The following is a 225,025-nucleotide window of genomic DNA, read 5'->3' on the forward strand; positions in this document are numbered from 1 at the left end:
CGGCGTGATCCGCCGGACCACCGTCGACGTCGATCCGGCCGCCGTGGACCGCGGCGTCTCGGCCTTCGTGATGGTCAACGCCAACTCGTGGATGGGGGACGCCCCTACCCGTGACGTGCTTGCGGCCATACCCGAGATCCAGGAAGCGCACATCATCGCTGGCGCGGCATCACTGTTGGTGAAGATCCGTACCGCGACCACAGAAGACCTGCAAGCGGCGCTGCGCCGCATCTTCGGCATCGACGGGGTGACCGGCACCCAGGCCATCGTCGTGCTGGAGACGTTCTTCGAACGTCCGGTGAGCGTGCTCGACCAGGACAGTGAACCGCATCAGGCGGATGCCGACGCGCCACCACGGTAGGACCGCAGGAGTCAGGCCGAGCGGACCAGGGCCGGTGGTGCGAGCAGTGGGCCGTGCGGGGTCTTGTCGTCGGCGGTAGGGCCTTGGGAGGTGAGCACCACCGGGGTGCTCAGCTCCGCACTTACCGCCTCGGGCCAGTCTGCCGGCGGTTCGTCGTACACCGGACGGGAGCGCAGCAGGCGGGCGGTGAGCGCGGCCTGCCGGTCCAGGTCACCGGGCGGGCCCGGGGTGAGCCGGTCGGTCGTGTCGTAGCGGCGGCAGATCCGCAGGTCGGGGCCGGCCAGGTCGAGGTGGGTCAGGGCCAGGCCGTCCACGCCGCCGGCCGCGGCGAGGGCGTACCGGTGGGCGACCGCGTCGAAGTGGCCGAACCGGAACCGGCCCTGCCACGGGTTCGTGGCGTTGTGCGCGTCGGTGAACGGCAGGCTCGGGTCCTCGGTCACCAACGGACCGTGCCCGTGCCGGGTGGTGACCACGCGGAGCACCCCGATCCGGGTCACGTCGCCGGCCCGGCCCGCCTCGGCGAGCAGGGTGTCCACGTTGGCGAAGGTGGTGGTGCTCCAGGTGGTGTACGGATGGAAGCCGTGCCACTCGTCGAGCAGCACCCCCTGCGCGCCCTCGAAGACGCAGGTCCCGGTGCGGAGCGCCCCGGCGAGCCAACTGCCGTCGACGATGGCGACCCGCCCGGCGAACCCGGTGAACGCGGGCAGGCAGTCCTCGATCGGTGGCGCGTCCAGCGGGCCCAGCTCGGCGGTCAGCCGGTCCCGCACTGTGGTCAGCCTGCGGCGCAGCAGTGCCGGGTGGTGGCAGTCGGCGACCCGGGGTGCGTCGTCGGGGTGGGCGAGACCGTACGCGACGGCCTCGCCCACCCCCAGCCCGCAGGAGCCGTGCCGGTCGGCTCCCCGGGCGATCTCGCGGGCCCGGTTGGCGGCCCGGTGGTACGGGGTGGCGAGCAGCGCGTCCCCGTCGACGGTCAGCCGGTCGAGCGCGTCGGGCACCCCGACCGTGGCGAGGTGGTCGGCCTCGGCGGCCAACGCCAACGGGTCCACCACCACGTACCTGGACAGGTGCGTACGCACGCCGGGATGGAACGTGCCGGCGCCGAACTGCGCGAACGTGTGGTGCCGCCCGTCGCGCAGCACGACGTTGTGTGCCGCCTGCGCGCCCCCGTTGAAGCGGACCACCGTGTGCACGGGACGGGTGGCACAGAGCCAGTCCACCACCGTGCCCTTGCCGGCGTCGCCGTAGCCGAGGTCGACCACCGCCACGTGGTTCACAGCCGGGTCACCCCGCTGGCGGTGTCGCGGAACGCCGGCAGGGTCGACACCTCGGCCCGCCGGTCCCGGCCGAGGCGGGCCAGCGCCTTCGACACGGTCCCGGTGGCGCCGGAGCCGGCGCGGTCCAGGTCGCGCAGGCCCTCGTCCAGGTTGATGGCCTGTTCGCCGAGGCCGATGGTGAGCGCGATGGTCTCGCAGACCGCGTCGAGGTCGTCGAGCACGACGGCGTTCTGCCCGAGCAGGTCCCGCCAGAAGTCGAGCACCGTGGCGTTGCCGGCGTAGTGGCTGCCGGCGGGGAGCAGGTAGTAGGTGTCCCAGCGGCGGGTCACCTCGTCGACGACCTGCCGCAGCGGCACGTCCTCGGAGAGGTCGTCCCCGATCAGGCCGGCCACCTCCCTGACCTTCACCCGCTGGTACGCCAACTCGTCGCCGATGATGAACAGGTAACCGCGCCGGCCGCGCTTCTCCCAGTTGTCGGTGACCGTGTGCCGGGCCATGAAGTACATGGCCAGCTCGTACGACTCGCTCATCTGCCCGCCGCCACCGCCCTCCAGCACGATCCGGCCGAGGTCGTCGTCCATCCGGTTGTCCGACTCGAACTGGCCCACCTGCAACGGCACCCGATCGCAGGTGGCGTCGCCGATGGCGCCGAACATGATCTGCGGGTCGCTGGCGTAGCCCTGCCGTTGCAGCAGCCCGAGCAGCTGCGGCAGCTTGGTCTGGAGGACCCGCGGCACCGTGCGCATCGAGCCGGTCACGTCGAAGAGCACCGCGACGGGCGTCGACCGGGGGTGCTCGTCGGAGTCGCGGCTCTCGCGGGTCGTGTCCCTGGGGTCGAGCGCGGGGTGCACGGTGCGCGCCCCGCTGTCGCTGTAGGAGAAGGCGCTCTTGCCGGTGGACCGGCGGTAGCGGTCGGCGGCGTCGTACACGTCGGTGGACCAGATTCCACTGCCCATGACAGCTCCTTACGGGGTGAGGGTGAACTGTCGGAAGGTGCGTGGCCCGTAGAGCCGGTCCAGCACCTGGTCGAGTTCGCGCAGCAGGCGCCAGGCGTCGTCGGGCCGGGCGTCCAGGGAGCGTTGCCGGCAGCCCTGCGCGAAGGTGTGCAACTCGCGGGGTGCGCGTGGCCCCATCAGCCAGCTCATGCAGTGGCTGGCCATCGCGATGTCGGTGCCCGGCCCGCACTGCTGCTTCTTGAGGACCTCCTCCGGGTCCCAGCCGTGGCCGGGCACGACCGCGGGGATCGTGCTTCCGACGGTCGCGGAGAAGCACCAGTCGATCAGCACCACGCCGTGGGCGTCCGGCTCGATCAGCACGTGTCGGGGCAGGACCGCGCCGTGCACCACGCCTGCCCGGTGGGCCAGGCCGAGCACCACCAGCAGCCGCCGCCACATCCAGGCCACGTCCCGGGCGTCCAGCCCGTCGGGGTACGCGCGCCGCACCTCGTCGAGGTCGTGCAGGCCGGGTGCTGTGGCGAGCACGTTGATCCGCCGTTCCGCGCCGGTGCTGGCGTCGCGGTGCCGCAGCTCGTCGACCAGTCGGGGCACGTACGGCAGGTAGCGCGGGTCGCCGCGCTCGGCGATGGTGCGCAGGGCGTGCGCCTCGCGGGCCATCAGGTCGTTGTCGGTGGGCCGTCGAGGGAGCTTGAGTAACCGGTCGTCGCCGACGTCGTAGAGGTCGGCCAGGTCACCCGAGTAGGCCGGCACGCCGAGCCGGTAGTCGCCGAGGACTGTGAACTGCCGTGCCTGCCACCGGGTGGTGACGTGGATGAACGCGTCGAGGGCTTCGGCGCGTACCGCCGGGTCGGTCGGCAGGCGGTCGGGGTGCAGGGCCGCGACCAGCTCGCGGTAGCGGTGGGCCGGCTGGTCGGCGCCGAACAGGTCCGCGTCGGTGCGGGCGGCCGCGACCAGGCGGATGGCCTCCGCGGCCCTCACCGCGCCGTCTCCTCGTGGGCGGGGCGCAGCAGCGCCGGGTGCAGCAGACGGGCGTCGCCGGCCCGGTAGAGCCGGGCGCGCGGGCCGCCTCGGGCGCCACCGCGCTCGGTGCTGGCGCCGGTGCTCTCCACGAAGCCCGGCACGGAGAGCACCTTGCGGTGGAAGTTGCCGGCGTGCAGCGGGTGCCCCCAGACCGTCTCGTAGACGGCGCGCAGCTCGCTGATCGTGAACTCGGCGGCGAGGAAGCGGGTGGCGAGCGGCGTGTACTCCAGCTTGGACCGGGCCCGTTCCAACGCCTCGTCGATGATCCGGCCGTGGTCGAAGGCGAGCTGTCGGCTGGTCAACGCGGTCACCGGCAGCCAGATCGCCTCGTCGGCGTCGCTGCCGGCGGCCGGGTCCGGCAGGTCGGGGGCGAACGCGAGGTGGGCGATCGAGACGACCCGCATGCGCGGGTCACGGTCGGGAGCGCCATAGCTGCCCAACTGCTCCAGGTGTACGCGGCGCAGCGCCTCGCCGCCGAGCCCGGTCTCCTCGGCCAACTCCCGTCGGGCGCCGGCGGTCAGGTCCTCGTCGGGGCGGACGAAACCCCCGGGCAGCGCCCAGTGCCCCGCGAAGGGTGCCTCGCCACGCCGGATCAGCAGCAGGTGCAGTGCGCCGTCGCGGATGGTCAGCGCCACCACGTCGACGGTCACGGCGACCGACGGGTAGGCCCGGGGGTCGTACGCGGCCAGGAACTCCTGCTCGTTCATCACGTCTCTCTCATTCTGAGAACATCTCGCTCTGAGAACAACCTAGCGCAGAAGTGCGCACCTGCCAAGGGATAACTCAGCGCACGAAGCCAGCCGGTGCGCTCAGCGCACGAGACCCGTCAGGTGCGGTCGGCCGCGCGAGTCGTGCAGGGCGAACCCGCCGTCGGGCAGGAGCGCGAAGCTCACGGTGCTCGGCAGCGGCACTGGCAGCTTGAAGACGACCTCGACCGTGTACGCGTCCGGCAGCCGGGCCTCCAGCGCGGCCAGGCAGCGCGCCTTGCTCCACATGCCGTGCGCTATCGGCCGGCGGAAGCCGAACAGCCGCGCCCCGAGGCGGGAGGTGTGGATCGGGTTGTGGTCGCCGGAAACCCGTGCGTACTGCGTACCGACGCGCGGTTCCACAGGCCACCGGGCGGTGGCGGTCGGCGCGGCGGGACGTTCGCCCGGGTCGCGCCCGCCCGGCTTGCGCTCCCGACCGAGGTACGTCGAGACGCCGCGCCACACCTCCTCGCCGTCGACCGAGCCGATGAGCACCACGTCCACCTGCCGCCCCCGGCCGTGCGGGCGCAGGTTCTCCGCGTACGTGGTGAAGTCGAGCTTCTCGTCGGCGGTGATCGGGCGGTGCGTGGTGATCCGGTTGCCGACGTGCACCAGGCCGATCAGCGGGAGGGGGAAATCCGGCGCGGTCATCAGGCGCAGGGCCAGCGGAAAGCCCATGACGTGCGGGAACGTCGCGGGCAGCCGATCGCTGAGCCGGAACCCGCACACCCGGTCGTAGTCGGCCAACTGCGCCCGGTCGACGCTCACCCCGCCCACAGTCAACTCGACCGCCGGCAGGTCGGCCCCGCGCCGCCCACCGCCGAGGCCCGGGAGCGCGCCGAGCAACGCCCGTCGGTACAGCGCCCCGGCCGCCGGCATCCCTGCCAGTTCGACAGGGGTACGGCTGCCCGACTCCGGCCGCGCGCCCATCACGCCCCCAGCAGGCTCTGGCCGCAGACCCGGACCACGTTTCCGCTGACCGCGCCGCTGGCCGGCCAGGCCAGCCAGCCGATCGTCTCGGCCACGTCCACCGGCAACCCGCCCTGGGCCAGGCTGTTCATCCGCCGGCCCGCCTCGCGGACCACCAGCGGGATGCGCGCGGTCAGCCGGGTCTCGATGAAGCCGGGGGCCACCGCGTTGACGCTGATCCCGTGCTGCCGCAGGGCCGGCGCGAGTGAGTCGACCAGCCCGATCACGCCGGCCTTGCTGGTGGCGTAGTTGGTCTGCCCCCGGTTGCCGGCGATCCCGGCGATCGACGAGACCGAGATGATTCGCCCGCCGGCCGGGATCAGCTCCCGCGCCAGCAGTACGTCGTTGATCCGCTCCTGGCTGGAGAGGTTGACGTCGATCACCTGGTCCCACCGGTCGGCGTCCATCCGGCCGAGCGTCTTGTCCCGGGTGATGCCGGCGTTGTGCACCACCACGTCGACCCGGCCATGCCGGCTGGCCAGGTGCTCGGCGAGTCGGGTCGGCGCGTCCGGCGCGGTCAGGTCGAGTTGGACGGCGGTGCCGCCGATGTCGTTCGCCACCGCCGCGAGCGCGTCGCCGGCGGCCGGGATGTCCAGGGCCACCACCTTCGCGCCGTCGCGGGCAAGCACCTTCGTCAGCGCCGCGCCGATCCCCCGCGCGGCGCCGGTGACCAGCACGACCTGCCCGTCCAACGGGCGGTCCCAGTCGGCCGGGACGCTCGCCGCGCCGCCGCCGACCCGGATGACCTGGCCCGACACGTACGCGGACCGGCCGGACAGCAGGAACCGGAGTGTCGATTCGAGGCTCGTGATCGTGCCAGCGGAGTGGGCCGGATCGTTCGCCGCGTCACCGCTCACGTAGACGAGCTGCGCGGTGCTGCCCCGGCCGAACTCCTTGCCGATGCTGCGGACCAGCCCTTCGAGGGCGCGCTGGGCGGTCGCCTCGCGGGGCATCGGGCACTCCTGCGGCGGGGTGCCCAGCACGATCACCCGGCCGCTGGGCAGCACGGCCCGGGCCTGCGGGTGGAAGAAGTCGTAGAGCTGGCGCAGCTCGGTCGAGTCGATGATCCCGGTGGCGTCGAAGAGCAGCGCCCCGTACCGCTGCGGGGTGGCGGCGCTCGGGTCGGCCAGCTCGACCCCGGCGGCGGTCAGGATCTTGGCGATCGGCTCGGCGAGCCGGCCGCCGGTGGCCGCGCCGAGCAGGGCCGGGCCGGCCAGCAGCGGGTCGCCGGGGTGGTGCCGGCGAAGTCGGGGCGGGTCGGGCAGCCCGAGGCGCTTGACCAGCGCGCGGCCGGCGGCCGATTGGACGAAGCTCGCGTACCTGTCGGTCATGGGCGTAGCCTACTGGCGAGTAGGGTTCGAGCAACACATGTCGAGGAGGCGGATCGTGCAGAGCACCCGGCGGGTCGCGGTCATCGGGGGCAACCGCATCCCCTTCGCCCGTTCCAACTCCCGCTACGCGGACGCGTCAAACGCCGACCTGCTCGGCGCGGCGCTCGACGGCCTGATCGCCCGCTACGGGCTGGCCGGGCAGCGCATCGGCGAAGTGGTGACCGGGGCGGTGCTCAAGCACTCCCGCGACTTCAACCTCACCCGCGAGGTGGTCCTCGGCTCCCGGCTCGACCCGCACACCCCTGCGTACGACATCCAGCAGGCCTGCGGCACCGGCCTGGAAGCCGCCATCCTGGTCGCCAACAAGATCGCCCTCGGTCAGCTCGACGTGGGCATCGCCGGTGGTGTCGACACCACCTCCGACGCCCCGCTCGCCGTCAACGAGGAGATGCGCCGCACGCTGCTCAAACTCAACTCGGCCCGCACGCTGGGCGAACGGCTCAAGATCGCGGCGAAGCTGCGCCCGCTCCAGCCGTTCAAGCCGGAGATTCCGCGCAACGCCGAGCCGCGTACCGGCCTGTCCATGGGTGACCACGCCGCCCGCACCGCCCTGCGCTGGCAGATCGACCGGCGTTCCCAGGACGAGCTGGCGCTGCGCTCGCACCAGCGCCTCGCCGCCGCGTACGACAGGGGTTTCTTCGACGACCTGATGACGCCGTACCTGGGGCTCACCCGGGATCAGAACCTCCGCGCGGACAGCAGCCTGGAGAAGCTCGCCTCGCTGAGGCCGGTCTTCGGCACCCGCGGCCCGGACGCCGAGCAGGCCACCATGACGGCCGGCAACTCGTCACCCCTCACCGACGGCGCGTCCACTGTGCTGCTGGCCAGCGAGGAGTGGGCGGCGGCGCACCACCTGCCCGTGCTGGCCTGGTTCAGCTGGTCGGAGACGGCGGCGGTGGACTTCGTGCACGGTGACGAGGGGCTGCTGATGGCACCCGCGTACGCGGTGCCCCGGATGCTGGCCCGCGCCGGGCTGACGTTGCAGGACTTCGACTACTACGAGATCCACGAGGCGTTCGCGTCGCAGGTGCTGGCCACCCTCGCCGCCTGGGAGTCGCCCGAGTTCGCCAAGGACCGGCTCGGCCTGGACGCTCCGCTGGGCGCGATCGACACCGATCGGCTCAACGTCAACGGATCGTCGCTGGCCGCCGGGCATCCGTTCGCCGCCACCGGCGGGCGAATCGTGGCGACCCTGGCCAAGCTGCTCGCCGAGCGGGGCAGCGGGCGCGGGCTGATCTCCATCTGCGCGGCGGGCGGCCAGGGTGTGACCGCCATCCTGGAGCGCTGAATACGAGATCGTCCCTTACCGGGGTGACCGCCAGCGGGCGTTAACGGGCCGTTCAGGAGTTGGCCCGCTGGCGGAGGGTTTACCACGCGAACGTGATCGTTGCCGCGCCTCCGGCGCGAACCGATTCACTCCTGCGTGCGGAACGGGGCCGTATCACCATGGAGTCCGTCGTTCCACGGACGGCCACCCTCTCGGTGGTCATCCCGATGTTCAATGAGACAGCTGTCATTCCGGCGCTGGTCGCCCGGCTGCGGCCGGTGCTCGACGCGCTCGGCGTCGACTACGAGGTGGTCGCCGTCGACGACGGCAGCCGGGACGACACCGTGTCGGTGCTCTTCGACCACGGCCGGGACTGGCCGCAGTTGCGGGTGCTCCGGCTGCGGCGCAACAGCGGCCACCAGGCGGCGTTGACAGCCGGCCTGCACCGGGCCGTCGGCCAGTGGGTGGTCAGCCTGGACGCCGACCTCCAGGATCCGCCGGAGACCATCGCCGAGATGCTCCGTGTGGCCCGCGAGGACGGGGTCGATGTCGTCTACGGCGTTCGCGCCGACCGCAGCACCGACACGGTCTTCAAGCGCAACAGCGCCCGTGGCTACTACTGGGCGATGCGCCGGCTCGTCGGCGTCGACCTGCCCGCGCAGGCCGGCGACTTCCGGTTGCTCAGCCGGGACGTGATCGAGGTCCTGCGCGGGTTGCCCGAACGCTCCCCGGTCTACCGGCTGCTGGTGCCGTCGCTCGGTTTCCCCAGCGCCGAGGTGCGCTACGACCGGGAGGCCCGCGCCGCCGGCGAGACGAAGTACCCGCTGCGCCGGATGGTGGCCCTGGCCTGGGAGAGCACGGCGAACTTCTCCGCCTCGCCACTGCGCCTGGCCACCTGGCTGGGGATGTCGAGCTTCCTGCTCTGCCTCGCGCTGATCGTGTTCGGCATGGTCGCCCACGTCTCCGGCACCACCATCCCCGGCTGGACCTCGATGTTCGTCGCGGTACTGCTGCTCAGTGGGGTGCAGTTGGTCTGCCTCGGCCTGCTGGGCGAGTACGTCGGCCGGATCTACGCCACAGTGCAGAACCGGCCCGCGTTCCACATCGGGTTCGACTCCCGGGACGAGGCCCCGGGCGCTCAGCCGGTCGCCCGCAGCGATGACGTCTCCCGTACGCCGAGCTTCGATTCGGTGGTCGGCATCCGTGGCTGACACCCTGCTGGCCGAGCGGATCGACGCCCCGGCCCCGACGTCGCGCCGGAACGCTCTCGTGCCGGTCCTCAGCACGCTCCCGTGGGTGCTCGTGATCGCCGCGCTGCTCGTGGTGTGGTCCCGCGGCAGCGTGCCCACCCCGGACCTCGCGCGGTTCTCCGCGTACTGGGTCCTCGCGCTGGTGCTCCCCGGGACCCTGGTGCACCGCGCGCTGCGCGGCAGCCGGGGCAACCTCCCGGAGGACCTCGGCTACGGCGCGGCCACCGGTCTGCTGCTGGAGATCATCGCCTGGGCGATGGCCGCCGCGACCGGTCAGCAGTCCCTGCTGCGGTGGTGGCCGCTGCCCGTTCTCGTCGCGTTCGCCGCCGTCCCCGGGCTGCGCCGGCACTGGCGGGTGGGCGAGCGCCGCCCGCTGCCACTGGCCTGGCACTGGGGGATGGGCGCGGCGCTGCTGGTGGTGCTCGCCTGGGGATACACCCAGTGGCGGATGGTCCCGCTGCCTCCCGTGTACGGCGGCTACTACCAGGACGTGCTCTACCACCTGGGTCTGGTGCAGGAGCTGACCCGGGCGATGCCGTTCGAGTTGCCGCACGTCGCCGGGGAGGCCCTGCGCTATCACTACCTGTCCGACGCGCACATCGCCAGCGGCAGCATGATCACTGGAGTTCCGCCGGCGGTGGTGCTGCTGCGGCTCTGGCTGGTGCCCGTGATCGGTACCGCGGTGCTGCTCGCGGCCGGGCTCGCCCGCGACCTGAGTGGGGCCGTCTGGGCCGGCCCGGTGGCCGCCCTCGCCGCCTTCATCGGAGCGGGGGTCACGCTCGGTTCGCCGGTGGGCGCTACCGGCGAGATGCCGCTGTCGTACGGCAGCCCTTCCCAGACGTACGTGCTGGTGCCGTTGCTGCTGCTCGCCGGGCTCATCGTCGACGTGGCCCGGGGGCGTTCCCTCGGTCGGGCCTGGCCGCTGGTTCCGGCGCTCGGGCTGGTCTGTGCGGGGGCGAAGTCCAGCGCGTTGCCGCCGTTGATCGCCGGCCTGGGTCTCACCGCCGTCGTGTTCTGGTGGCGCAAGCGGCAGGCTCCGCGACCTGCCCTACTGGCGCTGGCCTGCCTCGTGGCGGCGATGGCGCTCGGCTTCCGGCTGTTCGCCGGTGGTGGGGCCTCCACGCTGCGCGTGCAGGCGTTGGCGTTGCTGCACTTCATCGCCCCGTACTCCGAGACCCTCGGAACGGGCGACGGAATCTGGCCGAGCGCGCCGCTGCCACCGGGCATCAACGACGGTGGCCTTGTCGGGTGGCTGCTGGCGTTCGCCGTGGTCGCCTGGTGGGTGCTGGGTCAGGCGCCCCGGTGGGTGGGCATGAGCCTGCTCGTCGACGGTGGGCACCGGGCCGACCCGGCCGTCTGGCTGCTCGCCGGCACGGTCCTGGCCGGTGCGGCCACCACCTGGGTGTTCCAGCACCCGTCGATCAGTCAGATCTACTTTTGGATGGGCGTCATCCCGGTCGGCGTCGTGCTGACCACCTGGTCCCTCGCCCAGGCCCGAGCGCCCTGGCCGGCGCTGGTGGTGCCGGCCGTGGCCGGCGCGCTGGCAGGGCTCGCCACTGCCGGCACGGTGGTGGGCTTCGCCGTGCCGAGGATCAGCCGTCCCGGCACCCCCACCACCTCGACGGTCGAGGGGTGGCTGCGGGTGCTGGGCCTCTCGGCCGCACGGTACGTGCTGTTCGTGGCGGTGGCCGCCGCGCTCGCCGTCGGGGTGGCCGCCCTGTGGCGGCGCCGCGTCCAAGCGCCGGTCCCGGTGCCGGCGGCTTCGGCGGCGGGCTCGGGAGGCCGTCGGCGGGCGGCGACGATCGCCCTGGCCGGGGTCACCGCGGCGATGCTCGGTGCCAGCGCCGCCGTCGTCGTGGGCGGGACCGTCCGCTCGGTGCTGACCGAGCCGGTGCCGGCGACCGGGCCGCAGCCGTACGCGTTGACCGCCGACGAGATGCGCGCCGCGCTGTGGCTTGACGACAACGCCGCCGACGACGACGTGGTCGCCACCAACGTGCACTGCCGGCCGGTGCGCACCACCCCGCATTGCGACGCCCGTGCGTTCTGGGTGACCGGCCTGGGTGGGCACCGCACGGTGGTGGAGAGCTGGGGCTACACCGACGCGGTAGTGGCCGCGCACGGCGTCCAGAACCTCGGGTACGCCCGACAGAGCTTCCCCGACCCGGCGCTGTTGGCGCTCAACGACGGGGTGTTCAGCGCGCCGACCCAGACCGACCTGGACCGGCTCCGCACGGAGCACGGGGTCAGGTGGCTGTTCGCCGACACCAGGGCGGGCGCGGTGTCGGCGGAGCTGGCCGCGCTGGCCCAGGTCCGGCTGGTCGCCGGCTCGGTCACCGTCTACGAGCTGAACCGCCCCTGACGACCTGACCAACCCGGCCCGGTCCCGCTGGTCGACCCGGCCCGGTCCCGGTGTCGACCAGCGGGTGCGGGACAATGAGGTACGTGACGACGATCCCCAACGTGCTGGCCAACCGGTACGCCTCGCCTGAACTGGTCGCTCTCTGGTCTCCGGAGGAGAAGGTCCGGATGGAGCGGCGGCTCTGGCTCGCCGTTCTCCGTGCTCAGCGCGACCTGGGCGTGCCGGTACCGGACGGCGTGGTCGAGGCGTACGAGCGGGTGCTCGACCAGGTCGACCTCGCCTCGATCGCCGAGCGGGAGCGCGTCACCCGGCACGACGTGAAGGCCCGGATCGAGGAGTTCAGCGCGCTCGCCGGGCACGAGCACGTGCACAAGGGGATGACCTCCCGGGACCTCACCGAGAACGTCGAGCAGCTCCAGGTGCGCGCCTCGCTGGAGCTGATCCGCGACCGCGTGGTGGCCACCCTCGCCCGGTTGGCCTGGCTGGCCCACGAGCACTCCGAGCTGGTCATGACCGGCCGTTCGCACAATGTGGCGGCGCAGGCCACCACGCTGGGCAAGCGCTTCGCGTCGGCGGCCGAGGAGTTGCTGATCGCGTACGAGCGGCTGGAGGAGCTGATCGCCCGCTACCCGCTGCGGGGGATCAAGGGACCGGTCGGCACGGCCGCCGACCAGCTCGACCTCTTCGACGGCGACGCCGACAAGGTGGCCGAGCTGGAGCGACGGGTCGCCGAGCACCTGGGCTTCTCCCGGGTGCTGGACAGCGTCGGGCAGGTCTACCCGCGCTCGCTCGACTTCGATGTGCTGGCCGCGCTGGCCCAGACCGCCGCCGCGCCGTCGTCGCTGGCCACCACGATCCGGTTGATGGTCGGCCAGGAGCTGGCCACCGAGGGCTTCAAGCCGGGTCAGGTCGGTTCCAGCGCGATGCCGCACAAGATGAACACCCGTTCCTCGGAGCGGGTGAACGGCTTCGCCGTGATCATCCGGGGTTACCTGTCGATGGTCGGAGAGCTGGCCGGTGACCAGTGGAACGAGGGGGACGTGTCCTGCTCGGTGGTCCGCCGGGTGGCACTGCCGGACGCGTTCTTCGCCGCCGACGGGCTGTTCCAGACGTTCCTCACAGTGCTCGACGAGTTCGGCTCGTACCCGGCGGTGATCAACCGGGAGCTGGAGCGCTTCCTGCCGTTCCTGGCCACCACGAAGATCCTGGTAGCGGCGGTCCGGCGGGGCGTCGGCCGGGAGGTCGCCCACGAGGTGATCAAGGAGCACGCGGTGGCGGTGGCCCTGGCGATGCGCGAGAAGGGCTCACCGGAGAACGACCTCTTCGACCGCCTGGCGGCGGACGGCCGACTCGGCCTGTCCCGCGCCGACATCGACACCCTGGTCGCCGACCGCAACGCCTTCGTAGGCGCCGCCCAGGCCCAGGTGGCAGCTGTCACGAGCCGCATCACCAAGGTGGTCACAGCTCACCCGGAAGCCGCCACCTACAGCCCACCCCCCATCCTCTAACCCACCCCACCCCCACCTCCCCTGCACGTTGATCATGAAGTTATTGCTGCGACACGCCGGTGCGTAGCGCAACAACTTCATGATCAACCGGGGTGGGTGGGTGGGTTATTCGCCGGTGGGGGTTTCGGCGGCGGTTCTCAGGTTGGGGGCGCTGGCCGGTTCGGCGATGCCGCCGGGAGACTCGGTGAAGCCTGCGATCTCCGCGGTCTCCGCGGCGACCGCCGGCTGGTCGGCCGGCATGACCTCGGGCATCTTGGGTACGGCGACCACGGCCGTCCCGTACGCGCAGATCTCCATCCACATCTCACCGCAGTCCCGGCTGTCGAACCGCATGCCGATCACGGCATTCGCGCCGAGCCGTAGGGCCTCCTCGCCGAGGCGGGCCACCGAGTCGGTGCGCCACCGGGTCAGGTTGTCCGGGGCCATCGGGTCGTACGCGCCACCGCGCAGGTTCTTCACACCCTCGCGGTACGGGTTGCGCGTCCTGGCCATCGATGACACCACCTCACCGAGAATCTGGCGGATCTCGTAGCCGGGCAGTTGCTCTGTCGTCACGACCAGCACGGTTCCGATGCTGTCAGGAGTGGCGCGACCCGATCGGGTGCATTGTTCACCTGATCGGATGCTGCAAAACGACGCGGCGCGGACGGCCGGCACGCCGCCGACCATCCGCGCCGCGCGGGGCGCTAACCGTCAGACACCGGCCACCGAGGTGATCCAGGCCCGGTTGTACGCAACGCTGCCGTAGTTCTGGATGCTCGATCCGTCGGCGGTGGAGGCGACGCCGACCTGCTGACCGTTGTAGAACTGCGGGCCGCCGGAGTCACCGCGCCAGGCGTTGCCGTTGATCCGGGTGCTGCGGATCGCCTGGCCGCCGTACGCGTCGGTGGCGCTGTTGCTGGTCACCCGGACGGTGGCGGTCTTCAGCTGGGTGGACGCGGAGCAGCCGCTGTAGCAGGTCATGCCCCAGCCGTAGATCGAGTTCGTCGAGTTGATCGGCGGGTTGCTGTTCGCCAGGGTCACGGTCGAGGTGCTGACGCTGCTGGAGAGCCGCATCAGGGCCAGGTCGCTACGGGTGTAGGTGGCGCTGACGGTGCGGGTGACCCCGCCCGAGGTGCGGTTGACGCTGCCGATCCGCACCGACATCGTGCCGTTGATGCAGTGCCGGGCGGTGAGCACCCACTGCGCGGCGATGACGCTGCCGGAGCAGGTGAACGAGCCGTTGCTGAGCACCGCGGCGGCCCAGGGGGCGGACGAGACGGTGCCGCCACCGATGATGTTCGGGCTGGGCGGGGAGGCGGACGCGGCGGACGTGACGCCGAGGGCGCCGACCAGCGCGGTGCTGAGTACGGCGAGCAGGGGGCGGATGCGCATCGGGTGGACTCCTTGGACGGGGCGGGCCCGGGGTCGCCGGGTGCGGATGGGGCCGGGCGGCGGGGGTTCCCGGAGCCGGCAAAATCGACTTACGTCGATGTAGAGTAGGGCCCGACGCGGTCGTTATCAAGGGAGTGATCGAGGTTGCCCAATGTAACGATTCGGCCACCCGCTGCGCCGTATATGTCCTGCTGAGGCCACGTGTCGCGCCTGGCGGGTCCGCCTGAGCGTCAGTAATGTCGATCACTGCCTGAACTGCGGCCGGCCGGTGCGTCCGCGGCGATATCTGCCAGGTACGCTGGCTGCGCTCGCCCATTGTGGGTCGGCACCCAACTGCGTACACAGTCAGGAGTGCCCAGTGCCTCGCGTCGTCGTCGACGTCATGCTCAAGCCCGAGATCCTTGATCCGCAGGGCCAGGCCGTCGCAAACGCGCTGCCCCGGCTCGGCGTCGGTGACGTCGCCTCGGTTCGGATCGGCAGGCGGATCGAGATCGAGTTCACCGGTGAACCGGACCTGGACCGCGCTCGGGAGATTGCCGACAAGCTGCTCGCCAACCCGGTCATCGAGGACTTCACCGTCCGCCTGGTCGAGGCCGACGAGACTGCGGACGCCCGCTCGTGACCGCCCGGGTCGGTGTGGTCACCTTCCCCGGCTCGCTCGACGACGGGGACGCGGCCCGGGCCGTCCGGATCGCCGGCGCTGAGCCGGTCCGGCTCTGGCACGGCGACCCGGAGCTGCACGGCGTCGACGCTGTCGTCCTGCCCGGCGGTTTCTCCTACGGTGACTACCTGCGGTGCGGTGCCATCGCCCGGTTCGCCCCGGTGATGGAGACGATCGTGGACGCCGCCCGGGGTGGTCTGCCCGTGCTCGGCATCTGCAACGGCTTCCAGATCCTGTGCGAGGCGCACCTGCTGCCCGGCGCGCTCACCCGCAACCAGCACCTGCACTTCCGCAACCGCGACCAGGTCCTGCGCATCGAGTCGGCCGGAACGGCGTGGACCAACACGTTCCAGCCCGGCCAGGAGGTGCTCATCCCGGTCAAGAACGGCGAGGGCTGCTACGTCGCGGACACCGCGACGCTGGACCAGCTCGAAGCCGAGGGCCGGGTGGTCGCCCGCTACGTCGGCGGCAACCCCAACGGGTCCCAGCGCGACATCGCCGCGATCACCAACGCCGCCGGCAACGTGGTGGGCATCATGCCGCACCCCGAGCACGCGGTGGAGGCGCTCACCGGCCCTTCGCTGGACGGCCTCGGCTTCTTCACGTCGGTCCTCAAGCACCTGGTGGGGGCGCCGGCATGACCGGCGGCACGATCATCGGTCAGCTCAACCGCCGGCCTGGCGGGCACGAGCGCAGCGAGGAGAGGTCATGACCACCCATCCGGACCCGGTACGGGACACACCGGAGGCGTACTCCGCCCCGGCGCAGCCGGCCGAGCCGAGCGCGGGGCAGCCGGTCGCACCGGCGACCGCTCCCGCCCAGCCGGCCGCCGCCGTCTGGACCGAGGGCGTGGACACCGTGCCGCGCGCCGGTGGCACCCCGGGCGAGCTTCAGCCGTACACCGAGCTGGGCCTGCGCGACGACGAGTACGACCGGATCCGGCAGATCCTCGGCCGCCGGCCCACGCAGTCCGAGCTGGCGATGTATTCGATCATGTGGAGCGAGCACTGCTCCTACAAGTCGAGCAAGGTGCACCTGCGCCAGTTCGGCGAGAAGGCCCCGCACAGCGACCGGATGCTCGCCGGCATCGGTGAGAACGCCGGTGTCGTGCAGATCTCCGACGAGCTGGCGGTGACCTTCAAGGTCGAGTCGCACAACCACCCGAGCTTCGTCGAGCCGTACCAGGGCGCGGCGACCGGCGTCGGTGGCATCGTCCGGGACATCCTCGCCATGGGCGCCCGCCCGGTCGCGGTGATGGACCCGCTGCGCTTCGGTGCCGCGGACCACCCGGACACCGCCCGGGTGCTCACCGGCGTGGTCGCTGGCGTAAGCGGCTACGGCAACTGCCTGGGCCTGCCCAACATCGGTGGCGAGCTGGTCTTCGACCCGTCTTACCAGGGCAACCCGCTGCTCAACGCTCTCTGCCTGGGCGTGCTGCCGGTCAGTCGGCTGCAGAACAAGGCCGCCGCCGGCCCGGGCAACGTTGTCGTGCTGATGGGCGCCAAGACCGGCCGCGACGGCATCGGCGGCGTCTCGGTGCTGGCCAGCGCCACCTTCGACGAGGGCAGCGAGGCGCGCCGCCCCGCCGTGCAGGTCGGCGACCCGTTCACCGAGAAGCTGCTGATCGAGGCCTGCCTCGAGCTGTACGACGGCCAACTTGTCGTCGGCATCCAGGACCTCGGCGGCGCCGGTCTGACCTGTGCGCTCACCGAGACCGCCGCCGCTGCCGGCACCGGCATGCGGGTCTGGCTGGAGCGGGTGCCGCTGCGCGAGCCCTCGATGGACCCGCACGAGATCCTGGCCAGTGAGTCGCAGGAGCGGATGCTGCTGGTCGTCGAGCCGGACAAGCTCGACGCGGTGCTCAAGACCTGCGAGAAGTGGGGCGTCCTCGCCACCGCGATCGGTGAGGTCACCGCACCGGAGCCGGACGGCAGCCCGGGTCGACTGCTGATCACCTGGCAGGACCACCTGGTCGTCGACGTGCCGCCGGGTTCGCTGGTCGACGACGGCCCGGTCTACGCCCGGCCGATGCGCGAGCCGGCCGACCTGATCCTGCTCCAGGCCGACCGGGCCGAGACGCTGCCCCGCCCGGCCGACCCGGAGGCGCTGCGGGAGACCGTGCTGCGCATGATCGCGTCGCCCAACCTGGCCGACAAGAGCTGGGTCACCGAGCAGTACGACCGCTACGTGCTGGGCAACACGGTGCTCGCCCAGCCGGAGGACGGCGGCGTGATCCGGATCGACGAGCGGACCGGCCTCGGTGTGGCGCTGTCGGTGGACGGCAACGGCCGTTACGCCCGACTGGACCCGTACAACGGCACGAAGCTGGCCCTGGCTGAGGCGTACCGGAACGTAGCGGTGACCGGCGCGAAGCCGATCGCCGTGACCGACTGCCTCAACTTCGGCTCACCGGAGGACCCGGGCGTGATGTGGCAGTTCGCCGAGGCCGTGCGCGGCCTGGCGGACGGCTGCCTGGAGCTGGGCATCCCGGTGACCGGCGGCAACGTCAGCTTCTACAACCAGACCGGCGCGGCAGCCATCCATCCGACCCCTGTGGTCGGCGTGCTGGGTGTGCTGGACAACGTCGCCGACCGGGTGCCGATGGGCTTCGTGCCGCGCGCCGGTGGCGACCACGACCAGATCTACCTGCTCGGCGAGACGAACGTGGAGCTGTCCGGCTCGGAGTGGGCCTGGGTGACGCACGAGCACCTCGGCGGTATTCCGCCGCAGGTCGACCTCCTTCGCGAGAAGGCGCTCGCCGAGTTGCTGGCCGAGGCGGCCCGGGTCGGTCACCTGGCCTCCGCGCACGACCTCTCCGACGGTGGGCTCGCCCAGAGCCTGGTCGAGTCCTGCCTGCGTCGCGGCGTCGGTGCCCGGGTCGCGGTGCCGGAGCAGTTCGCCGAGGGCTCTATGCCGTTCGTCTACCTGTTCAGCGAGTCCGCCACGCGGGCGCTGGTCTCGGTGCCGCGCGGCCACGACAAGGCGTTCGCGGCGCTCTGCGCCGAGCGGGGCGTGCCGTTCGAGCTGATCGGCGTCACCGACCCGTCCGGCGGGGCGCTCGAGGTGCACGGTCAGTTCCGGATCGGCCTGGACGAGCTGCGCACCGCGCACACCGAGACGTTGCCGCGCCTCTTCGGGGGCTCGGCGGCCGTCGAGGTGCCCGCGCCGGCTGCCGGTGTGGCGGGTGCGGTCGAGGCCGTCCCGCTGCCGGTCGGGCAGGCCGAGCCGGTCGACGCGGCGGCGGTGGTCTCCGAGCCGATCGCTTCTTCGGGTCCTTCCCCGGAGACCGGCGCGGTCGAGCCGATCGGGTCAGAGCAGCCCGGCGGGGCGTCCGAATCTGACTCCGGTGTCACCGAGCCGTTGCCTGACGAGCGCTGAGGCGTTGACGGCCGCCGTCCACGGCCAACCCGGATCGGGTGCCCGGTTCGACTGGGGGCTGACCGGGGCGGCCGAGCTCGGTCGGGTCTGCGCGGCGCTGGTGGTGGTGGACGTCCTCTCGTTCACCACCGCCGTGGAGGTGGCGGTCGCCCGGGGCATGCGGGTGCACCCGTTCCCCTGGGGTGAGCAGGCCGCCGAGTACGCCGTCCGGGTGGGTGCGACAGCTGCCGTCGGGCGGCGGCAGACGACCGCTGAGCATCCGTGGTCGCTCTCGCCGGCCGCGCTGAGCAGCGCACCCGTGGTGGCGGACCTCGTGCTGCCCTCGCCTAACGGCTCCGCCATCAGCGCCGCCGCCAGCGCCACCGGCCTGCCGGTGGTAGCGGCGTGCCTGCGCAACGCACGCGCCGTCGGGCATTGGCTGCGCCGCCAGGGGTACGGCACGCTGGACGCCCCGATCGGCGTGATCGCCTCGGGGGAGCGGTGGCCGGACGGGTCGCTGCGCCCGTCGGTGGAGGACCAACTCGGTGCCGCCTCGGTGCTGGACGCCCTCTCCGGTGTGCCGGGTGGGCTCTCGGTGGAGGCGGCCATGGCGCTCGCCGCGCTGGCGAGCACCCCGGATCTGCCCGCCGCGGTGCGCGGCAGCGTCTCCGGGCGGGAGTTGACCGAGAGCGGTTTCGCCGCGGACGTGGACGTCGCCGTCCGGATCGGCGTGTCGGACGTCGTGCCGGTGCTCCGTCAGGGCGTCTTCGCCGCCGCCTGACCCGCCCCATCCCGCGATCTTGCACTTTCTGTCCCGACCTAGGGGGCATTCCACGCGTATAGGCGACCGAAACTGCAAGATCGGCGCGGGTCGGGTTGGTCTTGTGAGAGCGAAACGGCCACCCGGAGATCCGGGTGGCCGTTTCAGTGCACTGTGGTGGGGTCAGTCGTCCAGCCAGTCGAGGCGGCGACCGCCGCGCTCGGTCGGCGGTGGGGTCTCCGGTCGGTTCCGCCCGGCGGGCTGGCCGTAGCCGCCCTGGTCGTAGCCGCCCCGGTCGTCGTAACCGCCACCGCGCTGCGGCGGAGGCTCCTGGCCGCCGTAGTTGCCGGCCTGGTCGTATCCGCCGGCGGGCTGGCCGTAGCCGCCCTGGTCGTAGCCCCGGTCGTCGTAGCCGCCGCGCTGCTGCGGAGGCTCCTGGCCGTAGGCGCCGCCCTGGTCGTAGCCGCCGGCCGGTTGACCGTAGCCGCCCTGGTCGTAGCCGCCAGCCTCCGGAGCGCCGTACCCCGCGGTCGGCTCGGCAGCGCGGCCGCCGTACGGGGCGGGATCGGGCTGGCCGTACCCCTGCCCCTGCTCCGGCTGGTAGACGCCGGTGGCATACGGGTCGGCCGGGGCCGGGTACTGGGTGTCGCCGGTGTACCGACCGGTCGGCTCGTCGAACCGCTCGCCGTAGGCCGCTCCGCCAGCGGGAGCCGGCGGGTAGGCGGCGGTGCCGCCCGGGGCGTCGTAGTCACGACCGCCGTAGCCGCCACTGGAGGCTGGGGCGTTCCCGTAGCCGGCACCGGAGGCCGGAGCATTGCCGTAACCGGCACCGGGCGCGGCACCGTAACCGTCACCGGCCGCACCGGCGCCGTACCCGCCCTCCGGGCCGGCCGGAGCGCCGTAGCCGCCGCCGGAAGCGGGAGCGTTGCCGTAGCCGCCGGCACCGTAACCAGCGGACGCTGGCTCCTCGCCGTAGCCGGCACCGCCCCAGCCCTGCTGACCCGCGCCGCCGTACGCCTGGGCAGGCGCGCCGTACGGGTCTGGCGGAACGTCGTCGACCACCGGGCGGTGCATCATCGTCGGTGCCTCGCTCAGCGCGGCGCCACCGACCATTGTCGGGTCCGGTCCGCCGCCGGGACGACCGCCGACCACCCGGGTCTGGTCGTCCGCACCGCGGAACCCGCCCCGCGAGGGCGGCACCACACCGCCGCCACCGGCAGCCGCCGGAGAGTCGTCGTCGCCGCCGTTCTCCCTGCGCTTCATCCAGAGCAGCACGATCGTGCCGACACCGGCGGCGACCAGGAGACCACCGAGCAAAATGATCAGGTACGAGCTGAGGCCGCCGCCGTCCTCGTTGTTCGCGGCGTTCGCCGGAGCGCCCTGGCTGGCCTCCTCGGTGGGCTCCTCCTCGGTGCCCTCCTCGGTCGCCTCCTCGGTGGGAGTGGCCTCGGGGGTGGCGGACGGGGTGGCGCTGGGCGTCACCTCGACCTTGATCTCGAGGCTGAGTCGTTGCCCGGTGATGGCCTGCCCGGCGCTGGCGTTCAAGGTCTTGAACGCCTTGACGTTGTCGAACGACGCGCCCAGGTCGATCCGTCCGGGCGCGATCGGGTTCTGGGTGGTGCCGGTGAACCGGAAGTCGCCGTTGCCGTTGCTCGTGGCGTCGTAGCGGTGACCGGCGGTGTCCTGGAGAACCACGAACGCGTTCGGCACGGCCTTGCCGTTAGCCTGCGCAACCACCTTGCCGGCCACCGACCGCACTGTCTGGTTCTGCGGCGGCGGCGGAGCGGCCTTGCCCTTCACGGTCAGCGAGACGGTGGCGGTGTCAGGGCCGGACTCGGCCTCGACCGCCACCGTGATGGTCGCTGTCGCGTCGCCGGCGTTGTCGTTGGCCGCGATCCTGACCAGCTGCGACCCTGTCGGGTTGCCCAGGCCGCCGCCGGAGAGTTTGACATCGCCGCAGCCACTGGCGCAGGTGACGCCGGACGGCAGGCCGGAGAGGCTGACCTTCGCCGACTCGTCGCCATTACCCCCAGTGACGCGCACGGTGATTGTGGCGTCGCTGCCGGCGTTTACGGTGATCGAGCTGGGGGAAACGCTGACCTCTGCGGCCATGGCTGGTGTGGCGGGGACGGCGAGCAGAGCGCCGGCAACCAGCGCTACGACCACACCGGCCCGCTGCTTCCAGGCACGTCGGTGTGTTGACACGTCCACCGCCTTCCGGGCTGACTTCCCTCTGACCGGCGGGGCGCCGGGCCGGGGATCATCACGGTACGAATACGCCGTCGGCAACTATGCCTTGTCCGACTGCATGAGCGCGACCCAGGGCCAGCGTCGCGTGTTTGGCCTAGGGGTCGTATCGTCCCGTCGTGTCCTCTCCGCACAGTAAGTCCGCTGCCGTTACGGCCGCGTTGTCGGCGCTCGACGAGGGGCGTACACCCGAACGGCCGGTGTACCGAGAGGCGGTCCGGTCGTTGTTGGCCGTCCTCGCGGAGCGCGCCCCCGGCCGATCGGTGGAGGTGCGCGTCCCACCATACGGGGCGATCCAATGCGTACCGGGGCCTCGACACACCAGAGGAAATCCACCAAACGTGGTCGAGATGGCCCCGAACACCTGGTTGGAGTTGGCAACCGGCAGGGTTGCCTGGGCCGAGGCGGTCACCGACGGTCGCGTCCAGATGAGTGGTAACCGGGCGGACCTCTCGGCGTATCTGCCCCTCTGATCGTCCCGATGTCCTACTCGCCGTGACGCTGAGCAGGGGAATCGTGACTTACTGTATTGACGTCGATTCGCGTACACTGTCAGGCGATGACAGTGGTCCCGGCAGAGGAGAGTGGATCCGCCCGTGATCCCCGCCCGGCCGGTCCAGACCAGCATGAGGGAGCGGTAGGTGCCCCGAGGCGACGGCCGGCTGAGCCACGACCTTGACCCCCAACGACCTGGCCCCCAGGATGCCTGCGGCGTCTTCGGCGTCTGGGCCCCCGGCGAAGAGGTTGCCAATCTGACCTACTTCGGCCTCTATGCCCTGCAGCACCGAGGCCAGGAGGCCGCGGGCATCGCGGTGAGCGATGGCTCCGGCGTGGTGGTCTACAAGGACCTCGGCCTGGTGGCGCAGGTCTTCGACGAGCCCACCCTGGCCAGCCTGCGTGGTCACCTGGCGATCGGGCACGCCCGATACTCCACCACCGGCGCGTCCAACTGGGAGAACGCCCAGCCGACGATCCGGTCGACCACCTCCGGCACGACCATCGCGCTGGCCCACAACGGCAATCTGGTCAACACGGCCGAGCTGGAGAAGGAGGTCGCCGAGCGCGGCCTCATCGCGGACGGCTCGACAAACGACACCTCCCTGGTGACGATGCTGCTCGCCAGCCGACCGGATCTGTCGGTCGAGGCGGCCGCGCTGGAGGTGCTGCCGCAGCTGCGCGGCGCGTTCAGCTTCGTCTTCATGGACGAGTCGACCCTCTACGCGGCCCGCGATCCGCACGGCGTCCGCCCGCTGGTGCTCGGCCGCCTGGAGCGCGGCTGGGTCGTCGCGAGCGAGACGGCCGCCCTGGACATCGTCGGCGCCAGCGTGGTGCGCGAGGTCGAACCGGGCGAGCTGATCGCGATCGACGAGAACGGGCTGCGTTCCACCCGGTTCGCCGCGCCGGAGCCGAAGGGATGCCTCTTCGAGTACGTCTACATCGCCCGCCCGGATGCCACGATCGCCGGGCGCAACGTCCACTCGGCGCGGGTGCAGATCGGCCGGCAGTTGGCCAAGGAGCACCCCGTCGAGGCCGACCTGGTGATCCCGGTGCCCGAGTCGGGCACCCCAGCCGCCATCGGGTACGCGGAGGCGTCCGGCATCACCTACGGTGCCGGCCTGATGAAGAACCCGTACGTGGGTCGTACCTTCATCCAGCCGTCGCAGACCCTGCGTCAACTCGGCATCCGGCTCAAGCTCAACCCGCTGCGGGAGAACGTCCGCGGCAAGCGGTTGGTGGTCGTGGACGACTCGATCGTGCGCGGCAACACCCAGCGCGCCATTGTGCGGATGCTGCGTGAGGCGGGGGCGCTGGAGGTGCACGTCCGGATCTCCTCCCCGCCGGTCAGCTGGCCGTGCTTCTACGGCATCGACTTCGCCACCCGGGCGGAGCTGCTGGCCAACGGGTTGGACAACGACGGCATCCGGCGCTCCATCGGCGCCGACACGCTGGGCTTCGTCTCCCTTCCTGGCCTGATCGCCGCGACCGAGCAGCCGAAGACCCGGCTGTGTCGGGCGTGTTTCGATGGGGAGTACCCGATCGAGCTGCCGGCCGGCAACCTGATCGGCAAGCACGTGCTCGAAGGGGTGGGCCGACGCGTCGCCAACTCGGCGCCGGAGGCCCCGCCCACAAACGGCTCGTCCGTCGCCACTCCGGGTGGCGTTACCGCAAACCGCCCGTAGCACCAACCGGCGCGGCCCGGCTACCGCCGGCGGCACCGAGAACCAAAGGGGAGAACCGTGACGCACGTGTCCGAGCGCAGCGGCGCAGGAAGCAGCCCGACCGGCGCCGGCGGCGACCGCCAGCCGTGGACGGGCGGTGCTGGCCGCCAGGCGCGCAAACGCTCGGTCTCGTACGCCGACGCCGGCGTCTCCATCGACGCGGGTGACCGCGCGGTGGAGCTGCTCAAGTCGAAGGTGCGGCAGACCCGCCGTCCCGAGGTGCTCGGTGACCTCGGTGGTTTCGCCGGCCTGTTCCGGCTGGACACGAAGAAGTACAAGAGCCCGATCCTGGCGTCCTCCACCGACGGGGTGGGCACCAAGCTGGTGATCGCCCAGCAGATGGACATCCACGACACGGTTGGCATCGACCTGGTCGCGATGGTCGTCGACGACCTGGTGGCCTGCGGCGCCGAGCCACTGTTCCTGCTCGACTACATCGCCACCGGCGAGGTCGTGCCGGACAAGGTCGCCGAGATCGGTGCGGGCATCGCCGACGGCTGCCGCTACGCCGGCTGCGCGCTGCTGGGCGGCGAGACCGCCGAGCACCCCGGCGTGCTGCGCCCGGACGAGTACGACATCTCCGCGACCGGCGTGGGCGTCGTCGAGGAAGCCGACATCCTCAGCCCCGAGCGGGTCGAGGTGGGCGACGTGGTGATCGCCATGCGCTCCTCCGGCCTGCACTCCAACGGGTACTCGCTGGTCCGGCACGTGCTGCTGGGCGCAGCCCGGATGCGTCTGGACATCGTGATCGACGACTTCGGTCGGCAGCGCACCCTCGGCGAGGAGCTGCTCACCCCGACCAAGATCTACGCCAAGGACTGCCTCAAGCTGATCGCCGAGGCCGAGGTGCGGGCGCTGTCCCACATCACCGGTGGCGGCATCCCCGGCAACCTGGTCCGGGTGCTGCCCGAGCACGTCGACGCGGTGGTCAACCGGTCCACCTGGAAGCCGCAGCCGATCTTCGACCTGATCCAGACGAAGGGTCGGATCGACGACCACGACATGGAGTCGACCTTCAACATGGGCGTCGGCATGTTCGCGATCGTGTCGGCCGAGGACGCCGACCGGGCGCTGGCCACCCTGACCGGCCGTGGGGTCGAGGCGTGGCAGGCCGGCGAGATCATCGAGGGCACCGGCAACGTGCAGATGGTTGGTCAGCACACCCGAGGCTGATCACCCTCCGGTGATCGTACGGGCACCTGATCAGGGCTTCACCCGAGTGGCCAATGCCGCCTAGCCTGAAGGGCACCCTCAGGCTAGGCGGAGGAGGGCGATGGCTGCTCGGGGACAGTCGTTCAGCGGGATGCGCGGTCTGGCCGCCGTCCCGTCGTACGTCGTCATGCAGCCCACCACCCTCTGCAACCTCGACTGCGCGTACTGCTATCTGCCTTTTCGAGCCGCCGACCGCCGGATGCCGGTGGCGGTGGCCGAGGCGGTCGCGGCCGCTGTCAGTCCCTGGGCGGCGAACGGTCGGTTCTCCGTCGTGTGGCACGGCGGCGAGCCCCTGGCCGCTGGTCGAGAGCACCTGGCCGAGCTGATCGCCCCGTTCGGGCCAGAGGTCGAGCACCACGTGCAGACAAACGCCACCCTCATCGACGACGACTGGTGCGATTTCTTCGCCCGGCACGAGATGCGCGTGAGCGTGAGCGTCGACGGGCCCCGGGCGCGCAACGGCGACCGGGTCAACCGGGGTGGTCAGCCGGCGTACGACCGGATCCTGCACGGCATCTCGGTGCTCCGCCGGCGCGGTCTTCCCTTCTCGGCGTTGGCAGTGGTGTCCAGGCCGGAGCCAGGGCTCGCCACCGAGCTGTACGACTACTTCCTCGAGTTGGGCTGCGACGTGCTGGGCATCAACATCGAGGAGACCGAGGGAGTCAACACCCGCGACAACCGCCACGACCCGTCGGCCGTGTCTGCGTTCTGGGCGGAGTTGGTCGGGGCGTGGCGCCGGGAGCCCCGGATCCACCTCCGCGAGATCGAGTGGTCGTTGCGCTACGCCGCGGCGGTGCTCGACAACTCGGCGGACTCTGTGCTGCCCCGCCAACTGGACCCGATTCCGACGATTGGTCACGACGGCTCGGTGATCGTGCTCTCCCCGGAGCTGGCCGGGTTCACCGACCCCCGCTACGGCGACTTCAGCAGCGGCAACGTGCTGACGACCCCGTTGGCGCAGATCCTCCGCGACGCGGCGACCACGCCATGGGTGGGGGAGTTCCTGGCCGGGGTGGAGGCGTGTAGGGCGTCCTGCCCGTACTTCGGCTTCTGCGGTGGCGGCCATGCCGCCAACCGTTACTTCGAACTGGGGCGTTTTGACGGTACGGAGACCGAGCACTGCCGCAACAGCAAGATCCGCCTATTGGAGGGAGTGTTGGAGCATGCCCGAGACCACCAGTCACCGGCGGCCTGAGCGCGAAGCGGACAACGGAGTCACCGAACGGGTGCGGGACGCGGCTCCCGCGCTCGTCGCACTGCTTCAGGAGGCCGAGGACGCACGGCGGCTGCGTTCGGAGGTGTCGGGCGGAGAGGGCGCCAGCGCGGTCTGCGCCTGGAACCACTTCGAGAACATCCCGACGTTCTACAACTGGAACAATCGCCCGCGCTGAGGAAGCCGTTGTCAGGGGCCTGTCGAGCGGCCGGAGTGGATCCGGTCGGGCCAGGCCCCTGATCGTCGGCGGCTGAACCCGCACGGGACGTGAGTGAGCACGCGGGGGTTACCGCGTGCTCAGCTGCGTCGAGAGGTCAGCGGGTCGGACGGACCCAGGGATCCGGATCGTCGTCCGCGTGATCCTCATCATCGTCGTCGACGAACTCTTTAGAGTCGTCGTCGAAGTGGTGCTCAGACTTACCAGCACCCGCCAGTTCGCGCTGCAAAGCGGTGAGGTCGGTGTTCGGGGAGTGGTACTTCAACTCCCGCGCCACCTTAGTCTGCTTGGCCTTAGCACGGCCGCGCCCCATGGCTCGACCCCCTCGCACAGAATGCGGGGCAGCCCGAAGGCGGGCCCCGATGACGTCAGGCATCTCTCGTGGCTCTTACGGTACATGGGGATGCCACCGTTCGGCACCTCGGGTTACCGTCAGCCGGCTCTGCGCGTCGCGTCGATCCGGCCGTCACCCAGTGTACCGGGTAAGGAGCGGAACGGTTAGCACCCGTGACACCGGACAAACCGCATCAAATTTGACCCCGGCTCAGCTTACCCAGCGACGCCCGGCACCGGGGCCCCGGAGGCGGATCTCGTCGACCCGCCCCCGGGATCGCTCAGCGCAGGTGGATCGCGCGCAGCCGGCCGACGTCCGCCATCCGCCGCTCCGCCAGCCGGTCGGCGGCCACCGCCGGCGGCACGCCCTCCGCGTCAGCCAGGTGCAGGATCTCGCGGGTGGTGTCGTAGATCCGGGTCGCCCGCAGCTTCGCCCGGTCGAAGTTGAAGCCCTCGATCTCGTCCGCCACCTGGATCACGCCGCCCGCGTTGACCACGTAGTCCGGTGTGTAGAGGATGCCCCGGTCGGCCAGCAGCTTCTCGATGCCCGGGTGGGCGAGCTGGTTGTTCGCCGCCCCCGTGACCACCTTGGCGCGCAACGCCGGCACCGTGTCATCGTTCAGGGCGCCGCCCAGGGCGCACGGCGCGTACACGTCGATGTCCGCGGCGACCAGCGCGCTGGAGTCGTCGACGAGGGTGACCTGTGGGTGGTTGCTGCGCACCCACGCCAGCGCCTTCGGGTTGACGTCGGTGGCGACCACCTCGGCGCCGTCCTCCAGCAGGTGCCCGGTGAGGTACTTGCCGACCTTGCCCAGGCCCGCCACGCCGACCCGCCGGCCCCGCAGGCTCGGGGTGCCCCACACGTGCTCGGCCGCGGCCCGCATCCCCTGAAAGACACCCCAGGCGGTCAGGATCGACGAGTCGCCGGCGCCGCCGTGCTCCACGCTGCGCCCGGTCACGTAGCGGGTCTCCCGGGCCACGACGTCCATGTCCGCCACGTACGTGCCGACGTCACATGCGGTGTAGTAGCGGCCGCCCAGCGACTCCACGAAGCGGCCGTACGCGCGCAGCAGCGCCTCGCTCTTGATCTGCTCCGGGTCGCCCCAGATGACGGCCTTGCCGCCGCCCAGGTCCAGACCGGCGAGCGCGTTCTTGTATGCCATCCCGCGGGACAGGTCCAGCACGTCGGCGAGGGCGTCGTCCTCGCTCGCGTACGGGTAGAAGCGGGTGCCGCCGAGCGCCGGGCCCAGCGCGGTGGAGTAGATCCCGATGATCGCCTTCAGGCCGCTCTGCTTGTCCTGGCAGAACACGACCTGTTCGTGACCGGTCGATACCGGGTCGTCGGTGCTCGCGAATACGCCCATTGTTGGCTCCTACTGTGGTGTGCGTCCTTGTGAGACGCGGACCTGGTGGACCCCGGCGGGGATGCTGCCGGTGTGATCGAGCCTAGTATCGGCCGCCGGGCGGGCGCTCGACGCGCCGCCGCCGTCTCACGGTGCGGCGCGCGTGCTCCGGCCGCTGACCGCGTACGGGTGTGGTTCGTGGGAGGATCGCGCGGTGCCGTCGCTCTTCGCTTCTTACCTGCGCGTGTACGAACCGTTGGCCGCCTTCGATCGAGACCGGCAGAGCTACTGGCGCCGCTACGTCTCGGAGGGGCGCGCGGTCGCCCCGGTCGAGGGGCCCGGTCGGCAGCGGACGGCGGTGATCGAGGCGCTGGGCGCCGGCTGGACCCGGCTGCCGGACCTGCCGGAGGAGGCGTACGTCCTGGAGACGGACGACGGCCTGCTGGTCTGCCCGTGGAACCTGCGCATCCGGGTCGCTGAGGCGGCGCTGAGCGCCCGGGACGGGGTGCCCTCGGTGCTCGCCGACGCCTTCGTGCCGCCGGTGCTCGCCGGGCAGGCCAGGGCGGTGGTGGACGACTGGCGCAGTGGCGCCCGGGTGCTGGAGCACGGTGTGCCCCGGGTGCACGAGCAGATCGCCACCTGGGGCGTACCGCTGCGGTGGTTCGTGCTCTTCGAGCCGGCGGAGCGGGACCTGGTCACCCAGCCGGGCCGGCGGGCCTTGCGCTACCGCACCGAGATCTCCAAGGCCCGGCGCCGCTCGTCGCGGGCGCTGTCGGTGCTGCGCAAGTCGGTGGGCGAGGCGCCGATCACCGAGGCGGTGGAGGAGGCGGCGCGCTGGCTGGAGGAGTTCCATCCGCGGTCAGTGGTGGAGTTGGACTACGGCGGTCTGGTCGACCTGCTCTCCGACGAGACGCTCGCCGCCGACGACTCGCCCGAACTGGTTGCCGGCGGCCTCGCGGGGCTGTCGCGCGGCGAGGCCGAGGAGGCGTCGGCCGCGTACGACAAGTTGGTGGCTCGGTGGCGCGCGGTGCAGCTGTTGGAGCGGTGCAACTAGGGCATATCACCCTAGGAGCGCTCCCAAGGTGAGTTGTGCTCGTAGTTGACGCATCACGAACCGTGATCATGAGTCCGAATAAGGTACTTTCTGCCGTGTAAAAGTCGTAAAAATCGGGCATGGTTCATCCGTCCGTCTAGGGACCTTCATCCGTTCGGCCCATGTCGGACATCGGGGACTAGCCGGACCATGGGAGACGCGTCGGCCGGCGGGACCCCGGCCGATGTCTATACATGTGGAGGAGTGACCGATGGCATCGCGAACGCACGAACCAGAGCCGCTACTCACGCCGGCCGAGGTGGCGTCGATGTTCCGGGTCGACCCGAAGACGGTGACCCGGTGGGCCAAGGCTGGCAAGCTCAGTGCCATCCGCACCCTGGGTGGCCACCGTCGGTACCGTGAGTCGGAGGTCAGGGCGCTGCTTCAGGGCCAGATCCCGCAGCAGCGGCAGGGCGACTGAGCCGGCAACAGTTCTTCGTCAGGGGCGGTGGATCTCGATCCGCCGCCCCTTTCGTATGCACCGCCGAGCCCGACACCGGCCGCGGGTCAGCGTCGTGGCTCGGCCAACGTCACCCGGATGCCGACAGTGCCACCCTCGCCGCGACGCAACCGGCTGCCCAGCAGGCTCAGTCGCCCGATCAGGCGGTACTTGTGCTTGAGCAGGTCGCGGACCCGACCGGTGTCACCGCCCCCGCAGATCGTCGCGTGAGCCGGCACCTCCGCCCCGTGTGGCCGACCCCGTACGTCGCACGGAGCCACTGTCACGTCGCCGTTGTGGCGGATCCGCTTCACCTTGCCCGAGTCGGCCCGGGTCCAGACCGCCAACGCCTCGCCGTCGCGTACCGCCCAGACCGGGGTCGGCACCGCCCGACCGTCCTTGCGGAAGGTCGTGAGCAGGATGTACTTCTCAGCCGACAGCCGGTCCAGCATGGTCACGCCGCCAGGATACGGCCGGCGCGGGCCACTGAACGGCCGGATAGCGTGAACGCCGTGACGGTTGAGCCCCTAATCGGTGACGTGATCGGCGAACTGCTGCGAGACACGCTCGCCGTGGCCACCGGGGTAGGCCCCCGGCCCCTGGTCGGTGGTCGACTGCCGCGACCGGTCATCGAGATCATCGAACGGGACGACGGTCTGATCAACGGCGCCCCGGCCGCGCACTACCTGGACGGGCCGGCGGAGTGGCAGCCGTACGACCACCGCGCGGTGGACCGGGCACACGGCGAGACGCTGGACATCGGCACCGGGGCCGGCCGGATCGCGCTGCTGCTCCAGGAGCGCGGCGTGCCGGTCACCGGGCTGGACACCTCCGCGGGCGCGCTGGAGGTGAGCCGGCGTCGCGGCGTCCGGCGGCTGGTGCACGGCACTGTCGACACGCACGTCGCCGACGGGCCGCGGTACGACACGTTCCTGCTGCTCGGCAACAACCTCGGGCTGTTCGAGGGGCGGGATCGGGCTCCCGAGTTCCTCGCCGCGCTCGCCGCGCTGGCCCGACCGGGGGCGCAGATCATCGCTCAGGGCACCGACCCGTACGGCACCCGCGACCCGCTGCACACCGGTTACCACGAGCGCAACCGTCGGCGCGGCCGGCTCGGTGGTCAGCTGCGGCTACGGCTGCGCTACCGCGAGTTGAGCACCGAGTGGTTCGACTACCTGGTCTGCTCCGCGGACGAGTTCGCCGGCCTGGTGCACGGCACCGGTTGGCGGCTCACCGATGTGGACGACCGCGACGCCCCCTACTACCTGGCCACCCTGCGCCTCACGGACTGAGCGAGGCCCCCACCCTCCGCCGGGCGGAGAGCGGGGGCCGTCGTACGTCTCAGACCTGGACGGTCGGGGGGAGCTGCTCGGGCGGGAGGCCGCCGTCGCCGTCGACCACCGCGTCCGGTTGGCCGTCCTCGTCGATGTCGACCATGGTGATGTCCACCTTGCCGTCACCGTCGGTGTCGAACTGGAACAGGTCCGCCTTGCCGTCGCCGTCGGTGTCCACCACCCACACGTCGGTCTTGCCGTCGTTGTTGGTGTCGGCGCGTAGCAGTTCGACCCGCTCGTCGCCTCGGGTCTCCACGATCTCCCCGTCGGTGACGCTCTCCGGTGCCTGGCTCATCTCGATGCGGTCCTTCCCTCGGTTGACGGGCCGTCATTACCCGATCCGGCGCTCCCCCACGCATGTGCCGGGTCGTCGCGCTGTCTAGGGTCGCACCATGAGCGAGCGGAGCGGGCGGGACACCCGGGCCGGCGTTGCGGGGACCCCGCGCGCCGGACGGCGGGACAGGGAGGCGTGATGAGCGATCGTTTCGTGGTCGTCGGTGCCGGCACGATGGGGCTTGGCATCGCGTACGTGGCGGCCGGCACCGGGCACGCCGTCGAGTTGGTCGAGGTGGACCCCGAGCGGGGCGCGGCCGCGCTGAACCGGCTCGCCGAGCTGTGGGAGCGGGCGGTGCAGCGCGGGAAGCTGAGCGCCGACGAGGCCGCCACGAACCGGCAGCGGGTGACGCTGCGTCCGACCCTCGCCGATGTCGCTCCGGCCCCCCAGGTGATCGTGGAGGCGGTTCCGGAGCGCCTCGAGGAGAAGCGTGCGGTGCTCCGGGACGCCGCCGCGCTGCGCCCGGCGCTGCTGGGCAGCAACACCTCCAGCATCGCCATCGGCGCGCTGGCCGCCGAGCTGGACGCGCCCGAGCGCTTCGTCGGCCTGCACTTCTTCAACCCGGTCTGGGCGATGGCGCTGCTGGAGATCGTGGTCGGCCCGGCCACCGCCGAGGAGACCACCGCCGCGGCCGTCACGCTCGCCGGCCGGCTGGGCAAGGACCCCGTCGTCGTACGCGACATGCCCGGCTTCGCCACCTCCCGGCTCGGGGTCACCCTCGGGCTGGAGGCGATCCGGATGGTCGCCGACGGGGTGGCCAGCCCGGCGGACATCGACAAGGCCATGGTGCTCGGCTACCGGCACCCGATCGGGCCGTTGGAGCTCACCGACCTGGTCGGCCTCGACGTGCGGCTGGACATCGCCCGTACCCTCCAGGCCGCGTACGGGGACCGCTTCGCGCCGCCGCCGCTGCTGGAGGAGTTGGTGGCCGCCGGGCGGCTGGGTAAGAAGTCCGGGCAGGGTTTCTACCGCTGGGAAGGCGGTGTCAAGCAGTGAGCGGGTTGCGGATCGAGGAGCGGCCGGACCGGCTGGTGGTCACCCTGGACCGGCCGGAGAAGCGCAACGCCATCGACGCTGACCTGATCGCCGAGCTGCACCAGGTCTGCGCCGAGTTGGAGGCGCGTCCGCGACTGCTGCTGCTCACCGGCGGCGCGGCGGGCATCTTCGCCGGTGGCGCCGACATCGGTCAGCTCCGCGAACGCGGTCGCACTGATGCTCTCGCCGCGATCAACTCGGCCGCCTTCGCCCGCATCCGGGCGCTGCCGATGCCGACAGTGGCGGCCGTCGACGGCCCGGCGTTGGGCGGTGGCGCGGAGCTGGCGTACGCCTGCGATCTTCGGGTGTGCACGGCGCGGGCGGTCTTCGGCCAACCGGAGGTCCGGTTGGGCATCCTGGCCGGCGCCGGAGCGACCCACCGGCTGCCCGCGTTGATCGGCGAGGGCCGGGCCAAGGAGCTGCTCTTCACCGGCCGGCGGGTGGACGCCACCGAGGCGCTGCGGATCGGCCTGGTGAACCGGGTGGTGGACGAGCCCGGCGAGCTGCTGGCGGTGGCGGACGCGTTGCTGGACGAGATCGCCCTGGGCTCACCGCTGGCGGTGCGGCTGACCAAGCTTGCGGTGGACGCGCCGGCCGCCGCACACCCGCATCTCGACCTGGTCAGCCAGGCGGTGCTCTTCGAGGACGAGGAGAAGCACCGCCGGATGACCGAGTTCCTGGAGCGCCGCCGGCCGCGCTGACCCCCCGCGTACCGGAAACGGCCGCACCGGCGGGAAGCCGGTGCGGCCGTCGTGGTTTCGGGTCCTGCCTACTGCCGGATCTGCACCCCGGCGTCGGCCAGGCCGCGGATCACCTGGGCGGACTCACCGAAGCCGATGATCAGTACAGCGTCCGCGCCGAATGCCTTGATCTCTTTCGCACCGCTGCTGAAGTCGACCGGCGCGGCCTTGGCGTCGGCCGGCGGCTCGTACGTCAACAGCTTGAGCCGGTCGTTGGCGATACCGGCCTTCTCCAGCTCGTCGCGGACGGTGCCCTGGAGGCCCTCACCGTAGGAGTCCTTGCGGGCGACGATGACGATCTTCTGCGACCCGTCGCGGAGGATCACGTCGGCAAGCGCCCGGCCCTGGAGGCTGTCCGGCGGGGCGGTACGGAAGTAGAGGCCCTGGTCGTCCACGTCGGTCAGGCTGCTGTCGGTGTTGGACGGGGAGAAGAGGATCTTCCCGGCCTGCACCACGTCCGGCAGAACCGCCCGGGAGATACCCGAACCGCCGGCACCGATGATCACGCTGACGCCGTCCGTCACGTGCTTGGCCACCGTGGCCTTGGCCACCGCCGGGTTGGTGCCGTCGTCGCCGTCCAGCCACGTCACCGGTTTGCCCAGTGCGCCGCCAGCGGCGTTGATCTCTCTGATCGCCAGCGCGGCGCCGGCGGCCATCGGCGGGTACGCGATCGCGAGGTCACCGGTCTTCGGCAGCAGGCCGCCCAGGACCAGCGGCTCCTGGTCGGCGGCGCTACCCGGGCGCTGCTTCTTCGGCTTCGGCGGCGTCTTGGTGCTCGCCGCCGACTCGATGCCCGCGCCGACGAACTCGGTCTTGCCGTCGTTGATCTGCTGCCCGTCGAAGGTCAGCGTGGCGTAGCTCGCGGTGGCCGGCTCACCCTTGTCGGTGAAGCCCGCCCGGGTCAGCGAGACGCCGCGGTACTCGATGTCCTGCCCGTTGCGGGCCAGCGCGAGACAGCTTGCCGGGTCTTCGCAGCGCTGCCCGTCGTTCGTCACGGCGACGATCTGCTTGGTGATGGCGGCCGGGTCGGTGCTGCCGGCCAACTGGGCGGCGAGCACGGCGATCACCACCGCGTCGTACGTCTCGGCGGAGTACACGTAGTCCGTCAGCGCCGGATTGACGGCCCGTAGCCGGCCCTTGAAGTCGTCTGGCAGCGGAACGAGGGGCGTGGTGCCCTTCATCCCGTCGACGAGACTCGCCCGTTCCTTCAACTCCGCAGGATAGGAGTTGAGCATGTTGCCGTCCGTGCCGTAGAGGCGCACCTGTTGGGCGCTTGCCTCCTCGGGCTTGTCATCCCCGCAAGCGCTTGTGGCGAGCAGGATCGTCGCGCAGGCAGCCAGTGTGGCTACCCGCGAGCGGCGTGATTCGAACATGGTCGTCCTTCCTCCGGCGAAGGTCCGCTGCGCACATTAGCGTGCCGAGGCCGGCGGCGGGACCGTGGAGGTGGCGTAATGCGCAGGTAGCTCGCGTTGAACACGGACAGTGACGATTATGAGGGGCTCTTGACCACCAGTCCTACTGTGCGCTGCGTGACCGACCTACCACAGCAGACGTTCGATGACGCGGCCGCCGTGCTCCGTTCGGCGCTGACCGGCGATGGAGACGCGGTGGTGGGAGCGTTCGACGCGGTCGTCGACCGGGCCGGCCTGGACGGCGCGTACGGCGTCGCCTGGTGCCTGGCCGCGACCATGCTCGGCGACGCGCCGGCGGCCAGCGGGGCGGCGCTCGACTTTCCGGGGATCGATCAGGCCGGGTACGACACCCGCTGGGTCGCCCGCTTCGTCAGTGCGTACGCGAACCGGGACGAACCGACCGGTGAGGCGCTGTTCGGCGCGGCGGCCGCCGACGGGCTGCTCCCCGACTGCCTGCTCACACTCGCCGGCTCGACGATCGCCACACTGCGCAGCCGCGCCGGGTGACGTGCCGCCGGGTCGCGGCGTCCGTCGGGGGGCGGACGCCGCGACCGTGCGGGCCGGTCAGAACGCGTGGTACGCGATCAGCGGCTCGTACTCGTACCGCAGGTTCTCGAAGCGCACCCGGAAGTTGACGCCGTCCCGGACGTTTGTCGCCACCGTGATCCAGCCCGAGTTGGCCGGCAGGTAGGTCCAGTAGTTGCAGGCGCTCGTCTTGTCGACGAAGATCACGCACGCCTCGGTGGCGTACACGCTCGCGTTGCGGACGTTGATGTCGCGACAGCGCGTCGTGGTGCGGTACTGGCCGGCCGAGCCGCCGTAGCGGCCGGTCTCGAAGTACGACCGGACCGCCCCGCCGTAACAGGTGGCGAGCGGGGCGAACGCGTTCGGCCCGGAGCTGACCGGCGCGGTCGGTGTGGTCGGCTCCGCCTGCGCGGGGGTGCCGACGGAGAGCAGTGCGGTGGCCGTGGCGACGGCGAGCAGACGAGCGGTCGGGGATGGCATCCGTTCGTTCCTCCAAACAGTTGGTTGACCGTCCGTATTGGACAGATCATCTGGCCGTGACGATGATACGTATCGATCGATCGCGGCGCGGCCCCGATGATGTCCGGCCCGTGTGGTAGCTCTGTAGGCATGTCCGAGGCCATGCTCAGCAAGGTGCGCAAGCTGCTGGCCCAGGCCGAGGACCCGGCCTGCACGCCGGCCGAGTCCGCCGCGTTCACCGCCAAGGCCACCGAGTTGATCGCCCGCTACGGCGTCGACCGGGCGCTACTCGCCGCCCGGGACCCGACCACCGACCCGGTCGGCGACCGCGTGCTGGACGTCGTCGCCCCGTACGCCCGAGACAAGGTCGGCCTGCTCGCCGCGGTGGCCGAGCCCCTGCGTTGCCGCTGCGTACGCCGTCGGCAGGGCAACGGCTTCGCCCTGCACCTCTTCGGTTTCGCGAGCGACCTGGAACGGGTCGACCTGCTCTTCACCTCACTGCTCGTGCAGGCGGCGCACGGCCTGGCCGCCACCGAGGTGCCCGTGGACGACCACCCCGCCGCCTTCCGCCGCTCCTGGCTGGCCGGCTTCGCTGAGGTGGTCGGAGGTCGACTCTGGGCGGCCGAGTCGGCGGCGGCCAGCGAGTCGGGCGCACCGTCGATGGCGCTGGTGCTGGCCGACCGGTCCGACCGGGTGCAGCGCCGGCTCAGCGAGGAGTACCCACGGCTGCGTACCGCACCGCCGCGCCGGCTGGGCGGCACCGGCTTCGGCTCGGGGGCAGAGGCCGGCCAACGCGCGAACCTTGGTGGTCGGGACCTCGGCGGCGGCGCTGCCGGTCGGCGACTCGGCCGCTGACCCGGTGGGTCGTCAGGCCGTCGTGGTGGGGCGGTGGCGCGACACCGTGGCGACGTAGCGGGTGAGCAACTCGTGCCAGCCGGCCGTGAGCGCCTTGCGGTAACCCTCGGCGGCCTCGCCGTGCCGGTCGAAGTGCCGGTGCTCCAGATCGACGCGGGTGCGTTCCGGCCCCTCGGCATGGAACAGCACCTCGACCTCGCTCGCGCGGGCCGGGTCCGGCACCGGCGCCCGGTCGGGGCCGATCTGCCAGACGAAGACCAGCCGGCGAGGCGGATCCCAGGTGAGCACCCGACCCCAGTCGGCACGGAAGCCGTACGGGCCCAACTCGTAGAGCATGCCGCCGGCCCGAGGCTCCATGCCCAGCTCAGCCAGCGCGTCCGGGCCCGACCAGGTGTATTCGGTGACCCACCAGTCGGTCAGCTCGTCGGTGAAGACCGCGAACGCCTGCTCGACGGAGCCCGGGACGAGGAGGCTGCACCGGAGAGAGAACTGGCCGACGTCCTGCCTGATGTCGGCCGGATCAGTCAATTCCTGTCCCATAGGCCCGGACCATACCGGCTGATGCCTCGGTGTGCAGCTTCGCGCGGTGCCCGGTTCCAGACAGAGGGTCGTGGAGTCGTCACGGACGGGATGGCCCGCCGGAAAGCGGGTAACCGCGCCCAACGGCTCGGACGACCGGGCTGGTGTGCAGGTGGGGCGGGAGAGCATGAGCGACAGCGGGCAGCAGCGGGAGCCGGACCGGAACGTCGACAGCGGGAACCCGGACGTCCTGCTCGACATTCCGAAGGTCTCCGTCGACTCCATCCGGCTGGCGGTCGACGGTCTGGAGGCTGACCTGTCGTTGCGGGCCCGGGTGGCCAACCTGCTCCAGATCGACGCCGGCGTACGCGTGCATCTCAACGGCGGCGAGTTGAACATCGACGGGGTGAACGCAGAGGCGCAGCTGCGGGTGCGGTTGGAGCAGCTGACCAGAATTTTGGGACGCGCGCTCGACACGCTCGACCACAATCCACACATCATCGAGGCGCTCGCACGCACGGCCGGCACCGCTGTCGACGACGTGAACCGCAGCAACGCCCAGCAGTTGGCCGCGGGCGCAGCGGAGATCAAGGCATCGAGTCGACGCTCGGACGGCGCACGCGACGAGCCAGGCCGCCAGGTCGGCGCGGCCAGCCCGGTGGCCGACCGCGACCGGCTGGCTTCCGCTCGGCCGGATCCAGGTCTGCCGGGCCCAGGTCTGCCGGGCCCCGATCGGCCGGGTCTCGATCGGCCGGGCCCTGGTCGACCGGGTACTGGCCGGCCGGATGGGGGTCGGTCCGGGGCTGGTCCGGTCGGTTCGGGACCGGGTGCCGGGGGGCCCGGGCCGCGAACTGGGGGCCCAGGGCCGGCTGACCAGGCGCATCCGCAGGGCCAGCAGCCGAAGGGCCAGCGGCACGAGGGACCGCGTCACGCCGAGGAGAAGCGGCCCGAAGGCTCGGGTGACGGGAGGAGCCCGGGAGGGGCAGGCCGGGACCAGCAGCGCCCCGAGGGACCAGCGGGAGGGGCGGCCGGGGCGGCTGCGAACCAGCCCGGTCGGTCGGCTGGGCCCAGCCCGAGCCCGTCCGGGCATGGCGACGGTGGTCTGCCGGGCGCGGCGCAGGCCGCGGCTCAAAGCGCAGCCCAGAGCGCGGCGCAACTCGCCGAGCAGGCGGGGGAGACGCTGCGAGAGGCCGGACGCAGCGTGTGGGAGGCGATCCAGGGCAGCGTGGCGCAGCATCGCCCGCCGGGCCGCCGCGATCACTGACGCCGCGCCGTCGTGCGCCACTGACCGCCGCGCAGCCGCAGCCGCCGACACCCCGGCCGTCGTATTAGCGTGATCGACTCGGTTTCCTTGAAATCGCGGTGTCGCGAGCGCTGGGACACCCCGACATCAGGGAAGTCGAGTCGATCATGCGGTCCGTGGTGCTGCTGGTCGGCCCGAAGCGCCGGAAACAGCAAGATCCCCACCTGCGTTTCCGCTGGTGGGGACCTCTGTAGCCCGGCGAAAGGCTATGTGGCCAGGGGCGGGGTCGAACCGCCGACCTTCCGATTTTCAGTCGGACGCTCGTACCAACTGAGCTACCTGGCCGTGTCGCTCGGCTCATGTTACCCGGCAACCGGACGAACCGGCGGCAAGGCGACCTGCTCCGATACGCAGAACGCCGCGCGAGGCGCGGCGTCAGCGCTGCGGTCCTGACGGGACTTGAACCCGCGACCTCCGCCTTGACAGGGCGGCGAGCACTCCAACTGCTCCACAGGACCTAGCTTGTGTTGCTCCGGCTTGCGCCGGTCGTGCCCCCAACGGGATTCGAACCCGTGCTACCGCCTTGAAAGGGCGGCGTCCTGGGCCGCTAGACGATGAGGGCGGCCCCGCCATCATTGCACATTCGCAACTTCAAGCGGACTTGCTCCCATCCGGCCCCGCCGGAGGCTTGGAAAGCATACGTGATGCTCCGTCGCTCGACAAAATCGGTATGGGCAAGGGCTTGGAACGGGCTATAACCGCAGGTCAGAGCGGTTCTAACGGAGTCGGGTGATGCCGAAGCGCTGCTTCAGGTCGGCGATCAACTTCGGGCATGCGGCGAGTGTCGCGGCCCGATTACCGCCCCCGTCGTGCAGGAGAACGATCGCACCGGGCCGGGTGGCGGCGTGGACGCGCTTGCCGATCGTGGCCGCGGTCGGCTTGTCCCAGTCCTGCGGGTCGACCGACCAGTGCAGCGGGCGCATGCCGAGGTCCTTGGCCACCCCGAGCACCTCCGACGTCCACCGGCCGCCCGGCTGCCGGTAGAACGACACCTTCGCGCCGGGAGCGGCCTTCCGGATGGCCTTGTTGGTGCGGTCCAGGTCGGCCCGGATCTCGCCGACAGGTCGACGGGCAAGATCGAGGTCGTGACGCCAGCTGTGGTTGCAGAGCTGGTGTCCCTCCCGGACGATCCGACGGACCAACTCGGGGTGACGCTGCACCTCGCGACCGACGACGCAGAAGGTCGCCGTTACCTTGGCTGCCTTCAGCTGGTCGAGCACCTTGGGTGTCCAGGCCGGGCTGGGCCCGTCGTCGAACGTCAGGGCCACCGGGCGTACGCCGGTGTTGCGCCCCAGACCGGCGGGGAGCTTGGCCGGCAGCGGCCGCAGTGGCGGCTTGGCCGGCTTGGTGATGCTGGGGTGCGGTGTCGGGGTGGGCGGCGTGGTCGATTCCACCGGCCGTGGGGCACCGGCGGGTGCGATGGTGCGCTTCGGCTGGGCACAGCCGGTGAGGACCAGCGCCACGGCGAGGACGGACGCCAGGATGGCGCGGGCTTGCATCTGCTCGCTCCCGGAGGGTCGGGGTAGGCGGACCCGCCCGACGGTAGTTCACGCCGCGATCCGGCGACAGTGCGATCAATCACGCCTCGACTGGTCCAGGGAGTCGCGAACGGCGGCGGAGAGCGAGACCGCCTCGGCCAGGTCGACCGGCCGCACCACCCCGGCGGGCAGCGTGTCGGCTCGCCAGCCGGGGCCGGCGGCGAGCACCAGCAACGGGCGTCGGGGGGCGGCGAGCAGCGCGCCGAGTTGGGTCGGGTCGGCGGTGGCCCGGGTGTGCGACCAGAGCACCACGGCGGCCGGTCCGGTCCGGTTGACCGCCTCGACGAGAGCGGCCACCGGCACTCGGGCGCCGAGCATCCGGTAGCTGACACCGGCCTCCGCGAGAGCTGCCGCCAACGCCTCCAGCGGCAGGGTGTGCTGTTCCTCGTCGGCGCAGGAGAGCAGGATCCGGGCCGGCCCGGTGGGGATGTTGGCCCGACTGGCCGCCGCGAGCGCCTCCGAGACGCAGCGGGACATCAGGTGTTCCACCTCGATCAGGCCGGCGGTGGCGGCGTGGCGTTCGCCGATGCCGGCGAGCACCGGACGCAGCAGGCCCTCCCAGGTGGCGACGACCCCGCCGGCGGCCAGGGCGTGCGCGATCGTCTCGCTGATTGCCGCCGCGTCCAGTCGCATGGCGGCCCGGGCCAGCCCGCGGGCCGCCGGGCCGGCGCGGCCGACCGGGATGGAGCCGCCGCCGTCACGGCCGGTCGGGTGGATCCGGGCGGGGGCGACGGTGCCGTTGGGCGTCGGGTCCGGTGCCTGGCGGGCCCAGCGGGCCGCCTCGGCGGGGCTCACCCCCTCGGCGGTGAGTCGTCGCATGATCTCGAGGCGGGCCAGGTCGGTGGGTGTGTACCGGCGGTGGTGACCGGGGATGTGTTCGCTGGGCCCGAGCCCGTAGCGCTGGTGCCAGGTGCGGAGGGTGGTCACCGCGACCCCCAACCGACGTGCGACAGCGCCCGCGCTCAGCGCCTCATCGACCACCCGACCGCTCCGCCGTGTCATCCGCCGACGATCCGGGCGGCGTCATGGCCGGGCCGGTTGCGCCCGACCGGGATTCCGAGGGGCGTAACAGCCGGTTCACCACCCCGCCCAGCCAGGGCGCGTACGACCGGGGGTCGACCTTCAACTCGGCCTCCAGTGCGGTGGCGTCGGCCCACCGCAGCTCGGCCACCTCGTCCGGGTCGGGCAGTAGCGGAGCGCTGGGCAGGAACTCGCCTCGCAGTACGTGGTCGTACTCGAACTCGACACGACCGGTCGCCGGGTCCTCCGCGTAGTAGACGTAGATGCCGACCTCGGTCAGTTCGACCGGGCCCGCGCCCAACTCCTCGCCCAATCGTCGGTTGGCCGCCTCGGCGAGCGACTCACCAGGCTGGGGGTGGCCGCAGCAGGAGTTGGCCCAGCGCAGCGGGAACCGGGTCTTGACGGCGGCTCGGCGCTGGAGCAGCACCTGGCCGTCCGGGTTCACCAGCAACACCGAGAAGGCCCGGTGCAGCTGCCCCGGTGGTTGGTGCGCGGCCGCCACCGTCGTCTCGCCGTGGGCCGTGCCGGTCTCGTCGACGAGTTCGACGAGGTGCTTCTCACGGCTGGTCATCGACCCTCTCCGGTGATCCGGCCGGCGGCGAGCTTGCCGGAGATGAGCACCATCGGCACGCCGACGCCGGGTTGGGTCCCGGAGCCGACGAAGACCACGTTCGACAGGTCGCGGTGCAGGTTGGACGGGCGGAACGGCCCGGTCTGGAAGAGCGTGTGCGCGGCGGCGAACGGGGTGCCGGCGGCCATCCCCTGCTCCTCCCACTCGGCGGGGGTGATCGCCCGGAGCACCTCGACCCCGGCGCCGAAGCCGACGTAGCCGCGCTCCTCCAGGGTGCCGATCAGCTGGTCGGTGTAGCGCTGGGTCAGGTCGCCGCGCCACTCGAACGGCGCCCGGTGCAGGTTGGGCACCGGGGCGAGCACGTAGTAGGTGTGTCGGTCCGGCGGGGCCACCGCGGGGTCGGTCCGGCTCGGGTTGGTCACCAGGAGCGACGGATCCGTCATCAGCTCACCCCGTCGGATGACCTCATCGAAGGTGCCCTTCCACGCGCGTCCGAAATGGATGTTGTGATGGGCGATCTTCGCATAGGCCTGTCGGGAGCCGACGTGCAGAACGACGCAGGACGGCGAGTAGGTGAGCCGGCGCTGCGGCGCGGCGGGGAGCAGGTCCCGGTAGGCGACCGGCAGGTCGGGGTTGAGCACCACCACGTCCGCCGGCACCAGGTCGCCGTCGGCGGTGAGCACGCCGGTGGCGCGCCCGTTCACGGTCTCCACCCGGGTCACAGTGGTGTCGTACCGGATCTGCACGCCGTGCTTCTCGGCCGCGCCGGCCATCGCCCTGGAAACCGCGTGGATGCCACCGCGCGGGAAGTAGACCCCGGCGACCGAGTCGAGGTACGCGATGACCGCGTAGATGGCCAGCGCGTCGTGCGGCGCGAGGCCGGCGTACATCGCCTGGAAGGAGAAGATCCGCTGGGTACGCGGGTCCCGGAAGAACTGGTTGATCTTCGTCTGGAGGCGTCGGAAGGCCCCGCCGCTGAGCAGCTTGAGCAGGTTGCCGGTGATCAGGTCGGTCGGCGCGTCCAGGTTGCGCTCGATGAAGTCGGTGCGCTCGAGCCGCCACAACTCCCGCGCGTACTCGACGAACCGCAGGTAGCCGTCGGCCTCCCGGGGCCCGCAGACCCGGGAGATCTCGGCCGCCATCCGGGTGGTGTCGGTGAGCACGTCGAGGGTCGAGCCGTCCGGGTAGTACGCCCGGTAGGCGGGGTCGAGCGGGGTCAGGTCCAGCCAGTCGTGCAGCTCCTCGCCGACCGCGCCGAGCGCCTCGGCGATCAGGTCGGGCATGGTGAGCACTGTCGGGCCGGTGTCGAACTCGTAGCCGTCCACGCCGAGGCGTCCGGCCCGCCCGCCGGGCACCGGCTCGCGCTCCAGCACCGTCACCTGTCGACCGCTGCCGGCCAGGTGCAGCGCGCAGGCGAGCCCGCCCAGCCCGGCCCCGACGACCACCACCCGGTCCGTCCGTCCTGTCACAGTCCGCACGTGACCACCTCCTCGCTCAAGTCGCTCATCAGGCCCGCCGGTTGGCAGCGGCGGTGGCCAGCCCGGTCAACGCGGTCCGCGCCGTCTGGTCCACGGGTGCGGCGTCGAGCGCGGCCAGCGCGTCGCTGACCCGCTCGGCGATCATCTGCTCCACCCGGGTCACCGCGCCGGTCTCGGCGACCAGCGCGGCGAGTGTGTCGACCGATCCGTCGGCGGCTCGCTCCAACGCCGTGAGCTGGGCCGGCGTGGCCAGCTCACGGGCCAGCATGAGCAGCGTGGTCGGCTTGCCGGTGCGGAGGTCGTCCCCGGCCGGCTTGCCGGTGGCCGCCGGGTCGCCGTAGACGCCGAGCAGGTCGTCGCGGAGCTGGAACGCCTCGCCGACAGCCAGGCCATAGCGGGTGTACGCGGAGACCAGCGGGTCGTCGGCGGGCACCCCGGCCAGGCAGGCACCGAAGAGCAGTGGTCGCTGGACGGTGTAGCTGGCGGTCTTGTAGCGGGCCACCCGTAGTGCCCGGTCGACCGACCAGCTGCCCGGGTCGTTCTCGCCGAGCACGTCGAGATACTGCCCGGCGACCGTCTCGACCCGCATCTGGTCGTAGCAGCGGCGCACCTCGAAGAGTCGCGTCGACGGCACCGAGGCGTGGGCCAGCAACTGGTCGGCCCAGACCATGCAGAGGTCGCCGATGAGCACGGCGACGGCTTCACCGAACCGGCCGGGATCACCTCGGTGGCCGGCGGCGACATGCTGTTCGGCGAGCGCGACGTGCGCTGTGGGCCGGCCGCGGCGGGTGGTGGACGCGTCCATCACGTCGTCGTGCACCAGCGCGAAGGTGTGCAGCAGCTCCAGCGCGGCCAGCGCGGGCAGCACGGGTGGCAGCGCCGCGGTGCCACCGACGGCGCCGCGCCAACCCCAGTAGGCGAACGTGGAGCGGATCCGCTTGCCGCCGGTCAGTACGGCTTTCCGCGCAGTGGCGGCGAAGGCGCCCATCGACGCGTCGATGTCGTTGAGGGTTTCGACCTCGTCGGTGAGGAAAGTGGACAGGGTCTCGTCGACCGCCGTGACCAGATCGTGGGTGTACGCGGCCAGAACGGCGCGGACCGGATCGTCCCCGTCCCCCGGCCCTGTCGGCGCCACGCGGGTCACGTTGCCCGCAACTGCGTCGTTGGCCATGCGACTGAGCGTACCCTAGGCTACGAGTTGCGTCGATTGGTGCGTCGATAATGGAGGAGGGCCGGTGGAAACTGATCTCACCGCTGCCTATGACCGGTGCCGTGAGCTGCACAAACGCCACGGCCGCACCTACTATCTCGCCACCCGCCTGCTTCCCGCTTGGAAACGACGACATGTGCACGCCCTCTACGGGTTCACCCGGTACGCGGACGAGATCGTCGACCGCACCGAGGACCTGCCGCCGGCCGAGCGGGCCGCCCTGCTGGATAGCTGGGCCAGCCAGTTCGTGGCAGGTCTGCACGGTGCGCCGGTCGGCGACCCACTGTTGCCGGCAGTGCTGCACACGATCGCCGTCTTCGATCTCGACCGGGACGACTTTGCGTCGTTTCTGAAGAGCATGGCGATGGACCTGACCGTCACCGCGTACCCGACCTACGACCACCTGCTCGACTACATGGAGGGCTCGGCGGCGGTCATCGGCACGATGATGCTGCCGATCCTGGGCAGCTCCGACCCGGTGGCGGCCCGGGAGCCGGCCCGTCAGCTCGGCTTCGCCTTCCAGCTCACCAACTTCATCCGGGACGTCGCCGAGGACCTCGACCGGGGCCGCACCTACCTGCCGGACGAGGACATGGCGAAGTTCGGGGTCACCCGCGAGGAGTTGGCCGAGGCCCGCGCCCGGGGCCGCGTCACCCCCCGGATCCGCGAGCTGATCGAGTACGAGGTGACCCGCGCCCAGGCGCACTACGCCGCCGCCGCACCGGGGATCACCATGCTGGCGCCCGCCTCGCAGGCCTGCATGCGCACCGCGTACGCGCTCTATGGCGGAATCCTCGACGAGGTGGCCGCGCAGGACTATGACGTCTTCGTCCGGCGGGCCCTGGTGCCGCAGCGGCGACGGATGGCGGTGGCGGCACGGGCCCTGCTCAGCTCGACCGGTACGCCGGTCGTCATCCCCGGGCCGACGATCCACCCGGAGAGCCGGTGACAGCGAGCACGGCGATCGTGCTGTTCACCCGCGACCTGCGAGTGCACGACCACCCGGCGCTGGCGACCACCTGTGCGGCCTTCGACCAGGTGGTGCCGTTGTACGTGCTCGACCCGGCGCTGGCCGACCTCTCCGCCAACCGCACCCGCTTCCTGCACCAGGCCCTCGCCGACCTGCGCGACCAACTCCGCGAGCGTGGCGGCGACCTGGTGGTCCGGCACGGCGACCCGGTGGCCGAGACGATCCGGCTGGCCGACGAGGTCGGGGCCACCGCCGTCGCGCTCTCGGCCGATGTCAGCCACTACGCCGGCCGCCGGGAGCGGCGACTACGCGCCGAGTGCGAGCGGCACCGGCTGCACCTGCGACTGTTTCCCGGGCTGACGGTGGTCGAGCCGGGCGCGTTGCGGCCCGGTGGCGGCGGTGACCACTACCGCGTGTTCAGCCCGTACCACAGGGCCTGGGCGGCCAACCGGTGGCGCGAGGAGTTGGCCGCGCCGCGCCGGATCGCGCTGCCCGACCGGCTACGCGTGGGCCGGCTGCCGGCGCTGCCAGCCGGCGACTCGCCCGAGGCGGCCAGCGGCGGCGAGCGGATCGCCCGGCAGCGGCTCACCGACTGGCTGCCCGACCTGCCCCGGTACGGCGATCAGCACGACGACATGGCCGGCGACGACACCTCCCGACTCAGCCCGTACCTGCGCTTCGGCTGCGTGTCGCCGCTGGCGGTGGCGAACCGCGCCGGGGACCGGTCCGGCCCGTTCGTCCGGCAGCTCTGCTGGCGGGACTTCTACTACCAGGTCACCGCCGCCTTCCCGGAGATCTCGACAGCGGCGTACCGGCGGGGTGCCACCGAGCAGTGGCGCTACGACGACGACGCGTTGGCGGCCTGGGACGAGGGACGCACCGGGATGCCGATCGTCGACGCCGGGATGCGGCAGCTGCGGGCCCAGGGCTGGATGCACAACCGGGCCCGGCTGATCACCGCCGGCTACCTGACCAAGCACCTCGGGCAGGACTGGCGGTCCGGTGTGGCGGTGTTCTTCCGCTGGCTGCTCGACGGGGACGTGGCGAACAACTCCGGCAACTGGCAGTGGGTCGCCGGCACCGGCAACGACACGAAGCCCTACCGGGGGTTCAACCCGGTCCGGCAGGCCGAACGGTACGACCCGGACGGCGACTACGTGCGCCGGTGGGTGCCGGAGCTGGCCGGGATGCAGGGCAAGGCCATCCACCAACCGTGGAAGCTGCCCGAGGCCCTTCGCCAGACGCTCGACTACCCCCCGCCCCTCTCCGTACCCGGCACCGACCCTGTCTGGCTGCGCTGATCACAGCACCGAGTGCAACGCCTCGACCAGCTCGTCCACCCGGTCGTGCTCGGCGAGGTGCGCCGTGGCGTACGCGAAGGTGTAGCCGCGCTCGGGGTCGGCCCACGCGCTGCTGCCGCCGATGCCACCCATGCCCCAACTGCCGTCCGGCTCCCACTGCATTCCCAGCGTCCAGTGGGCGTCGCGGTCCAGCACCAGGTCCGGCCCGTCGTACTGGACCCGTGTCGCCTCCGCCACCAGGTCCGGGCTGAACAGCCGAACCCCGTCCAGGACACCACCAGCCAGCAGGCCGGCGTAGAGCCGGGCCAGGCTGGGCGCTGTGGCGTGCAGGTTGACGGCGGGCATCTCGGCGCCCCGCCAGAGCGGGCTGTTCAGCACGGTCAGGTCCAGCCCGCCGGCCGGGTTGCCCATGGCACGCGCCCGCAGCGAGCCCGCCTCACCGAGCGCCCGGGTCGGCCACCCCGGGTCGCCGTACCGCAGGTCCGCGCAGCGCAGCTGGTCCGCCTCGCTCAGCCCGAAGCCGAGGTCGAGCTGCCACCGGTCGGCGATCTCTTCAGCGAGGAACCTGCCCACCGGCCGTCCGTCGACGCGGCGGACCAACTCGCCCACCAGATGCCCGTACGTCCAGGCGTGTTCCCCGGCGACCGAGCCCGGCGACCATGCGGGGTCGGCGGCGGCCAGGTCGCCGGTGAGCAGCGCCCAGTCGGCGACCGCCGCGGCCGGTCGGGGCACCGGGAAGGCCGGCAACCCGGCGGTGTGCGACAACACCTGACGCACAGTGGCGGGTGTGCGGAACTCTGGCCAGTACCGGTCCACAGGTGCGTCGAGATCGACAGTTCCCCGGTCGACGAGCAGCAACAGGCAGAGTGCGGCCACCGGCTTGCCGACCGAGTAGACGTTCACCAGGGTGTCCGGCAGCCACGGCTCGCCGCCCGGCCCGTGGCCGCCGCGGGAGCCGCCGACCAGGTCCACGACCGGTTGCCCGTCGTACCAGATGGTCAGGGCCGCGCCGGTTTCCCGGCCGGAGGCGAACAGGTCGTGGAAGCAGTCCCGGACCGGAGCGAAGCGTGCGTGCATCCGGCCACGGTAGGCGTCCGGGGCCGGTGCGCGTGCCGACTTTTCCGCCGACCCCGGTGGTTGGGGTGGTGTCGCTGGGGGATGCTGTTCGGTGTGGCGGAGCCGGAGCTGGTGGATGTGGTCGTGGTCGGGCTCGGGGTCGGCGGCGAGGAGGTGGCCGAGCGACTTGCCGAGGCCGGCCTGAACGTCGTCGGCGTCGAACGGGATCTCGTCGGCGGGGAGTGCCCGTACTGGGGCTGCATCCCGAGCAAGATGATGATCAGAGCTGCCAACGCGCTCGCCGAGGCTCGCCGGGTCGACGGGCTCGCCGGGACGGCGCAGGTCCAGCCGGACTGGGCGCCGGTGGCGAAGCGGATCCGCGAGGAAGCCACCGACACCTGGGACGACACGGTCGCCGCGGAACGGTTCGTCGGCAAGGGCGGCCGGCTCGTGCGGGGCAGCGGCCGGCTCGACGGTCCGCGCCGGGTCCGCGTCGGTGACCAGGTGTTCGAGGCCCGGCACGGGGTGGTGCTGGGCACCGGTACCCGTCCGTCGGTGCCGCCGATCGACGGCCTGGCCGACACGCCGTACTGGACCAACCACCAGGCGATCGAGGTCGAGGAGCTGCCGGAGTCGCTGCTCGTGCTCGGCGGCGGCGCGATCGGCCTGGAGTTGGCGCAGGTCTTCGCCCGCTTCGGGGTCCGGGTCACAGTGGTCGAGGCGCTCGACCGGGTGCTGGCCATCGAGGAACCCGAGGCGTCCGAGGTCGCCGCCGCGGCGCTGCGCGCCGACGGCGTGGAGATCCACACCGGGGTACGCGCCGAACGGGTCGAGCACGACGGGACCAGGTTCACACTGCGCGGCGGCGGCGGAGCGGAATTCACCGCCGACCGGCTGCTGGTGGTGACCGGGCGCAAGGCCCACCTCGCCGAGCTGGGCCTGGACTCCATCGGCCTGGACGCCAGCCAGCGTTACCTTCCGGTCGACGACCGTCTGCACGTCACCGACCACGTCTGGGCGGTCGGCGACATCACCGGCGAGGGCGCCTTCACCCACATCGCCATGTACCAGGCGGGGATCGTGATCGCCGACATCCTGGCCCGCGCCCGGCAGGCGAAGGCGGGGGCGGACGCCAGCGGCACCTCCAGCGTGGTCGGCGGAGCGATGGGCGCGTCCAGTTCGCTGGCCGCCAGCGGATCGAGCGGGTCGGCCGGCACCGTCCCGCGTGCCGACTACCGTGCGCTTCCCCGGGTGACCTTCACCGATCCGGAGATCGGCGCGGTCGGGCTCACCGAGCAGCAGGCCCGCGAGCGCGGCATCAACGTGCAGGTCGGTTTCACCAAACTCGGCAGCTCGACCCGAGGCTGGATCCACCGGGTCGGCGACGACGGTTTCATCAAGCTCGTGGCGGACGCCGATCAGGGCGTGCTGATCGGCGCGACCTCGGCCGGCCCGGCCGGCGGCGAGGTGCTGTCCGCGCTGGTGGTGGCGGTGCACGCGGCGGTGCCGCTGAGTCAGCTCCGGCACATGATCTACGCGTACCCGACCTTCCACCGGGCCATCGAAACCGCCCTCCGCGACCTGTCCTGACCCCAGCCTCGCGCGATGACCAGTCAGCCAGCCAGCAAAAGGCTGGCAATTCGCTGTTCATTTCTTTCAGTCAGGTGACGTACGATTGCGACCGTGACCAAGCGGTTGACTGAAGTTGCCAAGAAGGCGGGCGTCAGCGAGGCCACCGTCAGCCGGGTGCTCAACGGCCGCGACGGGGTCTCCGAGGCGACCCGCACCGCCGTGCTGACGGCGCTGGACGTGCTCGGTTACGAGCGGCCGACCAAGCTGCGCGGCGAACGCGCCCGGCTGGTCGGGCTGGTGCTGCCCGAGTTGCAGAACCCGATCTTCCCGGCGTTGGCCGAGGTGGTCACCGGCACTCTCGCCCAGCGTGGCTACACCCCGGCGCTCTGTGCCCGGACCATCGGCGGTGTCTCCGAAATGGACTACGTGGAGATGCTCCTCGACCACCAGGTCTCCGGGGTGATCTTCGCTGGTGGCTCGTACGCGCTCGCCGACGCCAAACACGACCACTACCGGCGGCTGACCGACCGTGGGCTTCCGGTCGTGCTGGTCAACGCCGGTGTGGACGAGCTGGGTTTCCCCCGGGTCTCCACTGACGACGCGGTGGCGGTGGAGCAGGCGTACGGGCACCTGCGCTCGCTCGGGCACGAACGGATCGGCATGGTGCTCGGCCCGGAGGGGCATGTGCCGTCGCGGCGCAAGCTCGACGCGATGATGAAGGCCGCGGGCTGGGACGAGGGCGACGCCGAGTGCGTCGAGCGCTCCAGCTTCTCGATGGAGGGAGCGCGGGTCGCCGCGACGAAGTTGGTCGAGCGGGGCGTGACCGGCATCATCTGCGCCAGCGACGTGCTCGCGCTGGGCACGATCCGCGCGGCCCGACGGCTGGGTCGTTCGGTGCCGGCCGACGTGTCGGTGGTGGGTTTCGACGACTCCGCCTTCATGACGTGCACCGATCCGCCGTTGACCACCGTGCGGCAGCCGATCGAGACGATGGGGCAGGCCGCCGTGGATCTGTTGGTCACCCAGATCGAGGGTGCCGGCGTCCTTCAGGACGAGCTGCTGTTCGAGCCGGAGTTGGTGGTGCGGGGTTCCACCGCGCCCGCCCCCGGCCGCTAGACACCACACCGAACGACGCTTCGGCCGTCGACCGCCTCCCGCGGTCGGCGGCCGTTGTCGTCGTTGCTCGCCATGGTCGGCATCGACCGGGCCGAATGACCGGTCATAAGGGATCAATAGCCAACAAGACGGGCTGCTTTCAGCGTCTTGCCAACATCTGTCGTCATCACGTCGTGTCCTTTCGGAACAGGGTCGATACCTTGCCGAAATGAGTCGGCCTCGCTACAGTGACTCCACTCACACCTGGCTCCGACGCAGCTACTGGGCGTCAGGTCGTATCACCGCAGATCAGCGAAGGTCATTGGAGACACCCGTTCCCGAAGGGATGGACAGATGTCCGTACCGCAATACCGAAAGGCTGCGGCGGTTGCGCTCGTGGCCGGCCTGGGGCTCAGCCTCACGGCATGCTCCACGAAGAGCGACGACAAGGGCTCGACCGCAGGCGGCAAGGTCACCATCACTGTCGACTGCCAGCCGGTCGGCGCCCAGAAAGAGCTGTTGAAGAACTGGAACGACGACGTCGCCGAGTTCCAGAAGCAGAACCCGGACATCACCATCAAGAGCGTCAGCGTCGGCGAGCAGTGCAACAACCCGCCGGACTTCACCGCCCGCCTCGCCGGCGGCACCGTGACCGACGTCTTCTACGGGTACATGACCGATCTCCAGCAGGTGCTCGACTCCGGTCAGGCGATGGACATCAGTCAGCAGGTCAACAAGGACGCGATCGCGACCTGGGACAGCGTCGACCCGGCGCTCAAGGAGGTCTTCACCGACGGCGGCAAGCTCTACGCCGTTCCGGTGAAGAACTACTCGATGGGTCTGGTCTACAACAAGGCCCTGTTCCAGCAGGCCGGGCTCGACGTCAACAACCCGCCGAAGACCTGGGCCGAGGTCCGGGCCGCCGCCAAGAAGATCTCCGCTCTCGGCAACGGCATCGCCGGCTACTCGGAGTACAGCGCCGGCAACACCGGTGGCTGGCACTTCACCTCCCTGCTCTACTCGCAGGGCGGCCGGGTGCTGACCGAGGACGGCAAGAAGGCCGACTTCAACAACGCCCAGGGCAAGCAGGTCCTGCAGAACCTCAAGGACATGCGGTACGGCGACAACAGCATGGGCGCCCGCCAACTGCTCCAGTGGGGCGACCTGCTGACGAACGCCGGTGCCGGCAAGGTCGGCATGTTCATCGGCGCGCCGGACGCCACCCAGGCGATCGTCAGCCAGTTCCAGGGCAAGTTCCAGGACTGGGCGATGGCTCCGCTGCCCGGCCAGGACGGCGCGGCCAAGGGGACGCTCGGTGGTGGCGAGGGCTACTTCTTCAAGAAGGACCTCACGCCCGAGCAGGTCAAGGCCGGTCTGAAGTGGATCGCGTACCAGAAGCTCACCCCGGGCAAGGGTCAGTTCGACTACGTCCGGGCCAAGCCGCAGAACTACCCGGTGGGTCTGCCCCAGCCGCTGCTCTTCGCCAACGGCAGTGACGCGCAGAAGCAGGAGCTGGAGCTGCGTAAGGCGAACGCGAACGTCGACACGGCGAACTTCGCGCTCTTTGAGGCGACCCCGGTTCCGATCAAGGGTGAGCCGCGCAACGCCCAGGCGGTCTACGCGGTGCTCGACGCCGCGATGTCGGGTGTGCTGACCAACCCGAACTCGAACATCGACGCACTGCTCAAGACCGCCGAGGAGAAGGTCAACCAACTCCTCGCCGCCGAGAGCTGACCGATCGTGTGGGGGTCGGGACGCCGACCCGACCCCCACGCCACTCGCACCGCATCTCGACGTCACCGACTCACCCAGGAGTTGCCTTGGCGATCACCACCGTCCCGGAGACCCCCAGGAAACCGGGCCGCCCGCCGTCGCCGTACTCGGCGAGGCCGCAGCGCACGAGTCTCGGCCGCAAGCTACGGGACAACCTCACCGGTCACGCGTTCCTGATCGGGGCGGTGCTCTGCTTCGTCGTCTTCTCCTGGTACCCGATGGTCCGCGGCATCATCATGAGCTTCCAGCGGACCCGGCGCGGCGAGACCACCTGGGTGGGCTGGGACAACTACTCCCGCATCATCGCCGACCCCAGCTTCTGGACGGCCTGGCAGAACACCTTCTACTTCACAGTCCTGGCGCTGGCCCTCGGGTACGTGGTGCCGTTCTTCGTGGCGATCCTGCTCAACGAGTTCCGCCACGCCAAGGGGTACCTGCGGATCCTGGTCTACCTGCCGGTGATGCTGCCGCCGGCCTCGGCGCTGTTCCTCTTCAAGTTCTACGCGTACGACCCGAGCGAGGCCGGGCTCTTCAACGCGATCCTCAAGGCACTGCACCTGCCCACCTCGCAGTGGATGCAGTCACCCGAGATGACCATGCCGGCGATGGTGGTGGCGTCGACCTGGATGAACATGGGCGGCGCGGTACTGATCTACCTGGCGTCGTTGCAGAACATCCCCGGCGAGTTGTACGAGGCGGCGGAGCTCGACGGCGCCGGAATCTGGCGACGGATCCGCCACGTGACGATCCCGCAGACCCGCTTGATCCTGGCGCTCCTGGCGATGTTGCAGATCGTCGCCACCATGCAGCTCTTCATCGAGCCACTGATCCTCGCCAACGGCGCGGGCGCGGAGGACTCGGCGACCTCGGTGGCGTACCTCATCTACCAGCACGGGTTCTTCCAGAACGACCTCAACGGCGCCGCCGCCCTGGGCGTGATCATGCTCGTGGTGCTGGCCGGCTTCTCCGCCGTGTACGTGCGGCTGACCGCGAAACAGGACTAGGACGGCGAGGAATGGCACAGGATTCCGGAACCCGGACCCTCATCTCCCAATCCCAGCTCAGCCGGGGGCGCGGCCGGGTCATCTACTGGACGCTGCTGGTCGTGGTCGTCGCGGGGTTCACTCTCGTCTTCCTCGGGCCGCTCTACTGGATGGTCACCGGCGCGCTCAAATCCGGCCAGGAGATCGCCCAGACCCCACCGTCGCTGTGGCCGAAGGATCCGCAGCCGCAGAACTACGTCGACGCGTGGAACAACCTGGCCCTCGCCAAGCTGCTCTTCAACACCTTCTACTACGCCATCGGCGCGGTGCTGTTCCAACTCGTCTTCGACAGCGCCGCGGCGTACTCGCTGTCCAAGCTTCGACCGATCTTCGGCAACACGATCCTCGCCCTGATGCTGGGGACCCTGATGATCCCGGCGATGGTCCTCATCGTTCCGCAGTACGTGACGGTGCTCGACCTGCCGATCCTGCACATCAACCTGCTCGACTCACCGTTCGCGATCTGGCTGCCGATGGTCGCGAACGCGTTCAACATCTTCCTGTTGAAGCGGTTCTTCGACTCGATCCCCGAGGAGCTGATGGCGGCCGCCCTCATGGACGGGGCATCCTCGCTGCGCACGCTCTGGTCGATCATCCTGCCGCTGTCACGCCCGATCCTCGGCGTCGTCTCGATCTTCGCCGTGACGGCGGTCTGGAAGGACTTCCTCTGGCCGAAGCTGGTCATGCCGTCGCCCGAGACCCGGACGGTCAGCGTCGGCATCTACACCTTCGCGGGCGGCACACCGATGAACGTGGTGATCGCCGCGTCGGTCATCGCCGCGATCCCGACTGTCATCATCTTCCTGATCTTCCAGCGAAACATCATGTCCGGTCTGACCACGGGCAGCATCAAGGGATAGCGACCACCGGTCCTCCCGCGCGGCGAACAACGACCGTTCGCCCGATACGTATCTAGGTCCGGCGAACCCGCCGACGTACTGACGCAGAAAGCAGGTGCTCGTGTCCACAGCTGACAGAAGTCCGTGGTGGCGTGGAGCCGTGATCTACCAGGTGTATCCCCGGAGCTTCGCCGACGGTAACGGCGACGGCATCGGTGACATCGCCGGCATCCGGTCCCGGCTGAACCACCTGTCCGCGCTCGGCGTCGACGCGATCTGGTTCAGCCCCTGGTACCCGTCCCCGATGGCGGACGCCGGCTACGACGTCTCCGACTACCGCGACATCGACCCGGTCTTCGGCACCCTGACCGAGGTCGAGGCGCTGATCGCGGAGGCGCACGCGCTGGGCATCCGGACCATCGTCGACGTGGTGCCCAACCACTGCTCCGACGCGCACCCCTGGTTCCAGGCCGCGCTCGCCGGCGGACCCGGCGCGCCCGAACGGGACCTGTTCTGGTTCCGACCCGGCCGGGGTCCCACCGGCGACGAACGACCCACCGACTGGATCGGCGAGTTCGGCGGCGAGACCTGGACCCGCACCACCAACCCGGACGGCACCCCCGGTGACTGGTACCTGCACCTGTTCGCCCCCCAGCAGCCGGACTTCAACTGGGACCACCCCCGGGTGCGGGAGGAGTTCGAGGACATCCTGCGGTTCTGGTTCGACCGGGGCGTGGACGGCATCCGGATCGACTCGGCCGGGCTCCTGGTCAAGGACGGGACGCTGCCCGAGGTCCGCGAGGACCAACCGCACCCGTTCCACGACCTCGACGGCGTGCACGACATCTACCGGGGCTGGCGTCGCGTCGCCGACGAGTACGCCGACCGGGCGCTGATCGGTGAGGTGTGGCTGCCGGACCGGCAGCGGTTCGCCAACTACCTGCGCCCGGACGAGCTGCACGCCGCGTTCAACTTCGACTTCCTCGGCTGCGCCTGGGACGCTGCGGCGCTGCGGGAGAGCATCGACGGGACGCTGAGCGCGCACGCGCCGGTCAACGCGCCGGCCACCTGGGTGCTCTCAAACCACGACGTCACCCGGCACGTCACCCGCTACGGTCGTGCGGACACCCGGTTCAGTTTCGCCGCCAAACGCGAAGGCACCCCCACCGACCTGGAGCTGGGCACCCGCCGGGCTCGCGCCGCCGCGCTGCTCTCGCTGTCGCTGCCCGGTGCCGCCTACGTCTACCAGGGCGAGGAGTTGGGCCTCTACGAGGTCGAGGACATCCCGTACGCGATGCGACAGGACCCGATGTGGGAGCGGTCCGGCCGGATCGACCCCGGTCGGGACGGCTGCCGCGTACCGCTGCCGTGGGCCGGGGACGAGCCGCCGTTCGAGTTCAGCCCCGCTGGTGCCGCGGCGCCCTGGCTGCCGCAGCCGGCCGACTGGAAGGGCCGGACGGCCAGCGCGCAGACCGGCGACTCGGCCTCGATGCTGGAGCTGTACCGGGCGGCGATCCAGGCCCGAAAGGCCGACCCGGCGCTCGGTGACGGCGAGCTGACCTGGTTGCCCGCCCCGGACGGGGTGCTGGCGTTCCACCGCGGCGGTGGCTTCACCTGCCTGGTCAACCTCTCCGCCGCGCCGGTGCCGATGCCAGCTCAGGGGGAGTTGCTGCTGGCCAGCGGGCCGCTCGACGACGGGTTGCTGCCGTCCGACACAGCGGTCTGGTTGCGTACCGCCGAATCCACCGACGGGCCGCGCGGGGCGGACGGCCCGGCCTGACCTGACTCTGCTCGCCGTGGTGCCGGCGGCCCGTCCCGGCCGCCGGCACCACGTCACCAAGGAGGGAGAACCGAGGGGGGACGCACGACACCGCACCGACACGGGGGGATCTGGCCTGCCTGACGAAAGGGAGAGCGCAGCTCATGGCCAACCACACCACCGGCACCCCGCACCACCTTCGACACCCGACCCGGGCACTGTTGGCCGCCATCGCCGCCACCCTGCTTGCCGCCACAACTGTCACCGCCCTCGCGGTCACCGGCACCGCGACCCCTGCCTCGGCGGCGGGGTTGTCCCCCTTCGACATCCCCAACCGGGGCGCCACAGTTCCGTTCGTCGAGCAGGAGGCGGAGGAGACCGCCCACAACGGCACGAAGATCGGCCCGGACCGGCGGTACGGCACGCTGCCGTCCGAGGCGTCCGGCCGGGAGGCGGTCACCCTCGACGCCGTCGGCGAGTACGTCGAGTTCACCCTCACCGCCCCGGCCAACGCTGTCACCTTCCGCTACAGCCTGCCGGACAACTCGGCCGGCACCGGCCGTGACGCCGCCATCGACCTGCGGGCCAACGGGTCGCTGCTGAAGTCGGTCCCGGTGACGTCGAGGTACGGCTGGTACTACGGCGGATACCCGTTCAACAACAACCCGGGCGACACCAACCCGCACCACTTTTACGACGAGACCCGGGCGCTGTTCGGCAGCACCCAGCCGGCCGGCACGAAGATCCGGCTCCAGGTCTCCTCGACCGCGCAGTCGCCCACGTTCACCATCGACCTGGCCGACTTCGAGCTGGTCGCCCCGGCGATCACGAAGCCCTCCGGTGTGCTCGACGTGGTCACCGACTTCGGCGCCGACCCGAGCGGCGCGACCGACTCGACGGCGAAGTTCCAGGCGGCGGTCGACGCCGGCAAGGCCCAGGGCCGGGCGGTCTGGATCCCGACCGGCACCTTCACCCTCTGGGACCACGTGGTGGTCGACGGGGTGACACTGCGCGGCGCCGGCCCCTGGTACTCGGTGCTCGGCGGCCGGCACCCCACCGAGCGGAACAGGTCCGTCGGCATCTACGGCAAGTACGTCCCCGGTGGCGGCTACACCGGCCCGGTCCGCGCACACGAGGCGAACGGACCCAGCCGCAACGTCACGCTGCGGGACTTCGCCATCATCGGCGACATCCGCGAGCGGGTCGACGACGACCAGGTCAACGCCCTGGGCGGGGCGATGACCAACTCGGTGGTCGACAACCTCTGGCTGGAGAACACCAAGGTCGGGGCGTGGATGGACGGCCCGATGGACAACTTCACCATCCGCAACAGCCGGATCCTGGACCAGACCGCGGACGGGGTGAACTTCCACACCGGGGTGACCAACTCGACGGTGACGAACACGTTCGTCCGCAACACCGGCGACGACGCTTTGGCGATGTGGGCGCAGAGCGTGCCGAACGTCAACAACTCCTTCACCCACAACACCATCGGGGTGACCCTGCTGGCCAACCACCTGGTCAGCTACGGCGGTCGGGACATCAAGATCACCGACAACGTGACGGCCGACTCGCTGACCAACGGCGGCGGCATCCACGTCGCGAACCGCTACCCCGGCGTGCAGGGCGCCACCGGAGTCCAGGGCACCTGGACGATCGCCCGGAACACGTTGATCCGTAACGGCAACTCGGACTACAACTGGAACTTCGGTGTCGGCGCGATCTGGTTCTCCGCGCTCAACGAGGCGTTCCAGAACCCCACCATCAACATCACCGACACCGATATCCTGGACAGCTCGTACGCGGCGCTGCACTGGATCGAGGGCCAGACCAACGGGATCAACCTCAACAACGTACGGATCGACGGCGCCGGCACGTACGCCCTCCAGGTGCAGGCGAACAGCCAGGTGTCGTTCACCAACGTGCGGGCCACCAACATCGCGCAGAGCAACCCGATGCACAACTGCGTGGGCGCCGGCTTCCAGATCACCCAGGGCTCCGGCAACTCCGGCTGGTACACCCCGACCCCGTACTGCGGCCCGTGGCCGAACCCCCAGTGGGGCGGCGGGCCCACCACGCCGCCGCCGACCACCCCACCGCCCACCACGCCGCCTCCGACCACCCCGCCCCCCACCAGCGGAAACCTGGCGCTGGGCCGCTCGACGACCGCTACCAGCACCAACCAGAGCTACACGGCGGCCAACGTGGTGGACGGCAACGCGTCGACGTACTGGGAGAGCGCCAACAACGCCTTCCCCCAGTCGGTCACCATCGACCTGGGCGCGTCCCGGTCGGTCGACCGGGTGGCGCTCAAACTGCCCAGCGGTTGGGAGCAACGCACCCAGACCCTGTCGGTGCTCGGGTCCACCGACGGCTCGTCGTACACCACCCTGGCGTCGTCCGCCGGTCGGGTCTTCGCCCCCGGCGCGGGCAACACCGTGTCGATCGGGCTTCCCTCCGGTGACCGCCGGTACATCCGGGTCACCGTCACCGGCAACACCGGCTGGCCGGCCGCGCAACTCTCCGAGGTCGAGGTGTACGGCGGCACCCAGACCACCCCACCGCCGACCACGCCACCGCCGACCACACCGCCCCCGACCACGCCGCCGCCCAGCGGCAACCTGGCGGCCGGACGGTCGATCACCGAGACCAGTCACTCCGACGTGTACGCCGCCCCCAACGCGGTGGACGGCAACGCGAACACCTACTGGGAGAGCGCCAACAGCGCGTTCCCGCAGTCGTTGACTGTTGACCTGGGGGCCGACCGGTCGGTGTCCCGGGTCGTGCTGAAGCTCCCACCGTCATCGGCCTGGCAGACGCGTACGCAGACGCTGGCGGTGCTCGGCTCCACGAACGGCTCGACGTTCAGCACGCTGAAGGCGTCCGCCGGCTACAGCTTCAACCCGGCCAGCGGCAACACGGTCACAGTGACCTTCACAGCGACCACCCAGCGGTACCTGCGGCTGACCGTCACCGGCAACAGCGGCTGGCCAGCCGGCCAGCTCAGCGAGTTCGAGGTCTACTCCAGCTAGGTCGGTTGCCCCCGCCCGGACCGGGCGGGGGCAACCGGTCCGGGCGTCCCGGCGCAACGCCGCGCCAGCCGTCCGACCCCGTCCCCAACCCGCACCGTCCCCCACCTGTCGCGGAACGACGGGCGTACCCCTGCACCCGTCGCCGGGCAACGCACCCACACCCACCCCCGAAAGAGGTGTAGCGACCCCATGTCCAGGACTGGCACCAGACGAGGCACGCCGCCAACCGGCGCGCCCACCACCGTCCCCCGCACCGCCCGCACGGGCCGCCGTCGGATGCTCGCCGGCGCGCTCGCCGGGATGCTCCTCGCCACCGCCCCGGTCGTCACCCCCATGGCGAGCGCGGCACCGGCGGCCGACCCGTCCGCGGCCTCCGCCCGCGTGGCAATGCTCGCCGGGCTCTCCGCGACCATGACCGCCAGCAGCTACACACAGAACTACGTGGCGAGCAACGCCAACGACGGCAACGCGTCGACCTACTGGGAGAGCGCCAACAACGCGTTCCCGCAGTGGATCCAGGCGGACCTGGGCGCCACTGTCAGCGTGGACCGGGTGGTGCTCAAGCTGCCGCCCGCGTCGGACTGGCAGACCCGCACCCAGACGCTGTCGGTGCTCGGCTCCACCAACGGCTCGTCCTTCACCACCCTGAAGGAGTCCGCCGGCTACACCTTCAACCCGAGCAGCGGCAACACCGCGACGGTCAGCTTCACCGCCGCCAGCACCCGCTACGTACGCGTGCAGGTCACCGGCAACACCGGTTGGGCGGCCGCCCAGCTCTCCGAGGTCGAGGTCTACGGCGCCACCGGCAGCAACGACACCCAGGCGCCCAGCGTCCCGGGCAACCTGGCCTACACCCAGCCGGCCAGCGGGCAGATCCGGCTCGCCTGGTCGGCGTCGACCGACAACGTCGGGGTGACCGGGTACGACGTCTACGCCAACGGCGGGCTGCGTGGCAGCGTCAACGGCTCGACGCTCACGTACACCGACAGCCAGCCGACCAGTGCCACGGTCTCGTACTACGTGCGGGCCAAGGACGCGGCCGGCAACCAGTCGGCCAACAGCAACACAGTGACCCGGACCGGCACCGGCAACCCGCCGACCGGTTCCAACCTGGCGATCGGTAAGCCGATCACCGCCTCCGGGTTCGTGCACACGTTCGTGGCCACCAACGCCAACGACAACAACGTGGCCACCTACTGGGAGGGCAACGGCAACCCGAGCACGCTGACCGTGCAGCTCGGTGCCAACGCCAGCCTCAGCCAGGTCGTCGTGAAGCTCAACCCGGACTCGGCGTGGGGCGCGCGTACCCAGAACATCACGGTGCTCGGCCGGGACCAGGGCTCGTCGAGCTTCGCCACTTTGGTCGGCGCGGCGAACTACAGCTTCAACCCGGGCAGCGGCAACACGGTGACCATCCCGGTCTCCGGAGCGGCGGCCGACGTACGGCTCTCGATCGCCTCGAACACCGGTGCTCCGGCCGGTCAGGTGGCCGAGTTCCAGGTCTTCGGCACCCCGGCGCCGAACCCGGACCTGACAGTGACCGGCATGTCGTTCAGCCCGTCCGCACCGGTGGAGACCAGCACCATCACGCTCTCCGCGACGGTGCGTAACGCGGGCTCGGCGGCCTCCGGTGCTACCAACGTCAACTTCTACCTGGGCTCCACCCGGGTGGGCACGGCAGCGGTCGGCGGTCTCGCGGCCGGCGCCTCGACCACTGTCAGCGCCAGCATCGGCACCCGGGACTCGGGCAGCTACCCGCTCAGCGCCAAGGTCGACGAGTCGAACACCGTCGTCGAGCAGGACGACACCAACAACAGCTACACCAACCCCAGCCCGTTGGTCGTCGCCGCGGTCGCCAGCTCCGACCTGGTCGCCTCGGCGGTCGCCTGGTCGCCGGGCAACCCGTCGGCGGGCAACACTGTGACCTTCTCCGTGTCCATCCGCAACGCCGGCAACCAGGCTTCCGCGTCCGGTTCGCACGGCATCACACTGACCGTGCTCAACGAGTCCGGCACCGTGGTCCGTACCCTGACCGGCTCGTACTCCGGCACGATCAACGCCGGCGCGACGGTCGGCCCGATCAACCTGGGCACCTGGACCGCCGCGAACGGCAAGTACACCGTCCGGGTGGTGCTCGCCGTGGACGGCAACGAGCTGCCGGTGAAGCAGGCCAACAACACCAGTGACCGTCCGCTCTTCGTCGGTCGCGGCGCCAACATGCCGTACGACATGTACGAGGCCGAGGACGGTGCGATCGGCGGCGGCGCCAGCGTCGTCGGACCGAACCGTGAGATCGGTGACCTGGCCGGCGAGGCGTCCGGTCGGCGGGCGGTGACCCTCAACTCGACCGGCAGCTACGTCGAGTTCACCACCCGGGCCAGCACCAACACGCTGGTCACCCGCTTCTCCATCCCGGACGCACCGGGCGGCGGAGGGATCAACTCGACGTTGAACGTCTACGTCAACGGCACGTTCCACAAGGCCATCGACCTGACGTCCCGATACGCCTGGCTCTATGGCAACGAGGCCAGCCCGGGCAACTCGCCGAGCGCGGGCGGACCGCGGCACATCTACGACGAAGCCAACGTCATGCTCAACTCCACGGTCCCGGCCGGCAGCAAGATCCGCCTCCAGAAGGACCCGGCCAACAGCACCACGTACGCCATCGACTTCATCAACACGGAGCAGGTGGCGCCGATCGCCAACCCGGACCCGACCCGCTACACCACGCCGACCGGCTTCACCCACCAGGACGTGCAGAACGCCCTGGACCGGGTGCGGATGGACACCACCGGCAACCTGGTCGGGGTGTATCTGCCGGCCGGTAACTACTCCACCTCGTCGAAGTTCCAGGTGTACGGCAAGGCGGTCCAGGTGACCGGCGCCGGCCCCTGGTACACCCGGTTCAACGCGCCGTCAGGCCAGGACAACACCGACATCGGCTTCCGGGCCGAGAACTCGGCGGCCAACTCGTCGTTCAAGAACTTCGCCTACTTCGGCAACTACACCTCGCGGATCGACGGTCCGGGCAAGGTGTTCGACTTCGCCAACGTGTCGAACATCGTGATCGACAACATCTGGAACGAGCACATGGTGTGCCTCTACTGGGGCGCGAACACCGACTACATGACGATCAAGAACTCCCGGATCCGCAACATGTTCGCCGACGGCATCAACATGACCAACGGCAGCACCAACAACCTGGTCAGCAACAACGACGCCCGGGCCACCGGCGACGACAGCTTCGCGCTGTTCTCGGCGATCGACGCGGGCGGCGCCGACATGAAGGACAACATCTACGAGAACCTGACCTCGACCCTGACCTGGCGGGCCGCCGGTGTCGCCGTGTACGGCGGCTACGGCAACACGTTCCGCAACATCTACATCGCGGACACCCTGGTCTACTCGGGCATCACCATCAGCTCGCTCGACTTCGGCTACCCGATGAACGGCTTCGGTGCCAACCCGCCGACCCGCTTTGAGAACATCTCGATCGTGCGGGCCGGTGGGCACTTCTGGGGTGGGCAGACCTTCCCGGCGATCTGGGTCTTCTCCGCCTCGAAGGTGTTCCAGGGCATCCGGGTCAGCGATGTCGACATCATCGATCCGACCTACAGCGGCATCATGTTCCAGACCAACTACGTCGGTGGTCAGCCGCAGAACCCGATCACCGACACGGTCTTCACGAACATCTCCATCAGCGGTGCCCGGAAGAGCGGGGACGCCTACGACGCGAAGTCCGGCTTCGCCATCTGGGCGAACCCGATGCCGGAGGCCGGGCAGGGGCCGGCCGTCGGGTCGGTCACCTTCAACAACCTCCGCTTGAGCAACAACGCGGTGGACATCCAGAACCCCACGACAACCTTCACCATCAACCGCAACTGAGCTAGCCGGTAGCCGACGCCGTCGGGAGGTGTACCCCTCCCGGCGGCGTCGCGCCGTGTCGGCCCTCGCCAGCGGCGAACCGGGCCGCGCCGGCCGCCGCGTCCGTGGCCAGCGAGTCCATCCCGTACGCCAATTCGGTCGCCAGCGCCTCCGGCTCTCCTCGCCCCGCGCCGGCCAGCAGCGCCGCCCGGTCGTTGCGCAGGCAGGTCTGCGGATGCCGGGCGATCGCCGCCGCCAACTCCTCGGCCGCTGCCCGCGCCTGGCCGGGTGGCACCAACCGATTGACCAACCCCATCGTGTACGCCTCGTCGGCCGGCACCGGGCGGCCGGTGAGGATCAGGTCCATGGCCCGACTCTCGCCGATCAGCCGGGGCAGCCGGACGGTGCCACCGTCGATCAGCGGCACTCCCCAGCGGCGGCAGAACACCCCGAGTGTCGCGTCGGACTCGGCGACCCGCAGGTCACACCAGAGCGCCAGCTCGAGCCCGCCCGCCACCGCGTACCCGGAGATCGCCGCGATCACCGGTTTGCTGAGCGTCATCCGGGTCGGACCCATCGGGCCGTCCCCCTCCGGCTCGACCCGGTTGCCGCTCGGTGTGCCGATCGCCTTGAGGTCGGCGCCGGCGCAGAACGTGCCACCGGCACCCCAGAGCACTGCCACCGCCGCGTCGGGGTCGGCGTCGAAGGCCCGAAACGCGTCGGCCAGCGCCCGAGCCGTAGGACCGTCGACGGCGTTCCGAGCAGCCGGTCGATCCAGCACAACGGTGCTAACCGCCCCGACCCGCTCCACCCGCACACCCATTCCGCCAGCATGCCCGCCCCGCCCCACCCCCACAATCCCCGTCGATCTTGCACTTTCAGTTGCCGTTCCGTGGCTTGTGCCCCGGTTTATCGGAGCAGAAACCGCAAGATCGGCGGTGTGGGAGCGTGGGTCAGGTTTGTCGCCGCCGACCGGTTTGCGACGGCGATCGCCGGGAAGTCGGTACTCGTGCGAGCACTTTTGACGAAAGTTGAGCAGGACTCCCGGCTGGACCGCGCGGGTGACCGGTTGCAGAAGGTCGTCCTGGGGACGCTGCGTCCACGTCGGCTGCGCGACCTGCTGCACGGGGTGACCCTCGGGCATCCGCTGCACCCGGCGATGGTGCAGGTGCCGGTCGGTGCGTGGATCAGCGCCGCGGTGCTCGACCTCATGCCCGGGCAGCGCCGGCCTGCCACCGTGCTGGTCGGTCTGGGCACCGTCAGCGCGCTGCCAGCGGCGGTCGCCGGTCTGAACGACTGGGCGGCACTCGCCCGGGACCAGCGCCGGGTCGGCCTGGTGCACGCCGCCGCCAACACCGTGGGCATCACGCTCTACGCCGGCTCGTTGGCCGCCCGACTGTCCGGCCGCCACGGCATGGGTCGCGCCCTCGGCTTCCTCGGGCTCTCCACAGTGAGCCTCGGCGCGTACATCGGGGGTCACCTGGCGTACAAGCAGGGGGCGCAGGTCAACCAGAGCGTCTCCGAACTGCACCGGATGACCGACGGCTGGCACTCGCTGGCCGACATGGCGACGCTGCCGCAACGCACCCTGATCACGCGAGAGGTCGACGACGACATCTCGGTCATCCTCTACCGGCACGGTGACGAGGTGACGGTGATGTTGGAGCGCTGCCCGCACCAGAGCGGGCCGCTCGGCGAGGGTGACGTGCAGGAGATCGACGGCCACGCCTGCGTGGTCTGCCCGTGGCACGGCAGCGCCTTCCGGCTCAACGGCGGTGAGGTCGTGCAGGGGCCGTCCGGCAACGACCAGCAGATCCTGCCCACCCGGATCCAGGACGGCGTGCTCCAGACCCGCCTGCCCTGACCCGTTCGCGCTGGCCCGCCCGCGCCGTTGCCTGGTCCGCGCGCCTCCGGCGTCGGGATGCAGTCCAGCGTGGGGTGGCCAGCCGCGTCGCAGGCGCGGCGTGGCGTGCGGGCCGCTCAGATGCGTCGGTGTCGGCCCACCGGCGGACCGTCGGGCACGGAGTCCAGGCCGTGCCCGCCGTCGAACAGCCCGCCGTCGCCGCCAGCACCGGCCCAGCCCTCGTCATCACCCCAGCCAAGAGGGCCGGCGGCCGCCATTCCGCCGCCTTGGGGTGCCGTGCCGCCGGAGAGTGCCATCCCGCTGCCCGGAAACGCCGTGCTGCCGGGGAAAGCCATCCCGCTGCCGGCGGGCGTCACCTCGCTGCCGGCGGGCATCACCCCACTGCCGGTAGGTGCGACCCCGCTCCCGCTCGGTGCCGCGCCGCCGTGCGGTGTCGCCGGGCCTTCGATGGCCGCGGCCGCCCGGCTGGCAGCCCAGGCGGCACCGCTCCCGGCCGCCCCACCACCGCCACGCCGGCCCGCGCCACTGCCTTGGCCCGAGCCACTGCCACCCTGGCCCGAGCCACTGCTTCGGCCCGTGCCACCGTTTTGGCCCGTGCCTGCACCGCTTCGGCCCGCGCCGCGGCGTGACGTGCGGGAGGACGCGGCCAGTCGGGGAACTGCCCCGGCGGTGGCTGGACGGCGACGCAGCCCCAGGACTGCGCCGATCTGAGCGCCGACGATGCTCGCCACAGCCAGTACGGCGGAGACCGCCAGCGGGCGGTTCACCCGATCGGCGGCACCGGCTCGGGCCGCGCCGACCGTCATCGCTGGTGGTTGGCCCGCTTCCGTACCGCTGGGTGGTGCCGGGGCCACCCGCGGCGGTGCGGCCCGCTCGGGCGCCGGCCGGGGCGCGGGCGGCTTCGGCGCCGCAGGCCGGTCGACGAGCCGGCCGGTGGAGTGCTGTCGGGCCCCCTGGTCGGCGGCCTCCGTGGGTAGTCGGAGCAGTTGGCCGGGGCGGATCCGGTCCGGGTCGTCGAGCTTGTTCAGCTTGGCGAGCTGTCGGTAGTCCCCGAACTCGTCCAGGTACCGCTCGGCCACCTTCCCGAGGTAGTCCCCCCGCGCCACCCGGTACACCGGCGCGGCCTCGTCGTTCGTCGAATCACCGGGTGCGGCCACCCCCGTCCCGGCCATGCCGAGCAGCCCTCCTCGGGCCACCGGCGCGGCCGTGTCCGGTGTCGTCGCGGCGCGGGTCGGCGCGGCCAGGGCGGTGACGGCCGGTGCGCTCGGACTGGCGTACACCGGAGTTCCGTAGATTGCCGCGGCGCTGGCGGCGGCCGGGCTGGCGACCAGGATCAGCGCGACCGAGCCCACCAGCGCGGCGGCGGCCTTCTGCTGGCGGCCCATCCCGGGCAGCTTCGGCGCCGGCCGGCGCAGGGTCTGTGCGCCCAACTCGACGAGGACGGAGAAGGCGAACGTGGCCCAGCCGAACCAACCGGCCACGGCGAGCGCCCGCAGGAAGAGCTGACCGTCGTCCCGGCTGGTCAGCGCGGTGCCCACCTCGCTGATCGTGGGAAGGTGATCGGGCAGCGGGTTACCGGCGAAGGCGAGCAGCGCGATCGGCGCGCCGACCAGCAGCACCAGGAGCACGGCCAGCGCGCCGATGCCGGTGAGGATCCGTCCGGTCCGCCGTACGACGGACCCACCCGATACGGGCATGGCTGCCTTCCTTCCTAGGGTGTTGCGGTAATGGCACGCGCTGTCGCCTCGCCGGTGACGGTGACCGTCTTCTTCTGGATGAACGGTCCGACCATCGAGCGGTGATAGGTGATGGAGACGGTCACCCGGATCAGGGTTTCCCCGTCGACCTCGGGGAAGGTCACGGTGTGGCCAGAGGTGTTCACGGCCGCCAGGTAGCTGGCGACCGCGTCGCGCGCCTCGGGCTCGTTGATCCGCTTGGGTCCACCCTCGATGGCGGTGGCCCGGTCGATCGCCTGACCTCCGGTCCGGGCCGCCTCGGCGGCGAGGTTCTGGGCGCGTTGCAGGGTGCGGAGCTGCCCGGCGCCGTCGAAGGAGAGGCCGATGATGGCCAGTACACCGACCATCGTCACCGCGAAGAAGATGCTCACCCGGCCGTGCTCACCTGCCCGCGAGGTCCTGGCAGCCGACGTCGTGGCCGTCATTGCCGACTCCGGTAACGGTCGAGCGGGGAGGTGAACTGCGCGGAGATCTCTTTATCGACATCCATTCCGGGCAGGACATCGAGTGTGATGTCCTTGAAGGACACCGTGCAGCGGATCGTCACCGTCACCGTGGCGTTGCTACCGACCGAACTACTGAAGGCATCGTCGAAGCTGGACGCATTGCCGGGCGACTTGCCGGCGAATTCCGGTTTCAGGTCGTTGGTACAGGCCAGGCCGTGCCAGTCCAGCTGGGCCTGGGCGGCCTCCAGCGCCTTCTTCCTGGCGGTGGTGGAATCCCGGGAAATCGAGGCTGCCCGAGCGGCGTCGTGCGCGGCCGCCTCAAGCGCCTCCGCCGCCACCGCGCTGCGCCCGACAACACCGGCCAACACCATCAACGCGATGAACGCGGGCGCGAGCACCGCCACCTCAATGGAGACCGAGCCCCGCTCGGCGGTACGGGTCATGGCGGAGTCACCCTCTCCACCGTTCCGTGGGCGGTCTGCTCTATTGCGAAGTCCACGCCCGGCACCACGGACAGGGACCGGCCGCTCACCGTGCAGGTCACGTCGGTCGTGGTGGTCACGCAGGTCGGGCCGGGCTTGTCCCAGCCCACCAGCCAACCGCCGGCGGCCCTCAGGAATCGGGAGGCGCTGTCCACCCCGGCGCCGCTGCCCGCCTGGTACGTCCGCTGCGCGTTGACGCCACTCTGCGCGGCGTTCAACGCCGTGGAGCGGGCGAGGAAGACGGCCGCGACCTGGATCGAGGCGAAGAGCAGCACCAGGATCAGCGGCATCATCACGGCCAACTCCACCGGGTTGGCACCTCGCTCGCGGTCGACGGCCGCGAGGCGGCGCCGGACGGCGCTGACCGTCCGGTGCCACCTCGAGAACGCAACTCGGCGCATGCCGGCTACTTGGTGGGCTTCTCGTAGCTCGGGATGTTGGTCATCCAGTTGTCGGCCTTGGTCATGGCCAGAGCGGTGACGGCCATGGCGACGACGACCAGGCCGGCGATGATCACCGCGGTGGGCACCGGGCTGTCGCCGCGCTCACCGTCCCGGCGCAGCTCGGCCAGGCGCGTCGTCACCACGACGTGCAGGTAGCTGAGGATGGACATGACGTACTCCTTCGGGGGACGGGGTCAGACACGGGAGATGAACGGATAGAGGACGAATCCGAGCAGCACGAAGACGAGCAGCGCTCCCGGGATGTCGAGCTTGCTGGTTATCCCCTCGGCGCGAGCCAGGTTGTCGGTACGGATCTGGTCGCGCAGCGAGTCGGCCCGGCTGCGCAGCGTCTCGTGCACCTGCGCGCCCTCGCTGCCGGAGGAACGCATGATCGCGCCGACGTCACCCAACTCCGGAATGCCGATCTTGTCGGCGAGGTCGCGCAGCTCGTCCCAGGGTGAGTGCATCTGCATCTGGGCGATCCGCAGCGACTCCTGGAGCCGGTCGAACACCCAACCGTCGCAGACCGCCGCCGCCCGCTCCAGTGACTGCACCGGCCCGTGCGCGGCCGAGAGCTGCAACGCCACCAGGTCGAGGTAGGTGCAGACCGCCTGGCGGAACTCGTCGCGGGCGGCGTTGGCCTTCGTCAGCACGGCGCGGTGCGCCAGCAGGCCGCCCAGCAGTGCCAGGCCGAGGCTGCCCAGCACCGGTACTACCAGCGGGAACGGGATGCCAAGCACCCACAGCGCCACCCCGAGCACAGTCGGCGTGGCCAACCCGATCAGCGCGGAGAGCAGCACCGACAGCGCGTACTGCTCGGAGGTCTGACCGATCAGGGCGAGCTGCATCTGCGGCGGCCGCAGCCAGCGGGACATGCCGGTCAGCCAGTCGAGTCGCCGGGATGCGGGCGTGGCCACCCGGCCGGTGCCCGGCGGCTGGTGCAGTCGGCGCAGCGCCGGCCCGAGCGCCGGTGTCGCCGGTACCAGCTCCCGGACCACCAGGAACACACCCAGGCCGATCCCGGCGCCACCGCAGACCGCGAAGACAAACTGCCAGTTCACGATCATGCGATCACCTCGGCCGGGTTGGGCGCCGGCAGGAACCGGGCCGGCCGTTGCGGCTGGCTCATCGACCGCACCCAGGCCAGCAGGCCGATGAAGGCGGCGCCGAGGGCGGCCATCACCAGCTGACCCACCGGCGTGCCGTACGGCCTGATGTACTCGGTGTTGATCAACCCGTACGCCAGGGTCGCCAGCGTCATCCCGGTGAGGAAGCGGACCGCGAACCGGGGCTGGGTGCGCTTGGCCTCGATCTCCCGCCGGGTGGCCACCTCCGCGGACGCCGCGCCGGCGATCGAACCGAGCACGTCACCCAGCCGCTCACCCCGGTCCGACAGGTGCAGGATCAGCGCCGCGACCACCTGGTCGCAGACCGGGTCGGCGATCTCGTCGGCGAACGCCAGCAGCGCGGAACGGGCCATCCAGCCTGCCTGTAGGCGGGCGGCGAGTAGCCGTACCTCGTCCTCGATGCCGGGTGGCACGCTGCCGATCGTGCCGATGATCGACTGCTGGAGGCCCTGCCCGGTGCCGGAGACGTCCTTGAGGCGGCGGGTCCACTCGCCGAGGGCCTCGATCCGGGCGATCGCCCGCTGCTCGGCCTTGCCCACACCGAACAGCCACGGGGTGCCGGGCACCGCCACCGCCACCAGCAGGCCCACCACCGGCAGCCCGGTCAGCAGGAACGCCAACGCGCCTGCGACCAGCGCGGCGACCAGAAGCGCCTGGTAGGCCCGCTGCTCGGCCGGAGTGCTGCCCGGCCCGCGCCAGAGTCGGCTCAGCCCCGGCCCGCTGCCCGGCTGCGGCCCGGGGGGTCGACGGGTGCCGACCAGGGCGACCACGGCCAGCAGCAGCCCGGCCACACAGGCGGCGCCGGAGACCACCGCGATCAACTCCAGGCTGTCGAGCATCAGGTCACCGCCGGGCCAGTCGGGTCTGCCGAGGCCGCCGCCAGGCACCGGCACCGGCCTCGACCCACCGGGTCAGCAGCCGCGCGTCGTAACCCACCCGCAGCAACTGGTCGCGGACCCGCTCCGGCAGGTGCCGGGGAACCGCACGACCGTCCGGGCCCGGCCCGAAGACCGTTGTGGTGGTGATCCGGCCAGCTTCACCGGCCCCGATCACCTCCTCCACATGCGAGACGAACCGGTGCTTCCGACCGCCGATCGCGGTCTCGTCCTCGATGGTGACGTAGACGATCAGGTCGAGCGCGTTGCCGGCCATCCGGCGGGCCTGGTCGACTGTCATCTCGCGGCCGTGCGCCAGGGCCAGCTCGACGATCCGTTCACCCACACCGGAGGCGGTACGGGCGTGGATGGTGCACATCGACCCCCGGCTGGTGGTCATCGCCTGGAGCATCGGCACGATCTCCCGCGACCGCACCTCGCCCACGATGATCCGCAGGACTCCCATCCGCAGCGACAGCGGGATCAGGTCGGCGATGGTCACCTCACCGGCTGGGCGGCCGTCGAAGCCGCGCTCGCCGTGCCCCTCCCGGGCCTCGAAGCTCATCACCGCCCGGTGCCGCTCCCGGCGGCGGGCCGGGAGCAGTTCCCGACTCTCCTCCAGCAGCACGTACGGCTCGTCCTGCGGAATCTCGTTCATCAACGCCCGGATGACAGTGGTCTTCCCGGCACCGGCCAACCCGGCGACCATGATGTTCAGACCTGCGCGCATCGCCGCGCGGAGGAAGTCGCGCAGCAGCGGATCGATCATCTCGTCCAGGTCACCTCGGGCGCCCGCGAGGTCGTCGAGGCTCACGTCCAGGGTGTTGTGCTTGCGGATCACCGCGTACGGGCGGTGGCTGACCAGGAACACAGCGGCCAGCCGGCTGCCGTCGGGCAGTTGCAGATCGAGGGTGGGCTTCACAGTGGAGAGGGACCGCTCGGTCGCGCCCGCCCGACGGGCCGCCGCCTGGAGGATCTCCACCAGCTCGGCGTCGCTGTCGGCGATCGGCTCCGCCCAGTCCACCCCACCGCCGTGCCGGGTGATGCGTACCTGGTCGCAGCCGAGGATGTGCACCTCCTCGATGGTGTCGTCGACAAGCAGCGTCTGTAGCCGGCCGAGCCCGACCAGCTCGGCGGTCACCTGGTCGAGCAGCAGGCGTTCATCGCCGGCGGCCATCGGCGTGCCGGCCCGGCGTACCGAGTCCGCGTACGCGGAGACCACGGTGACGGCGAGTCGGGCCCTCTCGGTGTCCTCCTCGTCGACTGTGAACTCCCGGCCGCGCTGCCAGAGGGTGAGCCGCTCGGTGAGTTCCCGGCGCAGCTCCCGGACCACCTGGAAGTCCATCCGTGCCCGGGGCGGCGACTCCGGCGGCGGGGTGGCCGCGGGCGCCGGCTGCGGCTGCGGCCCGGACTGGTGGTGCCGGCCGTTCGGCACGGCCAGGGGCGGCGCGGTGGAGGTCACTGCCGGTGGCTGCTGGCGCGGATCGGTGGAGACCGGCTCAAACCGCATCCGGCACCCCCTGCTGCACGGGCCACGCCAACCGGGCCCGTCGCCGTTCCAGGAGCGCCCCGATCGGGACCTCCAGCGCGGCCGCCGCGCGCATCAGCGGCCGACCGGCCCGCACGGTCCCGCCCAGGGCGAGCACCCCGGCGGTACGCGGATCGTGCGGCAGCCGCGCGATGACCGGCAGTTTCAGGGCGCGGCTGATCTCGGCCCTCCCGTGCCCGTCGCCGACCAGCAGCAGCCGCAGGGTGCCCGGGGGCACCCGGTGTTCGGCGAAGTCCCGTTCGACAGCGGTGACCACCGCGCGGGTGCCGGAGAGGTCGGGCAGGTGCGCCCGGGTCACCAACAGCACCACCGAGGCGGCCCGCAGCACCGGCCACGGTGGCCCGGTCACGTGCAGCCGGCCACAGTCGACCAGGACGTCGTAGCCGGGGGTGCCGCGGTCGAGGGCGTCGAAGTAGTCGGCGAAGCGCTGCCAGAGCGGGGTGACGCTGCCGCCCTGGGCCGGGTCGACGATGCCGGGCAACAGCAGTCGTTCCCGGCGGGGGGCGTCCAGGTCGACCAGCTGGGACCAGAACGCGGTCTCCAGGTTTCCGTCGCGCAACTCTCCGACGGCCAGCTCTCCGATGCCGCGCGGGCCGTCCAGTTGGCCGCCGAGGTATCCGGCGAGGATCGAGCCGCCGGCCGGGTCACATTCGGCGATCACCAGCCGCCGGTGCCAGGCCAGCGCGCAGGCCAGCGCCGAGGTGGTGACGCCCGGCGAACCCTTCGCGGACACCAGCGCGATGATCGCCATGCTCAGGCCGCCTCGGTCAGCACGACGGCGAGCCGTTCCTGTGCGGCGAGCGCCACCACCGCCGGCACATCACGGGTGAGCAGCGCCAGGTAGACGACCTTGTCGTCGTTGGCCGGGCTGACCATGTCGATGACGGTGGCCGCGAACCGGGTGCCGGCGGCGGCAGTGTCTCCGTCGGCATCGTTGTCCGGAGTGCTGACCAGCAGGACCTTGTCACCGGGGTGCAGTTCGCGGGCCGGCACCTGGGCGGTCTTCAGGCCGAGCGCGATCTGCTGCTGGCCGGGGCCGAGCAGCGGGTCGTCGGTGACCTGTCCCAGTGTGAGCAGCGTGCCCGGAAGCAGCGCGACGGCGGCCCGTTTGCCGACCACCTCGTCGAGCCGTGCGGCGGGCACCGGGCGCAACCCCTGGCCGCCGGCGACCTGCACGGTGACCAGGTCGGCTGCGCTGATCTCCCGGCCCACCTCCACCGGTCGGGCCACCGCCAGGTAGCTGCCGGTGGCCCGTACCGAGGTGACCGCGAAGGCCGCGCCCAGCCCGCCCAGGGCGATCAGGAGAACGGCGAGACCGAGCAGCCCGGGACGGACCCGGCGCTGGCGGACCACTGTGGGCGGGTTGACGGGTGCGTCCACCGACGGGGTCCCGTTGCGCGTCGCGAGGCTCATCTGGTGACCACCTGGAGTTCGTTGATCCTGATCTGCACGATGCCGCTGCTCCGGGTCTGCGGGATCACCCGCCTCGTGGAGTCGCTGTTGGTCCACCAGTTCACCGACCAGTGCGTGGTGGCGGTGACCTTGTAGGTGTCAGCCATCGGGTAGCCGTCGTCGTAGCCGCAGTCCGGGGAGGTGGCACCCGCCCGCGCGCCGGTGGCCTTGTACTCGGTGCCGGGGCCGTAGCAGGTGACCTTCTCGCCGTTGCCCATGTCCCAGACGATCCGGTCGACCTTCGCTTCGATGTAGACGGTCAAACCCCGGTCGGACTCGTCGGCGTTTATCGGGCCGAAGTAGTTCTTTCCTGCGGTTGCCCACATCCAGACGGGCAGGCCGACCAGGCCCGGGCCGATGTCCTTGCGGGGGGCGACCTTCAGGCGCGCCGGCAGCAGCTTGATCGACGCCAGGGCGCGACGGGCCAGCTCCTCCGGGTCCGGCGGCGCGCCGAAGCCGGCCGGCGGATCGGCCAGCGACACCACCTCCTGGGCACCCAGGTCGCCGCCGTTGCAGGTTTCCAGGTACCACTGGTGACCCTCGGGCGCCTCGACCTGCCCCTCGGTCAGCTTGTAGTAACACCCGTTGCCGTTGTTGAACCAGCCCAGGTCCTCGTCGTAGCAGGGGATGGTCCGCCCGTTCCACTGGCAGGCCCCGCCACCGCCACCGCCGCCGTCGTCCCCGCCCCCACCGTTGTCCCCGCCGCCCCCGGGATCACCGGGATTGCCGGGCTCGTCGTCCCAGACGCTGCAGTCGGGTTGGTCGGGTGGGCAGCCCGCTCCCGGGTCGGCCCGTAGGGCGGCGGCGGCCGGCGGGGTCGCACCGACCACCAGCAGGAGCGTGAGGCCGATCCCGGCGAGCGCCCGTCGGGTTGTCGCGGCCCCGCTCAGCACGGCTGGTCCCGGTGCGTCGCGCCGTAGTTGATCAGCCAGCGGCCGTCGGGATAGCGGGTCGCGGTGGCGGTGGAGAGGTGTCTGCCGCCTCCGCTTCCCGGGACCGAGCGCTTGTCCTTGGCGTAGACCAGTCGGTAGCCGGTCGTGTCCAGGCAGTCCTGGATCTCCACGGTGGCCGGCTTCGCGTCCAGGCTGACGGCGGTCACGGTCGGGTCGGACTTGAACGTCCCGGTACGCATGGCGCCGTGCTCCTTAGCCTCGCGAATGGACACCCGAACCCGAGTCAAAAGTGGATCACCGAGGAACCGGGACAGTTCCGGCGAACGCGGATCACTGCGCAGGCCCGCCGTACGCGAGGCCGTGAGATACCCGGAGTACGCGTCAAGTGCCGCCTTTTCGGCAGCGCGTCGGTCGACCTCGGAATCGGTCCGGGGTCCGTTGTCGCGGACTTCCGTCGGCCGTTCGACCGTTTCCCGTCCGCTGGCGCAGGCGGTGACCGGCATCGCCGCCACGCCCACCAGCAGGCAGATTGCCGCTCTTCTGAGCTGCCGTCCGCGCACCGTCGAGCCTCCTCGTGGTCGCCCGGGGCGGTGACGGTTCACCGCCGCCGGGCATGCGGAAGCGCGCCCGGATCAGCACATCCGGGGCTGTCATTGCGCTTCTGCATTCACCGATACGGATCTTTTACAAATTCGGGGTCCTGTGTCGTCCGATGGTGAAGGTGAGGCTTGCGTCACACCCAAGGGGCGAGCATAGGCTGACGCTCGCCGATGCAACAGAGGCAATTCAAGCGAACACTCAGCGTGATGACAGGTGGTGGTGGCGGGTGTCCACACTGCGCCCGGGGCAATGGGCGAGCGAACTGTCGTTATTGATGGGGCGTCGCCGGGCCGGATGGGTTCACCGGAGTCGCGTCACCGGTCGCGGGAGTGGGACATCGCGGTCTCATCCCGGCATTCGACCAACGTCGGCACCCCTTCGGCGGGTCGCCTCGTCCATCGGCACGCCTGACCCGGAAGCTGTCGAAAGCACCCGCGCAGGCTCCGGTCGGCAGGTCGCTTTCTGCGCCATCCGCTACACCCAAGCAAGAGCTCAATCACGATCCGTGTTCACCGTCGCGGGGGAGCATCTGGCCGCAATGGAGGCGACATGGCGCTGACCGGCCCTCCGGCCGCCATCCCCGGTCGGGAAGACCCACCCGATCGGAGCCCGGCACCCCCGCCGTCCGGTGCTGCGACGGATCCCGCCAGCCAGGCAACGCCCTCTCCGCCGCGCGAACGACCGGCGGGCCTCGTCTCGGCGGTGGGACGCACCCGGATCCCGACAGTATTCGCGATCCTCGCGATCAGCCCGCTGATGCGGTTGGCCGCGCTGCGCTACGCCGTACCCCCGGGTCTGCCCAGCCGGACCGGCTGCGACGCCTGCGGCGCGCCGGTCGGCCTGACCCGCTCCTGGCCGGCGCTGGGCCCGGCCGCCCGATGCGGTCAGTGCCGCGCCCGGGTCGGCCCACCGCCGGCCACCGTCGAGCTGGCGGTGCTCGCGGCGGCGGTGCTGCTGGCGTTCGCCGGTCCGACGGGCGGGGTGCTGCCGGCGCTGATCTGGTGGCTCGGCTGGACCATTCCGGCGATCCTCGTCGACCTGGCCGTGCACCGGTTGCCGGATCGGCTCACACTGCCCGCGGCGGCCGGCACCTGGCTGCTGCTCGGCGTGGCCGTGCTCGACGCCGACCCGGGGCACTGGCTGCGAGCCGTCCTCGGCGGCAGCGGGCTGGCGCTCTTCTTCGCCAGCACCGCAGTGCTGCTCGGCCGCCGCGGCTTCGGGCTGGGCGACGCCAAGTTGGCGCTCAGCGTCGGCGCGCTGCTCGGCTGGTACGGCTGGCCGGTGCTGCTGTTCGGGCTGGTGCTCACCTTCGGGCTCTCCGCGCTGGTGAGTCTGGGCCTGCTGGCCACCCGCCGCGCCAACTGGAGCACCCACCTGCCGTTCGGCCCGTTCCTGCTGCTCGGCACCACGGCCGCCCTCGTACTGGCGACCTGACCCGCCGGCTCGCCCCTGTGGTGTCGGTGGTCAGGGGCGGGAGCGGCTGGCCAGTTTGGGGACCGGGCTGTCGGGGCGGTTGGCCCGGCGGCGGAGCACCTCGCTGGTCGGGCGGGCCAGCAACGGGGTGACCACCACGGCGACCAGGGCGCCGAACAGGACACCCGCGATCACGTCGTGCGGGTAGTGCACGCCCACGAAGACCCGGGAGAAGGCACCGAGTGCGGCCAGGGGCAGCGCGACCAGGCCGAGTCGGCGGGAGAGCAGCAACGTGGTGACCGCCAGCGCGCCGGCGATGGTGGCGTGGTTGCTGGGAAACGACCAGTCGCCCGGAGGTGGGCAGGCGCCCGCGATGATCTCCCGACCGATGCTCCGGCAGGGGCGATCCTGGTCCACCACGGTCTTGAGGAACTCGCTGCCCACGTACGCCAAGAGGGCTGGCACCGGCGCGATCAGGGCGAGTGCCCGGTCGTGCGGGCCGCCGGACCGGCGGCTCAGCGCGGCCATCACCAGCAGCGCGCCGAGTAGCAGGATCACCCCCTCGGTGGCGTGTCCGACGAACCATTGCACCGGCTCTGGGCTGCCGGCGGCGGCGTCGACGACGTCGCTGTACCACTCGGCGCTGATCTCCGGAACGTCCATGCTGCCGTTGTCGGCCATGCATCACCTCACTTCACGTTCATACCCTGTTCACCTTGGGGACACCCTAGGAACGCGGCAGAGGGCATCGCTGCTGTCGAAGGTCGGACGGCCCACCCGACCTTCGTCCAGGATTCGCACAGCCGGCTCTGGTTGGCTCTTGCAGAACGTCGACATCGACAGGAGGCTTCGTGCAGACCGGTTCGGCCACCGATCAACCGCAGTCCACCGCAGCTACAGCGGACGACGAGACCTGGCGGATCCGGCGCACTGCGGCCGACGTCGACCGGCTCGGCGAAACCGAGTCGATCTTCGCGTTGGGCAACGGATGGATCGGCTGGCGCGGGGTGCTCGACGAGGGTGCCCCATGCGGAATGCCGGGCAGTTACGTCAATGGCTTCCACGAGCGGCGCGAGCTGAGCTACCCCGAGGAGGGGTACGCGTTTCCGCCGGCCAGTGACACCGTCATCAGCGCACCAAACGCCGCACTGATCCGGCTCTGGGTCGACGACGAGCCGCTGGATCTCCGAACCGGGACGCTGCGCAGCCACGAACGGGTGCTCGACCTGCGGGCCGGCGTGCTGCGCCGGGAGACCGAGTGGACTTCACCGGCCGGGCGGAGCGTACGCATCCGCAGCACCCGGTTGGTGTCCCTGCCGCGTCGCCCGGTGGCCGCCGTCCGGTACGAGGTCGAGCCGTTGGACACCGCCGTCGAGCTGCGGGTCTGCTCGGATCTGCTGGCCAACGAGAAGGTGCCGGAGCGTTCGGACGACCCTCGGGCCGCCTCGGTGCCCACCGACCCGCTGACCGCCGAGACGTACCGTGCCACCGGCCTCGACGGTGTGCTGGTGCAGCGCACCGAGCGCAGCGGCCAGCGTGTCGCGGTCGCGGTCAGTCACCTGGTGGAGGGGCCGGGCACGGTGACCACCACCGGTGACTGCACCCCGGACCGGGTGCGGCTGACCGTGACGGGTCGCCTGCGCCGGGGGGAGCAATTGCGGCTGACGAAGTTCGCCGCCTACGAGTGGGCGGCGGTCGACGCGACGCCCGCCGACGAGTTGGCCGCCCTGGTCGCCGCCGAGGCGGACGCGGCGCGCGCGGACGGGTTCGACGCCCTGCTCACCGACCAGCGCGCCGCACTGGAGGCGGCCTGGCAGGTCGCCGACGTGCAGCTCGACGGCGATCCGGAGCTTCAGCAGGCCGTTCGGTTCGCGATGTTCCACCTGATCCAGGCCGGTCGCCCGGACTCCGACCGGACCATCTCGGCCAAGGGGTTGACCGGCAACGGCTACGACGGGCACGTCCTCTGGGACACCGAAAGTTACGTCCTGCCGGTGCTCAACTACCTGGCCCCGGCGGTGGCCCGCTCGGCGTTGCGCTGGCGGCACGCCCACCTGCCCGAGGCCCGGGAACGGGCCGCCGAGCTGCGGTTGACCGGCGCGACCTTCCCGTGGCGCACCATCGGTGGTCGGGAAAGTTCCGGCTACTGGCCGGCGGGCACCGCCGCGCTGCACGTCAACGCCGACATCGCCGACGCGGTGCTGCGCTACCTGGCGGCCACCGACGACCAGGGGTTCCTGGCCGAAGCGGGGCTGGAACTGCTGGTGGAGACCGCCCGGCTCTGGCACGGCTTCGGCCACTGGTCGGGTGAGGGCGACTTCCACCTGCACGGTGTGACCGGCCCGGACGAGTACGCGGCGCTGGTCGACGACAACGTCTTCACCAACCTGATGGCGAAGCGCAATCTGCGCGGCGCCGCGGACGCCGCCGAGGGGCATCCCGAGCTGGTCGGCCGGCTCGGCGTGGACCGCGACGAGGTGGCCGGCTGGCGGGCCGCCGCCGACGCGATGGCCATCCCGTACGACAGCGAGCGTGGGGTGCACCAGCAGGCCGCCGGGTTCACCGAACAGCCCGAGTGGGACTTCGCGAACACCGGCGACGACGACTACCCGCTGCTGCTGCACTTCCCGTACCTGGAGCTGTACCGGAAGCAGGTGGTGAAGCAGGCCGATCTGGTGCTGGCCATGCAGCTCTGCCCCGGTGAGTTCACCGCCGACGAGAAGGCCCGCAACCTTGCCTACTACCAGGCCCGCACGGTCCGCGACTCGTCGCTGTCGGCGGCCCCGCAGGCCGTGCTGGCCGCCGAGGTAGGGCACCTGGATCTGGCGTACGACCTGTTCGCCGAGTCGGTCCTCCAAGACCTGGCCGACCTGGGCGACAAGACCGCCGACGGGCTGCACCTGGCCTCGCTGGCCGGCGCGTGGCTGGCGCTGGTGCAGGGCTTCGGTGGGCTGCGCGACGACCGCCGGGTGCTCTCCTTCGACCCCCGGCTGCCGCGCCGGATCGACCGGCTGGCGTTCAGCCTGCGCTGGCGCGGCCACCGGCTGCGGGTCACGTTGACTCCGGCTGAGGCCCGCTACGAGCTGCCCGACGCCGCCGGAGATGCCGAGGTCGAGCTGTGGCACCACGGCGAGTCGCTGCGGGTCACCGGCGCCGAACCGGTCACCCGGCCGATGCCGCCGGTGCCCGACCCCGGCCCGGAGCCGCCCTCCCCACCCGGCCGCCGCCCCACCCGCCGCTCAGCCGACTGAGCCCGCTGACGCCTCAGGTCGACACGGGACCGCCCGCCATCCGCTCGCGGACGGCCTCCAGCTCCTCGAAGGCGTACGCCCAGTTGTGGCACTTGAAGCTGCGTAGACCGTCGATCGCTGTGTGACAGTCGGAGCAGCGCACCCCGGCGATGGCGTCCGGGATCTCGGTGTTGACGTACTTGCGCTCACCGAGGATGACCGTGGCGATCATGGCCTTGTCGTGCAGGCCGGAGAGCGCCGACGAGACGATGTCGTACCAGGTGACCCGTCGGCGGCACTTCGGGCAGTCGGGTTCGTCGCCGCTGACCCAGAGCGGGGCGCCGATGCTGCGCGCCGGCATGCCGAGCAGTTTCTCCAGCCGCCGGACGTCCGACTCGGGGGTGGTCCAGCGGTGTCGGCCGGGCAGTGATGCGGGCGAGTCGTACACGGCGCGGAACAGGTCGTGGTCGACCTGCACGGTCTCGCGCTGAGCGGTCATCGGCGTCCCTCCTCGTTGAGTCGGTGCCCCCACCGTGGTCAGCGGTGACCATGGGCGCAGCCGGATCAACGACACGAGGGGTCAGCGGGTCGTCGCCGCGGGTGCTAGACATCGATTTCCGCTCCCGCCGTCGAAGGGATCCCGCATGACCGATCAGCCGGCACCTGACGTCACCACCAGACCCAACGTCGCCCGGATGTACGACTACTTTCTCGGCGGCAGCCACAACTTCCCGGCCGACCGGGCCGCCGCCGACCGGGTGCTGGAGATCTTTCCGGAGACCGGAATCGCCGCCCAGACCAACAGGCACTTCCTGCGCCGAGCCGTCCGGTACGCCGCCGAGCAGGGCGTACGCCAGTTCCTGGACATCGGCGCCGGGTTGCCCACCCAGGACGCCGTGCACGAGGTGGTGCGGGCCGTGGCGCCCGACGCGCGGGTGGTCTACGTCGACTACGACGAGGTGGCTGTCGGGCACGCTCGGCAGTTGCTGACTGGCGTACCCGGCACCGCTGTCGTGCAGGGCGACCTGCGACGACCGGATGAGCTGCTGGCCCACCCGGACGTGCGGGCGACCCTCGACCTGGACCAACCGGTGGCGGTGCTGCTGCTCGCGGTGCTGCACTTCGTGCCGGACCACGACGACCCGTGGGCGGCGGTCGCCCGGCTGCGCGACGCCACCGCGGCCGGCAGTCACCTGGTGCTGTCCCATCTGACGTTGGACGGCATCCCGCCGGAGTTGGCCGAGCGTGGCCAGGCCGTCTACCGCAACAGCAGCGCCCCACTGGTGCCCCGCACGCGCGCCGAGACGGCACGCTTCTTCGCCGGGTACGACCTGGTGGAACCCGGCCTGGTCGCCACCACCCGGTGGCGACCTGACGGCGAGCCGGAGACCGTGGACGCCCACGGGTATGCGGGGGTCGGCGTCCGCCGCTGACTCCGCTTTCGCCTCCAGCGGCCGGCCTCGGGTGGTACGACGGACGCAGGGCGTGCGCCAGCGGGAGGAGCGCCGATGGCGAGCAGACCCGAACGGCTGTTGCGGGGAAGTGACTCGCCGCTGAGCGCCTCGTTCCTGGAGCTGTTCTTCGATCTGGCGTTCGTGCTCGCCCTGAGCCAGTTGGCCGCCCACCTGCTGCACGACCTCAGTCTGGGCGGCGCGCTGCACACCGCAGTGCTGTTGGCCGGGGTCTGGTGGATCTGGGTGACCACCACCTGGTTCGCCGACTGGTACGCCCCGGAGAGCCCGGCCGTGCGGTGGCTGCTGGTCGGCTCCGCGCTGGGCAGCCTGCTGGCCGGGGTGGCGATCCCGCAGGCGTTGGACGGGCGGGGCCTGCTCTTCGCCGGCGCGTACGTCTCGGTGCACATCGCCCGAGGCGTGGTCACCGCCCTGGCGCTACGCGGCCACCCGCGGCAGAGCCGGGCGTTGCGCATCCTCTGCTGGTTCAGCGTGTCGGCCGTACCGTGGTTGGCCGGTGGGTTTCTGCCGGAGTGGCGGGTGCCGCTCTGGCTGCTCGCCCTCGCCATCGATCTCACCGGCCCACGACTCGGTTGGCCCACTCCACTGATGGGCCGGACCGGGCAGCAGGAACTGCATCTTGCCGGTGAACACTTCGCCGAGCGGTACCAACAGATCATGATCATTGCGCTCGGCGAGCTCGTCCTGGTGGCCGGCCTCTCGTACGCCCAAAGCGACCTCGCCCTCCCGCAGACCGCCGCGTTCCTGCTGGTCTTCGCCGCCGCGGTGCTGATCGGTCTGCTCTACGTCACGCCCGCCGGTCAGCGCCTCGGCCAGGCCATCGAGCACGCCGACCCGTCCCGACTCGGGGTCGTCACCGGGTACCTGCACCTGGTGATGATCGCCGGGCTGGTGGTCACCGCCGTCGGCGCCGAGCTGAGCATCGCCCACCCCCTGCGGATCGGTGACACGACAGCGGTCCTGGTCATCCTGAGCGGCCCGATGCTGTTCCTCGTCGGGCGGATCCTCTTCTCGGCGGCGATCCACCGGCGACTCTCCTGGCCCCGGGTCGCCGCCCTCGTCGTGCTGGCCGGTGCGGCGGCTGTCGTGCGGCTGCCGCTGTTGGCGGTCAGCGCGGTCGCCACCGGGGTGGTGCTCGTGGTGGTCGTCCTGGACCACGCCGGCATCGGCTCCTACCGCCGCCGATCTGGCGCGTAGCCGATAAGCCTGACTAAAGTCAGGTATATGGACCTGGCTCTCATCGCCGCTGTACGGCGGTTCAACCGGACGGTGACCCAACGGGTGGGCGCGCTCGACGACGAGTACATGGCCCAGGGGCGACCGCTGGGGCAGGCGCGGCTGCTCTGGGAGATCGGCCCCGGCGGTGCCGAGGTCGCCGCGCTACGGGCCCGGCTCGGCCTGGACTCCGGACACCTCAGCCGACTCCTACGCACCCTGGAAAACGACGGCCTCATCGCCGTCGGACCTGCGGACCAGACCGGCACCGACGGCCGGGTACGCGTCGCCACGCTCACTGACGCCGGCCGGGCCCAGTGGGCCGACCTCGACAAGCGGTCGGACGATCTCGCCGCCTCGATCCTCGAACCGCTCACCGAACACCGTCGCGAACGACTCGTCGCCGCCATGGCCGAGGTCGAACGGCTGCTCATGGGCTCGATGGTCGTCATCGAGCCGTGCCCGCCGAGCGACCCGCGAGCCCGTGCGTGCCTGCGGGCCTACGTCCGCGACATCGCACGACGATTCGACGGCGGGTTCGACCCCGAACTGAGCAAACCGCTCCCCGACGAAGCGCTCGTCCCGCCCAACGGGGTGCTCCTGCTCGCCACCCTCAACAGCGAACCGATCGGCTGTGGCGCCGTCAAACTCCATCCCGACGCGTCCGCCGAGATCAAACGCGTGTGGGTGGCCGACACCGTACGTGGGCTCGGCGTCGGGCGGCGGCTGCTGGGCGAGCTGGAATGGTACGCCGCCGAGCGGGGTGCGACAGCGGTCCGGCTGGACACCAACCGCAACCTCACCGAGGCGATCGCCCTGTACCGGGCGACCGGTTACCGGGAGGTCGAGGCGTACAACACCGAGCACTACGCCCACCACTGGTTCGAGAAGCAGTTGGGGCACTGACGGCCCCAACCGTCCGGTGATCGGGCGTCGCGTCGCGGCGGCTACAGCCGCTCGAAGCTCTCCATGCCGGCGAGCTTCAGCACCTCGGTCCGGGTCGCCGGGCATTCCTTGCGGGTCTGGTCGTCGATGTCGCGGCCGTTGGGCACGGGGCCCTGCTTCTCGTACCAGGAATAGAGGTTCACTGTGAGGTTGGCCATCGCGCCCGTCTCGGACCCGATCCCCTTGAGCGTCGGCACCTGGCCGTCCAGGTAGGCGCACACTTCCTTCGCCGACACCGGGGAGCCGTCGGCCGGAGCGGATGCGGCCGCGCTGGTTGATCCTGTCGTCTCTGGCGCCGCAGCGTGCTCGGGTGCGTCGGCCTCGGTGCACGCCGTCAGGGCGATCACGAGGCAGAGGGCTGGTGCGAGCGGTCGGAACGTCCTCATTGGATGTTGTCCTCACGGGGTTCGTGGTGGGTAGGGGTTCCGGCGGCGTGCGCGGTGACGAGCCAGAGGCCGGTGGGCAGCCGGTAGCCGACGCCAGGCTCACGGAACCGGCCGAGCAGCCTGGCGCACCCCGCTCGGGCCGAAGCCTGACCAGCCGGCGGAGCCGCCCGGTACGCGGCACCGGCCGGGCCGACCTCGATGAGCCATTCGGCCACCGCGTCGGCGTCGTCCGGACTGTCCAGGACGACATCGCACTGTGTGATCGTGACGGCGGTGAAGCCGGCGCTGGTGAGGATCCGGACGAGCCGCGCCGGGTCGGCGAACGCGAACGGACCGGGCTCGTCACCGACCGGGAGCGGTGGCAACGGTCCGAGATGCGGTGCGGCGCCGAGCATCGCCGCGGACAGCCACGGGTTGACGCCGCTGTCGCGGAAGACGGTCGCGGCGAGGCGCCCTCCCGGGCGCAGTGATCGCCGGATCGTGCGGCAGCCGGCAACCGGGTCCGTCAACAGCATCAGGGTCATTCGTGAGAACGCCGCGTCGAACGGGGCACCCGGCACGACGTCGAGAGTCTCGATGTCGGCCACGTGGAACTGGATGCCCGGGTGCCCGTCGGTGAGGAACCGGCGTCGAGCGGCGGTCACCATCGCCCTGTCGATGTCGACACCGATCGCCGCGCCGGTCTCGCCGACTGCGGCGGCGATCTCGGCCGTGGTGCCGCCGCAGCCGCAGCCCACGTCGAGGATTCGCTCGGCGGGTCGTGCGGCCAATCGATCCATGGCCGCTGCGCCCAGCGGTCGACCGGTCTCGTCCTGCCGATCGGCGTGGCGAATCCAGCCCGCTGCCGCTCCCGCCCAGAAGGCGGCGCTGCGGGCCCGCAGGCTGGCGGCGTCGGCCATCAGAACGGCATCTCGGCGCCGTCGACGCTCATCGAACGGAAGTGAGCCGCCTTCGTCGGGTCGAAGCCGTCCTCCTGTGCCGCCAAGCCAGCAGCCCGGACCAGCCGTTCGGACTGGAACCGGCGGAATGCCGCTTCGTCCTGCCAGATGTTGATGATTCGCCAGCCGTCCTCCGTCGGCCCCGCGACATGGGCGAGGAGGCCCGGCGGTCGGTCCGGTCCGAGGTGCCGTTCCACCTGCCGGTATTCCGCCTCGCTGACGCCGGGCATCTCCTGCAACACACCGAACGGCATGGCCGCCACCTCTCGATAGAGTGAGCCTCTATCCAATAGAGCACTACACTGGAGAGGTGGTTGTCAAGAGACGTTATGACTCTTCCCGCCGACAGGAGCAGGCCCGACAGACCCGGCGAGCAATCCTGGAAGCGGCTGGCCGGCTGTTCGTCGACCCGGGCTACGCGGCCACACCGCTGACCGCTGTCGCCGTGGAAGCCGGCGTCGCGGTCCAGACCCTGTATGCGGTGTTCGGCAGCAAGCGGCAACTGCTCTCCCAGTTGGTCGACGTCACACTGGCCGGCGACGATGAACCGGTGGCCCTGCCGGATCGGCCCTTCGTCGCCGAGATCCGCGCACTCACCGACCCCCAGGCCAAGCTCGCCCGCTACGCCCGCCACCTGGCCGAGGTCAACGCCCGGCAGGCCCAGGTGATGCTCGCGCTGGCCGGCGCGGCCACGGCCGACCCAGACGTCGCCGAGATCTGGCGCAAGAACGTCGACGACCGCCGCCGCGGCATGGGCATGTTCGCCGCCGAACTCGTCGGCACTGGAGGCGTACGCCCCGACCTGGGCGTGGATCAGGTGGCCGACATCCTCTGGTTGGCCCAGGACGTCCGCAACTTCGACTGGCTCGTCCGGCAACGCGGATGGGCGATCGAGCAGTACCAGCAGTGGTATGTGGACACCGTCAGCGGCGCGATCATCGCCCGCGCCGAGTAACGCGGCGGGCTATTCGACGGAGTGGAGACCCTGCGCGATGCCGGCGAAGGATCGAATGAGTTCCGTCTCGCTGCCCTTACGCCAGATGAGCCCCCACCGGCCCGGCGGGGCGTCGTGGATGGGCACGTAGGCGATGTCCGGCCGCGCGTAGTAGCGGGCGGCCTGGGCGTGCACCGGCGAGACGGCTTCGCCCGTGACGAGAATCGGGATCATCTCCTGGAAGTTGGAGACCGACGGGCCGATCGGGATCAACCGTCCGCTGGGTGTGCGTACGGGCACCAGAATCTCCCGCCAGTAGTCCGGCCGCGCCCCGCCCATGACCGTCTCGTCCGCCAGGTCCTCGTAGGAGACCGATTCCCGGCCGGCCAGCCGGTGGGTTACCCCGACGGCCAACACGATGGGTTCGGTGTAGATCACCGGGCCGACGGTGAGGTCCGGCTCCTTGACGGGCAGCCACACGATCTGCACGTCGATGTCGCCGGCGCGCAGTTGACCGAAAGGGTCGCCGAAGTTGACATGCCGGAGCTGCACCTCGCACTCGGGGTGATCCTTCGCGAACCCGTCGAACAACTCGCGGAAATCGTGGAGGTTGACGGCGATCGACCCGATCCGCAGCACCCCGGTCTTGCCGCGGGCGGCGAGCCTGGCCCGGTCCATGCCCTCGTGCAGACCTCGGTACATGGGCTGGATGTCGTCGAAGAGCCGTTGGCCGATCGGTGTGAGAGCCACCTGCCTGTTGTTCCGCTCGAACAACGCAGCGCCGATCCGACGTTCCTGCTTCTTGATCGCCTGGCTGACCCGGGCCTGGGTCACGTGCAGCCGCTCGGCGGTGCGGGTGAAGTGCAGTTCCTCCGCCAGGGTCAGAAAGATCTCGAGGTCGCGGAGTTCCATGTGCTGTTCCCGATCCACGCATTAGCGAAGGGTTATGGCACGTTACCAGTTGTGATCTTGTAGCTCGGTGCCTCGCCCGGCAGGCTGGTGGACGTCGCCGCTGAACAGCATCCGGCAGCCTGAACGAGGAGATCGTCGTGCGCAAGCTCGTGTATTACATCGCCGCCACCCTGGACGGCTTCATCGCCGGTCCCGACGGCGCCGACCCCACCGGCCCCGACGGCTTCTGGCCCATCCCGGACGACTACCTGCACCACCTCGTCAGCGAATATCCGGAGACCCTCCCCGGCCCGGCCCGGCAGGCGTTCGGCATCACCGACCAGGGCAGCCGGTTCGACACAGTGCTGGAAGGGCGTCACTCCTACGAGGTGGGCCTGAAGGCCGGCGTGACCGACGCCTACCCGCACCTGCGCCACCTGGTGTTCTCGCGCACGCTGGGCAACAGCCCGGACCCGGCCGTCGAGGTCATCGGCCAAGACCCAATTGCCACCGTACGAGAGCTGAAGCGGCACGACGGCAAGGACGTCTGGGTGATCGGCGGCGGCGCGCTGGCCGGTGCCCTCTATCCCGAGATCGACCAGCTGATCATCAAGCTTGCCCCGTTGACCATTGGCGCCGGCATCCCGCTCTTCGGCCGCGACGCCGTCTTCGCACCACGCACCTGGCGCCTGACCGACCACACCGTTCTGGACAGCGGCGCCCTCTTCCTCACCTACAGGCGCACACAGACCGGAAACGAGTCCGCATGAGCACGTCCCAGCACGACGTCACGATCCGTCCCATCACCGGGCCGGACGAGATCGCCCTGTTCAACCGCCTGCCGTACACCATCAACCACGAGCTCGACGACGACCTTGCCGACAAGCGCCGCCGACCGGAGTGGATGTGGGTGGCAGTGCGCGGCGACCGCCTGCTGGCCAGGGTCGCCTGGTGGGGCCGTGGCGACGACACAAACCCGCTGCTGCTGGACATCCTCGACGTCGACGACGGCACCGAAGACCTGACCGAGGTGGCACAGGCGTTGTACGAAGCCGCCGCGAAGCAGGTTCTGGCACCCGGCGCGGTCCCTCCCGAATACGGCCGCTTCATCCCTGCGGACTGGCGTGACAACCCGGACTCGTACCGGGCGGTGCGTACCAGGATGGGCGTCCTCGAGAGCACCGGCGCCCGCCTGACTGTCGAACGCCTGCGCCTGGAGTGGCGCCCCGCAGCCGGCCTGCCCACGCCCGACCAGCGGCTGGCCTTCCGCCCGGCCCTGGACACCGACGAGCTGGTCGCGCTGATGACCCGCGCACTGGACGGGACCCTGGACGCGCACAGCCGTACCGACCTGGCACAGATGTCGCCCCACGAGGCCGCGCTCAAGCACTACGAGCAGGAACTCGCCACGTACTCCAGCCCTCGGGAGTGGTGGCGCATCGGCACGTTGGGCGAGAACGGCGAACCCGTCGGGTTCGTCGTCCCGGCCCGCAACGCCTACCACCCGGTGATCGCCTACCTCGGCGTCGTCCCCGAACACCGGGGCCACGGGTACGTCGACGGCCTTCTCGCCGAAGGCACCCGAACCCTGGCCGCCGAGGACGTCCCACGCATCCGCGCGGCCACCGACCTGGGCAACGTACCCATGGCAAAGGCCTTCGCCCGCGCCGGTTACGTCAATTTCGAGCGTGCCATCAACATGGCCTGGCGCTGACGGGCGGCGTGCCGTAGGGGAGCGTTTCGTGCTGGGCCGCTGGTGCCCGATCGGCACCAGCGGCCCGTCCGCCACGAACTGGGCGTCGACGTGCGATCAGCCCTTGACCGCCCCCGCGGTGAGCCCTTCGGTCAGGAAGCGCTGCCCGAGGGCATACATGATCACCACGGGGATGCTGACGAGCAGCGACGCCGCGGCGAGTTGCCCTTGCGGCACGACGTCTCCGGCGATCATCGATTGCATCCCCACCGGGAGGGTCTTGTACTCGTCCTTCGTGATGAACACGAAGGCGAAGAGGAACTCGTTCCAGGCGTTCGTCAGGGTGAAGAGCGCGACCGCCAGCAGCCCTGGCTTGGCGAGGGGCAGCACCACCCGGCCGAACGCCTGGATGCGGCTGCAGCCGTCGACCAGCGCGGCCTCCTCCAACTCGATGGGAATCGACGAGAAGTACCCCACCAGCAGCCAGGTGGCGAACGGCAGCGTGAAGGTCGGGTACGTCACCACCAGGGACCACAACGAGTCGGTGAGCCGGGCGCCGATGAGCATCTGGTACAGCGGGATGAACAGCAGCGCTCCCGGCATCACGTAGGTGAGCAGCACCGTGACGGTGAAGCCCTGCGCCCCGCGGAACCGCAGCCGGGCCAGCGCGTACCCCGCCAGAGCGGCGCAGACCAGTGCCACAGCTGTCGACGCCGCGGACACCAGCAGGGTGTTGAGGTACCAGCGGCCGAACGGCTGGTTGTCAAACAGGGCGCCGAACTGCTCAAGCGTCCACGGCGTCGGCCACAGGTCGTCGGTACGCATGACGACCTGGCCCTCGGACTTGAAGGCCGTGACGGCGATCCAGTACAGCGGGGACAGCACGAAGAAGAGCAACCCGGCCAGCGCGGCCCAGGAACCCAGGCCCGACACCACTGACGACGACCGGCGACCGCCTCGGGATTGGAGGGTCGAGACCACCCGGCCGACCGCCGCAGCGATCAGCAGGATCACACCGAGGACCACCGCCGCCTTCCAGAATATCTGCGGTGATGCCCAGGCCAGCAGGCCGGTGACCAGCGCGGCGACGACCCACGGCAGGGCCTTCCGCGCCGTTCCGGCCCACCGCAGGGTCTCGATCCACCGCGCTCTTCGGCGTCGCCGGGGCAGTTTGATGTTGGTGTCCTGGCGCAACAGCCGGACCAGGACGAACACCAGCCCGCCGATGATCGGCAGCATGACGAGCGTGACCGCCGCGCCCGCGCCGTACTGGAGTTGCAGGATCGCCTTGGAGTAGGCGATGAGCACGTACGGCGCTGTCACGTCGCCCGGGCCGCCCTGCGTCAGCAACCAGACGAGGTCGAAGTTGTTGAACGTCCAGATCGACGACAGGGTCACCGTCACGGTGATCACGTGGCGCAGTCCGGGCAGAGTCACGTTTCTGAACCGCTGCCACGCCGAGGCGCCGTCGATGGTCGCCGCCTCGTAGAGGTCCGCCGGGATGGCCTTCAACCCCGCCAGGAAACAGACGGTGAAGAACGGCACTCCCTTCCAGACGTTGACGAGGATCACCGACGGCATGGCCAGCGACGGGTCGGACAGCCAGCCCGCTGGCCAGCTGTCGACCAGGTGCGCGCTGGCCAGCAGCGGCCCGATCCCGGTAGCGGTGAGCAGCGTGTTGACGCTGCCGAAGATCGGGTCGAGCAGCGCGCGCCAGCTGAACGCCGTCACCACCGTCGGCACCACCCACGGCACCAGGAGCAACCCGGCGAGCACGGCCCGCCCGCGGCGGCGATGGTGCAGCAGCAGGGCCGCGGCCAACCCCAGCACGACCTTGAAAACCTCGGCGTACGCGGTGAAGACGAACGAGTTCACCACGCCCGTGTGGAACTGATCGTCGCTGACGAGCGCGAGATAGTTGTCCAGGCCGACGAACACGCTGTCCTGCCCGTGCCGTTCCGTGGTGCTGGTGATGATCGACCGGGCGATCGGCACGAGAACGAGCCCGCCGACCAGCACGGCCATCGGTGCCAGGAACAGTGCCGCCAACCGCCAGTCACGACCCAGCCGCCGCTGGACCGCCGTGAGGGAGCCGGGCCCAGACGGCGGGGATTTCCTCGCCGTCGGGACCCGCGCAGGACGGACAGACCTCACTGCGGCAGCCCCTGCTGGTTGAAGATCTGCACCATCTTCGCGTGGGCGGCCGTCACGGCCTGCGCCGGCGCCGCTCCCTGCACGACCTGCTGCATCATGTCGGTGAGGACGTAGGCCGACCCCACCGCCTGCTGGCCCGCGCTGGCCTTCTGCGGGAAGGCCAGGCCGTTCTTCGTGTTCAGTGGCAGCTTCAGTTCAGTGATTCTGCGCAGCATGGGGAACGCCGGATCGCCGCTGGTGAAGAACGGGTCGGCGTCCCAGACCTTTTCCCAGGCGGGCATCACCAGGCCGGGCGCTTCCTTCGCCACCCCGAGCAGCGCTGGCGCGCTGACCAGGTACTGCGCCAGGAGCTTGGCGAGCGCCGGGTTCTTGGCACCCTTGAAGACGACGAAGCCCTGCGACTGGCCGAGCAGCAGTGGATTGTCGGTCGCCGGCCCGATGCAGTCGGAGAACACGTGGGTGTTCGCGTGCACGGGGTTCTTCTTGGTCCGCGAGTCCGCGTAGACGCTGAACTGGTTGCGGGTGTAACCGAGGATCCCGGCGAGCCAGTTCTCGTTGTTGCTGGTGTCGGTCCAGCTCGCGATCCCCGGCGGCAACATCGGCTTGTACTTGGAGTTGGTGTAGATGTCGCCGAGGAAGGCCACCGCCTGCACCGTCTCCGGGGAGTTGAACGTGACCTTCCGGCCGTCGTTGGAGGCGATCGACCCGCCGTAGGCGTTGATCAGTGCCTCGATCATTCCGTTGCCGTCACCGGACCGGTTCACAGTCATGCCCCAGCCGAACCGGCGCTTGGCCGGGTCGGAGATCTCCAGGCACAGGTCCCGCAGCTCCTCCCAGCTGTAGATGTCCTTGGGGGAGATGCCCTTGTCCTGCATCCAGTCCTTGCGCAGGAACGAGCCGATCCCGATGAAGTGGTACGGGATGGCGAACCACTTGCCGTCGAAGACACAGAAGTTCTTGGCCTCGGCACAGGGCTCGCCGTACTTGGCGGTCAACGCCTTGACGACGTCGGTCACGTCCTCCAGGTCGCCCAGCGCCTGGAACTGCGCGACGAAGCGCGAGTCGGTCATGAACGCCAGGTCACGGGCCACCCCGCCCTTGACCTCGGCGTCGATCTTGGCCACCACGTCACCGGCGTCGGCCTGGACCAGACTGTTCTCGATCTTCGTCCCGGTGGTTTCGGCGAACTTCTTGATCGAGCTGTCAAGGGCCTCGTTCGCCGCCGTCGAATAGAGCTTCTGCGACAGCATGCCCATCGAGGAGCCCTTCATCGCCGCCGCGGCGTCGATCAGCTCCTGCGGAACCTCCGGCTGCACCCTGCTGGGCGATTCGGAGCTGTCCCCGCACGCGGCCAGACCGGCCGCGCCGAGCACCCCCACCCCCATCCCCAGAAAGCCGCGCCGTGACCACCCCGAGTTGTCCTCCATGAACATTCGCCTCCTTCTCTTCCCCGCGCACGGCTGCACGCCGAAGGCCTAGCTGGCGAACACCGCGATGGTTGTGTTGCAGTTGGTTTCTGCCGGCGACCACCGAGGGACGCCCGTTGAGATCAGTTCGTTCGTGGCTTCCTACGGTGGTGAGCCGGCCCGCCCGTCACCGTGGGACGTCCGCTCACGCGCGCTTCGTCGGAGCCACCCGAGACATGTCGGGTGGCGCTCTCCGGGTAGCGCGACGAGGTTGAGGCGATCGGCGACCGGGCCGAGGTAGTAGTGCTGACGTTCCAGTTCGGTCGGGTCACCTGACCACCGCCGTTCGAGATTTCGAACTAGGTTCGATATACCGTATCGAGTGGTCGCGACGCTAGGGCAATGCGATCAGCGATGTCAATGTTTCGATGTGGTTTCGAACCGAAAGCGGGAGGTTGCCTACCGAGGTTGCGCCCGGTAGCCCATGCGAGCCGACAACACAGCTGCTCCCTCGCGAACCAGCCCGGTCCACTCCACCTGCACCTGAGGCGTCCAGCGAATGCTCGGCGCGGACAGACTCATCCCAGCGATGATGGCGCCGGTATGGTCCCGGATCCCCGCAGCGACACAGCGCATCGCGGTGTCCGACTCGCCGATGTCGACCGCGACACCCTCCGCCCGGACACGGTTCAGATGCTCACGAAGAAGATCCGGGTCGGTGATGCTGTCCGGCGTCATGCCCGGCAGGGGGTCCTTGAGCAGGACGACGTCCAGGTCCGCCTCATCGAGAGCCGACAGCAGTACCTTGCCGACGGCCGTGCAGTGCGCGGGCAGCCGCAGCCCGACCCCGGAAACCATCCGAACGGGGTGGGTGCTGTCGAACTTGACGAGATAGATGACATCGGCACCGTCGAGCACCGCCACATGAACCGCCTCGTCGCACGCGGCGGCCACGTCCCGCGCAACGCCCTGCGCCTCGCGTACCAGATCAAGCCGGCCCGCGAACGCCGCGCCCAGCTGAAACAGCGGCATGCCGAGCCGATACTGCACAGGCTGACCCGGTATGGAGATCAGGTACGCGCGAGCCTCAAGCGTCACGAGCAACTCGTGGACGGTCGTGCGGGGCAGATCGAGTCGCTCCATCACCTGGCGAGCCGACAGTTGGGGGCAGTCCAGGAACAGTTCGAGGACGTCGAGTGCGCGGATGACCGCCGGTACCACACGGGGCATGTCGATAGTCCCTTCGCAGCGCCGGACCCATGTCAACGATCTCCACACGGGCCAGCACCTGAAGAGGATATCTACGTCAGCCCCCGGCGCCAGATCCCGGACTCGTCGTTGATCGAAGCTCTCTCGACGCGGTCAGATCGTGCCGAGTCAGGCGATCTCCGGACACCCGCGATCCGGTCGCCCGGTCTGTTCCTGGACCGGCGCGCGGCAGAACCGGGGCGGGCAGCCGCAGCGCCGTACGATAGCTCCCGCGTTCCGTGACCCGTGCCGGCGGAGAACACCGCGTCCATCGGCACGTTGGACAGCATCAGACCGACCAGGCGTGGACGATGTCGTCCGGTCCCCAGATGAGATCCGCAGCCCCGGCCGGGAGGTCGGCTCCGGATCGGCTGACGACGACCAGGCCGCTGGTCCCGGGCTGAAAACCCGGGATCGTCGGGGCGTGGCGCCGCAATTCGTCGAGGTGGTGCCGGTCGAACGGGCCGTCCTGCCACTTGATTGAGCCGGCGAACGCGATGTGGGAGGCGATCGGGGCGCGGTCGGCTCCGACAAGATCGATCTCTGGGTTGGATTGCCGGTTCCACCAGCCGCCGACCTCCCACGTGTCGGTCCAGGGCAAGCCTCCAGCGCCGGCGGCGATGGCGAGCGCATCGCGGATAATCGGCTCGACGGCGTTGCCCCGCCAGGTGGACCACCGACTATCGAAGATGGCTCGGGCTGCCGCTGTTCGATCGCGCAGAACCAGTTGATGCACATCGCGCAGAATGGCCAGGTACAGGCGCAGGTTGCTGTCAGCGATCCGGTATTGGGCCAATTTGCTGGGCTTGATGGACAGCGGCTTGTCGACAGCAAGGATCTGTTTCTCCTCGACGAGCCGGTGAAGCAGCGGGGACAGGGTGCCGGAGCTGACTGGGCCGCCGCGGTCGCCAGCGGCAGCGGCGATGTTGCTGAACGTGCGGCTACCTGTCCCGCCGACCGCTTCCAAGATGCGCCGGGCAGTGTCCGGAGCGGGAAACTCCGACGCCAGAGACTGTTCAGGGACGGTGAACAACGCTGAGGTCTTGTTGGAGACCTCCTGACTGAGGAAATCGGCGGGTGGCGTTCGCGGCGACCACTCCAGGGCGATACCGGGTAGCCCGCCGGTGATCAAGTGGGCATCGATGGCATCCGCGCCACTCAACCCGGTCACGGCCGCGGTTTCGGCAGGATTGAACGGGCCGAGAACCATGTTCGTGGCCCTCCCGTAGAAGGGCCGGTCGTATTCGGTGAACCGCTGCATCATGTGTAGATCACTGCCGAGCAGCAGCAGTAGCACTGGCTTGCTGGAGATGAGCCGGTCCCAGGCGACCTGGAGGTGCCCGTCGAACGTCGTGTCCTGCTCGGAGATCCAGGGCAGTTCGTCGAGGACGACCACACTCGGCGCATCGGGCAGGACACCCGCCAGGAGCCGCAACATGTCCCTCCAGCCACCCGTCGGCGGCTGGGACGGCAGAAGGTCACGACCGCCGGGTGTCAGCAGCGACGAGTCGCGTAAGGCGCCAAGAAAGTAGCCGACCGCTTCGATGCTCGATGCGCCCTTGACCGCTGTGTAGAAGCAGTACGGCAGATCGACGCGGTCGCACAACTCCTGCACCAGCCGCGACTTGCCCACCTGCCGCCGTCCGCGGATAGCGACAGAGCGACCCTCGCCGGTGCGCTTTACATGATCAAGTTGTTTGGTGAGTAGGTCGAGTTCCGTGCGGCGGCCGATGAACATCGACCCTCCCGAAGCTAGATTGAATCTTACTTCGGACCAGTCTACCTAATGCGGAGTCGCTGCTGGTGTGCATCACCGCGCCTCAAGCGCACGCCCATCGGCCGGTGTCCGCTACCGCACGGACAAACTGCTCACGCTCGGCAGGGTCGCCATCGGGCTGACGTGAAAAGCGCCCAGGGTACGACAAAGCGCCACGAAAACTCTCTGCCGTCGCGGCCTCGGCTTGCCGGTCGCTGGACCTGGCTCGTATTGGCCGCCTACACCCAGCTACGCCTCGCTCGAGGCGCCATCCGCGACCTGCGCCGCCCCTGGGGACGCCCAACGCCGCCCGAGCGACTCACCCCCGCTCACGTCCGGCGAGGGTTTCGGCACCTGGGCAGCAAAGTCGGCAACCCAGCCCGGCGCGCCGATACCCTCCCGGCCAGGACCGGGTCGACCACTCGGACTACGCAACCGCCACCCGGCAGCGCGCCACGACGTCCACATCGTCACCGCCACCACCAAAACCGAAGGCAGCACGAAGAAAACGAAGACTTCGAATAACCCGAGGCCACGCCGCACAGGTTAAAGAACAAGCTAGGGCCGGTGACTTCGCCACCAATCTCCTGAGCAACGGCGTCTGTTGAGTGGGCCGCCAGGGACTCGAACCCTGAACCTATGGATTGCCGGCGAGCCGGCCGGATCGGGAGCGATGCGAGGTCATTCGGCCTGCTGACGCGTTTCTCGGCCTGGTTCGGCTGGCACGGTTGCTGTACTTCGCCGCTGTACTGCTGGCATCAGACGAGGCGTTGGATGCGGACCTTGGGGTGCTCGTTCCTCAAGTGGCTGTGCTTGTGTTGGCGGACCTGTTCGTCCCAGACCTCTTGGTCGTAGTCGGGGTCCGGTGGGATCCACTTGTGGGAGCCGTCGCTGTAGTGGAACTTCTCGTCGCCGGGTCGCAGGATGCTCATCGGGTCCAGCCGAGGAAGCGGTGATGCAGGTGGCCGGCGGGGACGTGGGTCAGGTCCTGGGCGGCGTTGACGAGCTGCGCGGCCAGGTAAAGGGCAAGTGACACCGGGGCGCGGTCGTACTCCGCTCGCAGTTCCCGCCGCCGCGTCTGACAGGGCCAGTCGGCACCGCAGCCGCCGCACGTCCAAACCGGTGTCACCGGTAGGTGGGTCGTCATTGCGGGCCGTCCTGACTCGGCCAGTGACCGCGGTTGATTGTGATGAGGTGGCGGTTTCTGCATGGCAGGTCGGCTCCGCAGCGGCAGACGCGTCGCCAGTGCCGCCAGGACCAAATCGGCCGGTGGCGTCGGGCCAGGGTGAGCGCCACTGCGATGACGTACTCGTCGTAGGTCACCCGCCGCCGACTGCTCTCCGACCTTCGCTGCCAATGTCCGGAATCCCCGGTCGCACGGCCGGCACCTGCGGTTGAGGCAGTTGCATCGTTTGGTCTGGTCACCCTGCCTCCCGCCGACGCTTGGGGGGTTCCGTGGGCACCCGGTCAGCCGTGTCCGGAGACAGGGCACCCACGGCGGGGCGACTCGGCCGCCAAGCTGGGTAACCCCACAAGCAACGTAGGACGCAATGTGCGCATAGTCAACGACTGGCAACACATAGCGTTGTAAGTCGAGCCTGGGGTGTGGTCTGCTTGCACCAGCCGCCAAGCTGGGAGCACCACCTATGTCTGAAGCTGCGTACCTACAGGTCGCCCGAGATATCCGCGAGCAGATCAGCTCCGGCCAGTTGAAGCCGGGCGACAAGCTGCCGTCCTTCGCTGCCTTGTGCGAGCACTACGAAGTCAGCAACACGGTGATCCGCGCCTCCATGCTCGTGCTCAAAGCTGAGGGCTTGATCGACGGGCGGCAGGGCAAGGGCGTCTACGTCGCCAACCCGCTTCCCTGATAGCCCCGGGCATTCGCTGAGTCAGGACGCCTCGCTTACAAGCTCTGTGCATCGCGTCCGAACACGTCCGGCGACAGCTGCACGCTCGGAGCCTCGTCCGTGCCAGCACTCGTGAGCGCACTGCCGTCCCGGGCCGTTGCTGTCACCGTTGCTGTCGACGGGCCGTCCCGCTCCCGACCAGGCCGACCCACTGGGGAAAGTCCTCTCACGAAGTTGGCCATCCATGCGCAGCGGTGAGCTGCTCCTTAGGTAGCGCTTGCGATCTCCCGCCGCTCGCTCACCGGCTCCTCATCACCGCCCTGGTCCTGACTCCGCTTCACCAGCCGATCCAACTCCCACATGGCGCGCACCCGGGCCGGCGTCTGCCACCACCGACCGTCGAGGATCATCGCAATCTGTTTCGACAGGTCATGAATCAGGCGCGCCTTCTCATGGCGGGTACGGGACGACAGCATGACTCCCTGCACAGTGCCGATGTACGACATGACCAGCTTCATGGGTGGACCGGCGAAGGTGCCGGCATGCCGGTCCATGGAGTCAACGAACACCTGCGCCTGGTCGCGCAGCCGCTCGTACTGGCGTTTCCGCTCGGCGAGCAGGCTGTCCCTCGTCTCGCCCGTGACGTCTTTCGGCATATCGATGCAGAGGAACGCGGCGGGCAGAGCAATGCTCGTGATGGCCGCCGACAGCTCACGTCGGGAGCGGAGAGCCCCGAGGATTCGTTCCTTGCGGGCTTCGAGACGTGGTTTCGCCGCATACTCGACAGCGAGCGTGACCAGGAGTGCGGTCACGGCGGATGTGGCGACGGTGTCCCAGTTGATCGATGGCATGTGGGGAGTGTGCCGGTCGGGGTCGTTTCCATGACCGCGACACACCTCTACGAGACTGCTTCCCGCAACGGGGGCGGTCGTCACGAGTCTCCAGCTCCGACCGCCACATGGGCACGCACCCACTGGCCGGTGGAGGCCCAGTGCGCCACCGGGGACTCGAACCCTAAACCCCTCTGGCCTGTCATCGACCATGTCCAATCGGGCGGATCGGTCGGCTGACCTGGGCGAAGTCTTCCGTTGCCTTACAGCGGTTGACGGCACTTACTGGCGTCAGTTGTGCCCAGCTTGTGCCCGACGATCTTGCTGCCCGTCCTTCGCCGCCCCTGTTCCAACACCAGCTACTTCCCGCCTACCGGCCAGCATCAAGGTACCTGGATGCAGTGAGTCCACCAGCCAAGCGCTGACGTTTGGATTGCAAGCGGGCCACAGCGAACCCGCACGACGGCCGTCGTGCCTTTCACTTGTCGCATTGACGAAGAGTTGCGAGCAAATCAGGGTCCTGCAGTCCTCTCGCTTGAAACTTCCGGGCAGCTCGCGATCACCACCTTGCTGGCCCGTATGCTGCATAATCCGCGCCTGACGCTTGACAGGCGTTGATATAGTTTCATGCAATGTTTTGCCAGTCGTCGCTGCAGCAAAGGAATCGCGTGTCCAGCAAAGAGTCCCTCAATATATCGTGGCGGATCCTTGCGATATCTAGCCTCTTAATCAATATCGTTGCCATCATTGCTGTTGCTACAGTAGCGTCCGTTACAAACGCAGGCGCACTGGAAACGGTAGCCCTCGCGCTCTCAATCCTGGCGTTTGCATGTCAATTAATTATTTACTCTGTGCAGACCTGGCAGAGCGGCGAACAACTGCGCCAGGCTCGGGAACTCAATGCCAGCACCCTGGCAACACTGTCCGAGGTGCAGACTAGGATCGAAGGAACGCACCAAATGGTGTCGGTGCAGCACCAAGAACTGATGCACCTTGCCGCCCTTAAGGCAAGCTCCTCGCTGCGGAAAGAAGCGGCTGCATCCGAGAACAACACGGTGCAGATAGAATCGGCAGAGTATGCAATGAATTCAGTAGCGGTGGCCGTCGCTCAAGAGCAGATCCCTAACCCCCGGCCTGCAGGGCGAGTTGCCCCAGCGAACCGACGGTGGTCCTCTCCTATCGAGTGGCCATCTCTCGAAGAGGCGAACAGCATCCTGCAGGTCATCGATGACCCCGACTTGAGCTACAACGGTTTGGCTTTCGCTCTGGCAGACGACATTAGTGCCGACGAAGCAGGGATTTCGCCAGGTTTGGGCTACCGAGACGTGCTGGACGACGCGTGGATTGATTTGGGCATGCTGGCGCTTCACGAAAATAATGACGAGAAGCTTGTTAAGCTCACCCCTAACGGCCGGCGGGCCGGTCGCCTCTTGATCGCCCCGTGGCCGCCGCCCGCAAACTTTGCCCATATCAAAGAAGACATCAAAAGGCTACGGGAAAGGCTGAACCAGGGCGACAAAACGATTATCAAAGAGCTGCGCGAGCTTCTGGATGACCTTTAGTGGTTTCCTCCCGTCTGCCGTCGACCCGCCTTCTTGGGAGCGGGCCGCCGCCCGGCCCGCCACGTCAAGCGGACCTTGACGCACGTTCGGACGCTGGCGGGCCGGGCGGCGGTCTGCTCGGCTTGCCCGGGTCGAGGGCAGACGGGATGGACTACCGCAACCACCCACCCACCGACACCCGCCGACGCAGCCCGGTCATCCTGGAGCCGGAGCGCCCCCGCCGGAGGCGCAGTAACCGCAACCCCGCGACCGCCGTCAGCTCGCCGACGCGGCCGGTGTGCGCCTCCCTACGCCGCGCGGGCTCGTGGCCGCGCGGCCCGGCCGGCTGCCGGCCCACCACCTCACTCGTCAACGTCCTGTCGTGCTGCGGCGGCCCCTTGGGCTTCCCGCTTCCGCGCCAGCCGCCGGGCGTGTTGCGTGGCCGGAGTCGGAGCGCCAGCGGAGCGACGGACGCGCGCCCAGGCGGCGGCGCGTGCGGCCCGTTCAGGGCCGCCTTGATAGACGTACAGAAAGTCCTCCCACACCGGCAGGCAGCCGGCCGTCCCGCCACAGCCTCCGGGATCACGGTGGGTTGACGTGTCGGAACCCGGTGCTACTCTGGCGCTCGTCGAGCACGCCAGCGCGGCCTTCTTGCCGGATCGCTGGACTCGATTTTGGAGATGCCGAGCGGCCTTCCTGCCGCTGATGCGGGTCACGTCCCACCGGCTCTCGATCGCACCGGCCGCTGCGCCGGTCTCCCGAATCCGCTGAGCGGCCCAGCACGGCCTTCCCTGCCGTCCACGATGGCCCGGATTCGCACACCTCCACGGGTGGGGCAGCCTGCGGCAACCGGCCGGATGTCGACATCAGGCTTCCCACCCGTGCCGGCCTCCGTCACCGAGTCCACGAGGACGAAATGACACGACCATCGGCGGGACGTGGCACCACCACGAACCCGCCCTCCGGCGTCAGCCGCCCTCCCGGCGGTGCCAGGAGACACGACGAACACCACCAGCGGACCAACGTCCACGGCTGGTGGTGCTTCGTCTCCCGTCCCTGCCACCCCCAGAGGAGAAGAACGTGTCCACCCCGCTCCCCCTGTACCGTCCCGGCGTCGCCAGCGGCCGTGACGCCCAAGCCCTGCGCCGCGCCGCCACGCCGGAGTTCTCCGGCTGGCTGGAGCACACCGCTTCCGCAGGCGGCTGCTCTCGCCCGATCCGCCTCTCCGGCAGCATTGCCGCCGTAGAGGGAGACACCGGCCGGATTCTGATCGACCAGCACACCGACGAGCTACCCGACCGGGCGCTGTACAAGGCGTGCGGCAACCGCCGCGAATCGCAGTGCCCGGACTGCGCCTGGGTCTACGCGGGCGACGCCTACCAGGTCGTCCGCTGCGGCATTACCGGCGGCAAGGGCGTGCCTGCCTCGGTCGGCCGGCACCCGGTCGTCTTCGCCACCTTCACCGCACCATCCTTCGGCGCGGTCCACCACCGGCACGTCGCCCGTCACACCTGCGCTTCCCGGCAGCGCTGCGACTGTGGGCCTGCTTCCTGCCGTGCCCGGAGTGTCGCCGGCACCTGCCAGCACGGGAAGCCCGCGGCGTGCTTCGCTCGCCATGACGCCGACGATCCGCAGCTCGGGCAGCCGTTGTGCCTGGACTGCTACGACCGCGAGTACCAGGTCGTCTGGAACTACTTCTCCGGTGAACTGTGGCGGCGCACCAAGCAAGCCATCGAACGGCACCTCGCCGCCCTCTGCCGCCGACGCGGCATCCCCTTCGTCCGGGTCGTCACCGCCTCGGGGAAGGTCCGCCAGGTGCCGCCCGTGCGGGTGTCGCACGGCAAGGTCGCCGAGATGCAGCGCCGAGCAGCCGTGCACTTTCATGTCCTGCTGCGCCTCGACGGCGTCGATTCCGGCGATCCGGACGCTCGCATTCCGCCACCAGCCGGTATCACCGTCGACGACCTGGACACTGCCGTTCAGGCCGCCGCCGTCCAGATCATCGTGACGACACCGCCGCATCCCGACCGCCCGCAAGGCTGGCTGGTCGCCTGGGGTGAGCAGGTCGACGTCCGACGGATCAACAACAACGGTGGTGAGCTGACCGACGGCAAGGTCGCTGCCTACCTGGCGAAGTACGCCACTAAGGCGACCGAAGCCACCGGCCACTGCTCCACCCGGCTCACTCCGGCCACCATCGACGACTACGCCGACCCGGAAGGAGACCATCTCGCTCGCCTGATCGACGCTTGCTGGCACCTCGGACGGCCTACCGACACCGACACCGCCAACGGCGCCGCAACGGCCGTCGACCGTCAGGCCAGCCTTGACACCAAACTGAACGTCTACGCCGGGCTGCGCCGCTGGGCACACATGCTCGGCTTCAGCGGCCACTTCCTCACCAAGGCCCGCCGCTACTCGGTCACGTTCGGCCTGCTCCGAGACACCCGAGCTACCTACCGCCGCACCGAAGACGACGCCGCCACCGACGCCGTCACCGTCGGCACCCTCACCTACATCGGGTCCGGCTGGCTCAGCGACGGTGACGCCCTGCTTGCCAACACCGCCGCCAAGCGGCGACGAGAGAGCAGACGTATCGGCCGGGAAGAACTCGCCCACGAAACGTGGCTCAGCGGGGCCGCCGCATGAGCCGAGACCTCACACCCCGCTGGTACTCGCCCGCCGAGGTTGCTGTCCTGCTCGGTTTCGGCATCTCCAAGGTCAAGATGAAGATCGCTACCGGCGAGCTGCGCTCCATCAAGGACGGCAAGTACCGCCGCATCCTCCCTGAATGGGTCGACGACTACGTCCGCGAGCAGGTCGAGCGCCAGGAGGCCGCCTGATGCCGGGTCGCTCTCGCGCCAACGGAGAAGGCTCGATCTTCCCGTACCGGAACGGCTTCGCCGCATACGTCTGGGTGGAGAAGCCCGATGGGAAGCGGAGCCGGAAGTGGGTCTATGGCAAGACCCGCGAGGAGGTCCACGACAAGTGGATCAAGCTGCACGGGCAGGCCAAGGCCGGCCCGGTGGCGACCCGCTCCCCGATGGTGGGGGAGTACGCCGGTTACTGGCTGCGCGAGATCGTCAAGCCGAACCTGGCCCCGGGCAGCTACGTCACCTACGAGGTGGTGGTCCGGCTCTACCTCGTGCCGGGGCTGGGCCGGAAGCGACTCGACAAGCTCCGGGTCAGCGACGTACAGACCTGGATCAACGAGGTCGGGCGGACCTGCCAATGCTGCGCCCAGGGCAAGGACGAGCGGCGCAAGCCCGCCCAGCGCCGCTGCTGTGCCCTCAGCCGCTGCTGCCGGGATCTGCCCTCGGCGACCAGCGTCACCCACCTGCGGACCGTGCTCCGGACGCTGCTGTCCCAGGCGATCACCGAGGGGCTGATCTCCCGCAACGTCGCGTCCCTGGTGAAACTACCGCCGGTACGCAAGCGCAAGCGGAAGGCGTGGACGAGCGACGAGGCGCGGCGCTTCCTGGAGTCGGCCCGCGCCGACGACGACCTGCTCTACGCCGCGTACGTCCTGGTGCTGGTGCTCGGACTGCGCAAGGGTGAGATGTTGGGGCTCACCTGGGCGGACGTCGACCTCGACGCGGGCGAGTTGACCATCGACCGGCAGCTCCAGCGGGTCGGTGCCGAACTGCTCCACCGGGAGACGAAGACGGCCGCCTCGGACGCCACCCTGCCGCTGCCGGACATCTGCACCGTGGCCCTCAGCCGTCGCCGTGTCGCGCAGGCCGCCGCCCGGGATGCCGCCGGCCCCGCCTGGCAGCCGTCGGACCTCATCTTCACCACGCGCTACGGCCGGCCGGTCGAGCCACGCAACTTCAACCGCTTCTGGGACCGCCGTTGCGACACGGCCGGCGTCCGGCGGATCACCGTGCGGGACGCCCGGCGTACCTGCGCCTCGCTCCTGGCCGACCTGGACGTGCATCCCCGGGTGGCGATGCAGATCCTCCGGCACGCGCAGTTCGCCATCACGATGGAGATCTACACGGTCGTGTCGTCGGCGGCCACCCGCGATGCACTCAAGCGGCTGGGGGAGACCCTACGGTGAGGCTGCGGAGGCTGAACCCGCGTTACTCCTGAGCCTCCCCGTCATCGGCCACATATCCGACTGAGGCCAGCAGTTCGCGCACCCTCTCGACGTCGGATGCTGGAGGCCGCTTCGGTCCTGCGACAGCCGAAGTGGCGTCGCGGTTGACGTCGACAGGGTGACCGTGGATCAGCTCGGCGATGACGTCGGCGAGGTTGCGGTCGGAGAAGTCGGGCCACAGCACGACGAGGAGAGGTAGGTAATCCTCGTCAGGCACCCCGTCGGGGTACGCCCTACGCAGGATCTCAAGTTCACGTGCGAGATGGGGCGGCAGCACGCAAGCCAGTGTCGCACGAGCTAACGGCTGTACTTTGCTGCTGTATCGACCCCGATTGCGGCGACAGCGACCTTGATCGTGGCCGCTGAGCTGCGGAGGAGTGGGCCGCCAGGGACTCGAACCCTGAACCTATGGATTAAAAGTCCACAGCTCTGCCATTGAGCTAGCGGCCCGCGCGCTCAGGTTACCCGACCGTCTGCGTCCCGGCTGATGTCCGCCCCCCGGTCCGGAGGAGCGATGTCGATCTACGCCCACGACGGTGTGGGCCAAACTTCCGCACCACCTTGTCACCGGTATAGCTTCATCACCGATATATTGACGTCATGGCCACACCGGCGCCCCTGCGGGAACCCACCTTCCTGATCCTCACCGCCCTGGCGCGGGAACCCATGCATGGCTACGGCATCATCAGCGACGTCGCGGCCCTCTCCGGTGGGCGGCTGGCGCTGCGGCCCGGCACCCTCTACGGCGCACTCGACCGCCTCACCGACGAAGGGCTGGTCGAGCGGGCCCACGAGGAGGTCGTCGAGGGGCGGCTGCGCCGCTACTACCGGCTCACCGAAGCCGGCCGGTCCGTGCTCAGCGCCGAGACCGAACGACTACGCCGCAACGTCGAGGCCGCCACGCAGCGGTTACGTGCCCGACCTGCGGGCACCCGCACCGCCGACGGCACCTCCCGCGGCCCTCTCGACATCCCCGGAACAGCCGCCCGCCCCATCCTTCGACCGACCGGAGGCCCGGCATGAACCAGCCCAATCCCGCGCAGGGACAGGCCGGGTCGTCGCTGGAGTCCCGCTACCGGCGGCTGCTGTGGGCCTACCCGGGTGACTACCAGGCCGAGCGGGGCGACGAGATCGTCGGGACGTACCTCGACACAGTTGATCCGGGGCGGCGCTGGCCATCCCCACACGACGCCGTCGATCTGCTCGGCGCCGGGCTCCGGGAGCGACTGCGCGGGTACGGCGCTCTCGGGCTGGTTGCGGCTCTCCCGCTGGCCGCGACCGCCGCGCTGAGCACCCTGGTTGCGGTCTCCGCCTTGCTGCTCCTGCAGGTCGAGTTCGAAGATCCACGTTTCGCTCGGCTGGACCCGGTTGGTCCGTTCCAGACCCTCGGCGCGGTGATCTGGCTGGGCTGGCTGGTCGTCGGCCTCACCGCCACGGCGCTGCCCGGGCCCTGGGCCCGAACCGTCGCAGCCGGTGGTCTCCTACTGACCGTCGCCGTGCCGCCAGTTGCCGCCGTCACCGGACAGCCTGGGCCGCCGCTTTTCGTGCTGGCCCCCGCCGTCGCGCTCGGCCTGGCCACGCTCGCACTGCCCTCCCATCGCGGTTGGGTCGCGCGTAGCCTGCCGCCGCTCACGGCAGGCTGCGTGACGGCCGCATCGGTGGCATTCAGCGCCGCCGAGAACGGCGGGAACATGTTCACCTCGTACGGCTCGACCCCTGAGTTGCTGGCGATGGCCGGGGGGTTGATGTTCGCACTGGTCCTGCTCGTCGGCCTCGGTCGCGCCCTGCGAGCCGACGACGCCGGCCTCTGGGCGACCCTGCTGCTGGCCACCCCGGCCGGCCTCCTCGGCGCCGACCAGCTCAGCCAGGCGACCTGGGGTACCAGCGGAGGCGGACCCACCCCGACGGCCTTTGCCGTCACAGCCGGGTCGATCCTCCTCGTCGGCGCGGCGTTGCTTGCGGCAGCCCTCGCCGGCCAGGCCGCCCGACACCGGACCGTACGTCGACGAGTGCTCGACGACGCCTGCCCGACCTGCGGACACCGCTCGACTGCGATGACAGGGACCTGACTTCGGCGGGATCGACTCGGGATTCCGGAAGTCGGGCTGTCCTGGGCGCGCGGATGCCGCGACTTTCAGGAAGTCGAGTGGATCAAGCCGCGCGCGACGCTGGCCGGTGGGTGGTTGAGCTGCTGCTGGGCGGGTACGGGGTCGGGCATGCGGATCGTGGTAGTGGGGGCGAGCGGCAACGTCGGTACGGCGGTGCTGCGGCGGCTGCGCCGGGAGCGGGGCGTGGAACTGGCCGGTGTCGTTCGGCGGTTGCCTGGCCCGGATGCCGGCGAGCCGTACGACCAGGTGGAGTGGCACTCCTGTGACATCGGCGCGCCGGGCGCGGTCGGGCAGCTCGCCGAGGTGTTCGCGGGTGCGGACGCGGTGGTGCACCTGGCCTGGCAGATCCAGCCCAGCCACGACCAGCGGGTGCTGCGCCGAACCAACGTCGAGGGCAGCCGGGCGGTGATCAACGCGGTGGTCCAGGCCGGTGTGCCGGCCCTGGTGTACGCCTCGTCGGTCGGCACCTACGCGCCCGGCCCGAAGGACCACCCGATCAGCGAGCGGTGGCCCGCTACCGGTGTGCCCGGTTCGTCGTACAGCGAGCACAAGGCGGAGGTGGAGGCGCTGCTTGACGGGGTCGAACGGGATCACCCGACGCTGCGGGTGGTGCGGATGCGCCCCGGGCTGATCTTCCAACGGGCCGCCGGTGCGGAGATCACGCGTTACTTCCTCGGCCCGTTGGCGCCGGTGCGGCTGCTGCGCTTCGGCCGGATTCCGCTGGTGCCGACGAACCGCCGGTTGCGGATGCAGGCGGTGCACGCCGATGACGTGGCTGACGCGTACGCCCGGGCGGTGTTGGGTGATGCGCGCGGCGCCTTCAATGTCGCCGCGGACCCGGTGCTCACTCCGGAGCTGGTGGCCCGGCACTTCCATGGTTGGACGGTGCCGGTCGCCGCGCCGGTGTTGCGAGCGGCGGCGGCGCTGACCTGGCGGGCGCGGCTGCAACCGGTCGACGCGGGCTGGGTGGAGCTGGGTCTGAACGCCCCGCTGATGTCCAGCGAGCGCGCGGAGACCGAGTTGGGTTGGCAGCCCAAGATCAGTGCGCTGACGGCGCTCAAGGAACTCTTCGCCGGAATGGCCGAGGGAGACCACACGGCAAGCCCGCCGATGTCCGGCGCACGGGACCTGCCCGGCCGCCCCGCCGCCCTCCTCCACGCCCGCCCCCCGGGCGAAGGGAACCCCTACTGACCGACCCCGCACCCGGCTCGCTGATCAAGAGCTTTCGGTCAGAAAACGCCGCCCCGATGACCGAAACCTCTTGATCACCGGCGCGGGCCACGGGCGCGCGGGCCACGGGCGCGCGGCGCGGCCGGGTTAGGAGAGCTTGGAGTTGGTGACCGTGGGGTTGCGGGCGCCCAGGAAGAAGATGCCGGGGAAGCCGCGGGTCTCGAACTTGGCGCTGGGGTTGCGGCGCAGGGTCGAGTTTTCGATCCTCATCGTGCCGGTGCGGTTGTTGCTCACGAAGAAGACCGCGCCGCCGCCCTCGTTGGCCTTGTTGTTCTCGATGATCGTGCCGGCGATCCGTACGGTGAACTCGTTGCCGTCGCAGTAGATCGCGCCGCCGCTGCCGCCGCCGGGCGTGCCGGACTTTGCCGGGTTGGCGCCGCTGCCGATCGCCTCGTTGTTCCTGAGCAGGCTGTTCAGCACCACCCACGACACGCCGATGCTGCTCAGCGCCCCTCCGTTGGAGCAGGAACCGCCGTCGAAGGTGCTGCCCACCACGTACACCGGCTTGTTCTCGTACTGGCTCAGTACCCGAACGGCCGCGCCACCCAGGTCGGGGCCGGTGCGGTCGCAGCGGTTGCGGACGAAGCGTGAGTTGACCACCTTGAGCCGCCCGCCGCGGACGAAGATCGCCCCACCGCCGCCGCCCTCGGCCTTCTCGCCGGTGGAGTTGCCGTCGGCGAAGGTCAGGTTCTGCACAGTGAGCTGCGGGTGATCCTGGTTCTGGCAGTGCGAGGTGGTGAAGCCCTGGGCCTCGTCGCAGGTGTTCATGTAGAGGATGCGGCGCTGCCCCTGGCCGCTCAGCGTGACAGTGCCGCCGCCGTCCAGCACGATCTTCGGCCCGTTGGCGTTGCGCACCTTCGCGGTGGCGGCCATCTTGATCGTCACCGGGGCCGGTCCACAGTTGAACGTGATGACACCGCCGGCCGCGACGGCCTTCACGACCGACGCGGAGGTGCAGCTCGCCGGGGTGCCGGTGCCGATGGTCCGGGTCGGCTTCGAGGTGTCCACCGCCCGCGCCTCGGCCGGCACGGTGGCCCTGCCGTTCGGGTTGCCGGCGGCGAGCACCTTGTTGGCGGGCTTCGGGCTGGCGCTGGCCCCCGGGCCGCCGAGGCCGTCGCGAGCCCCGGGCGCGTCGCCCTGACCGCCGGTCGGCAGCGCCGTCGGCGAGGCGGTCGAGCCGGCCTCGAACGCGGGGGCCGGGTCGTTGGGCGCGCAGGCGGGCAGGGTCGCGGTGGCGACACCGAGGACGAGGAGAGCGGCAAGCGACGTCATGCGCACCCCGTGATGCTAGGAGCCGCGACGGCATCGCGACGAATCCGCCGGGCCGGTTTAATGCGCAGCTAAGCCGCGCCGGGTGCCCGCCCGCCGGTCAGGCGCGTCAGGTGTGGGAGAGGGCGAAGGCGGTCAGGAAGCCGGCGACCGTGATCAGCCCGACCAGTAGGTGCGCGTTCTCGAACGCCTCCGGGACCATTGTGTCGGTGATCATGGCGAGGATCGCCCCGGCGGCCAACGCGGTGATGGCGGCCAGCACCTCCGGCGGCGCGCCACCCAGCAGCGTGTTGCCGACCAGCGCGGCGACGCCACTGATCAGCGCGATCCCGGTCCAGAGCAGGAACACGTACCGTCGGGTGCGGCCGGCCTGGCGCATGCCGGCCGCGCTGGAAAGCCCCTCCGGCACGTTGCTGAGGAACACCGCCGCCACAGTGACCAGGCTGACCGCGCCGCCACTGAGCAGGCTGGCGCCGATCACTACCGATTCCGGTACGCCGTCGAGCAGCGCGCCGACAGCGAGCGCCGACCCGGAGCCGGGCTGCTCGCCCTCGGAGGGCTGTTGGTCGCCGGACCGCTTCCGGTGCCGGGCGCCGCGCCGGGCGAGAACCAGGTTGGCCACCGTGTAGACCACAGCACCGACGGCGGCGCCGAGAACTGTGGGCAGCAGCCCGCCCTGCGCGTGCGCCTCGGCGATCAACTCGAACGACACGGCGGAGAGCAACACCCCCGCGCCGAACGCCATGATCGACGCGATGACGCGCTGCGGCACCCGGGCGAACCAGCCGACCGCCGCCCCGATCAGCAGCGCCGACCCGGCCAGCAGCCCCCATCCACCCGCCTGTAACCACTCCGGCATTCGCGGGACCGTACCCACTGTCGCCGGAGCGACAAACCCGATTGTGAGGAGGGCTCAGAAGTCGGCGAAGAGGTACGGCACCCGGCGGGGAAAGAGGCCGCGCAACTCCGTGGCGGCGTCCACAGGCACCTCGCCCAGACCGCGTAGCGGCAGCTCGGCCGGGTCCAGCACCCCGTACGCGAGGGCGGAGAGCCCGGCGGCGGTGAGCGTGGCGGTCGGCGCGCGGCCGGTGGTGTCGTCGACAAGTTCCAGCGCGCCGGTCGTGCCGTCGAGCAGGTGGGTGCCGGCCAGCCAGCGGTCCCCGGTCAGCTCTATCCGCACCCGGCCCGGGCCGGCGGGCAGCCCGCTCAACGCGTCCAGCGACAGCAGCCGGGCCATCGGCGCGGACGAACCCGGCACGGCCGTGCGGGCCTCGACGTGCACGTCCAGGTCGGTCAGCCACAGCTCGGGCAACTCGTCGGGCGGAACCTGAACGGTGATCCGCTCGATCTGGTCGACGTGCCGGGCGAAGAACTGCAACAGCAGCGTCCGCGCGAGCGGGTCGGTGACCAGCAGTTCGTTGCCGTGCAGCGTGCCGCCGTGTTCGTCGATCCGGTAGGTCACCGCTCCGGTGACCTCCCCGCCGACCCGGGCGGTGAGCAGCCAGTACTCGTCACGGTCGCGCATCCCGATCGCCCGGTGGTCCGGGAAGATCGCGAAGCCGTGTCGTTCCTGAAGGTTGCGTTCGGTGAACGCCCGCCACGCCGGATAGCCGGCCGCGACGCGTTCCCAGCCGACCTCGCCGGGCAGCTCCACCCGGAGCAGCGCGGCCAGGTTGGCCGGAGCGAAGGTGACCCGGCGTGGCTTGGGCAGCCCGACGTAACCGAACCGGGCGTAGAAGCTGGGCCGGAACGGATAGAGCGCGCTGAGCGGATGACCCTCGTCGCGCATCTCGTCGAGGAGTTGGTGCAGCAACGTCCGGACGTGCCCCTGCCGGCGGGCCAGCGGATGGGTTGCCACTCCGGCGACACCTGCCATCGGCAGCACCACCCCGCGCAGGTTCTGTCGCATCGGGATGGCCGAGACGGCGGCCAACGTGGTGCCGTCCTCCTCGGCGATCAGCGTCCGGTTGCCCTGGTTGTAGGGCAGATAGTCGCGGAACTCGGCGGTGCGGGCAGCACTGAGCGGCGAGGACTCGAAGGCGTACGCGGCCAGCGGGAAGCTGGTGGTGAGACGGTCGTCGTCGGTCACCCGGCGGATGGTCATTCGCCCATCTCAACCCGCCGCGCGGGTCGCAGCAACCTGATTGGCCCGATCCACGACCCGCTGCGGCCGGCGGAACCCGAACCAGTCGGTTCGGGTGGGCCGCCGAGTGAGCCGTACGGGTCAGCGGGCGACGACGTCGGAGACCACGACTGTGACGTTGTCCGGCGCACCGGCGTGGTGGGCCAGCTTCACCAACTGCTCACCGCACTGCTGACGGTCCGCGTACATGCCCAGGGCCGTGGCGATGGCCTCGTCCTCGACGTAGTCGGAGAGCCCGTCGCTGCACAGCAGCAGCCGGTCGCCGGGGACGACGGTGAGCACCCCGATCGCGGGTGGGGTGTCGGCGCCCTGCACGGCCCGGGTCACCAGGGACCGCTGCGGGTGGTGGCGGGCCTGCTCCGGAGAGAGGGTGCCCTGATCGACAAGCGCCTGCACGAACGTGTCGTCCCGGGTGAGCTGGGTCAGCTCCCCCTCGCGTAGGAGGTAGCAGCGGGAGTCGCCCACCTGGGCCAGCACCAGCGTCTCCCCGGCCAGCAGTGCCGCGGTGAGCGTCGTACCCATGCCGTCCCGGCTCGGGTCGACGGTGATGGCGGCGTGGATGCGCTGGTTGGCGGTGCTGACCACGGCACGCAGGGCGTCGGCGGCGCCGTCGGGGTCGGTGGGCGGAGCCAGTTCGTCCAGGATCCGGATCACGATCTCGCTCGCCACCTCGCCCGCAGGCAGCCCACCCATGCCGTCGGCGACGGCGATCAGGCGGTCACCGGCGAGGGCGGAGTCCTCGTTGTTGGTGCGCACCAAGCCGATGTCGTTGAGGATGACCGAGCGGAGGATCAGCGTCATGGGGTCAAGCTTGCCAAGAACAACCCGCATTCGTCTCTACGCCTCCTACCTAGGTCGAGAAATGATTGCGATTTTCGTCGACCGGGCCGACGTTCCGTGACCGATCGGCGGGGTCTCAGCGGCGCGGATAGCGCAGGAGCAGGCTGGCGGCGACCTCCTCGTCACCCACCGCCGCGTAGCTGTGTGGCACGTCCGACACCCAGCGGAGGTGACCGCCGGCCGGGGCGGTCAGCGGCGCGTCGGCCGGCCCGGCGCGCAGCACCCCGGCGAAGACCGTGACGTGCTCGGTGACTCCCGCCGGGTGGGCGGGGGAGAGCTGGCCGGGGCCGGGCGCGACCCGCATCCGGTACAGCTCGTAGGTCGCGTCGGTGTCGGTGAAGACCTCCAGCAGGGTCGCGGTGACAGCGGTGCCGTGCACAGTGGGCCCGGCGGCCGGCTCCGCCAGCACCGCCGTCAGCGGTACGCCGAGCTGCGCGGTGACCGCCCAGAGCGTCTCCAGGGTCGGGTTGCGGGTGCCGTGCTCCAGGCCGGAGAGGGTGGCCTTTCCGACGCCGGCGAGCCGGGCGAGTGTGGACAGCGAGATCCCCTGCTCCTCGCGCAGGGCGCGGACCCGGCGCCCGACGACGGCGGGGTCCACGTCGAGGCCCGGGCGCGGGGCTGGTGGTGGGTGCGGCACCCGGCTATCGTGCTACACGCTTCCGTTCCGTAAACGGAACAGTCGGGAGGGTGGGGTGGCCGGACGCGTGCAACCAGTGCTGGCGGGGGTGGTGACCGCGCTGGTGGGCTTCGCCAGCTCGTTCACCGTCGTGCTTGCCGGGCTCCGAGCGGCGGGCGCGTCGGACGCGCAGGCCGCCTCCGGCCTGCTCGCTCTCTGCGTGGCTAGCGGGTTCGTCGCCGTCTGGCTGGGCTGGCGGTACCGGATCCCGATGAGCGCGGCCTGGTCCACTCCGGGCGCGGCGCTGCTGGTGGCGACCGGGCCGCCGCCCGGCGGATGGCCGGTGGCGGTCGGCGCCTTCCTCGTCTCCGGTGCGCTGATCGTCGCGGCCGGGTTGTTCCCGCCACTCGGCCGTGCGGTGGCAGCCATCCCCAAGCCGGTGGCCGGCGCGATGCTCGCCGGGGTACTGCTGCCGCTGTGCACCGCCCCGGTCCGCGCGCTGGTCGAACTGCCGGTGGTGGCCGGGCCGGTGGTCGTCGGCTGGCTGCTGCTGCACCGGTTCGCCCGCCGCTGGGCGGTGCCCGGCGCGCTGGTGGTGGCGGTGGCGGCGATCGCACTGACCGCACCGCCGGCCGGCCTGACCGGTGCCGCGCTGATCCCGTCCGTCACGCTGACCGCGCCGGCCTGGAACGCGTCCGCACTGGTCGGACTGGCCCTGCCGCTGTTCCTGGTCACCATGGCCGCGCAGAACGTACCCGGCATGGCGGTGCTGGTCGGCTACGGCTACCGGCCGCCGTTCGGCGCGGCGTTGCGGACCACCGGTCTGGCCAGTCTGCTCGCCGCCCCGGCCGGCGGGCACGCGGTGAACCTCGCGGCGATCACCGCCGCGCTGGCCGCCGGCCCCGACGCGCACCCCGACCCGGAGCGCCGGTGGATCGCCTCGGTCACCGCGGGCGCTGGGCTGGCAGTGCTCGGCCTGGGCGCCGGGGTGGCCACCACGCTGGTGGCGGTCGCCCCGCCGATCCTCATCGAGGCGGTCGCGGGGCTGGCGCTACTGGGCGCCCTCGCCACCGCGCTCGCCTCGGCGGTGACCGACCCGGCGACCCGCGAGGCCGCCGTGGTCACCTTCGTGGTGACCGCGTCCGGGGTGACGCTGATCGGCGTGGGCGGCGCGTTCTGGGGCCTGGTCGCCGGCTGCCTGATGCTGCTGCTCTTCCACCGCCGCCAGCCCGCCGCGCCGGAGCAGCCGGTCGCGCCGGAGCAGCCTGCCCCCGCGGCGCCCGGAAGATCCACTCGGGTTTCATGAAGTCGGGCTGTCCCGAGGCTCCGGAGGCCCCGATTTCCGTGAACCCGAGTCGATCAGGGCGCTGGGGTCACTCCTCGGGCGGCAGGTCGGCCACCCCGACAGCCAGGAGGACCCGGCCGTCGGCCACCGACCCGATCCGGTCGGCCGGTACGTAGACCGCGCCGGTACGGGCCAGGTTGGTCGAGACCTTCAGGTAGCCGCTGTGCAGCAGCCGCGCCGCCAGATCGGCCGGGACGTCCGGTTCCTCGACCGCAGTCGCCTCGATCAGCTCGTCCAGGCTGCTGCCCGGGTCGGCGGTCGGTGTCTGGACGGTCACCGCGTTCGGGTCACCCCGCTGGACGAGGTCCACGGTCCCGACCTCGGTGCCGGCTGAGTCGATCACCGGCATCCCGGTGGTGATCCGCGAGATGGTCGCCTGCTGCTCGTCCTGCTGGTCCATCCCGCTGCGGTTCCCAGGGCGGCGCGCCGCTAAACGCCGCCGCCCGCCCGCCCACTCAGCCGTTCGGGAGGGTCCAGCCGCTGGGCGGGCGGGGGGACAACTCCCGCCAGGTGTCCGGGCCGTCGAGCAGCGCCCGGACGGTGTCCTCGGCTTCGTCCGCACTGCCGTACTCGTAGAAACGGGAGATGCCCTCGGCGCCGCCGGCGCGCTGCTCGACGTGCCACCGGTCGGCGTCCACCCGCAGGAAGACGTCCCGCCGGGCCAGCCGCCCCCACTTCCCGTTCCACCAGTGCTTTCGCTGCTCCATGGCGGGACTCTATCGAACACACGTACGAGAAGGTGCGGCCCCTGCGGGAATCCCACAGGGGCCGATGTGCATCCGTTCGGGTCAGCGCTGCGTCGGCGGCTCGGGACGCCGGCCCAGCACGTCGTCCAGCGCCCCGCGCTGCTGGCCCGGGGTGGTGTGGCCGGCGGAGACCAGGGCGTCCCGGATCTCGGTGAGCAGCTTGACCTCCTCGCTCGGCGCGGAGGGCGGCGGCTCCTCGCCCCGCTTGCGCCGCTCGGCCAGCCGGTTCATCGGGTAGACGACCAGGAAGTAGAGCGCCAGCGCGGTCAGCAGGAAAGTGATCACCGCGTTGACGAACGCCACCCAGTCGAACGGGATCTCCCGGAACGTGGGGATCGAGCCGGTGAGGCCGTTCTTGTTCCCGGTGATCAACACGATGATCACCCGGACCAGCGGTTCGAGGAACGACTTGGTGAGCTGGGTGACCACGCCCGTGAACGCGGCGCCGATGACGACACCGACAGCCAGGTCGACGACGTTGCCGCGCATGATGAAGTCTTTGAAGCCCTTGAGCATTCGTACTCCCGAGGTGTCCGCTTTTCTGTCGGGCACAACCTATGCCCGTTCGGCGGGTTCCAGAAAAGCGCCGGCTTCGAGCGCCGCCCGGCCGGGATCTCCGGCCCGGATCGCCTCGACCAACCGGGTGTGGTCGACGTAGCGCTCGGGGGTGAGCGCCCCACCCATGGCCTGGGCGACAGTGCTGCGCAGGGCGGTGCCCACCGAGGCGTACAGCTCGGCGAGCATGGTGTTGTGCGCGGCGGCGACCACCGCCGTGTGCAGTGCCGCGTCGGCCTCGACGAACGCGTCGACCCGGCCGCCGTGCCAGGCGGCCTCGCGCTGGGCGAGCGCGCCGTCGAGCGCCGCCAGGTCTTCCGGCGTACGCCTCAGCGCGGCGAGCCGGGCGGCCTCCACCTCGAAGGCGCGGCGTACCTCGATGACCTCGGTCATCCGGTCGTCGCCGAGCCGGCGGGCGACCACCGGTGCCAGTTCGTCGGTGGACACCACGTAGGTGCCGGAGCCCTGCCGGCACTCCAGCACCCCGGCGTGCACCAGGGCGCGGACCGCCTCGCGGACAGTGTTGCGCCCGACGCCCAGCGCGGCGACCAGTTGTGGCTCGGTGGGGATGCGCCCGCCGACAGGCCATTCGCCGCCGAGGATCCGGGCGCGGAGTTGCTCGGTGGTCTGCCGGACCCGGTGGCCGCGGGGCGGCACGGCGGGCTGACCGCTGGGCGGCACCGGAGGCGCGGTGGGGAAATCAACCGACGGTGGCACTGGTTACATCACCGGTCCCAAATTCATCCCATGATTGTAGGTTAGAGGTCATGACCCCGCCACCAACCGCCGCTCCGGCGCTGCCCGCCCCCGCCGCCGCCGACCCTCGCCCGACGCGGGACCCCGGTGCCGGCCGGCGGACGCACCCGGCGACCGGTGGCGCGCTGGTGCTGGTCGGGATGCTGCTGGTCGCGCTCAACCTGCGTGCCGTGGTGACGAGCCTCGGCGCACTGCTCGACGAGGTCCGCGACGGGCTGGGCCTCTCCGGCGTCACCGCCGGTCTGGTCACCACCCTGCCGACCATCGCGTTCGCCGGCCTCGGCGCGCTCACCCCGTGGCTGGTCCGCCGGGTGGCACCGGCCCGGGTGCTGGTGGTCGCCATGCTCGCCCTCGCCGTCGGCCAGGTGCTCCGGGTCGCCACCGACTCGGTCCTGATCTTCGTACTCACCAGCGCGCTGGCGCTGTCCGGCATCGCGGTCGCCAACATCCTGCTGCCGATGCTCGTCAAGCAGCACTTCCCGCACCGCACCGGCCTGGTCACCGGGGCGTACACGATGGCGTTGACAGTGGGCACGACGGTGGCCGCCGCCTCCGCGGTGCCGATCGCGCACGCCTTCGGGTCGTGGCGGGCCGGGCTCGGCGTCTGGGCCGCGATGGCCGCGGTGGCCGTACTCCCGTGGGTGCCGCTGGCGCTGCGGACCCGCGCCGCGGCGCGGCGGGCGACCCCGACGGCGGTCGTCGCCACACCGGTGCGGGTCCGGCCGGCGCGGACCCGGCTCGGCTGGGCGATGGCCGTGTACTTCGGGGCGCAGTCGCTCAGTGGGTACGCGATCATGGGCTGGCTGGCCCAGCTGTTCCGCGACGCCGGTTACCAGCCGGAGTCGGCCGGGCTGCTGCTCGCCGGGGTGACCGCGCTCGGCGTGCCGATCGCGCTGCTGATGCCCACCCTGGCCGGTCGACTCGGCAGCCTGCGGCCGCTGGTGCTCGGGCTGACCACCGCGTCGGCGCTGGCCTACCTGGGGTTGGCGCTCGCACCGCACGGTGCCGCGCTGCTCTGGGTCGCCCTGCTGGCGATCGGTCAGGGAGCGTTCCCGATGATCCTGACCGCCATCGGCCTGCGCGCCCGCACCGCCGAGGGCACTGTCGCGCTCTCCGCGTTCGCGCAGAGCACCGGGTACGTGATCGCCGCCCTCGGCCCGCTGATGGTCGGCGTCCTCTACGAGGCCACCGGCGGCTGGACCGCGCCGATCGGCTTCCTGCTGGGCGCCCTGGCCGTGCAGACGACGGCGGGCATGGCGATCGCTCGTCCCCGTTACGTCGAGGACGAGTGACGCACGCTGACGGTCAGGAGGAAGCCGGCGTCGATTCGCCGGCGACTGCCTCATCCACCGTCGGGTAGGTGTGCAGCACCTCGACCAGCCCGCTCACCTCGAGGATGCGCAGCACCCCGCGCTGCGGGGCGGCCAGCCGGACGACGCCGCCAGCCTCGTCGCAGCTGTTCTTGGCGCGGACGAAGACCGACAGGCCGGTCGAGTCGCAGAACGAGACGTCCGCCAGGTCGAACACCAGCCGGTTGCGGCCTTTGTCGAGCAGGTCGGTGATCTGGTCCTGTAGCTGCGGTGCGGTGGCCATGTCCAGCTCGCCCGCGACCGCCACGACGACCACGTCGCCGCGTTGTTCCGTGTGCACCGTCAACGACATTCGCCAGACCTCCTGTTATCGGGGGAACGGTATCCCACGACCATGGTCGGAGGTAGAACGGGAGCCGTGATCCGGTGGCCATCGTCATTCCGTTGCTACGGGGCAAGTAGTTGGTCAGACCCCGGTGATAGAGTCCGCCCGGTCCAGGTCAAGGGGGTTCGAAATGGCGTTGAGCACCGAAGAAAGTGGTCGGCTCGCCGCGCTGCTCAGCGGGCAGGACGCACGGGTCACGACTCGGTGGACCGAGATCGTCACCAGTTCGTTGCGAGGCCGGCTGAGCCAGGCGGAGCTGCGCCGACAGGTCGAGGACCTGCACGGTGCCATCGTCGCCACCGGCAAGCAGGGCACCATCGACCTGTCCGCCGACAGCGCTGCCGAACTGCGCGCCGCGCTCTCCGAGCTGTCCCGTGGCCGGGCCCGGCAGGGCTTCTCCGCCACCGAGACCACGATCAGCGTCTTCGCGCTGAAGGACGTGCTGGCCGAGCTGGTGCAGGAGGCCGGCGGCCCGAACGCGCTCCAGGACTACGTCGCCTTCTCGAAGCTTGTCGACGAGATGGGCCTGTTCACCTTCGAGAGCTTCGTCCGCACCCGGGAGAGCCTGATCGCCGACCAGGCCGAGCAGCTGCTCGAACTCTCCACGCCGGTGGTCAAGCTCTGGGAGGGCGTCGTCGCCGTGCCGCTGGTCGGCACCCTCGACTCGGCCCGGGCCCAGGTCGTCATGGAGCGGCTGCTCCAGACCCTGGTCGACACCGGCTCGCCGTACGCGATCATCGACATCACCGGCGTACCGGCGGTGGACACCCAGGTCGCCCAGCACATCCTGAAGACCGTGGTGGCCGCCCGGCTGATGGGCGCCGACTGCATCATCTCCGGCATCCGTCCGCAGATCGCGCAGACCATCGTGGCGCTCGGCATCGAGTTCGGCGACATCGCCACCAAGGCGAGCCTCGCCGACGCGCTGCGCCACGTGCTGCGACTCACCGGGGTGGAGACCGCCCGCCGCCAGCCGCGTCGGGCCGTCTGATGGAACGCGTACCGATCCTCAAGATCGGCGACATCCTGCTCGTCTCCATCCAGCTCGACATGTCCGACCAGACGGCGGTTCAGCTCCAGGATGACCTGGCCGAGCGGATCGTGGACACCGGCTGCCACGGCGTCATCATCGACATCACCGCGCTGGACATCGTCGACTCCTTCGTCGGGCGGATGCTCTCCACCATCGCGTCGATCTCCAAGGTGCTCGACGCGGAGACGGTGGTGGTCGGCATGCGTCCGGCAGTCGCCATCACCCTTGTCGAACTGGGGCTGTCGCTGAACGGCATCCGGACCGCGCTGAACGTGGAACGCGGCATGGAACTGATCGCGGCGGCCCACGCGGACGAGCTCGACTACCAGCTCGACGACGATCCGGACGCCGAGACGGCCACGCCGTGACCGCGAGCATCGACCTGGGCCAGCCACAGGCGCAGTCGGTCCGCAGCGACGAGGACGTGGTGCGCGTCCGGCAGCTGGTCCGCGCCGTGGCGGTGGCCGTCAAGCTGTCCCTCGTCGACCAGACCAAGGTGGTCACCGCGGCGAGTGAGTTGGCCCGCAACACCCTGGTGTACGGCGGCGGCGGTTCGGTCGAGGTGACGGTCGTGGACAACGGCCGACGCAAGGGCGTGCAGATCGTGTTCGCCGACTCCGGGCCGGGCATCGCCGACCTCGACCTGGCCATGACCGACGGCTACACCAGCGGCGGCGGCCTCGGCCTCGGGCTCAGTGGGTCGCGGCGCCTGGTCGACGAGTTCCAGATCGAGACGTCGACGGAGAGCGGCACGCGGATCACGGTCACCAAGTGGTCCAGGTGAACGGCGACGCTGTCACCGACAGTGGCATCTGGTTCCGGGTGGAGGCCAGCAGCGCGGCGAGCGCCGTCCGGCGGGCCGCCGAGCGCCTCGGCGCACAGGTGGAGATGGGTGCGGCGCGCATCGCCGACCTGGCCATCGTCGCCGCCGAGCTGACCAGCAACCTGGTCAAGCACGCCGACGACGGTGTCCTGCTGCTCCGACCGGTACGCCGCGCCGGGCAGGCCGGCGTGGAGCTGATCGCCATCGACTCCGGGCCCGGCATGGCCGACCTGACCGTCTCCACCCGCGACGGGCACTCCACCACCGGCACCCTCGGCATCGGTCTGGGCGCCATCGTGCGGCAGGCCAGTTGGTTCGACGGATACTCGCTGCCGGGCAAGGGCACCGTCCTCGCCGTGCAGGTCTGGCCGGCGGAGCCGGCGCGGCCGTCCTGGGCCGGTGCCCTCGCCCGACCGATCACCGGCGAGACGGTCAGCGGCGACGGGTACGCGGTCCGGGTCGTCGACGGGCGGCACCAGGTGCTGGTCAGCGACGGGCTGGGGCACGGCCCGCTGGCCAACGCCGCCACCGAAGCGGCGCTGGCCGCGTTCCGTGACGCTCCGGCCGGCCCACCTGCGGTGGTGGTCGGTCACCTGCACCGGAGCATGTCGCACACCCGTGGCAGCGCGCTCGCGGTCGCCGAGCTGGTGCCGGAGGCGGGTGTGCTGCACTACGCCGGCCTGGGCAACATCTCCGGCGTGGTCGTCGAGGGTGACGGCCGCCGTCGAGGGCTGGTGTCGCTGCCCGGCATCGCCGGCCACCAACGGCCGACGATCCGGGAGTACGACTACCCGTTCGGTCCCGGCGCCCGGCTGGTGATGCACAGCGACGGGGTGGTCGACCGCTGGCGGATGACCGACTACCCGGGCCTGGCGGAGCGATCCCCGCTGGTCATGGCGGCGACCCTGCTCCGTGACGCCGGTGTGCGACGTGACGACGCCTGCGTACTGGTCGCGAGGTCTTGGGCGTGAGCGGGAAGCCGGCAGCGCTGCCGCTGCTCCAGATGGCGCTGCGGGTCGAGCAGGACATCTTCGTGATCCGTCAGCGCGGGCGCGAGGTGGCCGCGGTGGTCGGCCTGGAACACCAGGACCAGGTGCGGATCGCCACCGCGCTCAGCGAGGTCGCTCGGGACCTGCTGCGGACGACCGGCGGTGCGGACGTCTCGTTCCACGTCGAGGCGGGCGCCGATGGCCGGTTCCACCTGCGCGCCGACCTGGCCCCGGTGACCCCGCTGCCGGACGGCCGCTACCAGCCGCAGTCCGGCGCGGTGTCCCGACTGGTCGACACGTTGAGCGTGTCGACCGTCGAGGGGGTTACGGTCGTACGGATGTCCCGACGAGTCCCGGCCAACGCGCCGACGCCGACCCCGGAGCGGCTCGCCGAGTTCCGTACCGAACTCGGCCGCACCGCGCCGGCCAGTGCGCTGGACGAGTTGACTGCGCAGAACGGGCAGCTCATCGCCGCACTGGACGAGGTGCGCAGTCAGCGCGACGAGCTGGCCGTGCTCAACGAGGAGCTGGCCGAGACCAACCGCGGCGTGCTGGCGCTCTACAACCAGCTCACCGAGGAGTTGGAGGAGACCAACAGGGGCGTCGTCGCCCTCTACGCCGAGTTGGACGAGAAGTCGGCCCAGCTCCGTGCGGCGAGTGAGTCGAAGAGCCGATTCCTGGCCAACGTCAGCCACGAGCTGCGTGCCCCGGTCACCGCGATCATCGGCCTGGGGCGGCTGCTGACCGACTCCGCCTCCGACCCCCTCACCGACGAGCAGGGCCGCCAGGTCGATCTGATCCGCTCCTCGGCGGCGGACCTGCTCAACCTGGTCAACGAACTTCTCGACCTGGCCAAGGCGGAGTCCGGGCGGATCGAGCCGGAGCTGGCCGAGGTCGACCTGAGGCCGGTCTTCGGTCAACTGCGCGGCACCCTGCGCGCGCTGGCCACCCGCCCCGAGGTGGAGCTGGTCGTGGAGGAGCTCAGCGGGCCGGCTCTCCTGCGCACCGACGAGGTGCTGCTCGGTCAGGTGCTGCGTAACCTGCTGCACAACGGGTTGAAGTTCACCGAGCGCGGCGAGGTGCGGCTGCGGGCCAGCCAAAACGGCGACCGTTGGCAGTTCAAGGTCAGCGACACCGGGCCGGGCATCGCTCCCGAGCTGCACGACCGGATCTTCGAGGAGTTCTACCAGATCCCCGGCGCCACCCGGGTCGGCGGCACCGGCCTCGGTCTGCCGTACGCCCGGCGGTTGGTGACGCTGCTCGGCGGGACACTGGAGCTGACCAGCGCGCAGGGCGAAGGCAGCACGTTCACCGTCTCCCTGCCCACAGGCGGGGCGTGACGGCGTGGACGGCATGCCGACAACCATCCTGGTGGTCGACGACAGTCGTACCAAGCGTTATCTGCTGGTCAGCTGGCTCACCCGGGCCGGGTTCACAGTGCTGGAGGCCGAGAACGGCGCCGAGGCGTTGGCCCGGGTCGAGGTGGACCGGATCGACCTGGTGGTCCTCGACGTCCGGCTGCCCGACCTGAGCGGCTACGAGGTCTGCGAACAGATCAAGGTGCGGCACCCGGCGATGCCGGTCATCCACGTGTCGGCGCACGCCGTGGACGTGGCCGACCGCGCCCAGGGGCTGACCCGGGGCGCGGACGCGTACCTGACCGAGCCGATCGAGCCCGAGGAGCTGATCGCCACCACCCGGGCCGTGCTGCGCTACTACCAGGCCCGGCAGCGCGCCGAACTGCTCGCCGAGCGGCTGCTCGGGTTGGCCGACACGACAGTCGCTGTGCACGCGGCGCCGACCTTCGCGCGTCTGCTGGAGGCCGCAGCCGAGGGAGCCGCCCAGATCTTCAAGAGCCCGGCGGCGGTGATCGCCGAAACCTTCGACGGTGACTGCCTCGCCGGCGTCTGCGCCGGTCCCGGCGAGGTGGCCGCCGTGGTGCCGTGGGTCGTCGACGACACCGGGGTGCCCACCGGCGCCACGGTCCGAGTGGAGCCCTCGGCGAACTGGGCGCTCGTCGAGTGGCCGGCGGACGACACGTTGACCATCGCCGCCGCCAAGCTGCGCTTGGATCGCGCCCCGCTGTACGTGGTGGTCCCGACCGCCACCCAGACCGCGCAGACCCCGGTGCTCAAGCAGTTGGCTCAGGCGGTGGCGGCGGCAGTGGAGGGGCAGCGCTCGTTCGACGAGGAGCACCGGATCGCTGTCACCCTCCAACGCAGCCTGCTGCCGCGAGGGCTGCCCACAGTGGCCGGGCTGGACCTCGCGGTGCGTTACGAGCCGGCCAGCGCGCAGACCGAGGTGGGCGGCGACTTCTACGAGCTGGTGATGCTCGACGGGCACCTGCTGCTCGCGATCGGCGACGTCGCCGGCCACTCGTTGCACGCGGCGACAGTGATGGCCGAGCTGCGGCACGCGGTGCGGGCGTACGCGGTCGAGGGCCACCAGCCCGGCGAGATCCTGCACCGGGTCAACGAGCTGATGCGGACCCTGCTGCCGAACGAGGTGGCGACGCTCTGCGTACTGCTGATGCACCCGCCGACCGGGCGGGTTCGGCTGGCCAGTGCCGGGCACCTTCCACCGCTACTGATCATGGACGGCAAGGTCGAGTTCGTGCAGCACTCCGCGCCGCTGCTCGGCATTCGCGCCCCGCGCCCGGCCGACCTGGAGTTCGTGGTGCCGGCCGGGGCCACGCTGGTCTTCTACACCGACGGGCTGATCGAGCGACGGGACGCCACCATCGACGAGGGACTGGCCGCGCTGTCCCGGGTCGCCGCGACCGTCGACGGTGACCTGGACCAGTTCTGTGCCCGACTGCTGGTGGAACTGGCCCCGCCGGAGATCCAGGACGACGTCGCAGTGGTCGTCCTGCGGCGCCGCTGACCTGTCGGCTCTCTCAGCTGTCTCGGCTTCCTCAGCGCACCGAGCGGGCGTACGCGGCGGGGGACACCCCGGCCACTGAGGTGAAGTCACGGACCAGGTGGGCCTGGTCGCTGTAGCCGAGGTCGGCGGCGAGGTCGGCCCAGCTCAATGGGCTACCGGCGGCCTGTTCGACAGCCTCCTGGAGCCGGTAGCGGCGGATCACCCACTTCGGCCCGACCCCCACGTACTCCATGAAGAGCCGCTGCAACCGGCGGACCGGAACGTCGTGCCGCGCGGCGAAGTCGTCGACGCGCAGCACCGTCCGGTCGGTACGGATCGCCTCGGCCAGTAGGACGGCCTCCTCGGCCATCGGGTCCGGCTCCGGCTGCCAGGCGGTGAGGACGGTGTCCAGCGCCCGGCAGCGCTCGTCGTCGCTGGCCGCCAAGGTGGGTGCTGCCGGGGATGCGCCCGCGCCCACCGAGGCGTCCGGGTGGGTCAGCCGGCCGGCGGGCAGCGGCACCCTGCGGCCGGTCAGCTCGCTGACCGCGCGCCGCCAGAACGGGTGGAAGCCACCGGGGCGGAACTGCACCCCGGACACCCGGCCGGTGCCGTTGAGCGTGATCCGGAACAGGTCGCGGCCCACCCCGGCCACCTCGCCGGACTCGGGCCCGTCGTCGTCCCGTCGAAACACCACGTTCACCGCCGGGTGCGGCACGACCCGCTGCTCGAACGGCGCACTCAACACCCAGTCGATCAACCAGTAGTGCTCGACCCACCGGCGCAGCGACTCCGCCGGCAGGTGTCGACGGAAGCGCACCTCGCGCAGCAAACGCCCGGGGTCGAGAATCCCCCGGCTGTCGCCACGCGGTCGCTGTCGCATTTGTTCAAGACCACCCTCATACGCTGGCCCTATGTCCACTCAGACTAGCGAGCTGCTGGCGGCCGCCGCGCCGCGAACCGTCGATGTCGTGCGGGGTATCTCCGACGACCAACTGGACCTGCCCACACCGTGCCAGGACTACCTGGTCCGTGACCTGCTCAATCACCTCTTCCAGGTGGTGGTCAACTTTCAGGACCTGGCCGAGAAGCGACAGGTGGAGTGGGCCGAGAAGCCCGACCACCTGGGCGACGGCTGGCGGGACCGCTTCGAGGCGGAGACCGGCCGGTTGGTCGCCGCCTGGTCGGATCCGTCCACCCTCGAGGGCGTGTCGCCGGGCATGGGTATGCCGCAGCCGGTCATCGGCGGCATGGCCCTGCTGGACCTGACCGTGCACGGCTGGGACCTCGCGGTCGCCACGGGTCAGCCGTACCACCCGGCTCCGGAGGCGGTGGCCGAGCTGCACGGGCTGGTGGAGCAGTTGGGTCCCACCGCCCGCAAGATGGGCGTCTTCGCCGACCCCCTACCCACCCCAACCCCCGACCTGGCCCCCGACCTGGCCCACCTCCTGACCCAAACCGGCCGCACCCCCACCTGGCCCCAAACCCCCTAACCCCACCCCCTCGTCCCGTTGATCATGAAGTTATTGCCATCCATCGCGGCGTGTCGGCGTAATAACTTCATGATCAACGAGGGCTGCCGTGGGGTGGGGTGGGGGTGGGGGTTGGGTTGTTGACTTGGGTATTCGCTGGGTGAATAGTTGGCCGGGTGTCCACGCCGCATGTTCTGCTCGGGTTGCTCGCTGGGGGCAGCCGGCACGGGTATGAGCTGAAGCGTGCGCACGACGAGCGGCTGCCACGGGCTCGGCCGCTGGCCTTCGGGCAGGTCTACGCCACTCTCGGTCGCCTCGAACGCGACGGGCTGGTGGCTGCCGCCGGGCAGGATCGGGTGGGCGGGCCGGATCGCACGGCGTACGCGCTGACCGACCAGGGGCGGGACACGCTGGACCAGTGGCTGTCCACAGTAGAAGCGCCCATGCCGTACGTGACCAGCACGCTCTTCGCCAAGGTCGTGGTGGCGCTGCTGGTCGCCGACGTCGATCGGGCCCGGTCGTACCTGATCGCCCAGCGCGCCGCGCACACCGCACGGCTGCGTGAGCTGACCGCGGTCAAGGCCGACCCGGTCGCCACCCTCAGCGACGTGGTCGCGGCCGATTTCGCGATCGCCCACCTCGACGCGGATCTGCGGTGGCTGCACGCCACCCTGGGCCGGGTCGCCGACTGGCACCGGGAGGTGCATCCGTGACGCAACTTGAGGCTCGCGGCGTGGTTCGGGCGTACGGCCCGACGCCCGCGCTGCGCGGCGTGACGCTCGAGGTGGCCGAGGGTGAGATCGTCGCCGTCACCGGTCCGAGTGGCTGCGGCAAGTCGACCCTGCTGCACTGCCTGGCCGGGATCCTCCGGCCGGATGCCGGCGAGGTCACCTGGCGCGGGCACCGCATCGACACCTGGTCGGAGGCGGCCCGGTCGCGGCTGCGGCGCACCGAGTTCGGGGTGCTGTTCCAGTTCGGTCAGCTGGTGGCCGAGCTGACCGCGGCCGAGAACGTCGCCCTGCCCCTGCTCCTCGCCGGCACGGGGCGGCGAGAGGCACGGACGGCGGCGCTCACCTGGCTGGAGCGGTTCGGGGTGGCCGAGGTCGCCGACGTGCGGCCGGGTGAGATGTCCGGGGGTCAGCAGCAACGCTGCGCCACGGCGCGGGCGCTGGTGACCGAGCCTCGGGTGCTCTTCGCCGACGAGCCGACCGGCGCACTGGACACGCTCACCGGCGAGCAGGTCCTCACCCAGTTGGTCCGGCTCGCCCGTGAGCAGCGCACCGCCGTCGTGCTGGTCACCCACGAGCCGCGGATCGCCGCGTACGCCGATCGGGAGATCGTGTTGCGTGACGGCCTGGTGGACCACACCGGCCTGGGGCTCGACGTGCCGCTGGCCGGCGGCACGCGGTGAGACCGACGACGCTGCTCCGCCTCGCGCTCGCCGGCACCCGCACCGACACCGCCCGGGTGGTGCTGACCGCGCTCAGCGCCCTGCTGGCAACCCTGACCGGGCTCGCGGCGTTCACCGTGTGGGCCATCCCCACCCCGGCGGCGACGGTGGAAAACCAGGCGAGGTGGTCGGAGCAGTACCACAACGCACTGTTGATGCAGCCCGGGTTGCGTGGTGGCACCGCGTTCGCGCTGCTGATGCTGATGATCCCGGTGCTGGCGCTGGCCGGCCAGTGCGCCCGGCTCGGCGCGCCGGCACGGGACCGCCGGTTGGCAGCGCTCCGGTTGGCCGGCGCCACTCCCGGGCAGGTCACCCGGCTGGTGGTGCTGGAGACCGGCGTGGCCGCTCTGCTCGGCACGCTGGTCGGGTTGGGTGTCTACCTGGTCGGCCGCGATCTGCTGCACCGACCGGACGCGCAAGGTCAACTGGCCCTGCCGACCGACGTGCTGCCGTCGCCCGGAGCGCTGGCCGGCGTGGTGCTCGGTCTGCCGGTCGTGGCGGCGCTGGCCACCGCCCTGATGCTGCGTACGGTCACCACCAGCCCGCTGGGGGTGAGCCGCAAGGCCGCCCGCGAGCGTGGTCCGGGTCCGTGGGCGGGGCTCCTTATCGGGTTCGGCGTGGCCTCGTTCGCGGTGATCCGCCCGGTGGTCTACCGGTTCGCCGACGACGTGGAGTTGATGGCCTGGCTGGTGCCGGCGTTGTTCGCTGTGGGCGCGCTCGCGGCGATGATCGGGGTGGTGATCGGCACCGGCTGGCTCTCGTACCACTGCGGGCGGTTGCTTCGTCGGCACGCCCGCGGCCCGGCTGCCCTGCTCGCGGCGGGCCGGCTGATGGCCGACCCGTGGGCGGGCAGCCGGACCTTCGCGGCGCTGCTCGCCGCCCTGATCTTCGGCGGGGGCGCCGCCGCCCAGCGGGCCTACTTCGGGACCAAGGACCAGCTTGAGCAGGAGCAGAACCGGTTCGCCGGGTTGGATGGTGGCACCGACCCCTTCTATCTGTCCACTATGAACTATGTCGACGGCGCGATCGCCGTTGCCATCCTGATCGCGACGGGCGGGCTGATCGTCGCGCTGGTCGAGGGGATCGTCGCCCGTCGACGCGCCTACGCCGCGTTGGTCGCCACCGGGGTGCCCCGCGCCACGCTGAGCCGTTCGGTGGCCTGGCAGGCGCTCGCACCGGCCGTGCCGGCGATCCTGCTCGCGCTCACAGTGGGCACGCTGCTCGGCCGAGGGCTTGCCGCGCCGGAGGTGTCAGGGGGCGGCGGGATGGCGACGATCTGCGAGGCCACTGTGGCGCTCTGTGAGGACCCTGCCACCAGCGCGCAGTACAACCGGGTCGTGCACATTCCCGAGGTGCAGCGAGCCGTTCCCGTACCTCTGGAGCACCTGGCGTGGCTCGGTGCCGGCGCGTTGGCGGCGGTGCTGGTGACGATCGGTGTCGGCCTGCTGTTCCTGCGCGCCAGCACCGCGCTGGACGAGTTGCGGGCGACCTGAACCGAGGTATCCCACTGGCCGGCATGATCCGCTCAGCCGGGTCAGGCGGCGAGCAGGCCGGAGGAGAGTGCGATCAGGGTGCCGACCACAGCCGAACAACAGCAGACCAGCAGGCCGGCGACCACCGCGAGGATCAGCCAGACCCGGCGATCCCGCGCCACCGCCGCCACGCTCGGTCGGCGCACGTCCTCGGCGGCTCCGCCGTCACTATCCGTAGCCCCGGTCACCCCGGAAGTCTAGGCCGCGACCTTCGCCGCGACCCGGAAAGGCCAGGCCGTGCGGCGCGGAACGCCCGCGCACACACGACCTGGCCCGACGGGTCAGGCGTGGCCGATGCGGTCCAGGATCCAGGCGTTGATGAACGCCTCCTCGCGCCAGGAGTCGTAGCGACCGCTCGGGCCGCCGTGCCCGGCACCCATCTCGGTCTTCAGCAGGTAGTCGCCGCTCGGGGCCACCGCCCGCAGCCGGGCGATCCACTTCGCCGGCTCCGAGTAGAGCACCCGGGTGTCGTTGAGGCTGGTCACCGCGAGGATCGCGGGATAGTCCACGGCGGCCACGTTCTCGTACGGCGTGTAGGACTTCATGTACGCGTACACCTCGGGGTCGTCGAGAGGGTTGCCCCACTCCTCCCACTCGGTGACGGTCAGCGGCAGCGACGGGTCGAGGATCGACGTGAGCGCGTCCACGAACGGCACCTGCGCCACGATCCCGGTGAACGCGTCCGGCGCGAGGTTGGCCACCGCGCCCATCAGCAGGCCGCCAGCAGAGGCGCCCCGGGCGACCAGTCGGTCGCTGGTCGTCCAGCCGGCCTTGACGAGGTGCCGGGCGCACGCCACGAAGTCGGTGAAGGTGTTCTTCTTGGCCAGCATCTTGCCCTGGTCGTACCACCGTCGACCGAGCTCACCGCCGCCCCGGATGTGCGCCACCGCGAAGACCACGCCCCGGTCCAACAGGGACAGCCGGGCCACCGAGAACCACGGGTCCATGCTCGCCTCGTACGAGCCGTAGCCGTACAGCTCGCAGGGCGCCGAGCCGTCCCGGGGGGTGCCCACCCGGCAGACCAGTGAGATCGGCACCCGGGTGCCGTCGTCGGCGAGCGCCCAGTCGCGGTGCTGCTCGTACTCGGCCGGGTCGTACGGTCGCCCGTCCGGCCCGGGCAGCACCGGCTTCTGCTTGAGCAGCACCATCTGCCGGGTGACCAGGTCGTAGTCGTACACCGAGTCGGGGGTGATCAGCGACGAGTAGCGCAGCCGGACCTGGCCGGTGCGGTACTCCGGGTTGGCGTCCAACCCGACGCTGTACAGCGGCTCGGGGAAGTCGATGTCGTACCCGTCGTCACTGCCCACCGGCAGCACCCGCAGCCCGGTGAGCCCTTCGGTGCGCAGCGACACCACCAGGTGGTTGGCGAAGGCGTCGACGGCCTCCAGCCGGGTGCCGGGGGTGTGCTCGATCAGCGGCACCCAGTCGCCCGGTACGTCCGCCGAGGTGAAGGCCAGCGCGAAGTCCTCAGCGCCGTCGTTGTGCAGGATCAGGAAACGGTGGCCGTGGTGCTCCACAGTGTATTCGACGCCCTGTCGGCGGGGAGCGATCACGGCCGGCGCGCCGGTCGGGTTACCGGCGGGGATCACCAGCACCTCACTGGTCACCTTGCTGTGTACGTCGATGAGAATGAACTTCTCCGACCGGGTCAGCTCCACCCCCACCCAGAACCGCTCGTCGTCCTCCTGGTGGACCACCACGTCGTCGGCGGCGGCGGCGCCGATGGTGTGCCGCCAGACCCGGTTCGGCCGCCAGGCGTCGTCCACTGTCACGTAGAACAGCACCGAGGCGTCGGCCGACCAGGCGGTGCCGTAGAACGTGTCAGGCACCTCGTCCGGCAGCAGCTCACCGGTGGTCAGGTCCTTCACCCGCAGGGTGAACCGCTCGTCACCGGAGAAGTCGGTGGAGTAGGCCAGCCAGCGACCGTCCGGGCTGACGTCGAACGCGCCGAGCGAGAAGAAGTCGTGCCCCTCGGCCAGCAGGTTGCCGTCGAGCAGCACCTCCTCGCCGTCGAGCGGGGCGCCGTCCGCGCTGACCGGCGGGTCGGTCTCGCCGTCGCGGACCGCCCGGCGGCACTGCACTCCGTACTGTTGCCCCTCGACCGTCCGGGTGTAGTACCAGTGCCCGCCCTTGCGGGTCGGCACGGACAGGTCGGTTTCCTGGGTGCGTCGGCGAGTCTCCTCGAACAGGTCGGCGCGCAGGTCGGCCAGGTGTGCCGTACGCGCGTCGGTGTACTCGTTCTCGGCGGTCAGGTAGGCGATCGTCTCCGGGTCGTCCTTGGCGGCGAGCCAGGCGTACTCGTCGACGACGGTGTCGCCGTGGTGGGTGCGCTCGCTGGGCACCCGCTTCGCCGCGGGCGGGGCAGTCTCGGTGGTCACGGCGGCCACGTTACCGGCCGGCAGCCGCAGCGCGCCGGACCAGCGGCATCCCGATACTCGCCACCACGGCATTCGAACACATGTACGATGGCCGGCATGGCGGCAGCAGCGAGTTCCCTCGGCCGGTCCGGAGCCCTCGAGATCACCCGGCGGTTGGCGGCGATCTGCGGTCCACCGTTTTCCCGGCTGGCCGGGCCCGCCGACGAGGTGGCGGGGCGACCGGCGCGCTGGGTGGCCGTTCCCGGCGGCCCGCACGCTGCCGCCGAGGTGCTGCGACTGGCCGCCGTGCACGACCTGGCGGTGGTGCCCCGAGGCGCGGGCACGAAGATCGACTGGGGTGCCGCCCCCGTTCAGGTCGACATCCTGCTCGACACCGGCCGGCTGGCCGGCATCGGTCACGAGCCGGTCGACTCGCTGGTGACCGACGTGGGTGCCGGCACTCCACTGCGGGCGGTGCAGGCCACCCTGGAGCGCACCGGGCAGCGGCTCGCGATGGACGCCCCCTCACCCGGTGCGACCCTGGGCGGCGTGCTCGCCGCCGGCGAGGCCGGTCCGCTGCGCCACCGCCACGGCAGCCCCTGCGACCAACTGCTCGGTGTGCGTTACCTCGCCGCCGACGGCGAGTTGATCAGCGTCGGCGGTGGCGCGCCCGGGCTCGACCTGGCCCGCCTGCTCTGCGGCTCGCAGGGCGCGCTCGGCGTGCTGGTGTCGGCGAGCCTGCGGGTGCAGCCGGTGCCGGCGAGCAGGCTCTGGGTGTCCCGCCCGGTGTGGACGCCGTTGGAGGTGCACGACCTGGTCCGGACGATCCTCGCCGCTCGACTGGAGCCGTCGGCCATCGAGCTGGACCTGCCCGGAGGCACCCCTCGCCCGCGTACGCCGTACCCGCCCGGTCACCCGGCGGCCACCGCCCGGGAGCGTCACCCATCGATGTCCGGCCGGGCCGGCGCCCCGTCCCGGGCCGGCAGCCTGGTGGTGCTGCTGGAGGGCGGCCCCGCCGACGTCACCGAACGTGCCGAGCGGTTGGTCGGCCTGCTGCACGGGGAGGCGACGATCGCCCACTCCGCGCCGACGTGGTGGCGCCGCTACCCGTTCGCGCCCGGTGACACGGCGCTGCGCCTGGAGGTGCCCATCGGCGACCTGCACGCCGCCGTCTACGCGCTACGCGACGCGGCGGGAGCGCCGGTGCCGGTGCGCGGGTCCGCCGGGCTGGGCGTGGTGCACGCGGCGCTGCCCGGGGCACTGGCGGCCGATCGGGTGGCGTCCATTCTGGCCGCCGTCCGAGGGGTGCTGCTGGCCCGGCAGGGCCGCTGCGTCGTCGTCTCCGCTCCGGCAGCGGTCCGCCAGGCTGTCGACCTCTGGGGCGAGCTGGCCGGCCTGGCCCAGTTGCGGGCCGCGAAGCGGCACCTGGATCCGGAGCACCGGCTCGCCCCCGGGCGGCTCCCCGGCGGCCTGTGAGACCGGCCCGGCCGGGTGAGCCCGCCGAGGTCAGTCCATCCACCACCGGTGCATGTCCAGCAGCGGCGGGGTGAGACGGGCCACCAGCACCAGCAGGCTGCCGACCGCGCCGGCCAGCAGCAGTGACCGGCTCGCCCGGGGCAGGGCCTCGCCCTCCCGGGCGACCACCACCCCCGCGACGATCGCCAACGGCAGCCCGAGCACCGCACCCGTCAGGTAGAGCACTGCCACCACGGGGTGGAGCACCCCGAAGAAGGCCATGTCCTTCGGGTCGTACGCGCCGGTCAGCATCTCGGCCTGGCCGACGCCGGCGCTCGTCATTTGACCGACGTAGAGCAGCAGCACGGCGAGGAACCCGCCGATGGTCGCGAACTGCGCGACGATCAGGGCCCGGACCGCCGGCCGGGAGTACGGCGTGACCTGCGCAACGCTCGCCATGACAGTCAATCTACCGAGCGGACCCGATATCCGGGGGGCCGCGCGGCGGTCAGGTCGCGTCGTTGCGGAGCACCAGGACGGCGATGTCGTCCCGGGGCGGCTCGACCGAGAAGTTGATCGCTGCGGCGCGCAGCCGGGCGGCCACCACGTCGGCCGAATAGCCGGCCAGGGGCGCGGCGGCATCCCGCAGTCGGTCGGTGCCGAACAGCTCCCGGCCGCGCCGCCGCTCGGTGACGCCATCGGTGTAGAAGATCAGCGAATCGCCCGGTGCGAGCGTGATCTCAGCTGTCGGCGAGGTGATCGTGTCGAGCAGGCCGAGCGCGGTGCCGCCGGTGCCGACGAACTCGGCGCCGCCCGCACCGGCCAGCAGCACCGGCCGGTCGTGCCCGGCGAGGTGCAGCGACACGTCCAACTGGTCGCCCTCGCCCGGCCCGACCGCTGCCAGCGCCAACGTGCAGTAGCGACCGCCACCGCGCTCGACAAGTGTCTCGTTGAGCCGCGCCAGCGCCTCCGGCAACGGCTTGCCGTCGCCGACCAGCACCCGGATCACGTCCCGGACCAGCCCGGTCACGGCGGCGGCCTGCACACCCTTGCCGGAGACGTCACCGATCACCACCAGCCAGCGCCCGTCGGGCAGCGGCACCACGTCGTAGAAGTCGCCGCCCACCTCGGCGTCGTCGCCGGTCGGGACGTACTCGGCGGCGAAACCGATCCCGTCCACCAGCGGCAGCACCGGCGGCAGCAGTGACTGCTGGAGCGTCTGCGCCACCCGACGGCGCTCGGCGTGGATCCGGGCGTTCTCGATGGCCAGCGCGGCCCGCCGGGCCACGTCCTCCAACACCGCCACCTCGTCGGGGTCGTGCCGGTGCCGCTGGTGCCGCCCCACCGCCAGGGTTCCGAGCCGCTGCCCGCGGGCGATCAGCGGGACCGCGAAACCCTCCATCGGCCCGCCCAGGGGGATCTGCGCCGCGCTGCGGGACGCCTCGCGCAGGCGGGCCTGGATCGAGTCCGGCCCGGTCTCCGCCAGCACCTTGTGCAACTGCGGAAGCATCGACTCGTCGGCGTGGCTGGCCGCCGCCAGCCGAAGCCGGCCCCACTCGTCGGCGGTGTGCACAGCGCACCACTGACCGAGTCGCGGCACCACCAACTGCGGCACCAGCGCCATCGTCAGGTCGACGTCCAACGACTGGGCCAGTAGTTCGCTCGCCTCGGCCAGGAACGTCAGCCACACCTGCCGGCGGACGTCGGCCCGGCGCAGCCGGTCGTTCTCCAGGTGCAGCGACAGCCGCTCGGCGGTGAGCACCGCCAACGGTTGGGCGTACGCCGACGGCGCGGCGTCCAACTCCAGCTCACCGGCGTACGGGCGGTGCACAGTCAGTGGCACCCGGAGCAGCTCGCTGCCGGGGCGGGCCGGCCGACCGAAGCGGGCCAGCACCTGGCGGCCCTGCCCGTCGCCCCGGTCCAGGCGGATCGTGCCGCCGGCCGCGCCCACCATCTCGGCGACCCGGCTGAGCAGGCTGGTGGCGAAGTCGGGCAATGGGTCGTCCCCGTACAGGTCGGGGGCGGTCTGCATGAGCTCGCTCATCGCGCTGGCGCTCGGCGCGGACCCGTCGGCGCTCGTCCGGGGGCCGGCGTTGGCCGGTGTCGATTCGCCGATGGCGCCCCTGGAGGGCGGGTCGGCGCCGGGGCGGTCCAGCCGGAACCAGACGCCCTTCCCGGTGGGCAGGTACGTGGTGCCCCAGCGGCTGGCGAAATGGTCGACCAGCAGCAGGCCCCGGCCCCGCACGGAGACCTCGTTGATCTCGGTGGAGTCGTTGCGGTCGCCGACGGTCAGTTCGTCGCCCGAACCGGGGGCGAAGTCGGAGACGGTGACGGTCAGCCCGATCTCGTCCGCGACGACCTCGATGTCCAGTTCGGTGCGGGCGTGCTCCACGGCGTTGGTGGTCAGCTCGGTGGTGAGCAGCAGCGCCTCGTTGGCCAGCTCGTCCAGGTGTGACTCGGTCAACACCGAGCGGACCACGGCACGGGCGGCGGCCGGCGTACGGCGGTCGGCGGGCAGCCGGACACGCCGGACGGCCCCGTCCCGGGCCCCGGCCGTCGCGGGCCCCGCCTCGGCTGACACCCCCGTATCCTCCACCGTCCCCCTGCCGGGTGCCAAGCCGATCACCGATCGCGGGCCGTCGCGTCGGTCAGCGGCACCGGTGGCGGCGCGCAGGTTGACGCGTCGAAACGACCGGTGCGGGAGCCGGGCGAGGTTTTCGCCGCGCCGTGCCGGCTCGACACCGGTCGGGCGGATCGACGCGCGATCGATGCCACCTGGCGGGTCGCGCACCCTGGCACCGCGGCGCGCGCGGGCACAATATGGGGTGCCGGTGTGTCCGCACGGACCGGCGCCCCCCGAGTTGAGCGAGGAATGATGACCACGTCGAAGCAGTCGGTGGCGGATCCGTCCGCGCCCGACCACGAGGCGCTCCTCGGTGAGTTGGCCGAGGCACTGCGACGGATCGGGCGCGGCGACCTGAAGGTCCGGCTTCCCCGCCGGGCCGGCGCGGCCGGCGAGGTGGCGGACGCGTTCAACGAGGTGGTCTCGCTCCAGGAGCGGCAGTACCTGGACCTGCGGCGGATCAGCCGGATCGTCGGTCGCGACGGCCGGCTCACCGAGCGGCTCGACGACGAGGGGCTGGACGGCTCCTGGGCGGAGGGGCAGCGGGCGATCAACTCGCTGATCGACGACCTGGGACGACCGACCACCGAGATCGCCCGGGTGATCGTGGCGGTCGCCGACGGTGACCTGTCCCAGCACATGGCGTTGGAGATCGACGGTCGGCCGCTGCGCGGTGAGTACCTGCGCATCGGGCGGACCGTGAACACGATGGTGGACCAGCTGTCGTCGTTCTCCAACGAGGTGACCCGGGTGGCCCGCGAGGTGGGCACCGAGGGCAAGTTGGGCGGCCAGGCCGACGTGCGGGGCGTCGCCGGCACCTGGAAGGACCTCACCGACTCGGTGAACACCATGGCGTCGAACCTGACCGGTCAGGTGCGGTCGATCTCGCAGGTCGCGACGGCGGTCGCCAAGGGCGACCTGTCGCAGAAGATCACGGTCGGCGCGCGTGGTGAGGTGGCCGAGTTGGCCGCCACGATGAACTACCTCACCGACACGCTGCGGCTCTTCGCCGAGCAGGTGACCCGGGTGGCCCGTGAGGTGGGCACCGAGGGCAAGTTGGGCGGCCAGGCCGAGGTGCCGAACGTGGCCGGCACCTGGAAGGACCTGACCGACAGCGTCAACTCGATGGCGTCGAACCTGACCGCCCAGGTCCGTAACATCGCGCAGGTTTCCACTGCTGTGGCGCGCGGCGACCTGTCGCAGAAGATCACGGTGGCGGCGCAGGGCGAGATCCTGGAGCTGAAGGACACCGTCAACACGATGGTGGACCAGTTGTCGTCGTTCGCCGACGAGGTGACCCGGGTGGCCCGTGAGGTGGGCATCGAGGGCAAGTTGGGCGGTCAGGCCCAGGTGCGCGGCGTCTCCGGCACCTGGCGGGATCTCACCGAGAACGTGAACCAGTTGGCCGGCAACCTGACCAGCCAGGTCCGCAACATCTCCCAGGTCTCCACCGCCGTGGCGAAGGGTGACCTGTCGCAGAAGATCACTGTGGACGCACAGGGCGAGATCCTGGAACTGAAGAACACCGTCAACACGATGGTGGATCAGTTGTCGTCGTTCGCCGACGAGGTGACCCGGGTGGCCCGTGAGGTGGGCACCGAGGGCAACCTGGGTGGTCAGGCGCAGGTGAAGGGCGTTTCCGGCACCTGGCGGGACCTGACCGACAACGTGAACTCGATGGCGTCGAACCTGACCAGCCAGGTCCGCAACATCGCCTCGGTGACCACTGCGGTGGCGAAGGGTGACCTGTCGCAGAAGATCACTGTGGACGCGCGGGGCGAGATCCTGGAGTTGAAGTCGACCGTCAACACGATGGTGGATCAGTTGTCGTCGTTCGCCGACGAGGTGACCCGGGTGGCCCGTGAGGTGGGCACCGAGGGCAAGCTGGGCGGCCAGGCGCAGGTGCGCGGAGTCGCCGGCACCTGGCGGGACCTGACCGACAACGTGAACTCGATGGCCTCCAACCTGACCGCCCAGGTCCGCAACATCGCCCAGGTCTCCACTGCGGTGGCGAAGGGTGACCTGTCGCAGAAGATCACCGTGGACGCGCGGGGCGAGATCCTGGAGTTGAAGTCGACCGTCAACACGATGGTGGATCAGTTGTCGTCGTTCGCCGATGAGGTCACGCGGGTGGCCCGTGAGGTGGGCACCGAGGGCAAGCTCGGTGGTCAGGCGCAGGTGAAGGGCGTTTCCGGCACCTGGCGGGACCTGACCGACAACGTGAACTCGATGGCGTCGAACCTGACCAGCCAGGTCCGCAACATCGCCTCGGTGACCACCGCCGTGGCGAAGGGTGACCTGTCGCAGAAGATCACCGTGGACGCCCAGGGCGAGATCCTGGAGCTGAAGTCGACTGTCAACACCATGGTCGACCAGCTCTCGTCGTTCGCCGACGAGGTGACCCGGGTGGCCCGCGAGGTCGGTATCGAGGGCAAGCTCGGTGGTCAGGCGCAGGTGAAGGGCGTTTCCGGCACCTGGCGCGACCTCACCGAGAACGTCAACCAGCTCGCCTCGACGCTGACCACGCAGTTGCGGGCCATCGCCCAGGTGTCCACCTCGGTGACCCGCGGCGACCTGACCCAGCGGATCGCGGTCAAGGCGCAGGGCGAGGTCGCCGAGCTGAAGGACAACATCAACCAGATGATCGTCACCCTCCGGGAGACGACGAAGAAGAACGCCGAGCAGGGCTGGTTGGACTCCAACCTCGCCCGGATCGGCGGCCTGTTGCAGGGCCAGCGCGACCTCGGCGAGGTCTGCCGCATGATCATGACGGAGGTGACTCCGCTGGTCGACGCCCAACTCGGCGCCTTCTTCCTGGCCGACGACACCGACGGCAGCATGCGGCTGCGGCTGACCTCCTCGTACGGGTACGTGGCACGGGGTCACGACGTCACCTTCGGGCCGGGTGAGGGGCTGGTCGGGCAGACCGCGCTCTCCCGTCGCACGATCCGGGTCAGCGCCTCCCCGAACAGCCGGCTCACCCTGCGCTCCGGCCTGGCCGAGACACCCCCGTCCGACCTGGTGGTGCTCCCCGTCCTGTTCGAGGGCGAACTGCTCGGGGTGATCGAGTTCGCCAGCGTGTCGGCCTTCTCCGAGCTGCACCTGTCGTTCCTGGAGCGGCTGGTGCTCACCATCGGCATCGCTGTCAACACCATCCAGGCCAACCGGCGTACGGAGGAGCTGTTGGCCCAGTCGCAGCGGCTGGCGCACGAGATGCAGGAGCAGTCGGCGGAGTTGCAGCGCACCAACGCCGAGCTGGAGGAGAAGGCCACGCTGCTGTCCGAGCAGAAGGGCAACATCGAGACGAAGAACCGGGAGATCGAGCTGGCGCGGCTGGGCCTGGAGGAGAAGGCGCAGCAGCTGACCCGGGCATCGGCGTACAAGTCGGAGTTCCTGGCCAACATGAGCCACGAGCTGCGGACCCCGCTGAACTCGTTGCTGCTGCTGGCCCGTCTGCTGGCCGAGAACTCGGAGCACAACCTCAGTCCGAAGCAGATCGAGTTCGCCCGGACCATCCACGGTTCCGGCTCCGACCTGCTACGACTGATCGACGACATCCTCGACCTGTCCAAGATCGAGGCGGGTCGGATGGACGTCGAGCCGACCGAGATTCGCTTCACCGAGCTGCGCGGCTACGTCGAGCAGGCGTTCGCGCCGCAGGCCGAGGAGAAGAACCTGGACTTCCAGGTACGGGTGAGCAAGGATCTGCCGCCGGCGTTGGTGACCGACGCGCAGCGGTTGCAGCAGATCCTGCGCAACCTGCTCTCCAACGCTGTGAAGTTCACCGACAACGGTGCCGTGACGTTGCGGATCGCTCCGGCCGCGGAGAACGCGGTCTTCGACGTCCCGGCGCTGACCAACGCCCAGCAGGTGATCGCGTTCACCGTGATCGACACTGGCATCGGCATCTCCGACGACAAGCTGTCGATCATCTTCGAGGCGTTCCAGCAGGCCGACGGCACTACCAGTCGCCGGTACGGCGGCACCGGCCTGGGCCTGTCGATCAGCCGCGATCTGGCCCGACTGATCGGCGGCACCATCACCGTCTCGTCCGCGCCCGGTCAGGGCTCGACCTTCACCCTGTTCGTGCCGCAGGTGCTGGCCCCGGACGCCGTGGTCGCGCCCCAGGCTCCGTCTCCGCAGCGCGCCGGCCTGCCGTCGTCGTTGCTGATGCCGCCGCTGGAACTGCTGCCGGACCGGCCGGAGGCACCGGTCACCCGTCAGCTGGACGGCGCCACAGTGCTGATCGTGGACGACGACGTCCGCAACGTCTTCGCCTTGACCAGCGCGTTGGAGCTGCACGGGATGACCGTGCTGTACTCGGACAACGGGGCGGACGGTGTCCGCCTGCTGGCCGAGCACCCGGAGGTGGACATCGTGCTGATGGACGCCATGATGCCCGACCAGGACGGTTACGAGACGACCCGCCAGATACGCCGCAACCACCGGTTCGCCGACCTTCCGGTGGTCTTCCTGACCGCGAAGGCGATGCCGGGTGACCGTGAGTCGGCGCTCGCTGCCGGGGGCAGCGACTACATCACCAAGCCGGTCGACCTGGACGACCTGATCGAACTGATGTCGTCCTGGATCAACGGCAGCCGGACCGAGGAGACTTCGTGACCCAGATGGCCAAGGCCCTGCTCGTGGACGACCGGCGGCAGAACCTGACGGCCCTGGAGGCGATCCTCCAGGGCCTGCCGGTCCAGTCCGTGGCGGTGGAGAGCGGCGAGGCGGCGCTCAAGCAGCTGCTGGTGGACGACTTCGCGGTGATCCTGTTGGACGCGCAGATGCCGGACATGGACGGCTTCGAGACGGCGAGCCACATCAAGCGCCGCGAGCGGACCCGGCACGTGCCGATCATCTTCCTCACCGCCGCCGACCGGGACGCCCAGCTCGCCCTCCGGGGTTACCAGGTGGGCGCTGTGGACTACCTCACCAAGCCGTTCGACCCGTGGGTGCTCCGGGCCAAGGTGTCGGTCTTCGTCGAGCTGTGGGTGAAGACCCGGCAGTTGGCCACCCAGTCGGATCTGGTCCGGGAGCGTGACACGCAGTGGCGGCGGCTCACCGACGCTGTCGACGAGGCCACCACGCTGCTCCGCTCGGACGACCCGGAGGTCCGGGACCGGGCGGTACGGATGCTCGAACAGGCCCGCTGGGGCAACACCGCCTGACGCGGCGGGGCGGTTCAGCCGGTGGGCTGGTCGTTGCGGATCATCAGGGCGCTGCGCAGGCCGGTGATGTCCAGAACGCGGATCAGGAAGTCGCCCACGTGCGTCAGCATCAGCAGGCTCTGCGCGTGACTGGCCTTGCGGCTGAGCACGACCAGGGTGCCCAGGCCCTGCGAGTCGCAGAAGGTGACACCGCCGAGGTCGAGCACGATCTTCGGGGGTGGGTCGGCCAGCACCTCGTTGACGACGGTGGAGAGCTGCGCCGCCGTGAGCATGTCGATTTCACCGGCCAGGCGCAAGACTGCTTCGTCGCCCGTCCGGTGTAGCGTGATGGACAGTTCGGCACGATCCACCCGGTCAGCCTAGCGCGATCCGACCGACCTGGCCTGTCGAGGCCGCGAGCCGTTCCCTTCCAGGCCGCGAGGCCCCCCGTGTCGGTGCCGCTGACCGGCGCAGGTCATGGGTGAGCCGGGTAACCCCACAACGGGGTGGCTGCTGGTTGACGGTCCGGCGCTGTCACAATGGCGGCATCGTGACCGACATCTTTCCCGCCGGGTCCGGCCGCTATCCAGCCGACGCGCCGGCCTCCGAGGCCCTGTTCGACCGCGCCCGCGCCATCGTGCCGGGCGGGGTGAACTCCCCTGTGCGCGCCTTCCAGGCGGTCGGCGGCACCCCGCGTTTCATGGTCCGTGGTGAGGGCCCGTGGCTGCACGACGCCGACGGTCGCCGTTACGTCGACCTGGTCTGCTCCTGGGGTCCGCTGATCCTCGGGCACGCCCACCCGGAGGTGGTGGAGGCCGTCCAGGCCGCCGCCGCCCGGGGCACCAGCTTCGGCACGCCCACCCCCGGTGAGGTGGAGTTGGCCGCCGAGATCGTCGCCCGGACCCCGGTCGAGCAGGTCCGCCTGGTCAACTCCGGCACCGAGGCGACCATGTCGGCGATCCGGCTGGCCCGCGGCTTCACCGGCCGCTCGAAGATCGTCAAGTTCGCCGGCTGCTACCACGGCCACGTCGATGCGCTGCTCGTCGCCGCCGGCTCCGGCGTGGCCACCCTGGGCCTGCCCGACTCGCCCGGCGTGACCGGCGCGGCGGCCAGCGAGACGATCGTGCTTCCGTACAACGACATCCGGGCCGTCGAGGAGGCGTTCGCCGCCGAGGGCGAGCACATCGCCGCGGTGATCACCGAGGCCGCCGCCGGCAACATGGGCGTGGTGGCCCCCCGCGACGGCTTCAACCAGCAGCTCGCCCGAATCGCGCACGCACACGGCGCCTTGCTCGTGGTGGACGAGGTGATGACCGGGTTCCGGGTCTCCCGCGCCGGGTGGCACGGCCTCGACGCCTCCGACGCCGACCTGTGGACGTACGGCAAGGTCATGGGTGGTGGCCTGCCCGCCGCGGCGTTCGGCGGGCGCGCGGACATCATGGCGCGGCTCGCGCCGGCCGGCCCGGTCTACCAGGCCGGCACCCTCTCCGGTAACCCGCTGGCCTGCGCCGCGGGTCTGGCGACCCTGCGGCTCGCCGACGACGCGCTGTACCAGCGCCTCGACGAGACGGCCGCCGTCGTGGGCAAGCTGGCGTCCGACGCGTTGGCCGCCGCCGGGGTCCCGCACCGACTGTCGTACGCGGGCAGCATGTTCTCGGTCTTCTTCACCGACGCCGACGTGGTCGACTACGACAGCGCGCGCACCCAGCAGGTGCCGGCGTTCAAGGCGTTCTTCCACGCGATGCTCGCCGCCGGCGTCTACCTGCCGCCGAGCGCGTTCGAGTCGTGGTTCGTGTCGGCGGCGCTGGACGACGCCGCTCTGGAACACATCGCCGACGCGCTGCCCACTGCGGCGAACGCGGCGGCAGCGGCCGGTCACGGGGGGTAGAAAACCTTGAGCAAGACGGTGGTGCACGTGCTTCGGCACGGCGAGGTGTACAACCCCGACCAGATCCTCTACGGCCGGCTGCCCGGTTTCCGCCTCTCCGAGCTGGGCGTGCAGATGGCCAAGGCCGCCGCGCAGGGCCTGGCGGAGCGGGAGATCGTGCACGTGGTGGCCAGCCCGCTGGAGCGCGCCCAGCAGACCGCCGAGCCGATCGCCGCCCAGTTCGGGCTGCCGGTCGGGGTGGACGAGCGGCTGATCGAGAGCGCCAACTGGTTCGAGGGCAAGAAGGTCTCCCCGGGTGACGGGTCGTTCCGCGACCCGCGTAACTGGTGGGTGCTGCGCGACCCGGTGACCCCGTCCTGGGGCGAGGCGTACCGGGTGATCGCCGAGCGGATGTTCGCCGCCGTGCAAGCCGCCCGTGTCGCCGCCGAGGGCCGCGAGGCGGTGCTGGTGTCGCACCAGCTCCCGATCTGGACTTTGCGCCGTTACGTCGAGCGCAAGCGGCTCTGGCACGACCCGCGCAAGCGGCAGTGCGGGCTGGCGAGCCTCACCTCGTTCCACTTCGACGACGCGAAGGTGGCGGGCATCGGCTACAGCGAGCCGGCCGCGCACCTGATCGCTCTCTCCGCGACAGCCCGGACGGCCAAGGGGGCCTGATGAACGCCCGGAGGTGGACCGCCGGTCTGCTCGCCACCGTCGCCGCGGTGGCGCTTGTCGGCTGTACGTCGTCGAAGGCGCAGGAGAAGACCTGCACGACCACCACCGACGGGATCTTCGAGTGCGCACCGGATCAGCGCTCCGCACCCCCGACGGTCGCCGGTGAGCTGCTGCTCGGCGGCAGCTACGACGTCAGCGAGGCGCGCGGTCAGGTCGTAGTGGTCAACTTCTGGGGTTCCTGGTGCGCGCCGTGCCGCGCCGAGGCAGACGACCTGGAAGCCGTCTACCAGGCCACCAAGGGTTCCGGGGTGAACTTCCTCGGCATCAACGTCCAGGATTCGCGGGACAAGGCCAAGGCGTTCGAGAAGGGCAGGGTCACCTATCCGAGCCTGTTCGACCCGTCCAGCAAGACGGCACTCGCCCTGGACATCCCGCCGAACAGCGTGCCGGCGACTGTGGTGCTCGACCGGGACGGCCGGATCGCGGCGGTGATCCGGGCCGCCGTCAAGCAGGAGGGCCTGCAACCGATCGTCGAACGGATCGCCGCCGAGAAGTCAGCGCCGAACTGATGGGCGACACCTTCCGGGAGTTGGCCCTCAACGGGCCGCTGCTGCTCGCCATCGGCGCGGCGGCGCTCGCCGGCCTGGTCAGCTTCCTCTCCCCGTGCGTGCTTCCGCTCGTCCCCGGTTACCTGTCGTACGTGACCGGCCTGGCCGGCGCCGACCTGGAGGGCCGACGGCCCGCGGCCGATCCCGCACCGGCCGGCGGGGGTGTCGCGGTCAAGGAGCGGGTCGCGCGAGTCGGCGCGGTCAAGGGTCGGGTGCTCGCGGGGACGCTGCTCTTCATCGGCGGCTTCACAGTCGTCTTCGTGGCCACCGCGATCCTCTTCGCCAGCATCGGCCGCGTGTTCTTCGACTACAAGCGCGAGTTGCAGATCGGCGTCGGCGTGCTGGTCATCGTGGCGGGGTTGAGCTACCTCGGGATGATCCCGGCCCTGCAACGGGAGTTCCGGATCTCCCGGTTGCCGTCGGCCGGGCTGCTCGGCGCACCGGTCTTCGGAGCTGTCTTCGCGCTCAGTTGGGTGCCCTGCACCGGCCCCACGCTCGGCGCGGTGATGGGCATGGCCACCGCCAGCGGCCAGAGCGACCGCGCTGTGGTGCTCGCCGTGGCGTACTGCCTCGGGTTGGGGATACCGTTCATCGTCTTCGGGCTGGGCTTCGAACGCCTGCTCGGGGTCTTCCGCGCCGTCCGGCGCAACAGCCGCTGGGTCACCCGGGTCGGCGGCGCTCTGCTCATCCTGATCGGCCTGGCCCTGGTCACCGGCGGATGGCAGAGCTTCGTGATCTGGCTGCAGACCACCGTCGGGGTGGGCGAGGTGAGCATCTGATGACGGTCGTCGACGACCGACCGGAGACCGTGGCGCCCGCGCCACGCCGCCGGCCGAACCGGCTGCTGGCCCTGCTGCGCAACTCGTGGCGGCAGCTCACCAGCATGCGTACGGCGCTGATCCTGCTCTTCCTGCTCGCGATCGCCGCCATCCCCGGCTCGGTGCTGCCGCAGCGCGGGATCAGCCCGGAGAAGGTCAACGAGTACTTCGTCGACCACCCGGACTGGGCCCCCCGACTGGACCGGATCGGCGCGTTCGAGGTCTTCGGGTCGGTCTGGTTCTCCGCGATCTACCTGCTGTTGTTCACCTCCCTGATCGGCTGCATCACGCCCCGGCTCCGCGACCACGTCCGCACGCTGCGGTCCCGGCCGCCGGCCGCGCCGAAGCGGATGGCCCGGCTGCCCCAGCACACAGTGATGCCAGCCCCGCCCGGCGGTGCGGTGGCGATCGCCGACGCGCTGCGCAAGCGCCGCTGGCGCGTGGAGGTGCGCGGCGACGAGGTCTCCGCCGAGAAGGGCTACCTCAAGGAGACCGGCAACCTGCTGTTCCACACCTCGCTGATCGCCGTGCTGATCGGCGTGGCGCTCGGCTCCTGGTACGGCTGGAGCGGCAATCGGCTGCTGGTGGCCGGCGCGGACAACGCGTTCTGCAACACCCGCCAGCAGTACGCCGAGGCGAAGCTCGGCCCCCGCGTGAACAGCGCCGACCTGCCCCGCTTCTGCCTGCGGCTGGACGACTTCGAGGCCCGGTTCCTGGCGTCCGGTCAGCCGGAGTTCTTCAACGCCACGGTCACCGTCGACGGCCCGGACGAGCCGACCCGCAGCGCCGACTTCTCGGTGAACTCGCCGCTGCGCCTGAACGACGCGAGCGTCTACCTGCTCGGCCACGGGTACGCCCCGGTGATCCGCTACACCGACCGGTTCGGCAACAGCCAGATCAGTGACGAACCGTTCCTGACCACCGGCGACATGGGCCTGACCAGCGAGGGGCTGGCGGCCTTCCCGGACGCGAACGTCGACCCGGCGACCGGCCAGCGCGCACCGGATCAGCAGATGGCGTTCACCGGCATCTACCTGCCCACAGCGCCCGAGCAGGCGCCGTTCGTCCGTTCGCAGTACCCGACCGAGCGCAACCCGGCGCTGAACCTTGTCGCGTACCGGGGCAACCTCGGCCTGGACGCCGGTATCCCCGGCTCGGTCTACCAACTCGACCAGCGGCAGGTGCGGGCCGGCAAGGTCAAGGAGGTCGGCACCAAGCTGCTCCGCAAGGGCGAGACCTGGAAGCTTGACGACGGCACGACAGTCGAGTTCCTGGGCACCGAGCGGTACGTCACCCTCTCCATCCGGCACGATCCGGGCTCGACGATGCTGCTGGTCAGCTGCGGCGTGCTACTGGTCGGGCTGATGGGTTCGCTGTTCGGGAAACGCCGCCGGGTGTTCTTCCGGGTGGTGCCGGCCGACCCCGGGGAAGGATCTCCGACGAGCGGTAGTAGCTTGATGGAGGTCGGTGGGTTGCCGCGTACCGACTATCCAGGGTTCGCCGACGAGTTCACCCAGCTGGTCGCCGCCGTCAGCGGTGCCGAAGGGGCTGGTGCTGGCGCTGACTCCGCTGACCGGGCCGGCGTGCGAGAAGGAGCCGAGTGATGTCCGCACTCTCCGACAATCTGGTGACCTTCGCGATCCTGGCGTACCTGGTCGCGATGATCGGCCACGCCGTCGAGTACGCGCTGGGCAACGTGCGTACCCGGGTCGCCACGGCGGCTCCGGCGCGCGAGTTGGTCGGCGCCGGCGGCGGTGTCGTCCCGACGCCGTCCGCGCCGATTCCGTCGCCGCCCACGGCAGACCGTTCCACAGGGCGGGCCCGGCTCGCGGGCCTGATCGGGGTCGGTGCCACGGCGGTCGCCGCAGCGCTGCACCTGGCGGCGCTGGTGACCCGTGGGCTCGCAGCGGACCGGATGCCCTGGGGCAACATGTACGAGTTCGTGCTCACTGTGACGTTCATCGGGGTGGCCGCCTGGCTGGTGGTGCTCTGGAAGCGACAGTCGCTGCGCAAGCTCGGGCTCTTCCTCACCCTCGTGATGGTGCTGCTGGTCGCCACCGCCGAGCTGGTGTTGTACGTGCCGATCGTGCCGCTGGTGCCGGCGCTGAACTCGTACTGGTTCGTCATCCACGTCTCGACGATCGTCTTCGCGTCCGGCATCTTCCTGCTCGGCGTGGTGCCGGCGGTCGGCTTCCTGATGCGCAACGGGTACGAGCAGGGCAAGCGGAGTTTCCCGTACACCCTGGCGAAGCGGCTGCCCGGCGCGGTCGGCCTGGAGCGGCTGACCTTCGCGCTGCACGCCTTCGCGTTCCCGATCTTCACCTTCGCGGTGATCGCCGGTGCCATCTGGGCCGAGGCGGCCTGGGGTCGGCCGTGGGGCTGGGACCCGAAGGAGACCTGGGCGTTCATCTCCTGGGTGGTGTACGCCGGCTACCTGCACGCCCGCGCGACGCCCAGCGTCAAGCGCAACGTGGCCACCTGGATCGCGGTGCTCGGCTTCCTCACCATGCTGATGAACCTGTTCGGCGTGAACATCTTCTTCACCGGCCTGCACTCCTACGGCGGGCTGGACTGACAGTGGCAAGGCGGTGCGGGCCGGTCACGGATTCGTCAGTGACCGGCCCGGCGTCTACCGCGTGGGTTGCCAGGCCCGCAACGTCCGCTCGACCTGCCGGGTGACCTGGTAGGAAACCTCCGGTAGATCGGCCAGCTCGATCCGCTCGCCGCGCAACGCCAGTTGGGCGTGCAGCTCCCGAGCGACGGCGTCGCGAAGCTCGACCAGTAGGGGCGACAACCCGTTCGGGTCGCCGACGACGTACGCATCCGGCATGGATTCACTCTGCTCCCGCGTCCCGCCGTTCGGCCACGGACGGTGAGATGTGTCTGCCGGGCTTGACCGGTCCTGGGCGGCGACGTGGCGGTGTCCCGCGCCCGGTCGGCCGTTGATCCACTCGGCTTGCAGGAAGTCGGGGTGTCCTGCGCCCTGGGACGGCCCGACTTCCTGAAACCTGAGTGGATCTTGCGGTGGCGCGCAGGGCGTGGGCCTGCACGCCGGCCTCTTCGGGCCGTTCATCCTCGGCCGCACCGCCGACGGCAGTTGGCTCGGCTTCCTCGACAACCAGATCGGCGGCACCGCCGTGGACGACATCAACGAGCTGGCGACCCTGCTCGGAGGGTGGGAGAGTCTGCGCAGTGACGCGCTGCCCCGGCAGCAGTCGATCGACCTGCTCGAGGAGATCGTGAAGCCATGGATCTGACCGGAGCCCCCTGGCACAAGTCCACCCGGAGCGGCAACAACAGCGGTGCGTGCGTCGAGGTCGCCGACAACCTGGCCGGTCGGGTGCACGTCCGCGATTCCAAGGACCGCGACGGCGGCCTGCTGACCTTCACCCCCGCCGCGTGGCGGGCCTTCGTCGAGCTGGCCCGCACCCGCTGACCGACCACTGAGCCCGGCGGCCCTGCGATCAGCCGCCGAACCAGCCGGGTACGTCGAGCCGGAACCAGTTGGCCGAGGCCATCGTGCGCAGGTCGTCCTCCAGGGCGGTGACCCGCTCTGGGCCGAGGGTGTCGGCCCACTGTGCGCGCAACCGGTCGAAGATCTCGGCCGAGCGGCGTAGCCCGTCGGCACCGCGTGGGGTCACCCGGACCAGCCGACGTCGGGCGTCCGATGGGTCGTCGACCCGTTCCAGGTAGCCGACGGCGACCAACCGGTCGACGGTCTTGCCAGCGGCCTGCTTGGAGATGCCCAGCCGCTGACCCAGCTCGGTGGCGGTGGTGCCGTCCGCGCCGACGGCCTGGAGCACGAACCCGTGCAGCGGTCGCAGCTCCGGATGCCCCTCCCGAGCCAGCTCGGTGTGCAGGTCGTCGATCAGCGTCCGGAAGCCGGCCAGCAGCAGCAGCGGTAGCTGGAAGCCGGGCCGGGCGGGATCAGCGGTTGCCATCTTCGACAACCACGTTTACTATTTCGTCAACCACGTTGACTATCGTAACGTCCCCCGACCCAGGCTCCGGGAAGCAGGTAACCATGTCCGTCTTCACCGCCCACACCGCTGAGACAGCACCCGCCGCCGCCCGTCGGTCCATCGAGGGAGTACGCGGCCGGTTCGGCTGGCTGCCCACCCCTGTGGCCCTGATGGCCGATTCGCCGCAGTTGCTCACCGGCTTCCTCACCGCCAGCACGGGCTTCGAGCAGACCGACCTCACCCCGCTGGACCGGGAGGTGGTCATCCTGACGGTCTCCACCAGTCATGAATGCCATTTCTGCGTCGCCCTGCACACCGGCAAGCTCACCGGACTCGGCGCGACCGCCGAGCTGATCACCGCGCTGCGTGCCGGCTCGGTGCTGCCCGACCCGCGCCTGGAAGCGCTGCGCCGCTTCACGCTGGCCGTGCTGAACCACCGGGGCGCGGTGCCCGACGACGAGATGGACGACTTCCTGGCCGCCGGCTACCAGCCCCGGCACGCGCTGGACGTGGTGCTCGGCGTCGGCGCGTACACCATGTCCACCTTCGCCAACCGGCTCACCCGGGCACCGCTCGACCCTCCACTGGCCGCCCACGCCTGGTCGCCCGCCGCCTGAGCGAGGACACCTGCGGACCCCTGCTCAGGCCGCCTGAAGGAAGTCCCGCAGCAGGGCGAGCATCTCGTCCGGGCGCTCCTCGTACAGCCAGTGCCCGCAGTCCTCGATCACCTCGCCGCGCACCGTGTCGGCGTAGCGGCGAACCTGCTCGGCGATCTGCCCACCGAGGCTGGCCGCCGCACCGACGGCCAGCACCGGCATGGTCAGCTTCGTGCCCCGGTACGCCGCGTTGTCGGCGATGTCCTGCTCGAACGCCCGGAAGTAGGCGAAGCTGGCCCGCAGATGCGCCGGGTCGCGCAGATGGCTGGCGAACTCCTCGATGTCGGGCGCGGCGATGCTGCCCTTGCGCACCATCAGCGCGTCGGTGAACTTGTCCACCCAGAGCGACTCCCGCCCGTCGACCAATGCCTCCGGAAGCCCGTTGCCGAGGGAGAAGTAGCCGAAGTTCCACACCCCGGGCCCGGCCGAGGTGAGCGCGGGGAACGTGTAGATGCTCTCGTCGGGGATCGGCGCCTCGGTGAGCGCCAGCCGACTCACCCGCTGCGGATGGGCGGCGGCGTACGCGTACGCCACCATGGTCCCCAGGTCGTGCCCGACCAGCCGGAGGTCACCGACCAGGCCGAGCTGGTCGAGTAGTCCGTGCAGGTCGGCGGCGACAGTCTTCTTGTCGTACCCGCCATCCGGGGCGTCGCTGCCCCCGAAGCCGCGCAGGTCGGGCGCGACCACCTCGAAAGAGCGCCCCAACTCGGGCAGCAGGTGCCGCCACATGTACCAGCACTGCGGATACCCGTGCAGCAACACCAGTGGCGGACCGGCACCCCCACGGACGTAGTTCATGGTGATCTGGCCGACCCGAGCCCGTTGCTCAGTGAACCCCGCCGGAACCCGCTCCCCGCCCATGGCCGCCTCCGTCCGCCCCCGCGTGCCCGCTGCCGTCCGCCAGGCGCCTGCCCGGCTACCCGCTCAAACGCCCGCCATGCCCGCGAGGTTCGGTGATCCACTCGCCTTCCTTGAAGTCGCGGTGTCCGGCGGCCTGGGACACCGCGGTTTCCTGAAAGCCGAGTCGATCGAGACCCGGCTGCATTTGACGTCGGGGGATCGCGAGCGTCACAGCACCCGGCCTGGGTGGTGCGGGAGCCGGTGCGGGAGACTGGGCGGCATGGCGGCTCGTGGCTTCCCGTACACCGATCTCAAGGACTTCATCGCGGCGCTGGAGCGCGCGGGGGAGTTGCGCCGGATCGACGTCCCGGTCGATCCGACCCTGGAGATCAGCGAGGTGGTCACCCGCACGGTGCGGGCCGGCGGCCCGGCGCTGCTCTTCGAGCGTCCGACCCGGGGCGAGATGCCGGTGGCGATCAACCTGTTCGGCACCGAGAAGCGGATGGCGATGGCCCTCGGCGTCGACTCGCTGGACGAGGTCGGTGCCCGGATCGGCGCGATGATCAAGCCGGAGCTGCCGGTCGGCTGGTCGGGCATCCGGGAGGGTCTCGGCAAGGTCATGCAGCTCAAGTCGGTGCCGCCGCGCAAGGTGAAGACCGCCCCCTGCCAGGAGGTCGTCTACCGGGGTGAGGACGTCGACCTCAACCGGCTGCCGGGGTTGCAGGTCTGGCCCGACGACGGCGGGATCTTCCACAACTACGGGCTGACCCACACCAAGCACCCGGAGACCGGCAAGCGCAACCTCGGCCTGTACCGACTCCAGCAGCACGGCCGCAACACCCTGGGCATGCACTGGCAGATCCACAAGGACTCGACGGCGCACCACGCGGTCGCCGAGCGGCTCGGGCAGCGCCTGCCGGTCGCGATCGCGATCGGCTGCGACCCGGTCGTCTCGTACGCGGCCAGCGCGCCGCTTCCCAGCGACATCGACGAGTACCTGTTCGCCGGGTTCCTCCGCGGCGAGCGGGTGGAGATGGTCGACTGCCTCACAGTGCCGTTGCAGGTGCCGGCGCACGCGCAGATCGTGCTGGAGGGCTACCTGGAGCCGGGTGAGCGGCTGCCCGAAGGGCCGTTCGGCGACCACACCGGCTTCTACACGCCGGTCGAGCCGTTCCCCGTGCTGCACATCGAGGCGATGACCATGCAGCGCAAGCCGGTCTACCACTCGATCGTCACCTCGAAGCCGCCGCAGGAGGACCACGGCCTCGGCAAGGCCACCGAGCGGATCTTCCAGCCGCTGCTCAAGCTGATGATCCCGGACATCGTCGACTACGACCTGCCGGCCGCCGGCGTCTTCCACAACTGCGCGATCGTCTCGATCCGCAAGCGCTACCCGAAGCACGCGCAGAAGGTGATGAACGCGATCTGGGGCGCGCACCTGATGTCGCTGACCAAGCTGATCGTGATCGTCGACGAGGACTGCGACGTGCACGACTACAACGAGGTCGCCTTCCGGGCCTTCGGCAACGTCGACTACGCCCGGGACCTGCTGCTCACCGAGGGTCCGGTGGACCACCTCGACCACTCGTCGTACCAGCAGTTCTGGGGCGGTAAGGCTGGCGTCGACGCGACCCGCAAGCTGCCCACCGAGGGCTACACCCGCGGTTGGCCGGAGGAAATGACCATGGCCCCCGAGGTCACCGCCCTGGTCGACAAGCGCTGGAAGGAGTACGGAATCTGATGGCCGTCATCGACGCACCGGCGGCGAAGCCGGGCCGGACCAAGTCCTTCCTGAAGCTCGTCGCCGTCGAGCACTCCGTCTTCGCGCTGCCGTTCGCGTTCCTCTCGGCGCTGGCCGCGATGCAGAGTCTCGGCGGGCGCGTACGGTGGCTCGACCTGCTGTTGATCACCGTGGCGATGGTCGGGGCGCGGACGTTCGCGATGGCCGCCAACCGGATCCTCGACCGCAAGATCGACGCGCGGAACCCGCGTACCGCCGGCCGGGAGCTGGTCACCGGAGCGGTGAGCGTGCGGACGGCCTGGACCGGCGCCGCCGTCGCACTTGTGGTCTTCCTCGTCGCCGCCGCCCTGCTCAACCCGCTCTGCCTGGTGCTCGCGCCGCTCGCCGTGGTGCCGCTGGTCGTCTACCCCTACGCCAAGCGGTTCACCAACTGGCCGCACGCCATCCTCGGGATCGCCCAGGCGGTCGGCCCGGTCGGCGCCTGGCTGGCGGTCACCGGCACCCTGGACGGCTCCGGGCCCGCCTGGCTGCTCGGCGCGGCCGTGGGGCTGTGGATCGGCGGTTTCGACCTGATCTACGCCTGCCAGGACTCCGAGATCGACCGGGAGATCGGCGTGCACAGCGTGCCCGCCCGGTACGGTCGGCGCTTCGCGCTGCACGCCTCCACCGTCGCGCACGTGGTGACCTTCGCCCTGTTCATCTGGTTCGGCGCGCTGATCGGTCTCGGTTGGCTCTGGTGGATCGGGCTGGCGCTGACCGCTGTGGCGTTCGGCTACCAGCACCTGGTGGTCACCCCGACCGACCTCAGCAAGGTCAACCGGGCGTTCTTCACCGCCAACGGGTTCGTCGGCATCGCGCTGTTCCTCTTCGCCCTGCTCGACCTGGTGATCCGGCTCGGCCTGCGGCCGTGAGGCTGGGTGGGTCCGGTTCGGCCTACGGCCCTGAGACGGGCGGGGTGGCGCTGACCGGGTAGCGGGCGCTCTCGAAGGTCCAGTCGACGGTCCCGCGCACGGCGTTCGCGATCCCGTCGAGATGGTCGGCGACCGCCTGGTCCAAGGCCGGGCCGAACGACGGCACCGCGGCTCGCAACGCGACGAAGCGCCGCATCGCATCCCGCCAGTGCTCGGCCGCCCGTTCGAGCGCCTCCGCCTCCGGCACGCCCAGTTCGGCCTCGATGGCGAGGACCAGGTTGTGCCCGCCCGCGGTCACCCGGTCCCGTTCCAGCGAGGCCATGTCGTTGTACCAGGAGAGCAGGTCGTTGCCGGTGTGGGCGATCTGACGCAGCAGCGGGTGGTGGTGGACCGGGTCGGGCAACGGTCGGCCGCTGACGAACTCCACCAGCGGGTACGACACCTCCGCGGCCGAGGTCGACCGACGTAGCTCGACGAACTCGTCCACGCTGGGACGGTGGCCGGCCTCCTTGTTGACGGCCTCCTGCCAGGTGCCGTCGAGGTGCCGGGCCACGGCGTCGGTGAAACGCTGTCGCCACCGGGCCGGCATCCGGCGGCGCGGCTCCCGCCAGGCCAGCACCAGCAGTCGCCGCAGCGGGCCGGTCAGCCCGGTCTGCCGCAGCCGGGTGCCGTCGTGCAACAGCGCCAGTGTGCCGTTGCGCAGCGCCCGGATCTGCTCCGGCGTCAACCGGTGCGGCCCGTCGCAGGCGTCATCGACCAGGAAGAACCAGGTGAACAGCGCGGTCAGCACCCGCAGGTCGGCTTCGGTCGCCGCCGGGTAGAGCCGCCCGGCGTACCGGGCGAAGGCGCCCCGGGACAGCCGGCGCAGCGCGGCGTCGTCCACTGAGTGGCCGAGCTCGGGCAGCAGACCGAGCAGCCAGGCCTGCACACGATCGGCGTGGGGTGGTGGAAGCCGGGGCGGGATCGGACATTCGGCACGCAGCGCCCGGAGGATCTCGCCGGTCGTCACCGATGCCTCCTCTTCGAGATGGTTCCGGTGCGAATCGCCAGCGGCAGCATGTCAGGTCGGCGGGATGCGCAGGTACCCCGTCGGACATGTCGGACCGGACCAACCCCGGGGGTGCCCACCAGCGGACCAGCCGGACCAGGCAGGCTGGGGGCATGCGGGAACCATGGGTGGTCGGGGTCTCCGGTGCCTCCGGTACGCCGTACGCGGCGGCCGTCGTCGGCGGCCTGCTCGACGCGGGCCAGCCGGTGGATCTGATCGTGTCCCGGGCGGCACGACTCACAGTGCTCGACGAGACCGGCCGACCCTTCCGGGACGGGCACTGGGCCGAGGACCTCGCCGCCTGGCTCGACCGGGACCTGACCACTGCGGATGTGCGGCACTGGCCGGCCGGCGACCTGGCCGCCGGGCCGAGCAGTGGCTCCTACCGGGTACGCGGGATGGCAGTGGTCCCGGCCAGCACGGCCGCCTGCGCCGGCATCGCGATCGGGCTCTCCAAGGACCTGTTGCAGCGCGCCGCCGAGGTCAACCTGAAGGAACGCCGTCCCGTGGTGCTGGTCCCCCGGGAGACACCGGTGACCCGCAGCCACCTGGAGCACCTCATCGCCCTGCACGACGCGGGCGCGGTGGTGTTGCCGGCCAGCCCCGGCTTCTACGGCGCCGGCGCGGCGGCCAGCGCGCAGCAACTTGTCGACTTCGTGGCCGGCAAGGTGCTGGACGCGCTCGGCGTCCCGCACACCCTGTTCCGGCGCTGGTCCGGCCAGCTCGGCGCAGCCCGAAGCTGAGCCGTCCCGTTCGTGCTGAGCCGTCCGCTCGCGCTGGGCACGGTTGTGCCGCTCAGCACGAGCGGTGCTGCCGCCCGGCGCCTGGCCGAAGCGGGACGCGGACCGGACTGGTGTCCGGTCCGCGTGGCGTTGTCCGCACCAGTTCAGTACATGCCGGCGTTGGCCGGACCCGGCCCCGTGGATGCCGCCGGCCCCACATTGCGTGGCTTACCGACCTCATCCACCTCGTCCAGCATGCCCTCCCCCTCAAGCAGGGCTCGCACCTCGGATTCCCGAAACCGGCGATGCCCGCCTGGAGTCCGGATGCTTCCTATCCGGCCGGCCGCCGCCCATCTCGTCACAGTTTTCGGGTCTACCCGAAACAGCGCGGCGACCTCACCCGGTGTCAGCAGGCGATCTCCAGTGTCCACAGCCCCCTCCTCGCGTCGACGAAGCCCCCGGCTGAACACACTGCCCCCGGCTGGTGCGTAGCCCAGAGCCGTCATGAGGGACGTATGGCAATTACAGCACCAGGGACATGGCCTGTCCGCCCAAACGCGAAAAATGCACTGAGTGGGGAGTTAGTAATGTTACTGGTGCTACCTCTGCCCTGACCGGCGGTTTATGAACAGTGACTCACCGCTCAGTCCAACGGGTGCCGAAGGTCGCACGTTACGTGTCAGCGGTTAAGGTCACTCTCTGTGGATGCCATCGACCTGAGCCTCGTCGACCTACTGCGCGGCAACGCCCGCCTCTCGTACGCCGAGCTGGCCCGACAGGTGGGCCTCTCGGCCCCGGCCGTACACGAGCGGGTCGGCAAGCTGGAGAGCAGCGGCGTGGTCCGGGGCTACCGCGCGGACGTGGCCCCGGAGTCGATCGGGCTGGGTGTCACAGCGCTGATCGGCATCGTCGAGGACTCCGGTGCCGACACCGACGACATGCTCGAGTCGCTGCGGGTGCTGCCCGAGATCGAATCCTGCTACTTCATGGCCGGCGTCGAGTCGTTCCTGCTCAAGGCGCGGGTCGGCACGATCGCCGAGCTGGAGCAGTTGATCGTGCGGTTGAACCGGACGCCGGGGGTGGCCTCCACCCGTACCGCCATCGCGCTCTCCACCAAGTGGGAGAACCGCCCCCAGCCGGTCGGCTCGCCCGCGGCCTGACCGCCGCGTACCCCTGGTGTCGCCCGGGCGGCCGGCGGTAGCGTGCGCCGATGACCCCGCCGGCGCGTCCCGTGGCCGTGGTGACCGGTGCTGCCGGCGGCCTGGGCCAGGCCATCGCCACCGCGCTGCACACCGACGGTTGGTCGGTGCTGCTCACCGACCTCGACCCGGCGGCGGCGCAGAGCGCCGCGGCGCCGCTCGGCGGCTGGTCGGCCGCCCTGGACGTCCGGGACGAGGACGCCTGCGCCGCCACCGCCGCGAACGCGGCAGGCCGGGGCGATCTCGCCCTCTGGGTCAACAACGCCGGCATCCTGGTCACCGGGGCGTCGTGGGAGCACGACGCCGCGACCCGCCGCCGGCTGCTCGACGTCAACACCCACGGCGCCATGAACGGCACCCTCGCCGCGCTGTCCGTGATGCGCGGGCAGGGCCACGGACACGTGCTCAACGTCGTCTCGCTGGCCGGGCTGGTCGCCGCGCCCGGCGAGACGGTGTACGCGGCCAGCAAGCACGCCCTGCTGGCGTTCAGCCTCGGCACCCTGTCCGACCTGCGGATGGCCGGGTACCGACGGGTGCACGTCTCCTGCCTCTGCCCGGACGGCATCTGGACCCCGATGCTGCACGACCGGCTGGACGACCCGGGGGCGGTGGCCTCGTTCACCGGATCGATGCTGACCGCGCAGCAGGTGGCGGCCCGGGCGGTTCGGCTGGCCCGACGGCCACGTCCGGTGGTCAGCCTGCCCCGCTGGCGGGGAGCGCAGGTGCGCCTGTTGGACGCGCTGCCCAGGTTGGCCGTCGCACTGACCCCACTCGTCCGGGCCGCCGGCCGTGCCGGTCAGCGACGCCAACGCCGCAGGTCAACGCCACCGGACCGGCGGTGACCTCAGCTGGCCCGCTTGCTAGGTTTCCGAGCGTGACTCATCTCGACCGGTGCGACGAATCCAGCCGAACCTGGGTGACCGAGGCGATCGCCGCCGTCGAGGCAGACGCGAACCGGTCCGCCGACACCCACCTGCTGCCGTTCCCGCTGCCGCGGGAGTGGGGGATCGACCTCTACCTCAAGGACGAGTCGTCACACCCCACCGGCTCGCTGAAGCACCGGCTGGCCCGCTCGCTGTTCCTCTACGGGCTCTGCAACGGCTGGATCGGGCCGCGCACCACGATCGTCGAGGCGTCGTCGGGTTCCACAGCGGTCTCCGAGGCGTACTTCGCCCGGATGCTGGGCCTGCCGTTCATCGCGGTGATGCCCGCCTCCACCTCGCCGGAGAAGATCACGCAGATCGAGTTCCAGGGCGGCCGGTGCCACCTGGTGGACGACCCGGCGAGCGTGGTGGTCGAGGCCCGGTGGCTCGCCGAGGACTCCGGCGGGCACTTCATGGACCAGTTCACGTACGCCGAGCGGGCGACCGACTGGCGGGGCAACAACAACATCGCCGAGTCGATCTACGCGCAGTTGGAGCTGGAGCGGCACCCGATCCCCGCCTGGGTAGTGGTGGGCGCCGGCACCGGGGGCACCAGCGCGACCATCGGCCGCTACGCCCGGTACCGCCGGCTCGCCACCAAGCTCTGCGTGGTCGATCCGGAGAATTCGGCGTTCTATCCGGCCTGGCTGGCCGCCGACTGGTCGGTACGGACCGCGAAGGGCTCCCGCATCGAGGGGATCGGCCGGCCCACAGTGGAGGCGTCGTTCCTGCCCTCGGTGGTGGACCGGATGGTCCAGGTGCCGGACGCGGCGTCCCTGGCCGCCATGCGCGCCGGGTCGGCGCTGCTCGGCCGCCGGGTGGGCGGGTCCACCGGCACCAACCTGTGGGGCGCGTTCGGCCTGATCGCCGCAATGCTCGCCGAGCGTCGGACGGGCTCGGTGGTCACCCTGATCTGCGACCCGGGCGACCGGTACGCCGACACGTACTACGCCGACGACTGGGTGGCCGCCCAGGGCCTCGACCTGACCCCGCACCTGGCTACCATCGACCGCTTCCTGGTCAGCGGAGCCTGGCCCGCCTGAGCCGCCCAGCGGGGTCGGGCCCGCCCGGAGCCTTGCCTGCCCGTGCACCGATCAGCGCGGGTCGATCCGTTCGGCCAGCCCGGGGTAGCGCACCACGTAGCCGCTGTCATCCAGATCAATGTCGGCAGTGAAGGTGCCGCTGGCGAAGCGCACCCGACCCGGCCCGAGCCCGGTGTAGATCTGCTCGGCCGCCACCACCTCCAGGCCGGGCAGCAGCACCCAGGCAACTGTGATCCGGTGTGCCACATCGGCCGGCTCGGCCGCCATCCGAAGCCGGTGGACCGGCAGGGTGTTGAACAGCGGCGAACCGCTCAGGTCGACGTCGAGCGCGTCGGCCAGCCGGTCCGGGTCGTCAGTGCCCGGCAGGCCGGCTCGGCGATGCCCGGCCGCGACCAGGGCCGCGTCCAGGTCGCCCTGCTCGGCGGTGGTCACCCGCCAGCGGCCAGCGGCCCGCTCCAGCTTCACTCGGCGCAGCCAGCCGAGACCCTCGGCCTCGACCTCGACCCGGGTGGTGGCCCAGTCCGGCGTGGTGGTCAGCTGGTAGCGGGCGGTCCACGGGATCGGGTCCACGGCGAGCAGAGTGCCTCGGGCCGCCAACCCGTGGCCGTCGTCGAGCAGGACCTGCTCGCTGCCGGCGGTGTCCGTCCGGGACCAGAAGATTGACTTCGGCATGGTCGGCATGAGCCGGACGTTACGCGACCGGACCGACATCGGCAGGGTATGCGCGAACGCCGCCGCGAAGCCTGGGCTTCACGACGGCGTTCGGTGGATCAATCAGTGGGTACGCGCCGCCGGTCGCCCGCCGAAGCCGCGCCGATCGTCACGCGGGCGGTCCTCGCGGGGCCGGTCGTCGCGGGGCCGGTCGTCCCGGACCCGGCTCTCCGGGCGGAAACCACCCCGAGTGTCCCGGTCGCCGAAGCGGCGCTCACCCTGCGGGCGGTCGCCGTGGCTGCGGTCGCCCTGCGGGCGGTCGCCGAACCGACGCTCGCCGGTCGGTCGGTCGCCCCGACCGTCCCGGTCACCGAACTGCGGCCGGTCGCCGAACCGACGCTCGCCCTGCGGCCGGTCGCCGTACCCCCGGGTGTCCCGATCGGCGTAACGCCGCTCGCCCGTCGGCCGGTCGCCGTACCCCCGGTCGCCCTGCGGCCGGTCGCTGTGCTGCCGCTCACCCGTCGGCCGGTCGCTGTGCTGCCGGTCGCCGAAGCGGCGCTCACCCTGCGGGCGGTCGCCGTAGCTGCGGTCGCCCTGCGGGCGGTCGCCGAACCGGCGCTCGCCGGTGGGCCGGTCGCCGTAGCGGCGCTCACCCTGCGGCCGGTCGCCGAAGCGGCGCTCGCCGGTGGGCCGGTCGCCGAAGCGCCGGTCGCCCTGCGGACGGTCGCCGTAGCGGCGCTCGCCGCCCGTGCGGTCACCGAACCGACGCGGGCCGCCGGAGCGGTCGCCGTAGCCCCGGGGCTCCGCCTCGATGCGGACCGGGACGCCACTGGGCTCGCGGGCGCCGACCAGCTCGGCCAACGCCGCGTCCCCGACCCGGACCCGGGTCTCGGCCGGCGCGACGCCAGCCTTCTCCATCATCGCCAGGGTGGTACGGCGCTGCTTGGGCAGCACCAGCGTGGCGACAGCGCCGGACTCGCCGGCCCGAGCGGTACGCCCCGCGCGGTGCAGGTAGTCCTTGGGGTCCTTCGGCGGGTCGACGTGCAGCACCAGGGTGACCCCGTCGACGTGGATGCCCCGGGCCGCCACGTCCGTGGCGACCAGCACGTTCATCCGGCCCTCACGGAACTCGGCGAGCGTCTTGGTGCGCATCCGCTGGGTCTTGCCGCCGTGCAGCCCACCGGCGCGTACGCCGACGGCCGCGAGCTGCTCGACCAGCCGGTCCACCCCGAGCTGGGTACGGGCGAAGACCATGGTCCGGCCATCCCGGGCGGCGATCGAGGCCGCCACCGGGAACTTCTCGTGCGGCGGGATCAACAGCATGTGGTGGTCCATGGTGGACACCGAGGCGGTGGACGGCGCCGTGGAGTGGGTGACCGGGTCGGTCATGAACCGCCTGACCAACGCGTCGACGTCACCGTCCAGGGTGGCCGAGAAGAGCAGCCGCTGACCGCCCGCGGGCGTCTTCGCCAGCAGGTCGGTCACCTCGGGCAGGAAGCCCATGTCGGCCATCTGGTCGGCCTCGTCGAGCACCGTGACCTCGACGTCGTCGAGCTGGCAGATGCCCCGCTCGATGAGGTCGCCGAGGCGGCCCGGGGTAGCCACGATGATCTCCACGCCGCGGCGCAGCGCGTCGATCTGACGGTCGTACGGAACACCGCCGACGGCGGTCTTGAGGAAGATGCCGACGGACTTGCCCAGCGGCAACAGTGCGTCGTTGACCTGCATGGCCAGCTCGCGGGTGGGCACCAGGACCAGGGCGCGCGGACGCATCGGCCGGGCCCGGTTGCGGTTGGCCAGCCGGGCGATCATCGGCAGCCCGAAGGCGAGCGTCTTGCCCGAACCGGTCTGCCCGCGGCCCAGCACGTCGCGGCCGGCGAGCGCGTCCGGAACGGTGGCCCGCTGGATCTCGAACGGGCTGGTGATGCCCTGCTGCGCCAGCGCGCGGACCAGCGGCTCGGGCAGGCCGAGGTCGGCGAAGCTGATCGATTCGGCGGTCTCGGTCGGCTCGGCCTGCGCGGTCGCCACCGGCGCGGTGCCGGCCTCGCTCAGGGGGACGTCGAGCTGCTCCCGGGCGGTGTCGGCCGCCGGGACTGAGTTGAAAACGGACGTAACGGTGCTGGGGTCAGCAGAGGTGGTCAACAAAAACCTTTCGAGCGGGGCGCATCTTCGCGATGGCCTGCCGCGGCTTTACCGCCGGATCGCCCGCAAGATCGCCCAGGGGCGCACACCACGCGCGCCGGGTCAGTGATCTCAGCCAGTGTACGGCGGTCTGGCGAAGCCGCCAGCCGGTTGACCGACCGTAGTGGGCGGACTCACCATCGCCGGCGCTCGCTGGCTCACCCGTTGAGCACGCTGCCCACCAGGCCGTCCAGGGCGTCGCCGGCCAGCAGGACGACCATGACACTGATCGCCACCAGCAGCCCCAGAGCGGCGGCCAGGACGATCATCACCCGGGCGTTACTGGACCGCTCGGCCGGCGTGTCGGACCAACCCTGGGCCAGGATGTGCCCGGTCAACGAGCCGGAGGTCTCCACCGCGTTGGCGGGTATCGCGACAGTGGTGAAGCCGGCCCCCTCGCCGTTGCCGTAGACGGTGCCGGCCAGGTCGGTGCGACTGTCGTGCCGCCCACCACGGGCACCGGCCGCGTCCCGTCCGGCGGAACGAGCCGGTGGGCCGCTCGGCTGCGCCGTCACGCGGGAGTTTCCGGTGCTGTTGCTGGTCGAGGAAGGGGCCCCGGCGGTGGACGGTGGCCAGCTCGGCAGCGCTGGTGCGGGCACCACCGGCGGCGCGGGGGCGGGTGCCCCGGCCCATCCGGCACCGGACGGCGGGCGGGTCGCCCCACCGGTGGACGGCCACCCGGCCGGCGGTGCGGAGACCGGAGCGCTGGCCCGTACGCCGGGCGTGTCGATCATCGCCGGCGGCGGCGGAAACGGCGGTGCCGGCATCGGGCCGGGCGGGGCCGGTGGTGCCGGCACCGGCGGACCGGGTGGCGGCAGCGGCGGGCTCGGGACGGGCGGCGTCGGCGGGCCGGGGATGGGTGGCACCGGCGAGGGCGGTGGGATGGGCGGGCCCGGAACGGGCGGAACCGGACCGGGCGGCGGCGTGGGTCGAGGACCCGGCGTCGGCACCGGGCCGGGCGGGTACGGACCCGGGGCCGGCGCGGGCTCCGGTTCCGGTGGCGACGGCTGGGTCGGCCCCGGGCCGGGCGGCGTGGGTTCCGGCTCCGGTTCCGGAGTCGACGGCGTCGGAGGCTGGGCCGGCTCGGCACCCACCGGCGTGGCTCGGTAGACGCCGGGCGCGCTCTCGCGACGGTCCGGGGTGCCCAGGGCGCTGGCAGTGCCCCGGCTGCTGCTCGGAACCGTGGCGCTGGCCCGGGCCGACGCGGGGGAGTCGCTCCGCTGCCCCGGCAACGACACGTCGGCCGGGCTGGCCGAGCCGGTCGCACGGTAGGTGGTCGCTGTGACCGGAGCGCTGGCCGGCAGGTCACTGCGGAGGGCGCCGGCGGTCACGACACTGGCGCGTGCGCGTACCGGTGCGGCGGCCGCGCTCTGGCGCTCGTCGTCGCCGGCGGGTACGTCGTCATCGGGGTCGGACGAGGAGCCCGCGACGACCGCTGCCGTGCCACTGCCGGCCGTGGCGCTGACGGCCGGTGCGGCGTCGCTGTCAGCGGAGCCGGCGTCCGCCGAGCTGGTGTCGCTGCCTGTCGAGCCGGTGGCAGCCGGGCTGGCGTCGCTGGCGGCCACCGGGTCGGCGGTGCCCGGCCCTGGTGGGCCGGCCTGGTCGACCACAGGGTCGACAGTCTCCGCCGGATCTCTCTGCTCGGCCATTTCCGCCCTCCGCGCCATGCTCGCACCCGGACCCGTGACGTCGAGCCGGATGTGCCTGGTTGTCACGGTGCCACAGATCTTCCCGAGCGGACAGCCGGAGCCGGTCGTGGCGGATCAGCCCGTGGCGCTGGGGCTGCCCGTCGCGCTGCCGCTGCCCGTCACGCTCGCGCTGGCCTTCGGCGTGGTCGTCGGAGACGCGCTGGTCGGCGCGTTGGTGGGTGCCGAGGGCAGTGTCGTCGGAGTGTTGCTCGGGGTCTTCGACGGCGTCGGCGTGGTGCTGCCGGTCGGGGTGGGCGTCGGGGTGGTCGTCAGAGTCGGCGTCGGCGTCGGCGTGGAAGTCGGCGTCGGCGTGGTGGTCTTGGTCGGCGACGGCGTCGGCTTGGTGGTCTTCGTGGGCGACGGGGTGGGCGTCGGCTTCGGGGTCGAGACGGGCGGGGTCGGGTTGGTCACGACCGGTGCCGGCACCGCGCCGATCACCCGGGTGGCCGCGTACAGCCGGGACCAGCGGACGACCGAGATCTTGACGACGTCCCCAGTGGTGGGCGCCTGCACCATCTTGCCGTTGCCGATGTACATGCCGACGTGGTGGATCGTCGTCCAGCTGCTGCCCGAGGCGAAGAAGAGCAGGTCGCCGGGGAGCAGCGCGCTCTGCGGGACGGTACGGCCCCGGGTGGCGGCGTACTGGTCGCGGGAAACCCGGGGCAGGTCGAAGTAGTCGGCGCCGGGGGACCGGTACGCCGCCCACATCAGGCCGGAGCAGTCGAACTGGTTCGGCCCCTCCTCGGACCACTTGTACGGGTCGCCGAGCTGGGCGAGCGCGTACCGGACCGCGGCCAGTGCCCGGGGGTGCGCGGCCATGCCGCTGATGCTCTGGTTGGAGACGTAGCCGGCGCCGATCTGCTGCTCGGTGGCCTCCTGCTGACGTTCGATAGCGATCAGAGCGGCGGCGTTGTCCCGGCGCAGCTTGAGCAGGCTCGCCTCGGCGGTGCGGAGCGCCGTCTCACCGGTGGTGAACTCCGTCTCGGCGGTGGTGAGCAGAACCTTGGCCTCGGCGTGCTTCTGGTACGCGGCCTGCTCGCCGGCGCGGGCCCGGGACAGCTCCCCGGCCACCCCTGTGGTGCCGCCGTCGACCTTCTCGCCACGGGTGATCGCCTGGAGGCGGCTGAGCCCACGGATGTCCTCGGCGAAGTCGCCCGGCGGCAGCGCGGCGGCTTCCTTGACGGCCTCGGCGGCGGCGGTGTCGGCGGTCTGCTGGGCCCGGAGCAGGGCGTCCTGCGCTGTCGCCAGCGCCTTGCCGGCCGCGTCGAGCTGCGCCTGCGCGTCGACGCGTTTCTGCCGGCTCACCAGCAACGCCTCGCCGAGCACGCCGACCTGAGTCTCGCCGGTGGAGATCGCGATGGCCAGCGGGCCGTTGCCGACGTTGACCAGCGGCGGGGCGGGCACGCCGGCGACCGGTGCGCCGCCGGGCAGCTGAAACGAGCCGGTGACCGCCGGGCGCGAGCCGGTGTCCGGCACCGTGGTCGGCACGCCGGGCTCCGCGTACGCGGGGGTGGCGAGCACGGCCGCGGCGATCGCGCCGAGCAGGGCGGCCCAGAGCTTCGGACGCAGGACCGGCGAGATCACCGGGCTCCGTCGTCGCTGCCGTCGCCCGCGCCCGCTGTAGACCATGCCGCTCCCCGTCCAACCCACTCGTCGCCGCGCTCGGTGGGCGCGACCGCCGGGACGGTACCAGTGTGTGTGTTCCGCCCCACCTTGTTACTACCGCACCTCGCCACTCATGTCGATGCGTTGCCGGGTTACGGGAGGCTGAGAGTCTGGTGAAGTGGGTCGCTGCCGGCGACCGTGCCGCCGGGCCCGTCGGCGCCGCGACGTACGCTCGATCCGGACCGCAGGTGGAAGGGACGTGCCATGGACGCCGGACTCAAGCGTGAGCTCGAAGCGAAGGTGTACGCCGGTGAGCGGCTGACCCGGGAGGACGGGGTCGCCCTCTACGAGAGCGACGACCTGACCTGGCTGGGGCGGCTGGCGCACCACAAGCGCACCGAGCTGAACGGCGACCGGGTGATGTTCAACGTCAACCGGCACCTCAACCTGACAAACGTCTGTTCGGCGTCGTGTGCGTACTGCTCGTTCCAGCGCAAGCCGGGCGAGAAGGACGCGTACACGATGCGCATCGACGAGGCGGTCCGCAAGGCCAAGGAGATGGAGGACGAGCAGCTCACCGAGTTGCACATCGTCAACGGCCTGCATCCGACGCTGCCCTGGCGTTACTACCCGAAGGTGCTGCGCGAGCTGAAGGCGGCGCTGCCGAACGTCAAGCTCAAGTGCTTCACGGCGACCGAGGTGCAGTGGTTCGAGAAGATCAGCGGCCTGAGCGCCGACGAGATCCTCGACGAGCTGATGGACGCCGGCCTGGAGTCGCTGACCGGTGGTGGCGCGGAGATCTTCGACTGGGAGGTCCGGCAGCACATCGTCGACCACGCCTGCCACTGGGAGGACTGGTCGCGCATTCACGCCTTGGCACACAGCAAGGGCATGAAGACCCCGGCGACGATGCTGTACGGCCATATCGAGGAGCCCCGGCACCGCGTCGACCACGTGCTGCGGCTGCGCGAGTTGCAGGACGAGACCGGCGGCTTCGCGGTCTTCATCCCGCTGCGCTACCAGCACGACTTCGTCGACTCGGCGGACGGCAAGATCCGTAACCGGATCCAGGCGCGCACCACCATGGCCTCGCCGGCCGAGTCGCTGAAGACGTTCGCCGTCTCCCGGCTGCTCTTCGACAACGTGCCGCACCTGAAGAACTTCTGGGTGATGCACGGGCTGTCGGTGGCTCAGCTCTCGCTGAACTTCGGCGTGGACGACCTGGACGGTTCCGTCGTCGAATACAAGATCACCCACGACGCCGACTCGTACGGCACCCCGAACACCATGCACCGGGACGACCTGCTGCACCTGATCTGGGACGCCGGCTTCCAGCCCGTCGAGCGGGACACCCGCTACAACGTGGTCCGGGAGTACGACAAGGCCCCGTCGCTGGCCGAGCGGCGCGCCGAGCCGCAGCAGGTCTGGGCCTGAGCCACCACGTACCCTCGCAGTCGATGACCGAGCAACGAGGACCTGAGCAGCAGAGCGGGTTTCCCCGCCGGGACGCCGAGGGCCGCATCCGTACCCTGGGCGATCTGCTCGGTGTGTGCCTTGCCGGCCTGGTCATCGGCGTGCTCGCGTTGGTGCTGTTCGACTGGGCGTTCGCCTCGATCGGCGCCGGCGACTTCGGGCACACGAACGGGTGGCTGGCGGTGATCCTGCCGGCCTGGCTGTTCTGGGACGACTTCCGGGCCTGGGAGTTCGGCGCGGCCCGGGTGGTGGCGGCGGTGGTCGCCGCTGCCGTCGGGGTGTTCGCCGGGCTGCTGATCGCCGGTCTGGGCGCGGGGTTGCCGCCGCTGCTCTCCGGCGCGTTGGCGGCGGGGGCGTTCACAGTGGCGTACGCGGCCCTCTGGTTCCCGGGTGTCCGCTGGCTGGCCCGCCGGACCGGCTGAGCACGACCGCCCGTCGGGCGGCTCGACCCTTCCGCCGGCAGTGGCGGGCGACGGAGAGAACGGAGTGGTGCAGGTGAGCGCCGCGCTCAAGTACACGCTGGGCCGGATCGGGCTGTTCGTCGCCGTGCTGGCCGGCCTCTGGCTGGTCGACATGAACGTGTTCCTGAAGCTGATGCTGGCGTTGGTGTTCTCCGCCGCGCTCTCCTTCTTCCTGCTGCGTGGCTGGCGGGACGAGATGGCCGCTGAGATCGCCGAGGCAGCCGAGCGCCGCCGCACGGAGAAGGAACGCCTCCGCTCCGCCCTGGCCGGCGAAGACCAAACCCCCACCGATCCCACCCAGGCCCCCGACTCCCAGCGTTGATCAAGAAGTTTGCGTCAGCAGGACGGCTTCCGGTGACGCAAACCTCTTGATCAACACGTGCTCAAGCGGGGGTTGGGGTTACCAGTTGGTGGAGCCGGGGACCTTGGGCCAGGGCTTTGTGGTGGGCTTGATCAGGTACGCGATGCCGCCGGAGCCGCCGGAGACGCCACCGCTGGCGTTGGTGCGCTTGGTCCGCAGCCAGATCTGCTCGAACTGCGCACGCTTGTAGACGTTGCGCACCACGTCGTTGCTGGACGAGGCCGGGTCGTTGACGATCACGTCGCCGTCGGCGGTGAAGCCGACCACCACGAAGAGGTGCCCGGAGGTGCCGTAGTTCGCCCCGTCCAGCTCGCTGGCGAGGAAGGACTGGCTGGTCACGACGGGGATGCCGGCGGCGATGAAACGCTCCAGCTCGTCCAGCGAGTGCAGCCGGGTCACTCGGCCCTCCAGCCCGGGGAAGCTGGCCGCGTACGCGGTGTTGAACGGCCAGTTGCCCGCGCCGTCGTACGCGTAGTCGTAGGTCATCCGGGCGGCGTGGTTGACCGACGGGTCGGGGTAGGTCGGGTCCACCCACGAGGTGTCGGCCGCCGACGGCTTGCGCCCCCAGTACTCGACAACCATCTCCGTCGAGGTGGGTGAGCACCACGCCTCGCCGCCGCCGTCGTACTCGGGGTAGTGCCCGGAGTGCACGTTCTGCGAGTAGCGCGGCACCGGCAGTTCCCGGCCCCAGGCGATGTGCCCGGCGCTCGGGGTCACTGTGAACCGGTCCGGCACTGTGGAACTCATCGCGCCCAACATCCGGACCACCGGGGCAGCGCTCTGCCCGGGTGCGCGGTAGAGGGTCAGCTTGAGCTGGTACGACCGCAGCAGCACCCCGGCGGCGGCATCGTCGATGCTGAACGTGTCGGTCCAGATCGTCGACCAGGGGTCGCCCTGCCGGTTGACGCTGGTCCGCTTGATGTCGGTGTCGCCGGACGCCCAGCGACCCAGGACGTACCACGGGGTCTGGTCGCCGCTGGTGTAGCTGCCCTGCATCTCCACCTGGATCCAGGTGCCGGCGGGGGTCTCCGCGTTCCAGGAGGCGATCAGCTCGGTGGCGTCGAACCCGACCCGGGTCACCGGTGAGGTCCAGGTGCCGTACTCCCAGGTGCGGGTGGCGCCGGTGTGCGGGTCCGCGTACTCGATGGTGCCGGCCGGGCGGGCCAGGGTGACGCCCGCTCGCGCGCCGGGCACGACGCGGGTGCCGGCCCGGCTGCCCCGGTGCCAGTCGGCGGGCCCGGACCAGTCCTGGTAGGTGATCTGCTCGTCGTGGGCGGCGGGCGGGTGGGCTGCCAGCGCGGGTGTGGCGCTGGTGAGCAGTGTGAGCGTGGTGACGCCGGCGAGGGCGGCCGCGCGCAGGCGGGATCTGGCCATGGGTGCTCCGCGGTGTCGAGGGGGCATCGTCGCTGGTCAGTTTTCCGTTTGGAGGGAAGTTTCGCCAGACGTTGATAGGTGGAAAATCATTGCCGCCATGATGATCCGCCTGGGATGCATAACGCAGCGATCAATATTGATATGACCATGTGACAGGTGGTGAAGTGTCCTTCACCGAGCGGGATCTCCCGCCCATCGAGGAGGTAGTCCATGGCCCTCCGCACGCCCATCCCCCTCCGCCGTGTCCTGGTGCTCGCTGTCGTCACCGGGCTGGGCATCGTCACCGTCGCCGCCGGCCCGGTCGCCGCCCGACCGGCACCGGACCGCACCGCCGAGCCGGCCGCCGCCGCCGGCTACCGGGTGCTCGGGCCCCGGACCCTCGCCGACCGCAACGCGGTGGCCCGCACCGGAGCCGCCATCGACTACTCCGAACACGGCGTGCTGCACATCTCGGCCACCGCGGACGAGGCCGCCGCGATCGGCAAGCTCGGCTTCCGGCTGGAACCGCTCGCCCCGCCACCCAACGCCGAGCGCGGCGCCGGCGACTTCGGCACGCAGGCCTTCCCGCCGGCCGACTCGAACTACCACGACTACGCGGAACTGACCGCCGTCGTGAACCAGGTCGTCGCCGACCATCCGGCGATCGCCCGCAAGATCAGCATCGGTTCGTCGTACGAGGGCCGCGACCTGATGGCGGTGAAGATCTCCGACAACGTCGGCACCGACGAGAACGAGCCGGAGATCCTGTTCAACTCCCAGCAGCACGCCCGTGAGCACCTGACCGTCGAGATGGCGATCTACCTGCTCAACCTCTTCACCGACAGCTACGGCAGCGACTCCCGGATCACCAACATCGTCAACGGCCGGGAGCTCTGGATCGTGCCGACGGTCAACCCGGACGGCAGCGAGTACGACATCGCCACCGGGTCGTACCGGTCCTGGCGCAAGAACCGGCAGCCCAACAGCGGCTCGTCCAACGTCGGCACCGACCTGAACCGCAACTGGTCCTACAACTGGGGATGCTGTGGCGGCTCGTCCGGCACCACCTCGTCGGAGACCTACCGGGGGCCGTCGGCGTTCTCCGCGCCCGAGACGCAGGCGCTGCGCAACTTCGTCAACGGCCGGGTGGTCGGCGGCGTGCAGCAGATCAAGGCCAACATCGACTTCCACACGTACTCGCAACTGGTGCTCTGGCCGTACGGCTACACCACGGCGAACACCGCGACCGGGATGAACGCGGACCAGTACAACACCTTCGCCACCATCGGTCAGCAGATGGCGGCCACCAACGGCTACACACCGGAACAGTCCAGCGACCTCTACATCACCGACGGAGACAGCCTCGACTGGATGTGGGCCACCCACAACATCTGGGCGTACACCTTCGAGATGTACCCGGGCTCGTCCGGCGGCGGCGGCTTCTACCCGCCCGACGAGGTGATCCCGGCGCAGACCTCGCGCAACCGGGAGGCGGTGCTGATCCTCAGCGAGTACGCCGACTGCCCGTACCGGGCCATCGGCAAGCAGGCGCAGTACTGCGGCGGCGGTGGCGGCACCACTGTCTGGTCGGACACCTTCGAGACCGCCACCGGCTGGACCATCAACCCGGGCGGCACCGACACCGCCACCCTCGGCGCGTTCGAGCGCGGCACCGCCCAGGCGACCACGTCCTCCGGAGCCAAGCAGCTCACCCCGTACGCCGGGTCCAACGACCTGGTCACCGGCCGGCTCGCCGGTTCGGCCGCCGGTGACTACGACGTCGACGGCGGCGTGACCAGCGCCCGGTCCCCGGCGGTGACCCTGCCGTCGTCCGGCACGCTGACCCTCTCGCTCGCCTGGTACCTGGCGCACGGTTCGAACGCCTCGTCGGCTGACTACCTGCGGGTGAGCGTCGTGCACAACGGCGGCACCACGGCGCTGCTCACCCAGGCCGGCGCGGCCAGCAACCGCAACGGGAGTTGGGCGGTCGCCAACCTCAACCTCACCCCGTACGCCGGCCAGTCGGTCCGCGTGCTCGTCGAGGCGGCGGACGCGTCCGGGGCCAGCCTGGTAGAGGCGGCTGTGGACAACGTCACCATCACGTCCTCCTGATCGGGTGGGGCCCCGTCCCGCCCCGGCGGGGCCCCACCACCCGCTCGGAAACCCCAGGATCCCGGACATATGCCTCCCCGCCCCGCGCGGTGCCGGTGTCTGCGGTATCGACGGCTGCCGACCGGCCCTTGATCGATCCGGCACGTCGTGGCGGTGCGCTACCGTCTTAGCGACCAGTCCGCAGCGAAGCCGGTGCTCATCCCGGCGCTGTCCCGCAACTGTGATGCCCCACCGCTCGGTGGGGACGAGCCAGGTCGCCTACGGATCGGTCGCGAAACGCGCTCTCGAGGAAGGGCGCCTCGTGGGCGGGCGTACGGAAGTCCCTGTCGGCGAAGCACCACACTCCTCGACCGACAGGAGGCCCCCATGTTCAGACACACCCCTCGGCTCTTCGCGGCGACCCTCGCGGTCACCGCGCTCGCCCTCGGCGCCTGCGCCGAGAAGGCCGACGACAAGCCGAGCGCCGGCACCGCTGCCGCCGCCTACCCGGTCACCGTCGGCGCGCTCACCCTCGACAAGCGCCCCGAGAAGATCGTCGTGCTGTCGCCCACCGCCACCGAGATGCTCTTCGCGATCGGTGCCGGCCCGCAGGTGACCGCCGTCGACGACCAGTCGAACTACCCGGCCGACGTGCCCAAGACCGACCTCTCTGCCTTCCAGCCGAACGCCGAGGCGATCGCCGGCAAGAACCCTGACCTCGTGGTGCTCTCCGACGACCGCAACAAGATCGTCGAGCAGCTCGGCAAGCTGAAGATTCCGGTGTACCAGACCCCGGCGGCGGTCACGCTCGACGACTCGTACCGGCAGATCACCGAGCTGGGCACGCTGACCGGGCACGCCGACCAGGCCACCGACGTCGCCACCCGGATGAAGGACGACATCGCCAAGCTGGTCAAGGACCTGCCGCAGCGCGCCGAGAAGCTCACCTACTTCCACGAGCTGGGCCCGGAGCTGTACAGCGCCACCAGCAAGACCTTCATCGGCTCGCTCTACAGCCAGGCCGGCCTCACCAACATCGCCGACCCTGCCGACGCGGACGGTAAGAACTTCGGCTACCCGCAGCTGTCCCAGGAGTTCATCGTCAAGGCCGACCCGGACTTCGTCTTCCTGGCCGATGCCAAGTGCTGCCAGCAGAGCGCCGACACGGTCAAGGCACGCAGTGGCTGGGCCGGCCTCACCGCTGTGAAGAACAACCAGGTCGTCGCCCTCGACGATGACATCGCCTCCCGCTGGGGCCCGCGGGTCGTGGACCTGCTCCGGGTCATCATCGACGCGGTCGCCAAGGTGCCCGCGTGACCGTCGTCCGTCGGTGACCGGGCCGCGACAGGTGTCCGATCCGGCACCAACCGGTCGGCCGGCCGAGACGCCGCCGTCGTCCTCCCCGCGGGCCGAGCCACGTTCCCCGGCCCGGCCCGCCGGGCTGCCGTCCGGGGCCCGGCCCGCCGGGCTGCGCCTGCGGTGGTTGGTCACGGGTCTGATCGCGGTGCTCGTCGCGCTCGTCGTCGGGGTGTCGCTCGGCCCGGTGAGCCTGCCCCCGGGCAGCGTCGCCGCCGAGCTGCTCAACCTGTTCCCCGGGGTGCACCTCGACAGCGGGCTGACCGAGCGTGAGATCGCGATCGTCACCGAGCTGCGCCTGCCCCGGGTGGTGCTGGGCCTGCTCGTCGGCGGTCTGCTCGCCCTCGCCGGCGGTTGCTACCAGGGCGTGTTCCGTAACCCGTTGGCCGACCCGTACCTGCTCGGTGTGGCCGCCGGCGCCGGCCTCGCGGTCACCGCGGCGATCGCCCTCGGCGGCGCCGGCCGGCAGGGCACGCTCTCCGGTTTGCCGATGACCATTCCGCTGGCCGCGTTCGCCGGTTCGCTGCTCGCCGTCACGATGACCTACGTGCTGGGCGCGGCCGGTGGCCGACGCGGGTCACCGGCGATGCTGATCCTGGCCGGGGTGGCGGTCTCCGCATTCCTCTCCGCCGGGCAGACGTACCTCCTGCAACGACACGCCGACAGCATCCAGCCGGTCTACTCCTGGCTGCTCGGCCGGCTGGCCACCGCCGGTTGGCACGACGTACTGCTGGTGCTGCCGTACGCCGCGCTGACCACTGTCGTGGTGCTGCTGCACCGCCGCGAACTGGACGTCCTCGCGGTCGGCGACGACGAGGCGAGAAGTCTGGGCCTGCACCCGCAGCGCACCCGCTACCTGTTGATCGCCGCCGCCTCGCTGGGCACCGCCGCGGCGGTCTCCGCGACCGGGCTGATCGGCTTCGTTGGCATCATCGTGCCGCACACCGTCCGGCTGCTCGCCGGGTCCAGCTACCGGGTGATCCTGCCGATGTCACTGCTGTTCGGCGGCGCGTTCCTGGCGCTCACCGATGTGGTGGCCCGCACCGTCGCCGCCCCGTCCGAGCTGCCGATCGGAGTGGTGACCGCCCTGCTGGGCGGCCCGTTCTTCGTCCTCGTGCTGCGGACCGCCCGGCGAGTGCTCACGTGAGCCGCGAACCCGCCGCCGGCACGCCGGCCGTCGAGGTGCGTGGGCTGCACGTCGCCCTCGGTGGCACGCCGATCCTGACCGGCGTCGACCTCACCGTCGCCGTCGGCGAGTGGGTCACAGTGATCGGCCCGAACGGCGCCGGCAAATCCACACTGTTGCGCGCCGTCGGCGGCCTGCTGCCCGCGCCGAAGGCGATCACTCTCTTCGGTACGCCGAGTGCCGCGCTGCGCCGTCGGGACCGCGCCCGGATAGTGGCCACTGTGGCGCAGTCCCCGGTGGTGCCGCCCGGCATGTCGGTGCTGGACTACGTGCTGCTCGGCCGCACCCCGTACATCCCGACCCTGGGCCGGGAGTCGACAGCCGACGTCGACGCCGTGCACGAGGTGCTGGGGCGGTTGGACCTAGCCGGCTTCCACCGTCGTGAACTGGCCACCCTCTCCGGCGGCGAACGGCAGCGGGTGTTCCTCGCCCGCGCGCTCGCCCAGGGCGCGACGCTGCTGCTGCTCGACGAGCCGACCAGCGCGCTCGACATCGGCCACCAGCAGGACGTGCTCGAAGTCGTCGACCAGCTACGCCGTGAGCACGGCCTGACCGTCCTGGCCACGATGCACGACCTCTCCCTGGCCGGTGAGTACGCCGACCGGATGGTGATGCTCGCCGCCGGTCAGGTGGTGGCCGCCGGGACCCCGCCCGAGGTGCTGACCGAGGAGCTGCTCGCCACCCACTACCGGGCCAGCGTCCGGGTGGTCCCCGGCGTCCACGGCCCCCTGGTGGTGCCCGTCCGCCCCGCCCGCCCCTGAAGCACTTAGGCGCTGGGTCAGGGGCCCAGGTCGATGACGGAGAAGAGGGCGCCCTGGGGGTCGCGCAGGGCGGCGAAGCGGCCCGCCGGGATGTCGCGGGGCGGGACCAGGATCGTTCCGCCCAGCTCGGCGGCGCGGGCCGCGGCGGCGTCCGCGTCGGGCACCGCGAAGTAAACAGTCCAGTACGCGGGCAGATCGGCCGGGAAGTCGTCGGCCAGCGGCGGCATCATCCCGGCGACGATCTGCGTCCCGAGCCGCCACCCGGTGTACGTCATCGCGCCGATCGCCTGGTCGTCGGGCTGCCAGCCGAACACCAGCTCGTAGAAGACCTTCGCGCCCTCGGGATCGGGGGTGACCAGCTCGTTCCAGCTCATCGCGCCCGGCACGTTGAACACCTCGGCACCGGCCATGGCCAGCGGCTGCCAGACGCTGAAGGTGGCGCCGGCCGGGTCGGCGAAGACCGCCATCCAACCCCTGTCGAAGACCTCGAACGGTGGTACGACGACCTGCCCGCCGGCCCGTTCGACCCGGCCGGCGACCAGTTCGGCGTCGTCGGTGGCGAGGTACGTCGACCAGATCGGGACCTGGTCCGGGATGGCGGGCGGGCCGGCGCCGGCCACCGGCTTACCGTCGAGCAGGAAGACCGTGTAGCCGCCGGCCTCGGTCTCCGGGGTGACCTGGCCGGTCCACCCGAACAGCTCCGGGTAGAAGCGCCGCGCGTCGGTCAGGTCCGGGGTGGCCAGGTCGGCCCAGCAGGGCGTACCCGGCGGGACGGTGCTCACGTCAAGACCCCTCTCGGCCCGGGCGGCCACGGCGGCCCCCTGCCGGAATCCTGGCACCGTCCCGCTGCGGCCCGGGGCGGAAACGGACGAATCGTCAGCTGAACCGGCGACCCTCGTCCCGCCGGTACGCCCAGCCGGCGAGCGCGGCGAGCAGCACCACCCAGACACCGAGCATGATCACTGCCAGCGGCTCCACGTCGTAGTCGGCCGCCGCCGCCCACATCAGTTCGGCAGCGCCCCGCGTGGGCAGGTACGGCGCGATCGTCTCGATGAACCCGGGCGCGTCACCCGGCGCGGAGAGCAGGCCGCCGCCGAAGGCCAGCGGCAGGAAGAGCACCTGTGCCACCACGATCGCCGCCTTGCTCGGCAGCGAGTAGCCGATGGCGAGCCCCATCAGCGTGAACGGCACCGAGATGACGGCCACGGTGCCGAGGGCCAGCAGGAACGCCGCCGGGGTGACCTCAGCCGCGGTCAGCGTCGCGCCGATCACCACCACCGGGATCAGCGAGAGGTAGGTCAGCGCCAGGCCGGCCAGCACCCGGCCGGCGAAACGCGGGGCCGGCCCGGCCGGCAGGGTCCGGGTGTACGGGTTCCAGGGCTGGTCGCGGTCCTCGGCGACACCGACGCCGTACTGGAAGATGTTGGCGCTCATCACCGAGAAGGTGACCATCGACGCGGTGGCGTAGGTGGCGCCGACCGGATCGTCACCCGCGAAGGGCACCACGAAGAAGATCATGGCGGCGGCGGGGAAGAAGGCGCTGCCGAAGACGGCCACCGGAATCCGGATGATCTCCAGGAGTTGGTAGCGGGCGTGGACCAGGGCGAGCTGCACGGTGGCCTCCTCAGACGGTGGTTGGTAGGCCGCCGGCAGCGGCGGTGGTGGGTCGGCCGGTGCCGGCGGGCGTGTCCCCGCTGGCTGTGTCGCCGGTGGGCGCTTCTCCGCTGGTGATGGCGAGGAACGCCTCCTCCAGCGAGGTCGGCCGCACCTCCAGGTCGGTGAACGGGGTCTGGGCCATGACCAGCGCTCGGACCAGCTCGTCGGCGTCGGTGGTGAGCAGGTGCAGCCGACCGTCGACCCGTTCGGTGCGAACCACACCGGGCAGGTCGGGCAGGTTGTCGGCGACCAGGCTGACCCGGCGTACGCCCACGATGCCGCGCACCGCGTCCACTGTGTCGTCGGCGAGCACCCGGCCCTGCCCGATGACCACCACCCGGTGGGCGAGCGCCTCCACCTCCTCCAGGTAGTGGCTGCTCAACAGCACGGTGCCGCCGTCCTCGTGGAATGCCCGGATCGCCTCCCACAGCGTGTGCCGGGCGGCCACGTCCAGGCCCGTGGTCGGCTCGTCGAGCAGCACCAACCGGGGCCGGCCGACGAACGCCAACGCCACCGCCAACCGGCGGCGCTGCCCGCCGGAGAGCCCACCTGTCTGCCGTCGGACGAGGTCGGCGAGACCGAAGCGGTCGAGCAGTTCCGCCCGGGGCACCGGGTCGGGGTAGTGCGCGGAGACGAAGTCGACGACCTCGCCGACGCGCAGAGTGCCGGGCAGGCCGGTCTCCTGCGGGGTGACCCCGATCTGCCGCCGGCTCGCCGGGTCGCGGGGATCGCGGCCGAACAGCTCGACCCGCCCGGAGCTGGGGCGGCGCAGGCCCACCAGCAGGTTCATCAGGGTGCTCTTGCCGGCGCCGTTCGGCCCGAGCAGGCCGACCAGCTCACCGGCCCGGACTTCCAGGTCGACGCGGTCGAGGGCGAGGACGTCGCCGTACCGGCGGCTGGCCTGGTCGGCGCGGGCGAGGGTCATGACTGCTCCTTCGACGGGGTGGGGTCGAGCAGGGCGCGGATGGCTTCGGTGTACTCCTCGAACGCGAGCCGGCCTCGCCGGCTGAGCCCGACCAGGGTCGCCGGGGTGCGTCCACGATGGGTCTTGCTGATCTCCACGTAGCCGGCGTCCTCGAGCTTGCGCAGGTGCACCGAGAGGTTGCCGGCGGTCATCGCGAGCAGCTCCTGCAGGCGAGGGAACGCGATCTTGTCGCCGACGTTGAGAGCCGAGAGGCTGGCGACCACCCGCAGCCGGGCCTGCGCGTGGATGACCGGATCCAGTTCGGTCACGGCTGCTGTCGCTGTCGCTGCCGGCGCCGGGCGAGCGTGCCGACCACCAGGATCCCGCCGCCGCCGGCCACCGCCACGACGAGCGAGTGCCAGCCCGGCCCGGCGATCGCGCCGATCAGGTTGATCACGCTGACCCAGACGCCCAGCCGGAACAGGTCCCGATCCAGCCAGACCGCCCCGCCGGCCATGTGCAGCGCGCCGGTCAACCCGACGGCGGTCGCCGACCACAGCAGCGCCGCCAGGTCGTGCGGCAGGTGCTCGGAGATCCGGCCGAGCCCCGCGTAGACGCTCACCGAACCGAGGGCCCAGGCGTAGCCGTACCACTTCCCACGCCGGGCGGAGTCGCCGATCACCTGGCCGTAGGCCCGCGTGCTCACCACTGCCTGGGTCGCTCCGGCAGCCGCGAGCAGGACGAAGAGGACGGTCAGCGGCAGCCAGCTCGGCAGGTGGACCAGCGCCCGGTCACCCGGGGGGAACCGCAGGAAGAACAGCCCGAACCCGACCAGCCAGGCGACACCCCACGGCCAGTAGAGCAGGCGGGCGTCGGGATCGAGCCGGCGTGCCGTCGCCGACCGTTGGTCCTGGATCAGCCGGAGCGCCGCTGCGGCGTCGGTGGGTGGTGAATCATCGTCGGGGTCCACGCAAACTACTTTACGGCACAAAGTCGAGGTGGGTGACCCCGTCATCACCGGCTGCGGCAGGCCCCCGATCGCGGCGAGCGGTGCCTATGGTGGTCAGTCGTGGCGGCCGATCCGCCAAATCGGCCACAGAGGAGGCTCCTTGCCCGCCGACCACGAGGGGCGCTGATGACGGTCGACGAGAGCCGGGCACGGTACGTCGAGGGGATCACCCGGCTGCTGGCGGCCGGGGAGCAGGTACGCGCGGTGGCCCAGGTCCGAGCGGGCGGAGGGCTGACGCCGGCACCGCCCCCGCAGCCGTCGGCCCCACCCGCCACTGGTGGGCCGGGCTTCCTGGGTGTCCTGCTCAACGTGCTGTCACCGAACATCACCTTCGGTCGGGCGGACAACGCCGTCGACTGGCTCTTCTTCGGTGTCGGAGGTCGAGGCGAACCGGATTCCCCGGCATCCGTGCTGCACCATGCCCTGAGCGCGGCGGCGAAGGGCCCCGGCCTCCGGAACCTCGTGCTCGGGGTCACCGACCAGCGGCTGCTGCTCGGCGCGACAGCACCCGTCGGGCTGCTCTCCAGTTCGGCGGCGGACGAACTGGCGCAGGCCGACATCGAACTGCTCGGGTCCGTGCCGCGAACGACAGTCGCCGCCCGGGTCGGCAGGTACCGGTTGAACTGGAAGCGGCTCCGGCTCGACTTCGCCGACGGGTCGTGGCTGTCGTTCCACGTGCCGCTCGCCGACTCCAGCCGCCCGCTGCGGGAGGTCGCGGCGGCCCTGTCAGCCGGCTGACCCGCCGACGAGCGGGGCGGGCAGCGGCGCAACGTGCAGCACCGCCAGCCGGGACACCGCCCGGGTGAGCACCACGTACAACCGGTGCAGCCCGCGCGGCTCGGCCGCGACGATCGCGGCCGGCTCGACCACCACCACATGGTCGTACTCAAGGCCCTTGACCAGCGTCGCCGGCACCACCGTGACCCGCTCCGCGGCCGCCACGTCGTCGGCGGTCGCGGTCTGGACACCGGCCTCGGCCAGCGCCGTGCGCAGGCCGTCGACCGCGTCGTCCGCGGCGATCACACCGACCGAGCCGTCGTGGGCGAGCGCCGCGCGCACCTCGGCCACCGTCGCCGAGGTCAGGTCGGTCACCGTACGCACGTCCAGGCCGCCGTCGTGGCGCAGCGACTCGGCCGGCGGTACGTCCACAGCGAGCGCCGGGAGCAGCAGGTTCGCGAATGCGACGACTGCGGCGGGCACCCGGAAACCGACAGTCAACGGGACCACCACCGCGTCTGGCTTGCCCAGGTGGGCGAGGGACTCCTTCCAGTCCGTCGCCGCCCACGGCGCTGTGCCCTGGGCGAGGTCACCGAGGAGCGTGACCGAGCCGTGCTCGCTGCGCCGGGCGATGGCCCGACACTGCATCGGGGAGAGATCCTGCGCCTCGTCCACCACCACGTGCCCGAACCCGGAGAGCCGTTCCAGCAGCCCGGTCGCCTCGTCGATCAGCACCGCGTCGGCGGCGGTCCAGCGGGTGGCCTTCGGCGTACGGGCCGGCTTGGCCCAGACGAGCTGCGCCTGCTCGGCGTCGCTGAGCAGCCCGTCCGCCGCGGCGGCGAGCCGGTCCGGATCGGAGAAGAGGCCGTGCACGAGTCCTTCCGGGGTGAGCGCCGGCCAGACCGCGTCCAGGAGGTCGAGCACCGGCCGGCAGCGGCTCATCCGACGCAGCCAGGCATCGCTGGGCGACTCCGCACGCCGCGCCTCGGCCTGCCGTTGCAGCAGACTCACCACCCGCGCCTGGACACGTTCCCGACCCGTGCCGTACGGCAGCCCCTCCCGGCGGGTCTCCTCGACGATCCGGTGCAACGGCTCCACCCCGATGCGCCAGCGGAACGAACCGTCCGACACGGTGATCGACTCGGTCGGGGTGCCGATCTGCGCCTGCACCGCGCACCGCAACACGCTCGCCATCCGTACGTCGTGTTTGAGCGCGGCCACCGCCGGCGCCTCGACCGCCCGGACCGCCACCCGGGAGATCAACTCTTCCACCGTGGCCTGCTCGACCTCGACCTCACCGAGCGCCGGCAGCACCGCCGCGATGTACGACAGGAACGCCCGGTTCGGCCCAACGATCAGCACACCCGCCCGCCGCAACCGCTCCCGATGCAGGTAGAGCAGGTACGCGGCCCGATGCAGACCCACCGCCGTCTTCCCCGTACCCGGCGCGCCCTGCACACAGATCGAGTCGGCGAGGTCAGCACGGACCAGCTCGTCCTGCTCCGGCTGAATCGTGGCGACGATGTCCCGCATCGGCCCGACGCGCGGACGCTCGATCTCGGCGGTGAGGATCCGACTGGTCGTACCGAGCTCTTCGCCCCGATCCAGCCGCTCATCCTCGAAGCTGGTCAGCACACCATTGCTGAACCCGAACCGCCGCCGAACCGCCACTCCCTGCGGATCCCGCACACTGGCCCGGTAGAACGAGCGGGAGACCGGTGCCCGCCAGTCCAGCACCAACGGCTCGCCACGCTCATCGGTGACATGCCGCCGCCCCACGTGATACCGCCGCCCGTAATGATCACCGCTGCCGTCGGCTGCTGCCGGGTCGTTCGTGGGCCTGCTGGCTGTGTGCCTGTCGCTCGTGGTGCCGCTGTCGGTGGTGCCGTTGTCCGCGGTGCCGCCGTCGGTGGCGCTGGTGTTCGGGGCGCCGGCGAAGTCGAGGCGGCCGAAGAAGAGCGGAGTGGTCGGGTCGTCGGCCAGTTCGGCGACCCGGCGGGCCAGGGTGCGGCCGAGCGTCTCGGCCGCGTACGCGTCGCCGGCCACCTGGTCACCGGTGGCGAAGAGAGACTCGGCTCGCTCCCGCATCCGACCGAGCGCTGCCCGCGAGGTGGTGAGGTGTGCGCGTTCGGCGGCCAGGTCCGCGTCGAGGTCGGTGTCGAGGTCAAGTGCGGGCATGCTGACGTCCCATCGTTCACATCTGCTGCGCGCTCGCGTGTCCGGGGGCGGATGGCCGCCCGCCCGGCGCGAAGACGTCCGTTCCGGTGCAGCTCACCTTGGCCGTCAAGCGGCCTGCAACCCTACGCTCCCCAACCCGCCGCATCCAGCGAATTACCGACGCGACCACCCATCCGAGACGGCGTGTTGCCCGGTCGGGTGTCCATGGGCGATCACGCCCCGCCCGGCGACAGCCGTGGGAGTTGTTGATCGACTCGGCTTTCAAGAAGTCGCGGTGTCTGGGCCGGCGGGACGCCCCGCTTTCCGGGAAACCGCGCCACGCCGCGCCGCTGGGTGGGGCCAGGTCGACGCGCGGTGGTCCGAGCGGGACGCCGGGGGTGATGGCAGGTTGGGGGGCGTGCCGGGATCATGGGCCTATGACCGAGGCCCGCTCCGATTCACGCCGGATGACGATCAGCGACCCCCATGTGATGCGGGCGATGGCCCATCCGGCCCGGATCGCGATCATGGAGTACCTGAACAGTCGCACGAGCGGTGGGACCGCCACCGAGTGTGCCGAGATCGTCGGGCTGTCGCCGAGCGCAACCAGTTACCACCTGCGCGCGCTGGCGAAGTTCGGCCTGGTCGAGCAGGCGCCGAGCCGGGGGGACGCGCGTGAGCGGCTGTGGCGCGTGCCAAGTGTGAGCGTGCTGGTCGAGGCGGGTCATGATGCCGGGCCTGAGGCGCGTGCGGCCGAGCAGGCGCTGGTGGAAGCCCATGCGGTCCGGGCCATGGAGCGGACCCGGGACTGGTTGCGGCGCGCCGGGGACGAGCCGGCCGAGTGGTACGACAAGGCCCTGTTCACCGACACCCTGTTGCTGCTCACCGCCGAGGAGTTGGCCGAGTTGAACGAGGCGGTGCTGGCGCTGCTCCGGCCGTATCACCCGCGGCGGCGGCAAGGTGATCCACCGCCGGGGGCGCGCACTGTCGCTGTGCAGTACCGGACGGTGCCGTTGGCATAGCCAGACTTGCATGAATCAGTTGTGAAGTATTATTTTCGAAGTATGTCCTTCACGACTGATGAATCGCGCTGGTCGGACGTCTGGCTCGCCGCCGCTGCTCGGGGCACCACGATCTGCGGCGACTTCCTCGCCGCGACAGCGCTGGCGCTGGCGCTTCAGGGTGCCGGTGCCGGCGGGCTGGCCGTGTCGGGGCTGCTGCTGGCCGCCACCCTGCCCCTGGTGGTGCTCGCCCCACTCGCGGGCCGACTCGCCGACCGGACGGACAGTCGTACCCTGCTGGTGACCGTCGGGTTCGGGCAGGCCGCAATCTGCGCGTTGCTCGCCGTCGTCGAGCAACCGGTCCTGGTGATCGGGCTCGTCACCCTGCTGGCCTGCGGGCTCGCGGTGACTCAACCCTGCCTCGCCGCGCTGCTGCCGAAGATGGTCCGCCCGGCCGATCTGCCGCGGGCCAGCGCGATCAGTCAGACCGCCGTCTCGCTCGGTGCGCTCGGCGGCCCGGTGCTGGCCGGCCTGTTGGTCGGGCAGTTCGGCACCCGCGTACCGCTGCTCCTCGACGCCGCGACCTACCTGGCGCTCGTGGTCGCGGGCCTGCTGCTGCGGACCCGACGCGGCGGCCGGCGGCCCGCCGCCAGCCAGGCCGCCGCCAGTCAGGCGCCCGCCGCGAGCAGCCCGGCCGTCTCGGGCGGCGTGCCAACCCCTGGGGGTACGGAGATCGGCTGGCGGCTACGCCGGGATCCGCTGATGCTCGTCATGGTGGTGAGCACCGCCGTGGTGATCGCGGCGATCGGCGGCATCAACGTGATCGAGGTCTTCTTCATTCGCGAGACGTTGGGGGGCTCGGCGACCACGTACGGCCTGGTCAGTGCCGCGTGGATGGCCGGCATGCTGCCGGGGACCTGGCTCGCCGTACGACTTGCCAGGCGGCTCGACGACGACGGCGCGTTGGTACGTGGGGTGCTGGCCACTCTGGCCGTGTGCAGCCTGATGGTGCTGCTGGCGGCGACGGTGCCGGCGGCAGGTGTGTTGGTGCCACTCTGGCTGGTTGGTGGTGCGGCCAACGGTGGCGAGAACGTCTTCGCCAACCTGCTCACCGCTCGGCGGGTGCCGGAGGCGATGCGCGCCCGGGCGTACGCCAGTTACGGCGCGGCGGTGCAGGGTGGCTCGATGGCGGGCTTCCTGATCGGCGGGGCGTTGCTCGCTGTCGTTCCGCCTCGGCCGCTGATCGCCGGTGCCGGTGTGGTCGGGCTGCTGGTGGTGCTGGTCTTCGTGCCGGTCGTGACCCGCGCGGTACGACTGTCGTCACATGCGGGCTTGGCCACTCCGGGCCGACCCGCCGAGTCGGAGCCAAGCGCCGGGGATACGGTCGGGCCATGGCTGAGCGCATCGCACGCCCGCGGGTCGGGCACATCCAGTTCCTGAACTGCCTGCCGATCTACTGGGGTCTGATGCGCTCCGGGGCCCTGCTCGACGTCGACCTGCAGAAGGACTCGCCGGAACGGTTGAGCGCGGCGCTGGTCGCCGGCGACCTCGACATCGGCCCGATCACGCTGTTGGAGTACCTGAAGCACGCCGACGAACTGCTGCTCCTGCCGGACCTGGCGGTGGGCAGCGACGGGCCGGTGCTCTCGGTCAACATGGTCTCCACCCGGCCGCTCGCCGAGCTGGATGGCGCTCGGGTGGCGCTCGGCTCGACCTCGCGGACCGGGGTGATGCTGGCGCAGTTGCTGCTCGCCGAGCAGTACAACGTGCGGCCCGAGTACTTCCGCTGCCCGCCGGACCTGACCCAGATGCTGCTGGAGGCCGACGCCGCCGTGCTGATCGGTGACGTGGCGCTGCGGGCGTACTACGAGGCACCGCAGAAGGGCCTCACTGTCACCGACCTCGGGCAGGCGTGGCGGGAGTGGACCGGGCTGCCGATGGTCTTCGCCGTCTGGGCGGTCCGCCGCGACTTCGCCGCCGCCCACCCGGGCCTGGTCAAGGAGGTGCACGACGCCTTCCTGCGCTCGCGGGACCTCTGCCTGGCGGAGCTGGACCAGGTCGCCGAGGCGGCGGCCCGCTGGGAGACCTTCGACGCGGAGACGCTGGCCACGTACTTCCGGACCCTCGACTTCTCCCTTGGCGACCGGCAGGTCGCCGGGCTGCGCGAGTGGGCCCGGCGGGCCGCCGCCATCGGCGAGGCCCCGGCGCTGCCGGACGGCGGCCCGGAGTTCTTCGCCGGCTGAGCGGCTCAGGTGCCGGGGCGGAGCAGCGCCTCGGTGATCTTCTCGCAGTTCTTCATGCCGTAGTCGTAGCCCATGTTGATCGGGTACTTGACCATCACGCCCATCGTCCAGGTGTCACCGATGGCCAGGCAGTTGATGTGCATCTCCTGCTCCTTGGTCCGGTCGATCCACCCGTTCTTGATGGCGATCGTCTTCTGCTCGCTGGCCGGGAAGGCCTTGCGGATACCGAAGTCGCCGGCACCGCGAACCTGCTTCATCTCGTTGAGCAGCCACTTGGTCCACTTCGGCCCGGCGGCGGTGCCGGTGACGATGCAGTTGCCCATCCGGGCGGTGTCCCGGGGGGAGAGCGCAGTCCGGCTCCAGCCGCCGTCGGGGGCGACGCTGCTGTCGGTCAGCTTGCACATGGAGATCAGCCGCCTGATTGAGGCGTCCCGGTCGACCTGGTTGTAGAACTGTTCGGCCCGGGTGTTGTCGCTGTCCCGGATGATCCGCGTCGCGTCGGCGAGCTTCGCGTCGCTCGGGGTCTGGCCGGCGTCGGCCGCGCGACGCAGGTAGTCAGCGACGATCCAGGCCTTGATCATCGAGGCGGTCGTGCTGGTCTCGCCCATGTTCTTCGAACCGATGATCTTTCCGGTTCGGCGGTCGAGGACGCTCCAGGAGTACCAGCCCTCGATGTCCAGTTTGAGGTCCTTGGCCACGAAGGGCAGCGGCTCCAGCGACGGGCTGGGGCTCGGTGACGGCGAGGACGGCTGACGGGCGCTGCGGTCGGTGCCGGAGCCGGTGGGGCGGTCGCTGGCGCTGGAGCCCCCGTCACCCCACTTGGCCGCCGCGGACGACTCGAATGGCGACCCGGGCAGCAGCCGCAGCGACACCAGGACCAGCCCGATGAGGATGACAGCGACGGCGATCAGCCGAACCGGGGAGGCCTCGCCGCCGTTGCGCCGGTCGACCCGACGGTTACCGGCCATCAGAGCTTTCCGACCGGCTGCTGCGGCACCTTGAGCGCGGCGCCCGGCTGCGGGGTGACCAGTTGGGTGGCCACACTGGCGCAGACCTTCGCGCCGTAGTCCAGACCGGTCCTGATCGGGTAGCGCAGCATCACCGCGAGGCTCCACTTGCTGGTGACGGCGAGGCAGTTGACGTGCCAGTCGCCGTCGCCGTAGATGGGGGTCCAGCCGTTCTTGATGCTGACCGGGCCCTGAGCGGTGATCGACTTCGGTAGGCCGTCGATGATCCCCCAGCGGCCGCCGCCGGACGAGGGCCGCTGGTCCTTGGCCGCGGTGGTGCCCTTGACCTTGCTCATCTGGTCCAGCACCCACTTGGTCCACTTCTGACCGGCGGCCTTACCATCGGCGATGCAGTCGCCGACCCGGGCCGCGTCGCGGGGGGACATCCGGGTGAAGCTCCAGAAGCCGGTGTACGGCTTGACGTTGCCGCGCCTGGTGTCGGTCAGCCCGCAGATCTTGATCGCCCGCTGGATCACCGGGTCGGGGATGCTGCTGGTCGAGGCTTTGTAGGAGCCACCCGCGGCGGCGTAGACCTTGTTGGCCGCCCCGTCGTTGCTGTCGACGATGGCGAGTCGCGCCATCTCCTTCATCGCTGCTGACGGCTCCTTGGCGCCGAGCTGCCGCAGGTAGTCGGAGACGATCCACGCCTTGATCATCGATTCGGTGGAGCTGGTCGCTGTCATGTTCGGCGACCCGGAGATCTTGCCCGTCTTCCGGTCCAGCAGAGCCCACGAGAAGAACTCACCCTGGAAGCTCACCGACACAGGACCGGCCGCCAGGGTGGGCGGCGGCGGTGGAGTGGGCGCGGGAGCGGCGACGCTCGACGTACCGCCTCCGCCGCCTCCGCCGCTGTCGTCGCTGGCGAGTCGGGCGTACGCGGTGGGGACCAGTAGGACGCCACCGAGCACGACCGCCGTGATGGCGAGCACCAGGGTCACGCGAGATCGCATGAGTGGGTGAACTCCAGGTGTCAGGGCCGGGGGGACCGGCTTGTCGTCGGGACGAATCGGGTGCGATCGCCGAGGCCGGGGGAGGTGGCCTCTGTGGAGATGTCGATGTCGGCAGCCGATCGGTTGTCCGGCAGAAGTCTACGTCCGGACCGGCAGACCGCCAGGGTTCGACACTAGGCAACCTGCGATAAAGGCGGGATATGGGGCCGGTATGAGGTTTTTGCAGTGATTCACCTTTGTTTCGTGGCCTAAGTCACGGCGATATAACGCCCCTCAGGTAGCGCAAAGCACTCATCCGCTCACAGATGGGATGCTCGGATTCCTGTTACACCCCCTGGTGCAACGCGGCGCAAGCTGTAACACTTAGCCTCATGTATGGCAACGACTTCTCCGCCCCGAACGGCGCTCCCGACGAGGCGCCCGGCGGTCTGCTGGGCGAGGTCGAGGCCGCCGAGGCCGAACTGCGGGCAGCGGCGGCGCGTGGGCGGCGTGGCGGCCCCGCGCCGGACGAGGACCTGGCGGCGTACTTCACCGAGGTGGTCGACGCCGAGCAGAAGATCGAGCCCCGCGACTGGATGCCCGACGCGTACCGGCGGACGCTGATCCGGCAGATCGCCCAGCACGCCCACTCCGAGATCATCGGCATGCAGCCGGAGGGCAACTGGATCAGTCGGGCGCCGTCGCTCAAGCGCAAGGCGATCCTGTTGGCCAAGGTGCAGGACGAGGCGGGTCACGGCCTCTACCTCTACGCCGCCGCCGAGACCCTCGGCATCAGCCGCGACGAGCTGGTCCAACTGCTGCTCGACGGCCGCCAGAAGTACAGCTCCATCTTCAACTACCCCACCCTGAGCTGGGCCGACATGGGCGCCATCGGCTGGCTGGTGGACGGCGCGGCGATCGTCAACCAGGTGCCGCTCTGCCGCTGCTCCTACGGCCCGTACGCCCGCGCGATGATCCGGGTCTGCAAGGAGGAGTCGTTCCACCAGCGGCAGGGCTACGAGATCCTGCACACCCTGGCGCACGGCACCCCCGCGCAGCAGGCGATGGCCCAGGACGCTGTGGACCGCTGGTGGTACCCGTCGCTGGCCATGTTCGGCCCGCCGGACGGCGACTCCACGCACTCCGCCCAGTCGATGGCCTGGAAGATCAAGCGCTTCTCGAACGATGACCTGCGTCAACGCTTCGTCGACATGTGCGTCCAGCAGGCCGAGATCCTGGGGCTGCGCATCCCCGACGAGGACCTGCGCTGGAACGACGAGCGGCAGGCGTACGACTACACCCAGCCGGACTATGACGAGCTGATGCAGGTGATCTCCGGCAATGGGCCGTGTAACCGGGAGCGGATGGCCCACCGCCGGGCCGCGCACGCCGACGGCAGCTGGGTACGCGAGGCCGCCGCGGCGTACGCCGCGAAGCGGGCGGGACAGAAGGAGACGGTGGCCGCGTGAGCGAGCGTAGCGAGCAAGCCGAGCAACCTGGCATGACGAGTCATTCGCCTTTGTGGGAGGTCTTCGTGCGGGCCCGGCGCGGGCTGTCGCACACCCACGTCGGCAGCCTGCACGCCCCCGACGCCGAGCTTGCCCTGCGCAACGCCCGCGACCTCTACACCCGCCGCCAGGAGGGTGTGTCGATCTGGGTGGTGCCGGCCGGTGCGATCACCGCGTCCAGCCCTGACGAGAAGGACTCCTTCTTCGACCCGGCCGCCGACAAGGTCTACCGCCACCCCACCTTCTACGAGGTGCCGGACGGGGTGGCCCACCTGTGAGCGAGCGGAGCGAGCGAACCAGCCAGCTCAGCAGCGGGGCGCTTCGCGCCGCCGCCGAGCGCAGCGAGGTGGTGGCGGGAAGCGAGCGGAGCGAGCGAACCAGCCAGCTCAGCAACGTGGCGCTTCGCGCCGCCGCCGAGCGCAGCGAGGTGATGGCGTGAACGGCCCCTTCGACTTCACCCTCGCTCTCGCCGACGACGCGTTGATCGCGGCCCAGCGGCTGGCCGAGTGGACCACCCGCGCGCCGGAGATGGAAGAGGACATCGCGCTGGCCAACATCGCCCTCGACCAGCTCGGCGCGGCGCGCCTGCTGCTGTCGTACGCGGGCGAGCTGGAGAGCGCCGGACGCGACGAGGACGCGCTGGCGTACCTGCGAGACGACCGCGAGTTCCGCAACGCGCTACTGGTCGAGCTGCCCAACGACGACTTCGCGGTGACGATGGCGAAGCTGCTCTTCCTGGCGGCGTACCAACTGCCGTTGTACACGGCGCTGGCCGGCTGCGCGGATGAGCGGTTGGCCGCGATCGGCGCGAAGGCGCGCAAGGAGTCGGCGTACCACCTGGATCACGGCGCGCTGTGGGTGAAGCGGCTCGGTGACGGCACCGAGGAGTCGCACCGCCGGATGCAGGCGGCCGTCGACCAGGTGTGGCCGTACGCCCATGAGCTGTTCGCCGCGGACCCGGCGGCGCCGGTCGACCCGGCCACCCTGCGCCCGGCGTTCGACCAGGTCGTCGGCCCGGTGCTGGCCGAGGCCACGCTCACCCAGCCGGACAGCGCCTGGGCCCCCGCCGGTGGGCGGGCCGGTGTGCACACCGAGCACCTGGCCTACCTGCTCGCCGAGATGCAGGTGCTGCACCGCGCCCACCCCGGAGCGAAATGGTGAGCGCGAGGAGTGCAGCGCAGCGGAGCCCCGCAGTCGCGAACGGCACCGGCAGGGCGAGCGCGCGGGAGGCCGCCGCTAGCGTCGTGGACCCGGAGATCCGGGTCATCACCATCGACGAGCTGGGCATCCTGCGGGCGGTCGAGGAGGATCCGGCCAGTGGCCGGGTCACCGTCACCATCACCCCGACCTACACCGGCTGCCCTGCGATGGACGTGATCCGGGCCGACATCCGCAGCGCGCTCACCGCCGCCGGCCACCCGGACGCGGACGTCGAGACCGTCTACAGCCCACCGTGGAGCACCGACTGGATCTCCGAGGGTGGGCGGGCCAAGCTCGCCGCCGCCGGGATCGCCCCGCCGGCCCCGGTGCCCGCCGACGGCGTCGTGTCGCTGACGCTCGCGGTCCGCTGCCCGCAGTGCGGCTCGCCGGAGACCGAGCAGGTCAGCCGGTTCGGCTCGACCGCGTGCAAGGCGTTGTGGCGGTGCCGTTCCTGCTCCGAACCCTTCGACCACCTGAAGGCGCTGTGACTGTCACCATCACCCGCCCGGTCCGCCGCCGGCCGGTCTTCCACCCGTTGTCCGTCGCCGCCGTCGACCGGCTCACCGACGACTCCGTGGCGGTGACCTTCGCCGTACCCGAGGAACTGCGGGAGACGTTCGCGTTCCGCGCCGGTCAGCACCTCACGGTCCGGCGAGTTGCCGAGGATGGCGCGGACGTGCGCCGGTCGTACTCGATCTGCTCCACCCCCGACGACCTGGTCCGGCACGGCCGGTTGCGGATCGGGGTGCGGGAGATTCCCGGCGGCGCCTTCTCGGCGTTCGCCTGTGGGGCGCTGCGCGGCGGCGACACGGTCGAGGTGCTGCCGCCGCTGGGCACCTTCACGACGGCCTTCGCGCCGGACCGGGTGCGGCACTACGGCGCTGTCGTCGCCGGCTCCGGCATCACCCCGGTGCTCGGGTTGGTCGCGACCGCCCTGGCCGTCGAGCCGGCCAGCACCTTCACCCTGGTGTACGGCAACCGCACGGCGAACACCGTGATGTTCGCCGAGGAGTTGGCCGACCTGAAGGACCGCCACCCCACCCGGCTGCACCTGGTGCACGTCCTCTCCCGGGAACAGGGCGAGTCGCCGCTGCTCTCCGGTCGGATCGACACCGAGCGGCTGGGCCGGTTGTTGGGCACCATCGTGCCGGGCGACCTGATCGAGGAGTGGTTCCTCTGCGGCCCGTACGACATGGTGGTCGACGTCCGGGACGTGCTGACCGCACGCGGGCTGCCCGAGTCGGCGGTGCACACCGAGCTGTTCCACGTCGACACGCCGCCGGAGCCGGTGCGCCGACCCGTCGATCAGGCGGGCGCCGGGGCCGAGGTGACAATCGTGCTGGACGGCCGGTCGTCGAGCTTCACGATGGGTCGCGAGGACCGGGTGCTGGACGCCGCGCTGAAGGTGCGGGGCGAGCTGCCGTACGCCTGCAAGGGTGGCGTCTGTTCGACCTGCAAGGCGAAGGTCGTCGACGGCGCTGTCACGATGGCCCGCAACTACGCGTTGGAGCCCGACGAGCTGGCGGCCGGCTACGTGCTGACCTGCCAGTCCAGCCCGACCACCGACAAGCTCACTGTCGACTACGACGCCTGACCGTCCGCCCGTCCGCCCCGATCGTGCAGTTTCGGTCGTCGATATGCACGGTATGCCCCGTGTGTCGCGACAGCAAATGCAAGATCGCGGAGAGGCAGGGGGGTGGCCCCGTTCGGCGCTGCCTTCAGCGCGATCCAGCCGTGTGCGGAGCGAATCACAGCCTTAAGCACCCCTCAGGGCCGAGGCGCGTGACCGGCGTAGGCTCGGGGTGTGACGGTGAGCCGGGAGATCGACGACATCCTGCAGCGCGGCGCGGACGGCGGGCGGATCACGCCCGAGGAGGCGCTGCTGCTCTACACCGAGGCGCCCTTCCACGCGTTGGGCGAGGCGGCGGACGCGGTGCGTCGGCGACGCTACCCGGACAACGTCGTCACCTACCTGATCGACCGCAACATCAACTACACGAACGTCTGCGTGACGGCGTGCAAGTTCTGCGCGTTCTACCGGGCGCCCAAGCACAAGGAAGGGTGGACCCACCCGACCGAGGAGATCCTGCGCCGGTGCGGCGAGGCGGTCGAGCTGGGCGCCACCCAGGTGATGCTCCAGGGCGGGCACCACCCGGACTACGGCGTGGAGTACTACGAGGAGCTGTTCTCCTCGGTCAAGCAGGCGTACCCGCAGCTGGTCATCCACTCGATCGGCCCCAGCGAGATCCTGCACATGGCCAAGGTCTCCGGGGTGAGCCTGGACGAGGCCATCGCCCGGATCAAGACCGCCGGTCTGGACTCGATCGCCGGCGCCGGCGCGGAGATGCTGCCCGAGCGGCCCCGCAAGGCCATCGCGCCCCTGAAGGAGTCGGGCGAGCGCTGGCTGGAGGTCATGGAGCTGGCCCACCGGCAGGGCATCGAGTCGACCGCCACCATGATGATGGGCACCGGCGAGACGCACGCCGAGCGGATCGAGCACCTGCGCATGATCCGCGACGTGCAGGACCGCACCCGCGGTTTCCGGTCGTTCATCCCGTGGACGTACCAGCCGGAGAACAACCACCTGAAGGGCCGCACCCAGGCGACCACGCTGGAATACCTGCGTCTGGTCGCTGTGGCCCGCCTCTTCTTCGAGACGGTGCCGCACCTCCAGGCGTCCTGGTTGACCACCGGCAAGGACGTCGGGCAGCTCTCGTTGCACATGGGCGTGGACGACCTCGGCTCGATCATGCTGGAGGAGAACGTCATCTCCTCCGCCGGTGCCCGGCACCGCTCCAACCTGCACGAGCTGATCGGCATGATCCGCTCGGCGGACCGGATCCCCGCGCAGCGCGACACCCTCTACAACCGGCTCGCCGTGCACGACACGCCGGCCGACGACCCGACCGACGAGCGGGTGGTCTCGCACTTCTCCTCGATCGCGCTTCCCGGCGGCGGCGCGGGGAAGTCCCTGCCGCTGGTGGACGTCAGCTGACTGTCGACACCCGGCCGTTCGGCTGATCGACGCTCATGCTCCCGCCGGATCACCCCGGCGGTACGGGTGGTCCCCGCCGCCGCAGCGTCAGCCTGTCCGGTGCGGGGCTGGTGGAGATGATCGTCGGCGGCTAGCGTCCCGGCTCATATTCGTCACCACCGTCGACCGACGGGGCTGTCCTCCATCGGCCCGCTGCGGGTCGTTCATATAACGCACGGCAGTACGGGCGGGATGGGTGACCATCCCGCCCGTACTGTCTGCGCAGCTCGGGCTGGACGGATGAAAACGGCTCCGCCTGCTGGCGTGGAAGATCGGCCTCCGCTAGCGTCCGCTCGTTCCGCAACCATTCTTCTTCCCTTCCCCCGGGGGACTGATGACGGCGTTCCACCGCTCGACGCTGGTGCGCGCCAGTGTCGTGGCGCTGCTCGCGGCCGGCGGCATCGCCGCCGTGGCCGCCCCAGTGCTGGCGGCCGAGGAGGCCGACCTGGCCCTGGTGCCGCTCAGCTACAACCTGGCCAAGGGTGTGACGGAGGCCAAGAGCAAGCCGTTCAAGTTCACTGTCGACAACACCCGGAGCAAGGAAGACGCCAAGGGTGTCAGTTACACAGTGGACACCAGCAGGCTGAAGACGAACAAGGTCCGGGTCGTGGTGCCCGACGGCTGCCGGGTGAACGGCAAGAAGTTCACCTGCCGACTCGGCGACCTGGCCGCCGGCACCAGCGAGGACTTCGGTATCCCGATCTTCTCCACCGGTGGCGAGGGCGCCGCCGGCACTCTGGTGGTCACCATCCGCTCGGCCACCGAGGACCCCAACGAGGAAGACAACAAGGTCGAGCACGACATCACCGTCACCGAGCCCGATTACGACCTGACCAGTTGGGTGCAGGACGTCAACGCGAACGTCGTGGTGAACGGCGTCAACGGAGACGACCCCGACCTGCGGCCGGTGCGGCCGGGCGAGACGGTGCCGGTCGACTGGGCGGTCTACAACGACGGCAGCCGCAAGGCCACCGGCCTCGCCTACGTGCTCACCCTCCCGGCGGGCGTCACCTTCGACACCCTGCCGGACACGTGCACCACGCAGACCTTCGGCGTCGCTCAGGCGCTCTGTCAGGACGACGGCGCTGTCATCCGGCCCGGTGACTACTACACGGCGGACATCAAGGTGACAGTCGGCAAGGACGTCACCGAGCCGGTGCTGCGGGTCGGCGAGCTGGTGGCACACGGTCTGGACGCGGCAGCCGGCAAGCCCGAGGAGCAGCCACGGCGGGCCAGCGCCGCTCAGCGGAAGGCCTTCACCGAGATCGACGAGGGTGACAACCAGGCGATCTACGACGTCTTCGTCGACCTGGCCGTCGACCCGACGCCGACGCCCACGCCGACGCCCACGCCCACGCCGACGCCCACGCCGACGGAATCGCCCACGCCGACCCCGACGGTCACTCCGACCGAATCACCGACCCCGACGCCGACGGTCACCCCAACCGATTCGCCGAGCCCAACGCCGACCCCGACGGAGACGCCAACGCCGACGGAGACGCCGACCCCGACGCCGACGGTCACCCCGACGCCGACGGTCACCCCGACTGAGACGCCGAGCCCGACGCCGACGGCCACTCCGACGGAGACGCCGACCCCGACGAAGACGCCGACCCCGACGCCGACGGTCACCCCGACTGAGTCGCCGACCCCGACGCCGACGGCCACGCCGACCCCGACGCCGACGGTCACCCCGACCGCGACGCCGACCGCGACGGCGACGCCGACGCCGACTGTCACGCCGACCGCGACATTCACCCCGACCGCGACCGCGACTGCCACTCCGACGCCGATCCCGAGCGGTACGACGACGCCGGGCGCGACGGTCTCGCCGGGTGCCGGTGGTGGCGCCACCGGTGGCGGCTCGGGAGGTGGCGGCCTGCCGGTGACCGGTGTGCAGGTCGGCCTGATCGGCGGCATTGGTGTGATCATCCTGCTGGTGGGCGGGGCGCTGCTGGTGCTCACCCGTCGCCGCAAGGTGGTCCTGGTCTCGCCGACCGACGAGAAGTCGACCGACTGACACCGGTGTCCTGACCAGCGGCGCGCACGAGCGGCGCGACCGCGACGGGTGCGATGGCGACGGGCGTCCTGACCGAGGTGTCATGGACGCGGGCACGATGCGAGGGTGGGGTGGGCGACCACCCCGCCCTTTCGCGTACGGAGGTGCGTGCCGCCCCCCACCCAGCGAACGTCGGTTGGCGGGCGGCTGGCAGAGTGGAGGGGTGAGCCGTACCCCGCAGGGCCAGCGCGCCAGTCTGGACAAGCAGCCGCACGAGGTCGCCGCGATGTTCGACGGTGTGGCAGAGCGTTACGACCTGACCAACACGGTGATCTCGCTGGGCCAGGACCGCTCCTGGCGGCGGGCCACCCGGGCGGCGCTCGGGCTGCGGCCGGGCGAGCGGGTGCTGGACGTGGGGGCGGGCACCGGCGTCTCGACGCGCGAGCTGGCCCAGTCCGGGGCGTACGCGGTCGGGGTCGACCTGTCGCTGGGCATGCTGCACACCGGCAAGCGGGCCCGGCCCGAGGTGCCGCTGCTGGCCGGAGACGCGCTGCGGTTGCCGTTCGCTGACGCCAGCTTCGACGCGGTGACCATCTCCTTCGCGCTGCGCAACGTCAACGACACCGACGCGGCGCTGCGTGAGCTGGCCCGGGTGACCCGGCCGGGCGGCCGGCTGGTGGTCTGCGAGTTCAGCACCCCGGTCAACCCGGTCTTCCGGACTGTCTACCTGTCGTACCTGATGCGGTCGCTGCCGGCGGTGGCCCGCACGGTGTCGAGCAACCCCGAGGCGTACGTCTATCTCGCCGAGTCGGTCCGGGCCTGGCCGGCGCAGTCCGCGCTGGCCGGCCGGGTGGCCGCGGCCGGGTGGGGGCGCGTGGCGTGGCGCAACCTGACCGGTGGTGTGGTGGCCCTGCACCGGGGAATCCGCGAGTAGCGGACGGCCACATCAGCCGGTACGGACATTATTCAGGTTTCGTTAATATCGGACTTTAGTCCACTTTGCCCGGTACGCTCGATCGCATGACCGGAGCAGACCCGGCGGACCCGGTGGCCGCCACCGACGACGACGCGGCCGAACTCATCGCCCAGTTGCGCGAGTTGGCCGGGGCCGACCCGGTGGAGGTCCGGCAGGTGGTCGCCGAGGTGTTGGCGGCACTGGACCGGGCGGCGGGCGGGGCGCTCCGCGAGCATCTACCGGAGACAATTCGGGTCGACGCGGGCCTGGACGCCGCCAGCCCGGCCTGACACCTGACTGCTGTGGACGGTGGTGAGCTGTCACATCGGCGAGTTAGGTACCCCTGATCCTGCGCTGGTATGACGCCGGTCATACACTCGTCCCGTCTGGCTTGTGAAGGATTTCACGAGCGTGCGGGAGGAGGCGCGAATGACCGCGGTTGAACATGACGCCGACGTCATTGTCGTGGGCGCCGGTCCCGGTGGATCAGCGACTGCGTACCACCTGGCCCGGCACGGCGTACGGGTGCTGTTGTTGGAGAAGACCGAGTTCCCCCGGGAGAAGGTCTGCGGCGACGGGTTGACCCCACGCGCGGTGCGCCAGCTCATCCGGATGGGTGTGGACACCTCGCCCGAGGCGGGCTGGCTGCACAACCGCGGCCTGCGGGTCATCGGCGGCGGGGTGCGCCTCGAACTGGACTGGCCGGAGCTGGCGAGCTTCCCCAACTACGGTCTGGTGCGTACGCGTCTGGACTTCGACGACCTGCTCGCCCAGCGGGCGGTGGCCGCCGGCGCGAAGCTGCGGACCAGCGTCAACGTGCTGGGCCCGGTGCTCGACGGCGACGGCCGCGTCACCGGAGTCGAGGCGGAGGTCGGGCCGGGCAAGGAGCCCACCACCTTCCACGCCCCGCTGGTCGTCGCGGCGGACGGCGTCTCCGGCCGGTTCCCGCTCGCGCTCGGGCTGGCCAAGCGGGAGGACCGGCCGATCGGTGTGGCCGTCCGCCGCTACTACAACTCGCCGGCCAAGCACGAGGACAACTACCTGGAGTCCTGGCTGGAGCTACGCAGCAAGGACAGCGGCGACAACCTGCTGCCCGGGTACGGCTGGATCTTCGGCCTCGGTGACGGACGGGTGAACGTCGGGCTCGGCGTGCTCAACTCGTCCTCGGCGTTCGGCAAGACCAACTACCGCCGGCTGCTCACCGACTGGCTCGCCAACACCCCGGAAGAGTGGGGGATGACCGACGAGACCAACGCCGACGGCCCGATCCTCGGTGCCGCGCTGCCGATGGGCTTCAACCGGGTGCCCCACTACACCCGGGGCGTGCTGCTGGTCGGCGACTCGGGCGGCATGGTCAACCCGTTCAACGGTGAGGGCATCGCGTACGCGATGGAGTCCGGCGAGCTGGCCGCCGAGGTCATGGTCCAGGCCCTCGCCCGGCCGGCCGGCCCGGAACGGGAGCGCGCTCTGCTGGCGTACCCGAACGAACTGAAGGCCCGGCTCGGTGGTTACTACCGGTTGGGCGGCATCTTCGTGAAACTGATCGGCCGCCCCGAGATCATGCGGATCGCCACCAAACACGGCATGCCGCACCCGACGCTGATGCGTTTCGTGCTCAAGCTGTTGGCCAACCTGACCGACCCGCGCGGCGGGGACGCGATGGATCGGGTCATCAACGCGATGACGAAGGCCGCCCCAGCCGTATAAGTAGGACGGCATCGGCGCTGGTCACGGCCCCGACGCTGACAAAGATCGACCCCCGCCGACTGCCACTGCGAGGGACGTGAATAGTGTGATTTTCGTCAAGCACCGAGGGCAGGGAAGGACGAGCAGGAGAAAACGATGTCGCTCTCGCCTTACGCACCGATCATCGGGCTGTTCGCCCTCGCCGCGGCGTTCTCGCTGTTTTCCGTTGGCGCCGCCCGCTTCGCCGGTCCCCGTCGCTACAACAAGGCCAAACTCGAGGCTTACGAGTGCGGCATCGAGCCCAGCCCGCAGCCGGTCGGCGGCGGGCGGTTCCCGATCAAGTTCTACCTGACGGCGATGCTCTTCATCGTCTTCGACATCGAGATCATCTTCCTCTACCCCTGGGCGGTCTCGTTCGACGCTCTGCCGATCTTCGGCTTCGTGGAGATGGTCCTGTTCATCGTCGCGGTCTTCGTTGCGTACGCCTACGTGTGGCGGCGCGGCGGCCTGGACTGGGACTGAGGAAGGAACGTCAGATGGGCATCGAGGAGAAGCTTCCCGCCGGCGTCCTGCTCACCTCGGTGGAGAAGCTGGTCAACTGGTCTCGGAAGTCGTCCGTGTGGGGCGCCACCTTCGGCCTGGCCTGCTGCGCCATCGAGATGATGGCCGCCGGTGGTCCGCACTACGACATGGGCCGCTGGGGCATGGAGGTCTTCCGGGCGTCGCCCCGGCAGGCCGACCTGATGATCGTGGCCGGCCGGGTGAGTCAGAAGATGGCCCCGGTGCTGCGCCAGATCTACGACCAGATGGCCGAGCCGCGCTGGGTGCTCTCGATGGGCGTCTGTGCCAGCAGCGGCGGCATGTTCAACAACTACGCGATCGTGCAGGGCGTCGACCACGTGGTGCCGGTCGACATGTACCTGCCCGGCTGCCCGCCCCGGCCAGAGATGCTCATCGACGCGATCCTCAAGCTCCGCGAGAAGATCATGTATGAGCCGCTGGGCCCGAACGGCCGCAAGATGCTGGCGGCCCGCCAGGAGCGCGGTGACGTTCCGATCGTGCCCTACGGCTCGATGCCCTCGTCGTACCGCAGCGACAAGGCCCGGCGCGCCGAGTGGACCCGGGCGGTCCGCGAGGGCCGCGAGGAGCAGCTGCGCATCGAGAACTGGATGAACGCTCAGAACCACCTCCACCCGCAGGCAGGCCCGAAATGACGTCACCCACGGACAAGCCAAACGACGGCGGAGTGCCGCTGCCGGTGGTGCCGGCCGGCGCCACCACTGGTGCCCCCGCCGAGTTCCCGCCGGCCAGCCCGGCCGGTCGCGGGATGTTCGGCAACCAGGGCACCGGCGACGTGTCCGGCTACGGCGGCCTGGTCCGCCAGCGCCAGCCCATCGAGGAGGCGTCCCGGCCGTACGGGGGCTACTTCGACGAGGTCCGCGACGCGCTGGAGGAGGCGTACCCGGCCTTCAACGACGCGATCGAGAAGGTAGTTGTCGACCGGGGTGAGCTGACCCTGCACGTACGCCCGGAGCGGATCGCCGAGGTCTGCCAGGTGATGCGGGACGACCTGGCGCTGCGGTTCGAGCTGTGCTCCTCGGTGTCCGGTGCGGACTACCTGGGCGCCGACGAGCGCCGGCTGCACGTGGTCTACCTGCTCACCTCGATGACGTACCGGCGGCGGGTCCGGCTGGAGGCCGCGGTCTCCGTCGAAGCCCCGCACCTGCCCAGCGTGACCGCCATCTACCCGACGGCGGACTGGCAGGAGCGCGAGGCGTACGACATGTTCGGCATCGTCTTCGACGGCCACCCCAACCTGACCCGGATCCTCATGCCGGACGACTGGGAGGGCCACCCGCAGCGCAAGGACTACCCGCTCGGCGGCGTCCCCGTCGAGTACAAGGGTGCGGAGATCCAGCCGCCGAACGAGCGGAGGTCGTACCAGTGACGACGTCGAACTACGCCAGCGAGCGCGAAACCGACGAGGGCCGGGTCTTCACCGTCACCGGTGGGGACTGGGACACGATCGTCGCGGGCACCGACCCGATCAACGACGAGCGGATCGTGGTCAACATGGGTCCGCAGCACCCGTCCACGCACGGGGTGCTGCGGCTGATCCTGGAGCTGGAGGGCGAGACGGTCCGCGAGGCCCGCTCGGTCATCGGCTACCTTCACACCGGCATCGAGAAGAACCTCGAATACCGCAACTGGGTCCAGGGCTCCACGTTCGTGACCCGGATGGACTACCTCGCCCCGATCTTCAACGAGACGGCGTACGCCCTCGCTGTCGAGAAGCTGCTTGGCATCACCGACGACATCACCGAGCGGGCCACCACGATCCGCGTGCTGATGATGGAGCTCAACCGGATCTCGTCGCACCTGGTCTGGTTGGCCACCACCGGCATGGAGCTGGGCGCGATCTCGATCATGCTGTACGGCTTCCGCGAGCGGGAGTACATCCTCGACATCTTCGAGACCATCACCGGCCTGCGGATGAACCACGCGTACGTGCGGCCGGGCGGTGTGGCACAGGACGTGCCGGACGACGCGATCGTCAAGATCCGTGAGTTCCTCAAGATGATGCCGAAGAAGCTCAAGGAGTACGAGGACCTCCTCTCCGGCCAGCCGATCTGGACCGAGCGGACGAAGAACGTCGCGGTGCTGGACGTCACCGGCTGCGTGGCGCTCGGCATCACCGGCCCGGTGCTGCGCTCCGCCGGCCTCGCCTGGGACCTGCGCAAGACCATGCCGTACTGCGGCTACGAGACGTACGAGTTCGACGTGCCGACCCACCCCGACGGTGACGTGTGGGGTCGCTACCAGGTCCGGCTCGCCGAGATCCGGGAGTCGATGAAGCTTGTCGAGCAGGCACTGGACCGGCTCCGTCCGGGCCCGGTGATGGTCGCCGACCGCAAGATCGCCTGGCCGGCGCAGCTCGCCATCGGCGTGGACGGCATGGGCAACTCGCTGGAGCACGTCGCGAAGATCATGGGTCAGTCGATGGAGTCGCTGATCCACCACTTCAAGCTGGTGACCGAGGGCTTCCGGGTCCCGCCCGGCCAGGTGTATGTCGCCATCGAGGCGCCCCGCGGCGAGCTGGGCGTCCACGCGGTCTCCGACGGTGGCACCCGGCCCTACCGGGTGCACTACCGGGAGCCGAGCTTCGTCAACCTCCAGGCCCTCCCGGCGATGGCCGAGGGCGGTCTGATCGCCGACGTGATCGCCGGCGGCGCCTCGTTGGACCCGGTGATGGGTGGTTGTGACCGATGAGTGTTTTCACTGACGAGACCCGGGAGCGGGCGCGCGAGATCATCGCCCGTTACCCGGCGGACCGGTCCCGCTCGGCGTTGCTGCCGCTGCTGCACCTGGTGCAGGCCGAGGAGGGGTACGTCTCCCCGGCCGGGGTCACGTTCTGCGCCGAGGTGCTGGGGCTGAACAAGGCCCAGGTCGGCGCGGTGGCCACCTTCTACACGATGTACAAGCGCAAGCCGACCGGTGACTTCCTGGTCAGCGTCTGCACCAACACGATGTGCAATGTGCTCGGTGGCCAGGAGGTCTACGACACCCTCGCCGAGCACCTGGGCGTCGGGCACGACGAGACCACAGCGGACGGCACGATCACGCTGGAGCACGCCGAGTGCCTGGCGGCGTGCGACTACGGCCCGGTGATGACCGTCAACTACGACTTCTTCGACGGCGTGGATGCCTCCACAGCTGTCGGTGTGGTCGACGAGCTGCGCGCCGGCGGCCGGCCGATGCCGACCCGGGGCGCCCGGCTCTGCACCCTCAAGGAAATGGCGGTGCAGCTCGCCGGTTTCGCCGACGAGCGCGACGGCGCGGTCGCCGACGGCGGGCCGGGCGAGCCCACCCTGCGCGGGCTGCGGCTGGCCCAGCAGCACGGCGTCTCGGTGCCGGGCTTCGACCCGAACACCCCGATCCGCAGCAAGGCCGAAGCCGACAAGGCCGCCGCCGAGGCGAAGGCGAAGGCGGAGGCCGCCAAGCCGGCGCCCGTCGAGGCCAGCGCGGCGCCGGTCAAGGGTGGCGACGGGGCGTCCGCCCCGACGGGGGCGGCCGGGGTCGCCGAGCAGGCGTTGCCGGGGGCCGCCACCAAGGTCCCGACGGACGGCACCGGCACCGCGCCCGAGGCTGGCGACGCGCGGTCGGCCGAGGCCGCCGGCGTGGCTGCCAACCCGCCGGCCAGCGACGGCAAGCCCGCCGGCGACGAGGCCGGGGCGCAGGAGCGCAACCTCACCGAAGCGAAGGCAGGCACGGACGCCGACGGCGCCGGACCGGCGGACGCGAACGAAACGGGGGCCCAGAAGTGACCACTCCCCGCCCGGAGACCGTGGCGAAGCTGACGCCGGTGCTGACCAAGCGCTGGCTGTCGCCGGACGCCTGGCGCATCGGCACGTACGAGCAGCTGGACGGCTACGCCGCGCTGCGCAAGGCGCTCAAGGCCCACCCGGACGACCTGATCCAGCTGATCAAGGACTCCGGGCTGCGCGGCCGGGGCGGCGCCGGCTTCCCCACCGGCCTCAAGTGGGGCTTCATCCCGCAGGGCGACGGCAAGCCGCACTACCTGGTGGTCAACGCCGACGAGGGCGAGCCGGGCACCTGCAAGGACCTGCCGCTGATGACCCACGACCCGCACGCGCTGGTCGAGGGCGTCATCATCGCGTCGTACGCGATCCGGGCCGCCCGCGCCTACATCTACATCCGGGGCGAGGCGGTGCACGCCGCGCGTCGGCTGCGCAACGCGGTCCAGGAGGCGTACGACAAGGGTTACCTGGGCCGGAACATCCTGCGCAGCGGCTACGACCTGGAGCTGGTGGTGCACTCCGGCGCCGGGGCATACATCTGCGGCGAGGAGACGGCGCTGCTGGACTCGCTGGAGGGGTTCCGGGGTCAGCCCCGGCTGCGCCCGCCGTTCCCGGCCACCCACGGCCTGTACGCGAGCCCGACGGTGGTGAACAACGTCGGCACCATCGCCAGCGTGCCGCCGATCGTGCTCGGTGGGGCCGACTGGTGGAAGAGCATGGGCACCGAGAAGTCCTCCGGGCCGATGATCTACTCGCTCTCCGGCCGGGTCGTCAACCCGGGCCAGTACGAGTGCTCGATGGGTGTCACGCTGCGCGAGCTGCTGGAGCTGGCCGGTGGCATGCAGCCCGGTCACAACCTGCGGTTCTGGACCCCGGGCGGCTCGTCCACCCCGCTGCTCGCCGCCGAGCACCTGGACGTGCCACTGGACTTCGAGGGGGTGGCGGCGGCCGGCTCGATCCTTGGCACCACGGCCACCCAGATCTTCTCCGACCAGGACTGCCCGGTCTACGCGACGTACCGGTGGCTGGAGTTCTACCACCACGAGTCGTGCGGCAAGTGCACCCCGTGCCGTGAGGGCAACTACTGGATGGTCCGGGTCTACCGGCGGATCCTCGCCGGTCAGGGCACCCACGAAGACCTGGACACCCTGCTGGACACCTGCGACAACATCCTCGGCCGCTCGTTCTGCGGTCTGGGTGACGGCGCGACCAGCTCGGTGACCTCCTCGCTGCAGTACTTCAAGCAGGACTACCTCGACTACATCGAGGGTCGGACCGCACCCAAGCTGTCGGAGAAGACCCTGGTAGGGGCGCACTGATGACCGACGTAGCCAAGCAGACCGAGACCGTCACCCTCACCATCGACGGCGTCGAGGTCACCGCCCCCAAGGGGACGCTGCTGATCCGGGTCGCCGAGCAGATGGGCACCGAGATCCCCCGGTTCTGCGACCACCCGCTGCTGGCCCCGGCCGGCGCGTGCCGGCAGTGCCTGGTCGAGGTGGAGGGCCAGCGCAAGCCGGTGGCCTCCTGCACCCAGGCCGTCGCCGACGGCATGGTCGTGCGTACCCAGATCACCTCCCCGGTGGCCAAGAAGGCGCAGGAGGGGGTGATGGAGCTGCTGCTGCTCAACCACCCGCTGGACTGCCCGATGTGTGACAAGGGCGGCGAGTGCCCGCTCCAGAACCAGGCGATGTCCACCGGCCGCACAGACTCGCGCTTCCACGAGCACAAGCGGGAGTACGAGAAGCCGATGGCGATCAGCAGCCAGGTGCTGCTGGACCGCGAGCGGTGCGTGCTCTGCCAGCGGTGCACCCGGTTCTCCGAGGAGATCGCCGGCGACAAGTTCATCGACCTGATGGGCCGGTCGTCCGCCGAGGAAATCAACATCTACCGGGACGACGCGTACGGCGAAGAGGGCGACGCCGGGGATGTCCCGTTCAACTCCTACTTCTCCGGCAACACCGTGCAGATCTGCCCGGTGGGTGCGCTGACGGGTGCCCAGTACCGCTTCCGCGCCCGCCCGTTCGACCTGGTCTCCAGCCCGAGCGTCTGCGAGCACTGCTCGGCCGGCTGCGGGCAGCGCACCGACTGGCGGCGCGGCAAGGTGCTGCGCCGGCTGGCCGGCGACGAGCCACAGGTCAACGAGGAGTGGAACTGCGACAAGGGCCGCTGGGGCTTCCAGTACACCCGGGCCGCCGACCGGCTCACCACTCCGCTGGTCCGCGACGAGCACACCGGTGAGCTGCGCGAGGCGTCCTGGAGCGAGGCGCTCACCGTCGCCGCCGAGGGGCTGCACATCGCCCGGGAGGGCGGGCAGGGCACTGCGGTACTCACCGGCGGCCGGCTGACCGTCGAGGACGCGTACGCGTACGCCAAGTTCGCCCGGGTCGCGTTGAACACCAACGACATCGACTTCCGGGCCCGGCCGGTCTCCCGCGAGGAGGCCGACTTCCTGGCCAGCTCGGTCGCCGGGGTCACCGACGTCACCTACACCGACGTGGAGAACGCGCCGGCGGTGGTGCTGGTCGGCCTGGAGCCCGAGGAGGAGTGCCCGATCCTCTTCCTGCGGCTGCGCAAGGCGTACCTGAAGAAGACCCTGACGGTGTACGCGCTGGCGCCCTTCGCCACCCGCGGCCTGGAGAAGCTCGGTGCCAAGCTGGCCCGGGTCGTGCCGGGCGAGGAGGCCAGCGTGCTCGCCGAGCACGCCACTGTCAGCGAGGCGCTGAGCGCACCGGGCGCGATCCTGATCGTCGGTGAGCGTCTGGCCAGCGTGCCGGGTGGGCTCTCCGCCGCGGCGGACGTGGCCCGGCGTACCGGCGCGAAGCTGGCCTGGGTGCCGCGGCGCGCGGGTGACCGCGGCGCTGTCGACGCGGGCTGCCTGCCCAACCTGCTCCCCGGTGGACGCCTGGTCACCGAGCCGGCCGCCCGGGCCGAGCTGGGTGAGGCGTGGGACATCCCGGCCGGGGTGATCCCGAGCCAGGCCGGCCGGGACACCGACGGCATCCTGGCCGCGGCCGCCAACGGGCAGCTCGGCGCGCTGGTCGTCGGCGGTGTCGACCCGGCCGACCTGGCCGACCCGCGACTGGCCGAGTCCGCCCTGGACGCGGTGCCGTTCCTGGTCAGCCTTGAGCTGCGCGCCAGCGCGGTGACCCGGCGGGCGAACGTGGTGCTGCCGGTCGCCCCGGTGGCCGAGAAGGCCGGCAGCTTCCTGGACTGGGAGGGCCGGCTGCGCCCGTTCGAGGCGGTACTGAACACCGCCGCGATGACCGACGGTCGCGTGCTCGACGCGCTGGCCGCGCTGCTCGACGTGCGGCTCGGCACGGCCGACGTGCCGAGCGTGCGTCGCGAGCTGGGCACGCTGCCGGCGACGCGGATGTCCCGGCCGGCCGCGCCGTCGGTCGCGCCGGGCCGGGTGCCGCAGCCGAACGCCGGGGAGGCCGTGCTGGCCACCTGGCACCAGCTGGTGGACCTCGGCACCCTGACCGAGGGCGACGAGAACCTTGCCGGGACCGCCCGCCCGCCGGTGGTCCGGCTGGGCAAGGGCACCGCCGAGGCGCTCGGTGTGGTCGACGGTGACGCGGTCACTGTCGGCACCGACCGGGGGGCGCTGACCCTGCCGGCGGAACTCACCGAGATGCCGGACGGCGTGGTCTGGCTGCCGACCAACTCACCCGGCTCGACAGTGCGGCGCAGCCTCGGGGCGACGTCCGGCGCTGTCGTCCGGATCTCCGTCCCCGCACCGAGTACGGCCATCCCGGCCGGACGCGTGGCGGCCGACGAGACCGGTCTCCCGGGTCCGCTCCTCAACTCCGGGGGTGCACAGTGACTCCGTCAATCCTGGCCCAGGACCCCACACTTGCCGACTTCGGCCGGGATCCGTGGTGGCTGGTTCTCGGCAAGATTGTCTTCGCGTTCGCCTTCGGTCTGCTGGCCACCCTGCTCGGCGTCTGGTTCGAACGGCGCGTGGTCGGTTACATGCAGGTGCGGCCCGGCCCCAACCAGGTCGGCCCGTTCGGCCTGCTGCAGACCCTCGCCGACGGCCTGAAGATGGCCTTCAAGGAGGACATCCTGCCGAAGGCGGCCGACAAGGTCGTCTACTTCTTCGCCCCGACCATCTCGGTGATCTGCGCGGTCACCGCCCTGTCGGTGGTGCCGTTCGGCCCGATGGTGAGCATCTTCGGTCACCACACGCCGTTGCAGGTCACCGATGTGCCGGTGGCGGTGCTGCTGCTGCTCGCCTGCTCCTCGATGGGCGTCTACGGCATCGTGCTGGGTGGCTGGGCCTCCGGCTCGACGTACCCGCTGCTGGGCGGTCTCCGGTCGAGCGCCCAGATGATCTCCTACGAGGTCGCCATGGGGCTCAGCATCGTGGCGGTCTTCATGACCGCCGGCACGATGAGCACCAGCGGGATCGTCGCCGCTCAGGGCGACGGCACCCAGCTGACCATCTGGGGCCAGCCCATCCCGGCGCCGGGCTGGTACGCGATCCTGCTGCTGCCGAGCTTCGTCATCTTCTTCATCGCCACTGTGGGTGAGACCAACCGAGCGCCGTTCGACCTGCCCGAGGCCGAGTCCGAGCTGGTCGCCGGCTTCATGACGGAATACAGCTCGCTGAAGTTCGCGCTCTTCATGCTCAGCGAGTACGTCGCGATGGTGACCATGTCCGCGGTCACCACCACGTTGTTCCTGGGCGGTTGGCGAGCACCCTGGCCGATCACCATCTGGGAGGGCGCCAACTCCGGTTGGTGGCCGATGCTCTGGTTCTTCGGCAAGGTGATCGCGCTGGTCTTCGTCTTCGTGTGGCTGCGTGGCACGCTGCCCCGGCTGCGGTACGACCAGTTCATGCGGCTCGGCTGGAAGGTGCTGCTGCCGATCAACCTGGTCTGGATCCTGGTCCTGTCGGGCCTGCGCTCCATCGAGGACTGGGACACCCGCGGCAAGGTGATCGCCGTCGGCATACCGGCCGGCATCCTGCTGATCGCCACGATCTTCTGGCCCAGCCGGAAGCCGAAGCCGACGCCGACGACGCAGGAACAGGTCGACAACCGGCCGCACGGGAGCTTCCCGCTGCCGCCGATGGATCTTCAGGTACCACCGAGCCCGCGTATCACGCGCGTGGTCGCCGAGCGGGAGCCGGCCAACATCGTTGCCGGCTCGGACTCCAGGGAGGTGTGACGTGGGCGCGATCACCGGAACGTTCAAGGGATTCGGTGTCACCTTCTCGCACATGTTCAGGAAGGTCGTCACCACCGACTACCCGTTCAAGCCGCCGGTGTCGGCGCCGCGCTACCACGGGCGGCACATCCTCAACCGGCACCCGGACGGCCTGGAGAAGTGCATCGGCTGCGAGCTGTGCGCCTGGGCCTGCCCGGCGGACGCGATCTACGTCGAGGGTGGCGACAACACCGACGAGCAGCGCTTCTCGCCGGGTGAGCGGTACGCCAGCATCTACCAGATCAACTACGCCCGCTGCATCTTCTGCGGGCTGTGCATCGAGGCCTGCCCGACCCGGTCGCTCACCATGAGCAACGAGTACGAGTTGGCCCGGGACAACCGGCAGGACCTGATCTTCACCAAGGAGCAGTTGCTCGCGCCGTTGCTGGAGGGCATGGAGCAGCCTCCGCACCCGATGCGGCTGGGTGACAGCGAGAAGGACTACTACGTCGGCGCGCTGGACAACCCGGGCACCTCCGCCGGTGCGGAGACGTCCCCGATGGGCCCCGGCCGCTACCAGGTCGAGGAGCACCCCGGCGTGACGTTCCCGGGCGCCGAGCAGGCCGCCCAGCGCGTGGCGGCCGGCAAGGGAGAGGAAGCATGACCACGTCTACGGTGCTCGCCGCGGCGAGTTCGGTCTCCACCGGCGAGGCGGTCACCTTCTGGATCCTCGCCCCGCTCGCGCTGATCGGCGGGATCGGGATGGTGGCCGCGCGCAACGCCGTGCACTCGGCGCTGTGGCTGGTGCTGACCATGCTCTGCCTGGGCGTGTTCTACGTGCTCCAGGCCGGTCCGTTCATCGGCATGGTGCAGATCATCGTCTACACCGGCGCGATCATGATGCTCTTCCTCTTCGTGCTGATGCTGGTCGGTCGGGACTCCACCGACTCGCTGATCGAGACGCTGCGCGGCCAGCGGGTCGCCGCGATCGTGCTCGGCCTGGGCTTCGCCGGCCTGGTCGGCACCGGCCTCTACCAGGCACTGGACCGGACCACCACTGTCGGTCTGGACCAGGTCAACGCCGAGGGGAACGTGCAGGGCATCGCCCGGCTGCTGTTCACCAAGTACGTCTTCGCGTTCGAGTTGACCTCGGCGCTGCTGATCACCGCGGCGGTCGGTGCCATGGTGCTGGCCCACGTCGAGCGACGGAAGCAGGACAAGGTCGACCAGGTGTCGACCATGAAGGCGCGCTTCGCCCCGGGCAACTACCCCGGCCCGAAGCCGGGCCCCGGAGTCTTCGCGACCTCCTCCTCGGTGGCCACCCCGGCCCGGCTGCCCGACGGCCGCCTGACCGACCGCAGCACCCCGGCGATCCTTCCGCAGCGCGAGCTGACCGCCGAGGAGACGGCGCTGAAGGGGACAAACAACTAATGGGAACGTTCTTCTCGGTCGAGCCGACCTACTACCTCGTCCTCGCCGCGGTGTTGTTCACCATCGGCGCCGCCGGGGTGCTGATCCGGCGCAACGCGATCGTGCTGTTCATGTGCGTGGAGCTGATGCTCAACGCCGCCAACCTGACGCTGGTCACCTTCAGCCGGATCAACGGTGACCTCAACGGTCAGATCATGGCGTTCTTCGTGATGGTGGTGGCGGCGGCCGAGGTCGTGGTCGGGCTCGCGATCATCATGTCCATCTTCCGGACGCGACGCTCGGCGAGTGTCGACGACGCCAACCTGCTCAAGTACTAGAGGGGTCCACCGGTGGAAGAGACTGTGGAATACGCCCAGGCCACGGGGCTGCTTGGGGGCGTCTGGCTGCTGGTGGCGATCCCGCTGGTCAGCGCGGCCATCCTGCTGCTGCTCGGCCGCCGGGCCGACCGCTGGGGGCACTGGTTGGGCGTCGCCGCCATCGGCGCCGCGTTCGTGCTCGGCCTGAGCTTCTTCTTCCAGCTGCGTGGCCTGGAAAACAAGTCGGTCGAGCTGAGCCTCTGGGACTTCATCGCGGTCGGTGACCTGCGCGTCGACTTCGGCCTGCTCTTCGACCCGCTGGCCGCGGTCTTCGTACTGCTGATCACCGGGGTGGGTTTCCTGATCCACCTGTACGCGGTGGAGTACATGTCGCACGACGCGGGCCGTCGTCGGTTCTTCGCGTACTTCAACCTGTTCGTCGCGGCGATGCTGCTGCTGGTGCTCGGCAACAACTACGTGATGCTGTACTTCGGCTGGGAGGGCGTCGGTCTGGCGTCATACCTGCTGATCTCCTTCTGGACCGAGCGGCCGAGCGCGGCCACCGCCGGCAAGAAGGCGTTCCTGATGAACCGGGTCGGCGACGCCGGCCTGGCCATCGGCATCTTCATCATGTTCGCCACCCTGGGCACCACCCAGTACGACGAGGTGTTCAACGGTGTCGGCGCGCTGACCGGCACCACGGTGCTGGTCCTCGGCCTGTTGCTGCTCCTCGGCGCGGCCGGTAAGTCCGGCCAGTTCCCGCTCCAGGCCTGGTTGCCGGACGCGATGGAGGGCCCGACGCCGGTGTCGGCGCTCATCCACGCCGCCACCATGGTCACCGCGGGCGTCTACCTGATCGCCCGGTCCAACCCGATCTTCTCCGCCAACTCGACGCTGCAACTCGTGGTGGTCAGCGTCGGCGCGCTCACCCTGCTGATCGGCTGCATCATCGGTGCCGCCAAGGACGACATCAAGCGGGTGCTCGCCTGGTCGACGGTGAGCCAGATCGGTTACATGTTCCTCGGTGTGGGCCTCGGCGGCGCGGCGTACGCACTGGCCATCGTGCACCTGCTGGCGCACGGCTTCTTCAAGGCCAACATGTTCCTCGGCGCCGGCTCGGTCATGCACGGAATGAAGGACCAGGTCGACATCCGCCGCTTCGGTGGGCTGTCCAAGTACATGAAGATCACCTGGCTGACCTTCATGATGGGCTGGCTGGCCATCATCGGCATGTTCCCGTTCTCCGGCTTCTTCTCCAAGGAGCCGATCATCGTGGCCGCCTTCGAGCGGGAGGACTGGACCGCCTGGCTCTTCGGCGGTGCGGCGCTGCTCGGCGCCGGGCTGACCGCGTTCTACATGACGCGGCTGTTCGTGCTCACCTTCCACGGTCCGAAGCGGTGGACCGAGGACATCGAGCACCCGCACGAGTCGCCGAAGCTGATGACCATCCCGCTGATCCTCCTGGCGGTCGGCTCGGTCGGCGCCGGCTTCCTGCTTGCCACGTCAGTTCCGGACTGGCTCACGGAGACCGCCGGGCTGGGCGGCGAGCACGCGGAGCACGAGGCGGTCCTCTCGCACACCGTGATCACCATCCTGTCGCTGCTGGTCACAGTGCTCGGCGCCGGGCTCGCCTGGTTCCTGTTCCGCGCCGGCACGGCCACCGCGCCGCAGCCGGCCGGGGTGCTGGTCACCGCCGCCCGACGCAACCTCTACACCGACACGGTCAACGAGGCGGTCTTCGAGAAGCCGGGCATCTTCCTCACCCGGGCGCTGGTGTACCTCGACAACCGGGGCATCGACGGGCTCGTCAACGGGCTCGCCGCCGCTGTCGGTGGGGGCTCCGGTCGGCTCCGGCGGATGCAGACCGGCTTTGTCCGCTCGTACGCCACCTCGATCCTGGCCGGTGCGCTGCTGGTGATGGCGGCGTTCCTGGCGGTGCAGGCGGGGTGGTTGGCGTGATCGACCTCAATACGCCCGCCCCCGCCGGCGGACCACGCATCCACGACGGAGGTAAGGCCGCATAATGTCCAACTTCCCGTTCCTCTCGGTGCTCACCGTGGCGCCGCTGGTGGGCGCCCTGGTGGTGGCCTTCCTGCCGCGTAGCCGGCCCGAACTGGCCAAGCAGGTGGCCTTCGTCTGGTCGCTGCTGGTGCTGGTGCTCGCGGTGCTGATGTGGGTCAGTTTCAACGCCGGCGGCAAGCGGTTCCAGTTCCACGAGTCGTACTCGTGGATCCCGAACTGGGGTGTCAGCTTCACCTTCGCCGCCGACGGCATCGCGCTGGTGATGCTGATGCTGATCGCGGTGCTGGTGCCGCTGGTGATCCTGGCGTCCTGGCACGACGCCGAGTCGTCGAAGCGGTCGGTGCCCGTCTACTTCGCGCTGCTGCTGGTCCTCGAATGCACGATGATCGGCGTCTTCGCGGCCGCCGACGTCTTCCTGTTCTACGTGTTCTTCGAGGTCATGCTGGTGCCGATGTACTTCCTCATCGGCAGCTACGGCGGCCACCAGCGGCAGTACGCGGCGGTGAAGTTCTTCCTCTACTCGCTCGTCGGCGGTCTGTTCATGCTGGCCGCGGTGATCGGCCTGTGGGTGGTCGGCGGGAAGACCTTCGACTGGCAGGCGCTCTCGCAGGTCGACATCAGCACCGGCACCGAGCGGTGGCTGTTCCTCGGCTTCTTCCTCGCGTTCGCCATCAAGGCGCCGTTCTTCCCGTTCCACACCTGGCTGCCCGATGCCGGTGGCGCCGCCCCGGCGGGCGCGGCGGCGCTGCTCGTCGGTGTGCTGGACAAGGTCGGCACGTTCGGCATCCTGCGCTACTGCCTGCCGCTGTTCCCCGAGGCGTCGAAGTGGTTCGCACCGTGGGCGCTGGCCCTGGGGGTGATCGGCATCGTTTACGCCGCGCTGCTGGCGGTCGGCCAGAACGACCTCAAGCGGCTGGTGTCGTACACCTCGATCGCGCACTTCGGCTTCATCGGGGTGGGCATCTTCGCCTTCACCACCCAGGCCGGCACCGGCGCGGTGCTCTACATGCTCAACCACGGGCTGGCCACCGGCCTGCTCTTCCTGGTGGTGGGCATGCTGATCTCCCGGCGTGGTTCGTCGCTGATCAGCGACTTCGGTGGCGCCGGCAAGCTGGTCCCGGTGCTCGCCGGGGTGCTCTTCTTCGCCGGTCTCGCCTCGCTCGCGCTGCCCGGTACGGCGCCGTTCATCTCCGAGTTCCTGGTGCTGATCGGCACCTTCACTGTGAACAAGCCGGTCGCGGTCATCGCCACGCTCGGCATCATCCTGGCCGCCGCGTACGTGCTGTGGATGGTGCAGCGCACCACCCAGGGGACCCTCAACCCGGCGCTGACCGAGGTCGACGGCATGCGCCGGGACCTCAACCTGCGCGAGAAGGTGGTGGTCGCCCCGCTGATCGCGCTGATCGTGCTGCTCGGCTTCTTCCCCAAGCCGGTCACTGACGTGATCAACCCCGCCGTCCAGGCGACCATGGACGACATCGGCAGAACCGACCCGGCGCCGTCCGTGGGCGGCACCGTCCAGGAGGCGGCAAAGTGACCGAGCTGGAATTGCCGTCGATCGACTACGCGGCGATCTCTCCGATCCTGATCATGCTGGGCACGGCGTTGCTCGGCGTGCTGGTCGAGGCGCTGGTGCCTCGTCGCTGGCGGCACGTGGTGCAGTTGACGCTGGCACTGCTCGCGGTGCTCGCGGCGTTAACAATGGTGGTCCTCAGCGCCGACGAGCGGATCATCACCGCCGGCCAGGCCCTCGCGATCGACGGGCCGACGCTCTTCCTCCAGGGCGCGATCCTGGTGCTGGCCGCGATGGCGCTGCTGCTGATCGGCGACCGCTCGGTCGAGCGGGGCGGGGCGTTCGTCGCCCAGGCCGCGGTGACCGCCGAGTCGGCCGACGACCGGCGGCAGGCCGAGGGGCGCAACGGTCTCACCGAGGTCTACCCGCTGACCACGTTCGCCATCGGCGGCATGCTGATCTTCGTGGCGGCGAACGACCTGCTGACCATGTTCATCGCGCTGGAGGTCTTCTCCCTGCCGCTCTACCTGCTCTGCGCGCTGGCCCGTCGCCGGCGTCTGCTGAGCCAGGAGGCGGCGATGAAGTACTTCCTGCTCGGCGCGTACGCCTCGGCGTTCTTCCTGTTCGGCGTGGCCTTGATCTACGGCTTCACCTCCGGCATCCCGGGCCGGACGGCCGGCGTCGACTTCGCCACCATCCACGCGGCGGTGGGCGAGTCGCCGGCCAGCCCGGTGCTGCTCTTCGCCGGCATGGCGCTGCTCGCCATCGGTCTGCTCTTCAAGGCCGCGGCGGCCCCGTTCCACGTCTGGACCCCGGACGTCTACCAGGGCGCTCCGACCCCGGTCACCGGGTTCATGGCGGCCTGCACGAAGGTCGCCGCGTTCGGTGCCCTGCTGCGCGTCTTCCAGGTCGCGTTCGCCGACGCCAACTGGGACTTCACCCCGGTCCTCGGCGCGGTGGCGGTGCTGACCATGCTGGTGGGTGCTGTGCTCGCGGTCACCCAGACCGACATCAAGCGGCTGCTCGCGTACTCCTCGATCGCCAACGCCGGCTACCTGCTGGTCGGTGTGTTGGCGCCGAGCCGCGACGGGCTCGCCGGCACGATGTTCTACCTGGTCGCGTACGGCTTCTCGGTGCTGGCCGCGTTCGCCGTGGTGACGTTGGTCCGCGACGAGGACGGCGAGGCCACCCACCTGTCCCGCTGGGCCGGGCTGGGCCGTCGGTCGCCGTTCTTCGCCGCGCTGTTCACGTTCATCCTGCTGGCCTTCGCCGGTATCCCGCTGACCAGCGGCTTCACCAGCAAGTTCGCCATCTTCGGGCCGGCGCTGGAGGGTGGCCAGGCCTGGCTGGTGATCGCCGGTGTGCTGACCAGCATGGTGCTCGCGTTCCCGTACCTGCGGGTCGTGGTGATGATGTGGCTCTCCGAGCCGGGCGAGTCCACCCCGACCGTCACAGTGCCCGGTGGGCTCACCGCCGCCGCGCTGACGATCGGTGTGCTGGCGACCCTGGTGTTGGGCGTCGCCCCGGCGCCGCTGCTCGACCTGGCTACCGGAGCCGCCGAATTCGTTCGATGACCAAAGGATCGATCACCGGGGGTCGGCGCGTGTTCACGTGCCGGCCCCCGGTGCGTATCCCCGGGCCGGAGCAGGTCGAACGGGTGTGGCATGGTTGATAGCGTGGTGAAACCGGCGGGCGAGCGTTCAGGTGCCTCCGGCTCCGGCGGTCGACGGGGTCGGGCGAGCACGAGTCAGTTCGGCGCGCTTGGCCTCAGCCTCTCCGATCCCCGTGTCGAGGCGTCTGTGCTGGGTGTGCTGGACACGGTCGAGGTCGAGTTGCGGGCCAGCGTGTCCAGTGCCGACCCGTTCGTCACCGAGGCCGCCCGGCACCTCGTCGAGGCCGGCGGGAAGCGTTTCCGGCCGTTGCTGGTGGCGCTCGGCGCCCAGTTCGGCGATCCGACCGGTGCGCAGGTGGTCCCGGCCGCCGTGGTGATGGAGCTCACTCACCTCGCCACCCTCTACCACGACGACGTGATGGACGAGGCTGCCGTCCGTCGGGGCGCGCCGAGCGCGAACTCCCGGTGGACCAACTCGGTCGCCATCCTGGTCGGTGACTACCTCTTCGCCCGCGCGGCGGACATCGCCGCCGACCTGGGCCCCGAGGCCGTCCGGTTGCAGGCGCGCACCTTCGCCCGGCTGGTGCACGGCCAGATCGCGGAGACGGTCGGGCCGCGCGCCGACGACGATCCGGTGGCCCACTACCTGAACGTGATCGCCGAGAAGACCGGCTCGCTGATCGCCACGTCTGCCCGCTTCGGTGGGATGTTCGGTGGTGCCGCCCCGGAGCACGTGGAGGCACTCGCCGGGTACGGCGAAACGATCGGTGTCGCCTTCCAGCTCTCCGACGACCTGCTGGACATCGCCTCCGAGTCGGTGCAGTCGGGCAAGACCCCCGGCACCGACCTGCGCGAGGGTGTCCCGACGCTGCCGGTGCTCTACGCCCGCGAGGCGGACGACTCCGACGCGTCGTCGGTGCGGCTGCGGGAGATCCTGGCGACCGGCCCGCTGACCGATGACGTGCTGCACGCCGAGGCGTTGGGGCTGCTCCGGGAGAGCCCGGCGCTCAAGCGGGCCCGGGAGACCGTGCGCAGCTACGCCGAGGAGGCCCGCGCGCAGCTCGCCCCGCTGCCGCACGGCCCGTCCCGCAGCGCGCTCGAGTCGCTCTGCGACTACATCGCCGACCGCACCAGCTGATCCACGCCCCGGGCCGCTACGGCGGCGCGGGTCAACAGCCGGCTGCCGACGAGCATGAGGGCGGCGGCGAGCAGCATCGCCACGGCCGCGATGGTCCACATCGCCGGGTAGCCGAGGTGGGCGGCGAGCGGGCCCAGGCTCAGTGGGCCGAGACAGCCGCCCGCGTACACCCCGGTCTGGGTGATCGAGGTGGCGGCGGCCGGTGACTGTGGGTGCAGCCGGACCACAGCGAAGTTCATCAGGCCGGGCCAGGCCCAGCCCAGGCCGAAGCCGAGCACCACGCCGACCACCAACGGCACCGAGCCGGTCAACGCGAGCAGGCCCAGCCCGACCGCGCCGACGAGCAGCATCGCGGCGATGAGGGCGACGTGGCCGGTCTCGCGGCGATCGGCCAACCAGCCGGCGCCCACCCGAGCCGCCACGCAGACCGCGCTACCCAGGGTCAGGGTGAGGCCGGCGAGGCCCGGCGACAGGCCCCGGGCCGCGGCGGAGTCCACCAGGAAGGTGCCCAGCGAGTTGGCCGCGCCCGAGGCCAACGTCGCCGCCGCGCCGATCACCACCAGCGCCGCCGTCGCCCGACCGGCGCGCGCGGCCCCGGCCCGGCGGGCCAGGCCGGGCAACTGGCGGGGCACGGCGGCCAACGTCGTCAACGCGGCCACGGCGGCGGCCACGAACGCCCAGCGCCAGCCGGCGGTGAGCGCGATGGTGGGCACCGCCACCCCGGCCAGCAGTGTGGAGACCGGGATGGCGGCCTGCTTGACACCGAACGACAGCCCCTGCCGCCGGGCCGGCACGTGCTGCGCCAGCGCGGCGTTGCTGGACAACTGGCCGAGCGCGTTCGCGGCGGCGCTGAGCGCCAGCAGGCCGACCAGCACCGGGTACGACCGGGCGAAGGCGGCCACGGCCAGCATCGACCCGGCGGCCAGCAGGATGCCGCAGCGGGCCACCACTGCCGGCCCGTACCGCTCGACCAACCGCCCGGAGGGCACCGAGGCCAGTGCGCTGACCCCGAAGTAGACGGAGACGGCCAGGCCCAGCCCGGCCGGCGAGAAGCCGAGGTCCGTGCCCATCTGCACGGCGAGACCGCCGAGCAGGAAGACGGGGAGTACGCAGGCCACTGTGGTGACGACTGCGCCGGTGCTGGCCCGGACCGGATGGGGTTGGGCAACTGCCAGATCGGGGGTATTGGAGGTGTCGGTCATCGTTCGGCAAACCTACGCGAGCGCCGCTCACAGCACTCCTGGTGACTGGCGGGGCACAAGCTGTGGATGGTGATCTGGCATCCTCGACCCGAACAGGCATTTCGCACCGGGCCTGTTTTTCATATGGTGTAAGTCCCCGGCGGCGGAGGTGGTTGTGCGCGACCCCTTGGCAGAACCTTCGGACCTGATTCGCAGCGTGTCCCGAGCGCTACGGGTGCTGGAGTCGGTCGGTCGCGCCCCGAAGGGCCTGACCGTCAAGCAGATCGCCCGGCGCTGCGAGCTGACAGTGGCCACCACGTACCACCTGGTTCGCACTCTCGCCTACGAGGGCTACGTGATCCGTCGCGAGGACGGCACGTACATCGTGGGGTTGGAGGTGGCCGACCGGTACCGGGAGTTGGTGACGGCGTTCCGGGGCCCGCCGGCGGTCGGTGAGACGCTGCGGCGGGCCGCCCTGGACACCGGCTACAGCCACTACCTCGGCCGGTTCGTCGGCGGCCAGGTGGCCCTCACGGCGGTCGCCGAGGGGCACCGCTCGCCCTACCTGGAGGATCTGGTCCCCGGCTTCGACGAGGGGGCGCACGCGACAGCTCTCGGCAAGTCGCTGCTCGCCACCCTCACGACCGACCAGCGCTACCGCTATCTGCGCGAGTACGGCATGCGCCCGTTCACCACCGCCACGCTGACCACCACCGAGACCTTCGAGGCCGACCTGGCCGCCGGCGACCGGCGCGGCATGCAACTGGAGATGGGGCAGTTCCGGCAGGGGGTGGCCTGCGCCGCTGTGCTCGTCGCGCCGGACAAGGACATGGAGCGCCGCGTCGTGTTGGCCTGCGCGTTGCCGGCCAGCGAGATGATGACCTCCGCCCGGGTGGTGCGCGCCAAGCTGCTCACCGTGGCCCGCAGCGTGGCCGACGGCATCGCCTCCGACAACTGACCGCCGAGAGGCCCTCTCCCGGGCTGGGAGAGGGCCTCTCGGGGCGGTCCAGCGCCGGACCGCCGGAGCAACGTCAGCGGCCGCTCGGCCGTGGGTACGACGTCAGCTGCCCACCGGGCCGCCGTCGAGGCGCCAGGTGACCACCACGCCCGGCTTGGCGTAGTCACCGTCCGGCCAGTTCGAGGCCGGGTTCTCCACCGAGGCCCCGGTGATCTCGCCCGGGTGCTGCACGGCGACGAAGACCGAGCGGTTGTCGCCGGTGATGAACGGGCCGCAGGTCTCCGCTCCGAGCGGCACCGTCAGGAACTGCTTGAGGTGACCCCGCTCCGGGCCCTCCACAGCGGTGGCGAACAGGCCGTCGTTGCTGCCCAGCGCGTTGCCGTCGGTGGATATCCAGAGGTTGCCGGTGGCGTCGAAGGCGACGTTGTCCGGGCAGGAGATCGGGGAGACCTTGGTCTTGTCGTACCCGGCGAAGAAGGTCGACGGGTCGGTCGGGTCGCCGCAGACGATCGGCAGCGACCAGGCGAAGGTCTCCGAGGTGTTGTCGTTGCGGTCCTCGACCAGCTCCAGGATCTGCCCGTGCTTGTTGGCGTTGCGCGGGTTGGCCTCGTCCGCCTTCGGGTTGCTGCCGACGCCCCGGTTGGTGTTGTTGGTCAGCGCCACGTACACCTTGCCGGTGAGCAGACTCGGCTCGACGTCCTCGGGGCGGTCCATCTTGGTCGCGCCGACCTTGTCACCGGCGAGCCGGGTGAAGGTGAGCACGTCCGCGGCGGTCATCCCGTCGACGAACGACCGGTTGCCGCTGACCAGCTTGATCCAGCGACCCCGGCCGTTGAACGCCCCGTCGGCGGGGAGCTTGCCCGAGCCGTCGATCTCGGCGGCGCTGGTCTGGTCGAGCTTCGCCACGTAGAGCGTGCCGGCTTCCAGCAGCGTCAGGTTGTGCTTGCGGGCAGCCCAGGAGTTGCCCTTCATGAACTTCTTGTCCGAGACGAACTTGTAGAGGTAGTCGAACCGCTCGTCGTCGCCCATGTACGCGACCACGTGGCCGTCCTTCGCGACGATCACGTTGGCGCCCTCGTGCTTGAACCGGCCCATCGCTGTGTGCTTGCGGGGGCGGCTCTCCGGGTCGAACGGGTCGATCTCGACGACCCAGCCGAACCGGTGTGCCTCGTTGGGGTGCTTCGCCAGGTCGAAGCGCTCGTCCGCGCGCTCCCACTTGCGGCTGCCGCTGGGGTAGCGGCTGGCGGTGCTGATGCCGTAACGGTCCAGCTTCGGCTTCAGCTCGGCCGGGGCGGCGTCGGCGCCAACGAAGTACTGGTTGAAGTTCTCCTCGCCGGAGAGCACAGTGCCCCACGGTGTCACGCCACCGGCGCAGTTGTTCAGCGTGCCGACGACAGTGCGGCCCTTGGGGTCGGCGGCGGTCTTCAGCCAGGCCGAGCCGGCGGCCGGGCCGGTCAGGTCGAACTTGGTGCTCAGAGCGGTGACCCGCCGGTTGTACGGCCGTGGACCCTTGCCGACCGGCTTCCACTGCCCGGTGCCCGCGACCCGCTCGAGCTCCACCACTGACATGCCGTGTGCGGCCATGGCGGTGCGCAGCTGCTCCACGGAGAGCCCGTCCAGGCCGGGGAAGCCCGGGAACATCAGGTCCTCGTTCGTGTACTCGTGGTTGACCACGAGCAGCGCCCGCTTGCCCTGCTTGTCCAGCGGCAGCACGCCCACGAAGTCGTTGTTGTAACCGAACTGCTTGGACTGCGCGGCGGCGGTCTGGTGGTGCAGGTTGAACTCCGGTGCGCCCGGCAGCACCGGGTCACCCCACTTGATCACCACGGCGTGGTCGTAGCCGTTCGGCACGACAAGGGTGTCCAGCTTGTTCGGTGGGATCGGCTTGAAGGTCAGCGCGCCGCTGCCGACCCCGGTGCTCGGACGACCGAACCCGAAGTTCTCCGGAACGTCCGGGGCGGCGGGGGCCGCCATGGCCGGGGCCGCCCCGGCGAGCGCGCCGGCTGCCGCGCCGCCGAAACCGAGCACCAGCGCGCCGACCGCGCCGGCCCGGACCACGCCACGCCGCGACACCTCGGCGTTCACCACGTCACCGAAGTACGCGTTGTCGGAGGTGTTCGGGACCGGGTGGTCACACGCGTTTCCGCACCGGTACAGACAGGTCATGGCATCACGGGTGCCATGGCGGGTGCCGTTCAACAGGGGGAGCAGCCGGGGACGGTCGCTCATGGGGGAAGCCTCCAGAGAAGTCGGTGACACGACAGGCGGCGTACCAGCCGGACGCTAGGAGGACGTGGTGAGCGCACGTCAGCCGCGATGTGAACCGGGCATGAACACCTTCGTCGGCGGCAACCACCACGCAACCGGTCTGACCTCGGGCTGAACCGATCGGCGTGACAGCACGTATTCCCGAGCGAACGCACCGCCGGACGCGCGCCGGAAGCGAGGAGACCGCCATCAGCGACCACGACGCCCAACTGCTGCGCGCGCTGCACGACGAGCACGCGGAGGCGCTGTACGCCCATGCCCTGCGGCTGGTCAACGGGGACCGGCAGCGGGCCGAGGACCTGGTGCAGGAGACGCTGCTGCGGGCCTGGCGACATCCGGAGTCACTCGACCCGAGGCGCGGATCGGTGCGGTCCTGGCTGTTCACCACCGCCCGCAACCTGGCCATCGACGCCTGGCGGCGGCGATCCACCCGGGTCGGCGAGGTGTTCACCGACGATCTGCCCGAACCGCCCGAGGTGATCGACGAGGCCGAACGGGCGGTGGAGGCGTGGACCGTCGCGGAGGCGCTGAACCGGCTCAGCCCGACCCACCGGGAAGTGCTGGTCGAGTGCTTCTACCAGGGGCGGTCGGTGGCCGAGGCGGCGTCCCGCCTGGGCGTACCGCCAGGGACCGTGAAATCCCGCACCCACTACGCGCTGCGGTCTCTACGGTTGGTCCTGGCCGAGATGGGGGTGACGGGATGACCCGGTGCGAGTTCGCGTACGACGACGGCGCGTACGTGCTGGGCGCCCTGGCCCCCGCCGAACGGGCGGCCTACGAGCGGCACCTCGGCGGCTGCGCCTCGTGTCGGGAGGCGGTCGCCGAGATCGCTGTCCTGCCCGGGTTGCTCGGGCGCCTCGACCCGGCGGGGTTGGAACAGATCCTGCCGCCGCCGGCCCCGCCCCGGGTGCCCGCGCTGCTCGACGAGGCCCGCCAGCGCCGTCGTCGGGAACGCGCCGTTGACCGGCGACGGTACGCACTGACCACACTGGCCGCCGCCGGGTTGGCGCTGGTGGTCGGTGTGGGCACCGCAGTGGCGCTGCCACGACCGGTCGACCCGTCGGTGCCGCAGGGCAAGCCGGCCCCGCAGGTGTCGATGGTGGCCATGCGACCGGTGGCCGCCGGGCCGGTGCACGCCGACCTCGGGCTCACCGGCACCAAGTGGGGCACCGAGGTGACAATGCGTTGCGGGTACGACGCGCGGACGAGCTACGGCAAGGCGTACCCGTTCCGGTTGGTGGCGCGTGGTCCGAATGGCGCCACCGAGCAGATCGGCTCCTGGCTGGCGGCGCCCGGCGACGACCTCAGCTTCACCGGCGCGACGAGGTTCACCGACGCCGAGCTGGTCAGCGTGGAGCTGCAGAAAGCCGACGGAACCCCCCTCCTCACCTACGCCGTCCCGTAGCTTCGCCCGCCCTGCTCGGCCCCGCCGCCCGGCCCCGCCATGTCCGCCCATCCGCGTCGATCAAGGAGTTGTGGTGGGTGGCAAATCGCCCGAACTAGTGCTGGGCGGGCACCACAACTCCATGATCGACCGCAGGTGGGGGTGGGGTGTGGCGGGCAGGGCGGGTGCGGCGGGAGGTTCGGACGGCGTCGGCGGTGAAGACGATCAGGGCCAGCCAGACCAGCGCGAAGCCGGCCAGCCGGGCCGGCGGCATCGGCTCGTGGAAGATCAGCACCCCGCAGCCGAGCTGAAGGATCGGCGCCAGGTACTGGACCATGCCGAGGCTGCTCAGGGGCAGGCGGTTGGCCGCCCCGGCGAACAACAGCAGCGGGATCGCCGTGGCCGCGCCGGCCAGCACCAGCAGCGCGGTGTGCCCGGCCGAGACATGCCCGAAGGTCAGGTCGGCCTTCGCCGTCAGCCAGGCCAGGTAGCCCAGCGCCGGCAACGCCAGCACCGCCGACTCGACGAAGAGCCCCTCCGCCGCCGGCAGCCCGAGCCGCTTCTTGACCAGGCCGTAGCCGGCGAAGCTGAACGCCAGGGTCAACGCCAGCCAGGGCAGCCGGCCGTAGTCCACGGCCAGCACCGCTACCGCCGACGCGCCGATCCCCAGCGCCACCCACTGCGCCGGGCGTAGCCGCTCCCGCAGCACCGTCACCCCGAGCAGCACCACCACCAGCGGGTTGATGAAGTAGCCGAGCGCGGTCTCCACCACCCGGTCGGAGTTGACCCCGTAGATGTAGGTGCCCCAGTTGACAGCGATCAGCGCGGCGGCGGCGACGATCCCCGCCACCGCCCAGGGGCGGCGCAGCAGCGCCCGCAGGAAGCCGATGTTGCGGAGCGCCCCCAGCAGCAGGGCCACGAAGAGCACCGACCAGACGATCCGGTGGGCCAGGATCTCCAGCGGGCCGGCGGGCCGCAGCAGCTTCAGGTAGAGCGGAAAGAAGCCCCAGAGCAGGTACGCGCCGAGGCCGTAGAGGTATCCCAGACGGAGTGGCGTCACGCCTCCACCGTAAGGGGCGTAGTGCTCCTTTGTTCCTTTCCGGTGATCGGGGTCACCGGTGGCCGCCGGTCGAGCTGCATCCAGCGTTGCGGCACGTCCAGCGGGGTGAAGCCCACCCGCTCGTACACCTGGTGCGCGTCGCTGGTGCAGAGCAGGATCCGGCGTACGCCCAGTTCGGCCAGGTGGTCGCGGACCGCACCGGCCAGCCACCCGCCCAGCCCGCGACCCCGGGCGGCCCGGTCGACGTACACGTCGCAGAGCCAGGCGAAGGTGACGCGGTCCGTGACGACCCGGGCCACCGCCACCTGGCGGCCGTCCTCCGGCCGGTAGATGCCGAACGGCAGCGAGCCGGCGAACGCCCGCTCGGTGGTTTCCCGGTCTCGTCCGAGCGCCCAGTACGCGTCGGTGGACAACCAGTGGTGCACCAGGTCCAGATCGATCCGCGCCGGATCGGTGCTGAGCAGGTGGCCGTCGGGGTAGGTCAGCGAGAACATGCCGCGACGCTAACCGCCGAGAAGGGCACTGCGGCCGGCCAATTCCCGAACTCTGGCCATCGGCCCGCCGGAGCCCCGGCCGAGGTCGGAGCCCCGGCGGACCGGGTCGGTGCTGGCTGGTCGCCGGTCAGTCCCGGTCGAGGACTGCGCCGAGGATCCAGGTCACGATGCTCACGAAGAGGGCGCCGAGCACGGCCGCCGGCCAGAAACCGTCCACCGAGAACGGCAGCCCGGCCTGGTCCGCGATCCAACTGGTGAACAGGAAGAGCAGCCCATTCACCACCAGGGCGATGAGACCCAGGGTCAGCAGGTAGAAGCCACAGCCGACGGTCTTGATGATCGGCTGGAGAACCGCGTTGACCACACCGAAGATCACCGCCACCAGGAGCAGCGTGGTCACCGTTTCGGTGGCCGAGTTCGAATCCAGGGAGATGCCCGGAATGAGGAGCGTGGCCAGCCAAAATGCCAGAGCTGTGCTGGCCAGCCGAATCAGCAGACCTTTCAGAAAACCCATGGCGGGGATCGTGCCACGGACATCGCACCGGCGTAACCCGGCAGCCGGCCGTCCCGGTGGATTCAGCCGCGCGTCGGTGGCCCGATCAGTTGCGCCTCGATCGGAGTGGGGGAGAGCAGCGCCCAGCGCAGCGCCCGACGGTTGACCACGGCCACCATGTCCTCCCGGATCCGGGTCAGCCACTCGGCCGAGCCGCCCAGCCCCAGCGCGGCGCCGGCCAGGGTGGCCTCGGTCGAGGTCAGCGGCTGGAGCAACGCCAGGTCGGCGCGGCTCAACGCGTCCACATCGGCCGTGGTCAGCTCGTCGCGTACCACCAGGGTGGCCCGCCACGGCGAGCCCGGCGCGGCCTCGGCCGCCACGGCGTCGACGATCAGGAGCAACGGACGCAGCGCGGTGCCCACCCCGTCGGCGACCGTCCGACCGGGCGGGAGCAACGGGATCGTGCCGCCCGGCGCGCCAACCCCTCGGATGAACGGCTCCCAGGCGCGTGGCCGGGCGGTCTGCACCACCACCAGGGCACCGAGCGCCAGGGCGCGCAGGGCCACCAGCTGGGCTGCCCGCACCCCGCCGACCAGCAGCACGCGGGTGCTCTCCGGCCGAAACAGTCGCACGGTGACGGCTCGGCCGTGCCGGTTGGTGCCGACCATCATTCCCGCGTCACCAAGGGGCAGCTCCCAGTCGTCCAGCGTTGGGCCGGGTCGCGCCCCGGGCACCGGTGGGCGGGGCTGTGCCCCGGGTGCCGTCAGCGCCAACGGCAGCGTGGCGGCCAGCCCTCTCAGGTGGGCGCCGTCGAGCCGTCGCAGCTTTCCGCCCAGGTCGGTCACCAGGCGGACCAGCGCCTCGGTGGCCGCCGTCAACTCGGTCGCCGTCGCGGCGGCCAGGCGTACGGTCAGCTCGGTCGGTGCTCCGCTGGCCGCCGGTGGACCCGACGGCGTCGACATCGTCGGCGACGGGCCTGAGCAGATCGACACCGTCGTGGCCGTCGCCGGCAGCGCGAGCAGGCGGGGCACCAGCCGGCGTCCAGCCGCAGCGCCCGCGTCGGGCCATTGGACCAGTCGGAACGTGGCCTGGAGCAGGGCGCCGGACCGGATCGCCGGCCAGGACTCGCGGACCGGTTCGCCGTCGTGGTGGGCCAGCTCGCCCAGGACGCGCAGCGCCGCCGGCACCCCGAGCGGCCGCGCGGCCAACGGCCCGAGCCGGCGGACGATCCGGCGGACCGTGCCGGCGAGAACCCGGCGCAGGTCCTCCTCGGACCAACCGTTCACCCGCAGCACCCGGACCGCCACCACCGCCCGTTCGCGCCCGGCCAGCCGTCCGTCGGTGAGCTGCCGGTACGACGTGCCGACCGTGCCACCGGCGCTCGGCACCGGTGCCGGTGCACCGGCGAGCAGCAGTTGGACCAGCAGCGGGGGCTGGTCCGGGCCGGTCGGGGGAAGCAACGCGGCCGGGGCGGGGATCGCCTGGGACACGTCGCCCAGCAGGTCGCCGGGGTCGCCCAGCTCCAGGAGCGCGACCATGCCGGTGGTGTCCTCCAGGACGGCTGCCGGCCCGCCGGTCAACTCGGTCGAGCGGACCACGGTGCCCGGGGCGACCAGGTCGAGCAGTTCGGCCGCGTCGGCCGGCCCGGTCAACGCCCGCCGGCGGGTGAGGTGCCCGATGGCGGTGCCCAGCCACTCGAAGAGCCACCGCCCCCGTACCGGCACCCAGGCGGCGGCCACCAGCAGCACGGCCACCAGTACGGCCGCCGCGACGACCGGTGCGGGTCGGCCGAGGGCGACGAGCACGAGCGCCGCCGCGACCTGTGCGGTGACCAGTTGGCCGGCTCGCGTTCCGGCGCCCACCCGACGGCCGAGCGCGACCCAGTTGGCCACCGGCGACCGGCGACGGGGGGCGCGCTGATCGACCGACAGCGGGCCACTGTCGGTGGATCGGCCCGGCCCGAGCACCCGTGGGGAGGCACCTGCCTCGGACCCGACAGGGGTCGGCTGGTGCGGCCCTCCGCTGGTGATCGCCGGCACCGTGCCTCCTCGACCAGTGGGGACCGGGTCGGGCGGCCGGCCGCCCTCCGGCGGCCCGTCACGCGCCGCGACGTGGCTGCGGCACATCGTAAGCGACCGATGGCCGCCTCGGTTGTCCACAGGGGAAGCCGGCGGGGTAGCAGAACCGCTACGAGGTCGCTACCGTCAGCCACGAAGTCCTTCGCTGACCCGTGTCTCAGTGCTCGACGACCGGGCCAAGCGACGACGCGTCGGCCACTGTGGGCGCGTCGACGGCCAGGCGCGATCCGAGAGACGAGGTGACGTCCGGATGTCCCAAACCAAGGCAGAAGCAGCGGTGATGCAGCAGACCGCCGCGAAGTTCGAGCAGGTGGACCAGTCGTTGCAGTCCATGCTGACCGGCCTGCTGGCCGAGCTGGAGGTTTTGCAGCAGGCCTGGCGTGGCGCTGGTGGCCGGTCGTTCGAGCAGGTCAAGCAGCAGTGGTCACAGGACCAGGCGGCGCTGCACCGCGCGCTGCGGGAGACCGCCGGTGCGATCCGCACCGCAGGTCGGCAGTACCACGCGTCCGACGACGAGGTTTCCAGCCGGGTGGCCGGCACCAACCGCGGCGGCATCCAACTGCCGCTCTGATCCCGCTGGGGAGGCAATCCGATGGACCATGGTGTGCTGGTCGTCAACTTCGCCGCGCTGCAGCAGGCCGGCGCTGACATTCAGAAGGCGTTGAACACCCTCGACGCGCAACTCGGCCAACTCGAACGCGACGCCGCCCCGCTGGTGGCGACCTGGACGGGCGAGGCGCGGCAGGCCTACGAGCAGCGGCAGGCGAAGTGGCGCTCGGCCTCGCAGGACCTCCAGGGGATGCTGCGTGACATCAGGTTGGCGGTGAACGACTCCGCCACCGACTACCTGGACACCGAGAAGAAGAACACCGGGCTGTTCCAGTGAGCGATGCGGGCCGGGAGCGCTGACCGTGTCCGGGCCAGCGCCCCGCCCGCAGCCGGTCGGCGGCCAGGGCAGCGCGCGGGCAGGCTCAGACCGTGTGTGGGCGGGCTCAGGCCGGGCCGGCCGGGCGCCAGCGTCGACGGGCGCCCCGGGGCACCACCAGGGCGAGCAGCGCCACGGTGACCGCCGTGATGCCGGCCACCGCGCCGACCAGCAGGGCTCGGTCCCGTGCTGCGGCCCGGCGGGCCTGGCGGGCGAGCTGCGCCGGGTCGGCCCGATCGTCGGCGAGCGCGGCGACCGGCCGTGCACCGGCCGCACGGCCGCCGCTGGTCTCGGTGACCGCCCGGTAGGGGTTCAACACCCCGGCGCCGTACCCGCCGCCCCGGCCCGCGCCCGGAGCTGGATCGGCGGTGGCGATGATCCGCTCCGCCACCTGCGCGGCGGTCAGCTCCGGCCGGTATTCGCGCAGCAACGCGGCGGTGGCGGCCACGAAGGGCGCCGCGTAACTGGTGCCTTCGACCCGATGGTGGCCTGCACCGGGTGCGGCGGTCAGCACCTCACTGCCCGGCGCCACCAGGTCGACGTACGGCCCGGTCTGCGAGAACGTCGCCCGCCCGCCGTCCGCCCCGATCGCGCCCACGCCGAGCACCCCGTCGTAGCCGGCGGGGAACGGTCGGGGGTCCCCGCTGTCGCGCAGATTGCCGGCGGCGGCCACCAGCACCACGTCCCGGTCGACCGCGTACCGCACTGCCGAGCGGACCTCCGGGTCGTCCGCGTACAGCACCACGGACAGGTTCACCACGTCGGCGTCATGGTCGACGGCCCATCGGATAGCCCGGGCGAACTCGTCGGCGCTGACCGTACGCCCCGACTCCCGCCCCTGCACCACCTGCTGCTCACTCACCCGCACCGGCAGGATTCGGGCACCCGGGGCCAGACCGCGGAAGGCGACGTCGGGGCGGGGTGCCGCGGCGATGATGCTCGCCACACCGGTGCCGTGCCCGGCGCAGTCCCGACCACCGTCCCCGCCGGGGTCGAGCAGGTCGGCGCCGGCCAGCACCCGCCCAGCCAGCTGCGGATGCACCCGGTCCACCCCGGAGTCGACCACCGCGACGGTCACCCCGGCGCCGGTGGCCAGCGGCGCGAGCCGCGCCGGGTCGTACCGTTGCTGCGGCCAGGGCCTGGCCGCGACCGGCCGGACAGGGGCGAGCGGGGTCGCGCAGGCCGGTGCCGCCCGGAGCCCGGCGGTGGCGGCGACGGTCGGAAGGGCCGGTACGGTCAACAGGCTGGCGGCCAGACCTGCGAGGACCGGGCGCGTGATCGATCGGGACATCGACACCCTCCGTATCGTGTCGGCTCCGGAACGGGATGTTATCGCCTCCTCCGCGCCCTGGCAGGCCGCCGCCGGCCAGCCATTGTGATCTTGGTACCACCTTGTAGGTTGTACGCGATACCTGTGGCCTGTTCTCGGAAGGGGAGGTGGCCGTGACCGCATGGGAGCCGGCCACGGAGGCCGAGGTGGCGATGCGCGACGCGCTGCGCGCCAATGACCAGGAGCTGTATTTCCGGCTCCTGTCCCGCACCGATGTGCTGCTGCCGGTCTCCGCGCCGACGCAGCCCGGCCAGCCACCCGCCGGATGGGGCACCTGGACCACCGGCGGCCGGACTCACGTCCTGGCCTTCACCTCCGCCGCCGCCCTGCGGGCCTGCCTCGGCGATCACGCCGGCAGCAACCGACGCATCCCCTTCGCCGACCTCGCGGCCAGCTGGCCCAACCACGAGTGGTGGCTCGCCGTCAATCCGGGTCTGCCGGTTGAGGGTTACCTGCCGGCCTGGTTCGTGTCGCAGCTGTCCCGAGGCGACGTGCGACTGCCCGGCCGTGCCATGGGTGCCCGCGCTCGGCTGGAGCGGGCCGAGACGTTGGCCCGCACCCGGCCCGGCGCGTCACCGCGGGACTCCGCGCCAGCCGCTGGGTCGCCTCCGGCGACGGGGGCGGCCTCGTCCGGGCCCGCGGCTGCTCCGCTGGCGCCCCGTAGGCCCGCGCGGAGCGCGGCCCCTCGGGTGGGTGCCCCGCCGGCGCCGGGTCCGGCGCCCCGGCCACCCGTCCCCGCCGAGCCACCGCGCCGACCCGGCGAGGAGGACCTGCCCGCCGCCGGTCAGCGGCACCCCGCCGAGCCGCCCCGGCCGGCGCCGGGCAACGGAGCCCTGCCCCGCACCGGCCGGCCGTCCCGGTTCACCCCGTTAGCGACCGCCGGCCCCACCATTGATCAGCCCGGGCCGAGCGTGGGCTGGCCGGCAGCGACCCGGCCGGGCGACGTCGACGGCCCTGCCCCAAGTAACGGCAACGGTGGCCCCCAGGCCGCACCTCGGCGCTCCTTCTTCGACCCCAGCCCGGCCCGCGACCCGGCCCCGAGCGGAGGACGCCCCGGTGACCGGGCGGCCCCGCCGACCCGGTTCGGGCGAGGCAGTCAGCCCTTCCCTCGCCGCCGCCCAGCCGACGCGCCGGTCGACGAGACCGTGACGCGAGCCTTTCCGATGGCGGCGGACCCGGCAGCCACCCAGCCGATACGACGGCCGGAGGGCGGCCTCGGCGCGTCCCGTGGGGCGGGCTCGCCCCCATCCGGTGAGGAGATCACCCAGCCGCTGCCGCCGCGCCGGCACAACCCGCTGGCCGAGGAGCCCACCCGAGCGTTCCGGCTGACCGGTGAGCCTCCCCTGGCCGATGCGCCTGGGCGGCCATCGGCGGAGGAGACGCAGGCGATTCCCCAGGACCGGCTGGGCCGGTTCGAGCCGGCGGAGGACCTGCCGGCGTCCGTCGCGGAACCGGTCTCCGGGCCGCCCGCGCCGCGCCGCGGCTTCACGCCCATCGTCATCGAGGGCACCATCATCGAGTCCCGCGACCTCACCGACCCGGTCGAGAGCAGCGCGCCGGTCGAGGCGCCCCGGCGGCCCAGCTCCGCCGAGGCCGCCCCGCCGCCGTTCGGCTCGACGCCCTCCGACCCGGGCCTGTTCGGTCCGTCGTCCTTCGGTCCCAACCCATCCGGGCCCGCGTCGTTCAGCCCCGGTCAGCCCGCTGCGAGCCCGTCCGTTCCGCACACGGTGACTCCGGCAGAGGCCGGCGCTGGCCTGGGCGACCCGGTTGTCGACCGCACCGACAGTGCTGGTTCGTCGGCCGGCCCGGTCGGTACGGACCCGGTCGGCGGCGAGAGCGCGATCGCGGGCGAGGTTCCGCACCCACCGGCCGACGAGCCGGCGCCGGTCGAGTTCGAGCCAGCCAACACGGTCGAGGAGGACCTGCTCAACGCCGCAGGCTCCGGCAGCACTGACACGTTCCTGTCCACCCTGCTGCTGGCCCGGGTGTTACTGCCGGCGGCACCGGACTCGGTGCGCGGAAGCCGCCCCGGGGATCCCGGTTTCATCTGGCGTACCGGGCAGCTCGACGGCGAGACATACGTGGTGGTCTACACGTCGCCGGAGCGCCTCGCCGACCATATCGAGGGGGACGTCGACACGGTCCGGGTGAAGTTCGCCCAACTGATCCGGCGCTGGCCCGACGAGGACTGGTCCTTTGCCGTCAACCCGGGCACGCCCGTCGGCGCCAAGTTGCCCGGCGAGCAGATCGTCGCGTTGGCCAACTGGGCCGCCGAGGTGGGGCTCGGGGACGACCTGGAAGTGGACCAGGTGGAAGCGCCGGCCGTGGCCGAACCTGCCGCCCGCCCCCGGTACGCTCCCGCGGCCGTCGACCCGACCCGGCCGACGGTCATGCAGAAGGCGATCGCGCCCAGCCAGCTCGCGTACTACCTGGATCGTGGGTACGACCGGGTGTCCGGGTTCGTGCACCGGGCCGGTGAGCTGTCCCACCTGACCACGCCGACTCAGCTGCACGAGGCGCTGGGCCTCAGCTACCCCGGCTCGCCGTTCGCCCCGGACGCCGAGGAGATCTACGTGCTGCGCTGGCCGGCCCACCGGCCGAGCCTCTACCGCATCCCCTACGGCGGTCAGAACGAGCCGGCGATGCGAGCCATGGAGGGCTGGGTCATCGAACGCCCGCCGTTCCGGGGCAACGGCTTCGCCCCGGGCGAGAGCAGCGACGTGGTTGCCGAGTTCAAAGTGGACAGCGCACGCCTGCCGCACGGCGCCCAACTTTGGCGCATCGGCGCGGACGGCAGTGAGCGGGTGGTCGCGGAACTGGACACCGACTCGGTCACCTGGCGACGGGTCGGGGAGGCGTGATGCGCGACGGTTACGTGGCCCGCTGGCAGGGCCGGGAATACCAGGCCAGCCCGGACGGCGACGACATCCGCCTCTATCAGCCCGAGCCGGGCGAGGGCTTCGACGAGGTCCGCGCGGGCCGCTACGTCCGGGTGCTGCCGGCGAGCGAGATCGAGGACCTGGCGTACGTGCGGACCACCTGCACCTGGCAGGGGCAGCCGTTCATCGTGCTCGGCAAGCACGACGCCTGGCTGCGGGTGGAGTACACCGGTGGCCGCTGGCCGGTGGCCGAGGCGATGCGGCTGGAGGTCTTCGACTTCGGTGTCTACCAGGGTTGGGCGCCGGCCGCTGAGGTCACCGACCTGCGGGAGCAGCGGGTCTGACCGGTCAGGTCTTCGCCCACCGCAGGATTTCGCCGAGCACCAGTTCCGGTGCCTCCAGGTGCGGGAAGTGCCCCACCCCGTCGAGTAGTCGCCACTCGTACGGGGCGACGACGTACCGGCCGGAACCCAGCGCGGTGCGGGGCAGGGAGGCGGTGTCCAGGGCACCGTGCAGTTGCAGGGTCGGGGTGGACAGCGGCTTCTGCATCAGGCGGACGAACCGGTAGCCGTGCAGCCGCAGCAGCGAGCGGAACGCCCAGCGGTAACCCTCCAGCGCGCAGAACGCGGCCTGTGGGATGCACATCGCCTCTCGGCACCGCTCGGCGTACGCCTCGAAGTCCGGCCCGGCCACCCACTGTGGGCCGCCCCAGCGGCGCATGATCTCGCCGACGGCCGCCGCGCCGTCGCGGGTCAGCACGTGCTCGTAGCGGGGTAGCTGGAACTTCAGCGCCGGAGTGGAGGCGGTGAACTGCCCGCGCGGGTCGGCGAAGATGGCGGCGCGCAGTCGCAGCGGGTGCGGTGCCCCGAGCACGACGAGGCGGCGGACCAGGGACGGGTGGAACGAGGCGACCGTCCAGGCCACCATGCCACCGAGGCCGCTGCCGACGATCGTCGTGGATCGTTCACCGAGCGCGCGGATCAGCCCGGCGACGTCGGCGGCGAGGGTGTAGCCGTCGTACCCCCGGGGTGGTTTGTCGCTGGCGCCGTAGCCGCGCAGGTCGACGGCGACCGCCCGGAAGCCGGCGTCGGCGATCGCCGGCAGCATCTGGTGCCAGGCCCACCAGTGCTCCGGGAAGCCGTGCAGGAAGAGCACCATCGGCCCGGTGCCGGCCTCGACCACGTGGAACCGGCTGCCGTTGGCGCCGACGAAACGGTGTGTCCACGGCCCCTCGGTGAGGACACAGGACTCGTCGACGGCCCCGCCGCGCTGGTCGGTCATGGCAGACAGCCTAGGACCCGGGGTCGCGGTGACGGCTGCCAAGGCCAGGTAGCCGACCTTCGGATGTGCCGATCGGTACCCCACCGGACGTGCGACGGTCCCGGACCGGTGGGCTGTCCGACGGTCCGGGATCGTCGGTCCGTCTACCGCGGGTAGGTGCTGATGACCCGGTTGGCCACCTGGTCTCCGACGCTCAGTCCGGCGTCGGCGTCCCACTGGTAGTGCACACCCAACCAGATCCGGCTACGGGCGTTCTCGACGGCTGCCGCGCTGAAGCTGGTGAAGGTGCGGGTGACGTTGAACG

213 protein-coding genes, 4 tRNA genes and 3 pseudogenes (2 of these 220 only partly in view) are annotated in these 225,025 nt (G+C 71.0%); 124 read left to right on the top strand and 96 right to left on the bottom strand.

Annotated features, from left to right (window positions below):
• Positions 1–361: the 3' portion of an Lrp/AsnC family transcriptional regulator gene (locus tag ACLJOK_RS16805; protein ID WP_410819764.1), read on the top strand. Its footprint begins 134 nt before the window's first position; the window shows 361 of its 495 coding nt (coding positions 135–495); its start codon lies beyond the left edge, outside the window; it ends in the stop codon at positions 359–361.
• A gap of 11 nt (positions 362–372) precedes the next feature.
• On the opposite strand, the gene ACLJOK_RS16810 is transcribed toward ACLJOK_RS16805, so the two are convergent.
• The 6 genes from ACLJOK_RS16810 to ACLJOK_RS16835 form a co-directional block, all read right to left on the bottom strand.
• Positions 373–1,635, bottom strand: a complete 1,263-nt coding sequence (locus ACLJOK_RS16810; protein WP_410819765.1) for an adenylosuccinate synthetase — start codon at positions 1,633–1,635, stop codon at positions 373–375.
• Complete coding sequence (locus ACLJOK_RS16815; RefSeq protein WP_410819766.1) at positions 1,632–2,591, bottom strand: hypothetical protein; 960 nt, start codon at positions 2,589–2,591, stop codon at positions 1,632–1,634. Before ACLJOK_RS16815 ends, ACLJOK_RS16810 begins: the two co-directional genes overlap by 4 nt.
• Before the next feature lie 9 nt (positions 2,592–2,600).
• The gene (locus tag ACLJOK_RS16820; RefSeq protein ID WP_410819767.1) at positions 2,601–3,569 is read right to left on the bottom strand and encodes a serine/threonine protein kinase; all 969 of its coding nucleotides are present in this window, start codon (positions 3,567–3,569) and stop codon (positions 2,601–2,603) included.
• Positions 3,566–4,318: an NUDIX hydrolase gene (locus ACLJOK_RS16825; protein ID WP_410819768.1), complete on the bottom strand. Its 753-nt coding sequence runs from the start codon at positions 4,316–4,318 to the stop codon at positions 3,566–3,568. The genes ACLJOK_RS16820 and ACLJOK_RS16825 overlap by 4 nt, the downstream gene beginning before the upstream one ends.
• Positions 4,319–4,420: 102 nt before the next feature.
• The gene (locus tag ACLJOK_RS16830) at positions 4,421–5,287 is read right to left on the bottom strand and encodes a MaoC/PaaZ C-terminal domain-containing protein (RefSeq protein WP_410819769.1); all 867 of its coding nucleotides are present in this window, start codon (positions 5,285–5,287) and stop codon (positions 4,421–4,423) included.
• Positions 5,287–6,657: a 3-oxoacyl-ACP reductase gene (locus ACLJOK_RS16835; protein ID WP_410819770.1), complete on the bottom strand. Its 1,371-nt coding sequence runs from the start codon at positions 6,655–6,657 to the stop codon at positions 5,287–5,289. The genes ACLJOK_RS16830 and ACLJOK_RS16835 overlap by 1 nt, the downstream gene beginning before the upstream one ends.
• 55 nt (positions 6,658–6,712) lie before the next feature.
• Here ACLJOK_RS16835 and ACLJOK_RS16840 point away from each other — a divergent pair, with 55 nt between their 5' ends.
• From ACLJOK_RS16840 to purB, 4 genes are all read left to right on the top strand, one after another.
• Positions 6,713–8,005 carry an acetyl-CoA C-acetyltransferase gene (locus tag ACLJOK_RS16840; protein ID WP_410819771.1) on the top strand — a complete coding sequence of 431 codons (1,293 nt, stop codon included), beginning with the start codon at positions 6,713–6,715 and terminating at the stop codon, positions 8,003–8,005.
• 158 nt (positions 8,006–8,163) lie between these two features.
• Positions 8,164–9,195 (top strand): glycosyltransferase family 2 protein, encoded by a 1,032-nt coding sequence (locus tag ACLJOK_RS16845; RefSeq protein ID WP_410819772.1) that lies wholly within the window; start codon positions 8,164–8,166, stop codon positions 9,193–9,195.
• A complete protein-coding gene (locus ACLJOK_RS16850; protein WP_410819773.1) occupies positions 9,188–11,596 on the top strand; it encodes a hypothetical protein in 2,409 nt (802 codons plus the stop codon). Before ACLJOK_RS16845 ends, ACLJOK_RS16850 begins: the two co-directional genes overlap by 8 nt.
• A gap of 83 nt (positions 11,597–11,679) precedes the next feature.
• Positions 11,680–13,104, top strand: a complete 1,425-nt coding sequence (gene purB, locus ACLJOK_RS16855; RefSeq protein WP_410819774.1) for an adenylosuccinate lyase — start codon at positions 11,680–11,682, stop codon at positions 13,102–13,104.
• 105 nt (positions 13,105–13,209) lie between these two features.
• On the opposite strand, the gene ACLJOK_RS16860 is transcribed toward purB, so the two are convergent.
• Entirely contained in the window at positions 13,210–13,773 is a 564-nt protein-coding gene (locus tag ACLJOK_RS16860) for a YbjQ family protein (RefSeq protein WP_410819775.1), read from the bottom strand.
• A gap of 24 nt (positions 13,774–13,797) precedes the next feature.
• Complete coding sequence (locus tag ACLJOK_RS16865) at positions 13,798–14,478, bottom strand: S1 family peptidase (RefSeq protein ID WP_410819776.1); 681 nt, start codon at positions 14,476–14,478, stop codon at positions 13,798–13,800.
• A 358-nt stretch (positions 14,479–14,836) separates the two neighbouring features.
• On the opposite strand from ACLJOK_RS16865, the gene purS reads away from it, so the two are divergent.
• The 4 genes from purS (at position 14,837) to ACLJOK_RS16885 (ending at position 19,277) form a co-directional block, all read left to right on the top strand.
• Positions 14,837–15,100, top strand: coding sequence for a phosphoribosylformylglycinamidine synthase subunit PurS (gene purS / locus ACLJOK_RS16870; protein WP_030491392.1), 264 nt, complete (start codon positions 14,837–14,839; stop codon positions 15,098–15,100).
• Complete coding sequence (gene purQ / locus ACLJOK_RS16875) at positions 15,097–15,780, top strand: phosphoribosylformylglycinamidine synthase subunit PurQ (protein ID WP_238678753.1); 684 nt, start codon at positions 15,097–15,099, stop codon at positions 15,778–15,780. The genes purS and purQ overlap by 4 nt, the downstream gene beginning before the upstream one ends.
• A 67-nt stretch (positions 15,781–15,847) precedes the next feature.
• Positions 15,848–18,517, top strand: coding sequence for a phosphoribosylformylglycinamidine synthase subunit PurL (purL, locus tag ACLJOK_RS16880; protein ID WP_410819777.1), 2,670 nt, complete (start codon positions 15,848–15,850; stop codon positions 18,515–18,517).
• Positions 18,518–18,521: 4 nt separating this feature from the next.
• Entirely contained in the window at positions 18,522–19,277 is a 756-nt protein-coding gene (locus tag ACLJOK_RS16885; RefSeq protein WP_410821516.1) for a 2-phosphosulfolactate phosphatase, read from the top strand.
• 162 nt (positions 19,278–19,439) lie between these two features.
• Here ACLJOK_RS16885 and ACLJOK_RS16890 read toward each other — a convergent pair whose 3' ends face one another.
• Positions 19,440–21,461 carry a hypothetical protein gene (locus ACLJOK_RS16890; RefSeq protein WP_410819778.1) on the bottom strand — a complete coding sequence of 674 codons (2,022 nt, stop codon included), beginning with the start codon at positions 21,459–21,461 and terminating at the stop codon, positions 19,440–19,442.
• Positions 21,462–21,622: 161 nt separating this feature from the next.
• On the opposite strand from ACLJOK_RS16890, the gene ACLJOK_RS16895 reads away from it, so the two are divergent.
• The 5 genes from ACLJOK_RS16895 to amcA all read left to right on the top strand — a co-directional run bounded on the left by ACLJOK_RS16895 (position 21,623) and on the right by amcA (position 26,325).
• Entirely contained in the window at positions 21,623–21,976 is a 354-nt protein-coding gene (locus ACLJOK_RS16895; protein WP_410819779.1) for a sterol carrier family protein, read from the top strand.
• A gap of 168 nt (positions 21,977–22,144) precedes the next feature.
• Entirely contained in the window at positions 22,145–23,683 is a 1,539-nt protein-coding gene (gene purF, locus ACLJOK_RS16900) for an amidophosphoribosyltransferase (RefSeq protein WP_410819780.1), read from the top strand.
• Between the two features lie 57 nt (positions 23,684–23,740).
• A complete protein-coding gene (gene purM / locus ACLJOK_RS16905; protein ID WP_196920530.1) occupies positions 23,741–24,895 on the top strand; it encodes a phosphoribosylformylglycinamidine cyclo-ligase in 1,155 nt (384 codons plus the stop codon).
• Positions 24,896–25,025: 130 nt separating this feature from the next.
• The gene (gene amcB / locus ACLJOK_RS16910; protein WP_410821517.1) at positions 25,026–26,129 is read left to right on the top strand and encodes a cyclophane-forming radical SAM peptide maturase AmcB; all 1,104 of its coding nucleotides are present in this window, start codon (positions 25,026–25,028) and stop codon (positions 26,127–26,129) included.
• The gene (amcA, locus tag ACLJOK_RS16915; protein WP_410819781.1) at positions 26,098–26,325 is read left to right on the top strand and encodes a multiple cyclophane-containing RiPP AmcA; all 228 of its coding nucleotides are present in this window, start codon (positions 26,098–26,100) and stop codon (positions 26,323–26,325) included. The genes amcB and amcA overlap by 32 nt, the downstream gene beginning before the upstream one ends.
• Before the next feature lie 136 nt (positions 26,326–26,461).
• On the opposite strand, the gene ACLJOK_RS16920 is transcribed toward amcA, so the two are convergent.
• A complete protein-coding gene (locus ACLJOK_RS16920) occupies positions 26,462–26,677 on the bottom strand; it encodes a DUF3073 domain-containing protein (RefSeq protein WP_030332207.1) in 216 nt (71 codons plus the stop codon).
• Positions 26,678–26,978: 301 nt separating this feature from the next.
• Entirely contained in the window at positions 26,979–28,061 is a 1,083-nt protein-coding gene (locus ACLJOK_RS16925) for a Leu/Phe/Val dehydrogenase (RefSeq protein ID WP_210784156.1), read from the bottom strand.
• A gap of 193 nt (positions 28,062–28,254) precedes the next feature.
• Here ACLJOK_RS16925 and ACLJOK_RS16930 point away from each other — a divergent pair, with 193 nt between their 5' ends.
• Both ACLJOK_RS16930 and ACLJOK_RS16935 read left to right on the top strand, forming a co-directional pair.
• The gene (locus ACLJOK_RS16930) at positions 28,255–29,094 is read left to right on the top strand and encodes a hypothetical protein (RefSeq protein ID WP_410819782.1); all 840 of its coding nucleotides are present in this window, start codon (positions 28,255–28,257) and stop codon (positions 29,092–29,094) included.
• Positions 29,095–29,344: 250 nt separating this feature from the next.
• Positions 29,345–29,554, top strand: a complete 210-nt coding sequence (locus tag ACLJOK_RS16935; RefSeq protein ID WP_007073996.1) for a BldC family transcriptional regulator — start codon at positions 29,345–29,347, stop codon at positions 29,552–29,554.
• Positions 29,555–29,640: 86 nt separating this feature from the next.
• Here the strand turns inward: ACLJOK_RS16935 and ACLJOK_RS16940 are convergent, their stop codons facing one another.
• A complete protein-coding gene (locus tag ACLJOK_RS16940; protein WP_410819783.1) occupies positions 29,641–30,030 on the bottom strand; it encodes a PPOX class F420-dependent oxidoreductase in 390 nt (129 codons plus the stop codon).
• A 54-nt stretch (positions 30,031–30,084) separates the two neighbouring features.
• Between ACLJOK_RS16940 and ACLJOK_RS16945 the strand changes: the two genes are divergently transcribed.
• Positions 30,085–30,864, top strand: coding sequence for a class I SAM-dependent methyltransferase (locus ACLJOK_RS16945; RefSeq protein WP_410819784.1), 780 nt, complete (start codon positions 30,085–30,087; stop codon positions 30,862–30,864).
• A gap of 49 nt (positions 30,865–30,913) precedes the next feature.
• Here the strand turns inward: ACLJOK_RS16945 and ACLJOK_RS16950 are convergent, their stop codons facing one another.
• The gene (locus tag ACLJOK_RS16950; protein WP_410819785.1) at positions 30,914–31,201 is read right to left on the bottom strand and encodes a hypothetical protein; all 288 of its coding nucleotides are present in this window, start codon (positions 31,199–31,201) and stop codon (positions 30,914–30,916) included.
• A gap of 177 nt (positions 31,202–31,378) precedes the next feature.
• Here ACLJOK_RS16950 and ACLJOK_RS16955 point away from each other — a divergent pair, with 177 nt between their 5' ends.
• Together ACLJOK_RS16955 and ACLJOK_RS16960 are read left to right on the top strand one after the other, a co-directional pair.
• Complete coding sequence (locus ACLJOK_RS16955; protein WP_410819786.1) at positions 31,379–32,236, top strand: 3-hydroxyacyl-CoA dehydrogenase family protein; 858 nt, start codon at positions 31,379–31,381, stop codon at positions 32,234–32,236.
• The gene (locus tag ACLJOK_RS16960; protein WP_410819787.1) at positions 32,233–32,976 is read left to right on the top strand and encodes an enoyl-CoA hydratase/isomerase family protein; all 744 of its coding nucleotides are present in this window, start codon (positions 32,233–32,235) and stop codon (positions 32,974–32,976) included. Before ACLJOK_RS16955 ends, ACLJOK_RS16960 begins: the two co-directional genes overlap by 4 nt.
• A 68-nt stretch (positions 32,977–33,044) precedes the next feature.
• Here the strand turns inward: ACLJOK_RS16960 and ACLJOK_RS16965 are convergent, their stop codons facing one another.
• The gene (locus ACLJOK_RS16965) at positions 33,045–34,388 is read right to left on the bottom strand and encodes an ABC transporter substrate-binding protein (protein ID WP_410819788.1); all 1,344 of its coding nucleotides are present in this window, start codon (positions 34,386–34,388) and stop codon (positions 33,045–33,047) included.
• Between the two features lie 156 nt (positions 34,389–34,544).
• Between ACLJOK_RS16965 and ACLJOK_RS16970 the strand changes: the two genes are divergently transcribed.
• Entirely contained in the window at positions 34,545–34,934 is a 390-nt protein-coding gene (locus ACLJOK_RS16970) for a hypothetical protein (RefSeq protein WP_091396011.1), read from the top strand.
• Positions 34,935–34,991: 57 nt separating this feature from the next.
• Here ACLJOK_RS16970 and ACLJOK_RS16975 read toward each other — a convergent pair whose 3' ends face one another.
• Positions 34,992–35,432, bottom strand: coding sequence for a hypothetical protein (locus ACLJOK_RS16975; protein WP_410819789.1), 441 nt, complete (start codon positions 35,430–35,432; stop codon positions 34,992–34,994).
• 129 nt (positions 35,433–35,561) lie between these two features.
• Here ACLJOK_RS16975 and ACLJOK_RS16980 point away from each other — a divergent pair, with 129 nt between their 5' ends.
• Positions 35,562–36,266 (top strand): DUF2786 domain-containing protein, encoded by a 705-nt coding sequence (locus tag ACLJOK_RS16980; RefSeq protein ID WP_410819790.1) that lies wholly within the window; start codon positions 35,562–35,564, stop codon positions 36,264–36,266.
• Positions 36,267–36,278: 12 nt separating this feature from the next.
• Here the strand turns inward: ACLJOK_RS16980 and ACLJOK_RS16985 are convergent, their stop codons facing one another.
• Complete coding sequence (locus ACLJOK_RS16985) at positions 36,279–36,806, bottom strand: SRPBCC family protein (protein ID WP_410819791.1); 528 nt, start codon at positions 36,804–36,806, stop codon at positions 36,279–36,281.
• 166 nt (positions 36,807–36,972) lie between these two features.
• On the opposite strand from ACLJOK_RS16985, the gene ACLJOK_RS16990 reads away from it, so the two are divergent.
• Positions 36,973–38,049 carry a hypothetical protein gene (locus ACLJOK_RS16990; RefSeq protein WP_410819792.1) on the top strand — a complete coding sequence of 359 codons (1,077 nt, stop codon included), beginning with the start codon at positions 36,973–36,975 and terminating at the stop codon, positions 38,047–38,049.
• 250 nt (positions 38,050–38,299) lie between these two features.
• Here the strand turns inward: ACLJOK_RS16990 and ACLJOK_RS16995 are convergent.
• From ACLJOK_RS16995 to ACLJOK_RS17030, 8 genes are all read right to left on the bottom strand, one after another.
• Positions 38,300–38,373: transfer RNA gene (locus ACLJOK_RS16995), tRNA-Phe, on the bottom strand.
• A 99-nt stretch (positions 38,374–38,472) separates the two neighbouring features.
• Positions 38,473–38,546 (bottom strand) — tRNA-Asp (locus ACLJOK_RS17000).
• Positions 38,547–38,577: 31 nt separating this feature from the next.
• A tRNA-Glu gene (locus ACLJOK_RS17005) sits at positions 38,578–38,650 on the bottom strand.
• 154 nt (positions 38,651–38,804) lie between these two features.
• A complete protein-coding gene (locus ACLJOK_RS17010; RefSeq protein ID WP_410819793.1) occupies positions 38,805–39,587 on the bottom strand; it encodes a polysaccharide deacetylase family protein in 783 nt (260 codons plus the stop codon).
• 75 nt (positions 39,588–39,662) lie between these two features.
• Positions 39,663–40,607, bottom strand: a complete 945-nt coding sequence (locus tag ACLJOK_RS17015) for a MerR family transcriptional regulator (protein WP_410821518.1) — start codon at positions 40,605–40,607, stop codon at positions 39,663–39,665.
• Complete coding sequence (gene idi / locus ACLJOK_RS17020) at positions 40,597–41,217, bottom strand: isopentenyl-diphosphate Delta-isomerase (RefSeq protein ID WP_410819794.1); 621 nt, start codon at positions 41,215–41,217, stop codon at positions 40,597–40,599. The genes ACLJOK_RS17015 and idi overlap by 11 nt, the downstream gene beginning before the upstream one ends.
• Positions 41,214–42,695, bottom strand: coding sequence for a phytoene desaturase family protein (gene crtI / locus ACLJOK_RS17025; RefSeq protein WP_357203073.1), 1,482 nt, complete (start codon positions 42,693–42,695; stop codon positions 41,214–41,216). The genes idi and crtI overlap by 4 nt, the downstream gene beginning before the upstream one ends.
• Before the next feature lie 28 nt (positions 42,696–42,723).
• Positions 42,724–43,866, bottom strand: a complete 1,143-nt coding sequence (locus tag ACLJOK_RS17030) for a polyprenyl synthetase family protein (protein WP_410819795.1) — start codon at positions 43,864–43,866, stop codon at positions 42,724–42,726.
• A gap of 64 nt (positions 43,867–43,930) precedes the next feature.
• Between ACLJOK_RS17030 and ACLJOK_RS17035 the strand changes: the two genes are divergently transcribed.
• Positions 43,931–44,854 (top strand): phytoene/squalene synthase family protein, encoded by a 924-nt coding sequence (locus tag ACLJOK_RS17035; protein ID WP_410819796.1) that lies wholly within the window; start codon positions 43,931–43,933, stop codon positions 44,852–44,854.
• A complete protein-coding gene (locus ACLJOK_RS17040) occupies positions 44,851–46,176 on the top strand; it encodes a cryptochrome/photolyase family protein (protein WP_410819797.1) in 1,326 nt (441 codons plus the stop codon). Before ACLJOK_RS17035 ends, ACLJOK_RS17040 begins: the two co-directional genes overlap by 4 nt.
• Here the strand turns inward: ACLJOK_RS17040 and ACLJOK_RS17045 are convergent, their stop codons facing one another.
• Entirely contained in the window at positions 46,177–47,253 is a 1,077-nt protein-coding gene (locus ACLJOK_RS17045) for a serine hydrolase domain-containing protein (protein WP_410819798.1), read from the bottom strand.
• 81 nt (positions 47,254–47,334) lie between these two features.
• Here ACLJOK_RS17045 and ACLJOK_RS17050 point away from each other — a divergent pair, with 81 nt between their 5' ends.
• The 8 genes from ACLJOK_RS17050 to ACLJOK_RS17085 all read left to right on the top strand — a co-directional run bounded on the left by ACLJOK_RS17050 (position 47,335) and on the right by ACLJOK_RS17085 (position 62,230).
• The gene (locus ACLJOK_RS17050) at positions 47,335–48,822 is read left to right on the top strand and encodes a dihydrolipoyl dehydrogenase family protein (protein ID WP_410819799.1); all 1,488 of its coding nucleotides are present in this window, start codon (positions 47,335–47,337) and stop codon (positions 48,820–48,822) included.
• A gap of 93 nt (positions 48,823–48,915) precedes the next feature.
• Positions 48,916–49,920, top strand: coding sequence for a LacI family DNA-binding transcriptional regulator (locus ACLJOK_RS17055; RefSeq protein WP_112586239.1), 1,005 nt, complete (start codon positions 48,916–48,918; stop codon positions 49,918–49,920).
• 333 nt (positions 49,921–50,253) lie between these two features.
• Complete coding sequence (locus ACLJOK_RS17060) at positions 50,254–51,633, top strand: ABC transporter substrate-binding protein (RefSeq protein WP_272614637.1); 1,380 nt, start codon at positions 50,254–50,256, stop codon at positions 51,631–51,633.
• An 86-nt stretch (positions 51,634–51,719) separates the two neighbouring features.
• Positions 51,720–52,676, top strand: coding sequence for a carbohydrate ABC transporter permease (locus ACLJOK_RS17065; RefSeq protein ID WP_410819800.1), 957 nt, complete (start codon positions 51,720–51,722; stop codon positions 52,674–52,676).
• 11 nt (positions 52,677–52,687) lie between these two features.
• The gene (locus ACLJOK_RS17070) at positions 52,688–53,575 is read left to right on the top strand and encodes a carbohydrate ABC transporter permease (RefSeq protein WP_410819801.1); all 888 of its coding nucleotides are present in this window, start codon (positions 52,688–52,690) and stop codon (positions 53,573–53,575) included.
• Between the two features lie 139 nt (positions 53,576–53,714).
• Positions 53,715–55,334 (top strand): glycoside hydrolase family 13 protein, encoded by a 1,620-nt coding sequence (locus ACLJOK_RS17075; RefSeq protein ID WP_410819802.1) that lies wholly within the window; start codon positions 53,715–53,717, stop codon positions 55,332–55,334.
• Between the two features lie 143 nt (positions 55,335–55,477).
• Positions 55,478–58,345, top strand: coding sequence for a discoidin domain-containing protein (locus tag ACLJOK_RS17080; RefSeq protein ID WP_410819803.1), 2,868 nt, complete (start codon positions 55,478–55,480; stop codon positions 58,343–58,345).
• Between the two features lie 189 nt (positions 58,346–58,534).
• Positions 58,535–62,230: a discoidin domain-containing protein gene (locus tag ACLJOK_RS17085; protein WP_410819804.1), complete on the top strand. Its 3,696-nt coding sequence runs from the start codon at positions 58,535–58,537 to the stop codon at positions 62,228–62,230.
• A 1-nt stretch (position 62,231) separates the two neighbouring features.
• Here ACLJOK_RS17085 and ACLJOK_RS17090 read toward each other — a convergent pair whose 3' ends face one another.
• The gene (locus tag ACLJOK_RS17090) at positions 62,232–63,032 is read right to left on the bottom strand and encodes a crotonase/enoyl-CoA hydratase family protein (RefSeq protein ID WP_410819805.1); all 801 of its coding nucleotides are present in this window, start codon (positions 63,030–63,032) and stop codon (positions 62,232–62,234) included.
• Between the two features lie 186 nt (positions 63,033–63,218).
• Here ACLJOK_RS17090 and ACLJOK_RS17095 point away from each other — a divergent pair, with 186 nt between their 5' ends.
• Positions 63,219–64,073 carry a Rieske 2Fe-2S domain-containing protein gene (locus ACLJOK_RS17095; protein WP_410819806.1) on the top strand — a complete coding sequence of 285 codons (855 nt, stop codon included), beginning with the start codon at positions 63,219–63,221 and terminating at the stop codon, positions 64,071–64,073.
• Positions 64,074–64,732: 659 nt separating this feature from the next.
• Here ACLJOK_RS17095 and ACLJOK_RS17100 read toward each other — a convergent pair.
• The 12 genes and pseudogenes from ACLJOK_RS17100 to ACLJOK_RS17155 form a co-directional block, all read right to left on the bottom strand.
• Positions 64,733–65,770 (bottom strand): annotated as a pseudogene (locus ACLJOK_RS17100) (LysM peptidoglycan-binding domain-containing protein); the annotation flags it as partial.
• 14 nt (positions 65,771–65,784) lie between these two features.
• Complete coding sequence (locus ACLJOK_RS17105; RefSeq protein ID WP_410819807.1) at positions 65,785–66,234, bottom strand: pilus assembly protein TadG-related protein; 450 nt, start codon at positions 66,232–66,234, stop codon at positions 65,785–65,787.
• Positions 66,231–66,698, bottom strand: a complete 468-nt coding sequence (locus tag ACLJOK_RS17110) for a TadE/TadG family type IV pilus assembly protein (RefSeq protein ID WP_410819808.1) — start codon at positions 66,696–66,698, stop codon at positions 66,231–66,233. The genes ACLJOK_RS17105 and ACLJOK_RS17110 overlap by 4 nt, the downstream gene beginning before the upstream one ends.
• Positions 66,695–67,138 carry a TadE family protein gene (locus tag ACLJOK_RS17115; protein WP_410819809.1) on the bottom strand — a complete coding sequence of 148 codons (444 nt, stop codon included), beginning with the start codon at positions 67,136–67,138 and terminating at the stop codon, positions 66,695–66,697. Before ACLJOK_RS17115 ends, ACLJOK_RS17110 begins: the two co-directional genes overlap by 4 nt.
• A 5-nt stretch (positions 67,139–67,143) precedes the next feature.
• Positions 67,144–67,350 carry a hypothetical protein gene (locus ACLJOK_RS17120; RefSeq protein ID WP_410819810.1) on the bottom strand — a complete coding sequence of 69 codons (207 nt, stop codon included), beginning with the start codon at positions 67,348–67,350 and terminating at the stop codon, positions 67,144–67,146.
• 24 nt (positions 67,351–67,374) lie between these two features.
• On the bottom strand, positions 67,375–68,247 hold the full coding sequence (locus ACLJOK_RS17125; RefSeq protein ID WP_410819811.1) for a type II secretion system F family protein: 873 nt from the start codon (positions 68,245–68,247) through the stop codon (positions 67,375–67,377).
• The gene (locus ACLJOK_RS17130; RefSeq protein ID WP_410819812.1) at positions 68,244–69,146 is read right to left on the bottom strand and encodes a type II secretion system F family protein; all 903 of its coding nucleotides are present in this window, start codon (positions 69,144–69,146) and stop codon (positions 68,244–68,246) included. The genes ACLJOK_RS17125 and ACLJOK_RS17130 overlap by 4 nt, the downstream gene beginning before the upstream one ends.
• Positions 69,147–69,150: 4 nt before the next feature.
• Positions 69,151–70,692: a CpaF family protein gene (locus ACLJOK_RS17135; RefSeq protein WP_410819813.1), complete on the bottom strand. Its 1,542-nt coding sequence runs from the start codon at positions 70,690–70,692 to the stop codon at positions 69,151–69,153.
• Complete coding sequence (locus tag ACLJOK_RS17140) at positions 70,682–71,482, bottom strand: ParA family protein (protein WP_410819814.1); 801 nt, start codon at positions 71,480–71,482, stop codon at positions 70,682–70,684. The genes ACLJOK_RS17135 and ACLJOK_RS17140 overlap by 11 nt, the downstream gene beginning before the upstream one ends.
• 2 nt (positions 71,483–71,484) lie before the next feature.
• Positions 71,485–72,144 (bottom strand): SAF domain-containing protein, encoded by a 660-nt coding sequence (locus ACLJOK_RS17145; RefSeq protein ID WP_410819815.1) that lies wholly within the window; start codon positions 72,142–72,144, stop codon positions 71,485–71,487.
• Positions 72,141–73,076, bottom strand: a complete 936-nt coding sequence (locus ACLJOK_RS17150) for a hypothetical protein (protein WP_410819816.1) — start codon at positions 73,074–73,076, stop codon at positions 72,141–72,143. Before ACLJOK_RS17150 ends, ACLJOK_RS17145 begins: the two co-directional genes overlap by 4 nt.
• Complete coding sequence (locus tag ACLJOK_RS17155; protein WP_410821519.1) at positions 73,070–73,579, bottom strand: hypothetical protein; 510 nt, start codon at positions 73,577–73,579, stop codon at positions 73,070–73,072. The genes ACLJOK_RS17150 and ACLJOK_RS17155 overlap by 7 nt, the downstream gene beginning before the upstream one ends.
• 799 nt (positions 73,580–74,378) lie before the next feature.
• Here ACLJOK_RS17155 and ACLJOK_RS17160 point away from each other — a divergent pair.
• Positions 74,379–75,110 carry a prepilin peptidase gene (locus ACLJOK_RS17160; RefSeq protein WP_410819817.1) on the top strand — a complete coding sequence of 244 codons (732 nt, stop codon included), beginning with the start codon at positions 74,379–74,381 and terminating at the stop codon, positions 75,108–75,110.
• 30 nt (positions 75,111–75,140) lie between these two features.
• On the opposite strand, the gene ACLJOK_RS17165 is transcribed toward ACLJOK_RS17160, so the two are convergent.
• Positions 75,141–75,770 (bottom strand): phosphatase PAP2 family protein, encoded by a 630-nt coding sequence (locus tag ACLJOK_RS17165; RefSeq protein ID WP_410819818.1) that lies wholly within the window; start codon positions 75,768–75,770, stop codon positions 75,141–75,143.
• Between the two features lie 170 nt (positions 75,771–75,940).
• Between ACLJOK_RS17165 and ACLJOK_RS17170 the strand changes: the two genes are divergently transcribed.
• Complete coding sequence (locus ACLJOK_RS17170) at positions 75,941–78,340, top strand: glycoside hydrolase family 65 protein (protein ID WP_410819819.1); 2,400 nt, start codon at positions 75,941–75,943, stop codon at positions 78,338–78,340.
• Between the two features lie 13 nt (positions 78,341–78,353).
• Here ACLJOK_RS17170 and ACLJOK_RS17175 read toward each other — a convergent pair whose 3' ends face one another.
• Positions 78,354–78,818: a hypothetical protein gene (locus ACLJOK_RS17175; protein ID WP_410819820.1), complete on the bottom strand. Its 465-nt coding sequence runs from the start codon at positions 78,816–78,818 to the stop codon at positions 78,354–78,356.
• A gap of 145 nt (positions 78,819–78,963) precedes the next feature.
• Here ACLJOK_RS17175 and ACLJOK_RS17180 point away from each other — a divergent pair, with 145 nt between their 5' ends.
• The 3 genes from ACLJOK_RS17180 (at position 78,964) to ACLJOK_RS17190 (ending at position 81,912) form a co-directional block, all read left to right on the top strand.
• A complete protein-coding gene (locus ACLJOK_RS17180; RefSeq protein ID WP_410819821.1) occupies positions 78,964–79,752 on the top strand; it encodes an SAM-dependent methyltransferase in 789 nt (262 codons plus the stop codon).
• 75 nt (positions 79,753–79,827) lie between these two features.
• Positions 79,828–80,988, top strand: coding sequence for a low temperature requirement protein A (locus ACLJOK_RS17185; protein ID WP_410819822.1), 1,161 nt, complete (start codon positions 79,828–79,830; stop codon positions 80,986–80,988).
• Between the two features lie 27 nt (positions 80,989–81,015).
• The gene (locus ACLJOK_RS17190) at positions 81,016–81,912 is read left to right on the top strand and encodes a GNAT family N-acetyltransferase (RefSeq protein WP_410819823.1); all 897 of its coding nucleotides are present in this window, start codon (positions 81,016–81,018) and stop codon (positions 81,910–81,912) included.
• A 41-nt stretch (positions 81,913–81,953) separates the two neighbouring features.
• Here the strand turns inward: ACLJOK_RS17190 and ACLJOK_RS17195 are convergent, their stop codons facing one another.
• Genes ACLJOK_RS17195 through ACLJOK_RS17205 form a run of 3 tightly spaced genes read right to left on the bottom strand, consistent with a single transcriptional unit; the run spans position 81,954 to position 83,529 of the window.
• Positions 81,954–82,337, bottom strand: coding sequence for a hypothetical protein (locus ACLJOK_RS17195; RefSeq protein WP_410819824.1), 384 nt, complete (start codon positions 82,335–82,337; stop codon positions 81,954–81,956).
• On the bottom strand, positions 82,334–83,236 hold the full coding sequence (locus ACLJOK_RS17200) for a class I SAM-dependent methyltransferase (RefSeq protein ID WP_410819825.1): 903 nt from the start codon (positions 83,234–83,236) through the stop codon (positions 82,334–82,336). Before ACLJOK_RS17200 ends, ACLJOK_RS17195 begins: the two co-directional genes overlap by 4 nt.
• Positions 83,236–83,529, bottom strand: a complete 294-nt coding sequence (locus ACLJOK_RS17205; RefSeq protein ID WP_112624669.1) for a hypothetical protein — start codon at positions 83,527–83,529, stop codon at positions 83,236–83,238. Before ACLJOK_RS17205 ends, ACLJOK_RS17200 begins: the two co-directional genes overlap by 1 nt.
• Before the next feature lie 56 nt (positions 83,530–83,585).
• Between ACLJOK_RS17205 and ACLJOK_RS17210 the strand changes: the two genes are divergently transcribed.
• Complete coding sequence (locus ACLJOK_RS17210; RefSeq protein ID WP_410819826.1) at positions 83,586–84,230, top strand: TetR/AcrR family transcriptional regulator; 645 nt, start codon at positions 83,586–83,588, stop codon at positions 84,228–84,230.
• Positions 84,231–84,239: 9 nt separating this feature from the next.
• Here the strand turns inward: ACLJOK_RS17210 and ACLJOK_RS17215 are convergent, their stop codons facing one another.
• Positions 84,240–85,121, bottom strand: a complete 882-nt coding sequence (locus ACLJOK_RS17215) for a LysR family transcriptional regulator (protein ID WP_410819827.1) — start codon at positions 85,119–85,121, stop codon at positions 84,240–84,242.
• A 137-nt stretch (positions 85,122–85,258) separates the two neighbouring features.
• Here ACLJOK_RS17215 and ACLJOK_RS17220 point away from each other — a divergent pair, with 137 nt between their 5' ends.
• Together ACLJOK_RS17220 and ACLJOK_RS17225 are read left to right on the top strand one after the other, a co-directional pair.
• Complete coding sequence (locus ACLJOK_RS17220) at positions 85,259–85,870, top strand: dihydrofolate reductase family protein (protein WP_410819828.1); 612 nt, start codon at positions 85,259–85,261, stop codon at positions 85,868–85,870.
• Positions 85,867–86,814: a GNAT family N-acetyltransferase gene (locus ACLJOK_RS17225; RefSeq protein ID WP_410819829.1), complete on the top strand. Its 948-nt coding sequence runs from the start codon at positions 85,867–85,869 to the stop codon at positions 86,812–86,814. Before ACLJOK_RS17220 ends, ACLJOK_RS17225 begins: the two co-directional genes overlap by 4 nt.
• Before the next feature lie 96 nt (positions 86,815–86,910).
• Here ACLJOK_RS17225 and ACLJOK_RS17230 read toward each other — a convergent pair whose 3' ends face one another.
• The 4 genes from ACLJOK_RS17230 to ACLJOK_RS17245 form a co-directional block, all read right to left on the bottom strand.
• Positions 86,911–88,842 carry an ABC transporter permease subunit gene (locus ACLJOK_RS17230; protein WP_410819830.1) on the bottom strand — a complete coding sequence of 644 codons (1,932 nt, stop codon included), beginning with the start codon at positions 88,840–88,842 and terminating at the stop codon, positions 86,911–86,913.
• Between the two features lie 101 nt (positions 88,843–88,943).
• A complete protein-coding gene (locus ACLJOK_RS17235; protein ID WP_410819831.1) occupies positions 88,944–90,374 on the bottom strand; it encodes an ABC transporter substrate-binding protein in 1,431 nt (476 codons plus the stop codon).
• A 438-nt stretch (positions 90,375–90,812) separates the two neighbouring features.
• On the bottom strand, positions 90,813–91,619 hold the full coding sequence (locus tag ACLJOK_RS17240; protein ID WP_410819832.1) for an IclR family transcriptional regulator: 807 nt from the start codon (positions 91,617–91,619) through the stop codon (positions 90,813–90,815).
• A 271-nt stretch (positions 91,620–91,890) separates the two neighbouring features.
• Positions 91,891–93,339 (bottom strand): AAA family ATPase, encoded by a 1,449-nt coding sequence (locus ACLJOK_RS17245; protein ID WP_410819833.1) that lies wholly within the window; start codon positions 93,337–93,339, stop codon positions 91,891–91,893.
• A gap of 216 nt (positions 93,340–93,555) precedes the next feature.
• Between ACLJOK_RS17245 and ACLJOK_RS17250 the strand changes: the two are divergent.
• Positions 93,556–93,907 (top strand): annotated as a pseudogene (locus ACLJOK_RS17250) (transposase); the annotation flags it as partial.
• Between the two features lie 208 nt (positions 93,908–94,115).
• On the opposite strand, the gene ACLJOK_RS17255 reads toward ACLJOK_RS17250, so the two are convergent.
• Both ACLJOK_RS17255 and ACLJOK_RS17260 read right to left on the bottom strand, forming a co-directional pair.
• The gene (locus ACLJOK_RS17255) at positions 94,116–94,289 is read right to left on the bottom strand and encodes a hypothetical protein (protein WP_410819834.1); all 174 of its coding nucleotides are present in this window, start codon (positions 94,287–94,289) and stop codon (positions 94,116–94,118) included.
• Entirely contained in the window at positions 94,286–94,504 is a 219-nt protein-coding gene (locus ACLJOK_RS17260; protein WP_204942908.1) for a flavin reductase, read from the bottom strand. Before ACLJOK_RS17260 ends, ACLJOK_RS17255 begins: the two co-directional genes overlap by 4 nt.
• A 499-nt stretch (positions 94,505–95,003) precedes the next feature.
• Here ACLJOK_RS17260 and ACLJOK_RS17265 point away from each other — a divergent pair, with 499 nt between their 5' ends.
• Positions 95,004–95,225: a winged helix-turn-helix domain-containing protein gene (locus ACLJOK_RS17265; RefSeq protein WP_410819835.1), complete on the top strand. Its 222-nt coding sequence runs from the start codon at positions 95,004–95,006 to the stop codon at positions 95,223–95,225.
• 245 nt (positions 95,226–95,470) lie between these two features.
• Here the strand turns inward: ACLJOK_RS17265 and ACLJOK_RS17270 are convergent, their stop codons facing one another.
• A complete protein-coding gene (locus tag ACLJOK_RS17270; RefSeq protein WP_410819836.1) occupies positions 95,471–96,055 on the bottom strand; it encodes a hypothetical protein in 585 nt (194 codons plus the stop codon).
• A 647-nt stretch (positions 96,056–96,702) separates the two neighbouring features.
• Between ACLJOK_RS17270 and ACLJOK_RS17275 the strand changes: the two genes are divergently transcribed.
• From ACLJOK_RS17275 to ACLJOK_RS17290, 4 genes are all read left to right on the top strand, one after another.
• The gene (locus ACLJOK_RS17275) at positions 96,703–97,596 is read left to right on the top strand and encodes a hypothetical protein (RefSeq protein ID WP_410819837.1); all 894 of its coding nucleotides are present in this window, start codon (positions 96,703–96,705) and stop codon (positions 97,594–97,596) included.
• Positions 97,597–98,655: 1,059 nt separating this feature from the next.
• The gene (locus tag ACLJOK_RS17280; protein WP_410819838.1) at positions 98,656–100,224 is read left to right on the top strand and encodes a replication initiator; all 1,569 of its coding nucleotides are present in this window, start codon (positions 98,656–98,658) and stop codon (positions 100,222–100,224) included.
• The gene (locus ACLJOK_RS17285; RefSeq protein WP_410819839.1) at positions 100,221–100,418 is read left to right on the top strand and encodes an excisionase family DNA-binding protein; all 198 of its coding nucleotides are present in this window, start codon (positions 100,221–100,223) and stop codon (positions 100,416–100,418) included. Before ACLJOK_RS17280 ends, ACLJOK_RS17285 begins: the two co-directional genes overlap by 4 nt.
• On the top strand, positions 100,418–101,635 hold the full coding sequence (locus ACLJOK_RS17290; RefSeq protein ID WP_410819840.1) for a tyrosine-type recombinase/integrase: 1,218 nt from the start codon (positions 100,418–100,420) through the stop codon (positions 101,633–101,635). The genes ACLJOK_RS17285 and ACLJOK_RS17290 overlap by 1 nt, the downstream gene beginning before the upstream one ends.
• Positions 101,636–101,657: 22 nt before the next feature.
• Here ACLJOK_RS17290 and ACLJOK_RS17295 read toward each other — a convergent pair whose 3' ends face one another.
• Entirely contained in the window at positions 101,658–101,951 is a 294-nt protein-coding gene (locus ACLJOK_RS17295; RefSeq protein WP_410819841.1) for a DUF3349 domain-containing protein, read from the bottom strand.
• Between the two features lie 101 nt (positions 101,952–102,052).
• Positions 102,053–102,124: transfer RNA gene (locus ACLJOK_RS17300), tRNA-Lys, on the bottom strand.
• Positions 102,125–102,274: 150 nt separating this feature from the next.
• Here ACLJOK_RS17300 and ACLJOK_RS17305 point away from each other — a divergent pair.
• From ACLJOK_RS17305 to ACLJOK_RS17315, 3 genes are all read left to right on the top strand, one after another.
• Positions 102,275–102,697: a PadR family transcriptional regulator gene (locus tag ACLJOK_RS17305; protein WP_410819842.1), complete on the top strand. Its 423-nt coding sequence runs from the start codon at positions 102,275–102,277 to the stop codon at positions 102,695–102,697.
• Positions 102,694–103,743 (top strand): GlsB/YeaQ/YmgE family stress response membrane protein, encoded by a 1,050-nt coding sequence (locus ACLJOK_RS17310; RefSeq protein WP_410819843.1) that lies wholly within the window; start codon positions 102,694–102,696, stop codon positions 103,741–103,743. The genes ACLJOK_RS17305 and ACLJOK_RS17310 overlap by 4 nt, the downstream gene beginning before the upstream one ends.
• 147 nt (positions 103,744–103,890) lie before the next feature.
• Positions 103,891–104,973 carry an NAD-dependent epimerase/dehydratase family protein gene (locus ACLJOK_RS17315; protein ID WP_410819844.1) on the top strand — a complete coding sequence of 361 codons (1,083 nt, stop codon included), beginning with the start codon at positions 103,891–103,893 and terminating at the stop codon, positions 104,971–104,973.
• Between the two features lie 126 nt (positions 104,974–105,099).
• Here the strand turns inward: ACLJOK_RS17315 and ACLJOK_RS17320 are convergent, their stop codons facing one another.
• The 5 genes from ACLJOK_RS17320 to ACLJOK_RS17340 form a co-directional block, all read right to left on the bottom strand.
• Positions 105,100–106,284, bottom strand: coding sequence for a hypothetical protein (locus ACLJOK_RS17320; protein ID WP_410821520.1), 1,185 nt, complete (start codon positions 106,282–106,284; stop codon positions 105,100–105,102).
• Between the two features lie 106 nt (positions 106,285–106,390).
• Positions 106,391–107,140 carry a ZIP family metal transporter gene (locus ACLJOK_RS17325; protein WP_410819845.1) on the bottom strand — a complete coding sequence of 250 codons (750 nt, stop codon included), beginning with the start codon at positions 107,138–107,140 and terminating at the stop codon, positions 106,391–106,393.
• Positions 107,141–107,194: 54 nt separating this feature from the next.
• Entirely contained in the window at positions 107,195–108,385 is a 1,191-nt protein-coding gene (eis, locus tag ACLJOK_RS17330) for an enhanced intracellular survival protein Eis (RefSeq protein WP_410819846.1), read from the bottom strand.
• Positions 108,386–108,505: 120 nt separating this feature from the next.
• Entirely contained in the window at positions 108,506–109,225 is a 720-nt protein-coding gene (locus ACLJOK_RS17335) for a PP2C family protein-serine/threonine phosphatase (protein ID WP_410819847.1), read from the bottom strand.
• Positions 109,226–109,340: 115 nt separating this feature from the next.
• Entirely contained in the window at positions 109,341–109,901 is a 561-nt protein-coding gene (locus ACLJOK_RS17340; RefSeq protein WP_357364754.1) for an XRE family transcriptional regulator, read from the bottom strand.
• 55 nt (positions 109,902–109,956) lie between these two features.
• On the opposite strand from ACLJOK_RS17340, the gene ACLJOK_RS17345 reads away from it, so the two are divergent.
• Entirely contained in the window at positions 109,957–111,186 is a 1,230-nt protein-coding gene (locus ACLJOK_RS17345) for a benzoate/H(+) symporter BenE family transporter (protein WP_410819848.1), read from the top strand.
• Between the two features lie 67 nt (positions 111,187–111,253).
• Here the strand turns inward: ACLJOK_RS17345 and ACLJOK_RS17350 are convergent, their stop codons facing one another.
• The 4 genes from ACLJOK_RS17350 to ACLJOK_RS17365 all read right to left on the bottom strand — a co-directional run bounded on the left by ACLJOK_RS17350 (position 111,254) and on the right by ACLJOK_RS17365 (position 113,243).
• Positions 111,254–111,625 carry a hypothetical protein gene (locus tag ACLJOK_RS17350; protein WP_410819849.1) on the bottom strand — a complete coding sequence of 124 codons (372 nt, stop codon included), beginning with the start codon at positions 111,623–111,625 and terminating at the stop codon, positions 111,254–111,256.
• Positions 111,626–111,680: 55 nt separating this feature from the next.
• Entirely contained in the window at positions 111,681–111,932 is a 252-nt protein-coding gene (locus ACLJOK_RS17355) for a hypothetical protein (RefSeq protein ID WP_355417069.1), read from the bottom strand.
• Between the two features lie 81 nt (positions 111,933–112,013).
• On the bottom strand, positions 112,014–112,487 hold the full coding sequence (gene mscL, locus ACLJOK_RS17360; protein ID WP_410819850.1) for a large conductance mechanosensitive channel protein MscL: 474 nt from the start codon (positions 112,485–112,487) through the stop codon (positions 112,014–112,016).
• A gap of 39 nt (positions 112,488–112,526) precedes the next feature.
• Positions 112,527–113,243, bottom strand: a complete 717-nt coding sequence (locus ACLJOK_RS17365; RefSeq protein WP_410819851.1) for a FadR/GntR family transcriptional regulator — start codon at positions 113,241–113,243, stop codon at positions 112,527–112,529.
• Between the two features lie 50 nt (positions 113,244–113,293).
• Here ACLJOK_RS17365 and ACLJOK_RS17370 point away from each other — a divergent pair, with 50 nt between their 5' ends.
• Positions 113,294–114,574, top strand: coding sequence for an MFS transporter (locus ACLJOK_RS17370; protein ID WP_410819852.1), 1,281 nt, complete (start codon positions 113,294–113,296; stop codon positions 114,572–114,574).
• A 13-nt stretch (positions 114,575–114,587) separates the two neighbouring features.
• Here ACLJOK_RS17370 and ACLJOK_RS17375 read toward each other — a convergent pair whose 3' ends face one another.
• Positions 114,588–114,944: an STAS domain-containing protein gene (locus tag ACLJOK_RS17375; protein ID WP_091395791.1), complete on the bottom strand. Its 357-nt coding sequence runs from the start codon at positions 114,942–114,944 to the stop codon at positions 114,588–114,590.
• 163 nt (positions 114,945–115,107) lie between these two features.
• Here ACLJOK_RS17375 and ACLJOK_RS17380 point away from each other — a divergent pair, with 163 nt between their 5' ends.
• The 6 genes from ACLJOK_RS17380 to ACLJOK_RS17405 are packed head-to-tail and all read left to right on the top strand — an operon-like array spanning position 115,108 to position 120,705.
• The gene (locus tag ACLJOK_RS17380; protein WP_410819853.1) at positions 115,108–115,968 is read left to right on the top strand and encodes an STAS domain-containing protein; all 861 of its coding nucleotides are present in this window, start codon (positions 115,108–115,110) and stop codon (positions 115,966–115,968) included.
• Positions 115,968–116,378: an STAS domain-containing protein gene (locus tag ACLJOK_RS17385; protein ID WP_272614759.1), complete on the top strand. Its 411-nt coding sequence runs from the start codon at positions 115,968–115,970 to the stop codon at positions 116,376–116,378. Before ACLJOK_RS17380 ends, ACLJOK_RS17385 begins: the two co-directional genes overlap by 1 nt.
• Complete coding sequence (locus ACLJOK_RS17390; protein WP_410819854.1) at positions 116,375–116,794, top strand: anti-sigma regulatory factor; 420 nt, start codon at positions 116,375–116,377, stop codon at positions 116,792–116,794. The genes ACLJOK_RS17385 and ACLJOK_RS17390 overlap by 4 nt, the downstream gene beginning before the upstream one ends.
• Positions 116,791–117,804 (top strand): SpoIIE family protein phosphatase, encoded by a 1,014-nt coding sequence (locus ACLJOK_RS17395; RefSeq protein ID WP_410821521.1) that lies wholly within the window; start codon positions 116,791–116,793, stop codon positions 117,802–117,804. The genes ACLJOK_RS17390 and ACLJOK_RS17395 overlap by 4 nt, the downstream gene beginning before the upstream one ends.
• Positions 117,805–117,836: 32 nt before the next feature.
• Positions 117,837–119,162 (top strand): sensor histidine kinase, encoded by a 1,326-nt coding sequence (locus ACLJOK_RS17400; protein WP_410821522.1) that lies wholly within the window; start codon positions 117,837–117,839, stop codon positions 119,160–119,162.
• Between the two features lie 13 nt (positions 119,163–119,175).
• Positions 119,176–120,705 carry a SpoIIE family protein phosphatase gene (locus ACLJOK_RS17405; RefSeq protein ID WP_410819855.1) on the top strand — a complete coding sequence of 510 codons (1,530 nt, stop codon included), beginning with the start codon at positions 119,176–119,178 and terminating at the stop codon, positions 120,703–120,705.
• 31 nt (positions 120,706–120,736) lie between these two features.
• On the opposite strand, the gene ACLJOK_RS17410 is transcribed toward ACLJOK_RS17405, so the two are convergent.
• Positions 120,737–121,564, bottom strand: coding sequence for a DUF6597 domain-containing transcriptional factor (locus ACLJOK_RS17410; RefSeq protein ID WP_410819856.1), 828 nt, complete (start codon positions 121,562–121,564; stop codon positions 120,737–120,739).
• Positions 121,565–121,595: 31 nt separating this feature from the next.
• Between ACLJOK_RS17410 and ACLJOK_RS17415 the strand changes: the two genes are divergently transcribed.
• The 4 genes from ACLJOK_RS17415 to ACLJOK_RS17430 all read left to right on the top strand — a co-directional run bounded on the left by ACLJOK_RS17415 (position 121,596) and on the right by ACLJOK_RS17430 (position 125,096).
• Positions 121,596–122,174, top strand: coding sequence for a TIGR03086 family metal-binding protein (locus ACLJOK_RS17415; protein WP_410819857.1), 579 nt, complete (start codon positions 121,596–121,598; stop codon positions 122,172–122,174).
• A gap of 155 nt (positions 122,175–122,329) precedes the next feature.
• Positions 122,330–122,866 carry a PadR family transcriptional regulator gene (locus ACLJOK_RS17420; protein ID WP_410819858.1) on the top strand — a complete coding sequence of 179 codons (537 nt, stop codon included), beginning with the start codon at positions 122,330–122,332 and terminating at the stop codon, positions 122,864–122,866.
• Entirely contained in the window at positions 122,863–123,564 is a 702-nt protein-coding gene (locus ACLJOK_RS17425) for an ABC transporter ATP-binding protein (RefSeq protein WP_410819859.1), read from the top strand. Before ACLJOK_RS17420 ends, ACLJOK_RS17425 begins: the two co-directional genes overlap by 4 nt.
• Complete coding sequence (locus ACLJOK_RS17430) at positions 123,561–125,096, top strand: FtsX-like permease family protein (protein WP_410819860.1); 1,536 nt, start codon at positions 123,561–123,563, stop codon at positions 125,094–125,096. The genes ACLJOK_RS17425 and ACLJOK_RS17430 overlap by 4 nt, the downstream gene beginning before the upstream one ends.
• A 41-nt stretch (positions 125,097–125,137) precedes the next feature.
• On the opposite strand, the gene ACLJOK_RS17435 is transcribed toward ACLJOK_RS17430, so the two are convergent.
• Positions 125,138–125,323, bottom strand: coding sequence for a hypothetical protein (locus tag ACLJOK_RS17435; protein WP_203123352.1), 186 nt, complete (start codon positions 125,321–125,323; stop codon positions 125,138–125,140).
• A 93-nt stretch (positions 125,324–125,416) separates the two neighbouring features.
• Entirely contained in the window at positions 125,417–127,513 is a 2,097-nt protein-coding gene (locus ACLJOK_RS17440; RefSeq protein ID WP_410819861.1) for a S9 family peptidase, read from the bottom strand.
• A 96-nt stretch (positions 127,514–127,609) separates the two neighbouring features.
• Here ACLJOK_RS17440 and ACLJOK_RS17445 point away from each other — a divergent pair, with 96 nt between their 5' ends.
• Complete coding sequence (locus ACLJOK_RS17445) at positions 127,610–128,968, top strand: FAD-binding oxidoreductase (protein WP_410819862.1); 1,359 nt, start codon at positions 127,610–127,612, stop codon at positions 128,966–128,968.
• A 30-nt stretch (positions 128,969–128,998) separates the two neighbouring features.
• On the opposite strand, the gene ACLJOK_RS17450 is transcribed toward ACLJOK_RS17445, so the two are convergent.
• The gene (locus tag ACLJOK_RS17450; protein ID WP_410819863.1) at positions 128,999–129,406 is read right to left on the bottom strand and encodes a hypothetical protein; all 408 of its coding nucleotides are present in this window, start codon (positions 129,404–129,406) and stop codon (positions 128,999–129,001) included.
• Positions 129,407–129,455: 49 nt separating this feature from the next.
• Positions 129,456–131,528, bottom strand: coding sequence for a SpoIIE family protein phosphatase (locus ACLJOK_RS17455; RefSeq protein WP_410819864.1), 2,073 nt, complete (start codon positions 131,526–131,528; stop codon positions 129,456–129,458).
• 291 nt (positions 131,529–131,819) lie between these two features.
• On the opposite strand from ACLJOK_RS17455, the gene ACLJOK_RS17460 reads away from it, so the two are divergent.
• Together ACLJOK_RS17460 and ACLJOK_RS17465 are read left to right on the top strand one after the other, a co-directional pair.
• Positions 131,820–136,190, top strand: coding sequence for a HAMP domain-containing protein (locus tag ACLJOK_RS17460; RefSeq protein ID WP_410819865.1), 4,371 nt, complete (start codon positions 131,820–131,822; stop codon positions 136,188–136,190).
• On the top strand, positions 136,187–136,741 hold the full coding sequence (locus ACLJOK_RS17465; RefSeq protein ID WP_196920611.1) for a two-component system response regulator: 555 nt from the start codon (positions 136,187–136,189) through the stop codon (positions 136,739–136,741). The genes ACLJOK_RS17460 and ACLJOK_RS17465 overlap by 4 nt, the downstream gene beginning before the upstream one ends.
• A 14-nt stretch (positions 136,742–136,755) precedes the next feature.
• Here the strand turns inward: ACLJOK_RS17465 and ACLJOK_RS17470 are convergent, their stop codons facing one another.
• Positions 136,756–137,091 carry an STAS domain-containing protein gene (locus tag ACLJOK_RS17470; RefSeq protein ID WP_088951070.1) on the bottom strand — a complete coding sequence of 112 codons (336 nt, stop codon included), beginning with the start codon at positions 137,089–137,091 and terminating at the stop codon, positions 136,756–136,758.
• Positions 137,092–137,270: 179 nt separating this feature from the next.
• Between ACLJOK_RS17470 and hemL the strand changes: the two genes are divergently transcribed.
• From hemL to ccsB, 6 genes are read left to right on the top strand one after another with little or no spacing between them, the layout of a single operon-like run.
• The gene (gene hemL, locus ACLJOK_RS17475; RefSeq protein WP_410819866.1) at positions 137,271–138,608 is read left to right on the top strand and encodes a glutamate-1-semialdehyde 2,1-aminomutase; all 1,338 of its coding nucleotides are present in this window, start codon (positions 137,271–137,273) and stop codon (positions 138,606–138,608) included.
• A gap of 6 nt (positions 138,609–138,614) precedes the next feature.
• The gene (locus ACLJOK_RS17480; RefSeq protein WP_410819867.1) at positions 138,615–139,262 is read left to right on the top strand and encodes a histidine phosphatase family protein; all 648 of its coding nucleotides are present in this window, start codon (positions 138,615–138,617) and stop codon (positions 139,260–139,262) included.
• On the top strand, positions 139,262–139,831 hold the full coding sequence (locus ACLJOK_RS17485; protein WP_410819868.1) for a TlpA family protein disulfide reductase: 570 nt from the start codon (positions 139,262–139,264) through the stop codon (positions 139,829–139,831). The genes ACLJOK_RS17480 and ACLJOK_RS17485 overlap by 1 nt, the downstream gene beginning before the upstream one ends.
• Entirely contained in the window at positions 139,831–140,649 is an 819-nt protein-coding gene (locus tag ACLJOK_RS17490) for a cytochrome c biogenesis CcdA family protein (protein WP_410819869.1), read from the top strand. The genes ACLJOK_RS17485 and ACLJOK_RS17490 overlap by 1 nt, the downstream gene beginning before the upstream one ends.
• Positions 140,649–142,292 (top strand): cytochrome c biogenesis protein ResB, encoded by a 1,644-nt coding sequence (locus ACLJOK_RS17495; RefSeq protein WP_410819870.1) that lies wholly within the window; start codon positions 140,649–140,651, stop codon positions 142,290–142,292. Before ACLJOK_RS17490 ends, ACLJOK_RS17495 begins: the two co-directional genes overlap by 1 nt.
• Positions 142,292–143,263: a c-type cytochrome biogenesis protein CcsB gene (gene ccsB / locus ACLJOK_RS17500; RefSeq protein WP_410819871.1), complete on the top strand. Its 972-nt coding sequence runs from the start codon at positions 142,292–142,294 to the stop codon at positions 143,261–143,263. The genes ACLJOK_RS17495 and ccsB overlap by 1 nt, the downstream gene beginning before the upstream one ends.
• Positions 143,264–143,317: 54 nt before the next feature.
• Here the strand turns inward: ccsB and ACLJOK_RS17505 are convergent, their stop codons facing one another.
• Positions 143,318–143,518, bottom strand: coding sequence for a hypothetical protein (locus tag ACLJOK_RS17505; RefSeq protein ID WP_410819872.1), 201 nt, complete (start codon positions 143,516–143,518; stop codon positions 143,318–143,320).
• A 208-nt stretch (positions 143,519–143,726) separates the two neighbouring features.
• Between ACLJOK_RS17505 and ACLJOK_RS17510 the strand changes: the two genes are divergently transcribed.
• Together ACLJOK_RS17510 and ACLJOK_RS17515 are read left to right on the top strand one after the other, a co-directional pair.
• Positions 143,727–143,945: a Scr1 family TA system antitoxin-like transcriptional regulator gene (locus ACLJOK_RS17510; RefSeq protein ID WP_410819873.1), complete on the top strand. Its 219-nt coding sequence runs from the start codon at positions 143,727–143,729 to the stop codon at positions 143,943–143,945.
• Positions 143,936–144,124, top strand: a complete 189-nt coding sequence (locus ACLJOK_RS17515; protein ID WP_410819874.1) for a DUF397 domain-containing protein — start codon at positions 143,936–143,938, stop codon at positions 144,122–144,124. The genes ACLJOK_RS17510 and ACLJOK_RS17515 overlap by 10 nt, the downstream gene beginning before the upstream one ends.
• Before the next feature lie 28 nt (positions 144,125–144,152).
• On the opposite strand, the gene ACLJOK_RS17520 is transcribed toward ACLJOK_RS17515, so the two are convergent.
• Positions 144,153–144,629, bottom strand: a complete 477-nt coding sequence (locus tag ACLJOK_RS17520) for a MarR family winged helix-turn-helix transcriptional regulator (RefSeq protein ID WP_410819875.1) — start codon at positions 144,627–144,629, stop codon at positions 144,153–144,155.
• A gap of 83 nt (positions 144,630–144,712) precedes the next feature.
• On the opposite strand from ACLJOK_RS17520, the gene ACLJOK_RS17525 reads away from it, so the two are divergent.
• Positions 144,713–145,267, top strand: a complete 555-nt coding sequence (locus ACLJOK_RS17525; RefSeq protein ID WP_410819876.1) for a carboxymuconolactone decarboxylase family protein — start codon at positions 144,713–144,715, stop codon at positions 145,265–145,267.
• Positions 145,268–145,291: 24 nt separating this feature from the next.
• Here ACLJOK_RS17525 and ACLJOK_RS17530 read toward each other — a convergent pair whose 3' ends face one another.
• Entirely contained in the window at positions 145,292–146,167 is an 876-nt protein-coding gene (locus tag ACLJOK_RS17530) for an alpha/beta fold hydrolase (RefSeq protein ID WP_410819877.1), read from the bottom strand.
• A 259-nt stretch (positions 146,168–146,426) separates the two neighbouring features.
• Between ACLJOK_RS17530 and ACLJOK_RS17535 the strand changes: the two genes are divergently transcribed.
• Both ACLJOK_RS17535 and mqnP read left to right on the top strand, forming a co-directional pair.
• Complete coding sequence (locus ACLJOK_RS17535; RefSeq protein WP_410819878.1) at positions 146,427–147,887, top strand: menaquinone biosynthesis decarboxylase; 1,461 nt, start codon at positions 146,427–146,429, stop codon at positions 147,885–147,887.
• The gene (mqnP, locus tag ACLJOK_RS17540; protein WP_410819879.1) at positions 147,887–148,798 is read left to right on the top strand and encodes a menaquinone biosynthesis prenyltransferase MqnP; all 912 of its coding nucleotides are present in this window, start codon (positions 147,887–147,889) and stop codon (positions 148,796–148,798) included. Before ACLJOK_RS17535 ends, mqnP begins: the two co-directional genes overlap by 1 nt.
• 22 nt (positions 148,799–148,820) lie before the next feature.
• Here the strand turns inward: mqnP and ACLJOK_RS17545 are convergent, their stop codons facing one another.
• Positions 148,821–149,807 (bottom strand): terpene synthase family protein, encoded by a 987-nt coding sequence (locus ACLJOK_RS17545; RefSeq protein ID WP_410819880.1) that lies wholly within the window; start codon positions 149,805–149,807, stop codon positions 148,821–148,823.
• Between the two features lie 152 nt (positions 149,808–149,959).
• Here ACLJOK_RS17545 and ACLJOK_RS17550 point away from each other — a divergent pair, with 152 nt between their 5' ends.
• Positions 149,960–150,589, top strand: a complete 630-nt coding sequence (locus tag ACLJOK_RS17550; RefSeq protein WP_410819881.1) for a UbiX family flavin prenyltransferase — start codon at positions 149,960–149,962, stop codon at positions 150,587–150,589.
• 143 nt (positions 150,590–150,732) lie between these two features.
• Here ACLJOK_RS17550 and ACLJOK_RS17555 read toward each other — a convergent pair whose 3' ends face one another.
• Complete coding sequence (locus tag ACLJOK_RS17555; protein WP_007454516.1) at positions 150,733–150,999, bottom strand: BldC family transcriptional regulator; 267 nt, start codon at positions 150,997–150,999, stop codon at positions 150,733–150,735.
• A gap of 270 nt (positions 151,000–151,269) precedes the next feature.
• Between ACLJOK_RS17555 and ACLJOK_RS17560 the strand changes: the two genes are divergently transcribed.
• The 3 genes from ACLJOK_RS17560 to ACLJOK_RS17570 are packed head-to-tail and all read left to right on the top strand — an operon-like array spanning position 151,270 to position 153,733.
• Complete coding sequence (locus ACLJOK_RS17560; protein ID WP_238668705.1) at positions 151,270–151,728, top strand: Lrp/AsnC family transcriptional regulator; 459 nt, start codon at positions 151,270–151,272, stop codon at positions 151,726–151,728.
• A gap of 50 nt (positions 151,729–151,778) precedes the next feature.
• The gene (locus ACLJOK_RS17565; protein WP_410819882.1) at positions 151,779–152,609 is read left to right on the top strand and encodes an SDR family NAD(P)-dependent oxidoreductase; all 831 of its coding nucleotides are present in this window, start codon (positions 151,779–151,781) and stop codon (positions 152,607–152,609) included.
• 32 nt (positions 152,610–152,641) lie between these two features.
• On the top strand, positions 152,642–153,733 hold the full coding sequence (locus ACLJOK_RS17570) for a PLP-dependent cysteine synthase family protein (RefSeq protein ID WP_410819883.1): 1,092 nt from the start codon (positions 152,642–152,644) through the stop codon (positions 153,731–153,733).
• A gap of 51 nt (positions 153,734–153,784) precedes the next feature.
• Here the strand turns inward: ACLJOK_RS17570 and ACLJOK_RS17575 are convergent, their stop codons facing one another.
• The 4 genes from ACLJOK_RS17575 to ACLJOK_RS17590 form a co-directional block, all read right to left on the bottom strand.
• A complete protein-coding gene (locus tag ACLJOK_RS17575) occupies positions 153,785–154,405 on the bottom strand; it encodes a putative glycolipid-binding domain-containing protein (RefSeq protein WP_410821523.1) in 621 nt (206 codons plus the stop codon).
• 102 nt (positions 154,406–154,507) lie between these two features.
• Entirely contained in the window at positions 154,508–156,526 is a 2,019-nt protein-coding gene (locus ACLJOK_RS17580) for a DEAD/DEAH box helicase (protein WP_410819884.1), read from the bottom strand.
• Between the two features lie 197 nt (positions 156,527–156,723).
• Positions 156,724–158,214, bottom strand: a complete 1,491-nt coding sequence (locus ACLJOK_RS17585; RefSeq protein ID WP_410819885.1) for a hypothetical protein — start codon at positions 158,212–158,214, stop codon at positions 156,724–156,726.
• A gap of 114 nt (positions 158,215–158,328) precedes the next feature.
• A complete protein-coding gene (locus ACLJOK_RS17590; protein ID WP_410819886.1) occupies positions 158,329–159,882 on the bottom strand; it encodes a C40 family peptidase in 1,554 nt (517 codons plus the stop codon).
• Between the two features lie 240 nt (positions 159,883–160,122).
• On the opposite strand from ACLJOK_RS17590, the gene mqnE reads away from it, so the two are divergent.
• The 3 genes from mqnE (at position 160,123) to ACLJOK_RS17605 (ending at position 162,114) form a co-directional block, all read left to right on the top strand.
• Positions 160,123–161,292: an aminofutalosine synthase MqnE gene (mqnE, locus tag ACLJOK_RS17595; protein ID WP_124815231.1), complete on the top strand. Its 1,170-nt coding sequence runs from the start codon at positions 160,123–160,125 to the stop codon at positions 161,290–161,292.
• Positions 161,293–161,315: 23 nt separating this feature from the next.
• On the top strand, positions 161,316–161,753 hold the full coding sequence (locus ACLJOK_RS17600; protein ID WP_091395682.1) for a hypothetical protein: 438 nt from the start codon (positions 161,316–161,318) through the stop codon (positions 161,751–161,753).
• Between the two features lie 73 nt (positions 161,754–161,826).
• The gene (locus ACLJOK_RS17605; protein ID WP_410819887.1) at positions 161,827–162,114 is read left to right on the top strand and encodes a DUF4229 domain-containing protein; all 288 of its coding nucleotides are present in this window, start codon (positions 161,827–161,829) and stop codon (positions 162,112–162,114) included.
• A gap of 78 nt (positions 162,115–162,192) precedes the next feature.
• On the opposite strand, the gene ACLJOK_RS17610 is transcribed toward ACLJOK_RS17605, so the two are convergent.
• The gene (locus ACLJOK_RS17610) at positions 162,193–163,527 is read right to left on the bottom strand and encodes a C39 family peptidase (RefSeq protein WP_410819888.1); all 1,335 of its coding nucleotides are present in this window, start codon (positions 163,525–163,527) and stop codon (positions 162,193–162,195) included.
• A gap of 210 nt (positions 163,528–163,737) precedes the next feature.
• Between ACLJOK_RS17610 and ACLJOK_RS17615 the strand changes: the two genes are divergently transcribed.
• From ACLJOK_RS17615 to ACLJOK_RS17630, 4 genes are all read left to right on the top strand, one after another.
• Positions 163,738–165,618 carry a M14 family metallopeptidase gene (locus ACLJOK_RS17615; protein WP_410819889.1) on the top strand — a complete coding sequence of 627 codons (1,881 nt, stop codon included), beginning with the start codon at positions 163,738–163,740 and terminating at the stop codon, positions 165,616–165,618.
• A gap of 366 nt (positions 165,619–165,984) precedes the next feature.
• A complete protein-coding gene (locus ACLJOK_RS17620) occupies positions 165,985–166,914 on the top strand; it encodes an ABC transporter substrate-binding protein (RefSeq protein ID WP_410819890.1) in 930 nt (309 codons plus the stop codon).
• 124 nt (positions 166,915–167,038) lie between these two features.
• A complete protein-coding gene (locus ACLJOK_RS17625; protein ID WP_410821524.1) occupies positions 167,039–168,100 on the top strand; it encodes a FecCD family ABC transporter permease in 1,062 nt (353 codons plus the stop codon).
• A complete protein-coding gene (locus ACLJOK_RS17630) occupies positions 168,097–168,900 on the top strand; it encodes an ABC transporter ATP-binding protein (RefSeq protein WP_410819891.1) in 804 nt (267 codons plus the stop codon). Before ACLJOK_RS17625 ends, ACLJOK_RS17630 begins: the two co-directional genes overlap by 4 nt.
• Before the next feature lie 17 nt (positions 168,901–168,917).
• Here ACLJOK_RS17630 and ACLJOK_RS17635 read toward each other — a convergent pair whose 3' ends face one another.
• The 5 genes from ACLJOK_RS17635 to ACLJOK_RS17655 all read right to left on the bottom strand — a co-directional run bounded on the left by ACLJOK_RS17635 (position 168,918) and on the right by ACLJOK_RS17655 (position 172,430).
• On the bottom strand, positions 168,918–169,682 hold the full coding sequence (locus ACLJOK_RS17635) for a VOC family protein (protein ID WP_410819892.1): 765 nt from the start codon (positions 169,680–169,682) through the stop codon (positions 168,918–168,920).
• Positions 169,683–169,776: 94 nt separating this feature from the next.
• Positions 169,777–170,514 carry an ABC transporter permease gene (locus tag ACLJOK_RS17640; protein ID WP_410819893.1) on the bottom strand — a complete coding sequence of 246 codons (738 nt, stop codon included), beginning with the start codon at positions 170,512–170,514 and terminating at the stop codon, positions 169,777–169,779.
• A gap of 10 nt (positions 170,515–170,524) precedes the next feature.
• Positions 170,525–171,481 carry an ABC transporter ATP-binding protein gene (locus tag ACLJOK_RS17645; RefSeq protein WP_410819894.1) on the bottom strand — a complete coding sequence of 319 codons (957 nt, stop codon included), beginning with the start codon at positions 171,479–171,481 and terminating at the stop codon, positions 170,525–170,527.
• Positions 171,478–171,789: a transcriptional regulator gene (locus ACLJOK_RS17650; protein WP_354945361.1), complete on the bottom strand. Its 312-nt coding sequence runs from the start codon at positions 171,787–171,789 to the stop codon at positions 171,478–171,480. The genes ACLJOK_RS17645 and ACLJOK_RS17650 overlap by 4 nt, the downstream gene beginning before the upstream one ends.
• Positions 171,786–172,430 (bottom strand): transporter, encoded by a 645-nt coding sequence (locus ACLJOK_RS17655; RefSeq protein ID WP_410819895.1) that lies wholly within the window; start codon positions 172,428–172,430, stop codon positions 171,786–171,788. The genes ACLJOK_RS17650 and ACLJOK_RS17655 overlap by 4 nt, the downstream gene beginning before the upstream one ends.
• A 165-nt stretch (positions 172,431–172,595) precedes the next feature.
• Between ACLJOK_RS17655 and ACLJOK_RS17660 the strand changes: the two genes are divergently transcribed.
• Positions 172,596–173,207 carry a hypothetical protein gene (locus ACLJOK_RS17660; RefSeq protein ID WP_410819896.1) on the top strand — a complete coding sequence of 204 codons (612 nt, stop codon included), beginning with the start codon at positions 172,596–172,598 and terminating at the stop codon, positions 173,205–173,207.
• On the opposite strand, the gene ACLJOK_RS17665 is transcribed toward ACLJOK_RS17660, so the two are convergent.
• Positions 173,196–175,364, bottom strand: coding sequence for a HelD family protein (locus ACLJOK_RS17665; protein WP_410819897.1), 2,169 nt, complete (start codon positions 175,362–175,364; stop codon positions 173,196–173,198). The two genes, ACLJOK_RS17660 and ACLJOK_RS17665, sit on opposite strands and share 12 nt — an antisense overlap.
• A gap of 416 nt (positions 175,365–175,780) precedes the next feature.
• On the opposite strand from ACLJOK_RS17665, the gene ACLJOK_RS17670 reads away from it, so the two are divergent.
• The 3 genes from ACLJOK_RS17670 to ACLJOK_RS17680 are packed head-to-tail and all read left to right on the top strand — an operon-like array spanning position 175,781 to position 178,587.
• Positions 175,781–176,365, top strand: a complete 585-nt coding sequence (locus ACLJOK_RS17670) for an ArsR/SmtB family transcription factor (protein ID WP_410819898.1) — start codon at positions 175,781–175,783, stop codon at positions 176,363–176,365.
• Positions 176,366–176,407: 42 nt separating this feature from the next.
• Positions 176,408–177,784, top strand: a complete 1,377-nt coding sequence (locus ACLJOK_RS17675; RefSeq protein ID WP_410819899.1) for an MFS transporter — start codon at positions 176,408–176,410, stop codon at positions 177,782–177,784.
• Positions 177,736–178,587, top strand: coding sequence for a menaquinone biosynthetic enzyme MqnA/MqnD family protein (locus tag ACLJOK_RS17680; protein WP_410819900.1), 852 nt, complete (start codon positions 177,736–177,738; stop codon positions 178,585–178,587). Before ACLJOK_RS17675 ends, ACLJOK_RS17680 begins: the two co-directional genes overlap by 49 nt.
• A gap of 5 nt (positions 178,588–178,592) precedes the next feature.
• On the opposite strand, the gene ACLJOK_RS17685 is transcribed toward ACLJOK_RS17680, so the two are convergent.
• Both ACLJOK_RS17685 and ACLJOK_RS17690 read right to left on the bottom strand, forming a co-directional pair.
• A complete protein-coding gene (locus ACLJOK_RS17685) occupies positions 178,593–179,555 on the bottom strand; it encodes a hypothetical protein (protein WP_410819901.1) in 963 nt (320 codons plus the stop codon).
• The gene (locus tag ACLJOK_RS17690; protein WP_410819902.1) at positions 179,555–180,544 is read right to left on the bottom strand and encodes a hypothetical protein; all 990 of its coding nucleotides are present in this window, start codon (positions 180,542–180,544) and stop codon (positions 179,555–179,557) included. Before ACLJOK_RS17690 ends, ACLJOK_RS17685 begins: the two co-directional genes overlap by 1 nt.
• A gap of 371 nt (positions 180,545–180,915) precedes the next feature.
• Between ACLJOK_RS17690 and paaA the strand changes: the two genes are divergently transcribed.
• The 26 genes and pseudogenes from paaA (at position 180,916) to ACLJOK_RS17820 (ending at position 208,390) form a co-directional block, all read left to right on the top strand.
• Complete coding sequence (gene paaA / locus ACLJOK_RS17695) at positions 180,916–181,992, top strand: 1,2-phenylacetyl-CoA epoxidase subunit PaaA (protein WP_410819903.1); 1,077 nt, start codon at positions 180,916–180,918, stop codon at positions 181,990–181,992.
• Positions 181,989–182,309, top strand: coding sequence for a 1,2-phenylacetyl-CoA epoxidase subunit PaaB (paaB, locus tag ACLJOK_RS17700; protein ID WP_372471667.1), 321 nt, complete (start codon positions 181,989–181,991; stop codon positions 182,307–182,309). Before paaA ends, paaB begins: the two co-directional genes overlap by 4 nt.
• Positions 182,306–182,470: a hypothetical protein gene (locus tag ACLJOK_RS17705; RefSeq protein ID WP_410819904.1), complete on the top strand. Its 165-nt coding sequence runs from the start codon at positions 182,306–182,308 to the stop codon at positions 182,468–182,470. Before paaB ends, ACLJOK_RS17705 begins: the two co-directional genes overlap by 4 nt.
• A complete protein-coding gene (gene paaC / locus ACLJOK_RS17710) occupies positions 182,467–183,192 on the top strand; it encodes a 1,2-phenylacetyl-CoA epoxidase subunit PaaC (RefSeq protein WP_410819905.1) in 726 nt (241 codons plus the stop codon). Before ACLJOK_RS17705 ends, paaC begins: the two co-directional genes overlap by 4 nt.
• Positions 183,189–183,719, top strand: a complete 531-nt coding sequence (gene paaD / locus ACLJOK_RS17715) for a 1,2-phenylacetyl-CoA epoxidase subunit PaaD (RefSeq protein ID WP_410819906.1) — start codon at positions 183,189–183,191, stop codon at positions 183,717–183,719. Before paaC ends, paaD begins: the two co-directional genes overlap by 4 nt.
• Positions 183,716–184,825, top strand: coding sequence for a 1,2-phenylacetyl-CoA epoxidase subunit PaaE (gene paaE, locus ACLJOK_RS17720; protein WP_410819907.1), 1,110 nt, complete (start codon positions 183,716–183,718; stop codon positions 184,823–184,825). Before paaD ends, paaE begins: the two co-directional genes overlap by 4 nt.
• Positions 184,826–185,035: 210 nt before the next feature.
• A complete protein-coding gene (mqnC, locus tag ACLJOK_RS17725) occupies positions 185,036–186,226 on the top strand; it encodes a cyclic dehypoxanthinyl futalosine synthase (protein WP_410819908.1) in 1,191 nt (396 codons plus the stop codon).
• Positions 186,227–186,599: 373 nt separating this feature from the next.
• A pseudogene (locus ACLJOK_RS17730) lies at positions 186,600–187,673 on the top strand (cell wall anchor protein); the annotation flags it as partial.
• A gap of 814 nt (positions 187,674–188,487) precedes the next feature.
• Positions 188,488–189,198 carry a demethylmenaquinone methyltransferase gene (locus ACLJOK_RS17735; protein ID WP_196920656.1) on the top strand — a complete coding sequence of 237 codons (711 nt, stop codon included), beginning with the start codon at positions 188,488–188,490 and terminating at the stop codon, positions 189,196–189,198.
• Positions 189,199–189,284: 86 nt separating this feature from the next.
• Positions 189,285–189,509, top strand: a complete 225-nt coding sequence (locus ACLJOK_RS17740; protein WP_410819909.1) for a hypothetical protein — start codon at positions 189,285–189,287, stop codon at positions 189,507–189,509.
• 139 nt (positions 189,510–189,648) lie between these two features.
• Positions 189,649–190,926 carry a geranylgeranyl reductase family protein gene (locus ACLJOK_RS17745; RefSeq protein WP_410819910.1) on the top strand — a complete coding sequence of 426 codons (1,278 nt, stop codon included), beginning with the start codon at positions 189,649–189,651 and terminating at the stop codon, positions 190,924–190,926.
• Positions 190,927–191,061: 135 nt separating this feature from the next.
• Positions 191,062–191,427: an NADH-quinone oxidoreductase subunit A gene (locus ACLJOK_RS17750; protein ID WP_007454588.1), complete on the top strand. Its 366-nt coding sequence runs from the start codon at positions 191,062–191,064 to the stop codon at positions 191,425–191,427.
• Positions 191,428–191,441: 14 nt separating this feature from the next.
• Positions 191,442–192,119: a NuoB/complex I 20 kDa subunit family protein gene (locus ACLJOK_RS17755; RefSeq protein ID WP_124821345.1), complete on the top strand. Its 678-nt coding sequence runs from the start codon at positions 191,442–191,444 to the stop codon at positions 192,117–192,119.
• Complete coding sequence (locus ACLJOK_RS17760) at positions 192,116–192,853, top strand: NADH-quinone oxidoreductase subunit C (RefSeq protein WP_410819911.1); 738 nt, start codon at positions 192,116–192,118, stop codon at positions 192,851–192,853. The genes ACLJOK_RS17755 and ACLJOK_RS17760 overlap by 4 nt, the downstream gene beginning before the upstream one ends.
• Positions 192,850–194,175 (top strand): NADH-quinone oxidoreductase subunit D, encoded by a 1,326-nt coding sequence (locus tag ACLJOK_RS17765; protein ID WP_238679896.1) that lies wholly within the window; start codon positions 192,850–192,852, stop codon positions 194,173–194,175. The genes ACLJOK_RS17760 and ACLJOK_RS17765 overlap by 4 nt, the downstream gene beginning before the upstream one ends.
• Positions 194,172–195,230, top strand: a complete 1,059-nt coding sequence (nuoE, locus tag ACLJOK_RS17770) for an NADH-quinone oxidoreductase subunit NuoE (protein ID WP_410819912.1) — start codon at positions 194,172–194,174, stop codon at positions 195,228–195,230. Before ACLJOK_RS17765 ends, nuoE begins: the two co-directional genes overlap by 4 nt.
• Entirely contained in the window at positions 195,227–196,543 is a 1,317-nt protein-coding gene (gene nuoF, locus ACLJOK_RS17775; protein WP_410819913.1) for an NADH-quinone oxidoreductase subunit NuoF, read from the top strand. Before nuoE ends, nuoF begins: the two co-directional genes overlap by 4 nt.
• Complete coding sequence (locus ACLJOK_RS17780) at positions 196,543–199,050, top strand: NADH-quinone oxidoreductase subunit G (RefSeq protein ID WP_410819914.1); 2,508 nt, start codon at positions 196,543–196,545, stop codon at positions 199,048–199,050. Before nuoF ends, ACLJOK_RS17780 begins: the two co-directional genes overlap by 1 nt.
• On the top strand, positions 199,047–200,399 hold the full coding sequence (gene nuoH, locus ACLJOK_RS17785) for an NADH-quinone oxidoreductase subunit NuoH (RefSeq protein WP_410819915.1): 1,353 nt from the start codon (positions 199,047–199,049) through the stop codon (positions 200,397–200,399). Before ACLJOK_RS17780 ends, nuoH begins: the two co-directional genes overlap by 4 nt.
• 1 nt (position 200,400) lies before the next feature.
• The gene (gene nuoI, locus ACLJOK_RS17790) at positions 200,401–201,042 is read left to right on the top strand and encodes an NADH-quinone oxidoreductase subunit NuoI (protein ID WP_112585694.1); all 642 of its coding nucleotides are present in this window, start codon (positions 200,401–200,403) and stop codon (positions 201,040–201,042) included.
• On the top strand, positions 201,039–201,809 hold the full coding sequence (locus ACLJOK_RS17795) for an NADH-quinone oxidoreductase subunit J (protein ID WP_410819916.1): 771 nt from the start codon (positions 201,039–201,041) through the stop codon (positions 201,807–201,809). Before nuoI ends, ACLJOK_RS17795 begins: the two co-directional genes overlap by 4 nt.
• Positions 201,809–202,126 (top strand): NADH-quinone oxidoreductase subunit NuoK, encoded by a 318-nt coding sequence (nuoK, locus tag ACLJOK_RS17800; RefSeq protein WP_088951135.1) that lies wholly within the window; start codon positions 201,809–201,811, stop codon positions 202,124–202,126. Before ACLJOK_RS17795 ends, nuoK begins: the two co-directional genes overlap by 1 nt.
• Before the next feature lie 12 nt (positions 202,127–202,138).
• Positions 202,139–204,064, top strand: coding sequence for an NADH-quinone oxidoreductase subunit L (gene nuoL, locus ACLJOK_RS17805; protein WP_410819917.1), 1,926 nt, complete (start codon positions 202,139–202,141; stop codon positions 204,062–204,064).
• A gap of 64 nt (positions 204,065–204,128) precedes the next feature.
• A complete protein-coding gene (locus tag ACLJOK_RS17810) occupies positions 204,129–205,664 on the top strand; it encodes an NADH-quinone oxidoreductase subunit M (RefSeq protein ID WP_410819918.1) in 1,536 nt (511 codons plus the stop codon).
• Positions 205,661–207,214: an NADH-quinone oxidoreductase subunit NuoN gene (nuoN, locus tag ACLJOK_RS17815; RefSeq protein ID WP_410819919.1), complete on the top strand. Its 1,554-nt coding sequence runs from the start codon at positions 205,661–205,663 to the stop codon at positions 207,212–207,214. Before ACLJOK_RS17810 ends, nuoN begins: the two co-directional genes overlap by 4 nt.
• 90 nt (positions 207,215–207,304) lie before the next feature.
• Positions 207,305–208,390, top strand: coding sequence for a polyprenyl synthetase family protein (locus tag ACLJOK_RS17820; RefSeq protein ID WP_410819920.1), 1,086 nt, complete (start codon positions 207,305–207,307; stop codon positions 208,388–208,390).
• Here ACLJOK_RS17820 and ACLJOK_RS17825 read toward each other — a convergent pair.
• A complete protein-coding gene (locus tag ACLJOK_RS17825) occupies positions 208,366–209,592 on the bottom strand; it encodes an MFS transporter (protein ID WP_410819921.1) in 1,227 nt (408 codons plus the stop codon). The genes ACLJOK_RS17820 and ACLJOK_RS17825 overlap by 25 nt on opposite strands.
• A gap of 154 nt (positions 209,593–209,746) precedes the next feature.
• Here ACLJOK_RS17825 and ACLJOK_RS17830 point away from each other — a divergent pair, with 154 nt between their 5' ends.
• Positions 209,747–210,529: an IclR family transcriptional regulator gene (locus ACLJOK_RS17830; protein ID WP_238679885.1), complete on the top strand. Its 783-nt coding sequence runs from the start codon at positions 209,747–209,749 to the stop codon at positions 210,527–210,529.
• Between the two features lie 102 nt (positions 210,530–210,631).
• Here ACLJOK_RS17830 and ACLJOK_RS17835 read toward each other — a convergent pair whose 3' ends face one another.
• A complete protein-coding gene (locus tag ACLJOK_RS17835; RefSeq protein ID WP_410819922.1) occupies positions 210,632–212,758 on the bottom strand; it encodes a PhoX family protein in 2,127 nt (708 codons plus the stop codon).
• Between the two features lie 227 nt (positions 212,759–212,985).
• Here ACLJOK_RS17835 and ACLJOK_RS17840 point away from each other — a divergent pair, with 227 nt between their 5' ends.
• Entirely contained in the window at positions 212,986–213,501 is a 516-nt protein-coding gene (locus ACLJOK_RS17840; RefSeq protein WP_051708644.1) for a sigma-70 family RNA polymerase sigma factor, read from the top strand.
• Positions 213,498–214,202 (top strand): anti-sigma factor family protein, encoded by a 705-nt coding sequence (locus ACLJOK_RS17845; RefSeq protein ID WP_410819923.1) that lies wholly within the window; start codon positions 213,498–213,500, stop codon positions 214,200–214,202. The genes ACLJOK_RS17840 and ACLJOK_RS17845 overlap by 4 nt, the downstream gene beginning before the upstream one ends.
• A 94-nt stretch (positions 214,203–214,296) precedes the next feature.
• Here the strand turns inward: ACLJOK_RS17845 and rarD are convergent, their stop codons facing one another.
• From rarD to eccE, 4 genes are all read right to left on the bottom strand, one after another.
• On the bottom strand, positions 214,297–215,241 hold the full coding sequence (gene rarD, locus ACLJOK_RS17850; RefSeq protein WP_410819924.1) for an EamA family transporter RarD: 945 nt from the start codon (positions 215,239–215,241) through the stop codon (positions 214,297–214,299).
• On the bottom strand, positions 215,238–215,735 hold the full coding sequence (locus ACLJOK_RS17855) for a GNAT family N-acetyltransferase (RefSeq protein WP_410819925.1): 498 nt from the start codon (positions 215,733–215,735) through the stop codon (positions 215,238–215,240). Before ACLJOK_RS17855 ends, rarD begins: the two co-directional genes overlap by 4 nt.
• A gap of 127 nt (positions 215,736–215,862) precedes the next feature.
• Positions 215,863–216,249, bottom strand: a complete 387-nt coding sequence (locus ACLJOK_RS17860) for a phage holin family protein (protein WP_238679880.1) — start codon at positions 216,247–216,249, stop codon at positions 215,863–215,865.
• Positions 216,250–216,311: 62 nt separating this feature from the next.
• Positions 216,312–218,267 carry a type VII secretion protein EccE gene (eccE, locus tag ACLJOK_RS17865; RefSeq protein WP_410819926.1) on the bottom strand — a complete coding sequence of 652 codons (1,956 nt, stop codon included), beginning with the start codon at positions 218,265–218,267 and terminating at the stop codon, positions 216,312–216,314.
• A 289-nt stretch (positions 218,268–218,556) separates the two neighbouring features.
• Here eccE and ACLJOK_RS17870 point away from each other — a divergent pair, with 289 nt between their 5' ends.
• Together ACLJOK_RS17870 and ACLJOK_RS17875 are read left to right on the top strand one after the other, a co-directional pair.
• Positions 218,557–218,877: a WXG100 family type VII secretion target gene (locus ACLJOK_RS17870; RefSeq protein WP_410819927.1), complete on the top strand. Its 321-nt coding sequence runs from the start codon at positions 218,557–218,559 to the stop codon at positions 218,875–218,877.
• A gap of 21 nt (positions 218,878–218,898) precedes the next feature.
• A complete protein-coding gene (locus tag ACLJOK_RS17875; RefSeq protein ID WP_410819928.1) occupies positions 218,899–219,192 on the top strand; it encodes a WXG100 family type VII secretion target in 294 nt (97 codons plus the stop codon).
• A 106-nt stretch (positions 219,193–219,298) separates the two neighbouring features.
• Here ACLJOK_RS17875 and mycP read toward each other — a convergent pair whose 3' ends face one another.
• Positions 219,299–220,522 carry a type VII secretion-associated serine protease mycosin gene (mycP, locus tag ACLJOK_RS17880; RefSeq protein ID WP_410819929.1) on the bottom strand — a complete coding sequence of 408 codons (1,224 nt, stop codon included), beginning with the start codon at positions 220,520–220,522 and terminating at the stop codon, positions 219,299–219,301.
• Positions 220,523–220,674: 152 nt separating this feature from the next.
• Here mycP and ACLJOK_RS17885 point away from each other — a divergent pair, with 152 nt between their 5' ends.
• Positions 220,675–223,422, top strand: a complete 2,748-nt coding sequence (locus ACLJOK_RS17885) for an SseB family protein (protein ID WP_410819930.1) — start codon at positions 220,675–220,677, stop codon at positions 223,420–223,422.
• Positions 223,419–223,784, top strand: a complete 366-nt coding sequence (locus ACLJOK_RS17890) for a hypothetical protein (RefSeq protein ID WP_238679874.1) — start codon at positions 223,419–223,421, stop codon at positions 223,782–223,784. The genes ACLJOK_RS17885 and ACLJOK_RS17890 overlap by 4 nt, the downstream gene beginning before the upstream one ends.
• Before the next feature lie 4 nt (positions 223,785–223,788).
• Here ACLJOK_RS17890 and ACLJOK_RS17895 read toward each other — a convergent pair whose 3' ends face one another.
• Both ACLJOK_RS17895 and ACLJOK_RS17900 read right to left on the bottom strand, forming a co-directional pair.
• Positions 223,789–224,721, bottom strand: a complete 933-nt coding sequence (locus tag ACLJOK_RS17895; protein WP_238679873.1) for an alpha/beta fold hydrolase — start codon at positions 224,719–224,721, stop codon at positions 223,789–223,791.
• A 143-nt stretch (positions 224,722–224,864) separates the two neighbouring features.
• Positions 224,865–225,025: the end of a phosphatase PAP2 family protein gene (locus ACLJOK_RS17900; RefSeq protein ID WP_410819931.1), read on the bottom strand. The gene runs 1,174 nt beyond the window's last position; the window shows 161 of its 1,335 coding nt (coding positions 1,175–1,335); the start codon falls outside the window, past its right edge; the stop codon is at positions 224,865–224,867.

The sequence above is a fragment of the Micromonospora sp. 050-3 genome, assembly GCF_046549335.1.
GTDB lineage: Bacteria > Actinomycetota > Actinomycetes > Mycobacteriales > Micromonosporaceae > Micromonospora > Micromonospora trifolii.

Bases quoted from the DNA above. Each gene is read 5' to 3' on its own strand.
- ACLJOK_RS17855 (WP_410819925.1), bottom strand. From the start codon at position 215,735: ATGTTCTCGCTGACCTACCCCGACGGCCACCTGCTCAGCACCGATCCG.
- ccsB (WP_410819871.1), top strand. From the start codon at position 142,292: ATGTCCGCACTCTCCGACAATCTGGTGACCTTCGCGATCCTGGCGTAC.
- ACLJOK_RS17745 (WP_410819910.1), top strand. From the start codon at position 189,649: ATGACCGCGGTTGAACATGACGCCGACGTCATTGTCGTGGGCGCCGGT.
- ACLJOK_RS17760 (WP_410819911.1), top strand. From the start codon at position 192,116: ATGACGTCACCCACGGACAAGCCAAACGACGGCGGAGTGCCGCTGCCG.
- ACLJOK_RS16835 (WP_410819770.1), bottom strand. From the start codon at position 6,657: ATGACCGACAGGTACGCGAGCTTCGTCCAATCGGCCGCCGGCCGCGCG.
- ACLJOK_RS16950 (WP_410819785.1), bottom strand. From the start codon at position 31,201: ATGAGCCAGGCACCGGAGAGCGTCACCGACGGGGAGATCGTGGAGACC.
- nuoK (WP_088951135.1), top strand. From the start codon at position 201,809: ATGGGAACGTTCTTCTCGGTCGAGCCGACCTACTACCTCGTCCTCGCC.
- ACLJOK_RS17050 (WP_410819799.1), top strand. From the start codon at position 47,335: ATGCTGTTCGGTGTGGCGGAGCCGGAGCTGGTGGATGTGGTCGTGGTC.
- ACLJOK_RS17045 (WP_410819798.1), bottom strand. From the start codon at position 47,253: ATGCACGCACGCTTCGCTCCGGTCCGGGACTGCTTCCACGACCTGTTC.
- ACLJOK_RS17490 (WP_410819869.1), top strand. From the start codon at position 139,831: ATGGGCGACACCTTCCGGGAGTTGGCCCTCAACGGGCCGCTGCTGCTC.
- ACLJOK_RS17405 (WP_410819855.1), top strand. From the start codon at position 119,176: ATGCCGACAACCATCCTGGTGGTCGACGACAGTCGTACCAAGCGTTAT.
- ACLJOK_RS17515 (WP_410819874.1), top strand. From the start codon at position 143,936: ATGGATCTGACCGGAGCCCCCTGGCACAAGTCCACCCGGAGCGGCAAC.
- ACLJOK_RS17820 (WP_410819920.1), top strand. From the start codon at position 207,305: ATGGTTGATAGCGTGGTGAAACCGGCGGGCGAGCGTTCAGGTGCCTCC.
- ACLJOK_RS17410 (WP_410819856.1), bottom strand. From the start codon at position 121,564: ATGCGACAGCGACCGCGTGGCGACAGCCGGGGGATTCTCGACCCCGGG.
- ACLJOK_RS17290 (WP_410819840.1), top strand. From the start codon at position 100,418: ATGCCGGGTCGCTCTCGCGCCAACGGAGAAGGCTCGATCTTCCCGTAC.
- ACLJOK_RS17645 (WP_410819894.1), bottom strand. From the start codon at position 171,481: ATGACCCTCGCCCGCGCCGACCAGGCCAGCCGCCGGTACGGCGACGTC.
- ACLJOK_RS17665 (WP_410819897.1), bottom strand. From the start codon at position 175,364: ATGCCCGCACTTGACCTCGACACCGACCTCGACGCGGACCTGGCCGCC.
- ACLJOK_RS17090 (WP_410819805.1), bottom strand. From the start codon at position 63,032: ATGGGTGTGCGGGTGGAGCGGGTCGGGGCGGTTAGCACCGTTGTGCTG.
- ACLJOK_RS17660 (WP_410819896.1), top strand. From the start codon at position 172,596: ATGACGGTCGACGAGAGCCGGGCACGGTACGTCGAGGGGATCACCCGG.
- ACLJOK_RS17415 (WP_410819857.1), top strand. From the start codon at position 121,596: ATGTCCACTCAGACTAGCGAGCTGCTGGCGGCCGCCGCGCCGCGAACC.
- ACLJOK_RS17200 (WP_410819825.1), bottom strand. From the start codon at position 83,236: ATGGCCGACGCCGCCAGCCTGCGGGCCCGCAGCGCCGCCTTCTGGGCG.
- ACLJOK_RS17795 (WP_410819916.1), top strand. From the start codon at position 201,039: ATGACCACGTCTACGGTGCTCGCCGCGGCGAGTTCGGTCTCCACCGGC.
- ACLJOK_RS17010 (WP_410819793.1), bottom strand. From the start codon at position 39,587: ATGCAAGCCCGCGCCATCCTGGCGTCCGTCCTCGCCGTGGCGCTGGTC.
- ACLJOK_RS16925 (WP_210784156.1), bottom strand. From the start codon at position 28,061: ATGGGCGTATTCGCGAGCACCGACGACCCGGTATCGACCGGTCACGAA.
- mqnE (WP_124815231.1), top strand. From the start codon at position 160,123: ATGGACGCCGGACTCAAGCGTGAGCTCGAAGCGAAGGTGTACGCCGGT.
- ACLJOK_RS17145 (WP_410819815.1), bottom strand. From the start codon at position 72,144: ATGAGCCTCGCGACGCGCAACGGGACCCCGTCGGTGGACGCACCCGTC.
- ACLJOK_RS16965 (WP_410819788.1), bottom strand. From the start codon at position 34,388: ATGTTCGAATCACGCCGCTCGCGGGTAGCCACACTGGCTGCCTGCGCG.
- ACLJOK_RS17185 (WP_410819822.1), top strand. From the start codon at position 79,828: ATGGCGAGCAGACCCGAACGGCTGTTGCGGGGAAGTGACTCGCCGCTG.
- ACLJOK_RS17530 (WP_410819877.1), bottom strand. From the start codon at position 146,167: ATGGGCGGGGAGCGGGTTCCGGCGGGGTTCACTGAGCAACGGGCTCGG.
- paaA (WP_410819903.1), top strand. From the start codon at position 180,916: ATGTATGGCAACGACTTCTCCGCCCCGAACGGCGCTCCCGACGAGGCG.
- ACLJOK_RS16860 (WP_410819775.1), bottom strand. From the start codon at position 13,773: ATGGTCGGCGGCGTGCCGGCCGTCCGCGCCGCGTCGTTTTGCAGCATC.
- eis (WP_410819846.1), bottom strand. From the start codon at position 108,385: ATGACCATCCGCCGGGTGACCGACGACGACCGTCTCACCACCAGCTTC.
- ACLJOK_RS16980 (WP_410819790.1), top strand. From the start codon at position 35,562: ATGTCCGAGGCCATGCTCAGCAAGGTGCGCAAGCTGCTGGCCCAGGCC.
- ACLJOK_RS17225 (WP_410819829.1), top strand. From the start codon at position 85,867: ATGAGCACGTCCCAGCACGACGTCACGATCCGTCCCATCACCGGGCCG.
- ACLJOK_RS17125 (WP_410819811.1), bottom strand. From the start codon at position 68,247: ATGATCGTGAACTGGCAGTTTGTCTTCGCGGTCTGCGGTGGCGCCGGG.
- ACLJOK_RS17450 (WP_410819863.1), bottom strand. From the start codon at position 129,406: ATGGCGAGCGTTGCGCAGGTCACGCCGTACTCCCGGCCGGCGGTCCGG.
- ACLJOK_RS17575 (WP_410821523.1), bottom strand. From the start codon at position 154,405: ATGCCGAAGTCAATCTTCTGGTCCCGGACGGACACCGCCGGCAGCGAG.
- ACLJOK_RS17620 (WP_410819890.1), top strand. From the start codon at position 165,985: ATGTTCAGACACACCCCTCGGCTCTTCGCGGCGACCCTCGCGGTCACC.
- ACLJOK_RS17255 (WP_410819834.1), bottom strand. From the start codon at position 94,289: ATGAGCATCCTGCGACCCGGCGACGAGAAGTTCCACTACAGCGACGGC.
- ACLJOK_RS17535 (WP_410819878.1), top strand. From the start codon at position 146,427: ATGGCGGCTCGTGGCTTCCCGTACACCGATCTCAAGGACTTCATCGCG.
- ACLJOK_RS16825 (WP_410819768.1), bottom strand. From the start codon at position 4,318: ATGAACGAGCAGGAGTTCCTGGCCGCGTACGACCCCCGGGCCTACCCG.
- ACLJOK_RS17270 (WP_410819836.1), bottom strand. From the start codon at position 96,055: ATGCCATCGATCAACTGGGACACCGTCGCCACATCCGCCGTGACCGCA.
- ACLJOK_RS17070 (WP_410819801.1), top strand. From the start codon at position 52,688: ATGGCACAGGATTCCGGAACCCGGACCCTCATCTCCCAATCCCAGCTC.
- ACLJOK_RS17590 (WP_410819886.1), bottom strand. From the start codon at position 159,882: ATGGTCTACAGCGGGCGCGGGCGACGGCAGCGACGACGGAGCCCGGTG.
- mycP (WP_410819929.1), bottom strand. From the start codon at position 220,522: ATGTCCCGATCGATCACGCGCCCGGTCCTCGCAGGTCTGGCCGCCAGC.
- ACLJOK_RS17380 (WP_410819853.1), top strand. From the start codon at position 115,108: ATGGCGTTGAGCACCGAAGAAAGTGGTCGGCTCGCCGCGCTGCTCAGC.
- ACLJOK_RS17810 (WP_410819918.1), top strand. From the start codon at position 204,129: ATGTCCAACTTCCCGTTCCTCTCGGTGCTCACCGTGGCGCCGCTGGTG.
- ACLJOK_RS17610 (WP_410819888.1), bottom strand. From the start codon at position 163,527: ATGGCCAGATCCCGCCTGCGCGCGGCCGCCCTCGCCGGCGTCACCACG.
- ACLJOK_RS17140 (WP_410819814.1), bottom strand. From the start codon at position 71,482: ATGGCGATCATCGCGCTGGTGTCCGCGAAGGGTTCGCCGGGCGTCACC.
- ACLJOK_RS17085 (WP_410819804.1), top strand. From the start codon at position 58,535: ATGTCCAGGACTGGCACCAGACGAGGCACGCCGCCAACCGGCGCGCCC.
- ACLJOK_RS17060 (WP_272614637.1), top strand. From the start codon at position 50,254: ATGTCCGTACCGCAATACCGAAAGGCTGCGGCGGTTGCGCTCGTGGCC.
- ACLJOK_RS16935 (WP_007073996.1), top strand. From the start codon at position 29,345: ATGGCATCGCGAACGCACGAACCAGAGCCGCTACTCACGCCGGCCGAG.
- ACLJOK_RS17315 (WP_410819844.1), top strand. From the start codon at position 103,891: ATGCGGATCGTGGTAGTGGGGGCGAGCGGCAACGTCGGTACGGCGGTG.
- ACLJOK_RS17030 (WP_410819795.1), bottom strand. From the start codon at position 43,866: ATGGCCAACGACGCAGTTGCGGGCAACGTGACCCGCGTGGCGCCGACA.
- ACLJOK_RS16985 (WP_410819791.1), bottom strand. From the start codon at position 36,806: ATGGGACAGGAATTGACTGATCCGGCCGACATCAGGCAGGACGTCGGC.
- amcA (WP_410819781.1), top strand. From the start codon at position 26,098: ATGCCCGAGACCACCAGTCACCGGCGGCCTGAGCGCGAAGCGGACAAC.
- ACLJOK_RS17285 (WP_410819839.1), top strand. From the start codon at position 100,221: ATGAGCCGAGACCTCACACCCCGCTGGTACTCGCCCGCCGAGGTTGCT.
- ACLJOK_RS17375 (WP_091395791.1), bottom strand. From the start codon at position 114,944: ATGTCGTTGACGGTGCACACGGAACAACGCGGCGACGTGGTCGTCGTG.
- ACLJOK_RS16920 (WP_030332207.1), bottom strand. From the start codon at position 26,677: ATGGGGCGCGGCCGTGCTAAGGCCAAGCAGACTAAGGTGGCGCGGGAG.
- ACLJOK_RS17180 (WP_410819821.1), top strand. From the start codon at position 78,964: ATGACCGATCAGCCGGCACCTGACGTCACCACCAGACCCAACGTCGCC.
- ACLJOK_RS17165 (WP_410819818.1), bottom strand. From the start codon at position 75,770: ATGGCCGACAACGGCAGCATGGACGTTCCGGAGATCAGCGCCGAGTGG.
- ACLJOK_RS17265 (WP_410819835.1), top strand. From the start codon at position 95,004: ATGTCTGAAGCTGCGTACCTACAGGTCGCCCGAGATATCCGCGAGCAG.
- ACLJOK_RS17750 (WP_007454588.1), top strand. From the start codon at position 191,062: ATGTCGCTCTCGCCTTACGCACCGATCATCGGGCTGTTCGCCCTCGCC.
- ACLJOK_RS16830 (WP_410819769.1), bottom strand. From the start codon at position 5,287: ATGGGCGCGCGGCCGGAGTCGGGCAGCCGTACCCCTGTCGAACTGGCA.
- ACLJOK_RS17895 (WP_238679873.1), bottom strand. From the start codon at position 224,721: ATGACCGACCAGCGCGGCGGGGCCGTCGACGAGTCCTGTGTCCTCACC.
- ACLJOK_RS17685 (WP_410819901.1), bottom strand. From the start codon at position 179,555: ATGGCCGGTAACCGTCGGGTCGACCGGCGCAACGGCGGCGAGGCCTCC.
- ACLJOK_RS17260 (WP_204942908.1), bottom strand. From the start codon at position 94,504: ATGACGACCCACCTACCGGTGACACCGGTTTGGACGTGCGGCGGCTGC.
- ACLJOK_RS17780 (WP_410819914.1), top strand. From the start codon at position 196,543: ATGACCGACGTAGCCAAGCAGACCGAGACCGTCACCCTCACCATCGAC.
- ACLJOK_RS17875 (WP_410819928.1), top strand. From the start codon at position 218,899: ATGGACCATGGTGTGCTGGTCGTCAACTTCGCCGCGCTGCAGCAGGCC.
- ACLJOK_RS17245 (WP_410819833.1), bottom strand. From the start codon at position 93,339: ATGTTCATCGGCCGCCGCACGGAACTCGACCTACTCACCAAACAACTT.
- ACLJOK_RS17495 (WP_410819870.1), top strand. From the start codon at position 140,649: ATGACGGTCGTCGACGACCGACCGGAGACCGTGGCGCCCGCGCCACGC.
- ACLJOK_RS17485 (WP_410819868.1), top strand. From the start codon at position 139,262: ATGAACGCCCGGAGGTGGACCGCCGGTCTGCTCGCCACCGTCGCCGCG.
- ACLJOK_RS16975 (WP_410819789.1), bottom strand. From the start codon at position 35,432: ATGCCATCCCCGACCGCTCGTCTGCTCGCCGTCGCCACGGCCACCGCA.
- ACLJOK_RS17860 (WP_238679880.1), bottom strand. From the start codon at position 216,249: ATGGGTTTTCTGAAAGGTCTGCTGATTCGGCTGGCCAGCACAGCTCTG.
- ACLJOK_RS17870 (WP_410819927.1), top strand. From the start codon at position 218,557: ATGTCCCAAACCAAGGCAGAAGCAGCGGTGATGCAGCAGACCGCCGCG.
- ACLJOK_RS17110 (WP_410819808.1), bottom strand. From the start codon at position 66,698: ATGACCCGTACCGCCGAGCGGGGCTCGGTCTCCATTGAGGTGGCGGTG.
- ACLJOK_RS16865 (WP_410819776.1), bottom strand. From the start codon at position 14,478: ATGCGCATCCGCCCCCTGCTCGCCGTACTCAGCACCGCGCTGGTCGGC.
- ACLJOK_RS17195 (WP_410819824.1), bottom strand. From the start codon at position 82,337: ATGAGGACGTTCCGACCGCTCGCACCAGCCCTCTGCCTCGTGATCGCC.
- ACLJOK_RS17550 (WP_410819881.1), top strand. From the start codon at position 149,960: ATGCGGGAACCATGGGTGGTCGGGGTCTCCGGTGCCTCCGGTACGCCG.
- ACLJOK_RS17325 (WP_410819845.1), bottom strand. From the start codon at position 107,140: ATGCCGGAGTGGTTACAGGCGGGTGGATGGGGGCTGCTGGCCGGGTCG.
- ACLJOK_RS17825 (WP_410819921.1), bottom strand. From the start codon at position 209,592: ATGACCGACACCTCCAATACCCCCGATCTGGCAGTTGCCCAACCCCAT.
- ACLJOK_RS17120 (WP_410819810.1), bottom strand. From the start codon at position 67,350: ATGTCCATCCTCAGCTACCTGCACGTCGTGGTGACGACGCGCCTGGCC.
- ACLJOK_RS17190 (WP_410819823.1), top strand. From the start codon at position 81,016: ATGGACCTGGCTCTCATCGCCGCTGTACGGCGGTTCAACCGGACGGTG.
- ACLJOK_RS17670 (WP_410819898.1), top strand. From the start codon at position 175,781: ATGACCGAGGCCCGCTCCGATTCACGCCGGATGACGATCAGCGACCCC.
- mqnP (WP_410819879.1), top strand. From the start codon at position 147,887: ATGGCCGTCATCGACGCACCGGCGGCGAAGCCGGGCCGGACCAAGTCC.
- ACLJOK_RS17600 (WP_091395682.1), top strand. From the start codon at position 161,316: ATGACCGAGCAACGAGGACCTGAGCAGCAGAGCGGGTTTCCCCGCCGG.
- ACLJOK_RS17175 (WP_410819820.1), bottom strand. From the start codon at position 78,818: ATGACCGCTCAGCGCGAGACCGTGCAGGTCGACCACGACCTGTTCCGC.
- ACLJOK_RS17350 (WP_410819849.1), bottom strand. From the start codon at position 111,625: ATGGACCAGCAGGACGAGCAGCAGGCGACCATCTCGCGGATCACCACC.
- ACLJOK_RS17130 (WP_410819812.1), bottom strand. From the start codon at position 69,146: ATGCTCGACAGCCTGGAGTTGATCGCGGTGGTCTCCGGCGCCGCCTGT.
- ACLJOK_RS17740 (WP_410819909.1), top strand. From the start codon at position 189,285: ATGACCGGAGCAGACCCGGCGGACCCGGTGGCCGCCACCGACGACGAC.
- ACLJOK_RS17400 (WP_410821522.1), top strand. From the start codon at position 117,837: ATGGCGCTGCGGGTCGAGCAGGACATCTTCGTGATCCGTCAGCGCGGG.
- ACLJOK_RS17310 (WP_410819843.1), top strand. From the start codon at position 102,694: ATGAACCAGCCCAATCCCGCGCAGGGACAGGCCGGGTCGTCGCTGGAG.
- ACLJOK_RS17335 (WP_410819847.1), bottom strand. From the start codon at position 109,225: ATGACGCTGATCCTCCGCTCGGTCATCCTCAACGACATCGGCTTGGTG.
- purL (WP_410819777.1), top strand. From the start codon at position 15,848: ATGACCACCCATCCGGACCCGGTACGGGACACACCGGAGGCGTACTCC.
- ACLJOK_RS17585 (WP_410819885.1), bottom strand. From the start codon at position 158,214: ATGGCCGAGCAGAGAGATCCGGCGGAGACTGTCGACCCTGTGGTCGAC.
- ACLJOK_RS17690 (WP_410819902.1), bottom strand. From the start codon at position 180,544: ATGCGATCTCGCGTGACCCTGGTGCTCGCCATCACGGCGGTCGTGCTC.
- mscL (WP_410819850.1), bottom strand. From the start codon at position 112,487: ATGCTCAAGGGCTTCAAAGACTTCATCATGCGCGGCAACGTCGTCGAC.
- ACLJOK_RS17565 (WP_410819882.1), top strand. From the start codon at position 151,779: ATGACCCCGCCGGCGCGTCCCGTGGCCGTGGTGACCGGTGCTGCCGGC.
- ACLJOK_RS17320 (WP_410821520.1), bottom strand. From the start codon at position 106,284: ATGACGTCGCTTGCCGCTCTCCTCGTCCTCGGTGTCGCCACCGCGACC.
- ACLJOK_RS17460 (WP_410819865.1), top strand. From the start codon at position 131,820: ATGATGACCACGTCGAAGCAGTCGGTGGCGGATCCGTCCGCGCCCGAC.
- ACLJOK_RS17505 (WP_410819872.1), bottom strand. From the start codon at position 143,518: ATGCCGGATGCGTACGTCGTCGGCGACCCGAACGGGTTGTCGCCCCTA.
- ACLJOK_RS17235 (WP_410819831.1), bottom strand. From the start codon at position 90,374: ATGGAGGACAACTCGGGGTGGTCACGGCGCGGCTTTCTGGGGATGGGG.
- idi (WP_410819794.1), bottom strand. From the start codon at position 41,217: ATGACCAGCCGTGAGAAGCACCTCGTCGAACTCGTCGACGAGACCGGC.
- ACLJOK_RS17615 (WP_410819889.1), top strand. From the start codon at position 163,738: ATGGCCCTCCGCACGCCCATCCCCCTCCGCCGTGTCCTGGTGCTCGCT.
- ACLJOK_RS16845 (WP_410819772.1), top strand. From the start codon at position 8,164: ATGGAGTCCGTCGTTCCACGGACGGCCACCCTCTCGGTGGTCATCCCG.
- ACLJOK_RS17305 (WP_410819842.1), top strand. From the start codon at position 102,275: ATGGCCACACCGGCGCCCCTGCGGGAACCCACCTTCCTGATCCTCACC.
- ACLJOK_RS17520 (WP_410819875.1), bottom strand. From the start codon at position 144,629: ATGGCAACCGCTGATCCCGCCCGGCCCGGCTTCCAGCTACCGCTGCTG.
- ACLJOK_RS17355 (WP_355417069.1), bottom strand. From the start codon at position 111,932: ATGGAGCAGCGAAAGCACTGGTGGAACGGGAAGTGGGGGCGGCTGGCC.
- ACLJOK_RS17680 (WP_410819900.1), top strand. From the start codon at position 177,736: ATGGCTGAGCGCATCGCACGCCCGCGGGTCGGGCACATCCAGTTCCTG.
- ACLJOK_RS17385 (WP_272614759.1), top strand. From the start codon at position 115,968: ATGGAACGCGTACCGATCCTCAAGATCGGCGACATCCTGCTCGTCTCC.
- ACLJOK_RS17105 (WP_410819807.1), bottom strand. From the start codon at position 66,234: ATGACGGCCACGACGTCGGCTGCCAGGACCTCGCGGGCAGGTGAGCAC.
- ACLJOK_RS16955 (WP_410819786.1), top strand. From the start codon at position 31,379: ATGAGCGATCGTTTCGTGGTCGTCGGTGCCGGCACGATGGGGCTTGGC.
- ACLJOK_RS16990 (WP_410819792.1), top strand. From the start codon at position 36,973: ATGAGCGACAGCGGGCAGCAGCGGGAGCCGGACCGGAACGTCGACAGC.
- ACLJOK_RS17835 (WP_410819922.1), bottom strand. From the start codon at position 212,758: ATGAGCGACCGTCCCCGGCTGCTCCCCCTGTTGAACGGCACCCGCCAT.
- ACLJOK_RS17755 (WP_124821345.1), top strand. From the start codon at position 191,442: ATGGGCATCGAGGAGAAGCTTCCCGCCGGCGTCCTGCTCACCTCGGTG.
- amcB (WP_410821517.1), top strand. From the start codon at position 25,026: ATGCGCGGTCTGGCCGCCGTCCCGTCGTACGTCGTCATGCAGCCCACC.
- ACLJOK_RS17115 (WP_410819809.1), bottom strand. From the start codon at position 67,138: ATGCGCCGAGTTGCGTTCTCGAGGTGGCACCGGACGGTCAGCGCCGTC.
- ACLJOK_RS17215 (WP_410819827.1), bottom strand. From the start codon at position 85,121: ATGGAACTCCGCGACCTCGAGATCTTTCTGACCCTGGCGGAGGAACTG.
- ACLJOK_RS17675 (WP_410819899.1), top strand. From the start codon at position 176,408: ATGTCCTTCACGACTGATGAATCGCGCTGGTCGGACGTCTGGCTCGCC.
- ACLJOK_RS17370 (WP_410819852.1), top strand. From the start codon at position 113,294: ATGACCCCGCCACCAACCGCCGCTCCGGCGCTGCCCGCCCCCGCCGCC.
- ACLJOK_RS17445 (WP_410819862.1), top strand. From the start codon at position 127,610: ATGGCGGCAGCAGCGAGTTCCCTCGGCCGGTCCGGAGCCCTCGAGATC.
- ACLJOK_RS16815 (WP_410819766.1), bottom strand. From the start codon at position 2,591: ATGGGCAGTGGAATCTGGTCCACCGACGTGTACGACGCCGCCGACCGC.
- ACLJOK_RS17080 (WP_410819803.1), top strand. From the start codon at position 55,478: ATGGCCAACCACACCACCGGCACCCCGCACCACCTTCGACACCCGACC.
- ACLJOK_RS17525 (WP_410819876.1), top strand. From the start codon at position 144,713: ATGTCCGTCTTCACCGCCCACACCGCTGAGACAGCACCCGCCGCCGCC.
- ACLJOK_RS17155 (WP_410821519.1), bottom strand. From the start codon at position 73,579: ATGCCGGTCACCGCCTGCGCCAGCGGACGGGAAACGGTCGAACGGCCG.
- nuoE (WP_410819912.1), top strand. From the start codon at position 194,172: ATGAGTGTTTTCACTGACGAGACCCGGGAGCGGGCGCGCGAGATCATC.
- ACLJOK_RS17845 (WP_410819923.1), top strand. From the start codon at position 213,498: ATGACCCGGTGCGAGTTCGCGTACGACGACGGCGCGTACGTGCTGGGC.
- ACLJOK_RS17135 (WP_410819813.1), bottom strand. From the start codon at position 70,692: ATGCGGTTTGAGCCGGTCTCCACCGATCCGCGCCAGCAGCCACCGGCA.
- ACLJOK_RS17205 (WP_112624669.1), bottom strand. From the start codon at position 83,529: ATGCCGTTCGGTGTGTTGCAGGAGATGCCCGGCGTCAGCGAGGCGGAA.